Source organism: Cupriavidus nantongensis (assembly GCF_001598055.1).
Classification (GTDB): Bacteria; Pseudomonadota; Gammaproteobacteria; order Burkholderiales; family Burkholderiaceae; genus Cupriavidus; species Cupriavidus nantongensis.
Genome location: NZ_CP014845.1, coordinates 1824645 through 2049705, shown reverse-complemented (window position 1 = coordinate 2049705; position 225061 = coordinate 1824645). Strand labels below are relative to the sequence as shown.

198 protein-coding genes and 1 pseudogene (2 of these 199 only partly in view) are annotated in these 225061 nt (G+C 69.5%); 86 read left to right on the top strand and 113 right to left on the bottom strand.

Going from position 1 to position 225061, the window contains the following annotated elements; translation table 11 throughout:
* The 3 genes from A2G96_RS30080 to A2G96_RS30070 form a co-directional block, all read left to right on the top strand.
* A protein-coding gene (locus A2G96_RS30080; protein WP_062803769.1) for a PhoX family protein crosses the window boundary here: on the top strand, positions 1-324 show its end. It extends 1671 nt beyond the left edge of the window; only the last 324 of its 1995 coding nucleotides appear in the window; its start codon lies off the left edge, out of view; its stop codon occupies positions 322-324.
* A gap of 283 nt (positions 325-607) precedes the next feature.
* Entirely contained in the window at positions 608-2068 is a 1461-nt protein-coding gene (locus tag A2G96_RS30075) for an alpha/beta hydrolase family protein (RefSeq protein ID WP_062803768.1), read from the top strand.
* Between the two features lie 99 nt (positions 2069-2167).
* Complete coding sequence (locus tag A2G96_RS30070; protein WP_062803767.1) at positions 2168-2785, top strand: DUF938 domain-containing protein; 618 nt, start codon at positions 2168-2170, stop codon at positions 2783-2785.
* Between the two features lie 25 nt (positions 2786-2810).
* Here A2G96_RS30070 and A2G96_RS30065 read toward each other — a convergent pair whose 3' ends face one another.
* Complete coding sequence (locus A2G96_RS30065) at positions 2811-3575, bottom strand: sulfite exporter TauE/SafE family protein (RefSeq protein WP_062803766.1); 765 nt, start codon at positions 3573-3575, stop codon at positions 2811-2813.
* A gap of 182 nt (positions 3576-3757) precedes the next feature.
* On the opposite strand from A2G96_RS30065, the gene cysK reads away from it, so the two are divergent.
* Entirely contained in the window at positions 3758-4675 is a 918-nt protein-coding gene (gene cysK / locus A2G96_RS30060) for a cysteine synthase A (protein ID WP_062803765.1), read from the top strand.
* 35 nt (positions 4676-4710) lie between these two features.
* Here the strand turns inward: cysK and A2G96_RS30055 are convergent, their stop codons facing one another.
* The 10 genes from A2G96_RS30055 to fliF all read right to left on the bottom strand — a co-directional run bounded on the left by A2G96_RS30055 (position 4711) and on the right by fliF (position 15604).
* Complete coding sequence (locus A2G96_RS30055) at positions 4711-5847, bottom strand: BamA/TamA family outer membrane protein (protein ID WP_062803764.1); 1137 nt, start codon at positions 5845-5847, stop codon at positions 4711-4713.
* A gap of 13 nt (positions 5848-5860) precedes the next feature.
* Positions 5861-6961: a hypothetical protein gene (locus tag A2G96_RS30050; protein WP_231909702.1), complete on the bottom strand. Its 1101-nt coding sequence runs from the start codon at positions 6959-6961 to the stop codon at positions 5861-5863.
* Between the two features lie 155 nt (positions 6962-7116).
* Positions 7117-7605 (bottom strand): GFA family protein, encoded by a 489-nt coding sequence (locus A2G96_RS30045; protein ID WP_062803763.1) that lies wholly within the window; start codon positions 7603-7605, stop codon positions 7117-7119.
* Between the two features lie 80 nt (positions 7606-7685).
* Positions 7686-8348 (bottom strand): DNA oxidative demethylase AlkB, encoded by a 663-nt coding sequence (gene alkB / locus A2G96_RS30040; protein ID WP_062803762.1) that lies wholly within the window; start codon positions 8346-8348, stop codon positions 7686-7688.
* A gap of 337 nt (positions 8349-8685) precedes the next feature.
* On the bottom strand, positions 8686-10119 hold the full coding sequence (locus tag A2G96_RS30035; RefSeq protein ID WP_062803761.1) for a flagellar hook-length control protein FliK: 1434 nt from the start codon (positions 10117-10119) through the stop codon (positions 8686-8688).
* Between the two features lie 72 nt (positions 10120-10191).
* On the bottom strand, positions 10192-10650 hold the full coding sequence (gene fliJ / locus A2G96_RS30030) for a flagellar export protein FliJ (RefSeq protein WP_062803760.1): 459 nt from the start codon (positions 10648-10650) through the stop codon (positions 10192-10194).
* Positions 10616-12094, bottom strand: a complete 1479-nt coding sequence (gene fliI / locus A2G96_RS30025) for a flagellar protein export ATPase FliI (protein ID WP_062803759.1) — start codon at positions 12092-12094, stop codon at positions 10616-10618. Before fliI ends, fliJ begins: the two co-directional genes overlap by 35 nt.
* A complete protein-coding gene (gene fliH, locus A2G96_RS30020; protein ID WP_082819153.1) occupies positions 12087-12899 on the bottom strand; it encodes a flagellar assembly protein FliH in 813 nt (270 codons plus the stop codon). The genes fliI and fliH overlap by 8 nt, the downstream gene beginning before the upstream one ends.
* On the bottom strand, positions 12886-13896 hold the full coding sequence (gene fliG / locus A2G96_RS30015) for a flagellar motor switch protein FliG (protein ID WP_062803757.1): 1011 nt from the start codon (positions 13894-13896) through the stop codon (positions 12886-12888). Before fliG ends, fliH begins: the two co-directional genes overlap by 14 nt.
* The gene (gene fliF, locus A2G96_RS30010; RefSeq protein WP_062803756.1) at positions 13883-15604 is read right to left on the bottom strand and encodes a flagellar basal-body MS-ring/collar protein FliF; all 1722 of its coding nucleotides are present in this window, start codon (positions 15602-15604) and stop codon (positions 13883-13885) included. Before fliF ends, fliG begins: the two co-directional genes overlap by 14 nt.
* 444 nt (positions 15605-16048) lie before the next feature.
* Between fliF and fliE the strand changes: the two genes are divergently transcribed.
* Positions 16049-16372 carry a flagellar hook-basal body complex protein FliE gene (fliE, locus tag A2G96_RS30005; protein WP_062803755.1) on the top strand — a complete coding sequence of 108 codons (324 nt, stop codon included), beginning with the start codon at positions 16049-16051 and terminating at the stop codon, positions 16370-16372.
* A 96-nt stretch (positions 16373-16468) separates the two neighbouring features.
* On the opposite strand, the gene A2G96_RS30000 is transcribed toward fliE, so the two are convergent.
* Positions 16469-17116: an LbetaH domain-containing protein gene (locus tag A2G96_RS30000; RefSeq protein WP_062803754.1), complete on the bottom strand. Its 648-nt coding sequence runs from the start codon at positions 17114-17116 to the stop codon at positions 16469-16471.
* Between the two features lie 203 nt (positions 17117-17319).
* Between A2G96_RS30000 and A2G96_RS29995 the strand changes: the two genes are divergently transcribed.
* The 11 genes from A2G96_RS29995 to A2G96_RS29950 are packed head-to-tail and all read left to right on the top strand — an operon-like array spanning position 17320 to position 27852.
* Positions 17320-19581, top strand: a complete 2262-nt coding sequence (locus A2G96_RS29995) for an O-linked N-acetylglucosamine transferase, SPINDLY family protein (protein WP_231909701.1) — start codon at positions 17320-17322, stop codon at positions 19579-19581.
* The gene (gene rfbF / locus A2G96_RS29990; protein WP_062803752.1) at positions 19578-20348 is read left to right on the top strand and encodes a glucose-1-phosphate cytidylyltransferase; all 771 of its coding nucleotides are present in this window, start codon (positions 19578-19580) and stop codon (positions 20346-20348) included. Before A2G96_RS29995 ends, rfbF begins: the two co-directional genes overlap by 4 nt.
* A gap of 2 nt (positions 20349-20350) precedes the next feature.
* Positions 20351-21421 carry a CDP-glucose 4,6-dehydratase gene (rfbG, locus tag A2G96_RS29985; RefSeq protein ID WP_174549343.1) on the top strand — a complete coding sequence of 357 codons (1071 nt, stop codon included), beginning with the start codon at positions 20351-20353 and terminating at the stop codon, positions 21419-21421.
* The gene (locus A2G96_RS29980) at positions 21418-21969 is read left to right on the top strand and encodes a dTDP-4-dehydrorhamnose 3,5-epimerase family protein (RefSeq protein ID WP_062803750.1); all 552 of its coding nucleotides are present in this window, start codon (positions 21418-21420) and stop codon (positions 21967-21969) included. The genes rfbG and A2G96_RS29980 overlap by 4 nt, the downstream gene beginning before the upstream one ends.
* Positions 21966-23204 carry a class I SAM-dependent methyltransferase gene (locus A2G96_RS29975; RefSeq protein ID WP_062803749.1) on the top strand — a complete coding sequence of 413 codons (1239 nt, stop codon included), beginning with the start codon at positions 21966-21968 and terminating at the stop codon, positions 23202-23204. Before A2G96_RS29980 ends, A2G96_RS29975 begins: the two co-directional genes overlap by 4 nt.
* Entirely contained in the window at positions 23191-23961 is a 771-nt protein-coding gene (locus tag A2G96_RS29970) for a WbqC family protein (protein ID WP_082819152.1), read from the top strand. The genes A2G96_RS29975 and A2G96_RS29970 overlap by 14 nt, the downstream gene beginning before the upstream one ends.
* A gap of 3 nt (positions 23962-23964) precedes the next feature.
* Positions 23965-24684 (top strand): class I SAM-dependent methyltransferase, encoded by a 720-nt coding sequence (locus A2G96_RS29965; RefSeq protein WP_062803748.1) that lies wholly within the window; start codon positions 23965-23967, stop codon positions 24682-24684.
* Positions 24681-24980: a hypothetical protein gene (locus A2G96_RS33605; protein WP_150124289.1), complete on the top strand. Its 300-nt coding sequence runs from the start codon at positions 24681-24683 to the stop codon at positions 24978-24980. Before A2G96_RS29965 ends, A2G96_RS33605 begins: the two co-directional genes overlap by 4 nt.
* An 11-nt stretch (positions 24981-24991) precedes the next feature.
* Positions 24992-25999 (top strand): ATP-grasp domain-containing protein, encoded by a 1008-nt coding sequence (locus A2G96_RS29960; protein ID WP_062803747.1) that lies wholly within the window; start codon positions 24992-24994, stop codon positions 25997-25999.
* Positions 25971-26690: a metallophosphoesterase family protein gene (locus A2G96_RS29955; RefSeq protein WP_231909700.1), complete on the top strand. Its 720-nt coding sequence runs from the start codon at positions 25971-25973 to the stop codon at positions 26688-26690. Before A2G96_RS29960 ends, A2G96_RS29955 begins: the two co-directional genes overlap by 29 nt.
* 19 nt (positions 26691-26709) lie before the next feature.
* On the top strand, positions 26710-27852 hold the full coding sequence (locus A2G96_RS29950) for a DegT/DnrJ/EryC1/StrS family aminotransferase (protein WP_062803746.1): 1143 nt from the start codon (positions 26710-26712) through the stop codon (positions 27850-27852).
* A 35-nt stretch (positions 27853-27887) separates the two neighbouring features.
* On the opposite strand, the gene A2G96_RS29945 is transcribed toward A2G96_RS29950, so the two are convergent.
* From A2G96_RS29945 to A2G96_RS29905, 9 genes are all read right to left on the bottom strand, one after another.
* A complete protein-coding gene (locus A2G96_RS29945) occupies positions 27888-28187 on the bottom strand; it encodes an EscU/YscU/HrcU family type III secretion system export apparatus switch protein (protein WP_062803745.1) in 300 nt (99 codons plus the stop codon).
* Positions 28184-29500 (bottom strand): flagellar hook-length control protein FliK, encoded by a 1317-nt coding sequence (gene fliK / locus A2G96_RS29940; protein ID WP_062803744.1) that lies wholly within the window; start codon positions 29498-29500, stop codon positions 28184-28186. The genes A2G96_RS29945 and fliK overlap by 4 nt, the downstream gene beginning before the upstream one ends.
* A 169-nt stretch (positions 29501-29669) precedes the next feature.
* Positions 29670-30017, bottom strand: coding sequence for a flagellar protein FliT (locus A2G96_RS29935; protein WP_062803743.1), 348 nt, complete (start codon positions 30015-30017; stop codon positions 29670-29672).
* 1 nt (position 30018) lies between these two features.
* On the bottom strand, positions 30019-30447 hold the full coding sequence (gene fliS, locus A2G96_RS29930) for a flagellar export chaperone FliS (protein WP_062803742.1): 429 nt from the start codon (positions 30445-30447) through the stop codon (positions 30019-30021).
* A 31-nt stretch (positions 30448-30478) separates the two neighbouring features.
* The gene (gene fliD / locus A2G96_RS29925; protein WP_062803741.1) at positions 30479-31957 is read right to left on the bottom strand and encodes a flagellar filament capping protein FliD; all 1479 of its coding nucleotides are present in this window, start codon (positions 31955-31957) and stop codon (positions 30479-30481) included.
* A 46-nt stretch (positions 31958-32003) separates the two neighbouring features.
* The gene (locus A2G96_RS32895; RefSeq protein WP_082819151.1) at positions 32004-32384 is read right to left on the bottom strand and encodes a flagellar protein FlaG; all 381 of its coding nucleotides are present in this window, start codon (positions 32382-32384) and stop codon (positions 32004-32006) included.
* A gap of 109 nt (positions 32385-32493) precedes the next feature.
* Positions 32494-33732 (bottom strand): flagellin FliC, encoded by a 1239-nt coding sequence (locus tag A2G96_RS29915; protein ID WP_062803740.1) that lies wholly within the window; start codon positions 33730-33732, stop codon positions 32494-32496.
* Positions 33733-33957: 225 nt separating this feature from the next.
* Positions 33958-34284 carry an RNA chaperone Hfq gene (locus tag A2G96_RS29910; RefSeq protein ID WP_062803739.1) on the bottom strand — a complete coding sequence of 109 codons (327 nt, stop codon included), beginning with the start codon at positions 34282-34284 and terminating at the stop codon, positions 33958-33960.
* Between the two features lie 857 nt (positions 34285-35141).
* A complete protein-coding gene (locus A2G96_RS29905; RefSeq protein ID WP_062803738.1) occupies positions 35142-36098 on the bottom strand; it encodes an oxygenase MpaB family protein in 957 nt (318 codons plus the stop codon).
* Between the two features lie 257 nt (positions 36099-36355).
* Here A2G96_RS29905 and A2G96_RS29900 point away from each other — a divergent pair, with 257 nt between their 5' ends.
* On the top strand, positions 36356-36628 hold the full coding sequence (locus A2G96_RS29900; protein WP_179949071.1) for a hypothetical protein: 273 nt from the start codon (positions 36356-36358) through the stop codon (positions 36626-36628).
* A gap of 29 nt (positions 36629-36657) precedes the next feature.
* Positions 36658-37344: a BON domain-containing protein gene (locus tag A2G96_RS34195; RefSeq protein WP_231909699.1), complete on the top strand. Its 687-nt coding sequence runs from the start codon at positions 36658-36660 to the stop codon at positions 37342-37344.
* Between the two features lie 120 nt (positions 37345-37464).
* On the opposite strand, the gene ku is transcribed toward A2G96_RS34195, so the two are convergent.
* From ku to ligD, 4 genes are all read right to left on the bottom strand, one after another.
* A complete protein-coding gene (gene ku / locus A2G96_RS29890) occupies positions 37465-38532 on the bottom strand; it encodes a non-homologous end joining protein Ku (RefSeq protein WP_062803737.1) in 1068 nt (355 codons plus the stop codon).
* Positions 38533-38748: 216 nt separating this feature from the next.
* Complete coding sequence (locus A2G96_RS29885) at positions 38749-40794, bottom strand: hybrid sensor histidine kinase/response regulator (RefSeq protein WP_062803736.1); 2046 nt, start codon at positions 40792-40794, stop codon at positions 38749-38751.
* Between the two features lie 270 nt (positions 40795-41064).
* The gene (locus A2G96_RS29880) at positions 41065-41466 is read right to left on the bottom strand and encodes a hypothetical protein (RefSeq protein WP_062803735.1); all 402 of its coding nucleotides are present in this window, start codon (positions 41464-41466) and stop codon (positions 41065-41067) included.
* A gap of 127 nt (positions 41467-41593) precedes the next feature.
* Positions 41594-44422: a DNA ligase D gene (gene ligD / locus A2G96_RS29875; protein WP_062803734.1), complete on the bottom strand. Its 2829-nt coding sequence runs from the start codon at positions 44420-44422 to the stop codon at positions 41594-41596.
* A gap of 258 nt (positions 44423-44680) precedes the next feature.
* On the opposite strand from ligD, the gene A2G96_RS29870 reads away from it, so the two are divergent.
* Both A2G96_RS29870 and A2G96_RS29865 read left to right on the top strand, forming a co-directional pair.
* Positions 44681-45685, top strand: coding sequence for an SDR family oxidoreductase (locus tag A2G96_RS29870; RefSeq protein ID WP_062803733.1), 1005 nt, complete (start codon positions 44681-44683; stop codon positions 45683-45685).
* A gap of 242 nt (positions 45686-45927) precedes the next feature.
* Positions 45928-47925 (top strand): hybrid sensor histidine kinase/response regulator, encoded by a 1998-nt coding sequence (locus A2G96_RS29865; protein WP_062803732.1) that lies wholly within the window; start codon positions 45928-45930, stop codon positions 47923-47925.
* Here the strand turns inward: A2G96_RS29865 and A2G96_RS29860 are convergent.
* Entirely contained in the window at positions 47910-48968 is a 1059-nt protein-coding gene (locus A2G96_RS29860) for a sigma-54 interaction domain-containing protein (protein ID WP_062804213.1), read from the bottom strand. The genes A2G96_RS29865 and A2G96_RS29860 overlap by 16 nt on opposite strands.
* A 382-nt stretch (positions 48969-49350) precedes the next feature.
* Between A2G96_RS29860 and A2G96_RS29855 the strand changes: the two genes are divergently transcribed.
* The 5 genes from A2G96_RS29855 (at position 49351) to A2G96_RS29835 (ending at position 53996) form a co-directional block, all read left to right on the top strand.
* Positions 49351-50751: a sigma-54-dependent transcriptional regulator gene (locus A2G96_RS29855; protein ID WP_062803731.1), complete on the top strand. Its 1401-nt coding sequence runs from the start codon at positions 49351-49353 to the stop codon at positions 50749-50751.
* Positions 50752-50910: 159 nt separating this feature from the next.
* Complete coding sequence (locus A2G96_RS29850) at positions 50911-51816, top strand: sensor histidine kinase (RefSeq protein ID WP_231909698.1); 906 nt, start codon at positions 50911-50913, stop codon at positions 51814-51816.
* Positions 51817-52034: 218 nt separating this feature from the next.
* Positions 52035-52766: a hypothetical protein gene (locus A2G96_RS29845; RefSeq protein WP_062803730.1), complete on the top strand. Its 732-nt coding sequence runs from the start codon at positions 52035-52037 to the stop codon at positions 52764-52766.
* A 105-nt stretch (positions 52767-52871) separates the two neighbouring features.
* Positions 52872-53462 (top strand): DUF6861 domain-containing protein, encoded by a 591-nt coding sequence (locus tag A2G96_RS29840; RefSeq protein ID WP_062803729.1) that lies wholly within the window; start codon positions 52872-52874, stop codon positions 53460-53462.
* A gap of 72 nt (positions 53463-53534) precedes the next feature.
* Entirely contained in the window at positions 53535-53996 is a 462-nt protein-coding gene (locus tag A2G96_RS29835) for a PRC-barrel domain-containing protein (protein ID WP_018005539.1), read from the top strand.
* An 82-nt stretch (positions 53997-54078) separates the two neighbouring features.
* Here the strand turns inward: A2G96_RS29835 and A2G96_RS29830 are convergent, their stop codons facing one another.
* Together A2G96_RS29830 and A2G96_RS29825 are read right to left on the bottom strand one after the other, a co-directional pair.
* Positions 54079-54405, bottom strand: coding sequence for a BON domain-containing protein (locus A2G96_RS29830; protein ID WP_062803728.1), 327 nt, complete (start codon positions 54403-54405; stop codon positions 54079-54081).
* Positions 54406-54428: 23 nt separating this feature from the next.
* Positions 54429-54896, bottom strand: coding sequence for a CBS domain-containing protein (locus A2G96_RS29825; protein WP_062803727.1), 468 nt, complete (start codon positions 54894-54896; stop codon positions 54429-54431).
* A gap of 367 nt (positions 54897-55263) precedes the next feature.
* Here A2G96_RS29825 and A2G96_RS29820 point away from each other — a divergent pair, with 367 nt between their 5' ends.
* The 4 genes from A2G96_RS29820 to A2G96_RS29805 all read left to right on the top strand — a co-directional run bounded on the left by A2G96_RS29820 (position 55264) and on the right by A2G96_RS29805 (position 59087).
* Entirely contained in the window at positions 55264-55842 is a 579-nt protein-coding gene (locus tag A2G96_RS29820; protein ID WP_062803726.1) for a low affinity iron permease family protein, read from the top strand.
* Positions 55843-55925: 83 nt separating this feature from the next.
* Positions 55926-57131: a DUF3182 family protein gene (locus A2G96_RS29815; protein ID WP_062803725.1), complete on the top strand. Its 1206-nt coding sequence runs from the start codon at positions 55926-55928 to the stop codon at positions 57129-57131.
* Positions 57118-57981: an alpha/beta hydrolase family protein gene (locus A2G96_RS29810; protein ID WP_062803724.1), complete on the top strand. Its 864-nt coding sequence runs from the start codon at positions 57118-57120 to the stop codon at positions 57979-57981. Before A2G96_RS29815 ends, A2G96_RS29810 begins: the two co-directional genes overlap by 14 nt.
* A 20-nt stretch (positions 57982-58001) precedes the next feature.
* Positions 58002-59087 carry a DNA topoisomerase IB gene (locus A2G96_RS29805; RefSeq protein ID WP_062803723.1) on the top strand — a complete coding sequence of 362 codons (1086 nt, stop codon included), beginning with the start codon at positions 58002-58004 and terminating at the stop codon, positions 59085-59087.
* Between the two features lie 13 nt (positions 59088-59100).
* Here A2G96_RS29805 and A2G96_RS29800 read toward each other — a convergent pair whose 3' ends face one another.
* Complete coding sequence (locus A2G96_RS29800; RefSeq protein ID WP_062804211.1) at positions 59101-59694, bottom strand: ParB-like protein; 594 nt, start codon at positions 59692-59694, stop codon at positions 59101-59103.
* 84 nt (positions 59695-59778) lie between these two features.
* A complete protein-coding gene (locus tag A2G96_RS29795; protein ID WP_062803722.1) occupies positions 59779-60999 on the bottom strand; it encodes a BON domain-containing protein in 1221 nt (406 codons plus the stop codon).
* A gap of 347 nt (positions 61000-61346) precedes the next feature.
* On the opposite strand from A2G96_RS29795, the gene A2G96_RS29790 reads away from it, so the two are divergent.
* The 3 genes from A2G96_RS29790 to A2G96_RS29780 all read left to right on the top strand — a co-directional run bounded on the left by A2G96_RS29790 (position 61347) and on the right by A2G96_RS29780 (position 63589).
* Complete coding sequence (locus tag A2G96_RS29790; protein WP_062803721.1) at positions 61347-62204, top strand: SDR family oxidoreductase; 858 nt, start codon at positions 61347-61349, stop codon at positions 62202-62204.
* A 175-nt stretch (positions 62205-62379) separates the two neighbouring features.
* On the top strand, positions 62380-62832 hold the full coding sequence (locus tag A2G96_RS29785) for a hypothetical protein (RefSeq protein ID WP_062803720.1): 453 nt from the start codon (positions 62380-62382) through the stop codon (positions 62830-62832).
* Positions 62816-63589 (top strand): ParB-like protein, encoded by a 774-nt coding sequence (locus A2G96_RS29780; RefSeq protein WP_082819150.1) that lies wholly within the window; start codon positions 62816-62818, stop codon positions 63587-63589. Before A2G96_RS29785 ends, A2G96_RS29780 begins: the two co-directional genes overlap by 17 nt.
* An 89-nt stretch (positions 63590-63678) precedes the next feature.
* Here the strand turns inward: A2G96_RS29780 and A2G96_RS29775 are convergent, their stop codons facing one another.
* From A2G96_RS29775 to A2G96_RS29765, 4 genes are all read right to left on the bottom strand, one after another.
* Positions 63679-63867 carry a DUF3008 family protein gene (locus tag A2G96_RS29775; protein WP_062803719.1) on the bottom strand — a complete coding sequence of 63 codons (189 nt, stop codon included), beginning with the start codon at positions 63865-63867 and terminating at the stop codon, positions 63679-63681.
* Positions 63868-64027: 160 nt separating this feature from the next.
* Complete coding sequence (locus tag A2G96_RS32890; protein WP_012356889.1) at positions 64028-64186, bottom strand: DUF3309 family protein; 159 nt, start codon at positions 64184-64186, stop codon at positions 64028-64030.
* Positions 64187-64382: 196 nt separating this feature from the next.
* On the bottom strand, positions 64383-65036 hold the full coding sequence (locus A2G96_RS29770; protein ID WP_062803718.1) for a response regulator: 654 nt from the start codon (positions 65034-65036) through the stop codon (positions 64383-64385).
* A complete protein-coding gene (locus A2G96_RS29765; protein WP_062803717.1) occupies positions 65033-67042 on the bottom strand; it encodes a type IV pili methyl-accepting chemotaxis transducer N-terminal domain-containing protein in 2010 nt (669 codons plus the stop codon). The genes A2G96_RS29770 and A2G96_RS29765 overlap by 4 nt, the downstream gene beginning before the upstream one ends.
* Before the next feature lie 390 nt (positions 67043-67432).
* Between A2G96_RS29765 and A2G96_RS29760 the strand changes: the two genes are divergently transcribed.
* On the top strand, positions 67433-68821 hold the full coding sequence (locus A2G96_RS29760; protein ID WP_062803716.1) for a hypothetical protein: 1389 nt from the start codon (positions 67433-67435) through the stop codon (positions 68819-68821).
* An 86-nt stretch (positions 68822-68907) separates the two neighbouring features.
* On the opposite strand, the gene A2G96_RS29755 is transcribed toward A2G96_RS29760, so the two are convergent.
* The gene (locus tag A2G96_RS29755; RefSeq protein WP_062803715.1) at positions 68908-70065 is read right to left on the bottom strand and encodes an NAD(P)H-dependent flavin oxidoreductase; all 1158 of its coding nucleotides are present in this window, start codon (positions 70063-70065) and stop codon (positions 68908-68910) included.
* Positions 70066-70337: 272 nt separating this feature from the next.
* Here A2G96_RS29755 and ubiU point away from each other — a divergent pair, with 272 nt between their 5' ends.
* The 3 genes from ubiU to ubiT all read left to right on the top strand — a co-directional run bounded on the left by ubiU (position 70338) and on the right by ubiT (position 72836).
* A complete protein-coding gene (gene ubiU, locus A2G96_RS29750) occupies positions 70338-71378 on the top strand; it encodes a ubiquinone anaerobic biosynthesis protein UbiU (RefSeq protein ID WP_174549332.1) in 1041 nt (346 codons plus the stop codon).
* 64 nt (positions 71379-71442) lie between these two features.
* Entirely contained in the window at positions 71443-72375 is a 933-nt protein-coding gene (locus A2G96_RS29745; protein ID WP_062804209.1) for a U32 family peptidase, read from the top strand.
* Entirely contained in the window at positions 72372-72836 is a 465-nt protein-coding gene (gene ubiT / locus A2G96_RS29740; protein ID WP_062803714.1) for a ubiquinone anaerobic biosynthesis accessory factor UbiT, read from the top strand. The genes A2G96_RS29745 and ubiT overlap by 4 nt, the downstream gene beginning before the upstream one ends.
* Before the next feature lie 7 nt (positions 72837-72843).
* Here the strand turns inward: ubiT and A2G96_RS29735 are convergent, their stop codons facing one another.
* From A2G96_RS29735 to norR, 3 genes are all read right to left on the bottom strand, one after another.
* Positions 72844-74418, bottom strand: coding sequence for a histidine kinase N-terminal 7TM domain-containing protein (locus A2G96_RS29735; protein ID WP_062803713.1), 1575 nt, complete (start codon positions 74416-74418; stop codon positions 72844-72846).
* Between the two features lie 166 nt (positions 74419-74584).
* Positions 74585-75013, bottom strand: a complete 429-nt coding sequence (locus A2G96_RS29730) for a polyhydroxyalkanoate granule-associated phasin (protein ID WP_062803712.1) — start codon at positions 75011-75013, stop codon at positions 74585-74587.
* 166 nt (positions 75014-75179) lie between these two features.
* Positions 75180-76751, bottom strand: a complete 1572-nt coding sequence (gene norR, locus A2G96_RS29725) for a nitric oxide reductase transcriptional regulator NorR (protein WP_231909697.1) — start codon at positions 76749-76751, stop codon at positions 75180-75182.
* 152 nt (positions 76752-76903) lie between these two features.
* Here norR and ytfE point away from each other — a divergent pair, with 152 nt between their 5' ends.
* Positions 76904-77626 (top strand): iron-sulfur cluster repair protein YtfE, encoded by a 723-nt coding sequence (ytfE, locus tag A2G96_RS29720; protein WP_062803710.1) that lies wholly within the window; start codon positions 76904-76906, stop codon positions 77624-77626.
* Between the two features lie 34 nt (positions 77627-77660).
* Positions 77661-79942, top strand: a pseudogene (locus A2G96_RS29715) (nitric-oxide reductase large subunit).
* 78 nt (positions 79943-80020) lie between these two features.
* Here A2G96_RS29715 and A2G96_RS29710 read toward each other — a convergent pair.
* Both A2G96_RS29710 and A2G96_RS29705 read right to left on the bottom strand, forming a co-directional pair.
* A complete protein-coding gene (locus tag A2G96_RS29710) occupies positions 80021-80686 on the bottom strand; it encodes a DsbA family oxidoreductase (RefSeq protein ID WP_062803709.1) in 666 nt (221 codons plus the stop codon).
* A gap of 150 nt (positions 80687-80836) precedes the next feature.
* On the bottom strand, positions 80837-81256 hold the full coding sequence (locus A2G96_RS29705) for a hypothetical protein (RefSeq protein ID WP_062803708.1): 420 nt from the start codon (positions 81254-81256) through the stop codon (positions 80837-80839).
* 173 nt (positions 81257-81429) lie between these two features.
* Between A2G96_RS29705 and A2G96_RS29700 the strand changes: the two genes are divergently transcribed.
* The gene (locus A2G96_RS29700; protein ID WP_062803707.1) at positions 81430-81813 is read left to right on the top strand and encodes a c-type cytochrome; all 384 of its coding nucleotides are present in this window, start codon (positions 81430-81432) and stop codon (positions 81811-81813) included.
* Between the two features lie 26 nt (positions 81814-81839).
* Here the strand turns inward: A2G96_RS29700 and soxR are convergent, their stop codons facing one another.
* On the bottom strand, positions 81840-82322 hold the full coding sequence (soxR, locus tag A2G96_RS29695) for a redox-sensitive transcriptional activator SoxR (RefSeq protein WP_062803706.1): 483 nt from the start codon (positions 82320-82322) through the stop codon (positions 81840-81842).
* A gap of 177 nt (positions 82323-82499) precedes the next feature.
* Here soxR and A2G96_RS29690 point away from each other — a divergent pair, with 177 nt between their 5' ends.
* Positions 82500-82952, top strand: coding sequence for a RidA family protein (locus A2G96_RS29690; protein ID WP_174549342.1), 453 nt, complete (start codon positions 82500-82502; stop codon positions 82950-82952).
* A gap of 29 nt (positions 82953-82981) precedes the next feature.
* Here the strand turns inward: A2G96_RS29690 and A2G96_RS29685 are convergent, their stop codons facing one another.
* Positions 82982-83368, bottom strand: a complete 387-nt coding sequence (locus tag A2G96_RS29685; protein ID WP_062803704.1) for a nuclear transport factor 2 family protein — start codon at positions 83366-83368, stop codon at positions 82982-82984.
* A 108-nt stretch (positions 83369-83476) separates the two neighbouring features.
* Positions 83477-84382 carry a LysR family transcriptional regulator gene (locus A2G96_RS29680; protein ID WP_062803703.1) on the bottom strand — a complete coding sequence of 302 codons (906 nt, stop codon included), beginning with the start codon at positions 84380-84382 and terminating at the stop codon, positions 83477-83479.
* Between the two features lie 87 nt (positions 84383-84469).
* On the opposite strand from A2G96_RS29680, the gene A2G96_RS29675 reads away from it, so the two are divergent.
* Positions 84470-85258 carry an NAD(P)H-dependent oxidoreductase gene (locus A2G96_RS29675; protein ID WP_062803702.1) on the top strand — a complete coding sequence of 263 codons (789 nt, stop codon included), beginning with the start codon at positions 84470-84472 and terminating at the stop codon, positions 85256-85258.
* Positions 85259-85272: 14 nt separating this feature from the next.
* Here the strand turns inward: A2G96_RS29675 and A2G96_RS29670 are convergent, their stop codons facing one another.
* A complete protein-coding gene (locus tag A2G96_RS29670) occupies positions 85273-86259 on the bottom strand; it encodes a Bug family tripartite tricarboxylate transporter substrate binding protein (RefSeq protein WP_062803701.1) in 987 nt (328 codons plus the stop codon).
* Between the two features lie 68 nt (positions 86260-86327).
* On the bottom strand, positions 86328-87794 hold the full coding sequence (locus A2G96_RS29665) for an amidase (protein ID WP_062803700.1): 1467 nt from the start codon (positions 87792-87794) through the stop codon (positions 86328-86330).
* A gap of 117 nt (positions 87795-87911) precedes the next feature.
* Between A2G96_RS29665 and A2G96_RS29660 the strand changes: the two genes are divergently transcribed.
* A complete protein-coding gene (locus A2G96_RS29660) occupies positions 87912-88829 on the top strand; it encodes a LysR family transcriptional regulator (RefSeq protein ID WP_062803699.1) in 918 nt (305 codons plus the stop codon).
* Here the strand turns inward: A2G96_RS29660 and xth are convergent.
* From xth to A2G96_RS29630, 6 genes are all read right to left on the bottom strand, one after another.
* Positions 88826-89638: an exodeoxyribonuclease III gene (gene xth, locus A2G96_RS29655; RefSeq protein ID WP_062803698.1), complete on the bottom strand. Its 813-nt coding sequence runs from the start codon at positions 89636-89638 to the stop codon at positions 88826-88828. The genes A2G96_RS29660 and xth overlap by 4 nt on opposite strands.
* 76 nt (positions 89639-89714) lie before the next feature.
* On the bottom strand, positions 89715-90833 hold the full coding sequence (locus tag A2G96_RS29650; protein WP_062803697.1) for a BON domain-containing protein: 1119 nt from the start codon (positions 90831-90833) through the stop codon (positions 89715-89717).
* Positions 90834-91124: 291 nt separating this feature from the next.
* Positions 91125-92507 (bottom strand): hypothetical protein, encoded by a 1383-nt coding sequence (locus A2G96_RS29645; protein ID WP_062803696.1) that lies wholly within the window; start codon positions 92505-92507, stop codon positions 91125-91127.
* Between the two features lie 9 nt (positions 92508-92516).
* Entirely contained in the window at positions 92517-93335 is an 819-nt protein-coding gene (locus tag A2G96_RS29640; RefSeq protein ID WP_231909695.1) for a hypothetical protein, read from the bottom strand.
* A gap of 40 nt (positions 93336-93375) precedes the next feature.
* Positions 93376-93861, bottom strand: coding sequence for a putative periplasmic lipoprotein (locus A2G96_RS29635; protein ID WP_150124288.1), 486 nt, complete (start codon positions 93859-93861; stop codon positions 93376-93378).
* Complete coding sequence (locus A2G96_RS29630; RefSeq protein ID WP_231909694.1) at positions 93845-94579, bottom strand: penicillin-binding protein activator LpoB; 735 nt, start codon at positions 94577-94579, stop codon at positions 93845-93847. The genes A2G96_RS29635 and A2G96_RS29630 overlap by 17 nt, the downstream gene beginning before the upstream one ends.
* Before the next feature lie 319 nt (positions 94580-94898).
* On the opposite strand from A2G96_RS29630, the gene A2G96_RS29625 reads away from it, so the two are divergent.
* Entirely contained in the window at positions 94899-95594 is a 696-nt protein-coding gene (locus A2G96_RS29625; protein ID WP_062803694.1) for a response regulator, read from the top strand.
* A 12-nt stretch (positions 95595-95606) separates the two neighbouring features.
* Positions 95607-97484: a sensor histidine kinase gene (locus A2G96_RS29620; protein WP_062803693.1), complete on the top strand. Its 1878-nt coding sequence runs from the start codon at positions 95607-95609 to the stop codon at positions 97482-97484.
* A 13-nt stretch (positions 97485-97497) separates the two neighbouring features.
* Here the strand turns inward: A2G96_RS29620 and A2G96_RS29615 are convergent, their stop codons facing one another.
* On the bottom strand, positions 97498-98718 hold the full coding sequence (locus A2G96_RS29615) for an MFS transporter (protein ID WP_062803692.1): 1221 nt from the start codon (positions 98716-98718) through the stop codon (positions 97498-97500).
* Positions 98719-98824: 106 nt separating this feature from the next.
* Between A2G96_RS29615 and A2G96_RS29610 the strand changes: the two genes are divergently transcribed.
* The 3 genes from A2G96_RS29610 (at position 98825) to A2G96_RS29600 (ending at position 103365) form a co-directional block, all read left to right on the top strand.
* Positions 98825-99844 (top strand): LysR family transcriptional regulator, encoded by a 1020-nt coding sequence (locus A2G96_RS29610; protein ID WP_062803691.1) that lies wholly within the window; start codon positions 98825-98827, stop codon positions 99842-99844.
* A gap of 116 nt (positions 99845-99960) precedes the next feature.
* A complete protein-coding gene (locus tag A2G96_RS29605) occupies positions 99961-101223 on the top strand; it encodes a phospholipase D-like domain-containing protein (RefSeq protein WP_062803690.1) in 1263 nt (420 codons plus the stop codon).
* Positions 101224-101412: 189 nt separating this feature from the next.
* Positions 101413-103365 (top strand): methyl-accepting chemotaxis protein, encoded by a 1953-nt coding sequence (locus tag A2G96_RS29600; RefSeq protein ID WP_062803689.1) that lies wholly within the window; start codon positions 101413-101415, stop codon positions 103363-103365.
* 16 nt (positions 103366-103381) lie between these two features.
* Here A2G96_RS29600 and A2G96_RS29595 read toward each other — a convergent pair whose 3' ends face one another.
* A complete protein-coding gene (locus tag A2G96_RS29595; RefSeq protein ID WP_062803688.1) occupies positions 103382-103591 on the bottom strand; it encodes a DUF2905 domain-containing protein in 210 nt (69 codons plus the stop codon).
* Between the two features lie 451 nt (positions 103592-104042).
* Between A2G96_RS29595 and A2G96_RS29590 the strand changes: the two genes are divergently transcribed.
* Positions 104043-105422: an MFS transporter gene (locus A2G96_RS29590; protein WP_062803687.1), complete on the top strand. Its 1380-nt coding sequence runs from the start codon at positions 104043-104045 to the stop codon at positions 105420-105422.
* On the opposite strand, the gene A2G96_RS29585 is transcribed toward A2G96_RS29590, so the two are convergent.
* Positions 105416-106369: a LysR substrate-binding domain-containing protein gene (locus A2G96_RS29585; RefSeq protein ID WP_062803686.1), complete on the bottom strand. Its 954-nt coding sequence runs from the start codon at positions 106367-106369 to the stop codon at positions 105416-105418. The two genes, A2G96_RS29590 and A2G96_RS29585, sit on opposite strands and share 7 nt — an antisense overlap.
* A gap of 109 nt (positions 106370-106478) precedes the next feature.
* Positions 106479-107366 carry a helix-turn-helix domain-containing protein gene (locus tag A2G96_RS29580; protein WP_062803685.1) on the bottom strand — a complete coding sequence of 296 codons (888 nt, stop codon included), beginning with the start codon at positions 107364-107366 and terminating at the stop codon, positions 106479-106481.
* Between the two features lie 128 nt (positions 107367-107494).
* Here A2G96_RS29580 and pobA point away from each other — a divergent pair, with 128 nt between their 5' ends.
* The gene (gene pobA / locus A2G96_RS29575) at positions 107495-108664 is read left to right on the top strand and encodes a 4-hydroxybenzoate 3-monooxygenase (protein WP_062803684.1); all 1170 of its coding nucleotides are present in this window, start codon (positions 107495-107497) and stop codon (positions 108662-108664) included.
* Between the two features lie 89 nt (positions 108665-108753).
* Here the strand turns inward: pobA and cobA are convergent, their stop codons facing one another.
* The 22 genes from cobA to A2G96_RS29465 form a co-directional block, all read right to left on the bottom strand.
* On the bottom strand, positions 108754-109527 hold the full coding sequence (gene cobA, locus A2G96_RS29570; protein WP_062803683.1) for a uroporphyrinogen-III C-methyltransferase: 774 nt from the start codon (positions 109525-109527) through the stop codon (positions 108754-108756).
* Positions 109528-109626: 99 nt separating this feature from the next.
* A complete protein-coding gene (locus A2G96_RS29565; protein WP_062803682.1) occupies positions 109627-111126 on the bottom strand; it encodes a nitrite reductase in 1500 nt (499 codons plus the stop codon).
* Positions 111123-112286: a heme d1 biosynthesis radical SAM protein NirJ gene (nirJ, locus tag A2G96_RS29560; protein ID WP_062803681.1), complete on the bottom strand. Its 1164-nt coding sequence runs from the start codon at positions 112284-112286 to the stop codon at positions 111123-111125. The genes A2G96_RS29565 and nirJ overlap by 4 nt, the downstream gene beginning before the upstream one ends.
* A gap of 25 nt (positions 112287-112311) precedes the next feature.
* Positions 112312-112830 carry a siroheme decarboxylase subunit beta gene (gene ahbB, locus A2G96_RS29555; protein WP_062803680.1) on the bottom strand — a complete coding sequence of 173 codons (519 nt, stop codon included), beginning with the start codon at positions 112828-112830 and terminating at the stop codon, positions 112312-112314.
* The gene (locus tag A2G96_RS29550) at positions 112830-113321 is read right to left on the bottom strand and encodes an Lrp/AsnC family transcriptional regulator (protein ID WP_062803679.1); all 492 of its coding nucleotides are present in this window, start codon (positions 113319-113321) and stop codon (positions 112830-112832) included. The genes ahbB (A2G96_RS29555) and A2G96_RS29550 overlap by 1 nt, the downstream gene beginning before the upstream one ends.
* Positions 113318-114307 carry a siroheme decarboxylase subunit beta gene (gene ahbB / locus A2G96_RS29545; RefSeq protein WP_062803678.1) on the bottom strand — a complete coding sequence of 330 codons (990 nt, stop codon included), beginning with the start codon at positions 114305-114307 and terminating at the stop codon, positions 113318-113320. The genes A2G96_RS29550 and ahbB (A2G96_RS29545) overlap by 4 nt, the downstream gene beginning before the upstream one ends.
* A gap of 8 nt (positions 114308-114315) precedes the next feature.
* Complete coding sequence (locus A2G96_RS29540) at positions 114316-115503, bottom strand: cytochrome D1 domain-containing protein (protein ID WP_062803677.1); 1188 nt, start codon at positions 115501-115503, stop codon at positions 114316-114318.
* The gene (locus A2G96_RS29535) at positions 115503-115877 is read right to left on the bottom strand and encodes a c-type cytochrome (protein WP_062803676.1); all 375 of its coding nucleotides are present in this window, start codon (positions 115875-115877) and stop codon (positions 115503-115505) included. Before A2G96_RS29535 ends, A2G96_RS29540 begins: the two co-directional genes overlap by 1 nt.
* The gene (locus tag A2G96_RS29530) at positions 115859-116182 is read right to left on the bottom strand and encodes a c-type cytochrome (protein ID WP_062803675.1); all 324 of its coding nucleotides are present in this window, start codon (positions 116180-116182) and stop codon (positions 115859-115861) included. The genes A2G96_RS29535 and A2G96_RS29530 overlap by 19 nt, the downstream gene beginning before the upstream one ends.
* A 90-nt stretch (positions 116183-116272) precedes the next feature.
* A complete protein-coding gene (locus A2G96_RS29525) occupies positions 116273-117955 on the bottom strand; it encodes a nitrite reductase (protein ID WP_062803674.1) in 1683 nt (560 codons plus the stop codon).
* A 237-nt stretch (positions 117956-118192) separates the two neighbouring features.
* The gene (locus A2G96_RS29520; RefSeq protein WP_062803673.1) at positions 118193-118618 is read right to left on the bottom strand and encodes a universal stress protein; all 426 of its coding nucleotides are present in this window, start codon (positions 118616-118618) and stop codon (positions 118193-118195) included.
* Positions 118619-118628: 10 nt separating this feature from the next.
* Positions 118629-119645, bottom strand: a complete 1017-nt coding sequence (locus tag A2G96_RS29515) for a TerC family protein (RefSeq protein WP_062803672.1) — start codon at positions 119643-119645, stop codon at positions 118629-118631.
* Between the two features lie 63 nt (positions 119646-119708).
* Entirely contained in the window at positions 119709-122630 is a 2922-nt protein-coding gene (locus A2G96_RS29510; RefSeq protein ID WP_062803671.1) for an AMP-binding protein, read from the bottom strand.
* 219 nt (positions 122631-122849) lie between these two features.
* A complete protein-coding gene (gene mobB, locus A2G96_RS29505) occupies positions 122850-123407 on the bottom strand; it encodes a molybdopterin-guanine dinucleotide biosynthesis protein B (RefSeq protein ID WP_082819148.1) in 558 nt (185 codons plus the stop codon).
* A complete protein-coding gene (locus A2G96_RS29500) occupies positions 123404-124171 on the bottom strand; it encodes a carbonic anhydrase (RefSeq protein ID WP_231909693.1) in 768 nt (255 codons plus the stop codon). Before A2G96_RS29500 ends, mobB begins: the two co-directional genes overlap by 4 nt.
* Positions 124172-124186: 15 nt before the next feature.
* On the bottom strand, positions 124187-124939 hold the full coding sequence (locus A2G96_RS29495; RefSeq protein ID WP_062803670.1) for a peptidylprolyl isomerase: 753 nt from the start codon (positions 124937-124939) through the stop codon (positions 124187-124189).
* A 37-nt stretch (positions 124940-124976) separates the two neighbouring features.
* Positions 124977-125660 (bottom strand): respiratory nitrate reductase subunit gamma, encoded by a 684-nt coding sequence (narI, locus tag A2G96_RS29490; RefSeq protein WP_062803669.1) that lies wholly within the window; start codon positions 125658-125660, stop codon positions 124977-124979.
* 193 nt (positions 125661-125853) lie between these two features.
* Positions 125854-126519 (bottom strand): nitrate reductase molybdenum cofactor assembly chaperone, encoded by a 666-nt coding sequence (gene narJ / locus A2G96_RS29485; RefSeq protein WP_062803668.1) that lies wholly within the window; start codon positions 126517-126519, stop codon positions 125854-125856.
* Between the two features lie 27 nt (positions 126520-126546).
* Entirely contained in the window at positions 126547-128097 is a 1551-nt protein-coding gene (narH, locus tag A2G96_RS29480; protein ID WP_062803667.1) for a nitrate reductase subunit beta, read from the bottom strand.
* 1 nt (position 128098) lies between these two features.
* Positions 128099-131845, bottom strand: coding sequence for a nitrate reductase subunit alpha (locus A2G96_RS29475; RefSeq protein ID WP_062803666.1), 3747 nt, complete (start codon positions 131843-131845; stop codon positions 128099-128101).
* Positions 131846-132034: 189 nt separating this feature from the next.
* The gene (locus A2G96_RS29470; protein ID WP_062803665.1) at positions 132035-133420 is read right to left on the bottom strand and encodes a NarK family nitrate/nitrite MFS transporter; all 1386 of its coding nucleotides are present in this window, start codon (positions 133418-133420) and stop codon (positions 132035-132037) included.
* Between the two features lie 56 nt (positions 133421-133476).
* A complete protein-coding gene (locus A2G96_RS29465; RefSeq protein WP_062803664.1) occupies positions 133477-134757 on the bottom strand; it encodes an MFS transporter in 1281 nt (426 codons plus the stop codon).
* Between the two features lie 233 nt (positions 134758-134990).
* Between A2G96_RS29465 and A2G96_RS29460 the strand changes: the two genes are divergently transcribed.
* Positions 134991-136217 (top strand): NnrS family protein, encoded by a 1227-nt coding sequence (locus A2G96_RS29460; RefSeq protein WP_062803663.1) that lies wholly within the window; start codon positions 134991-134993, stop codon positions 136215-136217.
* A 35-nt stretch (positions 136218-136252) separates the two neighbouring features.
* Here the strand turns inward: A2G96_RS29460 and A2G96_RS29455 are convergent, their stop codons facing one another.
* Positions 136253-137482 (bottom strand): MFS transporter, encoded by a 1230-nt coding sequence (locus tag A2G96_RS29455; protein WP_062804205.1) that lies wholly within the window; start codon positions 137480-137482, stop codon positions 136253-136255.
* Between the two features lie 106 nt (positions 137483-137588).
* Here A2G96_RS29455 and A2G96_RS29450 point away from each other — a divergent pair, with 106 nt between their 5' ends.
* Positions 137589-138509, top strand: a complete 921-nt coding sequence (locus A2G96_RS29450) for a LysR family transcriptional regulator (protein ID WP_062803662.1) — start codon at positions 137589-137591, stop codon at positions 138507-138509.
* A 13-nt stretch (positions 138510-138522) separates the two neighbouring features.
* Here the strand turns inward: A2G96_RS29450 and A2G96_RS29445 are convergent, their stop codons facing one another.
* A complete protein-coding gene (locus A2G96_RS29445) occupies positions 138523-139557 on the bottom strand; it encodes an AraC family transcriptional regulator (RefSeq protein WP_231909692.1) in 1035 nt (344 codons plus the stop codon).
* Between the two features lie 547 nt (positions 139558-140104).
* Between A2G96_RS29445 and A2G96_RS29440 the strand changes: the two genes are divergently transcribed.
* Positions 140105-140638: a hypothetical protein gene (locus tag A2G96_RS29440; RefSeq protein ID WP_062804204.1), complete on the top strand. Its 534-nt coding sequence runs from the start codon at positions 140105-140107 to the stop codon at positions 140636-140638.
* Positions 140639-140725: 87 nt separating this feature from the next.
* Here A2G96_RS29440 and A2G96_RS29435 read toward each other — a convergent pair whose 3' ends face one another.
* Positions 140726-141034 (bottom strand): H-NS histone family protein, encoded by a 309-nt coding sequence (locus A2G96_RS29435; RefSeq protein WP_062803660.1) that lies wholly within the window; start codon positions 141032-141034, stop codon positions 140726-140728.
* Positions 141035-141361: 327 nt separating this feature from the next.
* Here A2G96_RS29435 and A2G96_RS29430 point away from each other — a divergent pair, with 327 nt between their 5' ends.
* Entirely contained in the window at positions 141362-141772 is a 411-nt protein-coding gene (locus tag A2G96_RS29430) for a VOC family protein (RefSeq protein WP_062803659.1), read from the top strand.
* Between the two features lie 127 nt (positions 141773-141899).
* On the opposite strand, the gene A2G96_RS29425 is transcribed toward A2G96_RS29430, so the two are convergent.
* Positions 141900-143312, bottom strand: coding sequence for an NCS2 family permease (locus A2G96_RS29425; RefSeq protein ID WP_062803658.1), 1413 nt, complete (start codon positions 143310-143312; stop codon positions 141900-141902).
* Positions 143313-143777: 465 nt separating this feature from the next.
* On the opposite strand from A2G96_RS29425, the gene A2G96_RS29420 reads away from it, so the two are divergent.
* Complete coding sequence (locus tag A2G96_RS29420) at positions 143778-143987, top strand: hypothetical protein (RefSeq protein WP_062803657.1); 210 nt, start codon at positions 143778-143780, stop codon at positions 143985-143987.
* Between the two features lie 15 nt (positions 143988-144002).
* Here A2G96_RS29420 and A2G96_RS29415 read toward each other — a convergent pair whose 3' ends face one another.
* Positions 144003-144626, bottom strand: a complete 624-nt coding sequence (locus A2G96_RS29415; RefSeq protein ID WP_062803656.1) for a hypothetical protein — start codon at positions 144624-144626, stop codon at positions 144003-144005.
* 580 nt (positions 144627-145206) lie between these two features.
* Between A2G96_RS29415 and A2G96_RS29410 the strand changes: the two genes are divergently transcribed.
* From A2G96_RS29410 to A2G96_RS29400, 3 genes are all read left to right on the top strand, one after another.
* A complete protein-coding gene (locus A2G96_RS29410; RefSeq protein ID WP_062803655.1) occupies positions 145207-146364 on the top strand; it encodes a WD40/YVTN/BNR-like repeat-containing protein in 1158 nt (385 codons plus the stop codon).
* Positions 146365-146405: 41 nt separating this feature from the next.
* A complete protein-coding gene (locus A2G96_RS29405; protein ID WP_062803654.1) occupies positions 146406-146666 on the top strand; it encodes a MoaD/ThiS family protein in 261 nt (86 codons plus the stop codon).
* 142 nt (positions 146667-146808) lie between these two features.
* Positions 146809-147792, top strand: coding sequence for a chemotaxis protein (locus A2G96_RS29400; protein WP_062803653.1), 984 nt, complete (start codon positions 146809-146811; stop codon positions 147790-147792).
* 334 nt (positions 147793-148126) lie between these two features.
* Here the strand turns inward: A2G96_RS29400 and A2G96_RS29395 are convergent, their stop codons facing one another.
* Both A2G96_RS29395 and A2G96_RS29390 read right to left on the bottom strand, forming a co-directional pair.
* Complete coding sequence (locus A2G96_RS29395; RefSeq protein WP_062803652.1) at positions 148127-148783, bottom strand: peroxiredoxin; 657 nt, start codon at positions 148781-148783, stop codon at positions 148127-148129.
* Between the two features lie 92 nt (positions 148784-148875).
* Positions 148876-149313 carry a universal stress protein gene (locus A2G96_RS29390; RefSeq protein ID WP_062803651.1) on the bottom strand — a complete coding sequence of 146 codons (438 nt, stop codon included), beginning with the start codon at positions 149311-149313 and terminating at the stop codon, positions 148876-148878.
* Between the two features lie 217 nt (positions 149314-149530).
* Between A2G96_RS29390 and A2G96_RS29385 the strand changes: the two genes are divergently transcribed.
* Entirely contained in the window at positions 149531-151216 is a 1686-nt protein-coding gene (locus tag A2G96_RS29385) for a SulP family inorganic anion transporter (protein WP_062803650.1), read from the top strand.
* A gap of 1 nt (position 151217) precedes the next feature.
* On the opposite strand, the gene A2G96_RS29380 is transcribed toward A2G96_RS29385, so the two are convergent.
* The 7 genes from A2G96_RS29380 to A2G96_RS29350 form a co-directional block, all read right to left on the bottom strand.
* Positions 151218-151412: a ribbon-helix-helix domain-containing protein gene (locus A2G96_RS29380; RefSeq protein WP_018006421.1), complete on the bottom strand. Its 195-nt coding sequence runs from the start codon at positions 151410-151412 to the stop codon at positions 151218-151220.
* A gap of 253 nt (positions 151413-151665) precedes the next feature.
* Positions 151666-152784, bottom strand: a complete 1119-nt coding sequence (locus A2G96_RS29375; RefSeq protein WP_062803649.1) for a dihydrolipoamide acetyltransferase family protein — start codon at positions 152782-152784, stop codon at positions 151666-151668.
* A gap of 45 nt (positions 152785-152829) precedes the next feature.
* The gene (locus tag A2G96_RS29370; protein WP_062804203.1) at positions 152830-153807 is read right to left on the bottom strand and encodes an alpha-ketoacid dehydrogenase subunit beta; all 978 of its coding nucleotides are present in this window, start codon (positions 153805-153807) and stop codon (positions 152830-152832) included.
* Positions 153808-153876: 69 nt separating this feature from the next.
* Entirely contained in the window at positions 153877-154962 is a 1086-nt protein-coding gene (gene pdhA / locus A2G96_RS29365) for a pyruvate dehydrogenase (acetyl-transferring) E1 component subunit alpha (RefSeq protein ID WP_062803648.1), read from the bottom strand.
* Positions 154963-155173: 211 nt separating this feature from the next.
* Positions 155174-156082, bottom strand: coding sequence for a LysR family transcriptional regulator (locus tag A2G96_RS29360; RefSeq protein ID WP_062803647.1), 909 nt, complete (start codon positions 156080-156082; stop codon positions 155174-155176).
* A gap of 80 nt (positions 156083-156162) precedes the next feature.
* Positions 156163-156936, bottom strand: a complete 774-nt coding sequence (locus tag A2G96_RS29355; RefSeq protein WP_062803646.1) for an SDR family oxidoreductase — start codon at positions 156934-156936, stop codon at positions 156163-156165.
* A gap of 118 nt (positions 156937-157054) precedes the next feature.
* Entirely contained in the window at positions 157055-157876 is an 822-nt protein-coding gene (locus A2G96_RS29350; RefSeq protein ID WP_062803645.1) for a MetQ/NlpA family ABC transporter substrate-binding protein, read from the bottom strand.
* A gap of 183 nt (positions 157877-158059) precedes the next feature.
* Here A2G96_RS29350 and A2G96_RS29345 point away from each other — a divergent pair, with 183 nt between their 5' ends.
* The 4 genes from A2G96_RS29345 to A2G96_RS29330 all read left to right on the top strand — a co-directional run bounded on the left by A2G96_RS29345 (position 158060) and on the right by A2G96_RS29330 (position 161916).
* Complete coding sequence (locus A2G96_RS29345) at positions 158060-158416, top strand: hypothetical protein (RefSeq protein WP_062803644.1); 357 nt, start codon at positions 158060-158062, stop codon at positions 158414-158416.
* A 54-nt stretch (positions 158417-158470) separates the two neighbouring features.
* Positions 158471-159706, top strand: a complete 1236-nt coding sequence (clsB, locus tag A2G96_RS29340) for a cardiolipin synthase ClsB (RefSeq protein WP_062803643.1) — start codon at positions 158471-158473, stop codon at positions 159704-159706.
* The gene (locus tag A2G96_RS29335; protein ID WP_062803642.1) at positions 159703-160674 is read left to right on the top strand and encodes a lysylphosphatidylglycerol synthase domain-containing protein; all 972 of its coding nucleotides are present in this window, start codon (positions 159703-159705) and stop codon (positions 160672-160674) included. Before clsB ends, A2G96_RS29335 begins: the two co-directional genes overlap by 4 nt.
* 129 nt (positions 160675-160803) lie before the next feature.
* Positions 160804-161916 (top strand): IS481 family transposase, encoded by a 1113-nt coding sequence (locus tag A2G96_RS29330; RefSeq protein ID WP_062798133.1) that lies wholly within the window; start codon positions 160804-160806, stop codon positions 161914-161916.
* A gap of 116 nt (positions 161917-162032) precedes the next feature.
* On the opposite strand, the gene A2G96_RS29325 is transcribed toward A2G96_RS29330, so the two are convergent.
* The 7 genes from A2G96_RS29325 to A2G96_RS29295 all read right to left on the bottom strand — a co-directional run bounded on the left by A2G96_RS29325 (position 162033) and on the right by A2G96_RS29295 (position 169552).
* The gene (locus A2G96_RS29325) at positions 162033-163316 is read right to left on the bottom strand and encodes an O-acetylhomoserine aminocarboxypropyltransferase/cysteine synthase family protein (RefSeq protein ID WP_062803641.1); all 1284 of its coding nucleotides are present in this window, start codon (positions 163314-163316) and stop codon (positions 162033-162035) included.
* A 232-nt stretch (positions 163317-163548) separates the two neighbouring features.
* Positions 163549-164922: an LLM class flavin-dependent oxidoreductase gene (locus A2G96_RS29320; RefSeq protein ID WP_062803640.1), complete on the bottom strand. Its 1374-nt coding sequence runs from the start codon at positions 164920-164922 to the stop codon at positions 163549-163551.
* A 31-nt stretch (positions 164923-164953) separates the two neighbouring features.
* Entirely contained in the window at positions 164954-165916 is a 963-nt protein-coding gene (locus A2G96_RS29315) for a TauD/TfdA dioxygenase family protein (protein ID WP_062803639.1), read from the bottom strand.
* A 26-nt stretch (positions 165917-165942) separates the two neighbouring features.
* The gene (locus A2G96_RS29310) at positions 165943-166737 is read right to left on the bottom strand and encodes an ABC transporter ATP-binding protein (RefSeq protein WP_062803638.1); all 795 of its coding nucleotides are present in this window, start codon (positions 166735-166737) and stop codon (positions 165943-165945) included.
* A 33-nt stretch (positions 166738-166770) separates the two neighbouring features.
* On the bottom strand, positions 166771-167568 hold the full coding sequence (locus tag A2G96_RS29305) for an ABC transporter permease (RefSeq protein ID WP_062803637.1): 798 nt from the start codon (positions 167566-167568) through the stop codon (positions 166771-166773).
* A 12-nt stretch (positions 167569-167580) separates the two neighbouring features.
* Entirely contained in the window at positions 167581-168417 is an 837-nt protein-coding gene (locus A2G96_RS29300; protein ID WP_062803636.1) for an ABC transporter permease, read from the bottom strand.
* A gap of 4 nt (positions 168418-168421) precedes the next feature.
* Positions 168422-169552 (bottom strand): ABC transporter substrate-binding protein, encoded by a 1131-nt coding sequence (locus A2G96_RS29295; RefSeq protein WP_062803635.1) that lies wholly within the window; start codon positions 169550-169552, stop codon positions 168422-168424.
* A 215-nt stretch (positions 169553-169767) separates the two neighbouring features.
* Between A2G96_RS29295 and soxC the strand changes: the two genes are divergently transcribed.
* The 7 genes from soxC (at position 169768) to A2G96_RS29260 (ending at position 176326) form a co-directional block, all read left to right on the top strand.
* Complete coding sequence (gene soxC / locus A2G96_RS29290) at positions 169768-171009, top strand: sulfite dehydrogenase (RefSeq protein ID WP_062803634.1); 1242 nt, start codon at positions 169768-169770, stop codon at positions 171007-171009.
* Positions 170996-171583 carry a c-type cytochrome gene (locus tag A2G96_RS29285; RefSeq protein WP_062803633.1) on the top strand — a complete coding sequence of 196 codons (588 nt, stop codon included), beginning with the start codon at positions 170996-170998 and terminating at the stop codon, positions 171581-171583. Before soxC ends, A2G96_RS29285 begins: the two co-directional genes overlap by 14 nt.
* 153 nt (positions 171584-171736) lie before the next feature.
* Positions 171737-172666, top strand: coding sequence for a TauD/TfdA dioxygenase family protein (locus tag A2G96_RS29280; RefSeq protein ID WP_062803632.1), 930 nt, complete (start codon positions 171737-171739; stop codon positions 172664-172666).
* 81 nt (positions 172667-172747) lie between these two features.
* On the top strand, positions 172748-173758 hold the full coding sequence (locus A2G96_RS29275; RefSeq protein WP_062803631.1) for an ABC transporter substrate-binding protein: 1011 nt from the start codon (positions 172748-172750) through the stop codon (positions 173756-173758).
* A 2-nt stretch (positions 173759-173760) separates the two neighbouring features.
* Positions 173761-174597: an ABC transporter ATP-binding protein gene (locus tag A2G96_RS29270; RefSeq protein ID WP_062803630.1), complete on the top strand. Its 837-nt coding sequence runs from the start codon at positions 173761-173763 to the stop codon at positions 174595-174597.
* 15 nt (positions 174598-174612) lie between these two features.
* Positions 174613-175494 (top strand): ABC transporter permease, encoded by an 882-nt coding sequence (locus A2G96_RS29265; RefSeq protein ID WP_062803629.1) that lies wholly within the window; start codon positions 174613-174615, stop codon positions 175492-175494.
* Positions 175495-175555: 61 nt separating this feature from the next.
* On the top strand, positions 175556-176326 hold the full coding sequence (locus A2G96_RS29260) for a class I SAM-dependent methyltransferase (protein ID WP_062803628.1): 771 nt from the start codon (positions 175556-175558) through the stop codon (positions 176324-176326).
* A 2-nt stretch (positions 176327-176328) separates the two neighbouring features.
* Here A2G96_RS29260 and A2G96_RS29255 read toward each other — a convergent pair whose 3' ends face one another.
* Together A2G96_RS29255 and A2G96_RS29250 are read right to left on the bottom strand one after the other, a co-directional pair.
* A complete protein-coding gene (locus A2G96_RS29255; RefSeq protein WP_062804202.1) occupies positions 176329-176694 on the bottom strand; it encodes a helix-turn-helix domain-containing protein in 366 nt (121 codons plus the stop codon).
* Between the two features lie 163 nt (positions 176695-176857).
* Positions 176858-177091, bottom strand: coding sequence for an IclR family transcriptional regulator (locus A2G96_RS29250; RefSeq protein ID WP_231909691.1), 234 nt, complete (start codon positions 177089-177091; stop codon positions 176858-176860).
* 419 nt (positions 177092-177510) lie between these two features.
* Between A2G96_RS29250 and A2G96_RS29245 the strand changes: the two genes are divergently transcribed.
* Together A2G96_RS29245 and A2G96_RS29240 are read left to right on the top strand one after the other, a co-directional pair.
* Positions 177511-178260 (top strand): IclR family transcriptional regulator, encoded by a 750-nt coding sequence (locus tag A2G96_RS29245; protein WP_062803626.1) that lies wholly within the window; start codon positions 177511-177513, stop codon positions 178258-178260.
* A 209-nt stretch (positions 178261-178469) separates the two neighbouring features.
* On the top strand, positions 178470-179714 hold the full coding sequence (locus A2G96_RS29240; RefSeq protein ID WP_062803625.1) for a GGDEF domain-containing protein: 1245 nt from the start codon (positions 178470-178472) through the stop codon (positions 179712-179714).
* Between the two features lie 34 nt (positions 179715-179748).
* On the opposite strand, the gene A2G96_RS29235 is transcribed toward A2G96_RS29240, so the two are convergent.
* Positions 179749-180636, bottom strand: coding sequence for a citryl-CoA lyase (locus tag A2G96_RS29235; RefSeq protein WP_062803624.1), 888 nt, complete (start codon positions 180634-180636; stop codon positions 179749-179751).
* Entirely contained in the window at positions 180633-181832 is a 1200-nt protein-coding gene (locus A2G96_RS29230) for a CaiB/BaiF CoA transferase family protein (RefSeq protein WP_062803623.1), read from the bottom strand. The genes A2G96_RS29235 and A2G96_RS29230 overlap by 4 nt, the downstream gene beginning before the upstream one ends.
* 230 nt (positions 181833-182062) lie before the next feature.
* Here A2G96_RS29230 and A2G96_RS29225 point away from each other — a divergent pair, with 230 nt between their 5' ends.
* Positions 182063-183328: an Hsp70 family protein gene (locus A2G96_RS29225; protein ID WP_062803622.1), complete on the top strand. Its 1266-nt coding sequence runs from the start codon at positions 182063-182065 to the stop codon at positions 183326-183328.
* A 14-nt stretch (positions 183329-183342) separates the two neighbouring features.
* Here A2G96_RS29225 and A2G96_RS29220 read toward each other — a convergent pair whose 3' ends face one another.
* From A2G96_RS29220 to A2G96_RS29205, 4 genes are all read right to left on the bottom strand, one after another.
* The gene (locus A2G96_RS29220) at positions 183343-184035 is read right to left on the bottom strand and encodes a phosphorylase (protein WP_062804201.1); all 693 of its coding nucleotides are present in this window, start codon (positions 184033-184035) and stop codon (positions 183343-183345) included.
* Positions 184032-186065, bottom strand: a complete 2034-nt coding sequence (shc, locus tag A2G96_RS29215) for a squalene--hopene cyclase (RefSeq protein ID WP_062803621.1) — start codon at positions 186063-186065, stop codon at positions 184032-184034. Before shc ends, A2G96_RS29220 begins: the two co-directional genes overlap by 4 nt.
* Positions 186066-186125: 60 nt before the next feature.
* A complete protein-coding gene (hpnD, locus tag A2G96_RS29210; RefSeq protein WP_062803620.1) occupies positions 186126-187001 on the bottom strand; it encodes a presqualene diphosphate synthase HpnD in 876 nt (291 codons plus the stop codon).
* Between the two features lie 231 nt (positions 187002-187232).
* On the bottom strand, positions 187233-187436 hold the full coding sequence (locus tag A2G96_RS29205; RefSeq protein ID WP_062803619.1) for a cold-shock protein: 204 nt from the start codon (positions 187434-187436) through the stop codon (positions 187233-187235).
* 1104 nt (positions 187437-188540) lie between these two features.
* Here A2G96_RS29205 and A2G96_RS29200 point away from each other — a divergent pair.
* From A2G96_RS29200 to A2G96_RS29155, 10 genes are all read left to right on the top strand, one after another.
* Positions 188541-191333, top strand: coding sequence for a bifunctional glycoside hydrolase/polysaccharide deacetylase family protein (locus A2G96_RS29200; protein ID WP_231909690.1), 2793 nt, complete (start codon positions 188541-188543; stop codon positions 191331-191333).
* Complete coding sequence (locus A2G96_RS29195) at positions 191296-195375, top strand: tetratricopeptide repeat protein (RefSeq protein WP_062803617.1); 4080 nt, start codon at positions 191296-191298, stop codon at positions 195373-195375. The genes A2G96_RS29200 and A2G96_RS29195 overlap by 38 nt, the downstream gene beginning before the upstream one ends.
* Before the next feature lie 77 nt (positions 195376-195452).
* Entirely contained in the window at positions 195453-196025 is a 573-nt protein-coding gene (locus A2G96_RS29190; RefSeq protein ID WP_062804200.1) for a hypothetical protein, read from the top strand.
* Positions 196026-196086: 61 nt separating this feature from the next.
* Positions 196087-197526, top strand: a complete 1440-nt coding sequence (locus tag A2G96_RS29185) for a PelD GGDEF domain-containing protein (protein ID WP_062803616.1) — start codon at positions 196087-196089, stop codon at positions 197524-197526.
* The gene (locus A2G96_RS29180) at positions 197519-198505 is read left to right on the top strand and encodes a tetratricopeptide repeat protein (protein WP_062803615.1); all 987 of its coding nucleotides are present in this window, start codon (positions 197519-197521) and stop codon (positions 198503-198505) included. The genes A2G96_RS29185 and A2G96_RS29180 overlap by 8 nt, the downstream gene beginning before the upstream one ends.
* Positions 198502-200094: a GT4 family glycosyltransferase PelF gene (pelF, locus tag A2G96_RS29175; RefSeq protein WP_062803614.1), complete on the top strand. Its 1593-nt coding sequence runs from the start codon at positions 198502-198504 to the stop codon at positions 200092-200094. The genes A2G96_RS29180 and pelF overlap by 4 nt, the downstream gene beginning before the upstream one ends.
* 2 nt (positions 200095-200096) lie before the next feature.
* Positions 200097-201467, top strand: a complete 1371-nt coding sequence (pelG, locus tag A2G96_RS29170; protein WP_062803613.1) for an exopolysaccharide Pel transporter PelG — start codon at positions 200097-200099, stop codon at positions 201465-201467.
* Between the two features lie 227 nt (positions 201468-201694).
* A complete protein-coding gene (locus tag A2G96_RS29165) occupies positions 201695-202420 on the top strand; it encodes a response regulator transcription factor (protein WP_062803612.1) in 726 nt (241 codons plus the stop codon).
* Complete coding sequence (locus tag A2G96_RS29160) at positions 202413-204125, top strand: FecR domain-containing protein (protein ID WP_062803611.1); 1713 nt, start codon at positions 202413-202415, stop codon at positions 204123-204125. Before A2G96_RS29165 ends, A2G96_RS29160 begins: the two co-directional genes overlap by 8 nt.
* On the top strand, positions 204058-206625 hold the full coding sequence (locus A2G96_RS29155) for a CHASE2 domain-containing protein (protein ID WP_062803610.1): 2568 nt from the start codon (positions 204058-204060) through the stop codon (positions 206623-206625). The genes A2G96_RS29160 and A2G96_RS29155 overlap by 68 nt, the downstream gene beginning before the upstream one ends.
* A 193-nt stretch (positions 206626-206818) precedes the next feature.
* Here A2G96_RS29155 and A2G96_RS29150 read toward each other — a convergent pair whose 3' ends face one another.
* Together A2G96_RS29150 and A2G96_RS29145 are read right to left on the bottom strand one after the other, a co-directional pair.
* Positions 206819-208216, bottom strand: a complete 1398-nt coding sequence (locus tag A2G96_RS29150; protein WP_062803609.1) for a heavy metal sensor histidine kinase — start codon at positions 208214-208216, stop codon at positions 206819-206821.
* Positions 208213-208938 (bottom strand): heavy metal response regulator transcription factor, encoded by a 726-nt coding sequence (locus tag A2G96_RS29145; RefSeq protein WP_062803608.1) that lies wholly within the window; start codon positions 208936-208938, stop codon positions 208213-208215. The genes A2G96_RS29150 and A2G96_RS29145 overlap by 4 nt, the downstream gene beginning before the upstream one ends.
* Before the next feature lie 179 nt (positions 208939-209117).
* Between A2G96_RS29145 and A2G96_RS29140 the strand changes: the two genes are divergently transcribed.
* From A2G96_RS29140 to copD, 4 genes are read left to right on the top strand one after another with little or no spacing between them, the layout of a single operon-like run.
* Positions 209118-211043, top strand: coding sequence for a copper resistance system multicopper oxidase (locus A2G96_RS29140; protein WP_231909688.1), 1926 nt, complete (start codon positions 209118-209120; stop codon positions 211041-211043).
* Complete coding sequence (locus A2G96_RS29135) at positions 211043-212098, top strand: copper resistance protein B (RefSeq protein ID WP_417926435.1); 1056 nt, start codon at positions 211043-211045, stop codon at positions 212096-212098. Before A2G96_RS29140 ends, A2G96_RS29135 begins: the two co-directional genes overlap by 1 nt.
* 49 nt (positions 212099-212147) lie before the next feature.
* Positions 212148-212534, top strand: coding sequence for a copper homeostasis periplasmic binding protein CopC (gene copC, locus A2G96_RS29130; RefSeq protein WP_062803607.1), 387 nt, complete (start codon positions 212148-212150; stop codon positions 212532-212534).
* Positions 212535-213482 (top strand): copper homeostasis membrane protein CopD, encoded by a 948-nt coding sequence (gene copD, locus A2G96_RS29125; protein WP_062803606.1) that lies wholly within the window; start codon positions 212535-212537, stop codon positions 213480-213482.
* A 30-nt stretch (positions 213483-213512) separates the two neighbouring features.
* Here the strand turns inward: copD and A2G96_RS29120 are convergent, their stop codons facing one another.
* The 5 genes from A2G96_RS29120 to A2G96_RS29100 all read right to left on the bottom strand — a co-directional run.
* Entirely contained in the window at positions 213513-214664 is a 1152-nt protein-coding gene (locus A2G96_RS29120) for a beta-barrel domain-containing protein (protein WP_111517449.1), read from the bottom strand.
* 56 nt (positions 214665-214720) lie between these two features.
* Positions 214721-216859, bottom strand: a complete 2139-nt coding sequence (locus A2G96_RS29115; RefSeq protein WP_062803605.1) for a type I secretion system permease/ATPase — start codon at positions 216857-216859, stop codon at positions 214721-214723.
* Between the two features lie 88 nt (positions 216860-216947).
* Positions 216948-218423 carry a TolC family protein gene (locus A2G96_RS29110; RefSeq protein ID WP_231909686.1) on the bottom strand — a complete coding sequence of 492 codons (1476 nt, stop codon included), beginning with the start codon at positions 218421-218423 and terminating at the stop codon, positions 216948-216950.
* A 105-nt stretch (positions 218424-218528) separates the two neighbouring features.
* The gene (locus tag A2G96_RS29105) at positions 218529-224060 is read right to left on the bottom strand and encodes an Ig-like domain-containing protein (RefSeq protein ID WP_062803604.1); all 5532 of its coding nucleotides are present in this window, start codon (positions 224058-224060) and stop codon (positions 218529-218531) included.
* A 166-nt stretch (positions 224061-224226) separates the two neighbouring features.
* On the bottom strand, positions 224227-225061 hold the 3' portion of the coding sequence (locus A2G96_RS29100) for a helix-turn-helix transcriptional regulator (RefSeq protein WP_062803603.1). Its footprint extends 185 nt past the window's final position; 835 of the gene's 1020 nt are visible here — the last part of the coding sequence; its start codon lies beyond the right edge, outside the window; it ends in the stop codon at positions 224227-224229.

The following is a 225061-nucleotide window of genomic DNA, read 5'->3' as shown; positions in this document are numbered from 1 at the left end:
CGCACGCTGTTCGTCGGCGAGGACAGCAACACCCACGTCAACAACTTCCTGTGGGCGTACAACGTCGACACCAAGGTGCTCAGCCGCGTGCTGTCGTGCCCGGCCGGCGCCGAATCCACCGGCCTGCATGCGGTGGACGAGATCAACGGCTGGACCTACGTGATGAGCAACTTCCAGCATGTCGGCGACTGGGAGTCCCCGCTGCACGACAAGGTCAAGGCGCAGCTCGATCCGCTGGTGCGCGCCAGCTACAAGGACCGCTTCGGCGCGGCGGTCGGCTACCTGACCGGCGACCCGACCGGCGTCAAGTTGGCCAAGGCCTGACGCACGGCCGCGTGCAGTGATGACAACGGCGGGCTTCGGCCCGCCGTTTTGCGTTGCGGCGCAGCCATCGCTCATCCGGGCGTCGTCCGCTAACACGCGGCTCCGGTTCAGGCGAGTCGGGGCTAACCCGCATCCGTTGCAACGGCCCCAGCGCGTCGAGGATGGCCTCCATGCGGCTTGCGTCATCGTGTCCTACAGTGGTTGGGGCGCCCGCCACGGCACTTCGCCGGCGGCGCGCCATCCGCCCAGGACAACAAGATCCGCATAACAAAGGAGACCAGGCATGAAACGAGCTGTCGGGAAAGCCGCGATGCTGTGCCTCGCCGCCACGCTGCTGTACGGCTGCGGCGGCGATGACGATGAGCCGGCGCAGAGCCCGCCGCCGCAGGCCGAAGAAAAGCGCCCGCAGGACGACCGCACCTTCACCATGGATGCCGCCACGCTGCCGTTCGCGGCGCTGGCCGGCGCACCAGAGGCCGACCGCTGGTGGGGCGTGCAGGATGGCGCCGGCTACCGCATCGAGGTGCCGAAGAACTGGAACGGCCGGCTGGTGATGTATGCCCACGGCTATGCCGGCACCGGCGCGGCCTTGTCGGTGACGCTTCCCAGCATCCGCCGGCACCTGCTCGCCAACGGCTACGCCTGGGCCGCGTCCAGCTATGCCAAGAATTACTATGACGTGCGCGCCGGCCTGGAAGACACCAATGCGCTGGCGCTGGCCTTCACGCGCATTGCCGCGCAGAACGGGCGCACGCTGGCGGCGCCGTCGCGCCTCTATATCATCGGCCATTCGATGGGCGGCCATATCTCGGCCGCGGCGGTCGATGAAGAGAACATCCAGGCCGCCAACCACAAGGTGCGCTACCACGGCGCGGTGCCGATGTGCGGCGTGCTCGGCGATACCGAGCTGTTCAACTACTTCGGCGCCTACCAGACCGCCGCGCAGCAGCTGGCCGGCTATCCGGTGACGGCGTGGCCGGCGGCCAACTGGGCGCAGATCGCGCCGGCGGTGCGCGCGGCGCTGTTCACCACCTACCCCGGCCAGACCACGGCGCAGGGCGATACCCTGAAGGCGATCGTGCGCAACCTGACCGGCGGGCAGCGGCCGCTGTTCGACTGGGGCTTCGGCGGCCCGGGCGCGCAGGGGCTGCAGGACGCGGTGTGGAGCACCTTCGGCCAGGATGGCTCGGTCAACGGCATCCTGACGCAGAACGTGGTCAACACCACCGGCATCACCTTCCAGTTCGACAACGACCCGGCGCAGTCGGTGGCGGAGCAGTCGTTCAACGCGGGCATTTTCCGCGTGACCGGCAGCGCCGAGGCCAACCGCGCGCGCAGCGACGGCCTGCGCTGGATCCCCAGGGCCAATGCGCGCATCGGCGTGCCGGTGGTGACGCTGCATACGCTGGGCGACATGTACGTGCCGTTCAGCATGGAGCAGATCTACAAGCGCCGCGCCGATGCCAACGGCACCGCGCAATGGCTGGTGCAGCGCGCCATCCGCGGCGTCAGCCATTGCGACTTCACCGTGGCCGAACAGGCCCGGGCCTTCGACGACATGGTCAACTGGGAACAGAACGGCGTGAAGCCGGCCGGCGATGAGGTGCTGGACGCCGCCACCGTGGCCAACCCGGCCTACGGCTGCAAGTTCACCGACAACACGCTGGCGAGCGGCGACGAAAGCCAGACCACGGCGGCGCTGCGGCCGTCGGTGGCGCAGGCATTCCCGTGTGCGCCGGGTTGATCCGCTGATGGGCCGATTAGGAAGGAAGGCGCGCGGCGCGGTCCGCGCGCCAATTCTGCTACGCTAGGCGCTTCCCCCACGCCCGCTGAGCCTGCCACCATGACCGGCCCGACCCACGACCCCGACGCGCGCCGCATGGCGCCCGCCACCGAGCGCAACCGCGAGCCCATCCTCGCGGTGCTGCGCCAGGTACTGCCAGCCAGCGGCACGGTGCTGGAAATCGCCAGCGGCACCGGCCAGCACGCGGTGCACTTCGCCGCGGCGCTGCCCGGCATCACCTGGCAGCCCAGCGATCCGGACGCCGCCGCGCGCGCGTCGATCGCGGCCTGGACCGCGCATGCGGGCCTGGCCAATGTGCGTGCACCGCTGGCGCTGGATGTCTGCCAGCAGCCGTGGGGCATCGACGCCGCGGCTGCGGTGGTCTGCATCAACATGATCCATATCGCCCCGTGGGCCGCGGCCGAGGCGCTGTTCGCGGGTGCCGGCAAGCTGCTGGGGCCTGGCGGCGTGCTGTTCCTGTACGGCCCTTACCGCCGCGGCGGCGCGCACACCGCGCCCAGCAACGCCGCCTTCGACGCGCAGCTGCGCGCGACCGACCCCGACTGGGGCGTGCGCGACATGGAGGCCGTGGTCGCGCTGGGCGCGGCGCAGGGCCTGCGCTGCGACGAGCCGGTGCCGATGCCGGCCAACAACTTCTGCCTGGTGCTGCGCAAGTAGGGCGCCGCGCGCGATATTCGCAGGCTCAGCCGCGCACCAGCATCACCACCGCGGTGGCGATCAGGCACACCGCAAACAATGCGCGCAGGCGGCGCTCGGGCATCTGGTGCGCCAGCGCCACGCCCCACGAGATGGTCAGCATGCCGCCCAGCGACAGCGGAATGCCGCTGGCCCAGTCGACCTGTCCGGCATGGGCATAGGTGGCCAGCGCCACCACCGCGCCGGGCGTCACCAGCGCCAGCGCCAGGCCCTGTGCCGCGGCCTGGCGCAGCCCGAACAGGCCGACCAGCGCCGGCGCGGCGACCACGCCGCCGCCCACGCTGAAGAAGCCGGAGAACAAGCCACCGATCACGCCCACCAACGGGATCCAGCGCGCCGAAACCCGCGCCTGCGGCGCCGTCACCGCGCGCCCCGGCAGCAGCCGCCACAGGAAGTACAGCGCCATGCCGATCATGAACAGCGCGAAGATCCGCCGCAGCAGCTGCGCATCCATCGCGGTGGCCGCGCGCGCCGACAGCCACGTTGCCAGCACCGCCGACAAGCCCAGCACCACCGCCGTGCGCAGCGCAATGTCGGCACGCTTGCGATATTGCCAGAAGCCGATCAGCACGTTGGGCGCGATCATCACCAGCGCGGTGCCCTGCGCCAGCTGCTGGTCCATGCCGAACAGCAGCCCCAGCGCCGGGATCGCGATCAGCCCGCCGCCGATGCCGAACAGCCCGCCCACCGCGCCGAGCAAGCCACCAAGTCCGAAGATCAGCAGGGAGGACAACAGCAGATGGTCAGGCATCGGTGCAAGGGGGCAATGCGGGGATTTGAGGCCGGATTCCGGAGAAAGCGGGGGCAAGGCGCGGCGGCCTCAATCATACGCGAGCGCCCCCGCCGCCGCTTTGCACTAGAATCGGCGGGGTCATTCGACCCTGCGTTGCGCGGCCCCGGGCCCGCTGCATCGCAACCGCCACGGAGAACACGATGAAGGTCCAGAACATCCTGCAGACGATCGGCAATACCCCGCATATCCGCATCAACCGGCTGTTCGGCAACGGCCACGAGGTCTGGATCAAGTCCGAACGCAGCAACCCCGGCGCTTCGATCAAGGACCGCATCGCGCTGGCGATGGTGGAAGATGCCGAACGCCGCGGCGTGCTCAAGCCCGGCGGCACCATCATCGAGCCGACCTCGGGCAACACCGGCATCGGCCTGGCGATGGTGGCCGCGGTCAAGGGCTACAAGCTGGTGCTGGTGATGCCGGACAGCATGTCGGTCGAGCGCCGCCGCCTGATGCTGGCCTATGGCGCCACCTTCGACCTGACCCCGCGCGAGAAGGGCATGAAGGGCGCGATCGCGCGCGCCGAGGAACTGGTCGCCGCCACCCCGGGCGCGTGGATGCCGCAGCAGTTCGAAAACCCGGCCAACGCCGACGTGCATGCGCGCACCACCGCGCAGGAAATCCTGAACGATTTCCCCGAGGGGCTCGACGCGCTGATCACCGGCGTCGGCACCGGCGGCCACCTGACCGGCTGCGCGCGGGTGCTGAAGGACAAATGGCCGCAGCTGAAGGTGTTCGGGGTCGAGCCGGTGGCCTCGCCGGTGATTTCCGGCGGCGCGCCGGCGCCGCACCCGATCCAGGGCATCGGCGCGGGCTTTATCCCGAAGAACCTCGACACCGCGCTGCTCGACGGCGTGATCCAGGTCGACGCCGAGCCCGCGCGCGAGATGGCGCGCCGCTGCGCGCGCGAGGAAGGCATCCTGGTCGGGATCTCGTCGGGCGCCACGCTGGCGGCGATCGCGCAGAAGCTGCCGGACCTGCCGGCCAACGCGCGCGTGCTGGGCTTCAACTACGACACGGGCGAGCGCTACCTGACGGTCGAGGGCTTCCTGCCCGCGTAACAGCAGCGTCGCGACGAGCGCCCGGCCCGGGGCGCTCAGAATGCTTCGTTGATCTGGAAGTAGACCCCGCGCGTGCTGCGGCCGAAGCCCGCATCGAGCCGCACGTTGACGCGCGGCTTGAACTCGAAGCGGTAGCCGATGCCGGCGTTCGGCAGCCAGTGCGCCGACGCCAGCTCGCCGGGCTTGGGCGCGATCGCGCCGGTGCCGGCCCAGAACACCATGCCCTGCCGGCCGGCGATATGCAGCCGGTATTCCACCTGCGCCATGACCACGTTGCGGTCGCGGTACTGCCCCAGGAAGTAGCCGCGCATGCGCTTGTTATCGCCCAGCTGCGACAGCATGTTCCATGGCACGTCGCCCCAGCTGAAGCGGCCGTACACGTCGAAGGCCAGCACATCGCGCTCGCGCAGCCGGTGGTAGCGGTCATAGGACCATTCCAGCGTCTCGAAATCGGTATTGCTGCCGAGCGCGCGCCGGTACACCGCGGCGTTGGCGACCAGCGCCTGGCCGGAATACGGGTTGGGCAGGAAGTCGCGCGTGTCGTACGAGAAATGCGCGGTCACGCCCGCGCTGAACACATGCGGTCCGTTGGGATCGGCGGCCAGCGCGCTGGCCGCGCCGCGCTGCAGGCTGTTGGCGTCGTCGTTCTGCACCGAGAAGCCGGCGCCGACATAGGTGTTGGGCCGCACCCGCATCAGCATGCGCGGCTGCAGGAAGAACTCGCGCCGGGTATAGGCTTCCTTGTTGGCATCGTTGCTGGCGCGGTCGTAGCCGATGCCCCAATACGAGGTCGGCATGTTGAGCACCGCACCGGTAACGACGAAACGATAGCTGTCGTCGGCAAAGAAGGTGGTGTTGTCCACGCCCAGGCCGACCGCGCCGCGCGTGGTGACGAAGCCGTGCAGGTTGAGCGTCGACACCTGCGTGTCGGCCTGCGCATTGGGTGGCCGGTACAGCCCGATCGCCGCCATGCCGATGCCCAGTCCCATCTCCGGGTTGTAGAACGGCCCCGGCAGCACGCCCCAGTCCATGCCGTGGCTCAGGTCCACCTGGCTGGACGCGCCCAGCCGCGTCAACAGCCGGTCCATCCAGCCGGGCTGGTCGGCGTGCGCCGGCGCGGCGGCGCACAGCAGGGCGAGGGTGGCGGCAAGGCGGCGGGGCAACGCGGGCATGGTCGGGGCAGCGTCAGAAGCGGAGGAAGCCGGTCGCGATCACGTTGTTGCGGTTGTAGCCGTAGCCGACTTCCACCAGCAGCCCCACGTACTTGTTGACGGTCCAGTTCATGCCCACCGAGCCGCTCCAGGCGCCCGCCACCTTTTCATCGATCTGGTAGTTCAGCCGCCGGGTCTGGTCGCTGCCCGGCACCGGCACGTCGAAATGGCCGGTGATGCTGGCGTGGGTGCGGAACCAGGTCGCGCCCACATAGGGCGTGAGCACGCCGAAGCGGCCCAGCCGGAAATTCCAGCCCACGCGCGGGCCGATATTGAGCGACTTTACCGGGGTGTCCGACATGGAGATATCGGACACGGTGAACGTCACCGGCAGCGAGAAGAACAGGTCGCCGTAGGCGCCCACCAGCGTAAAGCCCGCGCCGTAGGAATGCCCGCTGTAGCTGGCGTGCTGCGTCGGCAGCCGGATGGGTTTGGCGCAATCCGGCCGCGGCCGGCGCCCGCCGCAGCCCACGTCGATGCCGAAGAAGCGCTCCAGCTCGGTCAGCGACGAGAAGCTGATGCCGATATCGCCGCTGCCGCGCACCGTGCCGAGCATGCCGTAGACGTTCATGAACGGAAACAGCCATGCGCCGACCTGCACCTGGTTCGAGGTATTGTGGATACGCGACTGGTCGAAGCGCACGAAGTCCGCGCTGCGCAGCGGCGCGCTGCCCGCCGAGATGCTCAGCCCGCTCAACTGGTAGCGCTGGTGGCCATCGAAATACGAATAGCCGATGTCATAGGGATTGGGCAGGTCATAGCCCTTGTCGATCACGCGCTGCGCAAAGAACGGCAGGGCGCGGTCCCATTGGCGCGGGGCCGCGGCGGCTTCGCCGGTATCCGGTTGCGCGGGCGGTCCGACATAGCCGCGGTAGGGGCCGGCCGAACTGCTGCCGCTCGGCATCGCGCTGGTGGTGGCCGCCGCTTCGCCGCCATTGCCGGCCACCCATGCCCGTGCGGCTATCGGCGTGCACGCCAGCGCTGCCAGCAGCACCGCGGTTCCCATGGCGCGAGGCCAGCGTGCGGCGAACCCGGTGTGGCGTTGCGTGGCGGCCGTGGCGGCGGCTGGCGGCATGGCTCTCCCCTGGCTGTTCTGTATGGTTGTCGCCAGAAGATACTGGCGCGCGCCGCACGAGGCAATGCGCGCGGCGGCCAAACCGTTGCAATGGCCGCGTCGGCAAGAAAGACTAAGATCTCCCGCCGAAAACGTTCATATCGCGCGCGCCCGCCTCAGCGCGACAGCAGGCCGTGCCGCTTGTGCCAGTCGGCCAGCGATTCCTCTGGCCATGTGTCGCAGCGCACATGGCCCTTGCCGCGCGGCACGTCGACCCACGGCGCGACGGAATCCAGCGAGGCCTCCACCACCTCGGGCGGGCGCGGTAGCGGCGTATCGATGGCCGACGCGTGCGGATACAGCATCTCTGGCCAGCGCGGGTCCCACAGCCACAGCGCGCTGCCGCACTTCACGCAGAAGTGCCGCTGCGCGGGCGAGCGCCGCGCACGCTTGCCGGGCTCGCGCAACACGGCGTGATAGACGCCCAGGTGCTTGCGCCCGCGCACGCGCAGCGTGGCGGCATCGCCGCCGATGTTGATGGCATAGCCGCCACCGCCCGCCGTCTTGCGGCAGATCGAGCAATGGCAATGCATGTAAGGGCAGGGCGAATCGGACTCGAGCGAGAAGTGGACCGCGCCGCAATGGCAGGAGCCGTCGAGATGCATGGGAAGGACCTTTGCACGGTGGCGTTCGGGACAGTCCATTGACTGTAGAAAACCCCCGCCAAAGTGCCAAGGCCGGGCGCCTACCGCGCCTTGCGGAACGTCAGGTTGATGCGCAGCGGCCCCAGCAGCGGATGATCGCCATCGGCCAGCGGCGCCACGCCGTGGAACGCCAGCCGCGACGGCCCGCCCCACACCACCACGTCGCCATGCGCCAGCCGTACGCGCTGCGGCTTGTCGGCACGGCGCATGCCGCCGAACAGGAACACCGCCGGCAGCCCCAGCGACACCGAAACGATGGGCGCGGAGAAATCGCGCTCGTCGCGGTCCTGGTGCAGCGACAGGCGGGTGCCCGGCACATAGCGGTTGATCAGGCAGGCATCCGGTGCAAAGCCGGCAAAGCCCGCCTGCGCCGCCGCGCTGGCGGCCAGCTCGCGGAAACTCGCGGGCATCTCGGGCCACGCCTGTCCGCTCAGCGGATCGACCGCGTCATAGCGATAGCCGCGCGCGTCGGAGACCCAGCCGCACGCGCCGCAGTTGGTCATCGCCACCGACATCTTCAGCCCGCCGGGGGTGACCATGTGCCGCCAGGGGGCCAGGGCCAGGATGGCTTGCACATCGGCGAGCAGCACTTCGGCATTGGCCCGCGCCGCGCCGCGCAGCACGACGGCGCCGTCGGCGAGGGGTTCGATGACGGGGGTGGCGGAAGGGGCACCGTCGAGGCCGTCAAAAAGATCAAAGGTCATGGGCTGTAGGCGGCAACGCATGCCGCGGGAATCCCATGCATTGTCCTACTTACCTGTCTTGATTGCAGCCAGCATTTCGCACGTCGTGGCTGCCGTGGAAGTCAGCACACTGTGTACTCCCTCTCCCGCTTGCGGGAGAGGGGAGCAAACCAGAGGTATGACGAAGCACCACAGGCCTTTCAAACACCAGTTGTGTACTCCCTCTCCCGCTTGCGGGAGAGGGCCGGGGTGAGGGCCAGAGCCTCAACGAAGTAACGCGCGTCGCTATTGCCAGCGCCCGCCCTCACCCCCGCCCCTCTCCCGCTGCGGGCGAGGGGAGCAAGCCGGCAGCGCGCCCTTACGCGAAGGTATCAATCTCTCCCTGTGCCAGCACACGCGCCGGCCGGCCCATTGCGCTGCCCGCCGGCCCCGGCTCAACCGCCGCCACGGCAGTGCCCCCAAAGCCAGCTTGTCCGCGCCCATGCCCCGGCGCCTGCTGTTGCTGACCGTTGCCATTGCCGGCCTGGCTGGCAAAGCCATCGCCGACCGAGGTGTGGCCCAGCTGGATGCCGTTTTCCGACAGCGCGGTGCGCAGGTGCGGCAGCGCGGCTTCGACCGCGGCGCGCACGGCCTGGTGGGGCGAGACGAATTGCGCCTGGGCCTGGTCGTTGACCACGTTGAGCACCACCTTCAGCGGCCCCAGGTCAGGCGGGTTCAGCTGCAGTTCGGCGCTTTGCTGGCCTTGCGTGCCCAGGCGGATCATCTGCTGGCTTAGCGCCTGCGGCCACTGGCTGTCGTACAGCGGCGGGGCGACCACGGGGCGGCTGGCGGCAGTGGCGGCAGCGGCGGCAGCGGCCGGCGTGGGTTGTCCGGCCAGCGTGGCGGCCACGGCAGGGGTGCTGTCGGGCGTCGCCGCGGTGGTCTCGCCGGTGCGCGCGGCAGCTTGCGCGGCGGCGAACTGGCCGGCTGCGGGCCGGGCATCCGGCGCGGCAGGATTGGCGGCGAGCGGATCGGCACGATGCTGGCCGAGGCCGCTGTCGGGGCGATGGCCCGATCCGCCCGTGGAGGCGCCGGTGTCGTGGCCCGGCAGCTCCGCCTGGCGCAGCGCCAATGCGTCGCCCGCAGCGGCCGGGGTCGCGCTGGATTTTGCATCGGTGCCGGCGCCGCCGGGCTGCAGCGCGGCGCGTTGCGAGGCGATGGTGGCCAGCGTGTCGGCGACCGACGGCTGTGCCGGTCGCGCTTCGGCGGTGACCGCCTGCAACGGGTCCGGCAATGCGGTGCCGTCAGCAGCGCCTGCCGTGGTGCCGGTTTCGGCCTGGGCTTGCGCGGTGGTGTTCGGCACGGTGGTGCCGCCTAGCGCCGCCTGCAAGGCCGCGGCACTGGCGGTGTCGGCCATGCCGGCGACAGCGGCGCCTGCCGCGCCGGCTGGCGCGCTTGCTGGGTTCGCCGGAGCGGCGGCGGGAAGGATCAGCGCCAATGCGGCTGCCGCGGCGGTGGCGGCATCGGTCGGCGTTGCTGCCGTGGCGTCTTCCTGGTCGTGCTCCTTCTCTCCGGCAGAGGCCTTCTTGCCGGTGGCGGCGGTGTGTTGCGGCTTGCCGGCGGCTGCCTGTGCCGCAGGCTTGTCGTGCGCGACCGTCTCTTTGGCGGCAGGCGCCGGTGCGGCGGCCTTGTGGCTGTCGCGGGCCTGCGAGAGCGCGTCGCGGAAGCCATTGGTGGCGGCATCGGCGCTGGCGCGCCGCGCGCCTTCCACCGCGTTGGCGGCGCTGCTGACAATCTGGCTGATATCGATCATGGGAATTCGCTACGGTGTGGCCCGGCGGGTGGTTGCCGCGCGGGCATCGTTCAGGCTTCGCTCAGGCTTCGCTCAGGCTTCGCTCAGGCGGCTGGCCGCGGTGCGGGCCAGGCGGGCGGCGTATTCGTCGTTGGCGCGCTGCTCGCGGCGCGCGGCCACCTGTTCCTGCTTCGCTTCCGCGCGTGCGATCAGCGTGTCGAACGAGTTCAGGCGGCGCTTCTGGTGCTGCCAGCGGTTGCGGCCGGCCAGCAGGTCGGCCTCGGCCTTGGCCAGGGCCGCGCCCTGCTGGCGGATGGCCTGGTCCAGCGAATCGAGGAAGCGCGAGAAATCCTGCCAGCGGCTGGAAGTCATACCCTGCGCCGCCACCACCTGCATGCGCTCGCGGTATTCCTGGCGGTATTGCGTGAGCTGGTTGAGCTGCAGCTCCGCCTGCGTGCGCAGGCCCTGCAGCCGGCCGAGCTCGCGCGCGGCGGCGTCGGTGTCGGTCTGGGCCAGGTCAGCCAGCGTGTTGAGCGGTGAATGCTTGAGCATGTTCACTCCTGTCGAAGAGGCTGTGCAGTGCGGCGATGGCGTCGGCGTAGCCGGCGCGCTCGTGGATATCCTGCTGCAGGAAGGCTTCCATGCGCGGATGCAGCTGGATCGCCAGGTCCAGTTCCGGGTCGTTGCCCGGCACGTAGGCGCCCACGCTGATCAGGTCGCGGTTGCGCTGGTAGCGCGACATCAGCTGCTTGAAGCGGCGCACCGAGCCGAACTGCTCGTGCGGGATCAGCGCGGTCATGGCGCGGCTGATCGAGGCCTCGACGTCGATGGCCGGATAGTGGCCGGCTTCGGCCAGGCTGCGCGACAGCACGATATGGCCGTCGAGGATGGCGCGCGCGGAATCGGCGATCGGGTCCTGCTGGTCGTCGCCTTCGGTCAGCACGGTGTAGAACGCGGTGATCGAGCCGCCGCCCTCGGGGCCGTTGCCGGTGCGCTCGACCAGCGTCGGCAGCTTGGCGAAGACCGACGGCGGATAGCCCTTGGTGGCGGGAGGCTCGCCGATCGCCAGCGCGATCTCGCGCTGGGCCATGGCATAGCGCGTCAGCGAATCCATGATCAGCAGCACATGCTGGCCCTGGTCGCGGAAATACTCGGCCAGCCGCGTGGCATAGGCGGCGCCCTGCATGCGCAGCAGCGGCGAGCAGTCAGCCGGCGCGGCCACCACCACCGAGCGGCGGCGGCCCTCCGGCCCGAGGATGTTCTCGATGAACTCCTTCACCTCGCGGCCGCGTTCGCCGATCAGGCCGACCACGATCACGTCGGCGCTGGTGTAGCGCGCCATCATGCCCAGCAGCACGCTCTTGCCCACGCCCGAGCCCGCGAACAGGCCCATGCGCTGGCCGCGGCCGACCGTCAGCATGCCGTTGATGGCGCGCACGCCGGTGTCGAGCACGGTTTCGATCGGGGCCCGCATCAGCGGGTTGATCTGCTCGCCGGCCAGCGGCACTTCCATCGCCGCGGCCAGCGGGCCGAGCCCGTCCAGCGGGCGGCCCGCCGCATCCAGCACGCGGCCCAGCAAGCCCGCGCCGACCGGCAGGCGCTTGGAGCCCGGCTCGCGCGGCGCGGTGGTGCCGGCCGGTTGCGGTGACGGTTCCAGCGGGTAGACGCGCGCACCGGGCAGCAGCCCGACCACGTCGGACTGGGGCATCAGGTAAAGGCGGTCGGCGCCAAAGCCGACCACTTCGGCTTCGGCGGTGCGCGGGGCGTTGCTGTCGGTGCTGAACTGCCCGGCTGGCAGCTCGATCAGGCAATCGCTGCCCACCGGCAGGCGCAGGCCCACGGCCTCCAGCACCAGCCCGGCGGCGCGCGTCAGCCGGCCGCAGCTGCGCTTGCTGTCGAGCCCGGCGATGCCGGCCGCGGCGCCGTTGAGCGCGCCGATCCAGCGTTGCGTGTGGGCGTGCGCGCCGTCGTGGTGGTCCTGCGCGGTATCAGGCATGCGGCGGCTCCCACGGGTCGTCGCGGCCCAGCGCCCGCACCACGCGGGTCCAGCGCGTGGGCAGCGTGGCGTCGCGCTCGCCGCTGGCGGCGCTGGCGATGCAGCCGCCGCGCGCCACCGACGGATCGGCGCGCACGGTCCAGCCGGCGGCGGCCAGTTCGCCTTGCAGGTGGGTCTCCACCAGCGCCACGTCGTCGGGGTGCAGCTGCAGGCTGGGCGATCCGGACAGCGCCGGTTCGCTCGTCAGCAGCTCGCGCACCGCCGGCAGCAGCGCCGCGGCGTCCTGCGCCAGCGTCGTGCGCACCAGCTGGCGCGCCACGTCCAGCGCCAGCGACACCAGCGCGTGCGCGACCGCGTCGTCGACATTGCTCAGTGCGCTGCGGAAATTGCCGGCCAGCGCCTGCAGCTGCGCGGCCTCGTTGCGGGCGGCTTCCAGTCCGCGCGCATAGCCTTCGCGATGGCCGTCGCCATAGCCCTGGGTCTGGCCCTGGGTGTAGCCCTGGGCGTAGCCTTCCTTGCGCGCGCCTTCGCGCATCGCGTCGAGCGCGGCGAAGTCGATCGGCGGCGGCGCGGGTTCGGCCGGCACGGCGGCCAGCGTTTCCAGCGGCTCGGCATGCCGGGGATCGAGCGAGCCCATCTGCCAGCGCTGCCAGCCGGCCGCGCCGCCCCGCGCGCGGCGCGGCGGCTCGAACGGCGCGAAGCCGCCGGCGCCGGCGGCACCGTGGCCGCCGAGGGACGAGAGCGGGTCCGCGCCCAGGGCGCGGCGCCCGGCCCCGCGCTCGGGGTCTGCTTCAGACATAGGCATCGTCGCCTCCGCCGATCTGCACTTCGCCCGCATCCGCCAGGCGTCTTACCACCTGCAGGATGGCCTTCTGCTCGGCCTCGACCTGCGACACGCGCACCGGTCCCAGCGCGTCCAGGTCCTCGCGCAGCATCTCGCCGGCGCGGGTGGACATGTTGCGGATGAACTTGTCGCGCAGCTCCTGCGGCGCGCCCTTGAGCGCGACGATCAGCGACTCGGTGGCGATTTCCTTGAGCACGCGCTGGATGCCGCGGTCGTCGACCTCGAGCAGGTTCTCGAACAGGAACATCTCGTCGATGATCTTCTGCGCCAGGTCGCCGTCGTGCAGGCGCACGCCATCGATCACGGCCTCTTCGTGCGCGGTGCTCATCAGGTTGATGATCTCGGCCGCGGTGCGCACCCCGCCCATGCGGCTGCGCTTCAGGCTCTGGCCCGCCAGCAGCTTGGTCAGCACGTCGGTCAGTTCCTGCAGCGCGCCCGGCTGCACGCCGCCGAAGGTGGCAATGCGCAGGATCACGTCGTTGCGCAGGCGGTCGGTGAACAGCCCCAGCACCTCGGACGACTTCTGGCGGTCCAGGTGGATCAGGATGGTGGCGATGATCTGCGGGTGCTCGTCGCGGATCAGCTCGGCGATCGCGGTGGCATCCATCCAGTTGAGCGAGTCGATGCCGCCGCCCGGATCGCGCGACTCCAGGATGTCCTCGATCACCGACTGCGCGCGCTCCTCGCCCAGCGCCTTGTTCAGCACGCTGCGGATAAACGCGCTGGAGTCGACGTTCAGCGCCAGGTACTGCTCGGTCTCGGCGCGGAACTCGCCCAGCACCTCGGCCATCTCCTCGCGGGTGACCGAACTGAGCGTGGCCATGGCCGAGCCCAGCTCCTGCACTTCGCGCTGCGACAGGTGCTTGAACACCTCGGCCGCGGCATCCTCGCCGATCGCCATCATCAGCACCGCGCTCTTCTGCAGGCCGGATTCAGAGATGCCCTTAGCGGTTGTCATTGCTAATCCAGTTCTTGATCACGCTGGCGACCAGGCGGGGGTCGCGCTGGGCGGCGTCGCGCACCAGCGCGAGGTCGCTTTCATACTTGGCGGCAAGCCGCAGGATTTCCGGATTGGCCGGCTCTTCCGGCGGCAGCAGCACCGCCTCGGTCTCGTCCTTGGGCTCGGGCGCCGGCAGCGGCGGCGCGGTGTAGCGGCGCAGGATCGGCCGCGCCACCTTGAACCACACGAACAGCGCCAGCAGTGCCAGCAGCAGGTAGCCGGCCAGGCTCTTGCCCAGTGCAATCATGTCGGGCTGCTTCCACAGCGGCAGTTCGGGCTCGGCCTTCTCGCGCTCGGCGGTGAAGGGGCTGTTGACCACGTTGATCGAGTCGCCGCGCTCGGCCGAGAACCCCATCGCTTCCTTGGTCAGGTTCTGGATCTGCGCCAGCAGCGCCGGCGGCAGCGGCTCGGCGACAAGCTTGCCCTTGGCATCGGCCTGCTGGCGGTAGTTGACCACCACCGCCACCGACAGCCGGCGCACGCCGCCCGGCGCCTGCTGCACATGGCGCACCGAGCGGTCCAGCTCATAGTTGACGGTGGAATCGCGGCGGTTGCTGCTCGGTCCGCTGGACGCGGCGGTGGTCGCGCCCTGCGCGGCCTGGCCGGCCTGGCCGGCCTGGCCGGGCTGACCTGCGGCAGGGGCCCCGGCCTGAGCCGGGGCCTGGCCCGCGCGCGGAGTCTGCGGCGTGGTCACCGGTGCCGCGGCGGCGGCGGGCGGCTGGTTCGACAGCGCGCCGGGCACGCCGCCCGGCGGCGTTACGCCCTGCTGGGTCGATTCGCTGGTCTGCTGGCTGCGGATCGCGGTGCGGGTCGGGTCCTGGTTGGGCTTGTAGCTTTCGTCGGTGTGCTCGACGATGGAGAAGTCCACGTCGGCGGTGACCTGCGCGCGTACGTTGTCCTTGCCGACGATCGGCGTCAGGATCGCTTCGATGCGCTTCAGGTAGTTCTGCTCCAGCGCCTGCACGTACTTGAGCTGGGTGGCGTCGAGCATGCGCTCGTTGCCGGTGTTCGACAGCAGGTTGCCGTGCTGGTCGACGATCGAGATCGACTTGGGCGTCAGCTCCGGCACGCTCGACGACACCAGGTGGCTGATCGCCGCGACCTGGCCTTCATCGATGGCGCGGCCCGGGTACAGCTGCAGCACGATCGAGGCGGTCGGCTTCTGGCGCTCGCGCACGAACAGCGTCGGCTTGGGAATGGCCAGGTGCACGCGCGCGGACTGCACCGCGGCGATCGACTCGATCGAGCGCGCCAGCTCGCCTTCCAGCCCGCGCTGGTAGTTGACCTGCTCGGCAAACTGGCTGATGCCGAACTTCTGGTTGTCCATCAGCTCCATGCCGGCGTTGCCGCTCTTGGGCAGGCCCTGCGAGGCCAGCCGCAGGCGCGTCTCGTGCACCTTCTCGGCCGGCACCATCACCGCGCCGCCGCCTTCGGCGAACTTGTACGGCACGTTCATCTGCTGCAGCGACTGCAGCACCGCGCCGCCGTCACGCTCGGACAGGTTGCTGTACAGCACCTTATAGTCCGGGCCGCGCGACCACAGCACGCCCACCGCAATCGCGGCGGCCAGCGCCGCGCCGCCCAGCATCAGCGGCAGCTTCGGGTTGGCCTTCAGGCGCTCCAGCATTTCGGCGGGACGCCCCGGCAGTGCCACTGCCGCGGTCATGCGCGTGCTCCGGATCCGGCGCGGCCAGGCGCGCGACGGCACCCGCGCTGCGGATCGCCCTGGTCGTCGGCCCGGCTCGCGGCACGGCCAGCCGTGCGGCTCACATTGCGCTGCAGAGAAAACACGCGTACTCCCGAATCGATGGTTGTCTGTGGATCGGCCAGCCCCGGCGCGAGGCAGGCACCACGGCCGGCGCCATGGCCCGCGCTTTTGCGGCACGGTGGCAATGATCGGCCAGACTTGAGGGCGACAATCCGGCGAATAGACCGGATTTTCCGGCCGATTTCGGTCCATGGGGCAAGCACGGCGGCGGGTACCCTGCGAGGGCTGAAACTGGCTGCGGATCCGCTCGGCGCGGGCCCGTGGCAGGCCGGGAACCGGCCAACCGGCGCCCACGGCGCGCCCCAAGACCAACCGGGCCGGACCTCCGGCCGATCACGACCCATGACCACTATCTCTTCCATCGAGGGCATGCTGCAGCAACTGCGCGGGATGTCCCAGGTTGCTTCCGGCAACTCCGCCGGGCAGGCCGCGGCAGCGGTCGGCGGCGGCTTCGCGGGCGAGCTGCAGCGCTCGCTCGGCCGCATCAACGCCGCGCAGGAGCGCGCCTACGGCCAGGCCGAGGCGTTCGAGCTGGGCAAGCCCGGCGTGGCGCTCAATGACGTGATGATCGACCTGCAGAAGGCCAATGTGTCGTTCCAGACCGGGGTGCAGGTGCGGAATCGGCTGGTGGCGGCTTACCAGGAGATGATGAATATGGCGGTGTGAGGCGCCGGGATGGCCGATGCCGCCGCGTTGATGGCATCGGCGCCAGTGGCGTGAGTGTGCGCGCCTGAAGTAGCCTTATGTTCGATTGGGCTGGTGTCAGACGCGGAAAATTTCTTCGATCAGGTTGCGGCCGGCCGGCCTCACGGCCAGTTCTCCGCCGTCGCCCTGATAGATGGTGCAATTCCCGGGCGTATCCCGGTTGACCACCTGCGTCCCAATCGAGATCACGGAATGATCTCCCACCCTGCAGCGTCCGATCACGCTGCTGCCAGGGTACATCACCACACCCTCGCCCAACACCGGTGCCACCTCATAGTTGCGTCCGACGGTGCAGTGCTGGTGCAGCACCAGGTAGTTGCCATAGGTGGCCTTGGCCAGCACGATACCGCTGGAGTGTCCCAGCACAAAGATGTCCGGCATCTGTATCTCATAGAACAGGTCTATGCCATTGAGGGTCTTGTTCAGCAAGAACAATCGCGTGGCAGTACCGGAATCATCGTCATTGCGCCAGATCGTATTGGCGAGGTAGTACAGGAACAGGCAGTACTGCGCAGACTGCAGGTAGTTGAACTTCCCGGCCGGCCACGGCCGGATCGCGCCAAAGCACTTCTCGACCCTGCCCATCGCCTCGGCAAAGTTGCGCGTGATGGCCGCCTTGGTGTCGGCGCCATCCGGGAAAAACGTGGCGATTTGCGCGCACACGTAGTCAATCAGGCTCGCGCGCGTCTGGTTGATCAGTTCCACGGCTTCAAGGCTCCATCGAGTTTGCGGTCGCGGCAAGCGATCTCGCTGGCCCCGTCCCGGCAGAATGATGTGCGGCGGAACCATAGCGCTATTGGGTGAAAAGGCCCCCATTTCGGTCTGAGTTCCACCAATCGCGGCGGCCGGCCTGGAACTATTCTGCCGTCACCGTAACTGGCGGGAATCCGGCGATGACAAGAGCTCCGATGATCCGTCCACGTCTTCTCCGCTATTCCATGCAGAAAACCAGACACGCGCATCGGGCATCCCGCTTCCTCAACCAGGCGGCAGCGAGCTATGCCGCGCAGCGCTACGACGACTGTATCGTTCAGGCCTTGCGTGCGCGGGAAATCGATGACTCCAACCCTGAAGCCTGGCACTGGCTGGCACTGGGTAAGCTCGGCCGGGGGGACGCCGCCGCGGCCCGCGAGACCGCCGAGGCTGCGATGGCGAGGTTTCCGGACGATGCGCGTACGTGCATCCTTGCCGCCGAGGTTCTGCTCGACCTTGGAAGCTACGGGCAGGCAAAGGCGATCATCGAACCGGTGATCGAGCGGGATCCCAGTCAGTGGGCGGCGTGGTCCAACTATTCAGCAATCCTGTATAGCCTGCAGGACTACCATGCCGCGAAGCACGCCGCGCGCAAGGCGTTCGAACTGAGGCCCGCCGATGCGCGCGTGCTGTCGAACTATGCCAACGCGTTGAAAGAGACCGGCGATGTGCCGGGGGCAGTAGCCATGTTGCGCCAGGCGGTGGCCCAGGCGCCGCGCTCCGAACTGGTCCGCCTCAACCTGATGTTTACGATGCTGTTCGATGAGTCGACTACAGCATCGGGCCTCTTGTCAGAGGCCCGGCAGTGCGCCGAACTGATGACGCCCCCGGGCGTCGGCGCCGGGGCGGCGCCGCAGCCGGATGACAACGGACGTATTCGTGTGGGCTTGCTGTCCAATGACCTGCATGCGCATGCATGCGCCTACTTCATCGTGCCGTTTGTCGCAAATATCGACCACAGCCGCTTTGAGCTATTCGTGTTCAGTCTCAATGGGCATCACGACAACATCACCGCGAAGATTCGTCATCACGCGGACCACTTTGTCGATGTGGCGGGCCAGTCGACGCAACAAGTGATCGATACCGTCCGCGAGGCCAGGCTGGATGTCCTGTTCGACCTGGGTGGCTACACGCGCAACACACCGTTGCATTACATGGTGCACCGGCTGGCGGTGCGCCAGGTTTCCTGGATCGGCTATCCGGGATCGACCGGCATGCCGCAGATCGATTACCGTGTCACCGACCCCGTTTCAGATCCCGAGGGCCACGAAGCACACTACACCGAGCAATTGCTGCGTGCGCCGACGGTTGGCGTGGTCTACCATCCGCTGGTCGGGCGCCCGCTGGATGCCTATGCCGCTGCCTACCGGCCCCGCGCGACGCCGGCGCTTGCAAACGGCCATGTCACCTTTGGCTGCTGTATCAATCTCGGCAAGATCAGCGCTCGCACGCTCCGGCTGTGGAGCGCCGTGCTCGCGCGCTGCCCAGCCAGCAAGCTCCTGCTGGAGTGCGCTGGGCTGGATGTCGATGCCGTGCGTCTGCCTCTGCTAGCACGCATGGCGCAGGCCGGCATAGAAAGCGAGCGGGTGATCTGTGTGCCCAGGCGTGCCGGCAACCAGTACCTGCTCTACCACGACATCGATGTGGTGCTCGACACCTCGCCACTGACAGCCGGCGCCAATGCCTGCGATGCGCTGTGGATGGGCGTGCCGCTCGTTACCCTGAGGGGTAACGCATGCCACGAGCGTGTGGCTTCCGCCTTTGTGAGTGCAGTGGGACTGGGCGGCCTGGCCTGCGAGACCGAGGCGCAATATGTAGAAACCGCCGTAGCGCTGGCATCGAACGTCGGCGAACTGAATGCGCTGCGCATGTCGATACGGCCCATGGTCGAGGCCAGCCCGCTATTCGATGCCGCTGGCTTCTGCCGCTGGCTGGAGGCGGAGATGGCGCAATGGGTCGACACCTACCGCCAGCCCGGGCAACTGCCGCAAGCGGCTGGCGAAGGCTTGTTTTTCGGCGGGCGTTGGCATCGCATGGAGGAAATCACGCTGCTCGTGATCGACGCACTTGAGACGGGTTCGATCGAATCGCTGGAAAACGTGCTGGAAAACATCTCGGCGAAGTGGAGCAAGCATTGGCTGGTGGCCTATGCGCTGTCCGAGCTTCTGTACCGCCAGGGCGATCGCGAGGGCGCGCTGGAGCTGTTGCTCGAAAGCGCCACCCTGCGCAAGTATTCATTACCGCTGTACCGCCTGCTGCTGGCGCGGTTGGACGAATGCGGGCAAGACAAGACCGCGCTGGCCGACTTCCTGCACGAGGCTTTCGGATTGGAGCTTGACTACCTGGAAGCGCAGCCCGTGCCGTCGATGCGTGAAGTCGCCGGAATTCCGACGCAATCCGAGAAGGTAGCGGCATGAAAGCGGTGATCCTGGCGGGCGGGCTCGGCACGCGCATTTCCGAAGAGTCGCACCTGCGGCCCAAGCCGATGATCGAGATTGGCGGCAAGCCGGTGCTCTGGCACATCATGAAGATCTACTCCCACTACGGGATCAACGATTTCGTGATCTGCCTCGGCTACAAGGGCTACGTGGTCAAGGAGTATTTCGCCAACTACTTCCTGCACATGTCCGATGTCACCTTTGACCTGAAGCACAACCGCATGGAAGTCCACCAGCGGCATGCCGAGCCATGGCGGGTCACGCTGGTCGATACCGGCGAGCACACCATGACGGGCGGCCGCATGAAACGAGTGCGTCAATACCTGGACAACGAGACATTCTGCTTCACTTATGGTGATGGCGTCTCGGATGTCGATATCCGCGCGCTGCTCAACTTCCATCTGTCGCACGGCAAGGCCGCCACCGTGACCGCGATTCAGCCGCCCGGGCGCTACGGCGCGCTGGATGTTGCCGGATCCCATGTACGCAGTTTTCAGGAGAAGCCCGCCGGTGACGGCGCGTGGATCAATGGTGGCTTCTTTGTGCTGGAACCCTCGGTGATCGACCTGGTATGCGACGACAGCACGGTTTGGGAGAGCGAACCGATGATGCGGCTGGCCGCCCAAGGTAGCTTGCAGGCGTACCGACACAGCGGCTTCTGGCAGGCCATGGATACCTTGCGCGACAAGAATCTGCTGGAGCATCTGTGGGCCGGTGGCAACCCCCCTTGGAAAGCTTGGCCGTGAGGATGTTCCATAACGCTTATCACGGGCGTCGCGTCCTGCTGACCGGGCATACCGGCTTCAAGGGTAGTTGGCTGGCGCAATGGCTGTCCCGGCTGGGCGCAAGCCTGACCGGCTTTGCGCTGGCGCCGGCCGCCGACTCCGATCACTGGGAACGGCTCGGGCTGAGCGCAGCTGACATGCGCGGCGACGTGCGCGACTTCCCGGCATTGGAGGCAGCGCTGGCGCAGAGCGAGCCGGAAATTGTCTTCCACCTGGCCGCCCAGCCGCTGGTACGCCGCGCGTATCGCGATCCGCTGGAGACCTGGTCGACCAATGTCATGGGTACCGCCAACGTGCTGGAAGCATGCCGGCTGCATTCGGGTGTGCGGGCGGTGGTGGTGGTGACCACCGACAAGGTCTATGCCAACCAGGAATGGTCCTGGGGCTATCGCGAATGCGATCGTCTCGGCGGCTACGATCCATACAGCGCCTCAAAGGCGGCCGCCGAAATGGTCGCGGCCAGCTACCGGCAGGGCTTCTTCACCACGGCGGGCCCGCTGGTGGCAACCGCCCGTGCCGGCAACGTGATCGGCGGCGGCGACTGGTCTGAGGACCGGCTGATCCCGGACCTGGTGCGCGCCACCCTGCGTGGCGAAATGCTGGAAATCCGCTCGCCGCATGCCACGCGGCCATGGCAACATGTGCTTGATTGCCTGGCCGGCTACCTGCTGCTTGGCGAACGCCTGCTGGCGGGCGACCGTAGTTGCGCGACCGCCTGGAACTTCGGCCCGGCCGCGCAGGACAACCGCACCGTGGAAGCCGTGCTCACGCAGATGCGCGTGCACTGGCCAGTACTGGCATGGCGCGTCTCGGACTTGCCGCGGCCACACGAAGCCGGCCTGCTGTACCTCGACAGCGCGCTCGCCAGGTCAAGGCTGGGCTGGCAGCCGGTCTGGAACCTTGAACAGGCGCTGGCGGCCACAGCCGAGTGGTATCGCGAACACGCCCGGGGCGACGCGCCGCCCACATGCCGGCAGCTCGACGCATACATTGAAGCCGCGGCCGCCGCAGGCGCAAGTTGGGTGGCCAGATGAAGGCGATCCCACTCGCCATCGCGGGCGCGGCGCTGGTACACACCGACGCGCGCACAGATCAGCGCGGCGCATTCACCCGGCTCTTCTGCGTCGAAGCCCTCGCGGAATTCTTCGGCGGGCGCCGCGTGGTGCAGGCCAATCATTCCCGAACGAACTCCGCCGGCGCGCTGCGCGGCCTGCATTTCCAGCATGCGCCGCATGCCGAGATGAAGCTGGTTCGCTGCCTGCGCGGGCGCGTCTGGGATGTGGTGGTGGACCTGCGCGCGGGGTCGCCCACCTTTCTGCACTGGCATGCAGAGGAACTGAGTGCGGACAATGCCCGCATGATGCTGATTCCCGAAGGTTGTGCCCACGGCTTCCAGGCGCTGGAGGCGGACAGCGAACTGCTCTATCTGCATACGGCGCCTTTCACGCCGCAAGCGGAGGGCGGCGTGCGCCATGACGATCCCGCGATTGGCATCCGCTGGCCGCTGCCGGTGACTGAACTGTCAGCCCGCGACCGCTCCCATCCGCTTCTCAGCGCCGGCTTTGCCGGACTCCAACCATGAATTGCCGTCATTGTCACGCCGCGCTCGACCATGTGTTTCTCGACTTGGGCTCGGCGCCGCCTTCCAACGCCTACCTTGACCGCGCCGACCTGCGGGCGCCGGCAGTGCATTTCCCCCTGCGCCTCCATGTCTGCACAAAGTGCTGGCTGGTCCAGACCGAAGACTACGCCCGCGCGGACGAACTATTCAGCCGCGACTATGCGTACTTCTCTTCGACATCGCAGAGCTGGCTTGCCCATGCTCGACGCTATGCCGGCGATATCTCGCGGCGTCTCGGCTTGGGGCCCGGCAGCTTTGTGATCGAGGTGGCTTCCAACGACGGCTACCTGCTGAAAAACTTTGTGGCCGCTGGCATCCCGTGCTTGGGTATCGAACCGACGGCCAGCACCGCCAGTGCCGCCGAAGCCATTGGCGTGCCGACCGTGCGTGAATTCTTCGGACAGGCCATGGGCGAGTCCCTGGCGGCGCAAGGCAGACAAGCCGACCTTATTATCGGCAACAACGTCTTTGCTCATGTCCCGGACATCAATGACTTCACGCGCGGACTGAAGGCCGCGCTCAAGCCGGGTGGCACGGTTACGCTGGAGTTTCCGCACCTGATGCGCCTGATCGAACAGACCCAGTTCGATACGGTTTACCACGAGCATTTCTCCTACCTGTCGCTCTACACGGTGCAGCGCATCTTCGCCAGCGCGGGTCTGCGGGTAGTCGATGTCGAAACCTTGCCGACACACGGCGGCAGCCTGCGCGTCTATGGCTGCCATGTCGATGACGCGCGCGCGCCAACCCCTGCCGTGCCGGCACTGATTCGGGCCGAAGCGGACTTCGGCCTGCGTCGGCTGGAGACCTACCTGGGGTTCCAGGCGCGCGCCGATGCCGTCAAGGATGGTCTGGTGGCGTTCCTGGCTGGACTGAAGCACGCCGGCCGCAAAGTCGCGGCGTACGGCGCCGCGGCGAAAGGCAATACGCTGCTCAACTACGCGGGCGTGCGCGCCGACCTGCTGCCTTTTGTCTGTGACGCCGCGCCCTCCAAGCAGGGGCGATACCTGCCAGGCAGCCGGATACCCGTGGTCGACCCAGCGCGGCTGCGCGAGTTTCGCCCGGATGTGGTGCTGATCCTGCCGTGGAATATCGCCGGTGAGATACAGGCACTGCACGGCTATGTGCACGAGTGGGGCGGCCGCTTTGCGGTGGCCGTGCCGCACATCCGGATGCTCGACCATGCGCAAGGGTAAGCCGGCCATGCATGCGCCCGCCGCTTGCGTCGTCATTTCACAGCCCATGTACTTCCCCTGGGTAGGCATGCTGGAGCAGATACGGTTGTGTGACACCTATGTCTTCTACGATGACGTGCAGTTCGCGCGCGGCTTTCTGAACAGGGTGCAGGTCAAGACCCGGGATGGCGTGCGCTGGCTCACGGTGCCGTTGCGCAACCGGCGGCGCGGCAGCCTTATCTGCGAGCTCGAGCTTGACGACAGCGAGAACTGGCGTGCCAGGCACCGGGATATCCTGCGGCAAGCCTACGCCGGCACCCCCTTCCTGCAGGACATGCTGGATCTGGTGGACGATGTCTTCGGCGCCCCGACGCCTACGCTCGCCAGCCTGGGAAAGCGATCGACCCTCGCGCTGGCGCGGTACTTCGGGCTGGACGCGCAGACCACATTCCTCGATGCGTCGGCGCTCGGCGTGCCGGGGCACAGCAGCGCGCGGCTGCTGGCATTGTGCCGGCAGCAGGGCGCTGCACGCTACGTGACGGGCCACGGTGCAAGGCGTTATCTTGACCATGGCATCTTCGACGCAGCAGGCATTGCGGTCGAATACATGCGCTACCAGCTGGACCCTTACCCGCAATGCCACGGGCCGTTTACACCTTATGTCAGCGCACTGGATCTCGTCGCCAACTGCGGGCCTGGCGGTCGCGCACGGATCTGCTCCGGAACGGAAGCCTGGCGCACTGCCTGTGCCGCCCCCGCCCTTGCCATTCAGGAATAACTGATGAACAAACTAGACGCCGTCTCGGGGGAATATTTTCCCAACGCAGCCACATCGCTGGAAAACGACCTCATTCTGAACTGGTATCCGGGCCGCATCGTCGAACGCTTTGGCAATTGCGGGAATTTGCTGGAGTTAGGCCTCGGGCACGGCTTTACCGCGGCGCTGTTCGGCGCGCACGCCGAGCGGCATGTGATTATCGAGGGCTCGCCGAAGGTGATCGCCCAGTTTCACGCCGGGCATCCGCACAGTCGCGCCGAGGTTGTGGAAGCGTACTTTGAAACGTTCGACACCGATGAGCGATTCGACGTCATCGTAATGGGCTTTGTCCTCGAGCATGTCGACGATCCGGGACTGATTCTGACCCGCTACCGGCGCTTGCTGAAACCCGGCGGCCGGATGTTCGTCGCGGTGCCGAATGCCAAGTCGATGAACCGCAGGCTCGGGCTCGAGCTTGGTCTGATCGATGATATCTACAGCCTGAACGCCAACGACATCGCGCTTGGCCACCAGCGCCAGTTCTGCCGCGACACGCTGCGCAGCCTGTTGCACGCGTGCGGCTATTCTGTCCTGCATGAGGAAGGGATCTACCTTAAGCCGCTGCCGCTGTCGGTCCTGAAAACGCTTCCCGACATGCAAGCAAACCTGCAAGCGATGTTGAAGGTCGGCATTGACTTCCCTGACCTTTGCGTCGGTTTGCTGATGGAGGTGAGGCCGGAATGAAGACTGCGATCATAGTGGGCGCGAATTCCATGCCGGGGCGCCGGATTGCCGCTCTGCTGCGCGCTGCCGGCGTTGCGGTCGTGACCGCTGGTCGTTCTAGTGCCTCCGAAATTGGTGTGGATCTTCGGCGCGGCTGGATCCATGGCGATCTCACGGCGCGCGGCTTCTGTCTCGACAGGGGTCACGATGCTCATGTGCGGCTTGGCCTGCCAGCCCCGATGTCCATGCGAGCAGGCATAGCGGGGATTCGCGCTGCCGGAACCGCCAGCTTGTTTGGCCCGCCTGACGTCAGCTGAAGGGAGCCGAAATGGATCCGGACACACGGACCACTGTGGTGGTGACGGGAGTCGGTGCAATCATCGGGCAAGGCATCGTCCGGAGCCTGCGCCAGGTCCAGCCGCCGGTGCGCATCGTCGGGGTGGACCGCAACCAGGATTGCATGGGCCGCTATCTTTGCGATGCGTTTCATGCCAAGCCGGACTGCGACGAGGACGGCCCAGGCTACCGCACGTTCTGGCGTGAACTCCTGGCGCGGGAGAACGCGAGGATCGTCATGCCGGGCCTGGACGTGGATGTGGCGTATCTTGCCAGGCATCGCGCGCAGCTTGCCGACACTGGCGTAGCGCTTTGTCTCAACACGGACGCGGTGATCGCGCTGGGGGAAGACAAGTGGCGGCTTGCCGAAGCGCTCCGGACGGCCGGTGGCGAACTGGCGGCAATGGCCATCCCGGGCATGGTCGAGGGTGACTGGGCGTCGTGTCTCGCGCAGCTGGGTTCGGCTCCACTGTTGATGAAGCCCAGGCGCGGCAGTGCGGGGCGCGGCATTGTCCGGCTGCACGATGAGACTGACTTTCATTACTGGCGACACAAGGCCGGCCGGGATTTCATGGTGCAGCGGCTCGTCGGCAGCGATGAGGAGGAATATACAGTCGGCATTTTCGGCCTTGGCGACGGAGACATGTTGGCGCCGCTCATTTTTCGCCGGCGCCTGGGCGCGTCGGGCAGCACCGGTTATGCCGAAGTCAGCCGCGATCCGGCCATTGCGCAGGCGTGCGCACGGCTGTGCGCGTACTTCAAGCCTTTGGGACCAACGAATTTCCAGTTTCGCAAGGAAGGTTCACGGGTTTTCCTGCTGGAGATCAACCCCCGGTTTTCCAGCAGTACCTCGCTACGGGCTGCATTCGGATTTAACGAAGCGGCCATGGCGATCGAGTTGTTCCTGACGGGCCGGCGCCCCGAACTGGCTGCCATCCGCGCAGGGCGGGCATGGCGCTATGCCGAGGACTATGTTCAGCATGATCTGCATTCTTTCTGACGTTCACGGCAACCTGCCGGCACTCCAGGCGGTACTTGCCGCGGCAAAGCGCCTTGGTTGCCGCCGCTTTATTTCGCTAGGCGACGTGGTGGGCTACTACTCGCAGCTAGGAGAGTGTATCGACCTGCTGCGCGAACACAACGTGCTGAATATCATGGGAAATCACGATCACTATCTGGTCGAGGGTCTGGCCTGCCCGCGTTCGCGCATGGTTTCGCAGATCATGGAATACCAGCGCTGCGTGGTGACCTCCGGACAGGTGGAGTGGCTTGCCGCGTCGAAGCCTTCATTGGCCGAAGGCGACAACCTTTTCGTGCATGGCGGGCCCGAAGATCCCCGCGACCAGTATCTGTACCAGGTCAGTGACGCAACCATTCCGCGCCACGTGCGCCGGCTTTTTTCCGGTCATACGCATGTGCAGGCGCTGGCCGATTTTCAAGGCAGGCAGTACTGCAACCCTGGCTCGGTTGGACAGCCTCGCGACGGCGATGCACGGGCGGCGTTTGCGGTGCTGGACGACGACCGGGTCACGCTGCATCGGGTCGGATACGACATCGACCGCACTGCCGCGGCCATGCGTGCGGCGGGCTTTCCGCCGCATTATTCCGAGTGCCTTTATATCGGTGCGCAAATCGGCGGACGGATCGACACGGTCACTATCGTGTCTGCCGACGCGAACATCCAGTCTTGACCCCACATTGACATACGCCATGCATCGTATCCCCGTCTCCGGCCCCTCGATCACCGAAAAGGAGATTGCCTACGTCACCGACGCGGTCACCAACGCCTGGTACGCCAACGCCAACGTCTATCACGAGCGGTTCGAGCGTGCCTTTGCCGACTACCACGGCGTGCGCCATGCTGTGTCGCTGCCGTCATGCACGTCGGCGCTGCACCTGTCGTTGCTGGCGCTGGGAATCGGTCCCGGCGATGAGGTGATCGTGCCGGACTGCACCTGGATCGCGAGCGCGGCGCCGGTCAGCTACGTGGGGGCGACGCCGGTGTTCGCTGATATCGATCCGGTGAGCTGGTGCCTGTCGGCCGAGTCGTTCGCGGCATGCATTACGCCGCGTACCAGGGCGGTGATCCCGGTCGACCTGTATGGCAATGTGCCCGACTACACGGCCATCAGTGAGGTGGCGCAGCGCCACGGCATCGCCATCGTCGAGGATGCCGCCGAAGCGGCGGGTACCCGATATCGCGGGCGCGCCGCCGGCACCTTCGGCGTGACCGGCGCCTTCAGCTTCCACGGCTCGAAGACGTTGACCACCGGCGAAGGCGGCATGCTGATTACCGATGACGAGACGGTCTACCGGCGCGTGCTGGTATTGCGCGATCACGGCCGCCGCCCAGGCGACACCATGTTCGAGAATCGCGAGGTTGGCTACAAGTACAAGATGAGCAGCATGCAGGCGGCGTTGGGCCTGGCGCAGATCGAGCGCGCCGAGGAACTGGTGACGCGCAAGCGCGAGATCTTCGGCTGGTACCGCGAGGCGCTGGCCGACTGCGGCGATCTGGTGCTGAACAGCGAAGCCGACGATGTGCGCAACACCTACTGGATGGTGACCGCGATCATGCCCGCGCGGCTTGGCGGCAAGGCTGAATCGATCCGTCGGCTGGGCGAGCAGGGTATCGACTGCCGGCCGTTCTTCAGCCCGCTCAGCAGCCTGGATGCCTATGCGGCGACGCCGCAGGCGCAGGCGGCGCGGGCGCGCAACGCGGTGGCGTATGCCGTGTCGGCACACGGCGTGAACCTGCCGTCGGGACTCAACCTGACGCGCGAGGACGTGGCGCGCGTCGCTGCCGCGGTACGGGACCTGCTCGGCGCCGGCGCCATGCAGGCAGCGGCCTGAAGCGGCGAGGGTGAGCGCCGGGCCGCGGACGGCGCTCAGCCAGCGGGCCGCAACGCTGGGTCTTCCGCCTGCTCGCGCTCGAGCTGGTACAGCCAGGCCAGCAGCTCCGCCACCGCGACATAGAGCTGCGGCGGAATGTGGCTGTCCATGTCCACCTGCATCAGCAGGTTCACCAGCGCCGGCGAGTCGTGCACATAGACGCCAGCTTCCTTCGCGCGCGCGATGATCGATTCGGCGACGACCCCATAGCCTTTGGCGACCACGCGCGGTGCGCTGTCATCGTGGCCGTACTTCAGCGCCACCGCGGCGCCGCGCGGGATGTCGGCGTCGCTCATGATGCTGCCTTTGGCGTGCCGGTGCCGGTAACGAACTGGACCAGCTCGATACCATTGGCCGCCAGCCGCTCCTGCAGCCTGCCGCGGGCATCGTCGAAGCGGCCGGCCACGCCGGACGCGTCCGCCATCAGACGCGCGCCCAGGCCCCCAGGCGACAAGGACAGGCGCGCTTCGATCGTGCCCAGTTCGGGCAGCTCCAGCAGCAGGCGCGTCGACCAGGTGCGGGCACTGGCATCGCCATGTGCGTCGCCATCGTCTACAGGATCGCGCGCAATTTCCCACGCCATCTGTGTGCCCGGCCACGCTTCGCCGATCCAGCGAAACTGCTGGGTGGCCAGCAATTCGAGTTGCTGGCGCACCAGCCCCTCGGCGCCCGGATGTACGGCGGGACCCGTCGACGCGGTGCCGGCCGGGGCGCTGGGCTGGATATCGTCGGCGTGCTGGGCGGCGCGCGCCGATGCCGCGGGCACGTCGGTCGCCCGCGCCATGGCCTCATAACGCTGCGCGCCCTGCTGTGGCGTTGTGGCGGGGCCGGAGCCGGTCTGCGCGCCTGGAGCCGGCGCCCGCGGTGCGGACTCGGCCTCAGCCGATGCGGCGGCGTGGGTTGCCGGCGTACGGGCGTATAACCCCTCGTCCTGCGTCGCGGCCGCGGCTGACGTGGCGGCGTGCATTGCCAGCGCCCGGTCTAGCATATCGGCCGGGCTGGCGATGGCGGCGCTGGCGGCCCTGGCCGCGGCGCTCGCCGCTTCAGACCGTGATACCGGCGCGGGAAGCAGCGCGGTCGCCGGTGCGGGCGCTGCCTGTGCCGCGCCAGCGCGCGCGCCCAGTGCCGCCTGCGGTTCCTGCCTGAGCGCGGCCAGCGCGCGCGCGCCATTGACCCACGCTGCCAGGTGCGATTCGTAGAACAGACCACTGTGGTCCACCAGTGCCGCGAGCGCCGTCGGCAGCGTCGCAACCGTCGCCGCGGTGGGCGGTGCCGGCATCAGCGTCGCGGCGGCGCGCGGCAGCTCGCGTGCAGCGCCGCCCAGCAGGTCGAGAATGGTCCGGGCCGCGAAGCTCAGCGTTTCACGTGTCGAGGTGGTGCCGAACGGCAGTCCGATGTTGGCGCCGTTGCCGACTGCATGTGCCTGCTTGCCCTGAATCGCCGCGTTGCCGGCCTGCCCGGCGTTGCGCGTATTGGTCTCGATGACGTCCGGCGTGGGCAGCAGCGCGGCCAGCTTGTTGACCGACAGCGTTGGCCGCAGTGTCTGCAGGGCTTGTGTATCGGGACGCGCAGCCAGGGAGGCGTCGGGGGGCAGGAGCAGGCCGGTCATGATGCAAGCCAGTAGGGCCGATAGGGCCGATAGGGCCGATAGGGCCGATAGGGCCGATAGGGCCGATAGGGCCATTAGGGCAAGGCGCCGCGTTTCGCGTTGGCGGGGCAGGAGTTCGGCGACCTCCGAAGCGGGCGGGAGCGCAGGGAAGCGCTTGCCGCCGTATGGCTCAGAAGGCTACGTTGTACGCAAGGCCGAGCTCCTGCTTGCGGCGCGAGCTGCCTAGCAGGGCTTCGAGCCGCGACAGCTGCGGCGTCAGAATCTGGCGGATGGCCGCATCGTGCGCAAGGATACGTTCCAGCAGGCGATAGCGGCGGATGCGCTCCTGCGCCGAGGGCTCGGGATGGGGCCCGAGAGCGCGGAGCTGATCGACCTCCGCCACATAGACCTGTTGCAGCTCGCTCATCGCATCCCAGTTGCCGGCGCGTGCGGCGTCCAGCATCTGCTCGGAGATAAGCAACAACTCCTCATAGCCTCGGATAACCGCGGCCGAAACACTCATTTGAAGCGGATGCATTTCAGTTCTCCACGACTGCCAACGGCGCAGGCGCCGGGGCCTGCAGCGGTTCGCCGATCTGGGCCCAGGCCGAGGCGAGATTGCCGAGCAGGCCATCCACCTCTGTCAGCAGTCCCGTGTCATTGTGCAGATTGGCCTGCATCAGGCGGCGGACCATATAGTCATAGAGTGCTTCCAGATCGGCAGCAATCTCGCCGCCGGCGTCATGGTCGAGCACTGCGTTGAGGCCATTGACGATGATGTCGATTGCCTTGGAAATCGCGTTGCCTTTAGCCGGGATATCGCCAGCCTCCATGTGGAAGCGGGCCTTGGCGATGGCGGCGCGCGCCCCGTCGAACAGCATGACGATCAGCCGGTGCGGGCTGGCGCTCATGGCTCCGGTCTCGACGCCGACCTGGGCATAGGCATTGATGGCATTGCGCGCGAACATGGCGATAGGCTCCCGGTAAAGGCGTGCAGTCTTACTTGCTGCCCGACGAATTGTTCAGGGCATTGAACTGCTGCGTCAGGTAACTGCTGGTGTTTTTCATCTTGGCCATCACCATGTCCAGCTGGGTGAACTGCGCACGGTAGTTCTCAATGGTGGCGTTGATACGCAGTTCGGTCGCGCTGTACTGATCGCTCAGGTCCTTCAGGCTTCGGTTGATGCCATCGGTGGCAGCCGTCAACGCACCCTTGCTGCTGGTCAGTGCGGTGATGGTGGTACTCAACTGGTTGCCATAGCCGCTCTTGCCATCGTCATTGCCAAACAATGCTGCAACGCCGCTCGGATTGTCGGCCATTGCCTTGGTCAGCTTGGCGGTATCCAGGGCCATTGTGCCATCGACCTGGAACGTCACGCCCACCTGAGCCAGTGCCGTGATGGCGTTCGATCCGCTGCCTGGCTGCGGCGTGTTAAGTACGCCGCGGATCTGGTTCTGGATGACGCGAAGCACGCCGTCGCCGGTGAGCGGCGAACCGGTTTTTGTGGTGGGGTCGTAGGCCGACAGGTTGGCAGCAGCCTTCTGCAGGTTGTTGTAGGCGGTGACGAAGGCCTGGACACCGTTTTGCACCGCGGCATTGTCGCGCTGGACCGTGACGTTGCTGGTGCCGGTCTGCGCCAGCGACAGCGTCACACCCTGGACTGCGCCGCTGACTTGGTTGCTGGCACTTTGGATGGCGATGTTGTTGACGGTCAGCGTCGCATTCTGGGCGGCGACGGTCTGCTGCAGGTTCTGCGCGCCCGCCGGATCGTGGGCGACGAGGTCGGACAGCGCGCTGGTGCCGTCCCCCGACGTGACCGAAATGCGCATGCTGTTGGTCGCGCCGGTATTGTTCGAGTTCAGGACCAGGCGATAAGGGGTGCCGGAACCATCGTTGATGATGCTGGCGGTGACGCCGGCATTGGCCTTGTTGATGGCATCGCGGATGCCTTGCAGGGTGTTGTTGCTGCTGTCGATCGTGATGTCGAAGCCGGTCGAGCCAGAGTTGGCGGTGAAGGCTGCCCCGCTGTACTTGCCGTAGGTCGGGCTGGCGGGATTGCTGTCGAGCGTGCCGCCGGTGATCGCACCGAAATCGATATGGATCGTGCCCGTGCCGATGGCCGTATCCTGCTTGGCCTGTCCGGTACCTACCAGCGATTGCGCCTGGGCCAGGGCGCTGACGTTGATCGCATAGGTGCCAGCAGCCGCGGTGTTGCTGCCCGTGGCGGTCAGGACACCGGTATTGCTCGAAGTGGCCGTCGCGGCGTTGAAGAAGCTCGGCTTGGACAACTGGTTGGCCGCGCCTTGGAACGCTGCGAGCATGCTCTGCAGCTGGCCATAAGCCGACAGCTTGGTGTTGTAGCTGGATTGCTTTTGTTTGAGAACTGTCAGCGGTACCTGCTCAGCGGTTGTGAGCTGGTCGAGCAGTGCGCCGAGATCCAGGCCGGAACCAACGCCGAGGTTTGAGATTGTTGGCATTCTTATACTCCAATGTGCTACTTCAAATCCGGGTGGGCGGCGGCGCTCAAGCGGTCTGGTTCACGAACAGGCCCTGCAACTGTGCCATGGCATCGGAGATCCGGACCAGTTCTTCGGTGGGAATCTGCCGGATCACTTCACCGGTGGCCTTGTCCATCACCTTGGTGATGACACGGTGGCTGGTGCTGTCAATTTCGAACTGAACGCTGACCGAGGCGGTGCGGAGTGCGTCGGTCAGGCGGGCAAGGGCGGCGTCAAGCGGCGGTGCCTGAAGCGGCGATTTCTGGCCGCCCCCCGTGCTGTTTCCCTGCCTGGCCACCGTGTCGCCCGCGGCGGGTATGCCAGTCAGCGGCCGTTCCGGCTGCCCGTTGGGCTGGACCGCCAGCACGGATATCGGCATGGTCGAAGTAGTTGCGGCAGTAGCCATGGGCGGCTCAATTCGTTCCTGAAATGTTTTCCCAGGACCTCGGTCCTGGGGAAACACTCCATGCCGGAGCCGGGCACGAGGCCCGGCTCCGTTGCTACACGTCAGTCAATTAACGCAGCAGCGACAGCACGCCTTGCGTGGTCTGGTTGGCCTGGGCCAGTACCGAGGTGCCAGCTTGTTGCAGGATGTTGGCGCGGGTCATGTTCGACACTTCCGTTGCGTAGTCAGCATCCTGGATGCGCGAGCGCGACGACGACAGGTTGGTGATGGTCGTGCCCAGGTTGGCGATGGTCGAATCCAGGCGGTTCTGGATCGAACCCAGCGAGCTCTTCAGGTTGTCCACCTTTTGCAGCGCGGCGTCCAGAGTCGACAGCGGATTGGCCGAAGCGCCTGCCGTCAGGTTGGCGGCGGTCAGCTTGCTGGTGTCGAAGCTGAAGGCGGCAGTGCCCGAAGTCGTGGTGGTGTCGGCGGAAGCCGGGTCCAGGGCCACATACGTGCGCATCGTCGTGCCGCTGACGGCGCCGGACATACCCTGGTTCTTCAGCGCCTGTGCTTCTGCGGCGCTTGCCGGGGTGATGGAGACTTCGGCGAACCAGTTGCCGTTCTTGTCGACCACGGCGTTGGCGCCGATGGTGACGCTGCCCGAGCCGATACCCAGGGTGGTAGCCAGGGTGCCGCCGGTCTTTTCCGTGACCGTGCTGGCGGAGACGTTGGTGGTTGCGCCGTAGGCCTTCTGGAAGTCGGCGGCGGCGGCGTCAGCCACGCCGATCATCGTTGCCGTGCCGTCGAACGAAGCCGTTGCGGTGGCTTGCGGGCCGTTCACGTTGAAGCTCTGCAGGCCCAGCGTCTTGGTGCTGATTTCCTGCAGGTTGACCGCGATGGTCTGGCCATCGTTGGCGCCGACCTGGATGTTCACGGCCTTGGCGCTCGACGACAGCACCTTCACGCCGTTGAAGTCGGTCTGTTGCGACAGGCGGTCGATTTCCGACATGCGCTGGCTGATTTCATCCTGGATCGACTTCAGGTCGGAAGCCGAGTTCGAGCCGGTGGCGGCTTGCACCGACAGCGTACGGATACGTTGCAGGTTGTTGGTCACTTCGGCCAGCGCACCTTCGGTCGTCTGAGCCAGCGAGATGCCGTCGTTGGCATTGCGCTGGGCTTGCGTCAGGCCGTTGATGTTCGAGGTGAAACGGTTCGCAATCGCCAGGCCGGCGGCGTCGTCCTTGGCGCTGTTGATGCGCAGGCCCGACGACAGGCGCTGGATCGCCGTGTTCAGCGACGATTGCGAAGCGTTCATGTTGTTCTGAGTCATCAGAGACAACGAATTGGTGTTAATGACTTGCGCCATGGTACGACTCCTATATGCAAAGTTTTGGGCATTCCGGCTAGTGCCGTAACGTTGGCGGCCTGCTTTGCAGGGCGTAGAGTGCCTCCGTTGCTTGGGTTATCGACCGGGCAAGGGAAAGGTTTAGAGTGATCTCCGCGATAGTTTGGCGGGGTGCCGGCAGGGCGGGGGAGGCGCCGTACGACGACGGGCGGCGAGGGTGGGACTGCGTTTGGGCCGTGCGCCGGCCTAGCGGCGCTTGCGCGTACGCGGAATATAGAGCGGCACGAACTCCGGCGCGGCCATCGTTTCCGGGGCGAGCGCGACCTCGTCCGGCGCGCCGGCGGGTGTGACCAGGCAGATGGCACGCTTGTAAACCACGGTAGGCTGGTCGTCGTCGAGTCGCCGGCCGAGCAGCAGCACGAAATCGTCGGCGGCCAGTACCAGCCCGTGCAGCCGGGCGCCGTTGGACAGGTGCACGACCACCGGGGCCTCGCTGATGCTGTATGCGGCGAATTGCTGGGACTGCAGTTGCCGTCGGCTGGGTTGCCTGGGCCGGATTTCCTTCTTCTTCACAACGACTCCGGAAGAGCCCGCAAGGGTTCTGGCGGCTGATAACGGTCCGTTGGCCGGCGGCTTGGGGTGCGGCGCGGCCTGGGCGGCAGGGGAAACATCCGCTCTCGGTAAAGGCGACCGGACTGGCCGCCTGGATTGCGCCCGGACCCGGCCCCGCGTGCGGGCCCCCGGATGTCGCGCAATGGCCGGCGGTTGGCGCTGCCAGAAGAGAAGGGGAATACTTCAGGGGTGAGAGTAACAAAGTTTTACAAGCGTTGACGGATGGCACGCCTTTGATGGTCTAGAGGTAAAACTCTACTAAAGTTGTTGCTTCTTGACAGGGTATTGAGGGAGGCGAATGTGCCAGGCGGGGCGAGCGCAGGCCCGGCCGCTGCCGGCAAGGCCAGGCGGGCATTGGGCCGGCGGGGAATTGCCAGCCTCTGCGAGAAGTAACCTGAAAATGATTTCAGGGGCAGAAGTGCCAGAAATACGCAGAAGCGCGCGTTTCGCGCTAAGGGGAATCCCTGATAGAAGCGGGATTTACACCTCATGTAAGCGCGTTTATATTTCGTAACAAGAGCTGTTTGGGCTCGAGCAGTCCTGGAAAGCCTACGAGCACCCCGCGCGTGGGCTTCTTTTTTGCCCGCGTCGTTACCTTCGCGCTCTGCGGCGCAGTGGCCGGAAGGTCGATAACCTGACCGGCCGTTCGGAATGCCGAGCCACATTTAACGCCACTTCGCCGGCAATCGATTCCCCGAAATACGGGGAAATCTGGCGCTATTTCGGTTTTGCTGTCAGGAAGCGTTCGCTGATCGGCCCTGGTCGGCTGCAACGCACGTCGTTCGCGAGCCTGCGCGGCCTCGATCTCCGCAGTCCCCTCAACCCGTCTGCGCGTCCGTGCCGCGCGCGACGCGTCGCCGGGCCCGGGCCGCCAGGCCGGCGCCCAGTGCCCACCGCAGTGCCGGCGCCAGCACGCGCATGCCGGCCAGCGCCGCGGAACGGCGGACGGAAGGCCCGTCGAGGTCGAGCTGGCGGCGCGCCCATGGCGGCAGCAACGCGATGCCCGCGTCGGCCATGATGCTGACCGCCGGCTGCAGCAGGGGATTGGCCACGGGCATCTTCCTGACCAGCCGCACCACTTCGCGGGTGCGCTCGCTGGCCAGCAGCGCGGGCCGCATCGATTCGAGATAGGCGGCCACTTCGGCGCGCGAGCGCGGCACCTCGGCCGCGCCCAGCAACTGCGCGATGTACGCGACCTCGGCGTAGTAGCGGTCCTGCTCGGCGGCGCCGAGTGGTCCCACATAGCGCAGGTAGCCCGCCAGGAAGCTCGAGACCTCGGCCACATGGACCCAGGTCAGCAGCGCGGGGTCGGTCGCCGCGTAGGGCCGTCCGTCCGGCGCGATGCCGGACACGCCGGTATGGATGCGCCGCACGCGTTCGATCAGCGCCATCGCGTCGGCGCGGCTGCCATAGGTGGTGCCGGCGATGAACTGCGCGGTGCGCCCCAGGCGCCCCTGCATGTCGGTGCGGAAGCTGGAATGGTCCCAGACCCCTGCCAGTGCCAGCGGATGCAGGGTCTGCAGCAGCAAAGCGCTGACGCCGCCGGCCAGCATCGCTGGGAAATCCGCATGCACGCGCCAGCAGACTGCTTCCGGGCCGAACAGGCCGGGGTCGCCGGGCGGGTTGTCGTAGTCCAGGCTCAGGCCGGAATTGCTGCGGGTCAGCGCGCGCACGTGCGCACCGGCCTGTTCACGCAGTCGCGCGGAGAACTGATGCAGCGGGCCGCGGCGCTGCGGCGTGGGGCTGCCCGGGGCGGGGTCGGTGACGCTGGACAAAGCGGGAGCTGCCAGGAAGGCGAGGGGGTTGGATCAGGCCCAGCATACACGGCATGACGGGATGGCGGCGACCTCCGCATGAACCCGCCACCGTGCCGCCGGCGCAAAAAGGGCCGGAGCCCCGTTCAGGGTTCCGGCCTGCCAATCTCCGGCGTATGCCCCTGCGTCAGCACCGCATGTTGCTCACGCACATACCCGGATAGCTGCCTTGTTGTCGCGGCTGGGTGTTACTGCTGGCGTTGTCCGCCCTGTCCGCCTTGTCCACCCTGCTGGCCACCCATCTGCCCGCCCTGGCCGCTTTGCTGGCCGCTGCGCTGGCCGCTTTGCTGGCCAGGCTGCGAGCTGCCGCGGTCCTGCTGCTGCTGTTGGTCCTGCATGCGGTCCTTGTCACCCATTTGCCCGCCGCCTTGTTGTCCCGGTTGCTGCTGGCTGCCGCGTTGGCCAGTTTGCGATTGTTCCTGCTGCTTCTGGCCCTGTTGCGATTGGCCCGACTGCGATTGACCCGGCTGTTGCTGCTGTCCCATTGCTAGCTCCTTGACGCGGCGAACTGCCGCAGACCTTGCTTCGCAATCGCCATGCCAAGCACGACAGCGCCGCCACGCCGCCCGGGGCCGGCGCGATGCGCGCGATGCGCCACGCGCGCGCCGCGGCGCTTTTACAACGCGTGGCCCGATTTACACAGCATCCGGCCCTGTGGCGCAGGCACTGCCGGCACGCCATGGTGGGTATGGAGCTTGCTGAAAAATGCCTTGCCAGTGGCGCCGCGTGCCAGCCCGGCGGCGGGGTGCGCTGGACCGTCAAGGAGGAAGCCATGCGAATTCCACGAACCACCGCGCGCAGCGTGCGCATGGCCTGCGCCGCGGCGCTGGCGGCGGCTGCCGGCAGCGCGCTGGCGCTCGACAAGAGCGGGCTGATCTTCGTTGCGACCGACAATGCGCCGGTGGCGCCGGTCAACTCGGCGCCGGGCATGCCCGGCCGGCCCGATCCGGACAGCAGCGCGGTGACGGGCGTCGATCAGGCCAAGCGCAGCATCGAGGACAGCGCCATCACCACCAGGATCAAGACCCGGCTGCTCGGCACCAAGGATCTCAAGTCCACCGGCATTCATGTGACGACGGTGCAGGGTGCGGTGGAGGTCAGCGGCACGGTGCCGACACAGCAGCAGCGCGACCTGGCGTTGAAGACGATACGCAGCGTCGAGGGCGTGACGTCGGTGAATGACAATTTGAAGGTTTCGACGCGGTGAAGGGGGGCAGTGGAAACTCGACGGGTCGAACTTTGTTGAGACGCTGGCCCTCACCCCGGCCCTCTCCCGCGAGCGGGAGAGGGAGTACCCAAGCGGCACGTTTGAATCCGTAGAAACGGATCAGGCCGCGCGCTTCCTGCTGGTCGTGCCGGTGCTCTTGCGCGCGGCTGGCGCGTGCGATTCGCTCTTGGCGGCGCGCTTGGCGCTGGCGGTTTTCGAGCCGGTGCTGCGCGTGCGCTTGGCCGGGGTGGCGCTGGTCCGTTTGGCGGCAGGCTCCTTGCGTGCAGCGGCGTGCCGCGCGGGGGTCTTGCGGCGCGGGGCCTCCGCTTCCGCTTCGGTTTCGCTCTCGCTCTCGCTCTCGCTCTCTTCCTCCTGCTTGCCCTTGCCGCGCTTGCCCAGGCTCTGGCGCAGCAACGCCACCATGTCGATCACCTTGGCGCCCGCGCGCGGCGCTTCTTCCTCTTCCGCGGCCGGGGTCAGCTGGTGGGTCTTGCCGGATTCGATCTTTTCCTCGATGCGCGCCATCAGGTCGTCGCGGTAGGTGTCGCGGTATTGCTCCGGGGCCCAGTCCTCGGTCATGTCTTCGACCAGCTTGGTGGCCATCTCGATCTCGCGCGCGTGCGCGCCGGTGGGCTTGCCGGTGGCGGCCTTGGGCAGGCGCAGCTCGGCGATCGGCAGTACCTCGTCGGCAAAGCGCATGGTGTTCAGCACCAGCGCGTCGTCATGCACCAGCATCGCCGCCAGGTGCTGGCGCGCGCGCAGCACCACCAGCGCCAGCGCGGCCTTGCCGGTGCGGCGCATGGTTTCGTGCAGCAGCGCATAGCCGCGTTCGCCGCGCTTGTCGGGCTCAAGGTAGTACGGGGTGTCGAAGTAGTACGGCGGAATGCTCTCGGCATCGACAAAGCTGACGATGTCCACGGTCTGCGTGGCCTCGACATTGGCCCGGCGGAAATCCTCGTCGTTGAGCAGCACGTACTCGTCCTTGGCGTACTGGTAGCCCTTGACGATGTGCTCCTTGTCGACCGGCTTGCCGGTGCTCTTGTTGATGCGCTGGTAGCCCACCGGGGCCATGTCGCGCACGTCTAGCAGGTCCAGGTCCAGCGACTGGCTGCGCGACGCGGGGCGAAGGACGACGGGGATGTTGACGAGGCCGAAGGCAATGGCGCCTTTCCAGATGATGCGGGACACTTGATCGCTCCTTTGCCACGGGCGCCGGCGCGTTGCGGCGGCGGTGGCGGCATGTCGCCCGGAGGCGGGTCTTCCACGGGTTGGGGCGGTCCCGGCGGCGGCTCCGGCGGCGGGACTTCGGGCTCGCGGGGAGGGATGTCGGGATCGGGCGTGGTATGCACGGATAGCTCCTTGTTCAAGACTTGGGGGAAGGCTTCGGCCGGCGCAGGCAAGGCGCTAGGCGCGCGCCTCGTCCAGTTCATCCAGCAGCCGCGTCAGCGCGTCCAGGTCCGCGGGCTTGACCAGGTGCTGGTCGAAGCCGGCGGCCAGCGCGCGGCGGCGGTCCTCGGGCTGGCCGAAGCCGGTCAGCGCGACCAGCCTGGCGCCGCGCAGTTCGGGCAGCGCACGCAGCCGGCGCACGGTTTCAAAGCCGTCCATGGCCGGCATGCCCAGGTCCAGCAGTACCAGGTCCGGGCGCGCAGCGCTGGCGCGCGCCAGCGCGCTGGGGCCATCGGGCGCGGTCACCACCGTATGTCCCATCGCCTGCAGCGCCATGGTCATGGCCTCGAGCGCGTCGACGTTGTCATCCACCACCAGGATGCGGCGCGGCAGGTTGCGCCGCGGGCTCGCCTTGCCGGAGCCGGGATGCCAGTTCTGCCACGGCTCGACCGGCAGCGTCACGGTGAAGGTGCTGCCCTGGCCGGGGCCGGCGCTGAAGGCATTGATAGTGCCGCCGTGCAGCTGCACCAGCTTTTGCACCAGCGTCAGGCCAATGCCCGGTCCGGCATGCGGGAAGGCGCTGTGCGGCGCCTCGGCGGGGGCGACGCTGTCCGTGGCCGGGTCCGGCGGGGCCAGCGGATCGAACAGTTGCCGCTGCAGCGCTGCCGACAGGCCGGTGCCGTTGTCGCGCACGCGCACCGTGACCTGTCCGCCCGAGACCGCATCCGGCACGGTCTCCGGCGCGCTGTCGTCGAAGCCGGCCTCGACCGAGATCTCGCCGCCGGCCGGGGTGTAGGCGGCCGCGTTCTGCAGCAGGTTGCTGAAGATCTGCGTCAGGCGCACCAGGTCGCCGCGCACCGGCAGCGGCTGCTCGGGCAGCGACAGCCGCAGCGTGTGGCGGTAGGCATCGAGCACCGGACGCACCGCTTCCACCGCGGTATTGAGCGCGGTGCGCAGCTCCACCAGGTCTTGCCGCAGCGTGATGCGCCCCTGGTTGAAGCGCGAGATGTCGAGCAGCTCGTCGACCAGCCGGGTCAGGTGATGCACCTGCCGGCCGATGATGTCGCGCGCGCGGAACATGTCCTCGCGCGTGGGCGCGAGCTGCTGCAGCAGGTCGGCGGCGCTGCGCAGCGGCGCCAGCGGGTTGCGCAGCTCATGCGCCAGCATCGCCAGGAACTGGTCCTTGCGCCGTTCCTCGTCGCGCAGCGTGCGCCCGGCGCGGTTCTGCAGCGTCACGTCCTGGCAGATCCCGGCAATGCGCAGCGGCGCACTGTCCGCGCTGGCCTGCTTGCCTTCGGTGTCCCCGGTGTCGTCGGCGCCGCCACGGCTGCGCACCGGGAACGCGCGTGCGCGCACTTCACGCGTTTCGCCGCCGGGCAGGGCCAGGGCGAATTCGATGTCCATGCTGCCGTCGCGCAGCATGCTTTCGACGGCGGCTTCCACGCGCGCGCGGTCAACCGGCGCCACGCGTTCCAGGCACAGGCGCGGGTCTTCCATCAGCTGCTCGGCCGAATGGCCGCACACGGTGGCCAGCGACGAGCTGGCAAACAGCAGCCGGCGCGTGGACGGATCGAGGATCCACACCACGTCTGCCAGCGATTCGGCAAGCTGGCGGAACATGTCCTCATGCTCGTGCAGCGCGCGCGAAGTGCGGTGGTAGGCGTCTTCGGCCCCGCGCAGGCGCAGCAGCGCCTGGATGCTGGACAGCAGTTCCTCGGGTTCGGCGGGCTCGACCAGGTAGCCGTCGGCGCCGCAGTTCAGCGCCTCGACGCGCTGGCGCGACTGGGCCAGCCCGGGCGAGGTCAGCAGCACCAGCGTGCGCGCCGTTTGCGGATCTTCCTTGAGCAGGCGGCACACTTCCAGGCCGCTGATGTCGGGCAGCCTGGCCGACAGCAGCACCAGCGACGGCGCGTGCTGGCGCACCAGCGACAGGGCCGAGTGGCCGGTGACGGCCTCGATCACCGAGAAGCCGCCGCGATGCAGGATGCGGCTCTTGACGTAGCGCGGCCCCTCGCGGTCCTCCACATTCAGGATCAGCGCGGCGCGGTTGGCTTGCGGCTTCATGGCTGCACCCCGAGCGGCGGCAAGCCGAGGGCAGCCACGCCGTGTAAAAGCGCGCTGGTATTGGCGTGCCGCGTGTAACTCTTACCACGGTGGCCCATACTGCCTTTGAAAATTCTGCAACCGCCCATCCCCCACATCATCGCCGTCCCCCTTGTTCATCAACAGGCCAGCGGAGTCTTGCGCGGCCCGTTCCGCTTCGCAGTGGCAAGACGCGTGCCGGCCGGGCAGCGGCGCCGGCGGCGCAGAGGGTGGCGCAGAGGGCGTGCGGGGCTAGCGGCGCGCCGCCTCGCCGCTATGGGCTTCGGCGCTGGGCGAGGTGCCGCCTTGCGGGCCGGTGGAGCGCGGCGCTTCGGCGGCCTTCTGCGGGATCTTGCCCGGCTCGGTCCAGCCCTTGTAATCGGTGCCCTTGCCAAAGCGCGCGGCAATGCGGTCCTGCACCACGGCCAGCGCGTCGGCCTGCTGCTTGGCGGTTTCGGCTTCCTTGGCCTTCTTGGCTTCGGCGGCCTGCTGCTGCTCGGGCGTCGGCGGGGGCAGCTTGGCCTGCACCGGTGCGGCCGCGCACGACAGCATGGCGCAGGACACCAGCAGGCGGCGCAGGTTGCGGCGGTTGCGCGGGGCTGCGCCGGTGGTGCCGGCTGCGCGCAGGTTCGCGAGAATCTTGAGTGAGGGCATCGTCAGTCTCCGTACGGTGTTGCCGCCCGGGCGCGGTTTGCTGCGTGGATAGCGCCCGGCCGCGCTCGCCACCAAGGGGCAAGAAATGTGCCGCCGGTCATGGCCGCGAAAACTCCTGTCGCCCGTGCTATCCGGCCCGCGCCAGCCGTGCCGCGGCGCGCGTGATGGCCTGCCGGGTCTCGGCGTAGTCCGCCCACGGGTCGTCCGCCTCGAGCGCGTCCAGCCGGGCTTCGACGTTGGCGACGGTCCATTGCGCGGCGCTGGTCAAGGTGTCCAGTTCCTCCCACGCCACCGGAATCGATACGCCCAGCCCAGGCCGCGCGCGCGCCGAGAATGCGGCCACGGTGGTGGCGCCCATGCCGTTGCGCAGGTAATCGATGAAAATCTTGCCGACGCGATTGCGCGCGCCGCTCTTGGCGACGAAGCGCTGCGGCAGCGTCGCGGCCACATGCAGCACCACGTCGCGCGCGAAATCCTTCAGCTCGTCCCAGCCCGCGCGCGGGGTCACCGGCACCACCACGTGCAGCCCCTTGCCGCCGCTGGTCTTGAGAAAGCTGGCCAGCCCCAGCTCGTCCAGCAGCGCCTTCATCAGCGCGGCCGCCTCCTGCACCTGTGCCCACGGTACCCCCTCGCCGGGGTCGAGGTCGAAGATGATGCGGTTGGGCCGGTCGATGCTGCGCTTGCTCGCATTCCAGGTGTGGAACTCGACCACGTTGAGCTGCGCAGCCGCGACCAGCGCCTCGGCCGAGGCGATTTCCAGCAAGGCGGGATGTCCCGGCCAGAGTCCGGGGTCCAGCACGTTGAGGCCGTCCACGCGCAGCGTGTCGCTGTGGCGCTGGAAGAACTGCTCGCCGCCCACGCCCGATGGCGCGCGCACCATCGCGATCGGCCGGCCGCGCAGGTGCGGCAGCATCAGCGGTGCGGCGCGTTCGTAGTAGCGCACCAGTTCGCCCTTGGTCAGGCCGGACTCGGCATCGATCACGCGCCCGGCGTTGCTGATCGAGACCTTGCCGTCCACTGCGGTCTGGCGCTTTGCTGCGCCGGCCCTGGCTTTGGACGCAGGCTTGGTTGCTGGCTTGGTGGCGGCTTTGGTCGCCGGCTTGTCCTGCGTCGTGGCCGCCGCCTTGCCTTTGTTCGCGGGCGCCGCCGGCTGCTCGACCGAGACCGCGCCGGCGGGCTTGTCGGTGCGCAGGCCGTGGAACACCGCATGGCGCACCCGGCCTTCGCGGGTCCAGCTGCCGAACGAGACTTCGGCCACAAGCTTCGGCCTGACCCAATGCCCGCGCACGCCGGACGGCACGGTGTGGAACGGTGACGCATCGGCGCGCAGCGCGTCGAGCTGCGCGCGCAGTTCGTCGAGCGTGCGGGTGTCGAAGCCGGTGCCGACATTGCCCGCATAGCGCAGGCGCCCGCCGCTGTCATGCACGCCCAGCAGCAGCGAGCCAATGCCATTGCGGCTGCCCTTGGGATCGGTAAAGCCCGCTACCACGAATTCCTGGCGCAGGGTGCATTTGAGCTTGATCCACGTATTGCTGCGCGCGCTGACGTAGCCGGAGTCCACGCGCTTGCCGATCACGCCTTCGAGCTTCATGCGGCACGCCGCGTCGAGCATGTCGCCGGCGCTGGCTTCGAAGTCTTCGCTGAACTGCAGGCGCGGCGACATGTTGTGCTCGAAGACCCGGCGCAGCAGCGCGCGGCGTTCCACCAGCGGCACCTTGCGCAGGTCATGGCCGGCGCAGTAGGGCAGGTCGAACACAAAGTACTGGATGGCTTCGACACGCGCGGTATCGAAGGCATTCTGCAAGGCCTGGAAATCGGTCTCGCCGCGCTTGCCGAGCACCACGATCTCGCCGTCGAGCCAGCCGTCGGGCAGGCCCAGCGCGCCGACATCGCGCGCCAGCGCGCGCAGCTTGCTGGTCCAGTCATGGCCCTGGCGCGTGAACAGCCGCACATCGTTGCCGTCGACGCGCGCCAGCAGCCGGTAGCCGTCGAACTTGATCTCGTAGCGCCAGGCGTCGGCGTCGGGCGGGGGCTTCTCGACCAGCGTCGCCAGTTGCGGCGCCAGCGCCAGCGGCAGCGCCGCGCGCGTGGCGCCGGGCGGTGGCTTCAGCGCGCGGATGGCATCGTGTGCAGCTGGTGCAGGGGCTTCGGGCGCTTCGGCCGCCTTCGTCGCCTTTGTCGCCTTTGTCGCCTTGCCGGCGCCGGCGCGCCTGGCCGCGGGCTTGCGCTGCGTGCCGCCCAGCACGCTGTCGGGCAGGGCTTCGACCACGTCGAACTCCGATGCCGGCACCGCGGCGTCGTCGCGTTCCTTGATCAGCAGCCATGCGTCCTGTTCCTTCTGACGGCTGCCGTGCATGCGCACCAGGGTCCAGTGCCCGTGCAGTTTTTCGCCGCGCAGCTCGAACTTGAGCTTGCCGCTGCGGTAGCCGGCCTCGGGATCGCCCACCGGAACCCAGGTACCGCGGTCCCACACGATCACCGTGCCGGCGCCATAGTGGCCGGCGGGAATCACGCCCTCGAAGCCGGCGTAGTCCATCGGATGGTCTTCGACATGGACCGCCATGCGCTTGTCGGCGGGATCCAGGCTGGGCCCCTTGGGCACGGCCCAGCTCTTCAGCGTGCCGCCCAGCTCCAGCCTGAAGTCGTAGTGCAGCCGCCGCGCCGCATGCTTCTGGATCACGAACGACAGCTCCGCGGCGCGCTTGCGCGGTGCGGCGCGGGCAGCGGCGCCGCTGGGCTCGGGCGTGGCGCCGAAGTCGCGCATGCGGCGGTATTTTTCAAGCGCCGCGGGCGTGCCGGTGGCCCGTGCCGCTGGCCGAACGCTTGCGGCGCGCTTGGTGGCGGGCTTCGCCGAACTCGTCTTGGCGGGCTTGCTGCCCGTCCCGGCGGCAGGCTTGGTCGCGCGCTTGCCAGCGGCGCGCGGCGCGCGCGAGTCCTGCGAAGTGGTCTTGGCCATGGCGGTCGCCGGTTGCGTGGATGCATCCAGCTTAGGCAGCACATGGCCGCGCTGAAATCGGCGCCCGTCCTACATGCCGCGTCGAGCGCAGCAGGATGCGCCCCGGGCGCCATGTGGTTCTTACCAGGCGTTGTAAATCTGCCGTGGACGTCATGCCCCGCCGCCGCGGTCACGGCGGGTCCGCGACGGGAACGCTCCTTGCGACTTTCCACCGATACGCCCGGCGCAGGGCCGGACTCCCACTGGAGGAAGCGGCAGATGAAACCCACCTTGAAGAAAATCAGCTCGCAGGTCATTGTGCTGACCGGCGCCAGCAGCGGCGTTGGGCTGGTCACCGCGCGCAAGGCGGCGCAGCAGGGCGCACGCCTGGTGCTGGTGGCGCGCAGCGAGGGCTCGCTGCACCAGCTGGCGGAAGAGCTGCGCGAGCAGGGTACCGAAGTGATCACGGTGGTCGCGGATGTCGGCCGGCACGACGAGGTCGGCAAGGTGGCGCATGCCGCGATCGAGCGCTTCGGCGGCTTCGACACCTGGATCAACAACGCCGGCGTGACCATCTTCGGGCGCCATTGCGACGTGCCGCTGGAAGACCAGCGCCGTCTGTTCGATACCAACTACTGGGGCACCGTGCACGGATCGCTGGCGGCTGCCGCGCACTTGCGGGAGCGTGGCGGCGCGATCATCAACATGGGCAGCGAGGCCGCCGACGGTCCGATGCCGCTGCAGAGCGCCTACTCGGCCTCGCAGCATGCGATCAAGGGCTTTACCGATTCGCTGCGGCTGGAGCTGGAGCAGGAGCAGGCCCCGGTCAGCGTGACGCTGATCAAGCCCGCCGGCCTGGAAACCCCGCTGGCGATGCACGCCAAGAACTTCCTCGACGTCGAGCCGCGCCTGCCGCCGCCGCTGTATGACCCGGCGCTGGCCGCCGACGCCATCCTGTTCGCCGCGGAGAACCCGCGCCGCGAGCTGTTCGTCGGCGCCGCGGCCAAGGCCTTCTCGGCCGCCGCGTACCATGCGCCGCATACCTTCGACCGCTTTATGCGCCGCTTCATGGGCCGCGCCCAGCAGACCCGCCATCCGGCCGGCCCGCTCGAGGACAATGCGCTCTACGGCAGCGGCAGCGGCCTGCAGGAGCGCACCGGCACCCACACCGCGCTGCATTCCTGCCCGTACACCACCACCGCGCGCTACCCCATGCTGACCACCGCGCTGGTGGTCGGGGCCTCGGCCGCGGTCGCGGCGATGGTCCAGCGGCGCCGCCGCTAGCGCCTGCGCGCCGCACGCTGCCCGCGGGCGGCATGCGTGCGGCCGGCCGCCAATCTCCTTGCTTCCGGAACGCGTGCTGCGCACACGGCGCCGCCATATCGGGTGCCGCATGGGCCGCGAGCGCCTATCATTGACTGGAACGCCCGCGCGCGGGGTAAATCCGTTCAGTTATTGACCGCCGTTCCCGCCTTCGCGGGAATGACGGTAGTGATTGATACCTCCAACCTCTACCCAAGGTCCCCATGTCCGGGCTGCAAGCGGCAACCGAAATTCGCTCGACCCCCCTGCCGCCGGAAAGCGAGGCGGCGCAGCTCGCGCAACGGTATCGCCGCCTGCTCGATGCGGTGCAGGACTGCGCGGTGTTCGAACTCGACGCGCACGGCGTGATCGTGGCGTGGCCCGAGCCGGCGCGCCGGCTGTTCGGCTACAGCGCCGCCGAGATCGCCGGCAGCCATCTGTCGCGGCTGCACCGCCCCGACGACGTTGCCGCCGGCCTGCCGCAGCAATGGCTGGATGCGGCCACGCACGCCGGCCAGGCGCGCGACGAAGGCTGGCGCGTGCGCCGCGACGGCAGCCTGCTGCGCGCCAGCTGCGAGCTGCGGCGCATCGATGCGGCCGACCTGCCCCCCGCTGTGCCAGGCGATGGCGCTGCGCTTGCGCGCGGCGAACCGGCCGCGGGCTTTATCGTGTCGTGCCGCGACACCACGGTGCAGCAGGCCGCCGCCGACCACGCACGCCTGTCCGGCGACAAGCTGCGCCTGCTGGCCGAGAACCTGCCCTGCACCGCGGTCTGCGAACTCTCGCTCGACGGCACCATCCGCAGCTGGAACGCGGGCGCGCGCGCACTCGCCGGCCACACCGCGGAAGAAGCGGCGGGCCGGCCGCTGGCCTGGCTCTATACCCGCCAGGATGCCGCCGCGGGCCGCCCCCAGGCGGCGCTGGAGGCGGCGCGCGCCTGCGGTCAATGGGTCGGCGAGGAGCGCCTGGCGCGCAAGGACGGCTCGGTGGTGCGCTGCGCCACGCGCATGGTGCTGGTGCGCGACGCGGCGGGGTGCCCCGAAGGCCTGCTGTGGACGGCACGCGACCTCAGCGATGCGCTGCGGCTGGAAGTGCTCGATGCCGGCAACCGCCGGCTGCAGTCCTTCCTCGCCATCCTGGCCCACGAGCTGCGCAACCCGCTGGCGCCGGTGCGCAATGCCGTCGAAGTGATCGTGCTGACCCCCGACACCGGCCCGCGCGTGCGCCGCTGCGCCGAGATCATCGACCGCCAGCTGCGCCAGGTGGAGCGGCTGGTCAACGACCTGCTCGACGTGGGCCGCGTCACTGCCGGCAAGCTCAAGATGGAGCTGACGCCGACGTCCTACAACGACGTGGTCACCACCTGCCTGGAAGCGATCCGGCCCACGCTGGAAGCGTCGGGCCAGCAACTGGTGGTGGCGCTGCCGGAGGTATCGCCCTTTGTGCGGGCCGATGCCGCGCGGCTCGGGCAGGTGCTGCTGAACCTGCTCAGCAATGCGGCCAAGTACACCCCGCGCGGGGGGACCGTCAGCGTGCATGTCAGCGTGGAGGCAGAGCGCGTGATCACTGCGGTGTCGGATACCGGCCGCGGGCTGGAACCCGCGGCGCTGGACCGCATCTTCAATCTGTTCGCGCAGGAAAGCGATGCCGGCAGCCGCAGCGGGCTGGGCATCGGCCTGGCGCTGGCCAAGGCCATCCTCGAAGCGCATGGCGGCGCGATCCAGGCCGACAGTGCGGGGGCGGGCAAGGGCAGCACCTTCACCGTGATCCTGCCGCGCGCCAACACGCGTCCGGCCGAGCCCGCCTCGCTGCCGCGGGGCAAGGCGCCGCGCCGGCGCGTGCTGGTGGTCGACGACAATGCCGATTCCGCCGACAGCATGGCCGAACTGCTGACCCTGCTTGGCCACGAGGCCCAGGCGGTGCACAGCGGCCAGCAGGCCGTCGTGGTGGCCGAGGCGTTCCAGCCCGACTGCGTGCTGCTCGATCTGCAGATGCCCGACATGTCGGGCTATGAAGTCCTGGAAGCGCTGCGCAAGGACCTGCGCGGCCGCGCGGTGCAGTTCCTGGCGCTGTCGGGGCGCGGCACCGCCGAGGACCGGCGCCGCAGCCGGCAGGCCGGCTTCGATGCGCACCTGACCAAGCCGCTGTCGATCGAGACCCTGTCGCGCGCCCTGGCCGAGCCGGTGCCGGCCAGCCCTGCGGCGCCTCACAAGGAGCGGTAGGCGTCGAGCCGGTTGTAGAGCGTCTTCAGGCTGATGCCGAGGGCGCGCGCGGCCTGGCGCTTGTCGCCGTCGAAGCGCGCCAGCGTCGCCATGATGATCTCGCGCTGGGTGTCGGCCAGCGTGGTACCGACGCGCACGTTGACCACGCCGTCGACGGTGGTCGGCCGCGGCGCCTGGGTGGCGAGGTTGGGGTTGCCGATCTCCACCACCTTGTCGGCGAGGATAAAGGCGCGGTAGACCGCGTTCTTCAGCTCGCGCACATTGCCGGGCCAGTCGTAGCGCAGCAGGCGGTCGAGCGAACCCGCCGAGAAGCTCTTGTCGGTGCGCTCCATGGCGTTGTATTCGGCCAGGAAGTGGCGTGCCAGCGGCACGATATCGTCGGGCCGCTCGCGCAGCGGGGGGATATGCAAGGGGAACACCGCCAGCCGGTACAGCAGGTCCTCGCGCAGCTGGCCGCCGCGCACGGCTTCGACCGGGTCGCGGTTGGTGGCGGCGAGGATGCGCACGTCGGTGGCGATCAGCGTATCGCCGCCGACGCGGTGGAAGGTGCGGCCTTCCAGCACCCGCAGCAGCTTGATCTGCATCTCCAGCGGCATCTCGGTGACTTCGTCCAGAAACAGCGTGCCGCCCTGGGCCTGCTCGAAGTAGCCCGCCTTCTGCTCGATGGCGCCGGTAAAGCCGCCTTTCTCATGGCCGAACAGTTCGGATTCGATCAGCGTGGGCTGGATCGCGCCGCAGTTGACTGCAATGAAGGGGCCGTTGCGGCGGGCGCTGCGCTCATGCACCGCCCGCGCCACGACTTCCTTGCCCGAGCCGCTTTCCCCCACGGCCAGCATGGTGACATCGGTGGGCGCCACGCGCTCGATCTGCGCCAGCAGGCGCTGCATCGCCGGCGCAGTGCTTTCCCACAGCAGCGACACCTGCGACGGCACGGCGCGGCGCGGCGCTGGCTCGCTCGCGGGCCCGCTGCCGGCGGCGTGGCTGGCGTGGCTGGAAGGGTTGGCGGCGTTGCTGCGCCGCGAGGGGCTGGCGGTCACTGGCACGGGTTGCTGGCCCGACATCGGCCGATCGAGGGTTGCAGGTGGCAGGTTGCCGGGAGAAGTTCCTATGCTAGCCTCTGGCGTGGGGGCTTGCCATAGCGGCGCGCGCCTGCGCGGCAACTTCCGACAGCTGTGTCAGACGGACACCGGCAACGACCGTGCCTGCCCGGGCTTAGACTGGCAATACGCAGTGTGGACCCGCCCCCGCGGACCAGAATCCGCAATCAGGGCCCGTGCCCTCTGTCCCTGCCAGGGCTGCCGTACGCGCCACGCATGAGGCGCGCCGGCGGATTTCCGCAGACCCGGCGCGGTTCGGCGTTGCGGTAGCGGAAGGCAGTGCCGGGGGTTTGCCTTGAGTTCCCATTAGGTCTCACTGACGGATCGTATGCCCCACATCCTGATTGTCGATGACGACGAAAACGCATGCGCTGCCCTGGCCGAGATCGTAGCCATGGAAGGCTTCACCTCCGCCACCGCCGGCACGCTGCGTGAAGCACGGCTGCAGATCGGCTGGCGCATGCCGGACGCCATCGTGGCCGACCTGCGCCTGCCCGACGGCAACGGCATGGAGCTGTTCGAGGAGGTCGGCGCCTCCGGCGTCGAGGTGATCCTGACTACCGGCTACGCCAGCGTGGAAAGCGCGGTCGAAGCGCTGCGCGCCGGCGCCACCGATTACCTGGTCAAGCCCATCAACGTCGCGCGCCTGCAGACCGTGCTCAAGCGCCTGGCCACCACCGGCGAGCTGCGCGCCGAGATCCATTCGCTGCGCGGCGAATTGCGCCGCTACGGACGCTTCGGGCGCCTGATGGGCAGCTCCGAGGTGATGCAGGCGGTCTACGACCAGCTCGCGCGGGTGGCGCCCACCGAGGCCACCGTGCTGCTGATCGGCGAGAGCGGTACCGGCAAGGAGCTCGCCGCGCAGACCGTGCACGAGCTGTCGGCGCGGCGGCGCCAGCCGTTCCTGGCGGTCAACTGCGGCGCGATCTCGCCCACGCTGATCGAAAGCGAGATGTTCGGCCACGAGCGCGGCAGCTTTACCGGCGCCGACCGCCAGCACAAGGGCTATTTCGAGCGCGCCGACGGCGGCACGCTGTTCCTGGACGAGATCACCGAGATGCCCGCCGAGCTGCAGGTCAAGCTGCTGCGGGTGCTCGAGACCGGCACCTTCATGCGGGTCGGCACCAACCGCGAATGCCATGCCGATGTGCGCGTGCTGGCCGCCACCAACCGCAACCCCGAGGAAGCGGTCGCCGACGGCAAGCTGCGCGCCGACCTGTTCCACCGGCTCAATGTCTTCCCGGTGGAGCTGCCGCCGCTGCGCGCGCGCGGCGATGACGTAATCCAGATCGCCAACATGATGCTGGACCAGCTCAACGCCGAGCAGGGCGTGCAGCGCCGCTTCGCGCCCAATGTGCTCGACAGCCTGCGCCTGCACGCCTGGCCTGGCAACGTGCGCGAGCTGCGTAACTTCGTCCAGCGCGCCTTCATCATGGCCGACGACGACCTCATCACCGAGGCCCAGGTGCCGCTGCAGGTTGCGGCCACGCAGGCGCCGGGCGCGGCGGTGGTGTCGGTGCCGGTGGGCATGTCGCTGGCCGACGCCGACCGCCAGCTGATCTTCGCCACGCTCGAGCAGTGCGCGGGGGTCAAGAAGCACGCGGCGGAAATCCTCGGCATCAGCCTGAAGACTTTGTACAACCGGCTGGAAGATTATGCCGCCCGTGGCGAATTGCCAGAGTGGCTGCGGGCCTCGCGCAATGACTCGGGCCCGTCCGCAACCGGATGACGGCGTGCACCAGCACTTGCGACCACGGGGATGGCGGGCATGCGCGGCGGGCCGGGTGCCGGCTTGGGCGCGCGCAGCACGTTTCTTGCTTCCCAGCAGGGCAACATCCCCGGCCGCTCCGGCCTGCCATGTCCCCTGGCCACTGCGGCCGATTTGCACATGACGCAGCTATTTCCGCCGTCCGGCTTGCCGGGCACCCCTGAGCCAGGTTCCGCTCTGCCTTCGGACGCGCAGGCGTCGAACGCGCAGGTCGCGGCCGGCAGCGGCAACGCCCAGCCGGTGAGCAGCGTTCACGAGGTCAGCACGCTGATCGAGCAATCCGCGCATGACCTGCGCTCGTCGCTGAACGCCATCCAGAGCTGGGCCTATGTGCTGGACCGCGCCTTCGATACCACGCCGGCGCCGGCGCAGCGCGCGCTCGACGGCATCCGCTCGGGCATGCAGCAGCAGCTGGCGCTGATCGAGGAAATGGAAGAGGGGGTGCGGCTGCTGGCCGACGAGGCCCCGCCGCGCTGGCAGCAGCTGGACCTGCGCGAGCTGGCGCTGCAGGCCATTGCCGACCGCCGCCATGCGGCCGAAGCGCGCGGCGTGCTGCTGTCGCCGCTGAGCACGGACGGAGCCGCGATATGGCCGGATGCGTCCGCCAGCGCCAATGCGCCGGACGCGCCCGATGCCGCCGCCTACCGGATCGATGGCGATGCCATGCGGCTGGCGCCGTTGCTGCGGCATCTGCTAGCGCACTGCATCTGGCGCGCGCCCGCGGGCGGCGCGGTCAGCGTGCATCTGTTCAGCGAGCCTGACTACGTCAAGCTGCGCATTACCGAAAGCCCGCCGCTCGATTCGCAGCGCAGCGCCAGCCGGCTGGCGGCGCTGACCGACTTCTTCGGACGGCGCCCGCCGCAGGGCGGCGAGACGCCGTCCCGGCAAAGCAGCGCACTGCTGCTGACGCGGCGCATGGTGGAAATGCATGGCGCCGTGCTGAGCGCGGAGAGCGCGGGCTGCGACAGCGACAAGGTCAGCGTCTGCATCGCGGTCCGGTTCCCGCGCCATATGCGCCTGGCCTGAAGGCGGTCCTGTCGGCGATCTCGATGTAGTTTTTACCAGGCCGGCGCCACGCTACGCGTACCACTTGCCCGCGACGCCATCGCGCGGTGGCCGCGCGCCACGGTACGGCAGCGTTCACACGCGAGCTTGCAGCGCCAGCCTGGCGCGCAAGGCCGCTGACAAATTTCTGGCCCGCCCCTTGCATGGATCAAGCACCCTAAACCAAGGAGGGAACAACCATGCCCAACGCCAGCCGCAAGTCCGCCCAGGCCGAGCAGGTTGCACAGAAGCCGTCCCGGGCGAAGTCCGCGACCGCGACGCGGTCCGCGCAATCCACCAGGGCCACGCCATCGGCGCGTGCCGGCAGCGGCCCGTCCGCGGGCAAGGGCGCAGCCGGCAAGCCGGCCGCGGGCACCCGATCGCGCGGCAAGGAAGCCAAGACCTACCAGGCTGCCGTCGACGATTCGCTGGAGATGACCTTCCCAGCCAGCGATCCGATCTCGCCCAGCGCTGCCATGCACGCCGAGAAGAAGACGCAGACCGCGCGCGACGACGTCGACTGGAAGCTCAGGGAAGGCAGCCAGGAGCAGCCGGTAGGCGCGAAGCCGGCCGGCCAGCGCAAGGGCGCCGCCGCGGAATCGGGGCGTTCGGCTAAGCCTGCCGCAAAGACGGGCGCGAAGGCGAGCGCGATGGCGGATTCAAAGATGAGCTCGAAGGCGGGCTCGAAGATCGGCTCCAAGGCGGGCGCCATGCCGGCCGCCAAGCCGTCCGCCAAGCCGTCCGCCAAGACTTCGACCAGGACCGCTGCCAAGTCTGGGACCAGTGCGGCGATGTCCAAGCCAGCCGCCAAGCCCGCTGCAAAGCGCGCGGCCAAGCCTGCGGCAAAGACCGGGGCAGCGGCCGCGGGCAAGGCCGGCGTCAGGACCGCGGCAGCCAAGTCCGCCAAGCCGGGCAAGTCGGCCAAGCGCTGAGGCGCGTGCCTGCCCCCTTTAGTCCACCTTGAGTCCAAGCGCCGCGGCGTGGCTGCTACCAGCCGCCGCGGTTCCGACCACATCGATGAACGAAAAGGAGCCACCATGTCCGCCATCATCGCTGGCCGCTTCGACAGCTTTGCCACCGCCGAGACCACCGCAAGCCGGCTGCGCGCGCAGGGCTTTGCCGACCAGGACCTGAACCTGTTCTATGTCAACCCGCCCGGCCAGCACGCCGCCTATGCCATCGGCGGCGACCACGCCGCCGACGCCGGCGCGCGCAAATCGGGCGTGGGCGCGATCAGCGGGGTGCTGATCGGCGCCGCCGTGGGCGCGGCAGTCGGCGCGGCGCTGGTGGCCGCGCTCGGCGCAACGCCACCGCTGTCGATCCTGGTACTGGTGTTCGCGGTCGGGCTGGGCGCCTATCTGGGTTCGCTCGCGGGCGCGCTGGCGCTGGCGCGCCATGCCGGGCGCAATCCGCGCACCGGCCAGCCGCCGGTACGCAATGCCGGCGTCGTGCTGGCGGCGCACCTGACCAGCACTGACACCGCCACCGCCGACACGGTCGCGACCGTGTTGCGCCAGGGCGGCGCCAAGGATGTCGAGCGCGCCGATGGCGAGTGGGTCGACGGCCGCTGGGCCGACTTCGATCCGCTGGTGCCGCCGGTGCCGGCCGACACGCGCGAACGCCGCTAGCGCATCGCACGACGCATTTCGCCCGACCCTTTCGCTCCATCCCGCTACCCGAGCAGCCAAACGGAGGTATCCATGAATCCAGTCCAACCTGAAACGCCCGGCGCCGAACATCCGCACGGCGCCTCGATCGTCGGCGGCATCGACCGCAATTCCCCGGGACCCGGCCCGTTCGTGATGGCGGCCGACACGCTCGAGGGCAACAAGGTGGTCGACCCGGCCGGCGACGACATCGGCACCATCGACCACATCATGATCGATGTGCTCGGCGGCCGCGTTGCCTATGCCGTGCTGGCGATGGGCGGCTTCCTCGGCATCGGCGAAAAGCTGTTCGCGCTGCCGTGGTCCGCGCTGACGCTGGACACGCGGCGCAAGTGCTTCGTGCTGGGCGTCGAGAAAGACCGGCTCAAGGCCGCGCCGGGATTCGACAAGGACCACTGGCCGACCATGGCCGATTCGCAATGGGCCACCAGCATCCACCAGTACTACGGCATCTCCCCGTACTGGGAAGCCGACCGCTATGACCCGTGGGGCTGAGCGCCTCTTGTCTGGCCATAGCACCTCGTAAACGCCAAGGCGCCGGAGCAAAGCTCCGGCGCCTTGTCTTCCAGCGTACCGTTCAGACCTTGTGGTTCACCTGCCCGGCGGGCTTGTCGGCCGGGTCGGCGTGCCGGCCGCTGCCGGCGGGCTGGCCCTGCGGCTCGGGCGCGGGCGGCTGCCGCGTCGACAGCGCGTTATGCACGCCCAGCACGCCGGGACTGACCGCGGCGGCTTTTTCCACGCGCTGCGCGGTGTCGACGTCTTCGACGCAGCCGCGCACGGTCACGCGCCGATCGGCCACCTCGAGCGTGACGCCGTCGGGAAAGCGGCCATCGAAGGCCGCGGCAATTTCGGCGCGCACGGCCACGCGCAGGGCTTCGTCATCGGCGGAAGGGGTTGCGCTCATCGCGGCTCCTGTTTGCTGCGGCTTCAGCGCGCGGGCGCCGAAGGCGTGGAGATCGACGCCAGCGTCTCGCCGGATTCGCGCGCGTCGGCACCCTTGCTGGCGAAGTCCCCCAGCGACACGATGCCCACCAGGGTGTGATCGTGGTCGAGCACCGGCAGGCGCCGCACCTGCGCGGCTTCCATCTTGTGCTGCGCGTCTTCGAGCGATTCGTCTTCGAGACACCATTGCACTTGCGGCGACATCGCATCGGCCACACGCGTGGCCTGCGGCGGCTGGCCGCCGGCGGTAGCGCGCACGGTGATATCGCGGTCGGTCAGCATGCCGACCAGGCGCCGGCCGTCGCAGACCGGCAGCGAGCCGACGTGCAGGTCCGCCATCAGCTGCGCGGCATGCTGGATGGTTTCGTCGGGCGTGATATAGGCCGGCTGGCGCGTCATGATGTCGACGACGCGCCGCGGTGCGCGGGGTTGCGTGGCAGGGGACTGGAACATGGCTGGCTCCTTTAGCTGCGGGATCGATGCCGGGTGGGGGCTCGGGCCCTGGGTCAACAGGGCGGCGTTCCGGCGAACCGGCAGCCACCGACGCACCGGAAGTCGCCGCTTCGTCATGCCATGCGGCGCAAAAAGCGTTCCCGTCGCCCGCATGTGCTTCGCGCGCGAAAATGCGGGCCAAACCGCCGGCAAGATTTATCGCCCGATGTAGAAACGAAACATGTGGAGTGCTGCAAGTGCTGCGCCCGTTGTAGGACTGCGCCCGCTGCACATTGGCCATGCGCTCCATACAATGAAATCAGCATGCCGCCCAAGCAAGCGGACCGTCTGGCGGCCAATCCGGCGACCTATCCGTGGGAGTGCAACGATGCGCAAATCCAGCCCCATCCTGCCCGGCGTTGGCCATCGGCCCGGCGCCGGCAAACGTGCCACCGTGCTGCACCTGTTCGACCGCTTTGCCGGCGGCGCCACGCGCCATGCCGGCTCGCCGACCGCCTTCGTGCTGGCGGTCGGCGTGGTGGTCGCGTGGGCCCTGACCGGCCCGATGTTCGGCTACTCCGAGACCTGGCAACTGGTGATCAATACCGGCACCACCATCGTCACCTTCCTGATGGTGTTCCTGATCCAGCAGAGCCAGAACAAGGATGCCGTCGCGGTCCACCTGAAGCTCAACGAACTGCTGGCCTCGCACCGCGAGGCCAGCAACATGCTGGTGTCGATCGAGGACCTCGATGAGGAAGAGCTGCGCCAGCTGGTCAGCTTCTACCGCCAGCTCGCCGAGCTGGCCGACAAGGAGGACGGCATCAAGACCAGCCATTCGCTCGACGAGGCGCGCGAGAACCACGCCGCCAAGCGCGACGCGCGCGCTTCGCGCAGGCATCCGTCCGAAGCGCCCGCCGACGGCGCGCCCTCAGCGCCGGCCTCGCCGGCCTCGGCGGCGCCGTAGCTTGCCGGCCAACGGCCCCCTTTTGCAGGACCCATGCAGGCCCCGTGCAGGACCCTTGCGACCCACCCCAACAGGAGCCGGCCGTGACCGCATCGAGCGAAGCAAGCAAGCGAAAACCGGTGCTGCCGGCTGCAGGTCCGGCAGCCGCGCAGCAGGGCAGCCGCCCGGTGATGGCTTACGGCTGCGAGACCCTGGACCAGGCCGACAGCCACCATGGCATAACCCTTGCCAATATCGCCCGCAAGGTGGCCGCAATCGCCGGCCTGCCGTTCGCCGGCGGCTATGCGGCGCCAGCGGCGGAGCGCCCGGCGCCGTACCTGGTGCCGGCGCAGACGCTGGTCGGTGGTGAACTGGCGGCAAGCCTGGGCGTGCAGGGCGAGGATGATCTGTTCGGCGGCGTGGTGCCGTACGCGTTCGTCGCCACCAAGGCGATCACGCACGGCCTGGTCGAGCCCGGCGCCGCGGCGCCGCGGGGCTGGTCCGAGGCCTTCGTGCGGCGCGTGGTCGGTGCCACGCTGCCGGGTTTTACCGCGTTCAGCGTCGGCGATGCGCGCACCGCGGCGCTGCGGCTGCTGACGCTGGGGCCGGTGCGGCTGAAGGATACCGGCGGTGTCGGCGGGCTGGGCCAGCGCGTGGTCGACGGCGAAGCCGCGCTGGAGGCAGCGCTGGCCGCGCTCGACCCGCATGGGGTGGAGCGCGACGGCCTGGTGGTGGAGCGCGACCTGCGCGCGCCGCAGACCTTCAGCGTGGGCAAGGTCGTGCTGGCGGGACTGGAAGCGAGCTATTGCGGCACGCAGGGACTGACCGAGAACAACCGCGGTCAGAAGGTCTATGGCGGCTCGACGCTGACGGTGGTGCGGGGCGGCTTCGATGCGCTGCTGCAGCACCCCTTCGACGCCCGCATCCTCGCCGCGGTGCGCGCGGCGATGGTGTACCACGAGGCCGCGCTGGCCTGCTATGGCGAGGGCGGTGGCATGGTGCTGTCGCGCTGCAATTACGACGTCGCCTTCGGCGCGCCCGCGGGCGGTGCCCATGACGGACAGATGCTCGGCGGCGTGCTGGAGCAGTCCTGGCGCGTGGGGGGCGCCACCGGCGCCGAACTGGCGGCGCTGGCGGCGCTGCGCGACGACCCGGCACGCACGCGCGTGGTCGCATCGACGCGCGAAGTCTACGGCAACGATGTGCGCGTGCCGGAAGACGCCGAAATTTACTACCGGGGCGAAGACCGCCATGTCGGTCCCCTGACCAAGTACGCACGACTGGAGCCTGAATCCGATGGCAACGCATGAAGAACTGCTGCAGATCGAAAGCGAAGGCGGCACCATCGCCGGTACCCTGATCAGCCCGGAAACCAGGTTGCCGGGCGTGTTGTTCGTGCACGGCTGGGGCGGCAGCCAGCAGCAATACCTGGCGCGTGCGCGCAAGGTGGCGGGGCTGGGTTGCGTCTGCCTGACCTTCGACCTGACCGGCCATGCCGGCACGCGCGCGCAGTACGAGACCGTCAGCCGCATGCGCAACCTTGCCGACGTGGTGGCGGCCTACGATGTGCTGGTGCGCCAGCCCGAGGTCGACCGCAACGCGATCGCGGTGGTAGGCAGCAGCTATGGCGGCTACCTGGCCGCGCTGCTCAGCGGACTGCGCCAGGTGCGCTGGCTGGCGTTCCGCGCGCCGGCGCTGTACATGGACTCGGGCTGGGACCTGCCCAAGCGCCAGCTGCACCGCGCGCAGGACCTGGTGACCTACCGGCGCAGCATGGTGCCGCCCGCGAGCAACCGCGCGCTGCGCGCATGCACGGCGTTTACCGGCGACGTGCTGGTGATCGAATCCGAGCACGACCAGATCGTGCCCCATGCCGTGGTGATGAGCTATGTCGATTCCTGCATCCATGCCAACTCGCTGACCTACCGCGTGATCAAGGGCGCCGACCACGGCCTGAGCGACGAGGAGTTCCAGCGCACCTACAGCAGCATGCTGGTCAACTGGCTGCGTGAAATGGTCACCGTGGCCCGCGCCGGCCCGGTCACCGCCGAGCGCGCAGCGCCGCCCGTGCCGAAACCTGCAAGCAAGCCCGCGCCGCCCGCGCCCGACGCCGGGCTTGAACCGCAGCCCGAGTCGGCCAGCGCGCCGGGCGCGGCCTGAGCCTGACTCCGCGCGCGCCCATGGACAGCACGCTGCCCGCCACCGAAGCACCCGCCGCGCTCGACACGGTGCTGCGCGACGCGGGGCTGCGCTATGTCGACGACAGCAGCCCCGGCATCACGCGCCGGCGCCACGGCAGCGGCTTCAGCTATACCGGCCCCGACGGCAAGCGCGTGACCGATGCCGCCACGCTGGCGCGCATCGCTTCGCTGGCGATTCCGCCAGCCTACGAGTCGGTGTGGATCTGCCCCGATCCGCGCGGCCACCTGCAGGCCACCGGGCGCGATGCGCGCGGGCGCAAGCAGTACGTCTACCACCCGCAATGGGCCACGCTGCGCGATACCGACAAGTACGCGCGGCTGGCGGCGTTCGGCGCCGCGCTGCCGCGCCTGCGCGCACGCGTGGCGCGCGACCTGCGCCGCAACGGCATGCCGCGCGAAAAGGTGGTGGGCGCGGTGGTGCTGCTGCTCGACGCCACGCTGGTGCGCGTCGGCTCGCCGCGCTACGCGCGCCAGAACCGCACCTACGGCCTGACCACGCTGCGCCGGCGCCACGTGACCGTGCGCGGCAGCCGGCTGCGCTTCCAGTTCACCGGCAAGAGCGGCATCACGCACGACGTCTCGGTCAACGACCCGCGCCTGGCGCGCATCGTGCGCAACTGCGCCGACCTGCCGGGCCAGTGCCTGTTCAAGTACCGCGACGGCGACGGCGAAATCCGCGAGATCGGCTCGGCCGATGTCAACGCCTACCTGCAGGAAGTGACCGGCGGGGACTTTACCGCCAAGGACTTCCGCACCTGGGCCGGCAGCGTGCATGCGCTGGCGATCCTGCGCAAGCTGCCGGAAGCGGGCAGCGAGACCGCGCGCCGCAAGGCCGTAACCGATGCCGTCCGCGAGGTCGCGAACCAGCTGCGCAACACCGTCGCGGTGTGCCGCAAGTGCTATGTGCACCCCGACGTCATCGATGCCTACCTCGCCGGCGTGCTGCAGGCGGGCGGCCGCGCGCCCGCCATGACGCGGCTGCGCGCGGACGAGGCGCGGCTGCTGCAGTTGCTGGCGGCAAGCCAGGCCCGGCCAGCAAACGGCGCCAAGGACAATAACGAGTGATCGCGCGCCGCGCTCAGCACCCCAGCGCGCCGATATAGCCGGGCAGGTCCTTTGCCTCGCGCGAGTGCGCCAGCCTGAACGCGCTCGCCACCGCGAAGGCGAAGTGATGGGGCGTATCGAACGGCCCCGGCACGTGGCGCCGGAAAAAATCCGCCCAGCGGAAATCGGGATAAGCGGTCTTGACCTTGCGATAGCCGCCCGCCAGTTGCACGAAGGCCTCCAGGCTGCGGTACGGGTCGTCGCGCATGTCGTGGATGGCCTCGGGCAGTTCGGTCAGCGGCCGTCTGCGCCCATGCTCGTCGTAGGGGTGGACCAGGTGATTGGCGACCATATGGCGCCAGAACGCGGGCACGTCCATGTCGCTCAGGTCCGCCCGCACGATGCCGGGCACGTGGGTCAGTCCCAGGTCATGCCACGCGCGCACCCAGTGGTGGTGGTCGACCACATAGAGCATCTGCTCGGGCCCGATCACCAGGTGCACGCGGTGCTTGTCCAGGAACGCCGCGCGCGCTTCCGGCGCCACCCGCCGCGTGACATGGACTTTCTGCGCCACGTGGTAGCCGCCCACCGTGATCTGGGTGGGACGCAGCGCGTCCAGCGGCACCATCAGCTTGCTGTCGGGCGCCAGCTTGCGCGGCGCCCGCCGCGGAGCGGGCGCCGTGCTCGCGGGGGACTGGCCGGAAGGCAAGGCTCAGCTCTTGTTGAGCGTGCGGTCCGGCGAAGTGCTGCCCGCCGACGCCGTGCCGCTGCTGCTGGTCGAGGTGTCGCCGCCCACCTCGGAGCCTGCCGCCCACGAGCTGCCTTGCTGGCGCTGCACGCGCAGGCGGTTGTCGACCTCGGTGACGCCGAACACCGCATCGGCGATCTCCTCGACCACGTATTTCTCGCGGCGCTCGCTGACGGTGCCGTCCAGCGTCACGACCCCGTTCGCTACCTCGACGCTGACCTCGCCGACGTCGATATACGGGTTCATCGCCAGGCGTTCGCACACATCCTCGCGCACGCGTTCGTCGGAGCGCCGGTAGCCCTTGGGTCCGGTGGCGCGGCGGCCGGCATGCTGCCCGCCCTGCGTGCCCGAGGCGCTGGCCTGGCCGGCGAACGGCGTGCGGCGCCGGTAGCCCGGGTCGTCCGGGTAGACGCGCTGCCCACCGCTGAACGACTGGCCGCCACGGCCCGCATCGCCGAAGTAGCCGCTGCCGTAGCTCGGTTGTCCGCCCCGCTGGGCGCGGTCGCGTTCGCTGCCTTCCTGCCAGTGCATGGCACGGCCACCTTCGCTGCGGCCGCGCTCGGAGCCCCAGCCACCCTGGCCGCGCTCGCTGCGCTCATCGCGCTCATAACGGCCGCTGGATGCGCTGCCGCGCCCGCGCGGACCGAAGCGGTCTTCATCGCGATAGCCGTAGCCCGATTCGCGTTCCTGGCTGCGGTAGCCGCTGTCCTGCTGCGATGGCCGGTAGCCGCCGTAGCCGCTGCTGTACGGATGGCCGCTGCCGCCAATATCGGCGGCGCCGTAGCCGCTTTCGCCCCAGCTGCCGCGGCGCTGGCCGGCGGGCGTGTCCTGCTGGTACCACGGGCCGCCATGGCGCGAGGATTCGCGCTCGCTGCCCATGCTGCGGCCCTGGCCGCGGCTTTCGTTGCGTTGTTCGTGGCGACGTTCGTCGCGATCTTCGTCGCGATCTTCGTCGCGGCGGTTTTCTTCCCAGCGCTGGCGGCTTTCATAGCCGCGGCCGCCATACTCGCCGCGGCGCTGGCTGCTCTCGCCGCTCTCGCCGCGCCAGTCTTCGCCCCATTCCTGTCCCCAGTCCTCCGAGCCGCGGCCCTCGCTCTCGTCGCGCATCCTTTGTTCCGGACCGCGGTCGCGGCGTTGCGCTTCGGGCCGGCCGCGGCTGCCGCGGTCATTGCGGAAGTTGAACATATCTGCCTCCTGGCGGTGAGGCCCCGCGCGCTGGCACTGCCCGCAGGCGAGTGCGGCAGGCGCCGGAAGCCGTTGACGTTTCGGATATGCAGAGGGCCGCAAAATCCGTGCCCCGGCGCGCAGACGAAACGGCGCAGTGCCGCATACGCGCGCGCTGTAAGGTTTTCCGTGCGATGTAAGGGTTACGGGCAGCGCCGCGGGGCCGATGCCGGCGCGCGCGGCGGCATGCGGGCCCGCGCCTTGCGCGCAGCGGCATGGAACTTGCGCGCCACCCTGCATCTTGCATGGCCGCGGCGTGCCGCCACGCCGGCGTCGCCTGGCGCGGCCATCCCCGACAGGAGACTGCTATGTCCACACCCAAGAGCGTCCCGCCCCAGCACCAGTCGCGCCAGCCCGGCCTGGAAGCCCCGATGCGCCCGCAGCCGGACAGCGGCGCTGACGATTACGTCGGCAGCGGCCGGCTCAACGGACGCGTCGCGCTGGTCACCGGCGGCGACAGCGGCATCGGCCGAGCCATTGCGGTGGCGTTTGCGCGCGAAGGCGCCGATGTCGCCATCGCCTACCTGGACGAACATGCCGACGCGCACGAGACCGTCAACCTGGTCGAGCAGGCCGGCCGCAAATGCCTGGCCATCGCCGGCGACCTCGCCGACTGCAACCACGCCGAGGCCGTTGCGCGGCAGACGCTGCAGCAGTACGGCAAGCTCGACATCCTGGTCAACAATGCCGCCGAGCAGCATCCGAAGAAGTCGCTCGAGGAGGTCGAGGCCGAACAGGTCGAAGCCACCTTCCGCACCAATGTGTTTGCGATGTTCCACCTGACGCGCGCGGTGCTGCCGCACCTGAAGGCCGGGGCGTCGATCCTGAACACCACCTCGGTCACTGCCTATCGCGGCAGCAAGCATCTGCTGGACTATTCCGCGACCAAGGGCGCGATCGTGTCGTTCACGCGCTCGCTCGCGCTGCAGGTGGTGGAGCGCGGCATCCGCGTCAACGGCGTGGCGCCGGGGCCGATCTGGACGCCGCTGATCCCGTCCACGTTCAGCCCGGAGGAAGTGGCGGAGTTCGGCAAGAAGACGCCCATGGGCCGCCCGGGACAGCCGTTCGAAGTCGCCGGGGGCTATGTGTTCCTCGCCTCGGACGCGGCCAGCTATATCACCGGGCAGATCCTGCACATCAACGGCGGCGAGGTCGTGAACGGCTGATGGCCCGCGCTTGCGCGCTTGCGCCAGGCCAGTGCATGTAGTTCCGGGGCCGCCTTTGCAAATATTGCATGCAGCGGTTCCGCCGCCGCCCGTGCCATGCAGATCCTGCGCGGGCGTGGCTCTTGCAATACGGGAGTGATCGGCCGACCGCCATCGCCAATCTCTGGGAGGCATCATGTCATCGATCATCGCGGGACGTTTCGATACGCTCGCCAACGCCGAAGATGCCGCACGCACGCTGTTCGCGCGCGGTTTCTCCGTGTGGGAAGTATCCATCGTGTCAGTCAAGGACCCTGCCACGGACCAGCAGGACGACGGCGCCACGCAGCCGCCGGCCGACAACGTCATGCTGGCCGCGTGCGTCAACAACGGGCTCGGTTCGGTAGTCATCGACGTGCTGCGCGAGACCGGCGCCAGCCAGCTCGAGCGCGCGCAGGGCACCTGGGAATGCGGGCAGTGGACCGATTTCGATCCGGCCCGGCGCGGCGAGCCGGTGCGCGAAGGCGAGGGCGAGTACTGGCCGCGGCCGCTGGCCAGCGACGCCACCGCCGAGGAGAGCACCGGCAACGAGGACCCCGGCAGCGAGCTCGAGCATTTCGTCAACCAGAAACGTGTCGAACACGACTGAACGCCCCGCCGGGCCGACCGAGCCGGTCCCGGGCGCAGAACCCGTCCTGATCCCGGCGGCGTCGCCGCGCAGCCCGCGCGGCAAGGCCGTCGCCGAACTGGCGCGGCTGCGTCCGACCCAGCTGACGCTGGGCTACATCCACGTCCACCACAAGATGGAGGTCACGCAGCGCCACGCCGATCCGGAAGACCGCGAGGCGCTGCAGCGCTTCATGCGCCGGCATCGCATCAAGACCGTGGCCGGGCCGGGCGGAGAGCTTTATATCGTCGACCACCACCACTGGGCGCGCGCGTGGCTGGATCTCGGCTACCAGCTCGCGCCGGTGCGGGTGCTGGAAGACTTCAGCGACCTGGATGCGGCCGCATTCTGGAAGCGCATGCGCCAGCTCGGCCATGTCCATCCCTACGATGAACACGGCAAGCGGCAGGGGCCCAAGGCCTTGCCCTCGACCGTGCGCAGCATGCGCGACGACCCGTATCGCAGCCTGGCCGCCTTTGCCCGCGAAGCGGGCGCGTACCGCAAGCCGGACAGCGCCTACGGCGACTTCTGCTGGGCCGGGTTCCTGCGCAAGCGGGTGGAGCAGGACCTGCATAGTATTGCGGGGTTCGGGCTGGCGCTGGCGGAATCGATCAAGCTTGCGCGCAGTCCCCGCGCCAGGCGCCTGCCGGGCTTTTGCGGCGGACCGCTGGAGGGGAAGATCGGCAAACCGGCGAAGCCGTTGAAGACCGGCAAGGGCAAGAACGGCAGGGCCGGATAGCAACAGGGCAGGCGTGTGCCTGCCCTGTGCTGGTATGCCGCCGCGCTGCCAGCGCGGCCCGGCCTCACGTGCAAGGCCGCGCGTACCGATCAACGTTCCGACTTGTGCTTCGGCATGCCCTTGGTCTTGGTCGAAGCCATTTTCTCGAGTTCCTTCTCGCTCATCGACTTGGCCATCGAGCGGGAAGGTCCCTTCAGCGAACCTGCCTTCTTTTCGCCGCGCTTTGCGGAGAGCGCCGCTCCGGCGGCCTGCTGTTGCGCCTTGGATTTTGCTGGCATCTGAGTCTCCTTGCGAAAGGTGAAAAGGTTGATAGGACCGGGCGCACGCTGACGCGCGAGCCCGCGCTTCGTTATAGGTGCCAGGCGCGGCCGCGACAAGCGCGGCCGGCACGCAAATCGTCTTGCGCGCTCCGTGCCGCGGTTCGCTGCCTGCCGGACGCTAGATCCGACCCAGCACCACCAGCAGCACCACGATCAGGACGATCAGTCCCAGGCCGCCGCTCGGCCAGTAGCCCCAGCCGGAACTGTACGGCCAGGCCGGCAGGGCGCCGATCAACAGCAGGACGAGGATGATCAGAAGGATGGTGCCGATGCCCATGGCGTGCTCCTTGTTCGTGGATCGGGGAAGCCGCGCGGCTTCCGTTCCGAGGCGGCTCCGCAGAGCCATCCGCTTACCGTTCAGCGTAGGACAAGGGGTGCTGGCATCCCTCCGGGCAGGGACTGATATCGGTGTAGGAATCGGACGACGCCCAAGTGCGGGCAAGGCGACCCGCGCGGCCAGCGCGGGGCGGTGTTCACGCCGTGTTCAGCCCGTGTTCCACCGCATAAACCGCCACCTGCACGCGGCTGGCCAGGTTCAGCTTCTTCAGGATGTTCTGCACGTGGATCTTCACCGTGCTTTCGGCCACGCCCAGGTCGCGCGCGATCTCCTTGTTGCTTTCGCCGCGGGCCAGGCCCTGCACGATCTCGCGCTCGCGCGCGGTCAGCCGCGGCGCTTCTTCCTGGCGCGGCGCAGCCACGGGCGCGGGCGCCCGGAACTGCGCCACCAGCTTGGCGGTCATGCTGTCGGAGATCACCGGCTCGCCGGCGGCGGCGCGGCGGATGCCGGCGATCAGCGCCTCGGTCTCGATGTTCTTGATCAGGTAGCCGCGCGCGCCGCTGCGCAGCGCGGCGGCCAGTTCCTCGGCCTCCTCGGATACGGTCAGCACGATCACCGCGGTCTGCGGCAGGTCTTCGACCAGCAGCTGCAGCGCCTCGAGCCCGGACAGGCCCGGCATGTTCAGGTCGAGCAGGATCACGTCGGGGCGGTGCTGCTTGGCGCGCTTGATGCCTTCCACGCCGTCGGCGGCTTCGTCGACGATCTCGAAGTCGGCCTGGCGCTGCAGCAGCGCGCGGATGCCCGAGCGGAACAGGGTGTGGTCGTCGATCAGCAGGATGCGGATGGTCATGGCTGGGTCTCGCTCGGGAGGGTCAGGCTGGTGATGGGGTTGGCGCTGCGATCGCGCCGGGCGGCGCCGTGGCTGCCGGCGGGCAGCACCAGTTCGATGCGCACGCCGCTGCCGGGGCTGGCCTGCACGTGCAGCTGCGCCCCCAGCCGCGCGGCGCGCTCGCGCATGATGCTCAGGCCGATATGGGCGTCGGCGCGGGTGGCCAGTTCGTCGGGGTCGAAGCCTTCGCCGTCGTCCTGCACCACCAGGCGGAAATCGCGGCCATGGCTGAGCGCCACCGCGACGTGCGCCGCCATGGCGTGCTTGCGCACGTTGGACAGCGCCTCCTGCAGGATGAACAGCACCTGCAGCTGCTGCTCGGGCGACAGCGGCCAGGCGCCGCCGCGTTCGTCGATCGCCAGCGCGGCCTCGGTGCGGCATTGCCGGCGAAAGCGCTCGACGGTCTCTTCCACTGCGGGGCGCAATTCGCCGGTGCCCAGCCGCGAGCGGAAGTTGTTGAGCAGCTCGCGCACGTCCTGGTAGCTTTCTTCCAAGCCATGGCGCAGCATCGGCACCAGTTCGCGGGTCTCGGCCAGGTCGTCGCGCGCAACCGCGTCGTCGAGCAGCTGCACCTGCAGGTTCAGGTAGTTCAGCCCCTGGGCGATGCTGTCGTGCAGCCCTTGCGCGACCAGGTTGCGCTCTTCCACCACCGCCAGCTGGCGCGCGGTGGCGGACAGGCGCAGGTGTTCCAGCGCGGTGCCCAGGTGCTGCGCCAGCGTCTGCAGCAGCTGCCGGTCCGACGGCGGCAGCTTGCGCGGCGCGCGGAAGTGCAGCGCGAACATGCCGGTGGCGCCGCGCTGGCTTTCGATGCGGAACGCCGCCAGCGACTGGAAGCCGTCGCGGCCGCACGGGGTTTCGTCGGCCGCGCCGGCACGTGCCGCCTCGCGCAGGTCGACGATGGCGATCACGGCCTCGCGCGTGGCATCGCCGCAATGGCAGCCGTTGGCCGAGGCGCAGGAATCGGCCTCGGCCAGCGCCGCGGGCAGGCCCGCGGCGGCCAGCAGGTGCATGCGGCCGTGGCGGCTGTCGAGCACGCGCACGCTGCCGCCATCCGCGTCGAACTGGCGCATGACGCGCGCCAGGAAGCCCTGCGCCATGGCTTCGGCATCGGGGGCCTGGTTCAGGAAGGCGGCCATCTCGTACAGCGTTTCCAGGTCGCGGTTGTGGCGCTCCAGCTCGGCGGTCTTCTGCGCCACGCGCGCTTCAAGATCGTGGTACAGGCCCTGCAGCTCGCCCGCCATGCGGTTGAAGCCCTCGCTGAGCGTGCCGAACTCGTCGCGGCTTTCCACCGGCAGGCGCAGCGAGAACTCGCGCGCGGCCATGCGCCGCAAACCGTCCTGCAGCCGCAGCACCGGCAGGATGATCCACAGGTAGAGCAGGTAGATCACGGCAACCGTGCCGATACAGGCCATCAGCGCCAGCGCGGTTTGCGACAGGCGCAGAAGGTCGGTCTTGCGCGCACTGTCGTGTTCGATCATGCCGACCAGGCGGTCGGCCTGGGCGACAAAACCCGGCAGCGCGGCAATGTACGCGGCAGGCGATGCGCCGGCCACCGCCAGCGGTCGCAGCCGCTGTTGCCAGTCATGGGTCACGCGGGTCATCTGCGCGTGGATGGCGGGTTCGTCCGGCAGGAACAGCGGCCGCGCCGCATCGCCCTTCTTCAGCAGCGCCAGCGTGGTGTCCAGCGCCTGCGCCTGCGCCGCCAGGTCATTGGCGCGGCCCACGTGCGCCAGCGCCAGCTCGATCGCCACGCGGTTGGCGCGCATGCGCAGGCTGCCGGCATCGTTGATGGCGGCGCCGGCGCCTTCCAGCTTCCACGACAGCCAAAGCGTGCCGGAGATCATGCCCAGCACCACCAGCAGCACGGCCAGCGACAGCGAGATGATGCGCGTGGAAAGGCGGTGCCGCAGCGCGGGCAACGCGGATGCCGCCGGGGCAGGGGCGGCAGCAGGGTCGGTATCTGACATGGCGGTATCGGGGGCTACCAGGGGGAACCTGTCGCGGGCCTGTCGAGGGTGCCGGGCAGTGGGCCGACGGCCAGGGCAACAGGATTACGCAGGAGTCGGAAGCGATTGTCCCCGCGCGAATGGCTGGGCTACCTGCGCAAGATCAAGGAAACCCGGCTTTGGCGCGCGTATGTGCGGGCGGCGGCGCATCGTGGGCATGGCGTGTGGCGCCAGGGCGGTTTCCATCACATCGTGATATTTCATGCCGGCCGGATTGGCCCGCGTCAAATCCCTGCGCGGCGCGGCGGCCTAGCATCGGGCCTTTTGTCACGACTGGCGAGAAGGAGCGATGGCCGTATCCACTTCAAAGGACGCACGAATGCGTCACCTCCGTCACGCCGCGGGGCGCGCATGAAAGGCGCGGATCTCGACTACGCGCGCGCGCCACGGCCTGCGCTGGTGTTCGGTTGCCTGATGCCGGCGCCGTGGCTGGGCGCGGCCGCGGGGCTGCTGCTGGCAGCGGGGCCTGCGGCGGGCCTGCCCGACCGGTTCGCGCCGCTGGCGCTGGCGGCGGTGCATGCGCTGGCGCTGGGCATGCTGCTGCCGGTGATGGTCGGCGCGCTGTTCCAGATGATGCCGGTGGTGGCGCGCGTGGACGTTCCCGCTGCCGGGCGGCTGGCGCCGTTGATGGCCGCGACCGGCGCGGCGCTGGCGGCTGCGCTCGGTTTCGGCTTGCTGGGCGGCGAGCCGGTAGCGATGCGGGTTGCGGCTGCGCTTGGCGCGGTGCTGCTGCTGGTGGGAGCGATGCTGCTGGCCGCGGGCCGGCGCGTGGCCGCACGGGACGCCACCACGCGCACGCTGGCCGGCATCGGCGCGCCGCTGATGGTGGCGGTGGTCGCCGGCATCGCGCTGGCGGGCACCTTCGGCGGGCTGTGGGGCGTGCCGGTGGCGCAGGCGCTTGGCCTGCATATGGCATGGGCGCTGGGTGGCTGGCTGGCGGCGCTGGTCAGCGGGGTCGCCGCCACGGTGCTGCCGATGTTCTGGCAGACGCCGCGCTTGCCGGCGGCGCTGGCGCGCTGGCTGCCGCTGGGGCATTGGGCGCCGCTGGCGGTGTTCAGCGCCGCGCTGGTGCTGTGGCCAGGGGAACCGGTGCTGGCACAGGCTGCGCTGGTGGTGTGGCTGTCGTTCGTGGCGGTGCTGGGGATATGCGGGCTCGCCGGCACGGTGCGCGCGCGGCGGCGCCACGATCCGCTATGGCCGTTGTGGCCGGTCGCATGCGCCAGCATGCTGGGCGCGGCGGTGCTGGGTGCCGCGGCGGTGGTGCTGCCTGCTGCGGCGCTGCCGCTGGCGTGGTGGGCCGGCACGATGGCGCTGGTCGGCGTGGGCGTGCTGCCGGTCACGGCGATGCTGGGCAAGATCGTGCCATTCCTGGTGTGGCTGCACCTGCGCCGGCTGCTGCCGCCCAGGGCGCGCGTGCCGTCGATGCAGGCGATCATCGCGCCGGGCCGGCAGCGCGGGCAGGCGTGGCTGTTGCTGTCGGCTTATGCGGTGCTGCTGGCGCTGCCCTTGGCGCCGGCGCTGCTGGCGCGCGTCGGCGGGCTGCTGCTGGCGGGGGCCAATGCGTGGCTGGGGTGGCAATTGCTGGCGGCGCTGCGCTGCATGCGGCAGATGCGCAGGTGTGGTGGGTTGCCGCCGCGTGTTGCTGTTGGCATTGACGTCCCGCTGGTTGGCTCCCCGCCTGCGGGAGAGGGGCCGGGGGAGAGGGCAGGCGCAGGCATACCGACGCGGCCGACTTCGTAGACGCTCTGGCCCTCTCCCCCACCCCTCTCCCGCAAGCGGGCGAGGGGAGCCTTGTTTCGGCGGCGTTAGTGATGGGGATGCTGCGGTCAGGTGGCCGCCAGCCCGGCGGGCTTCTCCCCGGTCAACAGGTAATGCATCAGCTCCGCCACCGGCCGGATGGCCTCGCCGAACGGCAGCGCGCCGCGGCCGCGGAAGAACAGGCCGCGTTCCACGTCGCCGCGTACGGCCTGCGCCAGCTTCAGGTCGATGCAGAACTGGCCGATGCGCGCGATGCCGTCGCGCAGGCCGCAGGCCTGCAGGCAATCGAATCCTTCCAGGCATTCGCGCACGCGCGCGCGGCGCTGCAGGCGCGCTTCGCTAGACAGGTAGCGCTGCAGCCATGGCGTCAGCACCGCGCGCGCGGGCAGGCCGGCGACGCTGGTGAATTCGCGCAGGGTTTCGGGCCGCGCGGTGGCCAGCACTTGCTTGAAGGCCGGATGCGCATCGCATTCCTCGGTCACGGCGAAGGCCGTGCCCAGCTGCACCGCGGCGGCGCCTTCGCCCAGCCAGTGGCGCACCTTGGCGTGGCTGTCGATGCCGCCCGCCAGGATCAGCGGGATGCTGTCCCAGGCCAGTCCCAGCTGCGCGAACAGTTCGCGGCATTCGCCCAGCACGCGCGAGAACGAGAAGCGCGGCTCGGACAGGTCCTGGATGGTGGCCGCGCCCAGGTGGCCGCCGGCATGCGCCGGGTGTTCGACCACGATGGCGTCGGGCAGCCGGCCCTTCTTCATCCAGCGGCGCAGCACCAGGCCGATGCCGCGCGCCTCGGACAGGATCGGGATCAATGCCACCCTGGGGTGGCCGGCGGTCAGTTCGGGCAGGTCCAGCGGCAGGCCGGCGCCCATGACGATGGCATCGGCACCGCTTTCGCACGCTTGCCGCACCAGCGCCGCGTGCGAGCCGACCGCCTTCATCACGTTGACGGCGATCAGGCCGTGGCCCTCGGCGGCGGTGCGCGCGGCGCGGATCTCGCGGTCCAGGGCTTCCAGGTTGGCGGCTTCGATGGCCGGCTTGTCACGGCTGCCGCGGGTGCGCGCCATCAGGTCGGGGTGGTGGTGGCGCAGGTCGATGCTGGCGATGGTGCCGACGCCGTTCTGGCGCGCGACCGCGCCGGCCAGCCGGTGGGCCGAGATGCCGATGCCCATGCCGCCCTGCACGATCGGCAGCAGGCGGCGGCCGCCCAGCTTGAGCCAGGGGTGATTCATAAACGGGTCTCCGGAAGAGGATGGACGCCGGGCCGCACGGCGGCCCCGGCGCGGGGATGACGCGCAAGCGTGGCACAGCGGCACGGGCCCGCGTTTGCCGCAGGTCAACACTGGCCGGCTGGCCTGCCATCGGCCTACGCCGACCGGCATAGCCCGTCGCGGCCGGGGTGCCGTTGGCGTCGGTTTGCGCGCGGTCAAGCCCCTGGCGCGGGCGCTTGGCTAGCATCGGCCGCTGTCTTCCTTCCCCCGCGCCGCCGCCGGCGCCATCACCGATGACCAGTTCCATCCCTGCCCGCTCCGACGCCCCGCCGCGCCGCCCGCAACTGGTTGCGCCCGCCGGCTCGCTGGCGGCGCTGCGCATGGCCTTGCAGCACGGCGCCGACGCGGTCTACCTGGGCCTGCGCGATGCCACCAACGCGCGCAACTTCGGCGGCCTGAACTTCACCGAGGCCGACATCCGCACCGGCGTGGCCGAAGCGCATGCGCGCGGCGCCGAGGTGCTGTTCGCCATCAACACCTTTGCGCAGATGGGCGCGGTGGCGCAGTGGCACCGCGCCGTCGATGCGGCCGCCGACCTTGGCGCCGATGCCGTGATCATGGCCGACGCGGGCCTGATGGGCTATGCCTGCGCGCGCCATCCGCACCTGCGGCTGCACCTGTCGGTGCAGGGCTCGGCCACGCATGCCGATGCCATCGAGCTGATGCGCGAGCGCTTCAATATCCGCCGCGTGGTGCTGCCGCGCGTGCTGTCGCTGGCGCAGATCGGCAAGCTGGCGCGCCAGACCAGCGTCGAGCTGGAGGTGTTCGGCTTCGGCAGCCTGTGCGTGATGGCCGAGGGCCGCTGCCTGCTGTCGTCGTATGCCACCGGCGATTCGCCCAACAACAAGGGGGTGTGCTCGCCCGCGCATGCGGTGCGCTGGACCGAGCAGGACGGCACCATGCAGGCGCGGCTGTCGGGCATCCTGATCGACAGCTACGCGCCCGGCGAGCCGGCCGGCTACCCGACACTGTGCAAGGGCCGCTTCGAAGTCGAGGGCGAGCGCGGCTACGTGCTGGAGGAGCCGACCAGCCTGAATGCGCTGTCGCTGCTGCCGGCGCTGATCGACATGGGCATTGCCGCGATCAAGATCGAAGGGCGCCAGCGCAGCCCGCGCTATGTCGGCGACGTGGTCGGCGTGCTGCGCGCGGCGATCGACGCGGCCTGCGCCGATCCGGCCCGCTTCGCGCCGCGCCAGGAGTGGCAGGGCACGCTGGGACGCCATGCCGAGGGCGACCAGGTCACGCAGGGCGCCTACGACCGCCCCTGGCGCTGACGCCATGACATCCACCTGCCTGTATCCGGACATGGGGCACATGCCGGCCACGATGGAGCTGCTTATGCCAAACACCGCCGCGGCCGCGATGCCGCACGCCGCCGCGATGCCCGGCTTCGGCATCGCACTGGGTCCGCTGCTGTACTACTGGCCGCGCGAGGCCGTGCTGCAGTTCTATGCGTCGGTCGCCGATGCGCCGGTCGACCGCGTCTACCTGGGCGAAACCGTCTGTACCCGCCGCCATGAAATCCGCCATGCGCAATGGCTGGAGATTGCACAGATGCTGCGCGATGCGGGCAAGGAAGTGGTGCTGTCCACGCCGGTGCTGGTCGAGTCCGATACCGATATCGCCTGGATGCGGCGCGTCTGCGCGCAGGACGACTACCTGGTCGAGGCCAACGATCCCGGCGCGGTGCGTTGCATGGGCGGACGGCCCTTCGTCGGCGGCCCGCATCTGAACGCCTACCATGCCGATACGCTGGCTTGGCTCGCCGGCCTGGGCGCGGTGGGCTGCGTCGCGCCGGTGGAGATGGACGGCACCACGCTGGCCGCGCTGGCGGCGGCGCGGCCCGCCGGCATGCAGCTCGAAGCCTTTGTCTGGGGCCGCTTGCCGCTGGCGTTCTCGGCGCGCTGCTTTACCGCGCGCCACCATCGGCTGCGCAAGGACAGCTGCGAATTCCGCTGCATGGACTATCCCGACGGCCTGGTCGCCGCGACCGGCGAAGGGCAGGCGTTCTTCACGCTGAACGGGGTGCAGACGCAGAGCGCCACTTGCCTGGACCTGTGCGCCGAGGCGCTGGACATGGCGCGGATGGGCGTGGGCATGCTGCGCGTCAGCCCGCATTCGAGCGGCACGCTCGCGGTGGTGCAGCAGCTGGCGGCGATCCGCGCCGGGCAGCGCGCGCCCGCTGCCAGCGGCATCACGCCGGCCGGCGCCGAGCCATGCAACGGCTACTGGCACGGCCGCGCCGGCATCGCCTGGGAGGCCCCGGCATGAGCGCGCTGCACAAGCTGATGGCCGGCGTGCACCGGCGCCTGCCGGCACGCGCGCGGGCGCTGCCGCTGGTGGCCGCGCTGGAGCTGGCGCGCCGCGCTGGCTGGCTGGAGCCGCCCGCGGCGCTGGACGGACATGCCTTCCTGCTGACGGTGCAGGACCTGGAGCTGGCCGTGCCGTTCCGCTGCGAAGGCGGGCGCTTCCGCGCCGGCAGCGCGGACGACCAGCCCGCGCTGACGCTGCGTGCCTGCGCGGTCGACTACCTGCGCCTGCTGGGCGGCGAGGCCGACACCGACACGCTGTTCTTCCAGCGCCGTCTGGTGATTAGCGGCGATACCGCGCTGGGACTGGAGGTCAAGTACTGGCTCGATGCCGCACCGCGGCCGGCGTGGGTCAGCCAGACCGCAGCGCGGCTGGTGGCGCTGCACGGCGCCACCGCGGGACGGGCCGGCGCCGCTTCCTGAGCCCGGCTCAGGCGTCGCCGTCCAGCATGAAGCGGTTGCGGCCGGCGCGCTTGGCGCGGTACATCGCGCTGTCGGCGCGGTGCAGCAGCGGCTCCAGCCGCGGCGCCTCGGGCACGGCCCAGACCGCGCCCACGCTGATGGTCACCACCGGCTGCACCGGCGTGCCGTGGTGCGCGATGCCCAGCTCGCGCACCGCGGCCACCATGCGGCGCCCGAGCTCGCGGGTTTCGTCACGGCTCGCGCCCGGCAGCACCGCGGCGAATTCCTCGCCGCCCAGCCGCGCGCAGAACTGCTCGCCGTGCAGCACGCCGCTGAGGGCGCCGGCGATCTGCCGCAGGCAATCGTCGCCGGCCATGTGGCCATGCAGGTCGTTGTATTGCTTGAACTGGTCCACGTCCAGGATCAGCAGCCCCAGCGGCTGGCCGCGCTCGCACGCGCGCGTCACCGCGGCGATCGATTCGCGCTGGAAGTAGCGGCGGTTGCGGATGCCGGTCAGCGCGTCGATGTCCAGGTCCGCCTGCACCTGCCACAGCTGCTCCTCGGTCTGGCCCAGCCGCGCGCTCAGCGCCAGCTCGCGCGACTGGAAGCGGCTGATGTCGCGCAGGAACAGCAGGCTGCCTATCTGCCTGCCATCCAGGCGGGCGACGCGTTCGCCGCTCAGCTCGAACGGCGCGCCGGGCGGCACGAAAGGCAGGGCCGCGCTGTCGACCAGACTCTCGGCAGGACGCCGCAGCGCTGTGTCCCAGCCGGCGGGCAGCGGATCGCCGCGGCGCAGCGCCGGCCACAGCCGCGCCGCGGCGGGATTGAATTCGACGATGGTGCCGCGGCCATCGACGATGACGCAGCCCTCGCTGAGCGCATCGAACACGCGCAGCCGCGCGTAGTGGCCGATATCGTCCAGGTGCGTACGCAGCCCGCAGAACCACACCAGCGCCGCCATCAGTGAAAACGTCGCCGGGGTCAGGTCGCCGCCCAGCGGCCCGGTCCAGCGGCTGAGATAGGCGACATTGGCCACCAGCGGCAGGGCCAGGCCCGCGCCCAGGATGGCGCGCCCGCGGCGCGACAAGGCGCCGTTGGGCACCTCCGCCGTGACCAGGAAATACAGGCTCAGCCCCAGCAGCAGGTACGTCCACGCCGCCACCACGGCATAGCCGATGCCATGGTCGAACACCGCGCCGGGCAGCACGCCCGGCGGCATCAGCGTGATGCGCGGCCACACCAGGCCGTGACGCTCGTTGGTAAAGACCATCACCACCGTGACCACCGCCGCCAGCACCGGCAGCCACAGCCGCGACCACGGCACCACGTAGCGCGGGCGGCTCAGGTGCACCATCGCCACCAGCCAGCCGATCGGCACCGCGACGATGCCGAGGTACTGGATCTTGGCCCACAGGATGCGCCCTTCCAGGTCGGTCGAGCTGATCTCGAGCAGGCGGCCGCCGCTCCAGGTGGCCGCGCCGGCGGCAAGCACCAGGAAGGCCTGCACGGTCGGATCGTCGCGCCGCGGCCAGGTGGCGATGGCCATGCCGATGCAGGCGACCACGGCGACGGTAAGCAGTAGAACCAGTGAATAAGAGGGCATTGAAGGCGGCGCGCGTCTTCGAGACCCGGGCGTTGGTGCCGCCGCCCGGCCAGGCGCATGCCGGTTGCGTGCGCTCCGCGATCTCGTCCAGCCAGCATGATACCGGGCGGCATCGCTGGCCTGGCGGCGGGTGCGCCGATGCAACAGCGGCCACGCGGCCGCAGGATCAGGCTCGCCTGGGGGTTTCCCGCACCAGCCAGAAGGGGATGTCGACCACGTCCTGCCGCAGCCCCGGCCATTCGAACCCCATGCCGCGCGTCAGCAGGTGGCCCCAGCCGTCGATCCACTTCTGCTGTGCGCGCGCATACAGCTCCAGCATGACCGAGGCGTAATGCAGTGAACCGCCGAGCAGCGGCAGCTCGCTGGCGATCTCGCGCGCGTAGCGGGATTCGGGATCGGGCTCCATCATCGAGCCCATGGCGTCGAACTGTAAGTTCTCAAACAGGGTGCGGGTGAAGTCCAGGTTGAGTTCGGCCATGCGCTGCCAGATCCCGGCCAGGTCGGCCTGCATGGCGTCCAGCTGCGTTGCGCCGGCATAAACGGTGGGGAAGGGCCAGAACACCGGCGGCCAGAAGATTTGCGTTGCGGTCATCATCACGGGGTTCTCCAGTGGCGGGCCGTGCGCGCAGCGGGTGCACTGGGCGCAGCGGGCGGCAGTTGCTGCACACGACGATGGCGCCCTGCGTGGGCATCCGGATCAGCTTATGCGCTAATGGCGCGACTTGCCATGCCGCGGCATTCGGACCCCGCTCCCGTGCACTTCACTTGCATCCCAGCCGCCTGGCCAGCTTGTGCAGGTTGCTGGCGTCGATGCCCAGCTGGCGCGCGGCCTGCGCCCAGTTGCCGCCGTGGTCGCGCAGGGCCTGCGCGATGCAGGCGCGCTGGGTTTGCTCGACGGCATCGCGCAGGTTGATGCCCGCGGGCAGCGCAGGCGTTGCGGGCGGGGTGGACGTGGCGGTGCCGGTCTGCGTGGCTGGCGTGGCCGGCGGAAGTTCCAGGCCGTCGAGGTCGAGCAGTTCCGGCTCCAGCGTCACGATGTCATTGCGGCCTGCGCCGCGGCTGACCGCGCGCAGCGCGGCGCGGCTGATCACGTGTTCCAGCTCGCGCACGTTGCCGGGCCAGCGGTAGTGGCGCAGCGCGTCCTGCGCGCCGCCCGACAGCCGCAGGCTGCGCAGGCCCAGGCGGGCGCGGTTCAGCTCGAGGAAGCGCCCGGCCAGCAGCAGCACGTCGTTGCCACGCTCGCGCAGCGGCGGGATCGGGATCGGGTAGACCGACAGCCGGTGGTACAGGTCGGCGCGGAACGAGCCGTCGCGCACATGCTCGCGCAGGTTGCGGTTGGTCGCGGCGATCACGCGCACGTTGACGCGGCGCGGGCGGTCCGAGCCCAGCCGCTGGATCTCGCCGTTCTGCAGCGTGCGCAGCAGCTTGGCCTGGATCGCCAGCGGCAGCTCGCCCACCTCGTCCAGAAACAGGGTGCCGCCGTCGGCGGCCTCGAAGCGCCCCGGACGCTCGCCGGTGGCGCCGGAGAAGGCGCCGCGCGCGTGGCCGAACAGCTCGCTCTCGGCCAGCGACTCCGGCAGCGCGGCGCAGTTGACATGCACCAGCGGCTGCGCGCGCCGGCGCGACTGGCGGTGCAGGCGGTGCGCGAACAGCTCCTTGCCCACGCCGGTCTCGCCCAGCAGCAGCACCGGCAGGTCGGTGTCGGCCACCACTTCCAGTTCATGCAGCAGGTTGGCGATGGCCTCGCTCTGGCCGATGATCTCGGCGCCGATGTCGTGCGGGGCCGCGCCTTCGTCGGATTCGGGCGTGCCGCGCGCGAGCTGCAGCGCGCGGATCTCGCCCTCGAGCCGGGTGGTGCGGACGGCGGCCTCGACGATCACCGTCAGCCGCTGCAGCTCGGCCTGGGCCGCGCTGTCGAAGGTGCCGACCGTCAGCGCATCCAGCGTCAGCACGCCCCACGGCTGACCGTCCACTTCCAGCCGGGTGCCCATGCAGTCATGCACCGGCAGCGGCTCGCCCACATGCTCGTCGATCAGGCCATCGTACGGATCCGGCAGCATGCTGTCGTGGTGGAAGCAGGTCACGCCGCGGCGCGCCAGGATCGCGGCCAGGCGCGGGTGCAGACCCACCGCGAAGCGCCGGCCCAGCGCGTCGCGCACCAGGCCGTCGACCGCCACCGGGCGCAGGTGGTCTTCCTCCAGCCGCAGCAGCGCCACCGCGCCGCAACGAAAATGCGTGCGCAACGCGCTGACCAGCCGCTGCAGGCGCACCGCGTGCGGCAAGTCGATGACGAGGTCGGCCAGCAGGTCGGGGTACATGGCGGCTGGGAGCATGGTGGAAAACACCGTAACGGGTAATTAATACCGCGACAAGTATAGGGTAGTTAATACCCGTGCTATGCCAAGACCTTGATTCGACGCGGTTTTTTTCTGGCACGCTGCTCGCGTATGTCAGGCGGTCATCACTTCCACACGGAGAAACCGCCATGACGCTGCAAGACCATTCGCTGGGCCAGCTGGCCCGCCAGATTCCCGGTGCCACCCGCATCTTCCACGACCACGGGCTGGACTTCTGCTGCGGCGGCAAGCAGAGCCTGCGCGACGCCGCGCAGCAGAAGGGGCTCGATGCCGCCGCCGTGGCCGCCATCGCCGCCCAGCTGCGCGCGCTGCAGGCCGAGGCCGATCCGTCGGCGCAAGACTGGAACACGGCGGCACCCGCGGCGCTGATCGACCATATCCTGGTGCGCTTCCACGCCCGCCATCGCGAGCAGTTGCCCGAGCTGATCCGCCTGGCGCGGCGGGTCGAGCAGGTCCACGGCGAGCGGCCGGAGTGCCCGCTGGGCCTGGCCGACCACCTGGGCGAGATGCTGGGCGAGCTGGAATCGCACATGCAGAAGGAAGAGCAGGTGCTGTTCCCGATGCTGCTGCGCGGCCTGCATGCCGCCGCGAGCCGCCCGATCGCGGTGATGCGCGCCGAGCATGACGACCACGGCGTGGCCCTGCAGCGGCTGGCCGAGCTGACCGACGACATCACGCTGCCGCGCGCGGCCTGCAATACCTGGCGCGCGCTCTACCTGGGCCTGCGCGCGCTGCGCGAAGACCTGATGGAACACATCCACCTGGAAAACAACGTGCTGTTCGAAGGCGCGGCGGCCACCGCTTCCGCCACCGCGCAGGCCAACGGCTGCGGCTGCTCGGCGCACGCCTGAGCCCGCCCGACACCACCCTCAACGACTTCGCATCATGGGTCCCTACCGCAAACTCTGGTTCCTGCTGATCGCCGTGCTGGCGGTCACGTTCTCCCTGCTCGGCTACTACGGCGTCGAGGTGTACCGGCAGGCCCCGCCCATCCCGGCCAAGGTGGTCACGGCCGAGGGCCGCACGCTGTTCAGCGGCGACGACATCCTCGACGGCCAGACCGCATGGCAGTCCGTCGGCGGCATGCAGCTCGGCTCGATCTGGGGCCATGGCGCCTACCAGGCACCGGACTGGACCGCCGACTGGCTGCACCGCGAACTGACCGCATGGCTGGAGCTGGCCGCGCAAGATGGCCACGGCCGCGCCTTCGCGCAGCTCGACGCACCGGCGCAGGCAGCGCTGCGCGAGCAATTGCGTACCGAGTACCGCGGCAATGCCGCCGATCCGGACAGCAACGTGCTGACCGTGTCGAAGCGCCGCGCGCAGGCCATCGCCGACACCGCCGCCTACTACGACCAGCTTTTCTCCGATGCGCCGGCGCTGCACACCACGCGCGAGCACTACGCGATGAAAGAGAACACGCTGCCGAGCGCCGCCAGCAGCTGACGCACTTCTTCTTCTGGACCGCGTGGGCCGCATCGACCGCGCGCCCGGGCCATGAGGCCACCTACACCAACAACTGGCCGCACGAGCCGCTGATCGGCAACCAGCCCACCAGCGAGAACGTAGTGTGGTCGGTGATCAGCGTGGTGGTGCTGCTGGCGGGCGTCGGCTTCCTGGTGTGGGCGTGGGCCTTCCTGCGCGGCAAGGAAGAAACGCCGCCGCAGGCGCCGGCGCGCGACCCGCTGCTGTCGGTGGCGCTGACGCCGTCGCAACGCGCGCTGGGCAAGTACCTGTTCCTGGTGGTGGCGCTGTTCGTGTTCCAGGTGTTCCTGGGCGGCTTTACCGCGCACTACACCGTCGAAGGCCAGAAGTTCTACGGCATCGACGTGTCGCAGTGGTTCCCGTACGCGCTGGTGCGCACCTGGCATATCCAGAGCGCGCTGTTCTGGATCGCCACCGGCTTTCTCGCCGCGGGGCTGTTCCTGGCGCCGCTGATCAACGGCGGCAAGGATCCGAAGTTCCAGCGGCTGGGCGTCGATGTCCTGTTCTGGGCGCTGGTGGTCGTGGTGGTGGGCTCGTTTACCGGCAACTACCTGGCGATCGCGCAGAAGCTGCCGCCGCACCTGAACTTCTGGCTGGGCCACCAGGGCTACGAGTATGTCGACCTGGGCCGGCTGTGGCAGATCGGCAAGTTCGCCGGCATCGTGATCTGGCTGGTGCTGATGATGCGCGGCATCCTGCCGGCGCTGCGCGCGCGCGGCACCGACCGCAACCTGCTGGCGCTGCTGACCTCGTCGGTGGTGGCGATCGGCCTGTTCTACGGCGCGGGCCTGGCCTATGGCGAACGCACCAGCCTGACGGTGATGGAGTACTGGCGCTGGTGGGTGGTGCACCTGTGGGTGGAGGGCTTCTTCGAGGTCTTCGCCACCACGGCGCTGGCCTTCATCTTCTCCACGCTCGGCCTGGTGTCGCGCCCGATGGCGACCGCGGCCAGCCTGGCGTCGGCGTCGCTGTTCATGCTGGGCGGGATTCCCGGCACCTTCCACCACCTGTACTTCGCCGGCACCACCACGCCGGTGATGGCGGTGGGCGCCGCCTTCAGCGCGCTAGAAGTGGTGCCGCTGATCGTGCTGGGCCATGAGGCCTGGGAGAACTGGAGCCTGAAGCGGCGCGCGCCGTGGATGGCCGACCTGAAGTGGCCGCTGATGTGCTTTGTCGCGGTGGCGTTCTGGAACATGCTGGGCGCGGGCGTGTTCGGCTTCATGATCAACCCGCCGATCGCGCTGTACTACATCCAGGGCCAGAACACCACGCCGGTCCATGCCCATGCCGCGCTGTTCGGCGTCTACGGCTTCCTGGCGCTGGGCTTCACGCTGCTGGTGCTGCGCTACGTGCGTCCCGCCTACCGTCTCAGCCCGGCGCTGATGAAGACCGCGTTCTGGGGCCTGAACCTCGGCCTGGTGCTGATGATCGGCACCAGCCTGCTGCCGATCGGCATCATCCAGTTCCTGGCCAGCGTCGAGCATGGCACCTGGTACGCGCGCAGCGAGGCCTTCATGCAGCAGCCCATCCTGCAGACGCTGCGCTGGGTGCGCACCTTCGGCGACGTGGTGTTTATCGCCGGCGCGGTGTCGTTCGCGTGGCAGGTGGTGCTGGGGCTGGCCACGCGCACGCCGCGCGCGGCCGATGCCGTCACCGTCGGGATGAAGCCCGCGGCGCGCTGAACGCTTAGTGCGCCGAAAGCACAGTGGCCCGCCCGGGTAACCGGGCGGGCCACTTGCATTGGCGGGCAAAGCAGGAGGCTAGCCTTGAGCCTGCTGTCCCTGCTGTGCCTCGGCAGCGATCTCGCGGATGGCCTGCTCGAACGCCTCCACCGGCTGGCCGCCGGTGACGAGGTAGCGGTCGTTGAAGATGATCGACGGCACCGACTGGATGCCCATGCGCTGGTATTCGCCGATTTCGGCGCGCACCGCGTCGGCATAGTCGTCGCCCGCCAGCACCTTGCGTGCCGCGGCGGCGTCGAGGCCGACGGACTGGGCCGCGTCGACCAGCACGTCATGGTTGCTGGGGTCCTTGCCTTCGGCATGGTAGGCGCGCAGCAGCGCCTGCTTCAGCGGCAGCTGCTTGCCTTCCAGCCCGGCCCAGTGCAGCAGGCGGTGGGCATCGAAGGTGTTGTAGACATGGGTGCGCGGGCCAAAGGCAAAGCCCACGGCGGCGCCGCGTTCGCGGATCATCGCCTGGGTTTCGGCGATCTGCGCCGGCGTGCGGCCGTACTTGCGGCCGAGATAGTCGACGATGGCTTCGCCTTCCGGGCGCATGCCCGGGTTCAGCTCGAACGGATGCACGACGATCTCGGCATCGACCGCATCGCCCACGCGCTGCAGCGCCAGCTGCAGCGAAGCCAGGCCGATGGCGCACCAGGGGCAGGCGATGTCGGAGACGAAGTCAATCTTGAGGGGTTGTGGCATGGCTGCTCCTGGGCATGTTCGCAGGCGGGGGCGAGGCCATGGCCCCGGCCCGGATTGGAAATTGCCGACAGGGTAGCGCGACTGGCGCATCCTTGCAGGCGGACGCTGCGGCCGGTGGCCGCGCGCCCGCCCGCCGCGCCATGGCGGGGCTCAGTCCCAGCGGGGCCCGTGGCCGCGGCCGTGGTCGTCGTGGTCGCCACGGCGCTGCGCCCACTCGCGCCCGCGCCATTCGCGGCGGTGGTCGTGATAGCCGTCGCGGTAGCCATCGCGGTAATAGCCGCGATAGTAGGCGCGACGATAGCCGCGGTCGTTGTCGTAGCGCACCGGCACCGGTGCCACCACCACCGGCCGCGGCGCCACCACAACCGGGCGCGGTGCGTAGGCGACCGGGGCGGGCGCATACACCGGCGCCGGGGCATAGACCGGGGCCGGATGGTAGACCGGCGCCGGCTGCGCCACCACCACGCCAGGCACGCCGATGCCGATATCGATATTCACACCGGCGTAAGCACCAGCGCTGGCCACCAGCATTGCACCACCTGCTACCGCCATTGCGATGATTCGTTTCATGGCTGCCTCCCAAGGGGCGTTGGACATGGGCTCACTGTAGGGGGGCGGGCTGTAATATGGGGCGCGCTAAGTGTTGCAAGTGTGACGTGGTGTAACCCCTGGTCGGGCCGCCGCGTGCGGAGCGGGATGTATCATGCCAACCCTGCCCCAAGTATTTCCCATCCAAGCTGCACATGCGCCGTACCGCCGCCACGCTGCTGGCACTGAGCTTTTCCACCGCCATTCCCATCGCCGCCACCGCCGCCGCCGCCGATCTCCAGGCCGGCAAGGCCTTGTTTGCGACGCGCTGCGCCTCGTGCCATCACGTCGGGCGCAATGCGCGCGCGGGCTTTGGCCCGCAGCTGAACGGTATCTTCGGCCGCACCGCTGGCAGCACGACGGATTTCCAGTATTCGGACGCGATGCGCGCGTCGAAGGTGGTGTGGTCGCACGACACGCTGCGCGCCTTTGTCCGCTCGCCCGGCAAGGTGGTGCCGGGCACGAAGATGCGCTTCTGGGGGCTGGGCGACGACCAGCAGATCACCGATCTGCTGGCGTACCTGGAGACCTTCAAGTAAGGCGCAACGGCTCCGTCCGCACAGCCTCACTCCGCAAAATGCGGCCCCGGCCCTTCGCCCGCCAGCGCGTCATGCGGATTGCGTAACGGACACGCCTTCAGCGACAGGCAGCCACAACCGATGCACCCGTCCAGCTGGTCGCGCAATTGCGTCAGCGTGCGGATCCGTTCGTCGAGGTCGTCGCGCCAGCTGGCGGACAGCTTGCGCCAGTCCGCCACGGTGGGCGCGCGGCCATCGGGCAGCTTGCGCATGGCATCGGCGATCACCGCCAGCGGCAGCCCCATGCGCTGCGCCACGCGGATCACCGCCAGGCGCCGCAGCACGGCGCGCGCATAGCGGCGCTGGTTGCCGCCGCTGCGGGTGCTGGCGATCAGGCCGCGGGCTTCATAGAAATGCAGGGCGGACACCGCAAGGCCGGTGCGCGTCGCGACTTCACCGACGGAAAGCAGTTCTTCCGCGGGCGCGGGGCGGCGCCGGCGCGGCGTGGCGGGCGGTTGCTTGGAAGCCATGGCGAAGGGCAGGCAGGGCTGCAACGTTGGAACGCAGGAATGCCCATGCTACCACCATGGCCGCGCTTGACCTTAACCTAACTTGAGGTTTGATACTGGCGGCTCCTCTGACCCGGATGCTTCCACAAGCCGATGACCATGTTTCCGTTCTCGCCCTCGTCGCTGCGCTCGCCCGCCATGCCCGCATTGCCAGTTGCGCCGACCGTGCCTTTCGCCCGCCCCAATGACTCGCTGAGCCTGCTCAATCCTGACGGCCTGTATGACCCGCGGCCCAACGGCTATTCGCACGTGGCCCTGGTCGAGGGCCCGGTCCGCATCGTCTATGTCTCGGGGCAGGGCGGCGAGGATGCCGCGGGCTGCCTGCCGCTCGATTTCCCGCGCCAGGTGGCGCGCGCCATGCACAACCTGCGCATTGCGCTGCAGGCAGCCGGTGCCGACGTCGGCGACGTGGCCAAGCTTACGGTGCTGGTGGTGGACCATTCGCACGACCGCCTGCGCACCTTCGGCGCGGCGCTGCGCGAGATGTGGGGCGACCGGCCGACGCCCGCGTGCACGCTGATCCCGGTGCCGCGGCTGGCGCTGGATAACATGCTGTTCGAGATCGAAGCGACAGCGGTGTTGCCGGCCTGAGTCGCGCCGGCCCGCGATGAAAGCCGGACTCAGCGCGCCGCGGCGCTGAAGGTCTTGTTGACGATCTTCCAGACGCCGTCGATCTCGAGCAGCGTCATGTAGTCGGTGAAGGTCACGCCCGGGTATTCCAGCACCACCTTGGCCACGCCGGCGTTGCCGACCACGTCGAACTGCGTGATGAAGCGCTTGCGCTGCGCTTCATCCGCGGCCGGATGGCCGGGGCAGCGCGCCGTGGCGAATTCCTCCACCGTCAGCGAATGCAGCTTGCCGTCGCGGAACGAGACGATGCGCGCGTCGGCGGCGAAGGCCTTGTACATGAATTCGGCCTTGCCGGTGATATGGCCCTGCAGGTAGTCCCCGATCGGCGCGAGCGCGGCCACGTGGCGGGACGTCAGGCCGGTTTCCGAAAACGTCATGATCTCCTCCAAAACTGGGGCGGCAAGGCGCCAAGGGGGTTGGCCATGCCGCAACGTTGAAAGCGCTGATTGTATTCCAGTTTTGTATGCAAAGCGCGATGGCGGCGCTTACACCGATGTGGCGATGTGTTCACGCAGCCAGCGGTGCGCCGGATCGCGATGCACGCGCTCGGGCCACAGCATCGACATCTCGTAGCCAGGCACCTCGACCGGCGGCGCCACCGCGCGCAATGCCGGCGCGCCGCGCACCAGCCGCTCGGGCAGCATCGCGACCAGGTCGGTGCTGGCCAGCGCCGCCGTGACAAACAGGAAGTGCGGCACCGACAGCACCACGCGCCGCTGCATCCCGGCCCGGGCCAGGGCCTCGTCGGTGACGCCGTGGAAACCGCCGCCGTCCGGAGACACCATCACGTGCTCGAGCGCGCAGAACTGCGCCAGCGTGGGCCGCCGCTTCAGCCGCGGATGGCCGGCGCGGCCGGCCAGCACATAGCGTTCGGTGAACAGCGCACGCCGGTGCAGCGCTGGCGGCGAGCCGTCGGTGGTGTGGAAGGCCAGGTCCAGTTCGGCGCGCTCGGCCTGCCGGGCGATGCGCGTCGGCACCATCTCGACCACCGCCAGCCGGGCGCCGGGCGCGGCCTTGCGCAGCCCCTGCAGCGCGGGCAGCACGATGGTCGATTCGCCATAGTCGGTCGCCGCCACGCGCCAGGTACGGGTCGACGTGGCGGGGTCGAACGGTGTGTCGGCGGAAACCGCTTGCGCCAGTGCCGCCAGCGCTTCGCGCAACGGCTCGCGCAGCGCTTCGGCCCTGGCGGTGGGGCGCATGCCGCGCGGCCCCGGCAGCAGCAGCGGGTCGCCGAAGTGGTCGCGCAGCCGGGCCAGGTGAACGCTGACCGAAGGCTGCGACAGATGCAGCCGCTCGGCCGCGCGGGTCACGTTGTGCTCGGACAGCAGCACGTCGAGCGTCAGCAGCAGGTTCAGGTCGAGCCGTCTCAGGCTAGCCGCGAAATTAGTCATGACAATACCTGGGATATCGGATATTCATTTCTAATATACCGGAGCGCGGCCTATGCTGGCTTCACCAACACTTGTGAAGCCACCGACATGAAAGTACTGCTGGTCTATGCCCACCCCGAACCGCGCTCGCTCAACGGCGCCATCCGTGACTTTGCGGTGCAGCGTCTGCGCGGCGCCGGCCACGAAGTCCAGGTCTCGGACCTGTATGCAATGCAATGGAAGCCGCAACTGGACGCCTCGGATTCGAAGGCTCCCAAAACCGACGCGCCGTTCCACCCATCGCTGGATTCAAAGCATGCCTTCGACAACGGACTCCAGAGCGACGACATCGCAAGCGAGCAGCACAAGCTGCGCTGGGCCGACGCCGTGATCCTGCAGTTCCCGCTGTGGTGGTTCTCGATGCCCGCCATCCTGAAGGGCTGGGTCGAGCGCGTCTATGCCTATGGCTTTGCCTACGGCGTCGGCGAGCACTCGGACCAGCGCTGGGGCGACCGCTATGGCGAAGGCACGCTCGCCGGCAAGCGCGCCATGCTGATCGTCACCGCCGGCGGCTGGGAATCGCACTACAGCGCGCGCGGCATCAACGGCCCGATCGACGACATCCTGTTCCCGATCCACCACGGCATGCTGTACTACCCCGGGTTTGACGTGCTGCCGCCATACCTGGTGTATCGGACCGGCAAGGTTGATGAGGCGCGCTTTGCGCAGATCCGCGAGGAGCTGGGCGAGCGGTTGGATGCGCTGGGGACGACCGCACCGATACCGTTCCGAAGGCAGAACGGCGGGGACTACCTGATCCCGCAACTCACGCTGCGCGAGGAAGTGGCGCCGCAAGCCGTGGGCTTCGCGGCGCATGTGGATGGCGGGCGGCGCTGAGTGCGCCGCCCTCGTTATTCGGCGCGGATATCCGCCCGCGCCGCCACCGCCCGCATCTCCGGCAATTCCTTTTCCACCCGCGCCTTCACCGCCGCCCCATTGCCATAAGCCGGCGTCAGCGCCAGCTCGACCATGCGCGCCTTCGTGGCCGGCGCGTTGGCGACGTCGGCCAGTGCCTTTTCCAGCTTCTGCTGCACCGGGGCGGGCAGGCCCGCGGGTGCCAGCAGTGCGAACCAGGTCCCCATCTGGAAGCCGGGATAGCCGCTTTCGGCGACGGTCGGCACCTGCGGCAAGGCCGGCAGGCGCTGTGGCGACAGCACCGCCACCGGCCGGATCTTGCCGCCCTTGATCAGCGGCAGCGTTGCCACCACGGTATCGACCGCCACCGGCACCTGCCCGCCCGCGAGCGCGGTCAGGCTGGGGGCGCTGCCATTGAACGGCACGTGCACCATGCGGATGCCGGTGGCGGCCTTGAGCATCTCCGCGCCGAAATGCACCGACGAGCCGGCGCCGAACGAGCCGTAGGAGAGCTTGTCCGGGTTGGCCTTGGCCTGTGTCACCAGGTCCTTGAGGGTGGCGATCTGCGTATCGGGGTTGGCTACCAGTACCAGGCTCATGTCGGCGATCAGGCCGAGCGGGGTGAAGCTCTTGACCGGGTCGTAGCCCAGGTGCTGGCGGATCGCGGGATTCAGCGTCAGCGTGGTGCTGGCCGCCAGCAGCAGCGTGTAGCCGTCGGGCGCGGCCTTGGCCACCTGGGTGGCGCCGATCACGGTGCTGGCGCCGGGCTTGTTCTCGACCACCACCGACTGGCCGAGCTTTTCGCCGAGGCCAACCGCCAGCAGGCGGCCGAGCACGTCGGTGGCGCCGCCGGCCGCGAACGGCACCACCAGCCGCAGCGGGCGCTCCGGCCACGTTTGCGCCTGCGCGGCGGGCGCGGCGAATAAAGCCGCGGCCACGGCAGTGGCGCAGGCGAGAAACAGCTTCGGGGGCAATGCAATCATCGTGGCACTCCAGCGGCGGTGATAGGAATGGGAGGAATGAGAGGCAAGCGCAATCGATGCGCAGCGGCTCAGCCCAGCCACGGGCTGCGCACGCGCGAGAAGCCGCCGGCCTGGTCGTAGGCGTGGCCCAGCTGCAGCACCGCGGCGTCGGCCTGCGCCGGGCCGATGATCTGGATGCCGGCGGGCAGGCCCTGCAGGCCGAAGCCGGCGGGCGCGGCCAGTGCCGGCAGCCCGGCCATGGTGGCCGGCACCACCGCCTGCATCCAGCGGTGGTAGGTGTCCATGTCGCGGCCGTCGATGGCATGCGGCCAGTCCCAATCGGCGTTGAACGGGAATACCTGCGCGGCCGGCAGCACCAGGTAGTCGAAGCGCTCGAACAGCGCGCGCAGCGCCTGGTACCACGCGCTGCGTTCGGCCATGGCCTCGTACACGCGCGTGCCCGGCAGCGCCAGGCCGCGTTCGATCTCCCAGACCGCCTCGGGCTTGAGCAGCGCGCGCCTGGCCGGGTCGTGGTACAGCGCCGCGTTGGCGCCCGCCACCGAGAAGCTGCGCAGGTCGATCCAGGCGCGCCACAGCCGTTCCAGGTCGAAGTCCGGCAGCGCCGCGTCGATGGTGCAGCCGAGCGTGCGCAGGTGCGCCAGCGCCTGCACGCAGGTGTCGAGCAGGCCGGCTTCGGTAGGCAGGTGCCCGCCCAGGTCGCCGAGCCAGCCGATGCGCACGCCGGTCCAGTCGCGTTCGGGCGGCAGCGCAAAGGTGCCGGGCGCCTCTGTGCGGCGCGTCAGCGGCAGCCGCGCATCGAAGCCGGCCTGCACCGACAGCAGCAGCGCCAGGTCCGGCACGTTGCGCGCCATCGGCCCGGCCACGCTGAACTGCTGGAAGAACACTTCGTCGCCCGGGCCGTGCGGCACGCAGCCGACCGAGGTGCGCAGCCCATAGACATGGTTGAACGCCGCGGGCGTGCGCAGCGAGCCCATCATGTCCGAGCCATCGGCCACCGGCAGCATGTTCAGCGCCACCGCCACCGCGGCGCCGCCGCTGCTGCCGCCGGCGGAGCGGGTGGGATCGAAGGCATTGCGGGTGGTGCCGTAGACCGGGTTGTAGGTATGGCCGCCGAGGCCGAATTCGGGCGAGTTGGTGCGCCCGACAAAGAGCGCGCCGCCGGCGCGCATGCGCTCGAAGATCACGGCATCGGCGTCGCTGACCTGGCCGGCGAAGATCGGCGAGCCCTTGGTGGTGACCATGCCCGCGGCCGGGCTGATGTCCTTGGGCGCCTGCGGGAACCCGTGCAGCGGCCCACGGCTGGCGCCGCGCGCCAGTTCGTGGTCGAGTCCGTGCGCCTGCTCGCGCAGCGTGTCGCGGTCCACCGCGGCGACGATGGCGTTGACGCGGGGATTGTGGCGGTCGATCTGGCCGAGGAAGGCATCGAGCACTTCCACGCAGGAGACCTCGCGCGCATGGATGGCGCGCGACAGCGCGACGGCATCGAGGTCGGTGATCAGGTCCTTCGAGGGAGCGGGGTTCTGGGCAGGCGCCATGGCGCGGGTTCTCCGGTGGTGGGTGGGAAAAGCATACGGGTGACCCGTGCTTTCCCGCAATCGACGATTTTTTCAAATATCCTTGCGTAAAACGCAAACCGGCCGGAGCCCGCCCCCATGTTGTCGCATCGCCTGCAGGACACCTCGCTGCGCTATTTCCTGGAAGTGGTCCGCAGCGGCTCGCTGACCGAGGCCGCGCAGCGGCTCAATGTCACCGTGTCCGCGGTAAGCCGGCAGGTCGCCGCGCTCGAGGCGCTGCTCGGCGTGCCGTTGTTCGATCGCCGCCCGCGCGGCATGGTGGCGAGTGCCGCCGGCGAGCTGCTGGCGGCCTACGCGCTGCGCGGCGCGCTCGAAGCCGACCGCGTGGTGTCCGAGATCGCCGCGCTGCAGGGCCTGCGCCGCGGCCGCGTGCGCGTGGCCAGTTCCGCCGGGTTTGCGATCGACTTCCTGCCGCGCATCATTGCCGAGTTCCGCCAGCGCTATCCGGGCCTGCAGTTCCACGTGCGCGTGGCGCCGCCGGCGGATGTGACCGGCATCGTGCTGCATGGCGATGCGGATATCGGCATCACTTACAGCCGCGCCGCCGAGCAGGGCATCCGCATCGCGCACCGGCAGGCCGCGCCGGTGATCGCCATCATGCGCCCCGACCATCCGCTGGCGCGTTTTCGCAGCATCACGCTGGCGCAGATGCAGCCGTACCCGCTGGCGCTGCCCGAGGGCGACAACACCGTGCGCCAGCTGTTCGACCTGGCCTGCGGCGAGCGCGGCATGGTGTTCGAGCCGGTGCTGGTGACTAACCATTTCGAGACCCTGACCAGCTTCGTGCTGCACGGCGGCGGCCTGTCGATCTCGGGCAGCGTGACCGTGGGCGACCGCCTGCGCCGCGGTGAGCTGCATGCCGCGACCATCCGCGAACGCGGCATGCGCAGCCGGGCGATCGAACTGCAGACGCTGGCGGGCCGCACGCTGCCGGAAGGCGTGCGCGCCTTCCTGAACTTTATCCGCGACCAGCTGGTGGCCGAGGCCGCGGGCTAGCCCGCGCGCTTGCGCCGCGCCGCCGGGCCCAGCACCACCCACGCCGGCGCGTGGTCGCTAGGGTGGTCTTCGCCGCGCACCCAGCGGTCGACGCCGGCATCGCGCAGCCGCGGCGCCAGATCTGCGCTCAGCAGCAGGTGGTCGATGCGCAGGCCGGAGTTGGTCTGCCAGTGCCGGCGGAAGTAATCCCAGAAGGTGTAGATCGGCGCGTCGGGATGGTGCTGGCGCAGCGCATCGGTCCAGCCCTGCGCCAGCAGGCGCGCGTAGGCCTCGCGGCTTTCCGGCTGCAGCAGGGCGTCCTTGCGCCACGAGCGCGGGTTGTAGATGTCCTGGTCGGTCGGCACCACGTTGTAGTCGCCGGCCAGCACCACCGGGTGGCCGCTGTCGAACAGTTCCTGCGCATGCGCGATCAGCCGTTCGAACCATGCCAGCTTGTAGTCGAACTTGGGGCCGGGCTGCGGGTTGCCGTTCGGCAGGTAGAGGCAGCCGATCAGCATGCCGGCGACCGCCGCCTCCAGGTAGCGGCTGTGGCTGTCGTCCGGGTCTCCCGGCAAGCCGCGGCGCACTTCGACCGGGTCCGCGCCGCGCGCCAGGATGGCGACGCCGTTCCAGGATTTCTGCCCGTGCCAGATCGCGCCATAGCCGGCGTCGCGGATCTCGCGCGCCGGAAAGCTCTCGTCGGCGGTCTTCAGTTCCTGCAGGCAGACGATGTCCGGCGCTTCGCGCGCGAGCCAGTGGCACAGCGCCCCCACGCGGCTGCGGATGCCGTTGATGTTGAAGGTGGCGATCTTCAGCGTGGACGCGGGCATGCGATGCGGTGGCTGTGGCGGGGCGGTGGCGGGATCCACAAAAAAGCCGGCGGATTGTTCCGCCGGCTACTCGCTTTTATGCGCGCCAGGTGCTGCCCGTGGTGGTGCCGGCGGCGCTGCCACCGGTAGTGGTGGTCGCGCTGCCCGAGCTGCTGGTACTGCTCGTGCTGCCGGTGCTGCCCGCGCTGCCCGTGCTGGCAGCGCTGCGGGTAACGCCGGACGACTCGCCGGCGCGCTCGCTGTCGCGGCGCACGCGGATGTCGTTGTTGACGTCCTTGACGCCGTAGGTGCCGTCGGCCATGTCCTCGATGTAGTACTTCTGGCCGCGGTCGCGCACGGTGCCGGTCAGCGACACCACGCCGTCATTGACGTCGACGCTGACGTCGCTCACATCGACGCCGCGCGCGTAGCTGAGCCGCTCGCAGATCTGGTCGCGGATGCGCTCGTCGCTGCGCTGGTAGCCGCGCGGGCCGGAACGCCGTTCGCGCTCGTCGGGCGTGCCGAACCAGTCGCCCACTACTTCGCCGATGCGGCGGCCCAGGTTGTAGAGCATGCCGTGCTCGCGGTCGTCGTCGCGATCGTCGTCGCGGTCTTCATCGGTCTCCCAGCCGCGCCGCTGCGCGTACTGCCGATAGCCCGGACTGTGGCTTTGGACCATGTAGCGGTGTTCTTCCTCTTCGTCGTCGTCCGGGTCGGTCCAGTAGCGGCGGTCGCTGCGCAGGTCGCTGAAGTAGCGCTCGCGGGCCCGGTCCTCATCGCGGGACGATCCGCGGCCTTCAAAGCGCTGCTCATAGCGCTCGCGCCCCTGGTAACGCTCGCGCGGTTCGCGGGCGCGTTCGGTGCTCTGGCGCCATTGCTGCTCCGCGTAGTCGTCGTCGCGCTCCCAGGCCTGCGGGTCGCGCCATTCGCCGGCGCGTTCCCAGCCGTAGCCGCCGTTCAGGCCATAGCGCAGGTCGCTGCCGTAGCGCCGCTCGCGCGGGTGCTCCGGGTAGCGGCTGGCGCCGTACTGCTCGTTGAATTCCCGGGCCGGGCGGGCGGGGCCGCCGTAGCTGGTCTGGCCCGGGGTCATTTGCTGGCGTCGGCGCTGCGCTTGCCAGCGGTCGCGTTCCGATTCCGGCTGCCAGTCATCGTCGTCCCATGCCTGGCGGCGCTCGCGCTGGTCGCGCGCTTCACGCTCATCGTAGTAGTAGCCCATGCTGGTTTCCTGACAAGGTAAAACGCCATGTGCGGAAACGGGCGCAAAGTTGCGCCGGTACCGCGGGCGGATATCCGGCAAGGGGCAAGATTCGTACCGTGCGGCCGATGGCCGCGCGGCCCCGGCAGACGGACGCCGGGAGGACGGGCGTCCGTGCAAGGGTTTCAGAGTGTGTAAGGGATGCAGCCCGGGCGGCCGGTTGTGGCATTGCCCGCACGCTGCGCTGCAGAACTGTCGAAAGCGCTGCAACGGTAGGAAGCGCCCGCGTAATCCCGGAGCGGCGCTGGAGGGTCACGGACCGAACGGCAGTGCCAGCAACTCGTTGCGCAACGCCGCGTTGGCGCGCTCGCGCCCGGACTCGACCGGTTCCGCCGGCCATGGCGAGGGGTTGGCCACGCCGCCGTGCTCGCCATCGAAGGCGGAATGCTCGCGGCCCCAGGCCAGCGAACATTTGCCCTGGCGGCCTTGCAGCAACGCCGGGCGCGGCCTGCCGCCCGCGGCCGGGCCGAACTGCACCGCCGGGTGCGACAGCGGGGCCGCCAGCGCTTCGATGTAGACGGTCTTGGGCAAGGACGCCCAATAGCGCGTATCGGCCTCGGCATTGGTCGCGCTGGACAGCGCCCCGGCGGCGAGGCTGAGCAGCGAGCCGGCCGCGCCGGCGGCACCGAGCCCCTGGGCCAGGCCGGCGTTGCCGCTGTTCGCACCCGACCATGCCGCCTGCGCCAGTCCTGCCGACAGCGCCCCGGCAGCGTCCGCCAGCGTCGCGGTGTTTTCCTTGAACACCGCCTTGCCGTCGAGGATGCCCTGGATCGGCCGTCCGCCGCGGGTCAGCGCGACCCGGTCCAGGTCAGCGGCGGTGCCCGCGGCCAGTGGCTTTACCTCCGAGCCGTAGCGGATGCGCGGCGCGCCCGTAGCCGCGCCTTGCGGCAGGAAGCCGAGCAGGCTCTTGGTATCGCCCAGCGTCACTTTCTCGGGCCCGAGGCCGGCCTCGAACAGGCTCAGGTGCCGCGGCAGCGCGCCCCGGGTTTGCGCGTAGAACGGCTCGGCCGCGCCCCCTGCACGCGCGGCCAGTTCGGCCGCGCGCGCGGGGTCGCCGGCGCATTGCGAGGCCCATGCCGCCAGCCATGCCATCAGCGCAAAGCTGCCGTGGCCGTCGTCGGTGCGCTCGTATTGCCCGAAGGCATTCTGGATATCGGCCTGCAGGAAGGCGGCGCGGGCGTTCTGGTAGTCACCGGCGTGCGCGTAGAGCAGGCCGCGGTAGTAGAACGTCATGGCGCGTTCGTACGGCTCGCCCTTCCAGTCCTTCACGCTCTCGGCAGACCACAGCGAGCGCGCCTGCCGGGCGTGCGGGTCGTCGGCATAGACGCGCAGGATGCGTGCCGCGGCCATGTCGAAGGCGCGTTCGGCCAAGCGCGGCCGGCCGGCCTCGATCGCGGCCAGGCCGAGCAGGTCGAGATTGAGCACCGCATTCCATTCGCCCTCCATGTACAGCGTATGCAGGATGCGCTGCAGTTCGGCGGGCTTGTCGGCGACAAAGCGGTCCGCTTCGGCCGCGAGGCGCTTCTCGTCGCCGTCAAACCATGCCGCCGCGCCGGGCAGCGGCGTGGCCAGCGCCAGTGCCAGCAGCGCCGTGCCGGCGCGCCGCCATGCCCGCGCTGCGTGGGGAATCCGCATGGCCGCCCCTTACTGCTTTCGGGCCAGCGGCGCGGCGGTTTCGCGCAGTTCGGCCAGCTCCGCTTCGCCCGGCAGCTGGTAGCGCACGCGCATGGTGAAGCCAACCGCCTGGCCAGGCTCCAGCACCAGCCGCTGGAAGGTGAACTTCTGCACCTGGTCCAGCCGTTCATGCCGCATCGGCACCGCTTCGTCGGAGCGCGAATAGTTGTCCATGGCCAGCGTCACCAGCGACAGGAACGGCAGCCCGCTCAGCACGCCCTTGACCATGGTCTGGTCGGTGTACTTGCTGGCGCTGCCCAGCGTGACCAGCTCCAGTTCGGCGGGCAGCAGGTCATAAACCGTCAGGTCGCCGCGAAAGGCCTTGTCGCCGCGGTTGAAGGCGAGGAAGTGGATGGTGCGGTTGAACTCGTCCGGATCCTTGCTGTGCAGGTCCAGCAGGATCTCGCGGCGGATGAAGTCGCCGCGGTGCAGCTCGCCCTTGATGAATTCGATGCGCGGCGCGTCCTTGCGGTTGACCGTGAGCTGCTGCCGCCGGACCTCGGCCTGCGTCACCATGCCGTCTTCATACAGGGTGTAGACCAGCGGGGTCGACGCCACCACGACCTTGTTGTTGCCGGGGGATACGGCGACGGTATCGCCCACGTTCAGGCCCGCCAGGTCGGCCTTGCCCGCCACGTCGGCGCGCACCACGGGCGCGTTGTCGCCGCCGGTGCGGGTGGATTTCAGCGCCATCGGCGGCGCGGCGCAGCCGGCAAGAAGGGCGGCCAGCAGCGTGGCAAGCGAAGCAAGGCGTGGCATGAAGCGGGCAATGGTCATGGCTTGGGGCATGAAAGGGCGTCAGGGAAAGGCTGTGCTGCCGGCGGGACCGTCACGGCCGCGCGGGCCCGGGCAGCACTGGATAGAGCTGTGCCGGCCGGTAGGGCTGCTGCGCGCGCTGGGCGTCCAGGATCTCCAGCGCGGCCGGCACGGAACCGGCCATGACGGCATGTTCGGCGTAGTCGACCTGCGTGCGCGGCGGCAGCACCAGCGTGCGCCAGGCGCTGGGCGGCTCGGTCGCAGCGCCCGGCTGCGTCGCGCGAAAGCGCGTGCGCACCAGCAGCGCGACGTCGAATTCGGTGCAGTTGTGCAGCCCGGCGTGGACGGTGCCAAGCCCGCTGGCATTGGACGCGCTGCCGGCTTCGGGCACCGCCACCATGGCGGCGAGTTCCGGCGACAGGAACGACACCGGCAGCGACGGGCGCGCGCGCTGCTGCTGCCACGGCGTGCAGCCGGTATGCGCGGGCGGCGTGGCGGCGCAGCCGGCCAGCATCGATACCGCGGCAAGCGTGCCGCAGCGGCTAGCGATAGACCACATCGTCGGCCGCGGCGCGCTGGAATGCATAGATGTTGCTCCAGACCAGTTCGCCGGTTTCCAACTCGACCAGCTCGAACGAGATCTGCATATAACGCTGCACCATGCCGGTGGCGGCGCTGCGGCTGTCGAGCGAACCGATGCGGCCGGACAGGCTGTAGTCGGCGCCGATGCGCGCGCGGGCCAGGCCCAGCGTGCCCGCGTCGGTGGCGCCGCTGCGCTTGGCCTGGCGTTCGCGCTCGACCAGCGCGGTCTGCGTGCTGACAAACTGGATGCGCGCCTGCGCGGCGCGGTTCAGGCTGACGCGCAGCCGGTCCACGATCAGCTGGCGGTCCAGCGGCTGGGCACTGTCGTTGATAAAGTTAGCGCCGTCCAGGGCAATGCGCGGGCGCTTGCCGTCGCGGCCGGGCGCGAAGCGCGGCTGCGCCAGGATGTCGCGCATCATCTGGTCGGCCATGGCGACGATGTCGTGGCCCTCCAGGCCCACGCCGGACACCGCCCCCTTGCGGCCGGGGTCGAGTTCCGTCGCCGCCACGCCGGCCGCGTTCGGCGCGGTGGCAAGGCATCCCGCCAGCAGCGCTACCAGCCCGCATGCCGCCATCGCGCCGACCAGCCGCTGCGCGGCCGTTGGCGCGATGGTGCCCGCGATGGTGCGCGCGGCTTTCCCCCGTGCTTCCCCGATTTCCCGTGCGGCCGGTGTGCCGGCTGTCTTGTCTGTCACGGTCATGCTCCCCGTATTCCCGTCATGGCTTTGTTGCCCGGTGCCGGCCGGCATCCGGACGGCCATGGGCTGTTTTGCCGCGATCATAGGAGCAGCTCCGGCGCACCGCCTCCCCTGAATATGGGATGGGCAACGCCGCGCGGCCGTGCGATGGGTACGGGCGGCGGCGTTTACCCTGAACGGGCCCGCCGGGCCGTCCGCGCGCGGGCGGGATATGTCAGAATCCGCCGTCGTGCCGGCGCAACCTGCCCAGCCAGCGCACCGCGCGGCAACACAGGGGGCAGGAGCCCGGATCGCGGCGTGGCTCGGGAATAGAGGCATGGCAAGTACAACAAGAGTCCTGATCGTCGAAGACGATCCCCTGGCGCTGCGCCGGCTGGCGCAGGCCGTCGACCTGCATGCGGCGCAGGCCGCGGTGGCGGGCTGCGCCTCGACCGTGGCGGAGGCGCTGGCGTGGCTGGCGCAGCACCAGCCCGACGTGCTGCTGTGCGACCTCGGCCTGCCCGACGGCAGCGGTATCGACGTGATCCGCAACACGCGCGAGCGCTATCCCGCCTGCGACTGCATGGTCGTGACCGTGTTTGGCGACGACCAGCACGTGCTGGCCAGCATCGAGGCCGGCGCCATCGGCTACCTGCTCAAGGATGAAACCACCGACCGCATCGCCGCCTCGATCGGCGAACTGCGCGCGGGCGGCTCGCCGATGAGCCCGCTGATCGCGCGCCAGGTGGTGAACCGGCTGCGCGGCGCACCGCCGGAGGCAGCCGCGCGCGATGCGGGCGCGGCGCCGGGGTCAGGCCCGGCTTCAGGCGCGGTAACGCTGTCGGTGCGCGAGAACGAGATCCTGGACCTGATCTCGCGCGGCTATACCTACGCCGAAACCGCCCGCTACCTGGGGCTGAGCGTGCATACCGTGCAATCGCACATCAAGAACATCTACGGCAAGCTGGCGGTGCGCTCGCGCGGCGAGGCCGTGTTCGAGGCGGCCAAGCTCGGCCTGCTCAAGTCCCTGTAAGCGCACCGCGCCATGCCGTCCTGGCCGCCATCCCTGCGCACCGCGCTCGCCCTGCTGCTGGCGTGGGCCAGCCTGCTGCTGCCCGGCATGGCGGCGGCGGACACCATGGCGCTGGCCGCGGCCACGCGCTCGGCCACGCTGACGGACGGCACCGTTGTGCCGGCGCGCGCGCTGACGCTGCCCGACTACTGGGACCGGGTGATGCCGGGCAAGTCCGGCACCGTGGTCTACGACCTGCGCTTCGACCGCAACTGGCCCGCGGCCGCGCCCGGGGGACTGTTCGTGCCGTGGGCCGGCGGCAGCTACGAGGTGCGCCTCAACGGCGTGCTGGTCGCCGCCGGCGGGCGCCTGGACGCGCCGGCGTCGGCGCTGGCCAAGCGCCCGTATTACGTGGCGTTGCCGCCGGAGCTGGCGAACACGCACGGCAACCTGCTGCGCATCACCGTGGCTGCGCGCGCCTATGCGCGCTCGGGCCTGCTGCCGGTGACGGTGGGCCCGGCCGCCGAAGTGCGCGCGCAGTATGAGCGCGCCTTCCTGCTGCGCGTGGTCGGCCCGCTGATCGCGGCGGTGCTCAGCGTCGTGCTGGGCGGCCTGGCGCTGCTGATCTGGTGGCGCCAGCGCGATCCGCTGTTCGGCCTGTACGGGCTGGCCGAGGTGGCATGGAGCGTGCGCCTGCTCGACTACTTCGTCGATGACCTCGCCATCCCGGCGGAAGTGCGCGGCTATATCGTCGCCGCCGCGCGCGAAGTGTTCCTGGGCGCCATCGCCAGGTTCTGCCTGCTGGTGATCCGGGTGCCGTGGCGCTGGCTGCATCGCACCCTGAACGCCTACCTGTGGCTGGCGCTGCCGGTGATCGCGCCGCTGACCGCTATCTCCAGCCATCCGCTGGTGTTTCCGCTGAGCTGGCTGCTCAAGGTCGGCATCATCCTGACCGTGGCCGGCGCGATGGTGTGGGGCGCGCTGCGCCGGCCCAGCCGCGAGGCAACGCTGCTGGCCGTCACCGTGGGCGTGTCGGCGCTGCTGTTCCTGGCGGACTGGATCAAGGTGTGGCTGACCGGCGACTATTACTGGGTCCATTCGATGACCCGCTATGTCTCGGTGCCGTTCAGCGTGGTGATGGCGTGGATGCTGGTGGAGCGCTACACCAGCGCGGTGCAGAGCCTGCAGAACGCCAACCAGGTGCTGACCGAGCGCGTCGCGCAGCGCGAGGCGCAACTGCGCGCGGCCTTTGCGCGCACGCAGCGGATTGCCGCCGAGGAAACCGCGCTGCGCGAGCGCGGCCGTATCCTGCGCGACATGCACGACGGGCTCGGCAGCCAGCTGGTGACGACCTTGTCGATGCTGGAATCGGGCAAGGCCAGCGGCACGGAGGTGGCCACGCAGGTGCGGCATGCGCTGGATTCGCTGAAGTTGTCCATCGACGCCATGCAGGACACCGGCGGCGACCTCGCCGCGGTGCTGGGCAACCTGCGCTACCGGCTGGGGCCGCGCATCGCCGATGCCGGGCTGGAGATCCGCTGGGAGGTCGAACGCCTGCCGGCGCTGCCGGATTTCTCCGCGCGCAAGGTGCAGGAGCTGCAATACCTGCTGCTGGAAGGCATCACCAACGTGCTGCAGCACGCGGCGGCGCGCACGCTGACGGTGACGGCCCAGGCGGACGCGCAGGCGATCCGCATCACGCTGGCCGACGACGGCCGCGGCTTCGATGCCGCAGCCACGCGCGGCGGGCGCGGGCTGCGCAATATGCAGGTGCGCGCCGCGGCGATCGGCGGCCGGCTGCAGATCCGCTCGGCGCCCGGCGGCACGGCGCTGACGGTGGAGGTGCCGCTGGCGCCGGCGCAGGGCGATGAGGCGGGCACGCCCGGCGCAGGGGCCGCGCCCGCGGCATAGGGCTGGTTCCGGCTTACTGTGGCGCGCGCTGCGGCAGCAGCCGCACCGCCAGCGCGGACAGCGCCGCGGCGGTGGCGAGCGCGGCCACGCCGGTCCAGCCGAAGCGCGCCAGCGCCAGGCTCCCGAGTGCCGCGCCTGCGGCCATGCCGGTGAACATGCAGACGAACAGCACGGCATTGAGGCGGCTGCGCGCGCCCGGGTCGATGCCATAGACGATGGTCTGGTGCGCGACCAGCGCCACCTGCACTCCCAGGTCGAAGCCGATGGCGCTCGCGCCGATCAGCCACAGCTGCGCCTGCGGCGCCAGCAGCGGCGTCAGCAGCATGGCGGCAAACGACAGCGCCGCCAGCGCCGCGCCCGCGCGGGTCACCCGTTCCGGACCGCCGCGGTCGGCCAGGCGGCCGGCCAGCGGCGCACCGAGCGCGCCGGCGGCCCCGGCCAGGCCGAACGCGCCGGCGGCCTCGCTGCCCAGGTGGAACGGCGCGCCATGCAGCATCACCGCCAGCGTCGACCAGAACGCGCTGAAGCCCACCGAAAGCAGCGCCTGCGCCAGCGCCGCGCGGCGCAGCGCGCCATGCTCGCGCCACAGTGCCGCCAGCGAGGCCAGCAGGGCGCGATACGGCAGCGTCGTGGCGGGAGTAAAGCGAGGCAGCTGGCGCCGCGCCACCAGCGCGACCGCGGCGATGCTGGCCGCCGCCAGCACGAACATCGCGCGCCAGCCGAAGTGCGCGGCGACGAAGCCGCTGACCACCCGCGACAGCAGGATGCCCAGCAGCAGCCCGGTCATCACGGTGCCGACCACCTTGCCGCGCTGCGCGGCGGGCGCCAGCGCGGCGGCCGCCGGCACGATGTCCTGCGCCAGCGTCGCGGACAGGCCCACCACCAGGCTCGACACCAGCAGCATGCCGATGCCCGGCGCCAGGCCCGCCAGCAGCAGCGCGCCGACCAGCGCCACCGCCTTGGCCACGATGATATGGCGGCGGTCATAGCGGTCGCCCAGCGGCGCCAGCAGCAGGATGCCCAGCGCATAGCCGAGCTGCGTCAGGGTGGGGATGGCGCCGGCGCTGGCGTCGCTGGCATGCAGGTCGGGCGCCATCACGCCCAGCATGGGCTGGCTGTAGTACAGCGAGGCCACCGCCAGGCCGGCGCCGGTGGCGAGCAGCAGCACCAGGCGCGCTGGCACGGCAGGGCTGGCCAGCGTAGCGGCGGGCGAGGTTGCGGGAACAGGGGACATGGCGGGTTTGCGCGGTTCGCAAAGAGGTTGGGATGGCCCGAAGTGTTGTCCACTCGCGCCGATTCTGGTAGACGTGCGGGGTGAACAATGGCTATACGAGACGCGTATGAAAGGCCCGCCAGCCACCAACCCGAGCGCCGCCGCTCCCGCTACCCGCGGCGCGCCCGGCGCCGACCGCATCGACCTGATGCAGACCTTCGTGCGCATCGTCGAGGCCGGCAGCCTGTCGCTGGCCGCCGCGCAGCTGCAGACCACGCAGCCCACCATCAGCCGGCGCCTGCAGACGCTGGAGCGGCTGCTGGGCGTACGCCTGCTGCAGCGTTCGACCCATGCGATGAAGCTGACCGAAGACGGCGCGCGCTGCTACGAGCGCGCGCGCGAACTGGTGGCCGACTGGGCCCGCTTCGAGGCCGACGTGCGCGGCGTGGGCCACGCCCCCAGCGGCACGCTGCGCGTGGTGGTGCCGCACGCGTTCGGGCAGCAGGTGCTGGTGGGTCCGCTGGCGGACTACCTGCGGCAGTATCCGCAGGTCGCGGTCGAATGGCTGCTGCACGACCGCACCCCGGATTTCATCGCCGAAGCGATCGATTGCGCGATCCATGTGGGCGAGGTGCATGAACCCGGCCTGGTGGCCGTGCGCCTGGCCGAAGTGCCGCGCGCGGTCATCGCCGCGCCGTCGCTGTTCGACGGCAAGCCGCTGCCGCGCCGCCCGCAAGACCTGGAAGGCCTGCCCTGGCTGGCGCTGCGCACGTTCTATCGCAACGAGATCGTGCTGCAGCACCGGCAGACGCAGGCCCGCCAGGGCCTGTCGTTCGCGCCGCGCATGAGCACCGACAGCCTGTACGCGCTGCATGAGGCGGCCCGGCTGGGGCTGGGCGTGGCGGTGGGCTCGTCATGGATCTTTGCCGACGACATTGCCAGCGGCAGGCTGTTGCACCTGCTGCCGCAGTGGCAGGCCGAGCCGCTGCCGATCTACCTGGTCTATCCGCATGCGCGCTTCTATCCGGCCAGGCTGCGCCTGTTCGCCGACGCCATGCGCCAGGCCATCCCGGCCGCCGGCATGGTCGAACGGACGCGCGTGCCGCGCGGGCGCGGCGCGGGCCGGATGCCACAAGAGCGCCGATAACGCCTATCCTGTATCGGCCACTGGCCACTCTCTCAGCCGCGGGCTATCCCGCGCCCCCACATCATGGTGCCTGCGTGATCCGCCGCGTCTTTCCCAGGTTTCGGACAAGGGGCCGCATGTTCGCGTTTGCCGCCGCCATCGTGTTGCTTGCCCTGGCGGGCATCGTTGCCTACAACCTGGCCGGCGGCGAGAAGCGCATCGAGCGCCGCCTCGACCGCGTCTACAGCCTGGAAGACCCGCAGTTCGCGCGCGAGCTGGGCGTGCTGCTGGGCCCGCCCGTGGTCGACGGCAACCGCTACCGCGTGCTCAGGAACGGCGACGAGATCTTCCCGGCGATGCTGGGCGCGATCCGCGCCGCGCGGAAGACCATCAACTTCGAGTCGTATATCTACTGGTCGGGCGATATCGGCCATGATTTCGCACAGGCACTGGCCGATCGCGCCAGGGCCGGCGTCAGCGTCAAGGTGTTGCTGGACGCGGTCGGCAGTTCCAAGATCGACAAGGGCGCGCTTGAACTGATGACCAATGCCGGCGTGGATGTACGCCGCTACCATCCGGTGCGCTGGTACACCATCGGCAAGCTCAACAACCGCACCCACCGCAAGGTGCTGGTGATCGACGGCCGCTTCGGCTTTACCGGCGGTGTCGGCATCGCGCCGGAGTGGACCGGCCATGCGCAGGACCCCGACCACTGGCGCGATACGCATTTCGAGGTGGAAGGGCCGGTGGTCGGCCAGATGCAGTCGGTGTTCCTCGACAACTGGATCAAGGTCAGCGGCGTGGTGCCGCATGGCCCCGACTATTTCCCCGAGCTGCCGCCGGTCGGCAATGGCCGCGCGCAGATGTTCAGCAGTTCGCCGACGGGCGGCAGCGAGAGCATGGCGCTGATGTACCACCTGGCGATCACCGCGGCGGCGCGCACCATCGATTTGTCCGCGGCGTATTTCGTTCCCGACGCGCTGACCGAGAAGGCCTTGCTGGCAGCGCTGGCAAGAGGCGTCAGGTTGCGGGTGATCGTGCCGGGCGAGCATATCGATTCGGAGACCGTGCGCTCGGCGTCGCGCGCGCGCTGGGGCGAGCTGCTGAAGGCCGGCGCGCTGATCGCCGAGTACGCGCCGACCATGTACCACTGCAAGGTGCTGATCGTCGACGACCTGCTGGTCTCGGTGGGATCGACCAACTTCGACAACCGCTCGTTCCGGCTCAATGACGAGGCCACGCTGAATATCCTCGACGCGGCGTTTGCCGCGCAGCAGACGCGGATCTTCGAGGAAGACCTGAAGCTGTCGCGGCCGATGACCTATGAGGCGTGGCGCAACCGTCCATGGCAGGAACGATTGCGCGACCGGCTGGCCTCGCTGATCGGCGCGCAGCTGTAACCGTGCCGGCAATGCCGGAAAAACAGCCCGACAGCAGGGCAACATGCCCCTGATCGGCGCGCTGTTTGCCCCACTTCAGCGCTTTTGTCGCACCGCATTTGCGCATCGTCAAAAACCCGGATATCTGCGCTTCAGCACCACCAAAGCGGGCCGATAGCAGGGGTAATCAAGCCCCTCTGTGACCCTCCCATGCCCCCTCTGTTCCTTCCCGCCGAGCGCCTGATGGCGCGCCTGAATATCCGCCGCAAGCTGGCATTGATTGCCGTGCTGTTCCTGGTGCCGCTGGTCGGCGCGCTGTCCGTGGCGCTGCGCGACGCGGCGCAGGCGCGCAGCACCACCAGCCATGAAATCCGCGGGCTGGCGGTGGTCGGGCACGCGCTCGACTTCATGCGCGAGACCCAGGTCCGGCGCGGCGCCGCGCATGCGGTGCTGTCGGGCAATGCCGCCTTCCGCGCCACCTTCGACCAGGCCGACGAAAAGGCGGCGGCCAGCCTCACCGCACTGTCGCGCAGCATTGCGCAGAATCCCGACTTTGAACTCGCGGCCGGCATGCGCCAGCTGGAGCAGGACTGGCAGCAATTGCGCGGGCCTGGCCTGGACACCACGGCGGGGCCGCTGTTCGAGCGCCACAGCGCGCTGGTGCGGCAGACGCAGGCGTTTATCGCCGATGTTGCCGAACGCTCGCATCTGACGCTGGACAGCGAGGCCGGCTCGTACTACCTGGTCAGCCTGCTGACGGGACCGATGCCGCAACTGGCCGAACAGAGCGCGCTGGCGCGCGGCCGCGGCGCCGGCATCATTGCGCAGGGCGGCTATGCCGATGCCGCGCAGCAGGCGGGACTGGGCGCGCTGGCCGAACAGATCCGTGCCGGGCTGGACACGATACGGCGCGATATCGCGCGGCTCGGCAAGGCCGCACCCGCTTACCGCGCGCGCATCGATGCCGCGCTGGCACGGCTGGACGCGATGGACCGTTTCCATCGCACGCTGCAGGTGCGCATGCTGGGTGCGGCCGGCATCGACATCGAGGCCAGGGCGTATTTCGACGAAGCCACCGCCGCGATCGAAGGCGTGGCCGAAGCCAGCCGCGAATTCGCCGCGATCGCCGCCGGGATGCTGGCCCAGCGCGCCGCGGCGCAGGGCCGGCAGATCGCGTGGCTGGCCGGCATTGCGCTGGTGACGGTGGGCGCCGCGTTCTACCTGTTTATCGGCTTCAGCCGCGCCATGCGCGCCGACGTGCGCGAGGTCGCCGCGATGGTCGCGCGCATCAATGCCGGCGACCTGACCGCGGAACTTGCGGTGCGCGGGCGCGACGAGCTCAGCGAAATCAAGCGGCATCTGCTGGCGCTGGCGGCCGGCTGGCGCACGCTGATCGGCGACACCAAGGCCGGCGCGCACAACGTGCTGGCCGCGGCGGGCGAGATCGCGCAGGGCAATATCGACCTGTCGCAGCGCACCGAGCAGCAGGCGTCGTCGCTGGAGCAGACCGCGGCCAGCATGGAGCAGCTGACCGCGACGGTGCAGCAGAATGCCGGCAATGCCGCGCAGGCGAGCGCGCTGGCGCGCGAAGCCTCGGCCGCGGCGCGCGCCGGCGGCGACGCGGTCGGGCGCATGCAGCAGACCATGCAGGCGATCGACGCCGACTCGAAGCGCATCGCCGACATCATCGCGGTGATCGACGGCATTGCCTTCCAGACCAATATCCTGGCGCTGAACGCGGCGGTGGAAGCGGCGCGCGCCGGCGCGGCCGGCCGCGGCTTTGCGGTGGTGGCCAGCGAAGTGCGCGGGCTGGCGCAGCGCGCCGGCGCCTCGGCCAAGGAGATCCGCATGCTGATCTCGCAATCCGGCGAGCGCGTGGCCGCGGGCAATACGCTGGCGCTGGACGTTGCCGCGACCATGGCCGGCACCGTCGCCGCCATCGGCCGGGTCACGGCGATGATGGACGAGATCAGCCAGGCCTCGCGCGAGCAGAGCAGCGGCATCGGCCAGGTCAACCAGGCGGTGGCGCAGATGGATCAGGTCACGCAGCAGAACGCCGCGCTGGTGGAACAGGCCGCGGCCGCGGCGCAGTCGTTGCGGGAGCAGGCGCTGCAGATGCAGCGGGCGGTGGCGGTGTTCCGCACCGACGCGCAGGCGGACTGATGCCGCCGGCGCGGGCTCAGCGCCGCAGCAGCCAGATCACCACCGAAATCACCACCGACACCAGGATGCAGGTCGTGACCGGCAGGTAGAAGCTGAAGCCGTCGCGGACGATATGGATGTCGCCGGGCAGGCGGCCAAGGCGGTCGAACGGCAGTTTCGACAGCCAGGGCCACGCGGCGCCGGCGGCAAGCAGCACGGCGCCCAGGATGAGGAGCAGGCGTTGCATTGGTTGGGGATCGTGAGGCCAGTCTTGAGGCATTTGACCGGCGTGTTGGCGCGTAGATTCCGACCGGACGGGAGCGCCGGCTGCCTGGGCCCCGACAGTTCAGAGGGTTCGGCGAATGTAAATTGAGAGCTGGCGCGTTGAGTATGAAATTTCGTTATCTATATCAATGCGTCCGCCGGAAAGTTGCAGCACCACAAGGAAAACCTGCAATAAAGCATCAACCGATGGCTTGAAGGGCAGGCAAAGAGAGGGAGCGCCGCCAAATTCTTGGCAATTCTCGATTTCCGCAGCTCCACGTTTCTGCCGGGGTTAACGCTAATTCTGAGCCCCGATCCCCGTTGCCTAAGATGCGTTCAATTAGAGAACCAAGGTTCGCTATTAGAACAATCGTGGCGCCCGGTAGCGCCTGCAAGCCGACGCACCGGGCAACCCAAGGCAGACGGAGACAACAGTGCCTCAATCCCTCCCACCCAACGCTGGCATCGCCGACGTCCAGGCCCTGATCGACGGCCAGCGATTCACTGGCTACCAGTGGCTCATCCTTGTGCTGTGCTTCCTGGTGGTTGCGGTCGACGGTTTCGATACCGCCGCGGTCGGGTATATCGCGCCGGCGCTGGTGCAGGAGTGGGGCATCGAGAAATCGGCCCTCGGTCCCGTCATGAGCGCGGCGCTGTTCGGCCTGGCCTTCGGCGCGATCTTTGCGGGCCCGATGGCCGACCGCATCGGCCGCAAGAAGGTGCTGGTGCTGTCGGTCTTCTTCTTTGGCGCCTGCAGCCTGGCCACGGCCTTTGCGCCCACGCTGGGCTGGCTGACCGCGCTGCGCTTCCTGACCGGCCTGGGCCTGGGCGCCGCCATGCCCAATGCCGTGACGCTGACCGCCGAGTTCGCGCCGCAACGCCGCCGCGCGGTGCTGGTGAACACCATGTTCTGCGGCTTTCCGCTCGGCTCCGCCGCCGGCGGCTTTGTCGCCGCCGCGATGATCCCGCATTTCGGCTGGCACAGCGTGCTGCTGCTCGGCGGCATCGCGCCGCTTGCGCTCGCACTGCTGCTGGTGGTGCTGCTGCCCGAGTCGGTGCGCTACATGGTGGTGCGCAACTATCCGGCCGACCAGATCCGCCGGCTGCTGCGGCGCGTGACGGGCGCGGATGCGGCCGGCGCGCATACCTTCATCATCGGCGAACCGGCGCCCGCGGCCCGCTCCGCCATCGGCACCGTGCTGGCGCCCGGCTATCGGCTGGGTTCGGCGATGCTGTGGTGTACCTACTTCATGGGGCTGGTCATCTTCTATCTGCTGACGAGCTGGATGCCCACGCTGATGAAGGACGCCGGCTTCTCGATCCGCCATGCGTCAATCCTGACGGCGCTGTTCCCGCTCGGCGGCGGTATCGGCACCATCGCCGCCGGCTGGTTCATGGACCGCTTCAATCCGAACAAGGTCATTGCCATCACCTACGCCGCCACCGGCGTGCTGATCTACGCCGTGGGCCACGGCACCGGCAGCCAGGTGCTGCTGGGCGTGCTGATCTTTCTGGCCGGCACCGCGATGAACGGCGCGCAGTCGTCGATGCCTTCGCTGGCCGCGGCGTTCTACCCGACGCAGGGCCGGGCCACCGGGGTGGCGTGGATGCTTGGCATCGGCCGCTTCGGCGGCATTGCCGGGGCCTTGCTCGGTGCCGAACTGCTGCGGCTGCATCTCGGCTTCGACACCATCTTTACGCTGCTCGCGGTGCCGGCATTGCTGGCCGCCGGCGCGCTGGTGGTCAAGCATGTCAGCGGCACTCGCGCGCCGGATGCCGACGCCGCCGGCAGCGCAGGCGTGGCGGCTCACTGAGCGCCAAGCGGCCGGGCCGCGGCGCGGATGCAGTCGGCCAGCGCTTCGGCCATCGGGCTGAGCGCGCGGTCGCCGTGCCGCAGCAAGCCGATCGGTTCCTCGGTGCCCTGGGTATCGAGCGGCAGCAGCACCAGTTCATCCTCGGCCGCCGCGCGCTGCACCGCGGACAGCGGCGCCGCCCACACGCAGTCGCTGTGGCGGGCCAGCAGCCGGCCGAGGTAGGCATCCGACGATTCCACGCATCCGCCCGGCAGGGGCAGGCCGTGGCGGGCCAGCAGGCTTTCGGTGTTGTGGCGGGGGATCGAGCCCGCTGCCGGAATCACCAGGGGCCATGCCATCACGTCGAGCAAGGTGGGCCGCGAGACGGCGGCGAGCGGATGTCCGGGACGTACCGCCAGTGCCAGCGAGTCCGGGCCCAGCGATTCGAACCACAGGCTCTCCATCGCCACCGGGTCATCCATCCGGCCAATCACAAGATCCAGCACGTCGGCCTTGAGCTGGTCGATCAGGCTGCGGTTCATGCCAGTCTGGACCGCAAGCCCGACCTCGGGATGCGCGGCGCGAAAGCGCAGCAGGGCATCGGTCAGCACCGCGGGCACCACACTGGGCAGGGCCCCCAGCCGGATGCGCTCCTGCGGCTGCGCCTGCTCGCCGGCCATGCTGTCGGCCGCGGCGTCGATATCGGCAAGAATGCGCAGCGCGTGGCGCAGGAAGCGCGTGCCGGCGGTGGTCAGCTCGGTGCCCGCGCGCTGGCGCACCAGCAGGCGCGTGCCGGTCAGATCCTCGAGCTCGCTCAGGGTCTTGGACACCGCGGGCTGCGTCAGCCCCAGCCGCTCGGCGGCGCGGCCCAGGTGCTGGGTCTGAGACACCGCCACGAAGCAATAGAGATGCCGCAGCCGCACGCGGTTGCGGAAGATCTCGAGCGCGGGCGCGGCGGTGGCTTTCATGAATGAGGGTTATCGTAAATCCAGGAAAACGCAATTTACATGATTTCCTGTGCCGGACACTCGCTTCGCCGCGATGGGCCAGGCGGACAAGCCAGCATGGTCCGCTCCCTCAGCGCACCGCGAACGCCGGCAGCCGCGCGCGCCCCGATTGGCGGAACGCCGTGGGCGCCTGCCCTACCAGCCGGGCGAAGAAGCGCGAGAAATACGCCGCATCGGCGAACCCGAGCGACAGCGCGATGTGCTTGATTTCGAGGTCGCTGAAGAGCAGGTCGCGCTGCGCCTCGGCGAGCACGCGCGCGTGGATCAGCTGCAGGGCGGACTGCCCTGAGGCGTGGCGGCAGACGCGGTTGAGCTGCGTGGGCGTGATGCCGATCGCGCCGGCGTAGTAGCCGATCTCCTTGTGCTCGCGGTAGTCCGATTCCAGCAGTTGCTGGAAGTGCTGGAAGTGCCGCGCCGGGCGGCTGCTGCTGCGCGCGGCGGCCGGCTGGTCGGCATTGGCCAGCCGCGCGATGCCGGTCAGCACCAGCGTCAGCAGCGCCGACAGCGAGGCCCCGCGCCAGGCCGACACGGCTTCCATTTCCCCGCGGAACAGCGCCAGCGCACCCGCCAGCGCATGGCCGCGCCGCACGCGGTCATGGCGCGGGTGTTCGAACAGCGGCAGCGCATCCGGCACGCCCGCCAGCAGCGTGCGCAGGTGGCTGTCGGTCATGGTGACGACCATGCCGTCGGTGTCCGGCGTAAACACGAAGCCGTGGATGTGCCGCGGCGGCATCGTCACCAGCGAGCCGCTGCGCAGCGGCTCGCGGCGCTCTTCGAGCAGGGCTTCGCCGCCGCCCGCGTGGATGTACAGAATTTGCAGGAAGCGCTCATGCCGGTGGGGTTTGATCTCCCACCCGTGCAGGCGGCTGCGCGCGGCAATCGACTCGAAATGCAGCTGGTCCGACAGCGGCTCGGACGAATTCACGCCGTACAGGGAGTAGCTCGGGACAGGTCTCACGGGGGGGCATCAGTGTTTACCAGCAATGTTCCGATTGTCCTGTCATTGGTTCGGTCTGTCCATTCCGTGGCGGGCGTGCCGCAACTATCGTTAGCGCCAGAAGATCAATACGGACAAGGAGACAAAACATGCGCACCCAGGTTGCCATCATCGGCGCCGGCCCCGCCGGCCTGCTGCTCGGCCAGTTGCTGGCCAGGTCGGGCATCGACAACATCATCGTCGAGCAACGCAGCCCGGAATACGTGCTGGGGCGCATCCGCGCCGGCATTCTCGAGAGCGTGACCGTCGATGCGCTGGAACGTGCGGGCGTGGCGGCGCGGCTGCATCAGGAAGGGCTGGTGCACGACGGCATCGCGCTGTCGTTCGATGGCCAGCGGCATCGCATCGACCTGCATGCGCTGGTGGGCCGCAGCGTGACCGTCTACGGCCAGACCGAGGTCACGCGCGACCTGATGGCGGCACGGCAGGACGCGGGCATCGCCACCGTCTACGACGCGCAGGAAGTCAGCCTGCATGACTTCGATGGCGCAAGGCCGGTGGTCCGCTACCGCAAGGACGGCGTGGCGCACGAGATCCACTGCGACTACATTGCCGGCTGCGACGGCTTCCACGGTGTCAGCCGCCAGAGCGTGCCGCGCGCCGCCACGCAGATCTTCGAGCGCGTCTATCCGTTCGGCTGGCTCGGCATGCTGTCGGACACGCCGCCGGTGGCGGATGAACTGGTCTACGCCAGCCACGAACGCGGCTTTGCGCTGTGCAGCATGCGCTCGCGCACGCGCAGCCGCTACTACGTACAGGTGCCGTCGAGCGAGCGGGTGGAGGACTGGTCCGATGAACGCTTCTGGGACGAACTGCGCCGCCGCCTCGATCCGCAGTCGGCGCAGTCGCTGGTGACGGGGCCGGGCATCGAGAAAAGCATCGCGCCGCTGCGCAGCTTTGTGTGCGAGCCGATGCGCTTCGGCAACCTGTTCCTGGCCGGCGATGCCGCGCATATCGTGCCGCCCACCGGCGCCAAGGGGCTCAACCTGGCCGCCAGCGACGTGCTGACCCTGGCCGACGGGCTGATTGCCGCGTACCGCCATGACGACCAGCGCGAGCTGGACGCCTACTCGGCGCGCTGCCTGCGCCGCATCTGGAAGGCCGAGCGCTTTTCATGGTGGCTGACTGCGCTGATGCATCGTTTCCCGGATGCGGATCCGTTCTCGCTGCGCATGCAGCGTGCCGAGCTCGATTACCTGGTGGGGTCGGAGGCGGCGTGCCGGGTGCTGGCGGAGAACTACGTGGGGTTGCCTTACTGACAGCGCCAAGCCGCAGCCACCGCCGCCAGCAAAGGCTGCCTCTCCCGCAGGCTGGGAGAGGGGAGCAAACCGGCAGCGCGCCGGCGCTGCTAAGCGGCCAGCGAGTCCGCCCCCGTAGCCATCGCCTCCACTGTGGCCAGCGTGTCCGCCACCACCCCGCCGACCAGCACCACCGCCGGGCTCGCCAGCCCGGCCGCGAGCGCTTCGGCGAGCGTGCCGAGCGAGCCGGTCCAGCTGCGTGCCTGCTCGCTGCCGGCATGCATCACCACCGCCGCCGGCGTGCCGGCCGCCATGCCGGCGGCGAGCAGGCCGTCGCGGATCGCGGCGATGCGGCTCATGCCCATGTAGATCACCAGCGTGGTGCCGCCACGCACCAGCGCGTGCCAGTCTGGCGAGCCGTGTTCGCTGGTGTGCCCGGTGACGAAGGTCACGCCGTGGCAGTGGGCGCGATGCGTCAGCGCAATGCCCAGCGCCTGCGCCGCGGCCATGCCGCTGCTGATGCCGTTGACGATCTCGACCTGCAGCCCGTGGCTGCGCAGGAACGCGGCTTCTTCGCCGCCGCGCCCGAACAGCAGCGGATCGCCGCCCTTGACGCGCGCCACCGCGCGGCCGGCCAGCGCATGCTGCAGCGTCAGCTGCTGGATGCGCTGCTGGCTCACCGAGCAGCGCCCGCCGCGCTTGCCGACCCACTCCACATGGGTGCCCGGGCTGGCATAGCCGGCCATCTCGGGCGATACCAGGTCATCGACCAGCCAGACCTCGGCCGCGGCCAGCGCGCGCATGGCGCGTACCGTGACCAGGTCCGGGCTGCCGGGGCCGACGCCGACCAGCCAGACCTTGCCGGGCTTCAGCGGTGCTTGCATGTTGGACTCCTGCAAAGGGATCGCGCCACGCGCTTAGCGGGATCGCGCCACGCGCTCAGCGGGATCGCGCCACGCGCTCAGCGGGATCGCGCCACGCGCTCAGTGGCTGGTGCCCGCCGAGCGCGTGGTCTTGTTGAAGACGTTGTACTTGCCGATGGGCTTGTCCATCGGGATGCGCTTTACTTCCTGCAGCGTGGCGGCGTCGTAGACCACGATCGCGCCGTCGCGCTCCATCAGGCTGACCAGCGCATAGCGCCCGTCGCGCGTGAATTCCACATGCGCGGCGGTGCGGCCGGGGCTGGGCGTAACGCTGCCGGCGACCTGCAGGGTCTGCTTGTCGATCACCTGCAGCGTATCGCGCCGCGGGCTCATCATGGCATCGGCCCAGGCATAGCGGCTGTTCTCGTGGCTGCGCAGGAAGAAGCCGGGGCCGTTGGTCGGTACGGTCGCGACGGTGTGCCAGTCGTGCATGTCGATCACCGTGATGCGCCCCTGGCCGAGGTCGGGCGACGCCATCACTTCATGCCCGTGCCGTTGCCAGGTGATGCCGCTGCCGAGATGAGGCATGCCGCCAAGCGCCAGCGACGCCACCTTGCGGCGCTGGTCGAGGTCGATCACCTGCCCGCCGCCGCTGCGCGATGCGCCGAGGATGTGGCGGTAGGGCTGGTCGAAGAAGAAGTCGTCGAGCACATCGTCCAGCACGATCGCACGCGGCGCCAGCGATGCCAGGGGTTCGCCGGCGGCGTCGGCATACGGGATCTCCCAGACCTCGGCAATGTCCTTCAGCGCCGCGATAAAGCTGTGGCGCGGCGCGGCGTCGTAGACCGCCGATACCCGCGAGGCATCGCCATTGCGGCCCCTGACATCGATCACCCGCGCCAGCGACAGGTCGTCGGCACGCAGCAGCACCAGCGTGCGCGGCAGCGTGTTGCCGGCCAGCACCCAGCGCCCGTCATCGCTGACGGCCACGTTGCGCGTGTTGATGCCGACGCGGATCTCGGCGACATAGGCCAGGTTCCACAGGTCGTACTTGCTGACCCAGCCGTCGCGGCTGGCCATGTAGACATAGCGGCCGTCGCGGCTGAACTTGGGCCCGCCGTGCAAGGCGAAGCGCGTGGCAAAGCGATGGATCGGCGCCAGCCGGTCGCCGTCGAGCACGGTCATGTGATGGCTGCCGGCCTCGACCACCACGAACAGGTTCTGCGGGTCGGCGCTGAAGACAGGGCGCGCCGGCAGCGTGCCGGGCGCGTGCGTGACGACGTGGCTGGCGCGGATCGCGTCGTTGCTCCACTGCGGCGCATCGGCGGGCGCCGAACGCAGCCAGCGCGCCAGCGCCTGCAGTTCCGGCGCCGCCAGCGTGGCGCCGAAGGCCGGCATCTGCGTCGCCGCGCGGCCGTCGCGCAGCACGGTATCGAGTTCGCTGGCGCGCAGGCGCTCGAGGCTCTCGGGCAGCAGCGCGGGGCCCATGCCGCCGAGGCGGTCGGCGCCGTGGCAGGCGGCGCAGTGCTGGCTGTAGAGTGCAGCCGGGTCGGCGGCGGTTGCGGCTTGCGCGATGCAGGCGAGCACCAGCATGCCCAGCCATCGGATCAGTGCCGTCATGCCGCGACCTCCGCGCCAGGCGCGTGCGCGATCTCGGCATCGCTCAGGTAGCAGCCCGGGTCTTCGGCCCACGCGTTGCCGGTCAGCGCAAACGCGCGCACGCGCGTGTTGCCGTTGCAGATGGCGCGGTGCGCGCAGCCCGCGCAGCGCCCCTGCAGCGGGCGCGGCGTGCTGGCCAGGCCCGCCATCAGCGGCTCGGCGCGGTCGGCCCAGATCTCGCCGAACGGTCGCTCGCGCACATTGCCCAGCGTCACGTGCCACCACATCGTATCGGGGTGGACGTTGCCGAGGTTGTCGATATTGGCCACGCCGACGCCGGTGGCGTTGCCGCCCCAGCGCTCCAGACGCTGGCGCATGTCGGCGATGCGGTGCGGGAAGCGCTGTGCGATCCAGTACAGCAGGTACACCCCGTCCGCATCGTTGTTGCCGGTGACGAAGTCGCCCGCATGTCCCTGGCGCGCGCGTTGCCAGACATGGTCGAACAGCCAGTCCAGCGCGGCGCGGGTGCGGGCGTGGCGGGCGTCGTCGGCGCGGTGGCTGCGCGCGCGGCCGGCATAGTTGAAGTGGGACAGGTAGAACTTGTCGATGCCTTCGCGCTCGGCCAGCGCCACCAGCTCGGGCAGTTGTGCCGCGTTGGCTTCGGTCAGCGTCATGCGCACGCCCACGCGCAGCCCGGCCGCGCGCGCCGTGCGCAAGCCCGCGAGCGCCTGCGCGAAGGCGCCGTCGCTGCGGCGGAAGCGGTCGTGCGTAGCGGGCAGGCCGTCGAGGCTGACGCCGACGTAGTCGAAGCCCGCCGCCGCCAGCCGCGCCGCGTGGCCGGCATCGAGCAGCGTGCCGTTGGACGACAGCGACAGGTGGAAGCCGAGCGCGCGTGCGTGCGCGGCAATCTCGTACAGGTCGGGGCGCAGCAGCGGCTCGCCGCCGGACAGGATCAGCGCCGGCACGCGCGCGTCGCGCAGCTGGCCCAGCACGTCCAGCGCTGCGGCGGTATCGAGCTCGCCCTTGAAGTCGGTGTCGGCCGAGGTGGCGTAGCAGTGGCGGCAGTTCAGGTTGCAGCGGCGGATCAGGTTCCAGATCACCACCGGGCCGGCGGGCTGGCGCGGCGGCGGCACCGGGCCGTCATCGCGCAGGGCTTCCATGAAGCGGGACAGGCGGAACATATGTGGGGGCTTCCGATCGGTTCTTTCAGTCAGGTGTGGCGGACTCGCCGGGTTCGGGCAGCCGCAGCCCGGTCTTCTTCAGTACGCGGGTGGACCACAGCACGTCGTGCGCGCGGCAGGCGTCGCCCAGCAGTGCCGCGATCGCGGCGACCTGCGGCGCGGCCGCTTCGCGCGAGCGCGCGTGGACCATCGCGAACAGGTTGTAGGGCCAGTGCGGCAGGCGGCGCGGACGCCGGTAGCAATGGCTGACGAACGGCAGCGCGCCGACGCGCGCGCCGAGCGCATCGATACGGGCATCGTCGACGTCCCACACCGTCATGCCGTTGGCGCGCCAGCCGATCCGGTAGTGGTTGGGCACGGCGGCGATGCGGCGCAGCACGCCGCGCGCCTGCATCGCCGCCAGGCGCGCGATCACTTCCGCCTCGGTCAGGCCCAGTTCCGCGGCGACCGCGGCGTACGGCGCCGATACCAGCGGCAGGCCGGCCTGGGTGGCGCGGATCAGCGCCAGGTCGGTGGGATCGGCAGCGTCGGGAGGGTGCGGCATCAGGCGGGCAGATAGAGGTTGACGAAGAACTCGCGTTCCTTGGGAAACGGCAACACCTCGACCCCGGCCGCCGCGGCGATGCGCGCCAGCGCCGGCGCGACCTGTTCCGGCCGCGCCACCGCCACCACGAACCACAGGTTCAGGTGGTGGGTGCGCGCGTAGTGGTGCGCGACCTCCGGGTGGGCGTTGATGGCGGCGATGACGGCTTCCAGCCGCGCTGCCGGCGCATGGCAGGCGCACAGCACGAAGCGCCCGCCCGCGCGCTCGACCTGGTACAACGGGCCGAAGCGCGTCAGCACGCCGGCGGCCAGCAGTGCACGCAGCCGTTCCAGCAGCACGGCCTCGGTGATGCCGAGCGCCGCGGCCGCTTCGGCGTACGGATGCGGCACCAGTGGCAGGCCGCGCTGCAGGGTGTTGATGATGCGGCGGTCGAGCGCATCGAGCGGTTCGACAGCATCGATGGCGTCGCAGGACGCGGCGGCGCCGTTCATGCCGGCACCTCGGTGGCATAGCGCGTGCCGCGCTGCTTGTAGCAATGCGTGCCGACCAGCACCGAGCCCGGCACCTGCTCCAGGCCGGCGGCGGCGCGGACCTGCGCCAGTGCGGCCTGCAGGTCTTGCGCGCTGCGGGCATGGATCATCGCGAACAGGTTGTAGGGCCAGTCCGGCAGCCGGCGCTCGCGGCGGTAGCACAGCGTCACGCGCGGCTGCCGCGCCAGGCGCATGCCGATGGCGTCGACGCGGCCGTCCGGCACATCCCACACGCACATGGCGTTGTGGCGGTAGCCGAAGCGCCCGTGGCGCAGCACCACCCCCAGGCGCCGGATCACGCCTTGCGCCGACCATTGCGCCAGCCGCTCGAGCACCTGCGGCACGGCCAGTCGCGCCTGCCGGGCCAGCGCATGGAAGGGGCGCGGCGTCAGCGGCAGCCCGGCTTCCAGCGCCGCGACCAGGCGCCAGTCATCGTCGTCCAGCGCCACCGCGGCGGCCAGCGCCGCCAGCCCGGCGGGCCGGCGCGGGCGGGTGCCGTGCGGCCGTGCCAGCGGAAAGCCCAGGTCGATGTGGTACTCGCGCGCCATCGGCAGATCAAGCGGCGCCAGCCCGGTGAGGTCGCCGATCGACGCCAGCGTGGCATCGAGCATGCCGCGCTCGCGCGCGCCGGCGACAAACCACAGGTTGTACCGATGGCCGCTGCGCGCGTAGTTGTGGCTGACCGCCGCGCAGGCGCTGACGCGCGCCGCCACGCGATCGAGCTGCGCCGGCGGCACCGACAAGGCGCCCAGGGTGCTGACGCCGATCACGTTGGGCGCGAACACGGCGCCGACGCGGCTGATGCGCCCGGTGCCGAGATCGCGCGCCAGCAGGGTCAGCAGCGCGTGCTCGCACAGGCCCGCTTTCGCGGCCAGCGCCTGGTAGGGCCGCGGCTGCAGCGGGAAGCCGCGCTGCAGCTGGTCATAGAGATTTTGCTCGTTGATCATGGCGCGCCCTACATGCCAAAGCGCTGCGCGCGTGCGGTGAAGAAGATGCCGCTGGGGTTGTCCGCAGGCAGCGTGGCCACGCGTGCCAGCGTGGCGGTGTCGTAGATCTCGACGCGGTTGTCGTCGCGGCAGGACAGCCACAGCGCCTCGCCCTTGGGCGTGAACTCCATGTGCAGCACGCCGCGGCAGGGGCGCAGCGTGCGCACCACCTTGCGCGTGGCGGTGTCGATCACCTGCACGGTGTCGTTGTGCGGAAAGGCGAAGTTGACCCAGACCTGGCGCCCGTCGGGCCGCGCCATGGCGAACACCGGCTGGCCCGCCAGCGCCACGCGCGCCGCCTCGCGCCAGCCGTTGGCGGGATCGGCCACCAGCACTTCATGGCGGCCGATCGCCGGCAGCCACGCCATGCCCTGCGCCATGGCCCAGCCGCGCAGGTGCGGCATCTTGTAGACCGGCAGCGGCGCATTCCCGCGGCCATAGCCGGACAGGATGCGGCGCGCCTGCGGCGGTGCCTGCCACAGGTCGACCAGCGCCAGGCCGTCTTCGCCGAACAGGCCGGCCAGGTACCAGCGGCCGTCGGGCGTGACCAGCCCGTCGTAGGGCTCGCGCCCGGCGGGCAGTCGCGTCACCTGCGGGTGGCGCGGGTCATTGGCGTCGATGATCCAGATTTCGCCGGATTCGAACAGGCTCGCGGCAAAGCGCCGGCCGGGCAGGTCGGCCAGCCCGACCACCTTGGCGCGGCGCCCGTCGCTGCCGATCGCCGGCAGCTCTGCCAGCGGCGCCAGCGTCTGCGCGTCGAACAGCCGGATGCCGCCCGGCGCATAGTTCTGCGCGGCCACCACGCGGCCGTCCTGCGAGATCGCGCCGCCGATGCTGTTGCCGGCCTGCAGCACACGGTGGGTGATGCGGGCGCCAAGCAGGTCCACGCGCGTCAGGCCGCCGTCGCGGCCGAACACGTAGGCGTAGCGCGCATCGCGCGAGAACACCACGCTGGCATGGGACAGGTCGCCCAGCCCTTCGACCGTGGCGAGGCGCGTCATGCCGGTGGTCTCGACGATCTGCAGCCGGCCCGCGGCACGCTCCACCACCACGCCGAGGTCACCGGTGCCGCGCACGGTGGCGGCGCAACCGGCGGCGAGCACGGCGATACATACGGCAGCGAGCGCAGTGCATGCCGCCGCGCCCAGCCCGCGCATCAGTTGCCTTGCGGCGTGACGGCCGGCGGCTGGCCGGCCTGCAGTCGATCGATCAGCCATCGGGCTTCATCCTGCGTCATGAAAGGTTGCCACGGCGGCATCGCCGTGCCGGGCCGGCCGTACAGCACGGTGGCGACGAGGCCGTCAGGCGGCTTGCCTGCCAGGCTGGCAGGCGTCAGCGGCGGGCCCAGCCCGCCGCGCAAGGTCATGCCGTGGCAGGCGCCGCAGTCATCGCGCAGCCAGTGCGCCAGTTGCGCCCGGCGCGCCGGCGCGGGCGGGTCCGCGGATGCGAGCGCGCTTGCGCAGGCTGTGGCGGCCAGCAACGCGACCGCGGCGCGGTGCCATGCAATACGGTTCAGAGGGAGAGAATCCATTTGGCCAGCGTGTTGGCGTCGGCCGCGCTGACCGCGTTGGCCGGCATCGGCACCGGCCCCCAGCGGCCGCTGCTGCCTTTCAGGATGGACTGGACCATCTGCGCCTGCGCGTCTTTGCGGCCGGTGTACTTGGCCTTGATGTCCTGGAAGGCGGGGCCGACCATTTTCTTGTCGATGGCATGGCAGGCCAGGCAGGCCTTGCTCGATGCCAGCGCCTGGCTGGCGTGGGCCGGCATGGCGGTGCCGATTGCCAGCACGCAGCCGATCGCTGCCAGCAGCGCAGGCAGCGCGGGTAGTGTTCGCATGATGCATTTCTCCATGGAAGGAACGCGGGGGCCTGGCAGGCCTCGCCGCGCCGGGGCGCGGCGAGGTTCCTGGCGCAAAACGACACGGGCTCAGTAGACGTCGTGCTGCGTGTTGTAGGCGTTGAACTTGCCGGTCGGCGTGACCAGGCGCTTGTCCTTGATCACGGTCTTGAGCGTGCGGGTTTTGTCGTCGACCACCACCAGCGCGGATTCACCATCCTTGGTGCCCCACACCGAGAACCAGACCTCGTCGCCGGCCTTGTTGTATTCGGCCTGCACCACGCGCTTGGCGCCGCTGCCCTTCAGGTCGGCCCACTCGGCGATGGGCAGCACCTTGAAGCCGGCGTCGAGGTTGCGCGTGTCGAATACCGCGACCGACTGGTTGAGCTTGGCATCCGGGTTCAGCGGCGTATCGACCCACAGGTTGGACGACTTGGGATGGGTCTTGATGAAGAGCGAGCCGCCGCCCTGGCCCTTGACCGTCTGCACCACTTTCCACGCCTGCGCGGGGTGGCCGGCGGGGTCGGTGCCGATCAGGCTGATGGTCTCGTCGCCCAGGTGGCTGGTGGCCCAGACCGGGCCGAACTGCGGATGCGTGAAGTTGGCGCCGCGGCCCGGGTGCGGGGTCTTGCCGACGTTGACCAGTGCAGCGAGCTTGTCTTCCTTGGTGTCGACCACGGCGATCTTGTCCGAGGCGTTGGCGGCGACCAGGAAGTAGCGCCCGGTTGAATCGAAGCCGCCGTCATGCAGGAACTTGGCCGAGTCGATGGTGGTGGTCTTCAGGTTGGCCAGGTCCGAGTAGTTGACCATCAGGATCTTGCCGGTCTCCTTGGCGTTGATCACGAACTCGGGATGGAAATGGCTGGCCACGATCGACGCCACGCGCGGCTCGGGGTGGTATTCGTTGTCCACGGTCATGCCGCGCGTGGATACCACCTTGAGCGGCTTGAGCGTGTCGCCCTCCATGATCACGTACTGCGGCGGCCAGTACGAGCCGGCCACCGCGTACTTGTCCTCATAGCCCTTGTACTTGGAGGTCTCGACCGAGCGCGCTTCCATGCCGATCTTCACCTCGGCGACGATATCGGGCTTGGGCAGCCACAGGTCGATCAGGTCCAGCCGCGCGTCGCGGCCGATGACGTACAGGTAGCGCCCGGACGCCGACATGCGCGAGATATGCACCGCATAGCCGGTCTTGACGATATTGATGATCTGCTTGCTGTCGCCGTCGATCAGCGCGACCTCGCCGGCGTCGCGCAGCGTGACCGAGAACAGGTTGTCCAGGTTGTACTGGTTCATCTTCTGCGTCGGGCGCTTCGCCACCGGCACGATATCCTTGCGGCTTTTCTCGATATCGGCGAGCGAGAACTCGGGCGGCGTCGGCGGGTCGAGCTGGATGTAGCGCGCCATCAGGTCGACTTCCTTGTCGGTAAGGTCGCCCGAGGTGCCCCAGTTGGGCATGCCGGCGGGGCTGCCGTACTTGATGAAGGTCTTCAGGTACTCGGTGCCGCGCGCGCGGGTGATGTCGGGGGTCAGCGCCTTGCCGGTGGCGCCCTTGCGCAGCACGCCGTGGCAGCCGGCGCAGCGTTCGAAGTAGATCTGCCGCGCGTGGTCGAATTCGGCGGTGGTGAGCTTGGGGATCGCCTTCTGTTCTGCCTTGGATTCAGCCTTCTGAGCGGCCTTGGCGGTGTTGGTGGCTGCCTGGGGGAATCCCAGCCAGAGCGAGAGCGGCAGTGCCGCGAGTGCGGGGTGAAGCCATTTTCTTGCTTTCATGGTGCCGTGGTTCAGCGGGTTGTGGAAAGCTGTGTCGAGGTGCTTGTGGGGGGCGCGAACGGGGCACCAGGCGCTTGCAACGATGATGCGGACACACTGCGAGAAGGGGATTGACTGGCATCAAACGGGCCGGATGTCAGGCAAGGGATTCAGCGAAGCACAGCGAAGAAAGCGATGCCATGGCGCGCTCGGCAGCGCGCGCATGGCATGGCATGACAACTGGCGCTGGCAGCGCCGCTAGTCCTTGATCAACAGCACCGGGCAGTGCGCATGGGCCAGGACCCGCCGCGCCACCGATCCGACGATGGCATCGACAAAGCCGCCGCGGCCGTGCGAGCCCATCACGATCAGGCTGGCGCCGGTCTCGCGCGCATACTCGACGATCCGGGACGGCGCGAAGCCGGTGAAGCCATGGCGCTCGAACGCGATCCCGGCTTCGCCGAGGATGGCCGCCACCGAACCCATCGCCTTGTCGTTCTGCTCGCGATGCCACTGGTCGAGCGTGGCGCGGTCGATGAAGGTCTTGATATCGCCGGGCACATCGGGCTCGCAGTGCACCACGTGCACGACGAAGTCGCGGCTCAGCAGCGGGCTTTGCGCCAGGAAGCGCGCGGCCGCGTCGCTATAGGACGACCCGTCGGTCGCCAGCAGGATCTTGTTCATGGCTAGCTCCTTATGTGCGCCGGTTGCCGGCTTCGCGCCCGCGCGGTGTGCCGCCGGGGCCCGGCTGGTCGCCCGCGGCGGCGGCTCGCCTGGTCCTGGCCTGGCTGAGCAGCACCGCGATGAACAGCGTCATCGCGACCGCCCCCAGCGACCAGTGCACCGGTACGTGGAACCACGGCTCGGCCAGCATCTTGGCGCCGATGAAGGCGAGCACGACGGCGAGGCCGTATTTCAGGTAGTGGAAATGCGCCGCCAGGTTGGCAAGCAGGAAATACAGGGCGCGCAGCCCCATGATCGCGAAGATGTTCGAGGTGAAGACGATGAAGGGATCGGTGGTCACGGCAAAGATGGCCGGGATGCTGTCGACGGCAAACACCAGGTCGGTGGCCTCGACCAGCAGCACCACGACGAACATCGGGGTTGCGTAGCGCAGGCCGCCGATGCGAACGAAGAAGTGTTCGCCGTGGTAGTCCGAGGTGATGCGCATATGGGTGCACAGGAAGCGGACGATGGGATTGCGCCCGAGGTCGGACGGATGCCGCGACATGAACAGCATCTTGATGCCGGTGATCACCAGAAACACGCCGAACACGTAAAGGATCCAGGCGAACTGGCTGATCAGCCATACCCCCATCAGGATCATCGCGGCGCGCATCAGGATCGCGCCCAGCACGCCGAGCAGCAGCACGCGGCGCTGCAATTCCGGCGGCACGGCGAAGTAGCTGAAGATCATCGCGAACACGAACATGTTGTCGATCGACAGCGACAGCTCGATCAGGTAGCCGGTATAGAACTCCAGCACCTTGCGATAGGCCGCGTCGTGGCCGGCGTCGTTTGCCACCACCCACCAGAGCGCGACGCCGAACAGCGCCGCCAGCGTCATCCAGGTGAGGGTCCAGCCGAGCGCCTCGCGCGTGGAAACGCGGTGCGCATGCCGTCCGCCCAGGACGAAGATGTCGACGAACAGGGTGCCCAGCACCAGCAGCAGGAATCCGGCCCACATCGGAGCGGTGGCAAAGGTGTCCATTGCCTCAGGATGAGACGGAGGTTGAATCGGCCGGTGGCTGGCGTCCGGTCCGGCCGGCAGGGATCATGGCAGCCGCCGCGCGAGGCCGGGCCGCGCAGGCTGGGCCTTCACGCGCGGTGCATCGCGCGGTGCATCGCGCAGTGCATCGCGCAGTGCATCAGATTCGCCGCAGTAGTGCAGGATCTCCGCGCGGGCCGCGTTGCGCAGCCGCATGGCCGCGCGCCAGTCCTGTCCTTCCGGGGCCAGCGGCCGGCCGATGACCACGCTGACCGGGCCGCGGCGCGGCAGCCACTGGCCGTCGCGCAGCACCGAGCGGGTGCCCCGCAGCGCGACCGGCACCACCGGCGCGCCGGCCCGGGCGGCGGCGACGAAGGCGCCCGAGCGGAACCGCTGCAGCCCGGGCTCGCGGCCGAAGGTGCCTTCCGGGAACAGCAGCGCGGAGCGGCCGTCGCGCAGCGCCGCGACCAGCCGTTCGATGGCCTCGGATTCGCGCACATGGTCGAAGCGGTCGACAAAGTCGGCCCCGATGCTCGACAGGTAGGCGCCCGGGATGCGCTGCGCTTGCAGCTCCTGCTTGGCCACCACGCATACCGGCATCGGCAGCGCCGCGACCAGCATCAGGCCGTCGAGGTAGCTGGCATGGTTCGATACCAGCACGCAGGCGCGCTGGCGTGGCAGGCACTCCAGCCCCTGCACCCGCCATGGCACCGCGGCCAGCCGCAGCAGCAGCCGGGCGGCGTGGTGGCTGAGGGACCAGCCCATGGCAGGGCGGTGCATCGCCACCGAAGCCAGGCACGTCACCGGCGCCATCGCGGCGAACAGTAGCCAGGCGTACAAGGCGTAGGACAGCCCGGCGGCGGCATGACGGCCGCGCCGCAGCTGCGGCAGCAGTGCCTGCCAGCCGAAGTGCGCAAGCTGCAGCCACGGCGCGGCCTGCGCCAGGCCGCTGCCGCCATGCTGGAAGCGCTCGCGGCAGGCGGCGCGCCGGATCTTGCCGCTCGACGTCTTCAGGATGGTGTGCGGCGGCACCAGCACGACATGGTCCGGCGGCAAGCCGAGCACATCGAGCGCGGTCTTCAACACCTGCCGTTGCAGCGCGCGGCGCGCCGGCTCGTCGGTGGCGGCGGTCTCGGCCATCACCACGATATGCTCGGTGCCGCTGTCAGGATCGGGGCAGCCGAACACCGCCACGCAGCCCTTGCGGATGCCGGGGATGGCGCCGATGGCCTGCTCCACTTCGTAGGGATAGAGGTTGCGGCCGCCGCGGACGATGGTCTCCTTGGCGCGCCCGGTGATGAAGAGCTCGCCGCCGGCAAGATAGGCGTAGTCGCCGGTGTTGAGCCAGCCCCGGTCAAACAGCTGGCGCGTCTGTTCCGGGTTGCGGAAATATCCGCCGGTGGCCGATGGCCCGCGGAACTGCAGCAGGCCCTCCTGCCGTTCGGGCAGTTCGCGGCCGCTGGCGTCGATGATGCGGAGGTCGTGGCCGGGCAGCGGCCGGCCGCATGATGGGATCTCCATCACGTCCCGCTCGTCCGCTACAGCGGATCCCTCCGTTGCGGCGGGAACGGCGCGCGCTGTGCGCGCGAATGCGGCGCGGTCGATGCGGTCGGCGGCCAGCTCGCGTCCCGGCGGCGGGAAGGTCAGGCCCACCGAGGCTTCCGCCAGCCCATAGACCGGCGCCGCGGCCTGCGCGCGCAGGCCGTGACGGGCGAAGCGCGCCGTGAACCTGCGCATCGTCTGCAGGCTGACCGGCTCGGCGCCGTTGAAGGCGAAGCGCCAGCTCGACAGGTCCAGCCCCGACAGGTCGGCGTGGGCCAGCTTGTGCAGGCACAGCTCATAGGCAAAGTTCGGCCCGCCCGACAGCGTGCCCCGGTACTGGTGGATCGCCCACAGCCAGCGCTCCGGCCGCGCCAGGAACGTGAGCGGCGACATCGCCACCAGCGGAAACGCGTAGTACAGGCTGCCGAGCCAGGCGCCGATCAGGCCCATGTCGTGATACAGCGGCAGCCAGCTGACAAAGACATCGCGCGAGTCGACCGACAGTGCCGTGCCCATCGCGCGCAGGTTGGCCAGCAGGTTGGCATGCGTCAGCACCACGCCCTTGGGCGAGCCGGTGCTGCCGGAGGTGTACTGCAGCAGCGCGATGTCGTGCGCGCGCAGCATCGCATGGACCGGCGCCGCGGCGGCGTCCTCTACCTCCGCGGGCGTCAGCACGCTCTGCAGCGTGCCGGTGCCGGCCTTGAGCAGCGCGGCCAGCGGCCGGGCCTCGGCCACCGTGATCAGGATCGGCGCCTGCGCGTTGGCCAGGATGCCGGCGTGGCGCTGCAGGTGGTCGCCGATCTGCGCGAGCCGCGCTGGCGGATAGAGCGGCACGGGGATCCCGCCGGCCATCAGGATGCCGGCAAAGCAGTAGAAATATTCCGCGCAGGTGGGCAGCATCAGTGCCACGGTGGTGCCGGCGCGCACGCCGCGCGCGGCCAGGCCGGCGGCCACGGCACCGGCGCGGCGGTGAAGTTGCGCAAAGGTGATCGGCACATCTTCGCCGTCGCCGCTGTGCAGGACGATGTGGGTGCGGTCGGGATGGCGGTGCAGGTGCCAGCGCAGCACCTCGGTGAGCGTGGCGGCGCCATCGGGCGCCTGCGCCGCAGCGTCGGCCGGTGCCGCGCTGGCCCGCCGCGCGGGCGAGGCCTCGGCGCCGGGCGGCAGGTCGCGGGCGGCGAGCACGGCGCGCAGCAGCGCGCGCGGGGTGTCGGCCTGGGCCAGCACCTGCTCCGGCAGGCTGACGCCGAAGCGCTGTTCGATGCGGGTCAGCAGTTCGGCGCGCGTCAGGCTGTCGAAGCCGAGCTCGGCCTCGAGCGCGCTGTCCATCGACGGTGCCGCCGCTGCGCCCGCTTCCGACTGCGGCCGCATAGCGGTAGACATCTCCCCCACGATGCCGAGCAAGGCATCCTCGTAGTTCTGCCGCGGGGGTGAGTCCTCGTTCATTCGCTTGGGGCCGGGTCCGGGGCTGGCGGGGGGCTGCTGCTTGCCGCAAGCGGGCAAGCAGCAGCGCCGACGGCGCCGGTACTGACACCCTTAAGATAGCCGCCTTGCGGAAATTGTCGAGGCGGGTGGCGGGGCGGGTGGCGGAGCGCGCACTAGCGGCGCGCTTGCTCGCGCAGTCTCGAGACCCGGCATCGCGCACATGCGGCATAACGGCTGCCGTCAGGCGGCAGCCATGTCGAGCGTTCTGGGGAAAGTACCGGAGCCAAGCGGGTCCAGGTGGTTGCGGCCGCGCATGGCCAGGATGAACTGCCCCACCCGCGCGATGTCGTCCAGCGGCAGGCAAGGCAGCAAGGTGTCGAGCTGCGCATCGGTCGCTACCGCGACGATCGAAGGATCGCAGGGATAGTAAGGCGCACGCCCATGCGCCGGGCGGTACACCTCGAGGCGCGGGATGTCCTCGCGGCGGAAGCCCTCGACCAGCGTGAGGTCGGCCGGGCGCAGCCGCGCGACCTGCTCGGCCAGCGTCGGCTCGGCCTCGCCGGCCAGTTCGCGCACGATGGCGTAGCGGTAGGGCGAGGCCACCATCACCTCGGTCGCGCCGGCGGCGCGAAAGCGCGCGCTGTCCTTGCCCGGGGGCTCCAGTTCCAGCGGGTGGTGGCTGTGCTTGATCACGTTGACGGTCAGGCCTTGCGCGCGCAGCCACGGCAGCAGTGCGGTGATCAGCGTGGTCTTGCCGCTGCCGGAGGTTCCGGCGATGCCGAAGATACAGGGATTCATGTCGTGACGGATTCAGGTTGTGCGGCGGTCTGTGCGGCGGATTGTGCGGCGGATTGTGCGGCGGATTGCGCGGCGGTCTGTGCGGCACTACCGGGCAACGGGCATACCAGCGGCAGGAAGGCATCGGCGCGTTGCGAATAGGCCAGCAGCGCACCGGCCTGCAAGTCGAAGTACCAGCCGTGCAGCGTCAGCTTGCCGGCTTCCAGCGCGCGCCGCACGAACGGGAAGGTCTGCAGGTTGCGCAGCGACACCAGGATCGCCGCCTGCTCGCAGGCGCGCTGGCGCTGCGCCGGGCTGGCGTCGGCAAGGGTCTGTTCGACCTGCAGGCGCGCCGGCGCGGCAATGCGCACCCACGCGCCGAGGTAGTCGGGATCGTCGCCGTCTTCGGGCACATGGTCGCCGGCGTCGGCCGGCTGCGCCAGCAGCGCGCGGATGCCGCCGCAGCCGCCGTGGCCCATCACGATGATGCGGGCCACGCACAGCTGCTCCACCGCGAACTGGATCGCCGCGGACACGCCGTGCAGGCTGCCTTCATGGCGGCCGGTGCAGGGCGGCACCAGGTTGCCGATATTGCGCACGGTAAACAGCTCGCCCGGATCGCAGCCGAGCAGCAGGCCGGGGTCGACGCGCGAGTCGCTGCAGCCGATCAGCAGCGTCGGCGGACGCTGGCCGATGCGCAGGGTGTCGAACAGCCCGGGCTCGTCGTCGAAATAGCGTTGCTGGAAGCGTTCGAAACCCTTGAGCAGATGTTCGATGTGATGCACGGCGGCCTCCGCTCGCTATTGCACCAGCGGGCTGTCGGCGCCCTCGAGCTCGATGCCTTCGATGCGCGCGCGGCCGATCAGCAGGCTGGCGTACTGCTTCCAGGCGCGGTCGCGCGCCGCCGCGCCAAGGGCGCGCGCAATCTCGCCGTGCACCGCCTCGAACGGCAGGCGCGTGCCGGGGCAACGCTCGAGGATGCGCACGATATGGAGGCCATAGCGGGATTCAAGCAACTGCGGCAGCACGCCGTCCTGCTGCGCGGCGAACAGGGCGCGCTCGAACTCCGGCGCGGTTTCGCCGCGGAACACGCGGCCCAGCCGGCCGCCGTTGGCGCCGCTGGGGCAGTTGGACAGCGCGCTGGCATGATGCGCAAAGCTGGCGGGATCGCCGCGCACCAGTGCCAGCGTCTGCGCCGCGACCTCGCGCAGCGCGTCCAGCGGCACGCGCGGCGTGACCTGGAACAGGATATGGTCGGCTTCGACCCATTCGCCTTCGCGGAAGCGCTCGGGGTGGCTGTCGTAGTGGCGGCGGCAGCTGGCTTCGTCGGCTTCGGGCGTGGCCGCTTCGCGCGCCAGCAGCGCCTGCGCCAGCGCGTCGTCGTCCATGGCCCCGGCGTCCAGGCCGATGCGCGCGGCTTCGGCACGCATCAGCAGGCGCAGGATCGCCGAGATGGTGGCCAGCCGCGCCGGGTTGGCGGCGTCGTGATGGTGGTCCAGTTCGCGCTCGATATCGGCGTCGCGCAGTTCCACGCCGTTGACGGTGACAGGCATCGCGTTCTCCTTGTGCGTCCTTGTACGGTGATGGCGCTCAGCGGCTGCGCACCAGCTGCCAGGCGCGGCCGAGGTAGCCGAGCGAGGCAAAGCCGCTCCACACATGCACCAGCCGCGTGAACGGGAAAATCACGAACAGGGTCATGCCCATGAACAGGTGCGCCTTGAACAGCAGCGGCGCATCGGCGATAAAGCCGGCGGCGTCGCCGCGCAGCGTGACGATGTGCTGGGCCCAGTTCATCAGCTGCACCATCATGTGGCCGTCCATATGGCCGGCGGATTCGAAGATGGTGGACAGGCCCAGCAACAGCGTCACCAGCAGCCACAGCAGCAGCACCTTGTCGCCGGTGCGGGTCACCGCGGACACGCGCGCGTTGGTCAGGCGGCGGTGCAGCAGGATCAGCAGGCCGGCCAGGCACATGGTGCCCATCACGCCGCCGGCGGCCATCGCCACGCCCTGCTTGAAGCCGTGCGAGACACCCAGCGCGTCCCACACCGCCACCGGGGTCAGCAGGCCCACCAGGTGGCCGAAGAACAGGCCGAGGATGCCGACATGGAACAGGATGTTGCCGGTGCGCAGGTTGCCGCGGTACAGCACCTGCGAGCTGTCGCTCTTCCAGGTGTATTGCTCGCGCTCGAAGCGGGCCAGGCTGCCGAACAGGAAGATGGCCAGCGCGATGTAGGGGTAGATGCCGAAGAGGAATTGGTGGAGGGTTGCCATGGTGTGTTAGCTCGGTAGGTGGGCAGCAAGGGCGTGCGTGTCTCCGCCGATTGTGTTTCCCTCTCCCCTCAGGGGGAGAGGGCAGGGTGAGGGGTGGTTTAAGCACCGGCGCTTCGTTGAAGCTCCCGCCCTCACCCCCGCCTCTCTCCCGCCTGCGGAAGAGGGGAGAACACAATCGGCTCGCGCAGGCATGTCAGCAAGCAGCAGGCGCTGGTGCCGTGCCGCGCGGATAGAACTTCACCGCCTGCGGCCCGGTGTGCGGGGCCAGCAGCGGCTCCACGCCGTCGGCGCCGGGGCCGAAGGTTTCCAGCGCCTCGTCCATGTCGCGCACCGGCGGCTCCTGCTGCGGTTGCGGCTGCACGTCGGTGAGCGTGCGCAGCACTGCGAACACGCCGGCGTAGGGGCTCTGGTTGCGCGCGAGCCGGTCGCCGATCGCGGCCAGCACGTGGATGGCCTCGCCCAGCAGCTGTTCGGCGCGCGCCTCGTTACCGTCGGCCGCGAGCGCGCCGAGGAACTCCAGGAACAGCGGCACGTAGTCGGGCAGCTCGGACGCCGCGGGCTCGAAGCCCGCGCGCCGGTACTCGTCGATCAAGTCGACCATGGCCTGGCCGCGGTCGCGGCTTTCGCCGTGCACGTGCTCGAACAGGTGCAGCGAGTGCGCCGGGTTGCGGTCGAAGGTGGCGACATAGTTTTCCTGCAGCGTGATCAGCGTCTCGCTGCGCAGCAGGTCGGTCACCGGCGCCAGCAACTCGCGCGCCTGCGGCCATTCGGCCAGCGCGGCGTCGATCTCGGACAGCGCGTCGAGCAGTTCCTGCTCGGGATAGCCGAGCAGCGCGCTCAGGATGGGATAGAGGGGCATGTCGTTCTCCGGTTCGTTCGCTGGCGTTCAGCTCATCACGGCCTTCTTGCGCGACTTCGGCATGTCGACGAAATGCACGCTGCCCTGCGGCTTCTTGCCGAACAGCGCGCCGTCCGAGGTGCCGCCCGAGCAGCCGTTGCCGAAGGTAAAGCCGCAGCTGGCCTTGTCGTTGAAGCTGTCCTCGACCATCTCCTTGTGCGAGGACGGGATCACGAAGCGGTCCTCGTAGTTGGCGATCGCCATGGTCTGGTACATGTCCTCGACCTGCGCGGGCGTCAGGCCCACCTGTTTCAGCACGTCGAGGTCCTGTACGCCGTCCACCACCTGCGAGCGCTTGTAGGCGCGCATCGCCAGCATGCGGTCCAGCGCCGACAGCACCGGCATCACGTCGCCCGCGGTCAGCAGGTTGGCCAGGTACCTGACCGGGATGCGCAGGCTCTTGACGTCGGGGATGATGCCGTTCATGCCCATGTGGCCGGCTTCGGCCGCCGACTGGATCGGCGACAGCGGCGGGATGTACCAGACCATCGGCAGCGTGCGGTATTCCGGGTGCAGCGGGAACGCGACCTTCCACTCGCACGCCATCTTGTAGACCGGCGACTTGCGCGCGGCATCGAGCCAGCTTTGCGGGATGCCCTGGCGCAGCGCCTCGGCCTGCACCTCGGGATCATGCGGGTCGAGGAACACGTCGAGCTGCGACTGGTACAGGTCGCGCTCGTCGGGCACCGACGCGGCCTGCTCGATGCGATCGGCGTCGTACAGCATCACGCCGAGGTAGCGGATACGGCCGACGCAGGTCTCGGAGCAGACCGTGGGCTGGCCGGCCTCGATGCGCGGATAGCAGAACAGGCATTTCTCGGCCTTGCCGCTCTGCCAGTTGAAATAGATCTTCTTGTACGGGCAGCCCGAGATGCACATGCGCCAGCCGCGGCACTTGTCCTGATCGACCAGCACGATGCCGTCGTCCTCGCGCTTGTAGATCGAGCCCGACGGGCACGAGGCCACGCAGGCCGGGTTCAGGCAGTGTTCGCACAGGCGCGGCAGGTACATCATGAAGGTGTTCTCGAAGGTCGAGTACATCTCCTTCTGCACGTCGTCGAACAGCTTGTCGCGGCCGCGCGAACTGAACTCGCCGCCGAGGTCGTCTTCCCAGTTCGGGCCCCACTCGATCTTTTCCATCTTGCGGCCGGTCAGTACCGAGACCGGGCGCGCGGTGGGCGGGGTCTGCGACAGCGGCGCCTTCTGCAGGTGCTCGTAGTCGTAGGTGAAGGGCTCGTAGTATTCGTCGATCGCCGGCAGGTTGGGATTGGCGAACAGGTTCGCCAGGATCTTCAGCTTGCCGCCCTGGCGCGGCTCGAGCGTGCCGTCGGCGTTGCGGCGCCAGCCGCCCTGCCACTTGTCCTGGTTCTCCCATTCCTTGGGATAGCCGATGCCGGGCTTGGTCTCGACGTTGTTGAACCACGCGTACTCGACCCCGTCGCGGCTGGTCCAGACGTTCTTGCAGGTGACGGAGCAGGTATGGCAGCCGATGCACTTGTCGAGGTTCAGCACCATGGCTACCTGGGCGCGGATCTTCATGTCAGGCTCCTTCCTTTTCACTCAACTTCGCGTTCTTTTCCACGAGCGGCCCTTCCAGCCAGTCGACCTTCTTCATCTTGCGCAGGATCACGAACTCGTCGCGGTTGCTGCCGACGGTGCCGTAGTAGTTGAAGCCGTAGGCCAGCTGCGCGTAGCCGCCGATCATGTGAGTGGGCTTGGTCACCGCGCGCGTGACCGAGTTATGGATGCCGCCGCGCATGCCGCTGGTCTCGGCACCCGGCACGTTCACGATCTTTTCCTGGGCGTGGTACATCAGGCACATGCCCTTGGGCACGCGCTGCGATACCACCACGCGCGCGGTCAGCGTGCCGTTGACGTTGAACACCTCGACCCAGTCGTTGTCGCGGATGCCGTTGGCCTTGGCCTCGGCTTCCGAGATCCATACGTGCGGGCCGCCGCGCGACAGCGTCAGCATGCGCAGGTTGTCGGAGTAGGTGGAGTGGATGCCCCACTTCTGGTGCGGCGTGATCCAGTTCAGCACCAGCTCCGGGTTGCCGTTGGGCTTCTTGCCCAGCATCGGCGCCACGGTCTTGGTGTCGATGGCCGGCTTGTACACGCACGCGCCCTCGCCGAAGTCCAGCATCCAGCGATGGTCCTGCCAGAACTGCTGGCGGCCGGTCAGCGTGCGCCAGGGGATCAGCTCGTGCACGTTGGTGTAGCCGGCGTTGTAGCTGACTTCTTCCGATTCCAGCCCCGACCACGTCGGCGCGGAGATGATCTTGCGCGGCTGCGCCTGCACGTCGCGGAAGCGGATCTTGTCGTGCTCGCGCCCTTTGGCCAGGTGGGTGTGGTCGCGGCCGGTGATCTTCGACAGCGCTTCCCAGGCCTTGACGGCGACGTGGCCATTGGTTTCCGGCGCGAAGGTCAGGATCATCTCGGCGGCGTCGATTGCCGTTTCCAGCTTCGGGCGGCCCTGGCTCACGCCCGGTTCCGCCACCGTGTGGCTCAGGTCGCCGATTTCCTTGACCTCGTGCCGGGTGTTCCAGTTGATGCCCTTGCCGCCGTTGCCGAGCTTGTCGAGCAGCGGGCCGATCGAGGTGAACTTCTTGTAGATGTCGGCGTAGTTGCGCTCGACCACCGTCATCGACGGGGCGGTCTTGCCGGGGATCAGGTCGCACTCGCCGGCCTTCCAGTCCTTCGGCTCGAACGGCTGGCCCAGTTCGCCCGGGGTGTCGTGCAGCAGCGGTGTGCAGACCAGGTCCTTGCGCGTGCCCAGGTAAGGGCCGGCGATCTCGCTGAACTTCTTCGCGATGGCCTTGTAGATCTCCCAGTCGGTCTTGCTTTCCCACAGCGGCTGCACGGCTTCGGACAGCGGGTGGATGAACGGATGCATGTCGGACGTGTTGAGGTCGTCCTTCTCGTACCACGTTGCCGTCGGCAGCACGATGTCGCCGTACAGGCAGGTGGTGCTCATGCGGAAGTCGAGCACGGTCAGCAGGTCGAGCTTGCCTTCGGCGGCCGGGCGCACGTTGACTTCGCTCGGCGTGATGGCGTCGTTCTCGTCGCCGAACACGGCGTTCTGCGTGCCGAGCAGGTACTTCAGGAAATACTCATGCCCCTTGCCCGAGCTGCCCAGGATGTTGGAGCGCCACACGAACATATTGCGCGGGAAGTTGGCCGGGTTGTCGGGATCGTCGCAGGCAAACTGCAGCGCGCCCGACTTCAGTTGCTCGACGGTGTAGGCCACCGGATCCTTGCCGGCCTGCTCGGCCGCATCGACCACGTCGAGCGGGTTGGCGCCGAGTTGAGGTGCCGACGGCAGCCAGCCCATGCGCTCGGACTTCGCATTCAGGTCCAGCAGCGACAGGCCGTCGTAGCGCTTGCGGTCGGCGGTCGGCGACAGGATCTCGTCGACGGCCAGCTTCTCGTGGCGCCACTGGCTGGTGTGGTTGTAGAAGAACGAGGTGCCGTTCATCTGGCGCGGCGGGCGCGACCAGTCCAGGCCGAAGGCCAGCGGGGCCCAGCCGAACTGCGGGCGCAGCTTTTCCTGGCCGACGTAGTGGGCCCAGCCGCCGCCGCTCTTGCCGATGCAGCCGCACATCATCAGCAGGTTGATGATGCCGCGGTAGATCATGTCGTTGTGGTACCAGTGGTTCAGCGCGGCGCCGACGATCACCATGCTCTTGCCTTGCGTGCGGTCGGCATTGTCGGCAAACTCGCGCGCTACCTGAACCACCAGTCGCGCCGGCACCGAGGTGTGCTTCTCCTGCCAGGCCGGGGTATAGGGCACATCGTCTTCATACGACGCCGCCACGTTGGGGCCGCCCAGGCCCTGGTCGACGCCATAGTTGGCCATCTGCAGGTCATAGACGGTCGCCACCAGTGCGCTGCTGCCGTCGGCCAGCGTGATGCGGCGCGCCGGCACGCGGCGGCGCAGCAGCTCGTCGTGTTCGCCGCCGAAGTAGGGGAAGCCGACCTCGACCACTTCGTCGCCATGGCCGAGCAGCGACAGGCGCGGTTCGACCGCGCGGCCGCTGCCGCCGTCCTTCAGTTCCAGGTTCCAGCGGCCCACCTTCTCACCGCCGTTGTGCGCGGCCTCGCCCCAGCGGAAGCCGATCGAGCCGTTGGGCGCGACGATCGCGCCGGTGGCGTCGTCGACCAGCAGCGTCTTCCATTCCGGATGGTTGGCTTCGCCTAGGTTGTCGGCCAGGTGCGAGGCGCGCAGGAAGTGGTCGGGCACCAGCGTGTCGCCATGCTCGCGCAGCAGCACCAGCATCGGCATGTCGGTGTACTGCTTCACATAGTCGCGGAAGTACGCGGACTTGCCGCTGGCGTGGAATTCCTTGAGCACCACATGGCCCATCGCCATCGCCAGCGCGGCATCGGTGCCTTGCTTCGGCGCCAGCCAGATATCGCCGAACTTGACCATCTCGCCGAAGTCGGACGAGACCGCGACGGTCTTGGTGCCCTTGTAGCGCACCTCGGTGTAGAAGTGCGCGTCGGGCGTGCGCGTCTGCGGCACGTTGGAGCCCCACACCATCAGGTAGGTGGAGTTGTACCAGTCGGCCGATTCGGGCACGTCGGTCTGCTCGCCCCAGATCTGCGGGCTGGCCGGCGGCAGGTCGCAGTACCAGTCGTAGAACGACAGGCAGGCGCCGCCGAGCAGGCTCAGGTAGCGCGCGCCGGCGGCGTACGACACCATCGACATCGCCGGGATCGGCGAGAAGCCGATCACGCGGTCGGGGCCGAACTTCTTCACGGTGAAGGCGTTGGCCGCGGCGATCATCTCGGTGGCGGTGTTCCAGTCGGCGCGCACGAAGCCGCCCTGGCCGCGCACGCTCTTGTAGCGCGCCGCCTTCTGCGGGTCCTGGCTGATCGATTCCCAGGCCGCGATCGGGTCCATGGTCTTGCGCGCCTCGCGCCACATCTCCATCAGCCGTCCGCGGATCATCGGGTACTTGACGCGCTGCGCGGAGTAGACGTACCAGCTGTACGAGGCGCCGCGCGGGCAGCCGCGCGGCTCATGGTTGGGCAGGTCCGGGCGCGTGCGCGGGTAGTCGGTCTGCTGCGTTTCCCAGGTGATCAGGCCGTTCTTGACGTAGACCTTCCAGGAGCACGAACCGGTGCAGTTCACGCCGTGGGTGGAGCGCACGATCTTGTCGTGCTGCCAGCGGCTGCGGTAGCCGTCTTCCCACTTGCGGTCTTCGTTCACCACCGCGCCGTGGCCGTCCGCATAGGTGGACTTGACGCGCGACATGAACTTCAGTCGATCCAGGAAATGACTCATTTGCTTGTTCTCCGCGAGGCTATTCTGCGGGGCTCCGACGGTTGCCCGGGAGCATTTGCAGGGATACCTCGAGCTTATGGGGGAGCGGGGCGGCGGCCAATTCGCTGGTGGAACAGCCGCCGGATGGCGATCGGGGGAGGTGTCCGGCGCGGGCCTAGTCCGGAAGAACTAGGCCGGCCGGCAAGGCGTTCAGCAGGGCATGGGGGCGTTGCGGCGCGCGTAGTACCACCACGTCACCAGCACGCAACTGACGTAGAAGGCGATAAAGCAATACAGCGCGGCGTCGGGGGCGCCGGTCAGTTCCAGCGAGGTGCCGAAGCTCTTGGGGATAAAGAAGCCGCCGTAGGCGCCGATCGCGCCGGAGAAGCCCAGCACCGCGGCCGATTCCTTGCCGGCGTCCTGCAGCGCCTGGCGCTGCGCGGCGTCGCCCTTGCCCTTCGCGGCGCGCTGGCGCTCGGTCAGGAAGATCACCGGGATCATGCGGAAGGTCGAGCCGTTGCCGATGCCGGTCAGCGCAAACAGCGCGATAAAGGCCGCCAGGAACCAGGTGAAGTTGCCGCCGGCGCCGTCGTGCGGCAGCGCCGCCAGCACCGCGAACACCGCCGCGATCATGCCGACGAAGGTCCACAGCGTGACACGCGCGCCGCCGAGCTTGTCGGAGATCCAGCCGCCCACGGGCCGCGTCAGCGCACCGACCAGCGGCCCCAGGAAGGCGTAGGCGGTGGGGTTCACACCCGGGAATTGCGACTTGGTCAGCAGCGCCAGCCCGGCCGAGAAGCCGATGAACGAACCGAAGGTGCCGACGTAGAGCCAGCACATCAGCCAGTTGTGCTTGCGCTTGAAGATCACGGCCTGGTCGGCGAACGAAGCCTTGGCGTCGGCGATGTCATGCATGCCGAACCACGCGGCCAGCGCCGATACCACGATGAACGGCACCCAGATAAAGCCCGCGTTCTGCAGCCACAGGTTATGCATGGCGCCGTTGGCCTGGTATTGCTGCGGCTCGCCGCCGAGCGCGCCGAACACCGCCAGCGATACCACCAGCGGCGTGACGAACTGCACCACCGACACGCCCAGGTTGCCGATGCCGGCATTGAGCCCGGTGGCCAGCCCCTTCTTCGCCTTGGGGAAGAAGAAGCTGATATTGGCCATCGACGAGCTGAAGTTGGCGCCGCCCAGCCCGCACAGCAGCGCCAGCACCAGCAGCGTGGGATAGCCGGTGGACGGGTCGCGCAGCGCGAAGCCCATGCCCAGCGCGGGGATCAGCAGCAGCGCGGTGGAGATCGCGGTGAAGCGGCGCCCGCCGAACACCGGCACCAGGAACGAGTAGAAGATGCGCAGCGTGGCGCCCGACAGTGCCGGCAGCGCGGTCAGCCAGAACAGCTGGTTCTTGGTGAACTGGAAGCCGGCGCGGTCGAGGTTGACCGCGACCACGCTCCACAGCATCCAGACCACGAATGCCAGCATCAGCGCCGGGATCGAGATCCACAGGTTGCGGTAGGCGATGCGCTCGCCCTCGCTTTGCCAGAACGCCGCGTTCTCGGGCTCCCAGCGGGTCAGTACGGATGAAGTCATGATCAGTGTGCCTTGATGAAGAATGCGCGGAGGCGCGCGGGTGGGTCAGGGCCGCATCAGGCCGGCTGGGTCAGGCCGACGGCCTGCTCCTTGCGCCGGCGTTCGGCGCGGTGGCTGTAGTGCATCCACACCAGGCTCACGCACACGGTGCCGTACATCAGCATGAAGCAGCTGCTGCGGATGCCGGTCAGGTCGGCCAGCATGCCGAACAGGATCGGCAGCACGAAACCGCCCAGGCCGCCGGCCAGGCCCACCACGCCGGAAACCGCGCCGATGTTGTGGGTGAAGTCGTTGGAGATGAACTTGAACACCGAGGCCTTGCCGATGGCGAAGGCGATGCCGACCACGAACAGCAGGATGGTGAAGAGCGTGGGCGTCAGCGCGATGCGGAAGGCCTGCGGGCCGCTGGTGGTCTGGATGATGAAATCGGTCTGCGGATAGCTGAGCAGGAAGAAGCCGACCCAGCTCACCCACATCACCCACCAGGTGGTGCGGTGCGCGCCGTAGCGGTCCGAGATCCAGCCGCCGATCGCGCGCAGCACGCCGCCGGGCAGCGAGAAGCAGGCGGCGAGGAAGGCCGCCACCTTGATGTCGAAGCCGTATTCGCCGATGTAGTACTTGGTCATCCACAGCGACAGGCCGACATAGCCGCCGAACACCACCGAGTAGTACTGCGAGTAGCGCCACACGCGCGGGTCGCGCATCACCGCCAGCTGCTCGCGCCAGCCGACGCTGGACTTGACCACGTGCGCGGAATCGCTGCGCGAGAACACCCAGAACAGCAGCGCGGTGGCCAGCATCGCCACCGAATACACGCGCGGCACGATGGACCAGGTGCCGGCCGCCAGGATCAGCGCCGGCGCGACGAACTTGGTCAGCGCCGCGCCCGAGTTGCCGGCGCCGAAGATGCCCATCGCCAGCCCCTGGCGCGAGCGCGGGAACCAGCGCGCGACGTAGGGCGTGCCGACCGAGAACGAGCCGCCCGCCAGGCCGACGAACAGCCCCAGCACCAGCAGCTGCCACAGCGTGGTCGCATACGAGATCAGCCAGATCGGGATCACTGTGGCCAGCATCAGCACGAAGAACACGATGCGGCCGCCGAAGCGGTCGGTCCACAGCCCCAGCGGCACGCGGATCAGCGAGCCGCTCAGCACCGGGGTGGCGGCGAGCAGGCCGAATTCGGTGTCGTTCAGGCCGAGCTGTTGCTTGAGTGGGATGCCGAGGACCGCGAACAGCATCCACACGGCAAAACAGATGGTGAAGGCAAAAGTACTGGACGCCAGTGTCATTGCGGCGCCGGGCGGGATCGGCTCCGGCGCGCGGGATTGGGTGGCCATGGCCATGCTCCTGTGTCAACTTTGGCGGGGGTGATGCCAGAGTAGGGGCGGGCGCTGGTGCTGCCTATTCGCCGGCAGCACAGCGCAGGCGCGGGCGCTGACTGCCTTTGGAAGTAGTTCTACCGGGGGAGGTCGCCGGCGCGGCGGCGGTGCTATCGTGGGGACGACATGCGGCGCAGCGTCAGGCGCCGTCGCGGCGCACCCCGCGCCGCATCCTCATTTCCGTTCCAGACATGGACACCATTCCCATCCTTCCCGCGCGGCGCATGCCGCCCTCCGGCAAAGCCCCAGCGGGGCCGCCGCCACGTGGCTTTGCCCTGTTCGCGCTGGGCTTCCGGCCGTTCTATCTGGGCGGCGCGGTGTTTGCCGCGCTGTCGATCGCGGCGTGGTCGGCCATGCTGGCAGGCGTGCACGCGCTGGCGCCGGCTCCGGTGCTGCCGGCAATGTTCTGGCATGCGCACGAGATGGTGTTCGGCTTTGCCGCGGCCATCGTGGTGGGATTCCTGTTCACGGCGGGACGTGCCTGGACCGGGCAGCCCACGCCGACCGGCGCGGCGCTGGCCGTGCTGTTCGGGCTGTGGCTGGCCGGACGCGTGGGCCTGTGGGTGGTGCCCGGTACTACGGCCTTTGTGGTCGAAGCCGCGTTCCTGCCGCTGGCGGCGCTGGCCTTCACCCGCACCCTGGTGCGCGGCGGCAATCGCCGCAACTATCCGCTGGCGCTCGCGCTATGGCTGCTGGCGCTGGCCGATATCGCCAGCCTGTGGCTGCAGGCGCGCGGCCATGACGCCGGCGCGCTGCTGGCCTGCCGCGCCGGCGTGGCGCTGGTGACGCTGTTCGTGGTGGTGATCGGCGGACGCGTGATTCCGATGTTCACCACCAATGCGATTCCCGGCTTCCGGCTGCGCCAGTACCGGCAGGTGGATCGGCTGGTGATTCCCGCTGCGGTGCTCGGGCTGGCTGCCGGGCTGCTGCCCGTGCCCGCATGGCTGGTGGCGGCGTTGTCGCTGCTGGCCGCGCTGGTGCTGGGCGCGCGCGTGGCGGGGTGGCGCGGTTATGCGGTCGGCAACCGGCCGATCCTGTGGGTGCTGCACCTGGCCTACGCGTGGCTGCCGCTGGCGTTGCTGCTGCAGGCGCTCGGTGCGCTGGGACTGGTGATGTCCGGGCTGGCGACGCACGCATTCACCGTGGGTGTGCTCGGCGTCGCGATCATCGCCATGATCACCCGCACCGCGCTGGGCCACACCGGCCGCATGCTGGTGGCCGGCCGCGCCGAGACCGCGGCGTACTGGCTGGTGGCCGCGGCGGCGCTGTTGCGCGTGTTCGGGCCGATGGCCTGGCCCGCCGGCTACCTGCACTGGGTGTGGGGCGCGGGCGCGTGCTGGGTGACGGGCTTCGGGCTCTATGCGCTGGCGTATGCGCCGCGGCTGGCGCGTCCGCGGGTGGACGGCAAGCCGGGCTGAAGCGCGCCGGGTGCGAGGAATAATCGCGCGGGCGCTCAGGGGCAGGCCTGCGCCATCGGCGCGCGGGCGCGCGTGCCTTGCTCCAGCTTCACGCTCAGCCACGCCACCGCCAGCGCCGCCATCGGCGCCAGTGCCGCCACCCAGGGCAGTGCCGTCAGCCCCGGGCCGTGATCGACCACCACGCCGCCCATCCATGCGCCCAGGCCATTGCCCAGGTTGAACGCGGCGATATTGAAGCTCGAGGCCAGGTTCTCGCCGGCGCCGTGGGCGTGGCGCAGTACGCGCAACTGCAGCGGCGACACCGTGGCAAAGGCCGCGACGCCGAGGATGCCGACGAAGGCCACCACCAGCACCTGGCTGTGGATGGCCAGCGTCATCGCCGCCAGCACCAGCGTCAGCGCCGCGAGCGTAGCCAGCACGGCGCGCGTCGGGGCGCGGTCGGCAAAGCGGCCGCCCAGCACGTTGCCGACGATCATGCCGGCGCCGAACAGCAGCAGGATCGGCGATACCGCCGCCTCGCCATAGCCGGACACGCGCGTCAGCAGCGGCTGCACGTAGGTGATCACGGCGAAGATCCCCATCGACTGCAGCACCGTCATCAATAGCCCCAGCAGCACCTGCGGGCGGCCGATGGTGGCCAGCTCGTCGCGCAGCGCCACGCGCGCGCCGTGGTCCTGGCTCTTCTGCACCAGCAGCGCAATCACCGCCAGCGACAGCAGCCCGACCAGCGTCATGGCCCAGAAGGTCGAGCGCCAGCCCAGGTGCAGGCCCAGCCAGGCGCCCGCGGGCATGCCCAGCAGCGTGGCCAGGGTCAGGCCCGAGAACATCACCGAAATCGCCGAGGCGCGGCGGTCTTCCGGCACCAGCCCGGTCGCGACCACGGCGCCGACGCCGAAGAAGGTGCCATGCGTGAGCGAGGTCAGCACGCGCGCGATCATCAGCGTGGTGTAGTCGGGCGCCATCGCGCAGGCGGCGTTGCCGACGGTATAGATCACCATCAGCGCCAGCAGCACTGCCTTGCGCGGCATGCGGCGCGTCAGCAGCGTCAGTACCGGCGCGCCGGCGAACACGCCGAGCGCGTAGCCGGACACCAGCATACCGGCGGCGGCGATGGTCACCTGCAGGTCGGCGGCGACCTGCAGCAGCAGGCCCATGATCACGAATTCGGCGCAGCCGATGCCGAACGAGCCGGCCGTCAGCGCGTACAACGCCATCGGCAGCCGGGCCCGGGCGGGCGCGGCAAGGGTGGAAGGGGAGGAAGCCATGGTCGGAAAGGGGCGCAAGGGAGGACGAAGCCCGCAGTCTGGCCCTTTGCGGCTTCACTAAAAACCGGCATGATCCATAATCAGTTTCAACAAAATATTGAGAATCATGGACCGGATCGGTGATATCGGCCTGTTTCTGCGCGTGCTCGACCTTGGCTCGATCAGCGCGGCGGCGCGCAGCCTGGATCTGTCGGTTGCGGTGGCCAGCCAGCGCCTGCAGCGGCTGGAACGCGAGCTGGGCGTGCGCCTGCTGCATCGCACCACGCGGCGGCTGCACGCTACTCCGGAGGGCGCGGTGCTGGCCGAGCAGGGGCGCGCGCTGGTGGACGACCTGGAGGCGCTGGGGGCGTCGCTGCGGCAGGCCGGCTCCGGCATCACGGGGACCTTGCGGGTGACGACGTCGTCGTCGTTCGGGCGGCTTTACGTCTCGCCGCTGCTGCCGGAATTCCTGGTGCGGCATCCGGGGGTATCGCTCAGCGTCAACCTGAGCGACCACGTGCTGGACCTGGTCAGCGCGGGCTTCGACCTGGCGATCCGGATCGGCGCGCTCGACGACTCGGCGCTGGTCGCGCGCCGGCTCGCCAACAACCGGCGGCTGCTGTGCGCATCGCCCGACTACCTGCGCCGGCGCGGCACGCCGCGCACGCCGCAGGACCTGGCGCGGCACGATTGCCTGGTGCTGGTCGGCAGCCAGGGGCGGCAGGATGTATGGCGGCTGGGCGATGGTGCCGGCGGCGAGATTGCCGTGCGCGTGCGCGGCCGGATCGAGGCCAATACCGGCGAGCTGCTGTCCGACGCCGCGCTGGCCGGCTTCGGCATCGCGCTGCATTCGGCCTGGCATGTCTGCGCCGACCTGCGGGCCGGCCGGCTGGTGCAGGTGCTGCCCGATTACCCGCTGGCCGACACCGGCATCTACGCAGTGATGCCGCAGCGGCGGCTGGTGCCGCCGCGGGTGCGCGCCTTCGTCGATTTTCTGGCCGAGCGCTTTGGCGACAACCCGCCGTGGGAGCAATTCCGCGGCGGGTGAGCCTGGCCCCCGGCTATGCCGGCGGCTGCGGCTGCGGCGCGGGCGCGGCGTGGCGCCGGTAGTCGCCCGGCGTCATGCCGGTCCAGCGGCGGAACGCGCGGAAGAACGAGTTGGCATCGTCGAAGCCGAGCCGGAACGCGATCTCGCCCAGCGACAGCGCGCCTTCGCTCAGGTAGTGGCCGGCCAGCTCGCGCCGCGCGTCTTCGCACAGCGTGCGGAAGCTGGTGCCGGCCGCCATCAGCCGGCGCTGCAGCGTGCGCTCGCTGATGTCGAGGTGGCGCGCCACCGCGGCCAGGCTCAGGGCGCGGTCGCCGGCAAGCTGCTGCAGGGCGCTGCGCACATCGTAGAGCGAGGCCGCGGCCGGCCGCAGGTCGCGGCTGGCGGGCGGCGCCGCGGGGCTGGAGCGGTCGCGCGCCATCAGCCGCAGCGCCAGGTCGCGGCGGCCGAACACGATCGCGTCTTCGGGCTCGCCAAAGCGCACCGGGCAGTCGAAGGCCTCGGTATAGCGCAAGTGCCAGGCGGGCCGGCCGATGCGCAGCGAGACCCGCAGCGGATGCAGCGGCTTGCGCGTGAAGCGCCGGCCGAAGGCCAGCAGCGAGCACAGCTCCATGTCGATGCGCGGCCGGCTGTCGGGCGCCTCGGGATCGCTCGGGCGGATGCAGACCCAGGCCTCGTCGCCCTGGCGGCGCAGCTCGACGCGGTCGCCGGCGAGCAGCTTCTGGTAGCGCGCGATGCGCCGCAACGCCGTGCCCAATGACGGGCCGGCCATGGCCGGCAGGCCGGCCAGGCCGAGCAGGTCGGGCGGCATCCGGCTGCCAAGCCACAAGCCGATGGCGGGGTCGCCGGTGGCGTGATAGACGGCCAGCAGCAGGTGGATGGCCTGTTGCGGGTCGGCCGCATGCGCGGCGGGTTGATGGTCGAACGGGTCGGAGTCGGTATCGGATTCCGGGGCAGGCGCAAGTGCCGATACGTCGTAACCGCCTTCACGCAGCGCGTGCAGCAGGTCACGAGGCAACGGCCCGGCCTGGATAGGCTCTTGTTGTGGCATCGTCGTTTTCTGGCTGGCAAGGTGGCGCAAGTGCGCCAGTGCAGCCCCCGGTACGAAAGAGATTACGCGGTGACGATGGCCCCTTCAAGGGCGCGGGGCGGCCGGAAATGTGTGCCAGGCAGCTTAACGGACGCTCGCGGAGGCTTCCCTGGATGCCAGGCGACGGGGAGGCCCGCGCCGCTGCTGGCCTGGCGGGCCGCTGCAACCCGTTGCCTAAATTTTGGGCAGTCCGGTGCGGTGGCGCACAGACCGGGGTTTTCGGACAGGGCACGCCAGGATATCCACAGATTCTGTGGATATCACGTCGGAGTTTTCAACATGGGTTTGTGCGGCTGCCGGCAGGCGTCGGAAGCGGGTATGCTGGGCCGGTTCGACGGCATGGCGGGGCGCTTGTCCGGCGCCTGTCCGGCACCATCCCTGCCTCATCTTGCGTCATCCTGCCGTCAACGCTCGCTAAACCCGGCATACCCCTTCACGACTCAACCTGCCCGCCGCCATGCGCCATGACCGGTCGTCCGCCTTTCCGCCCCGCCTTGCCGTGTTGCCGATGCTTGCTGCCGCCGTGGCGCTGTCGGGATGCGTGGCGCAATACCGGGTGCCTGCCGGTGCGCCGTCCGCCAGCGTGCGGCTGGTGACCAGCACCGATGAAAACACCTCGTTCACCGTCGTCGATCCGGCCAGATGCCCGGACCCGGCCCGGCCGCTGGTGCTGGCGGGGATGGGCAGGCAGTTGTCGGCGATGGGAAGGGAGCGCAGCCTCGACATGGCCGGGCGTTCGCCCGAGCCGGCCGCGCGCACGCGTGAACGGTTGGTGGAGGCGGGCCGGCGCCTCTATGTGGCGGTGACTTCGGCGGCCGCGCCGCCGCTGCCCGAGATGCGCTGCGCCGCCGGCGTGTCGTTCGTGCCGGTGGCCGGCGCCCAGTATGAGATCCGCTACCAGCGCGACGAGACCGCCAGCCAGTGTTCGGCGCGGATCCTGCGCCTGCAGCCGCTGGCCGACGGCGGCGCGCGCCTGACGGCCGAGCCAACGCAGCAGGGGTTCAGGGCGCTGCGCAAGGATTATGTCTGCCAGGCGTTGTAAGACCCGTCCGGGCCCCCCGGCTGCGGACGGGTTTGCGGGGCAGCGGGCAACCGGATCGGCCCGCTGAGCCCCGGCGGCAGGACTGGCTTACTGCTCGATCAGGAAGCGCTCCGGGCGCTTGCCCAGCCAGGCCGGCGCACGGCCGCGGCCCGACCAGGTCTTGCCGGTCTTGGGGTCCATGTACTTCGGGGGCAGGGCGGCGGCAGGCTTGCGCGCGCTGCTGCCGGCGGGGCGGCCACGCTTGCGCCGGGGCAGGATGTCTTCCGCGGTCAGGCCATATTCGGTCATCAGTTCACGGATTTTTTCGATCACGCCCGCGACTTCGGTTGCGCGCACTTCATTGAGCTTGGCTTCCAGCGCTTCCTTCTCAGCCAGGAGTTGCTTGTATGTCGCCATTTATATCCCCTTTCTGCAATTAGGCCGCTGCATGGTACTAGAAATTCAGGTGACCGGGCACCTGAAAAAATTTTACAAAAAATAACGCAGATTGCACGGACAGATTGTCGCGGCCTTTGTCGGCATCATTGCCATGCCCAATACGGGCACCATTGCCGCAACCATGGCTTCGGCATTGCCCCGGCCAATGATGGTTTTGCTGTGCCGGATTTCCATTTTCTTGCCCCCATTCAGGGCCGATCGAAATGCGCGCGGTGCCCGGCTTTAGCGCCTAGACTGTTTGTCTGCGCCCCGCGCAGTGCCACCTCACGACTACCGGAGCCCCCTATGAGTCAGCAGATCTTTGTCAATTTGCCTGTGCGCGACCTGCAAAAGTCGATTGCCTTCTTTACCCAGCTGGGTTTTTCCTTCAATCCGCAATTTACCGACGATACCGGCACCTGCATGATCGTCGGCGAGAACATTTTTGTGATGCTGCTCACAGAAGCCAAGTTCCGCACGTTCTCGCCCAATGACATCTGCGATGCGCGCAAAGCCACCGAAGTGCTGGTTTGCCTGTCGATGGAAAGCCGGGCCCGCGTCGATGAAATGGTCAATGCCGCGGTGCTGGCGGGCGGCAATACCTACAAGCCGCCAATGGACCTGGGCTTTATGTACGGCCATGGCTTCCAGGACCTGGATGGCCATGTCTGGGAACTCGCGTACATGGATATGGCGGCGCTGCAGGCATCGCAGTAAAGGCGCCAAAAAAAACAGCCCGGGAAAGCAGGAAGCCCGGGCTTGAAATCCACCTGGATCGCGGTGGAGGAGACATCAGGTTGTCAGCGTCCGGGCAGGGTCCGGGACGCGGTCATGCAGGGTGGCGTCAGATCGCCCAGCCGCCGGCGTAGAACGCCGCCAGCACCACCGCGATCGCCACGGTGCCGAGATTGAGCTTGCGCCATTCGCCGGCGACGATGCGGCCGACCACCAGCGTGCAGAAGCCGAGCATGATGCCGGTGACGATATTGCAGGTCAGCACGATGAACACGGCGCAGACCAGGCCGGCCAGTGCATCGACCAGGTCGTCCATATGCAGGCGGCTGACGCTCGACAGCATCAGCAGGCCGACGTACATCAGCGCGGGCGCGGTGGCGTACGACGGCACCAGCGCGGCCAGCGGCGAGAAGAACATCACCGCCACGAACAGCAGGCCTACCACCACCGCGGTCAGGCCGGTCTTGGCGCCGGCGGCGACGCCGACGGTCGACTCGATATAGGCCGCGGCCGGGGCGCCGCCGAACATACCCGAGAAGATCGAGCTGACCGAGTCCGCGGTCAGCGCGCGCCCGCCGTTGTGGATATGGCCGGCGGCATTGAGCTGCCCGGCCTGTCCGGCGACGGCGCGGATGGTGCCGGTGGCGTCGAACACCGCGGTCATCACCAGTGCCAGCACGCTCGGCAGCACCGCGGCGGTCAGCGCGCCGCGCACGTCCATGGCGCCGATCAGCGACTCGTGGCCCGGTGCGCTCAGCGACGGCAGCGCAAACACGCCGGTGAACTTCACCGCCGGATCGAAGGCCAGGCCCAGCGCCGAGATCGCGATGATCACCAGCAGGATCCCGCCCGGCACCTTGCGGCGCTCGAGCCCGAAGATCGCGGCCAGGCCCAGCACCGACATCACCACCGGGAACGAAGTGATCTTGCCCAGCGCCACCGGCAGGCCGGCATGCGTGTTCTTGACCACCAGCCCGACCTCATTCGAGGCGATCAGCAGCAGGAACAGGCCGATGCCGATGCCGGTCCCGTGCGCGACGCCGGCGGGCAGGTTGCGCAGGATCCAGCTGCGCACGCCGGTGACCGAGATCGCGGTGAAGATCAGGCCCATCAGGAACACCGCGCCAAGCGCGACCGCCGGCGACAGGCCCTGGCCCAGCACCAGGCCGAAGGCCATGAACGCGGTCAGCGAGATGGCGCAGCCGATAGCGATCGGCAGCTTGGCCCACAGGCCCATCAGCAGCGAGCCGAAGGCCGTGGTCAGGCACACCGCGACAAAGACCGCGCTGGTGTCGAAGCCGGCCTTGCCCAGCATGCCGGGCACGACGAAGACGGCGTAGACCATCGCCATGAAGGTGGTGACGCCGGCCACCACTTCCTGGCGCTGGGTGCTGCCGCGCGCGGTGATCTCGAAGAACGCGTCGAGCCGGCCTTTGACTTCCGGAACATGGGCGGCTGGGTGGGCTTGCGGGCGTGCGGGATCGGCCTCCGCCGCGGACGACGGATACGGTTGTTCGATCATGATGGCTGTCTCCTTGCGGGCGCTGCAACGTCCGTCGTGCGGAACGTCGTCAGGCGGTCTCACGTGGTTCTGGTCTGGGCTGGAGGCGGAATCCTGGCCAACCCCGCTGTTATCGGTGTGCCGCTTGTCGGTGCCTTCTGTGGGCGTGATCCGGGCAAGGCTGAAGGCTAGGTGAGGCGGCGCCGGCCATCATCACCGGCGCTCAATGCGCGGCATGTGCGACGGAGAATATCGAATGTGATCTCTGATTATCTCTGGAGCGCGAGGCCGCTCCAGGTGGCGTTTTCGGCGGCTACCGTTATCAGGCGATCCATATACGGCCTATAGGGAATGACCCGGATGCCTGGCGGTCGACTTCTCTATACTAGGGATAACCCTGAATCGTCTCGCGATCCGGGCCGAATCCCGGCTAGAAGTGCTTCGCGAGACACCAGACCTGTTTCCCACCGGAAAGGAAGAATCGCCATGCAAGCTCTCGCCGACACCCTTTATCGCCAGCCCGTCCAGTCCAAGGCTGCCAGGCCCGCCGCGGCCGAGCCGGCGCGCGATGTCGCCTGTTACGCCCGCATGGGCAACGGCCAGTCGCTGGCCGCGCGCGTGCGCGCCTACTTCGCGCAAGGCTGGACGCTGTACGCGGCCAATGCCCGCGAGGCCGCGCCGATCCAATGGCTGTAACGCCAGCGCGCTGCGTCAGTACATGCCGGTGCGGGCCATGAACGCCTCCAGCGTCCAGCCGCGCCCGAGCAGCAGCATGCGCGTATGCAACCCGTCGCGCGTGGCGGCATCGACGGCATCGCCCAGCCACGTCAGCGTCTTGCTGCGCAAATCCACATAGCCCATGGCGTAGTCGGGGGCCAGCGCCTGCCATAGCGCGTGGGCCCCCGCGGACTGCCGCGCGCCGCTCAGCAGGCATAGCCCGCCGTCCAGCGCCCAGCGATAGAGCGCCCGCGCCAGGCCGCGGCGCTGGTAAGCGGGCGCAAACTTGCTATGCGGCGCCCGCACCCACGGATCGGCCCGCCGGCCGACCTCGATCAGCCGGTTGAAGACGGTATAACCGGCCAGCCGGCGCTGCATCACGTCCTCCACATACACGTAGTACTCGCCGTCCGCCTCGCGGTAGCGCAGGCGCAGGCCGGGCGCACCCGCCGGCAGCGCGGGCATCGCATGGAGGCGGTCGCCGGGCCGGCCGATGCGGCCGTGCAGGTCGTCGAGTTCGCGCTCGATCTCGGCGGGGGCCAGTTCAACGTCGATGCGCAGTCCGAGCGCGCGCGGCAGCGCCGGCGCCGGCAGGCGCAGGGCATGGAAATTCGCCATGGCAGTCTCCCACCGGCTCAGGAATTGAGGAGCAGGTAGAGGGCGGCGAGCGCCACCATGGCGCAAAAGGTGTGGCGGTAGAGCGGTGTCATGTCTGGCTTTCTCCTGGCTGCATGATCGAGCGGGTGCCGGATGGCATCCGCGACATGGGCCGTGCGGGAAAGCTCAGGGCTGGAGGGTGGCGCCCCGAGCTGCCCGCACGGCCAGGAAAAGCACGGCGCGGCGGACCGGGTTGCAGGCGGGGAAGTGCCTGGCCAGGTCAGGGGCAATGCCATGCTGCGCCCCGCGTACGCGCACGCCTGCCGCCGGCTGGGCCGGGCGGTTCAGGGTGGCGAAACGGGCGAAACAAGGCATGGGGGCTGGGGGACGCAAGGGTGCGGAGGAACATTGCTTATGCCACACTTCGTCGGGAATGTCCAGCCAAGTTGCCGGCTTCCGCGTTGAACTTCGTTTTACTTGCGGCGCGCCCGAGTGGCGGCGAACGGACCCGCACGGGCCGTCGTCATCGTTCATTGTGAACACTGTCTACATGTACTAGACTCGGAAACATCGTTCACCCGGCCTTCTTGCAGGAGCCAAGATGACGACTTCCCCCACCCCCGAAACGGATACCGGCCCGGTCCGGCTGCTGGTCGCCACCACCAAGGGTGCCTGGTTCCTGACCAGCGACGCCGCGCGCCGCAGCTGGCAGATCGACGGCCCGACCTTCCTCGGCCATACCATCCACCATATCGTGCAGGACCCGCGCGAGCCGTCGCGCGTGCTGATGGCGGCCCGCACCGGCCATCTGGGCCCGACCGTGTTCCGCTCCACCGACGGCGGCCGCAACTGGACCGAGGCGGCGCGCCCGCCCGCGTTCGACAAGGTGCCCGAAGGCGAGACCGGCCGCGTGGTCGACCACGTGTTCTGGCTCACCCCCGGCCATGCCAGCGAACCCGGCACCTGGTACGCCGGCACCTCGCCGCAGGGCCTGTTCCGCAGTGCCGACCATGGCGCGACCTGGGAGCCGGTGCGCGGCTTCAACGACCATCCGATGTGGCGCACCTGGACCGGCGGCGAGCAGGACGGCACCCCCGACGGTCCCAAGCTGCATTCCGTGCTGGTCGATCCGCGCGATGCGCGCCACCTGTATATCGGCATGTCCAGCGGCGGCGTGTTCGAAAGCACCGACGCCGGCGCCGACTGGAAGCCGCTGAACCGCGGCAGCATCGCCAACTTCCTGCCCGACCCCAACCCGGAATACGGCCAGGACCCGCACTGCATGCTGCAGCATCCCGCCAACCCGGACATCCTGTACCAGCAAAACCATTGCGGCATCTACCGGATGGACCGCCGCGAGAGCGTGTGGAAGCGGATCGGCGAGGCGATGCCGGCGGAAGTCGGCGACATCGGCTTCCCGATCGTCGCCCACCGCCGCGACCCGCGCACGGTATGGGTGTTCCCGATGGATGGCAGCGATGTGTGGCCCCGCGTCAGCCCGGGCGGCCGGCCCGCCGCCTATGTCACGCGCGACGGCGGCGAGACCTGGCAGCGGCAGGACCGCGGCCTGCCCGCCGAGCAAGGCTGGTTCACGGTCAAGCGGCAGGCCATGGCCACCGACGGCCATGATCCGGTGGGCGTGTACTTCGGCACCACCGGCGGCGAGCTGTGGGCCAGCGCCGATGAAGGCGAGGCCTGGCAATGCATTGCCCGCAATCTGCCGCAGATCTACGCGGTCAGCGTGGCGCGTCCGGCCTGAAGGCCAGCCACCGCGCCTGCCACCGCGCCGGAGGACTCACCATGCAGGTCCGTATCGCCACGCCGCTGTTCTCCTATACCGGACAGCGCGAATATGTCGAGGCCCGCGGCGCCAGCATTGCCGAGCTGCTCGACGACCTCGAGCGCCAGTTTCCCGGCATGCGTTTTCGCATCGTCGACGAGCAGGGCAAGCTGCGGCCGTATATCCGCATCTTCGTCAACCGCACCCAGCTGATGCGGCTCGATGCGCCGCTGCAGGAGACCGACGAGGTCCATATCCTGCAGGCGCTGGCCGGGGGCTAGCCCCCCGGCCGCGGCGCCGCTCAACTCCCCGTGCCCCTGGCCGATATCCAGTCATGAACCCTGCCGTGCGCCATCCGCCGCGGCCGCAGGCAGATGACAACGATGGCGGCAACACACCACACGCACGGCACGGGAGCGACGCATGAGCAGTTCCATGAGGGACATCGACGAACGGACTAACCTCACCAACAACAACCAGTTCGAGCTGCTGCTGTTCCGGCTCGGCGAGGCGGAACATTCCGGCCAGTCTGAGCTGTTCGGCATCAACGTCTTCAAGGTGCGCGAGATCCTGGTGATGCCGCCGGTGACGACCGTGGTCGGCGCCGACCCGTCGATCCTGGGCATGGCGGATATCCGCGGCCAGGTGATCCCGGTGATCGACCTGCCGCGGCTGGTAGGCTGCAAGCCGCGCAGCGGCCTGGGCATCCTGCTGGTGACGGAATACGCGCGCTCGACCCAGGGCTTCGCGGTCGAAGCCGTCGAAGAGATCGTGCGGCTGGAATGGAACCAGGTGCATTCGGCCGAGGCCAGCGTGCGCACCGGCCATGTGACCAGCATCGCCAAGCTCGAAGGCGGCGCGGATGGGGGCGAGAACGGTGCCGAAGGGGCGCGCCTGGTGCAGGTGCTCGACGTCGAGCAGATCCTGCGCGACGTGCTGCCGACGCGCCAGCCTGACGTCGATCCGGGCGAGGTCGGGCCGCAGCTGCAGCTGCGCCCCGGCGCCAAAGTGATCGCCGCCGACGACTCCGCGCTGGCGCGCGGCCTGATCGAGCAGGGCCTGAAGGCGCTGGGCGCGCCGGTGGTGATGACCAAGTCGGGCAAGGAGGCGTGGGAACTGCTGGACCGCATCGCGGCCGAGGCCGCCAGCCAGGGCCGAGCGCTCCAGGACGACGTCGCGCTGGTGCTGACCGACCTGGAGATGCCCGAGATGGACGGCTTTACGCTGACGCGCAAGATCAAGGCCGACAGCCGGCTGAAGTCGCTGCCGGTGGTGATTCACTCGTCACTGTCGGGCGAGGCCAGCGAAGAGCATGTGCGCAAGGTGGGGGCCGACGCCTACGTGGCCAAGTTTGTCGCCAAGGAACTGGCCGACACCATCCGCGCGGTGCTGACCCCGCGGTGCTGACCCATTAGGCACGACGCCACGGGGCTGGAGCGGGAGGCACAAAATGCAAGCGCCCGCAACCATTCCCGTACGCCGGCTGGTTGCCTATAAAACGGGCACTCCAGCGCGTTCCAAGGCGGGCGCGCCCTTCGCGGTTGTCAAGAGGGGGGATATCCACTGTTCCTGTGGATATTTTTTGTGGACATGTCGGGGCCGCCGGTGCGCTCCCGGCCGGCATCACGCGATGCCGGCCGGGATGCCCCGACCGCGGCCTGGCGCGGGCTCCCGCGCCGCCGCGCTCCCTGGTGCCGCCGCTCCTCGCTCCCCCTGTTCTCGCCTGTCCTTTGCCGCTGCGCTACTTGGGTTGTGCCACCGTGCGCAGGTAGGGCTTGAGCGTCTTGAAGCCTTGCGGGTATTTCTTGCTGGCTTCCTCGTCCGAGACCGAGGTCGGGATGATGACGTCCTCACCCGGCTTCCAGTTCACCGGCGTGGCCACGGTGTGCTTGGCGTTGAGCTGCAGCGAATCCAGCAGCCGCAGCACCTCGTCGAAATTGCGTCCCGCGCTCATCGGGTACACCAGCATCGCCTTCACCTTCTTGTCCGGGCCGATGATGAACACCGAGCGGATGGTGGCGTTGTCCACTGCTGTGCGCGGGCCGCTGCCGCTGGCCTCGGGGTGGATCATGTCGTAGAGCTTGGCAACCTTCAGGTCGGCATCGCCGATCATCGGGTAGTTGACGGTACAGCCCTGCGTTTCCTCGATGTCCTTGACCCAGCGCTGGTGGTCGCCCACCGGATCGATGCTCAGTCCGATGATCTTGGTATTGCGCTTGTCGAACTCGGGCTTGAGCCGGGCCATATAGCCCAGCTCGGTGGTGCACACCGGCGTGAAGTCCTTGGGATGCGAGAACAGGATGGCCCAGCCGTCGCCGATCCACTCATGGAAGCTGATCTGGCCTTCCGTGGTGTCTGCGGTGAAATCAGGGGCTTGCTCGCCCAGTCGAATCGCCATGGTTGCGCTCCTTGCAGTTGGCTTGGTTTGGAATCGCGCGTTGCCGCGCACGGTTGCCCGCTAATGTCCGCTATCCCGCCATCGCTCCGCCGCTAGCGGAACACCAGCACCGGGATCGTGCTGTGGGTCAGCACCTTGTGTGTCTCGCTGCCGATCAGCAGGGCCTGCAGCCCGCGCTTGCCATGCGACGACATCACGATCAGGTCGCACTCGCGCTGCTGCGCGCACGCGATGATGGCCTGCCACGGATGGTCGTCGGTGGCGGTGACGGTGTCGCAAGGCACGCCGGCCTGCGCCGCGGTCTGACTGAGCGCGGCCAGGAAGGTGTCGGCGTGGCGCGCGGCCTCGGCCGTGAAGTTGCCCTTGGTGTCTTGCAGGCTGGTGAGCCGGTAGGTCAGCACGTGGTACTCGGGAAGCACATGCAGCCCGGTCACGCGGGCGCCGATGCGGCTGGCGAATGCCATCGCGCGGCCCACCATGGCATCGGCGCGCGCGGAGCCGTCGGTCGGTACTAGCAGGTGCCTGTACATGATGAGCCTCCGCTTGCAGAGAGATACCGCGCCAGCCTGGCGCTGTCCGCGCACCGGCGGGCGAGCCAATCCAGTATAGGAATTGCGCGGCATAAGGAACAGGGCACCGGGCGATCCCGACGCCGCCGCGAAGCTGGGCCGGCGGCGCGGCCAAACATTAACATCCTGTTATCATCCGATGCACCTGTACTCACGCATCGATGGAAGAGACCGACCCATGATTGCGCTGCGCGAAGCTTGGCTGGCCGGATTGTTCCGCCGCGGCAACTGGCTGCCGAACCTGGTGTCGGGCGCGATCGTCGGAGTGGTGGCGCTGCCGCTGGCGATGGCGTTCGCGATTGCCTCGGGCGCCAAGCCGGAGCAGGGCCTGTACACGGCCATCGTCGCGGGCCTGGCGGTGTCGCTGTTCGGCGGCAGCCGCGTGCAGATTGCCGGGCCCACCGGCGCCTTTATCGTGGTGCTGTCCGCGGTGACCGCGCGCCACGGCATCGACGGGCTGCAGATCGCCACGCTGATGGCGGGCCTGATCCTGCTGGCGATGGGCCTGACCCGGCTGGGCAGCGTGATCCGCTACATCCCCGCGCCGGTGATCGTCGGCTTTACCGCCGGCATCGGCGTGATCATCTTTGTCGGCCAGTGGCGCGATTTCTTCGGGCTGCCGCCGGTGGCCGGCGCGCATTTCCATGAAAAGCTCTGGCACCTGCTGCAGGCGCTGCCGCAATGGCACCCGGCTACCACCGCGCTGGCGCTGGGCAGCCTGGCGCTGGTAGTGGGCGCGCCGCGCGTGCGCTGGCTGCGGCGCGTGCCGGGGCCGCTGGTGGCGCTGGTGGTGGCCACCGCGGTGCAGGCGCTGTTCCGCTTCGACGGCGTCGCCACCATCGGCACGGCCTTCGGCGGGCTGCCGCGTGGCCTGCCGGTGCCGGCGTTGCCGGACATCACGCTGGCGCGCGTGCTGGAGCTGGCCGGCCCGGCCTTCACCATTGCCATGCTCGGCGCGATCGAGTCCTTGCTGTCGGCGGTGGTGGCCGACGGCATGGCCGGCACCCGGCATGATTCCAACCAGGAGCTGGTAGGCCAGGGCATCGCCAATGTGCTGGCGCCGCTGTGTGGCGGATTTGCCGCCACCGGCGCGATCGCGCGCACCGCCACCAATATCCGCAACGGCGGCAACAGCCCGCTGGCCGGCGTGGTGCATGCGCTCACGCTGGTGCTGGTGCTGCTGTTCCTGGCGCCGCTCGCGGCCAGCGTGCCGCTGGCCGCGCTGGCCGCGATCCTGTTCGTGGTGGCCTACAACATGAGCGAGATGCGCCAGTTCGCCCGCATGGTCCGGCGCGCGCCGCGGGCCGATGTCGCGATACTGCTGATCACCTTTACGCTGACGGTGCTGACCGACCTGGTGGTGGCGGTCAATATCGGCGTGATCCTGGCCATGCTGCAGTTCCTGCGGCGCATGTCGGCAGCGGTGGAGGTGGCACCCCAGCCTGCTGAAGCCGTCGCGCGCGAACTGGGCGATGCGGGCACCGGCGCGGTGGCGCCGATGCCGCCGGGTGTGCTGGTCTATGTCATCGACGGCCCGTTCTTCTTCGGCGCGGTCGAAGCGTGCGAGCGCGCGCTGGTGCAGACCCATACCGAGCCGCGCGTGCTGCTGATCCGCCTGGGCCGCGTGCCCTTCATGGACATGACCGGCCTGCAGACGCTCGAGGCGGTGATCGTCACGCTGCAGAAGCGCGGCGTCGCGGTGGTGCTGGCCGAAGCCAACGCAAGGGTCAGGGAAAAACTGGCGCGCGCCGGCGTGCTGGCTGCGCTGGGCGAGGGCAACTACGCGGAGTCGCTGGCGCAGGCGGCGCAGCGCTGCGCCGTGCTGACAGGAGACAAGCAAGGCGAGGGCATCGCCCCGCACTGAGTCACTTCTTCTGGCGCGTGCTGCCCGCCGGCTTGGGCTTGGTGGCGTAATCCACGCCATGCTGCGCCAGGTAATCGCGGATCAGCTGGCGCACCACCTGCGACGGCGTCAGGTCCTGCGCAGCGCACAGCGTTTCGAAGGCCTTCTTCTTGACCGGGTCGATCAGGATGGTCAGGCGGGCGGTCTTGGATTCCATGAGGGTGTGCGGCGGTCCGGGCCGGCGATGGCGGCGGCGATGGGAAGGGCATTATATACAGCGCTGCCGCAGGGCTTCGATAGACCGACGGTTTGCTCCCCTCTCCCGCCTGCGGGAGAGGGGCCGGGGGTGAGGGCAGGCCGCGGCATACCACCGGTCTGACTTCGTGGAGAAGCCTGGCCCTCACCCCAACCCTCTCCCGCAAGCGGGAGAAGGAGCACACAGTTAGTGCTGACAAAGCCGGTAGTCTTCCCTATTCCGCCATCTCCAGATCCGCAATCACCGCCGCCAGAAAGCGCGCGGCTTCCCCGCCCGTGACCACGCGATGGTCGAAGGTCAGGCTCAGCGGCATCACCCGGTGCACCGCGGGCGCGCCGGCGGCCGCGACCACTTCGTCGCGCACGCGGCCGGCGCCCAGAATCGCGACGGTGGGCGGCACCACGATGGGCGCGGCATAGCGCCCCGCGATCATGCCGAAGTTGGACAGCGTGATGGTGTTGCCGCGCATCTCCTCGGGGGCGATGGTGCGCGCGCGGATGTCGGCGCGCATGCGGTCGAGGCCGTGGCGCAGGTCGGCCGCGTCGCGGTTGCCGACATCGCGCAGCACCGGCACGAACAGGCCCTCGGGCAGGTCCGCGGCAATGCCGACGTCGATCTTCTTCAGCACGTGGCGGCGCCCGGTCTGGCCTTCATACCAGGCATTGAGGCCGGGCTCGGCGCGGCAGCCGGCCACCAGCGCGCGCACCAGCCGGATGGTGACGTCGGCGCCGGCTTGCCACGCATGGATGTCCGCGTCGTCCATCACGGTGGCGGCGGCCACTTCGGCCTGCGCGCGCGCCATGTTCTGCGCCATCGCGCGGCGCACGCCGCGCAGTTCCTCGGGTGCGCCCAGCTCGGCCAGCGTGCTGGCGACGCGTTCCACGTCGGCGGCGGTGACCACCCCTTCCGGCCCGGAGGCGGTGGCCATCGCCAGGTCCACGCCCAGCCGGCGCGCCAGCGCACGCACCGCGGGCGTGGCCTTGACGCGCGCGGCCATGCCCGCCGCGGGCGCCGCGCTGCCGGGCGGCGCGGCTTCGCTGGCCACGTGCGTGCCGACCTGGACCGAGCCCACCACGGTGCCGGCATCGGCATCCTCGCCGGCGCCCTCGAAGCCGACCAGCGGCGCACCCAGGTGCACGATGTCGCCGGGCTGCGCGAACAGCTTGCCGATGCTGCCGGCATAGGGCGACGGGATTTCGACGATCGCCTTGGCGGTCTCGACCGACAGCAGCGGCTGGTCCGCCGCCACGGTATCGCCGGTCTTGACGTGCCAGGCCACGATCTCGGCCTCCTGCAGGCCTTCGCCCAGGTCGGGCAGCTTGAAGACTCTCATCGGTCCTCCTTGGCGGGCTTGAACATTGCGCGCACTGGCTGGCGCCTACGCCGCCAGCGCCCTGCGCGCGGCATCGACGATGCGCGCGACGCCGGGCAGGTAGGTGTATTCCAGCCGCGCCAGCGGCACCACGGTATCGAAGCCGGTCACGCGCTGCACCGGCGCGGCCAGCGAATACAGCCCCGCATCGGCCAGCTGCGCGGCGATCTCGGCGCCGAAGCCGGCGGTGCGCGGGGCCTCGTGCACGATCACGCAGCGGCCGGTGCGCGTGACCGCGTCGAGGATGGTCTGCATGTCCAGCGGCTTGAGCGTGGCCACGTCGATAACGGTCGCGGTGATGCCTTCCACGGCCAGCGCGTCGGCGGCGGCCAGTGTCTCCTGCACCATCGCGCCCCAGCTGACCAGCGTCAGGTCGCTGCCTTCGCGCAGCGTGAAGCAGGTATCGAGCGGCAGCGCCGCGCCGTCGTCGGCCACTTCCTGGCGGAACAGCCGGTACAGCCGCGTGGGCTCGAGGAAGATCACCGGGTCCGGGTCGGCGATCGCCGCCAGCAGCAGCCCGTAGGCGCGCGCCGGCGACGACGGCACCACCACGCGGATGCCCGGCATATGCGCGAACATCGCCTCCGGGCTTTCGGAATGGTGCTCGGGCGCGTGGATACCCGCGCCGCACGGCGAGCGCACCACCAGCGGGCAGGCCAGGCGCCCGCGGGTGCGGTGCCGCATGCGCCCGGCGTGGTTGATGATGTGGTCGACCGCCGGGTAGATAAAGCCGGTGAACTGGATCTCGGCCACGGGTTTGAGCCCCATCGCCGCCATGCCGATTGCCGCGCCGACGATGCCGCCTTCGGCCAGCGGCGTATCCATGACGCGCGCGGCGCCGAAGCGCGCCTGCAGGCCTACGGTGGCGCGGAACACGCCGCCGTTGACGCCGATGTCCTCGCCCAGCAGCAGCACGTCGGGATCGTGCTCCAGCGCATGGGCCAGCGCCAGGTTGACTGCTTCGACCAGATTGATTTCCGCCATGGTTCGCTCGCTGTGGGCCGGGTCGATGGAGGAGTGCGCGCGCCGCGCCGGCAGCACCGCCAGGTGCGGCTAGCCGTGCTGCGCCGGGAAGCGCCGCGCGATCTCCAGCTGCGCCTGCAGTTCGGCCGGCATGGCCGCGTACAGGCAGTCGAACATCGCGGCCGGGTCCGGCGGCGGCATCGCCAGGTAGGTCTCGACCGCCTGCGCCACCTGCTGCGAACAGGCCCTGACCAGCGCCTCTTCGCGCGCCGCATCCCAGGCGTGCAGGGCCAGCAGGTGGGTGCGCAGCCGCAGCAGCGGCTCGTGCTGCCAGTGCGCCTTGACGCTGGCCTCGTCGCGGTAGCGCGAGGCATCGTCGGCGGTAGTGTGGTCGCCCAGCCGGTAGGTGATGGCCTCGATCAGCGCGGGACCGCCGCCGTCGCGCGCGCGCTCGATCGCCTCACCGACGCGATGGCGCACCGCGACCACGTCGTTGCCGTCGACCTGCTCGCCCGGGATGCCCGCGGCAATGGCCTTCTGCGCCAGCGTCTGCGCCGCGGTCTGGCCGCTGCGCGGCATCGAGATCGCCCACTGGTTGTTGTTGATCACGATCACCAGCGGCGCGCGCCAGGCGCCGGCCATGTTCATGCCTTCATAGAAGTCGCCCTTGGAGGTGCCGCCGTCGCCAAGCAGGCAGACCGCCACGCGCGGCTCGCCGCGCAGCTGAAAGGCGTAGGCGGCGCCGGCCGCGTGGCACACCTGGGTGCCGATCGGCACGCAGTTGGCAAAGTCATGCGGCGCCGCGGCAAAGCCGCTGCCGCGCTCGTCGCCGCCCCAGTAGAGCAGGCTCTCGGTCATCGTGACGCCGCGCACAAACTGCGCCGCATGGTCGCGGTACGAGGGCACCAGCACATCTTCCGGCCGCATCGCGTAGGCCACGCCCACGCCGATCGCCTCCTGGCCCAGCGCCGACGCGAAGGTGCCAATCTTGCCGGTGCGCTGCAGCGCGATCGCCTTCAGGTCGAACTGGCGCGTCAGCACCATCGCCTGGTACAGCGGCACCAGCGCGTCGGGATCGCTGGCAAACGGTGGAGGGGAAGCAGTGGTGGGAGTGGTGTCGCCCGGCGGGGCAAGGTAGCGGGTATAGCCGATCTCAAAGCGCGCAACCGTGGACATGGCAGGTCTCTCGATGCGGTTGTCTCGACAGGATCCGCGCGGAACGGGGCGAGGATCTTCGCAGCCCTCCGCGGCAATGATCGCGTTGTGATCCCTGCCGTGCTTTTTGGGCGCGGGGGACTTGAGCTTGAGTGTAGGGCATTTGCGCGGCCGGCGCGGCGCAAAATCGTCTTGCTGCGCACAAATGCGCGATGTCCGCGCGGGCCGCCGCTCAGGCTTCGAGGTGCGGCTGCATCAGCGCGCGGAACCACTCCAGGAATACCGCAAGCCGTGCCGAGCGCTGGCGGCGGTGCGGATAGAGCAGCGACACCGGCATGCTCGCCGGACGCCAGTCGGGCATGACTTCCAGCAGCTGCCCGGTGTCGAGCAGGTGCTGCACGTCGAAGCGCGGGATCTGGATCAGCCCGATGCCGGCGAGGCAGCAGGCGATATAGCTCTCGGCATTGTTGACCGAGACACGGGTTGCCACCTCGGCCTCGCGCGCGCTGCCATCGGCATCGAGGAATTCCCATGGCAGGTCGCGGCCGGTGCGCGGGCTGGCGTAGCCCACCGCAAGGTGGCCGCGGCGCAGGTCGGACGGATGCCGGGGTTCGCCATGTTCGCGCAGATAGGAGGGGCTGGCGCAGTTGACCAGCGCGATCCGGCCCAGCGGCCTTACCACCAGGCTGCTGTCGGCCAGCACTCCGAAACGCACCGCGCAGTCCACGCCCTCCTGCACCAGGTCGATGGCGCGGTCGCTGGAACCGAGCGACAGCTGCAGCCGCGGATGGCGCCGCAGCAGGGCGGGTAGCGCAGGTGCCACCAGCCGGCGCGCGATGCGGCTCGGCATATCGACGTTAAGACGGCCGCTGGCCTGGCGCTGGCCGGCCTGGAACAGCTGGTCGATATCCTCGACCTCGGCCAGCAGCGGGCGCAATCGCTCCAGCAATTGCGCGCCGTCGGCGCTCAGCCGCACCTGCCGCGTGGTCCGGTGCAGCAGCCGCGTGCCGACCTGGGCCTCGAGGCCCTGCACCGCCGCCGACACCGACGCGCGCGGCAGCCCGAGCGCATGCGCGGCCTTGATGAAGCTGCCCATCTCGGCCACCTGCAGGAATACGCGGTACTGGTCGAATCTGTCCATATGCCTCGCTCGTCGATGGCGCAAGCATACCTGCAATGCGTGCGCACATCGGAGCGGGGGCCTGCGTGGTGGCTTGCTTCTTACTTGGTGGTGTAGCCGCCGTTGATCAGGATGGTCTGGCCGGTGATCCACCAGCCGTCGCTGACCAGATGGCGGATAAAGGGCACCACATCCTCGATATGCGTCAGTCCCGTCGGCGAGAACGGCGACAGCGCGGCCGCGCTCTTGTGATAGGCCACGGCGTCGTCGCCTTCCTGGCCGTAGAAGAACGGCGTGTCCATCGGGCCGGGTCCTACCGCGGTCACCGAGATGCCGCGCGCGCCGAACTCCTTGGCCGCGGCGCGGGTAAAGTGTTCGACCGGCGCCTTGGTGCCGGCATAGGCGGCATAGAAGGGCGTGAACGCGCCCAGCAGCGAGGTCACCAGCGTCACGATCTTGCCGTGGTCGTTGACGTGGCGGCCGGCTTCCTTCAGGAAGAAGAAGGCGCTCTTGGCGTTGACGGCCGACATCTCGTCGTACTCGGCCTCGCTGATCTCGGCGAACGGTTTCTTCAGCACCTTGCCCACCGTGTTGATGGCGATATCGGGACGGCCCACCGCGGCCACGGCATCGGCAAACAAGCGCTCGACCGCGCCCGCGCTGGTCAGGTCGGCCTGCAGCGCCACCGCCTGGGCGCCGCTTGCCTGCAGTGCCCGCACCGTGGCCTCGGCATCGGCACGCGAGGCCGCGCTGTTGTAGTGGATGGCGATGGCCCGCGCGCCCTGGGTGGCCAGGTCGCGCGCGATCAGCCCGCCCAGGTTCTTGGCGCCGCCGGTGATCAGCGCGACCTTGCCGCGGATGGAATGGTCAGCCATGGAAACTCTCCTGTGGATGCGTCGAAGGAGGCTTCAGCTTAGGCGGCCGCAACTGCGGAATAAATCGGCGGCGACTGGATAGATCATCCAGGAAACCAGAACAATGCGGGGCCGGGCCTCAGCGCTGGTACGGCGGCGGCACGAAGCCGGCAAAGCGCTGTTGCGTCACCGCCTTGAACTGGGCGGACTGGTAGGCCTCGCGGATGTCCCTGACGAAGGGCTTGTTCAGGTCGGCGGTCTTCACCGCGACCAGGTTCATGTAGTAATCCGGAATCTTCTCCAGCGCCAGCGCCGAGGTCAGCTTCAGGCCCGAGGCCAGCGCATAGTTGCCGTTGACGAAAGCATAGTCGACATCGTCGAGCGAACGCGGCAGCTGCGCGGCTTCGAGCTGGACCAGCTTGAGCTTGTGCGGGTTGGTATCGATATCGCGCTCGCTGGCGCGGATCGGGTCGGTGCCGGGCTTGAGCGTGACCCAGCCGATTTGCTGCAGGATGGCGATGGCGCGCGCCAGGTTGGTCGGATCGTTCGGCAGCGACACGGTGTTGCCCGGCTTCACCTCGGCCAGCGCCTTGTGCTTGCGGCTGTAGATGCCGATCGGCGCGGTCGGTACCTGGATCACGTCGCTCAGCGCCAGCTTGCGGTCGGCCGAGAACTTCTTCAGGTAGGCCACGTGCTGGAAGGCGTTGGCGTCGATGGCGCCGTCGGCCAGCGCCAGGTTGGGCTGCACGTAGTCGCTGAACTCGACGATGGTGACCTTGTAGCCGCGCTGTTCCAGCACCGGCTTGACGCCATAGCGGATCTGGTCGGCATACGGGCCGGCGGTGGCGCCGAAGCGGATTTCCTTCTTGTCCGGATCGGCCGCGCCTGCGCCTTGCATCACGCCCAGCGCCAGCACGGCTGCCGCCAGCCGCGCGGCCAGGCCGAATTTCCCGTATTGCATCGGATGCTCCCCTTTGATGTGGTGGTGTGGCCGCGGCGTCGCGCCGTGGCGTCGGGCCATTGTATGGAAAAGCGGCCAATAGACGAACGAGCGTTTACGCATGGCGATATGCCCGCGCGGAATAAGGCCTACGCTGTAGGAACGCGTCACGCGTCATCCGTTTGCAAGCGCTGGGAGGCCGCCATGCCCGAACAACTGACCAAGCATCCCGACGTCACCATCCAGGTGCTGCGCAGCGCCGGCGCCCGCTGCGGCGAGGGCGAGACCCAGGCCATCCTGCGCAGCTGTCCGCCGGCGCGCTTTTGCAAGCTGCCGGGCGGCGAGGTCTGCGTGTACGGCCTGGATGGCGCGCCCGCGATGACCCAGTTCACCGCCGCCGACTGGCAGTCGCTCGCGCCGCTGGCGCGCGGCGGCGCCGACGATGCTGGCGGGGGCGCATGGAGTGGCATGGCGGTGGCGATCTTCATCGCGGGGCTGGTTGCTGGTGCGCTGGCCGCCGCAGTGCTGGCGCGCTGGCGGCGCGGCCGTCGCCGGGTTTAGCTGCGGCTGGCGTGGGGTTTTCGCTGGCATGGTGTTTGCGGCGATTCGCCGGCCATGACACCGCTGCTTTCTGCTTCCGACCACTTCCGCCTGCTGGAGAACGGCGAGGAGTATTTTCCGTGCGTGTTCGACGCCATTGCGCGCGCGCGCCAAAGCGTACTGCTGGAAACTTTTATCCTGTTTGAAGACGAGGTAGGCCACAAATTGCACGCGGCCCTGCTCGCGGCCGCACGCCGCGGCGTGCGCGTGGCGCTGACGGTGGACGGCTTCGGCTCGCATGACCTGTCGCCGGCCTTTATCGCGGGGCTGGTCGACGCAGGCGTGCAGTTCTGCACATTCTCGCCGCGGCCGCGGCTGTTCGGTGTGCGCACGCATATCTTCCGGCGCATGCACCGCAAGCTGATCGCCGTCGATGCCGAGGTGGCGTTCGTCGGCGGCCTCAATTTCTCGGCGCAGCACCTGTACCAGTACGGGCCGCTCGCCAAGCAGGACTATGCGGTGGAAATCCGCGGACCCTGCGCGCGCCAGGTGCACGACTTTCTGGTGCGCGCGATGCCAGGCGCCTGCTCGCCGACGCCGCCCATGCCCGGGCCTGTGGCCGAAGGCGACGAGCCGAAACCGCGCATGCAAAGCGCACGCGCGAGCCTGGTCACGCGCGACAACCACCGCCACCGCAACGACATCGAGTTTGCCTACCTGGACGCGATCCGCGCGGCGCGGCGCGAGGTCATCATTGCCAACGCGTACTTCCTGCCGGGCTACCGGCTGCTGCATGCGCTGTGCGAGGCCGCCGCGCGCGGCGTGCGGGTGCGGCTGCTATTGCAGGGCAAGCCCGACATGCCGTGGGTGGCGCGCGCCGGCGGCCTGCTCTACGCACACCTGCAGGACGCCGGCGTACAGATCCTCGAATACGTCGAGCGGCCCTTCCACGGCAAGGTCGCAGTGGTCGACGACAACTGGGCCACGGTCGGCTCCAGCAATCTCGATCCGCTGAGCCTGTCGCTGAACCTCGAGGCCAATCTGGTGATCCACGATCAAGCCTTTGCACGCCACCTGCGCGGCCAGCTGGAAGCGCTGATCGGCGCGCGCTGCCGCGCGGTGCCGCCGGGTCTGAAGTCGCCGCGCAACCGCCTCGATGCGCTGGGCGCGACGCTGATGTTCCACTTCCTGCGGCGCTTCCCGGCGTGGGCGGGCTGGCTGCCGGCGCATGCGCCGCGGCTGGTGCAGCCGATGCCGGGCGGGCGGCGCAACGCGCGGCGCGTGGTGGTGTTGCGCGGAGGCGCGGAATGACGGGCGCCGAAGCCCTGACCGCCATCCGCCAGCATGCGCACTGGCCGGCCTGGCGCCGTGCCATCGGCATCCTGTTCATTGCCGCCGTGTTGGCGCTGATCGCGCGCAAGCTGGGCACCATCGACTGGGACGCGGTGCTGGAAGCGCTGCGCGGCTTCAACGCGCGCACGCTGCTGCCGGCGGCCGGCTTCGTGGCACTGAGCGGGCTGCTGTACAGCCAGTTCGACGTGCTCGGCTGCCGCTATGCCGGGCACCCGCTGCCGCTGCGCCGCGTGATGGCGATCTCCTATGTCAGCTACACGCTCAGCCTCAACCTTGGCGCCACGCTGGGCGGCGCGGGCGTGCGCTACCGGTTGTACTCGCGCGCGGGGCTGAGCGCGCCGCAGATCTGGAGCCTGTTCGTGGTGGTGGTGACGACCAACTGGCTCGGCTATGCGGTGCTGGCGGGCGCCATCCTCGCCGGCGAACTGGTAGTGCTGCCGCTGGAGTGGGGCATTCCCGCGGCGCTGACGCGGGTGCTGGGCATGCTGATGCTGGCGATCCCGGCCGCCTACCTGGCCGCATGCGCGCTCTGGCACGGCCGCCACCGCACCGTGCGCGACCACGACATCTATGTGCCCACGGTGCGCTTCGCGGCGTTGCAATGCGCGCTGTCGGCGGCCCACTGGATGTCGATGGGCGCGATCCTGTACGCGCTGCTGCATACGCATGCGACCTACTTCACGGTGCTGGGCGTGCTGCTGGCGTCGGGGCTGGCGGGCGTGGTGGTGCGCATCCCCGGCGGGTTGGGCGTGATCGAGACCGTGTTCCTGACCATGCTGGGCGACCAGGTGCCGCACGGCCTGCTGCTCGCTGCGCTGATCGCGTATCGGGCGTTGTATTACCTGATTCCGTTGATGATCGGGGCGGTGAGCTATTTCGTGCTGGAGGCGCGGGGCAAGCGGCATGGCGGGGATGAGGTGAGGTGATGGGGTAGTGCGAGCGCCTGCCCTCTCCCCCGGCCCCTCTCCCGCGGGCTGTATAGACCGGGGACATAGGTAACAGGTGTGCCAGGACATGGGTAACACTTTTCCCGCTTAGTCAGCGGGAGGATAACGTTGCCCTGGAGCCAAACCACCGTGAAGCAGCAAAGAGAAGAGTTCGTCCGCCTGGCACGCCAGGCGGACGCCAACATTGCGGAGCTTTGCCGCCGCTTCTGCATCAGTCGCAAGACCGGTTACAAGTGGTTGAATCGAGAGGATCTGGACGACCGAACTCGGCGTCCACATAGCTCTCCCGGTCGAACTCCAGCTGCCGTCGAAGAGCGCGTGCTAGCGATTCGAGCCGAACATTCGGCCTGGGGCGCCCGCAAGATCGCACACGTGCTGGAGCGCGACCACCGCCTCCAGATCGCCCCGAGTACAGTCAATTGGGTGCTGCGCCGCCATGGCTTGATCGATCCGGCCGCCAGCGCGGCCGCGACAGCATGGCAGCGCTTCGAGCACGACCGGCCCAATGCACTATGGCAAATTGACTTCAAAGGTCACTTCGCGACCGACACGCAGAGGTGCCACCCGCTCACGGTCTTGGACGATCACTCCCGGTTCAATGTGCTGCTCAGGGCCTTGGGCAACGAACAGTTTGAATCCGTACAAGAAGCGTTAGCGAAGGCTTTTGCGCGCTATGGGCTGCCCGAGCGGATCAATGCAGACAACGGCCCGCCCTGGGGTTCTCCAGTGCCTCGTGCGTTAACCACGCTGGGCGCCTGGCTGATTCGCCTGGGCGTGCGGCTCAGTCATAGCCGACCTGGCCATCCTCAGACCAACGGCAAGGACGAGCGCTTCCATCGAACCATGCAGGCAGAGCTGCTGGCCAACCAGCGCTTCCGGGATCTGGATGATGCGCAGCATCACTTCAGCCATTGGCGCCACGTGTACAACTTCAAGCGCCCACACCACGCGCTGGATATGGAGACACCCGCAAGCCGCTATGCGCCTAGTCCACGGGCGATGCCGCGCGAACTCCCGCCTATCGAGTACGACAGCGATGACATCGTGCGAAAGGTAGGCGACGGTGGGCGCATCTGCTTCCGGGGAAAGACGTTCCGGGTCGGACGAGCCTTGATCGGAACGCCCGTAGCATTGCGCCCTCGCGTGGACCTGGACGGCACCTTTGACGTCTACTTCTGCCATCAAAAGGTGGCCACAATAGACCTACAGCAGGTCTATTAAACTGGAGACTGGACTGTTACCCATGTCCCGGCACATGTGTTACCCATGTCCCCGGTCCATACAGCGGGCGGGAGAGGGGAGCAAACCGGCGGTATCGGATGGGCTGGGGCGGGAGGTCAGGCCGCGGCCAGCGCGCGGTTCAGGTCTTCGATCAGGTCGTCGATATGCTCGATGCCGATCGACAGCCGCACCATGTCTTCGCTGACGCCGGCGGCCTGCAGTTCTTCGGCGTTGAGCTGGCGGTGCGTGGTCGACGCCGGGTGGGTGGCCAGCGACTTGGCATCGCCGATATTGACCAGCCGCGTGAACAGCTGCAGCGCATCGAGGAAGCGCGCGCCGCCTTCACGACCGCCCTCGCCGCCCTGCTTCAGCCCGAACGACAGGATGCCGGGCCCGCGGCCGCCCAGGTATTGCTGCACCAGCGCGTGGTCGGGGTGGTCCGGCAGGCCGGCAAAATTGACCCATGCCACCTTGGCGTGCTGCTGCAGGTGGCGCGCGATCGCCAGCGCGTTGTCGGTGATGCGGTCCAGCCGCAGTGCCAGGGTCTCGATGCCCTGCAGGATCAGGAAGGCGTTGAACGGCGACAGCGCCGCGCCGGTATTGCGCAGCGGCACCACGCGCGCGCGCCCGATATAGGCGGCCGGCCCCAGCGCTTCGGTATAGACCACGCCGTGGTACGACACGTCCGGCTCGTTCAGGCGGCGGAAGCGCTCCTTGTGCTGCGCCCACGGGAACTTGCCGCTGTCGACGATGGCGCCGCCGACGCTGTTGCCGTGGCCGCCCAGGTACTTCGTCAGCGAATGCACGACGATGTCGGCGCCATGCTCGAATGGCCGGCACAGGTAGGGCGAGGGCACCGTGTTATCGACGATCAGCGGCACGCCGTGGTTGTGCGCGACGCGCGCGATCGCCGCGATATCGACCACGTTGCCAAGCGGATTGCCCACTGACTCGACAAACACGGCCTTGGTGCGCGCATCGATCAGGTCGCCGAAGCTGGCCGGATTGCGGCCATCGGCAAAGCGGGTCTCGATGCCGGACTGCGGCAGCGTGTGCGCCAGCAGGTTGTAGGTGCCGCCGTAAAGCTGGCTCGACGAGACGATGTTGTCGCCGGCCTCGGCAATGGTCTGGATCGCATAGGTGATCGCCGCCATGCCGGATGCCAGCGCCAGCGCGCCCACGCCGCCCTCGAGCGCGGCCAGGCGCTGCTCGAGCACGTCGTTGGTCGGGTTCATGATGCGGCTGTAGATGTTGCCGGCCACCTTCAGGTCGAACAGGTCGGCGCCATGCTGCGCGTTATCGAAGGCGTAGGCCACGGTCTGGTAGATCGGCACGGCCACCGCGCGCGTGGTGGGGTCTGGCGAATAGCCGCCATGGACGGCAAGGGTTTCAAGTCTCATCGTGTTCTCTCTTCTTCTCGCTGTTGGGTGCCGGACCGGCGCGCGGGGGCAGTGCCTGCCATGGCGCCGGGCATGCCGAGCAGTGCGCCGCACGGGCGCACCAGGCCGTGCGATGGTACCAGCCGGCCCGCGCACGCCCCTGCGGCGTGGCCGCTATGGTTGCCGACGGCGCTCGCGCGAGGCAAGGAAACTTATTGCATTTGGATATGCGCGGCGCCGCTGCTCGAGAGCGTCATGCCCCGACCGCGAGCGGCGGTTCGGCCTGCTGACAGCGCAGGTTCTCCGGCCGGCGCAGCCCCAGGTGCTCGCGCAGCGTGGTGCCCGTATAGCGCTCGCGGAACAGCCCGCGCCGGCGCAGCTCCGGCAGCACCAGTTCGATGAAATCATCGAGCCCGCCCGGCAGCCAGGGCGGCATGACATTGAAGCCATCGGCGGCCTCGCCTTCGAACCACGCCTGCAGCTGGTCGGCGATGGACTGCGGTGTGCCGTGGATCGACCAGTGGCCGCGCGCGGTGGCCACGCGCAGACATAGCTGGCGGATGGTGAGCCCTTCGCGCCGGGCCAGGCCGGTAACCAGCTGGAAGCGGCTCTTGGCGCCGTTCGGCTCGGCCAGGTCGTCGGGCAACGGTCCGTCCAGCGGATAGCCGCTCAGGTCGATCCCGCCCAGGTGCTGCGACAGCAGGGCCAGCCCCACCGACGGATGGATCAGGTTTTGCAGCGCTTCGAATTTCTCCTGTGCCTCGGCCTCGCTGCGGCCCACCACCGGGAACACGCCCGGCAGGATCTTGAGCTGGTCGGCCGTGCGGCCATAGCGCGCGAGCCGCGCTTTCAGGCCGCGATAGAAGGCCTGCGCATCCGCCAGCGACTGCTGCGCGGTGAAGATGACCTCGGCGGTGCGTGCGGCCAGCTCCTGCCCGGCCTCGGACGAGCCGGCCTGCACGATCACCGGATGGCCCTGCGGCGGGCGCGCGACGTTGAGCGGCCCGCGCACCTGGAAATGCGCGCCGCGATGGTCCAGCGTGTGCAGCTTGTCCGCATCGAAATGCCGGCCGCTGTCCTTGTCGTAAAGGAAGGCATCATCCTCCCAGCTGTCCCACAGCCCGGTAACCACGTCGACGAACTCCTCGGCACGGGCGTAGCGGTCAGCGTGCGCGGGATGACGCTCGAGGCTGAAGTTGCGCGCCTCGGCATCCGACCACGACGTCACCACGTTCCAGCCCGCGCGGCCGCCGCTGAGATGGTCGAGCGAGGCGAACTTGCGCGCCACATGAAAGGGCTCGTTGTAGGTGGTGGAGACGGTCGCCACCAGGCCGATGCGCTGCGTTACCGCCGCCAGTGCCGACAGCAGCGTCAGCGGCTCGAAGGTGGCGGCGCGCGCGGTGCGCGGCAGGGTGGCATCGTCCATGCCGCGGATCGCGACGCCGTCCGCCAGGAACAGCGCATCGAACCCCGCGGCCTCGGCGCGCTGCGCCAGCCCGATGTAGTGCGCCAGGTTGCGGCCGGCATCGGCCTGCGCGCCGGGATGGCGCCACCCGGCGACATGGTGCCCGGTGGCCTGGAGAAAGGCGCCCAGATGCAGCTGGCGCGGCGGCTTTTGCGATGACATCGATCGTGCTCTCCGGAAGAAGCTGGCTGGATCAGGCCGCTTGCCGTTGCGCGGCACCGGCGGACTGGTTGGCCGGCGCCGCGCCCTCGCCGCGCACGCCCGCCTTCACCGCCTTGCTGCGGCGGCCATCTACACCGACCGGAATGTCGCCGGCCACGGTGGCGCGGCGCACCACGCGGTGCGCGTCGCCATAGTCGTTGATGGCGTAGTGCTGGGTGGCGCGGTTGTCCCAGATCGCGACGTCGCCCGCGCGCCAGCGCCAGCGCACGGTGTTCTCCAGCCGGTGCACATGGCCCTGCAGCACGGCAATCAGGTGCGCCGAATCGGCCGACGCGTAGTCCAGCAGCTTCTTGACGAAGTGCCCCAGCACCAGCGTGCGCTCACCGGTTTCCGGGTGCACGCGCACCACCGGGTGCTCGGTCTCGTAGAGCGCCGAGGTGAATACCTCGCGGTAGCGCTTCAGTCCTTCGTCGCTCGGATTGACGCGCGTGGCCGCGTAGTCGTAGTCGTTGGTGTGCAGCGCCCACAGCTTGTCGGCCAGTCCGCGCAGCGGCTCGGGCAGGTCCTGGTAAGCGGCGGCGGTGTTGGCCCACACCGTATCGCCACCGGCGGCGGGAACGGTCACGGCGCGCAGCACCGAGACCGCGGGATAGGCCAGGTCGAAGGTCACGTCGGTATGCCAGGAGTTCGCGCGGCCGCCGTGCTGCGAGTCGAGCTCAAGCAGCTGCGTGCCGTCGCGCGAGGGCACGGTCGGGTGCGGCACGGTGTCGCCGAACAGGCGCGCAAAGGCCTGCTGTGCGGCATCGTCCAGATGCACCTGGTCGCGGAAGAACAGGACCTTGTGCCTGAGCAAGGCTGCGCGGATGGCGGCGAAGGTGGCGGGCGGCAGGTCGCCGTGCAGCGCGACGCCGCGGATCTCGGCGCCGATGCGGCCGGCAACCGGGTGGAGGTCGAGCTGGACGGTCTGGTCTGGCGTGGCGTTGGCTTGGGTCATCACGAAGCTCCGGGGATAGGGATGGGTCAGGCAAGTTCAGGTTGGGGGGCCCGCTGCACGACGGGCTCCTGCCCGGCGAATTCGCGCAGCACGGCATCGCGCGCCCGCGCGAAGGGAAGTCCGGCGCGTTCGCGCGGATGCGGCAGGTCCACCGGCAGGATGCGGCGGATGCGGCCGGGCCGGGGTTCCATCACCACCACACGGTCGCCCAGGAAGACGGCTTCTTCGACGTCGTGGGTGACAAGGATCATGGTGATGCCCTCGGCCTGCCAGATGCGCTGCAGCTCCTGCTGCAGGTAGGCACGCGTCATCGCATCGAGCGCGCCGAAGGGCTCGTCGAGCAGCAGGATCTCCGGCCGCGTCACCAGTGCCCGAGCAATCGCCACGCGCTGCGACATGCCGCCGGAGAGCTGGTGCGGATAGGCCTGTTCGAAGCCGCGCAGGCCTACCAGCGCGATATGCTCGGCAACGTTGCGGTCTTTCTCCGCGTCGCTGCCTGGGGTGTTGAGCAGCGCCAGCCGGATGTTCTGCTCGACTGTCAGCCACGGGAACAAACGATGCTCCTGGAACACGATGCCGCGCTGCAGGCTGGTGCCCGATACGCGCTTGCCGTCCAGCAGGATCTCGCCGCGATAATCCTGTTCCAGCCCCACCACCAGCCGCAGCAGGGTGGACTTGCCGCAGCCGCTGGCGCCGACGATGCTGACGAACTCCCCCGGGGCGATGGTCAGCGTGATGTCCTCGAGCACGGGCAGCGCCCGGCCCTCGACTTCGTACTGCTTGTGCAGGTGCGCGATGCTTAGCGTGCCGGCATGTGGCATTTGTGGTCTCCGTTCAATAAGGGGCAGCGCCGCTCAGCCCGCCGCCACCGAGCGCCCGCGCCAGGCGAGCAGGCGGGATTCGATGCGGCTGGCGATCCAGTTCAGCGTGAAGCCGACCAGGCCGACCACGATCACGCCGAAGATCACCAGGTCCATCCAGAAGTTTTCGCGGCCGTCGGTCATGGTGTTGCCGATGCCGTTGCCGGATACCAGCAGGTACTCCGCGCCGAGCGTCGCCAGCCACGCATAGATCAGCCCCAGGTGGATGCCGGCGAAGATCGACGGAGCCGCCGACGGCAGCACCACGCGCCACAGCACCTGGGTGCGGTTGAAGCGCAGGACACGCGCCACCTCGAGCAGGTCGGCCGGCACGGCGCGGATGCCTTCGAAGGAGTTCAGCACCACCGGGAAGAATGCGGCCAGCGACAGGAACACCACCTTGGCGGCATCGCCCAGCCCGAACCAGACCGAGATCAGCGGGATCCATGCAAACAGCGAGATCTGCTTGACCGTGTGAAAGCTCGGACCGACCATGCGTTCGAACAGGCGCGACAGGCCCAGCGCCGTGCCGAACACCAGCCCGGCGCTGGCGCCGATGGCAAAGCCGGCTAGGTCGCGCCACAGGCTGGCGGCCAATGCCGTGGCCAGCGCGCCGCTTTGCAGCTGGCGCACCGCGGTGTCCCAGACGCTGGATACCGGCACCAGCAGCGGCGAAGTGGTCCAGCCAAAGCGCACGGCGGCCCACCACAGCGCGAGCAGCGCGAGCGGCAGCACCCAGCCGCGCAAGGCGCGGGGCAGGCGAATACGGGGGCGGATAGCGGAAGTGGTCATCGCGGCCTCGCCTCAGAAGCCCGGCTTGCGCCAGCGCAGCACCGCGCCTTCGGCCAGCGCCAGGGTCTTGTCCAGCGCAAAGCCAACCACGCCCACCACCACCACGGCGGCCAGCACCATGTCGAGCTGGAACAGCTGGCGCCCGTAGACGATCATGTAGCCCAGCCCCTCGGACGAGGCCAGCAGCTCCACCACCACCAGCGCCAGCCACGCGTGCGTCAGGCCGTAGCGCACGCCGTTCCACACCGGCGCGGCCGCGGCGGGCAGCACCACGCGCGACAGCGTCTGCCAGCGCGTGAGCTGCAGCACCCGCGCCACTTCCAGATAGCGGGTCGGCACGCTGCCGATGCCCTTGTACGTGTTCAGCGCCACCGGCACGAAGGCGGCCTTGGCGATCAGGATCACCTTGAGCGCTTCGTCGATGCCGACCAGCAGCATCAGCAGCGGCAGCCAGCCCAGCACCGGCACCTGGCTGAAGGCCTTGAAGGTCGGGTAGACGTAGTCGCACAACGTCCGTGACAGGCCCATGGCCGCGCCTAGCGCCAGGCCGCCGGCCAGCCCCACGGCGAAGCCGCCGGCCACGCGCAGCGCGCTGATGGCCAGGTTGGCCTGCAGTTCCCCGCTTTGCCAGAGGTCGGCCAGCGTGCGTGCTACGTCTTCGGGTGCGGGAAGCACCTGCGGCGGAATCCAGGCATTGCGGGCGGCCACGTACCAGACCAGCAGCAGCGCCAGCGGCACCGGCCAGGCCAGCAGCCAGCGTGTGGCATCCTGCCAGCGCAGTGGCTTGCGCGGGGAAGGCGCGCGCGGCGCTGCTGCGGCGGGCAGTGAAAGCGAATCGGCGACGGACATGATGTCAGGCTCCCAGGATCTTGCCGTTGGGTTGGTAGACGGGCCAGTAGCTCTGCAGGCTAAGTTCGTTGAGCGCAGCCTTCAGGAAACGCTGGTCGATCCACTGGTCCACGTCAAAGCGCGCACGGCTCAGCTTGAAGCGATAGGCCTGCTCGACCGCGTCCTTGTAGCGGCTGACCAGGAAGGGATCGAAATTCGGGTTCAGCCGCACCCGCAGCGGCTCGCCGTCGAAGTCCTCCTTCCAGTGGTCATAAGGCGTACCCGCGCGCGCCCAGGTGCGCAGCACCTCCTCGCGATGGCTCTCGTCCGAGGCCCACCGCGCCGCCTCGACCGCGGCCTTCACCAGGTGCTGCGTGGCCTCCGGATAGCGCCCGGCGAATTCGTCGCTCACCAGTACGTGGCTTTGCCGTGTGTAGATCGGCGACTGGTTCTTGCTGGAGTAAAGGATGCGCACCGCGCCCTTGTCGCGCAGGCGCAGGATGTCCATGGCACCGATGGCGGCGTCGATGTCGCGCGTGGACAGCGCCGCCAGGTAGCCGGCCGTGTCCAGGTTCAGCAGGCGCAGGTCCTTGTCCGACAGCCCGTTCGCTTCCAGCAGGCGCAGCGCGGGCAGATGCATGTTGGTGCCCTTGAACAGCGACACGCGCTTGCCGCGCAGGTCGCTGACCGTCTTCAGCGGCGAATCGGGCGGCACTCCCACGTAGATGTTGGCGCGCACGCCGGTGGCCAGCACCAGCCGCGTCTTCAGGCCAGCGGAGCGTGCCACGATGGATGGCAGGTCTCCTTGCAGCGCAACGTCGAGCTGGCGGTTGGCCAGCGCCTCGTTGACGGCGGGGCCGGCGCCCTTGAAGAAGAACCACTCCACGCGCGTGCCGGTCGGCTTGAACGACTCCTCCAGCCAGCCGCGTGCATGGGCAATCGCCAGCGAGCTGCCGGCAAAGCTGGGCGGAGTGCCGGTGGCTGGCTGGGCCACGCCGACGCGGATCACGTCAGGCCGCGCGGCCGGGCTGGCGCTGAACGCGGACAGCGGCGACAGCGAAGCCGCCATGCCCAGTCCGGACCAGGCCGCGCAGCGCAGCAGCTCGCGGCGGGTCAGCGTGGGTGCAGCGGTGGCATCGGGGCGCGGGGTGGTCATCGTGCAGACCTTCTTGAAGTGGAGGACGGCTCCACGATAAGCGGCGCTGCGCGCGGACCAGAACGAATGATTCCGGCTTTGGTTATCGGCCCCGCGCATATGGCGTGCAGCGCGGCGTTGGCATATCGGCATACATTCTTCTTCGTTGGCCAAGTGCCGGTGCTGTCCTACAGTCTGCGCATTTTGATCGCTACCAGACTGACCACGCCCTCACGATGAGCAATGACCTGACTTCCGGCCGCCGGCGCTTCCTGCAGCGCGGGGCGTTGCTGGGCGCCGCCGCGGCCGGCGCCGCCACTGCGGCGCGCGCCGAACCCCTGACGGTTGCGCCGTGGACGCGCGCGCCGGGCGAGCCCGTGCTGTGGCATGCCTACGGCCAGCCGTCCCCGTTCGAGAAAGACGTGGTGCGGCGCAGCCGCAGCGCGGCGCCGCTGCCCGGCGCCAACTCGTCGATGACGCCGCTGCAGGACCTGCGCGGCATCATCACGCCGACCGGGCTGGTGTTCGAGCGCCATCACGCCGGCATCCCGCTGATCGACCCGGCGCAGCACCGGCTGGCGGTGCACGGGCTGGTGGCGCGCCCGCGCATCTTCACCATGGACGACCTGGTGCGCCTGCCGTCGGTGTCGCGCATCCATTTCCTGGAGTGCTCGGGCAACACCGGGCGCGAGTGGAAGGCGCCCGGTGCGAAGTCGGTGCAGATCAGCCATGGCCTGCTGTCTTGCTGTGAGTGGACCGGCGTGCCGTTGTCCGTGGTGCTGGACGAAGTCGGCGTGGCGCCCGATGCGGCCTGGGTGCTGGCCGAGGGCGCCGATGGCGCAGCCATGACGCGCAGCGTGCCGCTGGCCAAGGCGCTGGAAGACGCGCTGCTGGTCTATGCGCAGAACGGCGAGATGCTGCGGCCCGAGCATGGCTATCCGCTGCGGCTGTTCCTGCCGGGCTATGAGGGCAACATGTCCATCAAGTGGCTGCGGCGCCTGAAGCTGGGGCGCGCACCGTTCATGTCGCGCGAAGAGACGTCGAAGTACACGGACTCCTTGCCCGACGGCAGCGCGCGGCAGTTCACCTTCCTGATGGACGTGAAGTCCGTGATCACCTTTCCCGCGCCGGATCACAAGCTGCGTGAGCGCGGGTTCTATGAGATCTCGGGCCTGGCGTGGTCGGGCCACGGGCGCATCCGCCGCGTCGAGGTGTCGGTCGATGGCGGCCGCAGCTGGCGCGAGGCGCAGCTGCAGGAGCCGGTGCTGGACCGCGCCCTGGTGCGTTTCCGCCTGCCGTGGCGCTGGGATGGCGCCCCGGCTGCGCTGGAGAGCCGCGCCATCGACGAAGCCGGCAACGTCCAGCCCACGCCGGACCAACTGGTGGCCGCGCGCGGCGTGGCTTCCACCTATCACTACAACGCGATCCAGCGCTGGCGCGTGGCCGCGGACGGGAGCATTGCCAATGCGCGCGCTTGAACGAATCAGTGGTGCCGCCGCCGTGCTGGCGCTGGCTTGCGCTGCCCAAACGGTCCTTGCGCAGACCTACGGCATAGGCCGCCCCGCCAGCGAGCGCGACCTTGCCGCGTGGAATATCGACGTGACCCCGGACGGCACGGGCCTGCCGCCGGGCAGCGGCACGGTCGCGCGGGGCCAGCAGGTCTATGCGCAGCACTGTGCCGCATGTCACGGCGTCAATGGCGAAGGCAAGCCGGCCGATGCGCTGGTGGGCGGGCAGGGCACGCTGAAGGACGCCGCCAGGGGCAAGGATCCGGTCAAGACCATCGGCAGCTTCTGGCCCTACGCGACCACGGTATTCGACTTCATCAACCGTGCCATGCCCTACAACGCGCCGCAGAGCCTGGCGCCGGACGAGGTCTATGCCGTGACCGCGTGGCTGCTGCACAAGAACGGCATCCTGCCCGCGGATGCGGTGCTGGACGCGCACACGCTGCCGCAGGTGAAGATGCCGAACCGCGATGGCTTTGTCGCCGACGCGCGCCCGGATACGGCCAACGTGCCATGCCGCAGCGGTTGCCCCGGCAAGCCCTGAGGGCCCGCCAATGTCGAGACATGGATATGCGATAAGCGGATAAGCGCCAGCGATATGATTCGTTGACCGTGCAGTAGCCGGCTCTCTACAGTGCAAGCTTGTATGCGGCATCCCGGATGCCGCATCGGCTTCCCCCGTATGCCAGAGCTTGCCATGACGACCGCAACCGCCCATGCCAGTGTTTCGCGCCAGCAGAGAGCGCCGCATTCCACCGCATCTTCCGCAGACGCAGGCAACTTCGAGGTCCGCCCGCTGGACGCGCCGCTGGGCGCGGAAGTGATCGGGCTCGACTTGTCGCAGCCGCTGTCCGACGCGAATTTTGCACGCATCCATCGCGCCCACCTCGACCACCACGTGCTGGTGTTCCGCGACCAGCGCATCACGCCCGCGCAGCAGATCGCTTTCAGCCGCCGCTTCGGCCCGCTGCAGATCCACGTGCTGCACCAGTTCCAGCTGCCTGGCCATCCGGAAGTGCTGGTGGTCTCCAACGTGGTCGAGAACGGCAAGCCGATCGGGCTCGGCGATGCCGGCCACTTCTGGCATTCGGACCTGTCGTACAAGGAAAAGCCCAGCCTTGGTTCGCTGCTGCATGCGCGCGAACTGCCCGCCGAGGGAGGCGACACGCTTTTCGCCAACATGCACCTGGCCTGGGACACGCTGCCGGCGGCGCTGCAAAGCGCCGTCGATGGGCTGCAGGCCGAGCACACCTACCTGGCGCGCTACGCCGAGCTCCAGCAGCGCAGCCCGTGGCGGCCCAACCTGACGCCGGAGCAGATCGCGCAGGTCAGGCCGGTGCTGCAGCCGGTGGTGCGCACCCATCCGGAAACGGGACGCAAGGCGCTCTTTGTCAGCGAGCACTTCACCACCCGCATCGTCGGCCTGCCCGAGCAGGAAAGCCGCGACCTGCTGGACCAGTTGTTCGCGCACAGCGTCAAGCCCGCCCATATCTACCGCCACCAGTGGCAGCCACATGACCTGGTGTTCTGGGACAACCGCTCGCTGCTGCATCTTGCCGCGGGCTGTCCGCCAGAGCTGCGGCGCGTGATGTACCGCACCACCATCGAAGGCGACGTGCCGCGCTGAAGGCGGCAGCGGTAGCGCAAGTCACCCCAGGGCGCTCGCAGCGGCGAGCGCCAATCCACCGTATCCTCCGGAGTCCTGATCATGTTTTCTCGTTTTTCCCGCAAGCTCGGCCTGCTGGCGCTGAGTGCCGGCCTGGCCATCACCGGCAGCGCGCACGCCGAAGGCAAGCTGCGCATCGCCGAGCAGTTCGGCGTGGTCTACCTGTTGCTCAACGTGGCGCGCGACCAGCAGCTGATTGAAAAGCACGGCAAGCAGCAGGGTGTCGACATCAAGGTCGAATGGACGCAACTGTCGGGCGGCGCCGCGGTCAATGACGCGCTGCTGTCGGGTGCCATCGATATCGCCGGCGCCGGCGTGGGCCCGCTGCTGACGCTGTGGGACCGCACCCACGGCAAGCAGAACGTGCGCGGCGTGGCATCGCTGGGCAACTTCCCGTACTACCTGGTCAGCAACAACCCCAAGGTCCGCACCATTGCAGATTTCACCGACAAGGACCGCATCGCGCTGCCGGCGGTCGGCGTCTCGGTGCAGTCGCGCGTGCTGCAGCTTGCCGCAGCCAGGCAGTGGGGCGACAAGGAGTACAACCGCCTCGACAAGTGGACCGTGGCGGTGCCGCATCCGGACGCGGCCGCGGCCATCATTGCCGGCGGCACCGAGATCACCGGCCACTTCGGCAACCCGCCGTTCCAGGAGCAGGAACTGGCCGGCAACCCGAACGCGCGCATCGTGTTGAACTCATACGACGTGCTGGGCGGACCGAGCTCGTCCACGGTGCTGTACGCCACCGAGAAGTTCCGCAACGACAACCCGAAGACCTATCGCGCCTTTGTCGATGCGCTGGCCGAGGCCGCCGCCTTTGCCACCGCCAATCCCGAGGGGGCGGCCGATATCTACCTGCGCCAGAGCAAGGCCCGCACCGACCGTGCGCTGCTGCTGCGCGTGCTGAAGAACCCGCAGGTCCAGTTCCGCGTCGCGCCGCAGAACACCTTCGCGCTGGCGTCGTTCATGCATCGCGTCGGCGCGATCCGCAACCAGCCCAAGTCCTGGCAGGACTATTTCTTCCCGGACCCGGTCACCGCGCAAGGGAGCTGAGCATGGCCAGCCACAACCTGCGCGTGGTCTCGGACCGCGCCGCGCCGCTGCTGCAGGTCGACGGCGTGTCGCTGGAGTACCGCACCCCCGAGCGCATCGTGCGCGCCACGCACCGCGTCAGCTTCGACGTGCACGCGGGCGACCGCTTCGTGCTGCTGGGCCCTTCTGGCTGTGGCAAATCCACGCTGCTGAAGGCGGTGGCTGGCTTCGTCGCGCCCAGCGAGGGCGAGATCCGGCTCGAGGGCCGGCGCGTGCAGCAGCCTGGCCCGGACCGCATCGTGGTGTTCCAGGAGTTCGACCAGCTGCCGCCGTGGAAGACCGTGCTGCAGAACGTGATGTTCCCGCTGCGGCACGCGCGCGGCCTGTCGCGCGCGGCCGCGCGCGAGCTGGCGCAGGACAGCCTGCACAAGGTGGGCCTGGCCGAGTTTGCCGGCGCCTATCCGCACACCCTGTCCGGCGGCATGAAGCAGCGCGTGGCAATCGCACGCGCGCTGGCGATGCGGCCCAAGGTGCTGCTGATGGACGAACCCTTTGCCGCGCTCGACGCACTGACGCGCCGGCGCATGCAGGAGGAACTGCTGGCGCTGTGCGATGACGCCGCGCTGACGCTGCTGTTCGTGACCCATTCGATCGAAGAGGCGCTGGTGGTGGGCAGCCGCATCCTGCTGCTGTCGCCGCATCCGGGGCGCGTGCGCGCGGAGCTCGACAGCCACGAGTTCAGCCTCGCCAGCCAGGGCAGCGCCGAATTCCAGGCCGCGGCGCAGCGCATCCATGGCCTGCTGTTCGACACACCCGCCGCCGTGACGCCGCCGCCGGCGCGCAGTGCGGCAGCGCGCTGAAACCCGACATTGCACATGACCCAACCCTCCCTCAACCTGGCCGGCCCGCTGAGGCCCGAATACGAGCGCGAGCCCGAGCCCTTCACCGAAGCCCCGCTGGCGCGCGCACTGCCGTGGCACCAGCGCGCGTGGCAGCAGGACTGGCTGCGCAAGGCGCTGATCCTGCTGGCGCTGGGACTGATCTGGGAAGCGGTGGCGCGCATCCAGGACAACGACCTGCTGCTGCCCTCCTGCCTGGCCACGCTGCGCGCCTTCGGCGCGGCAGTGGCCAGCGGCGAGCTGCCGGGCAAGGCGGCGATCTCGCTGTCGGTGCTGCTGCGCGGCTATGCCGCCGGCATCGTGCTGGCGTTCGTGCTGACCTCGCTGGCGGTATCGACGCGCCTGGGGCGCGACCTGCTGGACACCCTTACCGCCATGTTCAACCCGTTGCCGGCGATTGCGCTGTTGCCGCTGGCGCTGCTGTGGTTCGGGCTTGGCACCGGCAGCCTGGTGTTCGTGCTGATCCATTCGGTGCTGTGGCCGCTCGCGCTGAACATGTACGCCGGCTTCCGCGCGGTACCGCCCACGCTGCGCATGGCCGGGCGCAACTACGGGCTGCGCGGCCTGCGCTATGTCGCGCTGGTGCTGGTGCCGGCGGCGCTGCCGGCGATCCTGTCGGGCCTGAAGATCGGCTGGGCCTTTGCCTGGCGCACGCTGATCGCCGCCGAACTGGTGTTCGGCGCGTCGTCGGGGCAGGGCGGGCTGGGCTGGTTCATCTTCCAGAACCGCAATGAGCTCTATACCGACCGCGTATTCGCGGGGCTGGCCGCGGTGATTCTGATCGGGCTGCTGGTCGAGGGCCTGGTGTTCACCACGCTGGAGCGGCTGACGGTGCGCCGCTGGGGCATGCAGCAATAGCCTTGCCCGATGCCGCGCAGGCGCGTAGGCTACGGCTCCGGTAACGCACCGGAGCCTGCCCATGACCGCCATCCATCAAGCCGCCGCCCAGGGATTCGCCAGCCAGGCCGATACCTACGCGCGCGGACGCCCCGACTACCCCGCCGGGATCGACACCTGGCTGCGCGATGCGCTGGAATTGCGTGCCGGCCGTGTCGTGCTCGATCTCGGGGCTGGCACCGGCAAGTTCACGCGCCGGCTGGTGCAGACCGGCGCCACGGTGATCGCGGTAGAACCGGTGGCGCAGATGCGTGCGCAGCTGGCGGCCGCGGTGGCGCCGGTGCAGGTACTGGAGGGCAGCGCCGAGGCGATCCCGCTGGCAGATGCCAGCGTCGACGCCGTGGTCTGCGCGCAGGCGTTCCACTGGTTTGCCAACGCGCGTGCGCTGGCGGAGATTCGCCGCGTGCTGCGTCCCGGCGGCCGGCTCGGACTGGTATGGAACGTCCGGGATGAAAGCGTGGACTGGGTGGCGCAGCTGACTGCGATCATGGCGCCGTACGAAGGCGACGCGCCGCGCTTCCACAAGGGTGACTGGAAGCGGGTGTTTCCCGCCGAGGGCTTCGGGCCGCTGGCGCTGCAGGGCCTGCCCTACGCGCATGTGGGGCCGCCGCAGCAGGTGATCGTGGACCGCGTGATGTCGGTCAGCTTCATTGCGTCGCTGCCCGGGCCGGAGCAGGCGCAGGTGCGCGCGCGCCTGCACGCGCTTATCGAGCAGCATCCGGCGCTGTCGGCCCGTGCCGAGGTCGCCTTCCCGTACCGCACCGAGGCTTATCACTGCGAACGGCTCGCCTGAGCCTACATGGTCGCCTGCCGCACCCAGAATGCCGCGCCGACGCGCACCGCGCAGCGCTCGCGCGGCCGCTCCGCTTCCGCACGGCGGCGCGCGCGGGTACTGGCCTGAACCTGATCCCAGATCTCGAGCATGGCGCGGATCTTGGGCAAGGCATTGAACCCGGCCGCGGTCGGCATCCAGCCGGTGCCGCCGGATTGGAACAGCGGCATGCCGAGCGCGGCCTCGAGCTGGCGGATCTGGTAATGGAGCCGTTGCGGCTGGATGCCGAGCGCCTGCGCGGCGCGGCCGGCATCGCGATGCTGCATCAGCGCGACAAAGACACGCAACGAGAGAAAGGAGACGCGCCGGTTGATGAGTCGGTAAGCCATGCCCATGTCATGGCCGGGGGGGCGGTGTCGCGCTCGTGCGCTGCTACGGGTCCCCGGCGGATCGAAGTGGATCGATCGTAGCGGGGTGGCGCGGCGCAGGTGGGCAGCCAGATTCAGAAATGCAGCGCGGAATTTTCCGGCGAGGTGTGCGGCAGCGACTCAGTCAGTGCATCGGCAACTGGCCGATCGCGGTCAGTGCCAGCACCACGTCCGGCGACAGCCGGCGTTCGCTGCACGGTACGCCCGCGGTTTCGAGCGTGGTCCACAGGTCTGCGTCGCCGGTGACGATGCGTTGCCGCAGCTGGGCCAGGTATGCATATTCCGCCGACGTCAGCGGCCGCGGGGTGCTGCGCAGGTCGTCCAGGATGGCACCAAGCGAGAGTGCGGGAACGGTCATACCAAGGTCGGGAATAGCACGGCGATGAGACATTGCGGCGGAAACAGCAGGATGGTGCGGAGTTGAGCAACGCATGATTCTATCCATCCGGTGCAGCGGCCGCTAAAGCAAAAGCCAGCGGTGTTTTGGCCGCTGATTCCGCTTGCAAAGCCAGGAGTGGCGAATAGGCTAAGCGCGAACGTCGCAATGTGGCGGATGCGATGGCCCAGGGGGCGCAGACGCCGCTTGCACGAATGCGCGGTCGGGGCAGGGACCGGGTATGGGTGTTGCAGAAAAACGCCACCATGCGATCGCGCATGCGTCGGCGCCGCGGCACTTCGGTTCCACCAGGCACGCGGATTGACAACCCCCGGAGCGTTCTATACGGTGGCGCATCGTTTCGACCCAACGCCATCAGGGTTCATTACCCGCCGCCCGCCATGCCACGCAAAGCCGCACAGGTTTCCGAAGCCGACAAGCATGCCGCCGCCGGCGGTGCCATCGCCGTGGACCGGGCCCTGTTCGTGCTGTCGGTGTTCCGCCTGGGCGATGGCGCGCTGGCGCTGGCCGAACTGGCGCAGCGCAGCGGCCTTTATAAAAGCACGCTGCTGCGCCTGCTGGCATCGCTCGAACACGCCGGGCTGGTTCAGCGCCACGCCGACGGCCGCTATGGCCTGGGGCCGGAGGTGGCGCGGCTGCACGCGGTCTATGCGGCGTCGTTCTCGCTCGAGGCGGTGGTGATGCCGGCGTTGCGCGAACTGGTCAACGTGACGCGCGAGAGCGCGGCCTTCCATGTCGAGCAGGGCGAGCACCGGCTGTGTTTGTACCGCGTCGATTCGCCGCAGCCGGTACGCGACCACGTGCGCGCGGGCGAGCTGCTGCCGCGCGACCGCGGCGCCGGCGCGCGCGTGCTGCGCGCCTTCGCCGGCGAGCCCGGCGAGCTCTATGACCGGATCCGGCAAGACGGCGTGGCCGCGCTGGTGGGCGACCGCAGCCCCGATCTTGCCGGCGTTTCGGCGCCGGTGTTCGGCCCCGGCGGCGTACTGGCCGGCGCGCTGACGCTGACCTGCCCGGCGGCACGCTACCGCGACGGTTTCCGCGACGATGTGCTGCAGGCGGCGCGCTCGCTGACGCGCGCGCTCGGCGGCACGGCGCCGCACGGCACGCCGGGAGCGGCCGTTCCGGACTGACCGAAAAACCCGGCAAGGTGAAGCGCACCCGACCCGGCTTGCAGGGGGTGCCAACTTGCCGCCGGCGCGGGCTATCATGCGGCTGGCATGAAAAACAGCGCACGTCACATCTGGTGAACTCAGCGCGCGCATGCCTTGCGTCGCGCCCCGTGGCCTGATGCCTGCCGATCGATTGACGGCAGGACGGACGGCATCCTTGAGGAAATCCCTTGCACCTGGACCAGCAGACCATTGCGGTGGTGATGATGGTGTTTTTCTGCGGCACGCTGATCATTGCGGCGGGGCTTGTGTTCGCGCTGCGCGCGAGCACGGCGGGGCGGCTGTGGGCCTTCGGCCATGTGCTGGTGTCGGCCGCGGGGCTGGCGCTGGCGCTCAGCGCGGCCAGCGGCACCGGCCAGCTCGGCACGCTGGGCGCGTTCGCCTTCGTCGCCGGCTGGCTGCTGATCTACCGCGGCGTGCGGGTCTACTACGGCGTGCCGGCGCATCCCGGCGCGCTGCTCGGGGCGGGCGCGATCGTGCTCGGCCTGATGGTGGCCTCGAGCGGACTGCACGAAGGCCCGCAGCTGGTGCTGCGCATCGTCTATGGCGTGCTGGCGCTGGTGTCGCTGGCCACCTTCGCCACGCTGGCGCGCGCCGGGCGCGGGCGCCGCAGCATCGGGGCGCCGCTGGTGCTGGTGGCCAGCCTGGTGCAGCTGGCCACGCAGCTGGCGGGCTTCAGCCATGCCATGAACCTGCCGCCGGGCGGTGCTGCCGCGCCGCTGACGCTATTCTTCGCCGGCCCGGCCGGTTCGGCCTGGGCGCTGGCGCCGCTGATCGCCACGCTGCTGGGGCTGTTCGGCTTTACCGTGATGGCGATGGAGCAGATCGTCGCGCACAACGAAAGCGGCGCGCGCATCGACGCCCTGACCGGGCTGCTCAACCGCGGCGCGCTCGAGATGTCGGCGCTGTCGCTGGTGGCGCGCTGGCAGCGCGACGGCCAGCCGCTGTCGTGCCTGGTGATCGATATCGACTACTTCAAGCAGGTCAACGACAGCTGCGGCCACCACGCCGGCGATGCGGTGCTGCGCGAAGTGGCGCAGGCGCTGGACAACTCGCGCCGCGCCTCGGACGTGGCCGGGCGCTATGGCGGCGAAGAATTCTGCGTGCTGTGCCCGCATACCGACGAGCAGCAGGCCTCGGCTCTGGCCAACCGCGTGCTGCGCAAGGTGCATGCGATCGCCCTGCCCGCCGGGCGCGGCCATGCCAGCGTCAGCATCGGCGTGGCGCAGCTGCGTGGCGGCGCGGGCAGCCGGGAGGCGCTGTGGCGGACCCTGTTCGCCGATGCCGACCGCGCGCTCTACCACGCCAAGGCGCATGGTCGCGACCGCTATGTGCTGGCATCGTCGATGGCCGAGCCCGCCGCCGGCGCGGCGGCTTCGCCGCTGCTGGAGCCGCATCCCGACCTGGCCAGCTGAGCGCGCGATCCGGTCTGCCGGCGGGTCTTGGCGCTTATGCGGGCTTATGCGCGGGCTTATGCACGGGCTTATGCTTCTCCGGCACGTCGCGCGGCGGCGCACCGTCATAGGTCCACAAAAACTGCCGCGGCATCGGGCCCTTGTTGCGCCCGCCCTCGCACTGCTGCTCCCAAGCGTGCGCAAGGATGCCGACCGAGCGCGACAGGCAGAACAACCCGCGCGCCAGCGGCGCGGCGAAGCCCAGTTCGGCGTAGATCACCGCGGTGGCGCCATCGATGTTCATCGGGATCGGCTTGCCGCGCCCGGCGCCGAGGGCTGCCTCGACCGCGCGCGCGATGGCCGCGTAGCGGCCGCTCACCACGCCGTCTTCCGCCGCCTGCGCGACCAGCGCCAGCAGCGCCGGCGCACGCGGATCGACCGGATGGAAGCGGTGGCCGAAGCCGGCCACATACTTGCCGTGCAGGTCGCGGTAGTGCCGCAGCGCATCTCCGACGGCGAGTTCCATGGTGCTGCCGGCATCCAGCCGCTGCGCCACGTCCTGGTACAACGCCACCGCCTGCTCGCCCGCGCCGCCATGCACGTCGCCCAGCACGTTGACGGCCGACGCCATGGCATTGTTCAGCCCCACGCCGCAGGTCGCGGCCATGCGCGCGATGGCGATGCTGGGTGCCTGCGGCCCGTGGTCGACGGCGGCCATCAGCGCCGCGTCCAGCAGTTCGCCCTGGCCCGGCCCGGGCAGCTCGCCGCGCAGCATCAGCCAGATCATCTGCGCGAACGACACCCGCCCGATCAGCTGCTCGATCGGGTAGCCACGGTAGCGGATCTCGCCCGGGCGCATGTCGATGATGCCGGTGCGCCACCAGTCCTGCGACTGGCGCTGGCCGGCATCCATGCCGTCGTCTTGTGTCTGGCTGAAGCTCATATCGCACCCTCGCGGTTCAGTTGATCGATGTCCGCATCGCTGTAGCCCAGGCTGCCCAGCACCTGGCGCGTATGCTGGCCCAGCTGCGGCGGCGGCGTGTCGACCGCCGGCGCTTCGCGGTTGAGCTTGAAGCCGGTGCGCACCACGCGGATTTCGCGGCCCACGCCGGGGGCATCGGCAAACTCGCCGATCATGCCGCGCTCGCTGACCTGCGGATGGGCCAGCGTCTGCGGCACGTCCAGCACCGGCCCCGCCGGCACGCCGGCCGCGGTCAGCAGCGGCCACCATTCGGCGGCCGGCCGGGTCGCCAGTTCGGCTTCCAGCGCCTGCGTCAGCGCGGCCCGGTTGGCCAGCCGCGCCTGCCGCTGCGCGAAGCGCGCATCGCCAGCCAGCGCCGGGCGACCCACCACGCGGCACAACGCTTCGAACTGTTCCTGCTTGTTGGCGGCGATATTGAGCAGGCCGTCGGCGGTGCGGAAGGTGCCGGACGGGCTCGCGGTCATGTTCTCGTTGCCCATCGGCGTGGGCGCCCGGCCGGCGATCAGGTGGTTGGACACTGCCCAGCCCATCGTGGCCAGCGTCGCTTCCAGCATCGATACGTCGATGAAATAGCCCTCGGTGCGCCCGGTATCGGCCAGCGCCGCCGACACCGCCAGCGCCGCCGTCAGCCCGCCGATGGTGTCGGACACCGGATAGCCCACCCGCAGCGGCGCGCTGTGCGCGTCGCCGGTGATCTGCATCACGCCGGCCATGCCCTGGATGATCTGGTCATAGGCCGGCAGCCCCGCGAGCGGCCCGTCCTGGCCGAAGCCCGAGATCGCGCAGTAGATCAGCCGCGGGTTGTCCTGCTTCAGGGTGTCATAGCCCAGTCCCAGGCGATCCATCACGCCGGGCCGGAAGTTCTCGACCACCACGTCGGCGCTTTGCACCAGCTTGCGGAACACCGCCTTGCCGCTGGCGTGCTTCAGGTTCAGGGTGACTGACTGCTTGCCGGGGTTCTGCGCCAGGAACGACACGCCCATCAGGCGCTGATTCAGCTCCGGGTCGGCGCCCAGCTGGCGCGCCAGGTCGCCGCTGCCAGGGGTTTCGACCTTGATCACTTCGGCGCCCAGGTGGGCCAGCTGGTGGCAGCAGAACGGCCCGGCCAGCACATTGGTGAGGTCGAGCACGCGAACATGGCGTAATGGTTTTTGCATGGCGAGGGTCAGATCTCCGTCGCACAGTGTATTCTGTACAACAGAACAACGATCTTTTATAAAGAACAGACGCAGCATAGGAGCCGCCCCGCATCCATGTCAAGGTTGGCTTCGGGCCCGCCTCCGGCACGGCAGGTGGAGCCGGCAGGCACGGACCCGGTCGCTGCCCTACAATAGCGCCCCCGCCCGCAACGGCCTTGCGCCGCGCGGGCCACTTTGCTGGCAGGAAAATGGAATCGAAGATGTCAAACGCATGCGGCCTGGATTTCGGCACATCCAACTCGACGGTGGGCTGGAGCCGCCCCGGCAGCGCGGCCGCGCTGCTGCCGCTGGAGGATGGCAAGGCGACGCTGCCGTCGGTGATCTTCTTCCATGCCGAGGATCCGCTGGTCAGCTACGGCCGCGCCGCGCTGGGCGACTACCTGGCGGGCTACGAGGGCCGGCTGATGCGCTCGCTCAAGAGCCTGCTGGGCACCTCGATGATGGACGACAGCACCGAGGTGATGGGCCAGGCCATGCCGTTCCGCAAGCTGCTGGCGCATTTCATCGGCGAGCTGAAGTCGCGCGCCGAGCAGGCCGCCGGCACCGGCTTCTCGCGCGCGGTGCTGGGGCGTCCGGTGTTCTTTATCGACGAGGACCCGGTGGCCGACCAGCTGGCCGAAGACACGCTTGCCGGGATCGCGCGCGACGCGGGCTTCAGCGAGATCGCGTTCCAGTATGAGCCGATCGCGGCGGCCTTCGACTACGAGGCTGGCATCGCGCGCGAGGAGCTGGTGCTGGTCGCCGATATCGGCGGCGGCACCTCGGATTTCTCGCTGGTGCGGCTGTCGCCCGAGCGCGCCGCGCGCAGCGACCGGCGCGACGACATCCTGGCCAACGGCGGCGTGCACATCGGCGGCACCGACTTCGACCGCGCGCTCAGCCTGGCGCGCGCAATGCCGCTGCTGGGCCTGGGCAGCGCGCTGCGCAACGGCAAGGCGATGCCGTCGAGCCAGTATTTCGACCTGGCCAGCTGGCACACCATCAACCTGCTCTATACGCGCAAGGCGTGGTCGCTGGTGATGGACAACTATCGCGACGCCGCCGACACGGTCAAGCTGGACCGCCTGGTGCGGCTGATCCGCGAGCGCGCCGGACACTGGCTGGCGATCCAGGTCGAAGCCGCCAAGATTGCGCTGTCGGACACGGACAGCACCGAGGTCGACCTGCACCGGCTGGAGCCGGACCTGTCGCTGACCATCACGCGCGACGAGTTCGATGCGTCGATCGACAAGCTGGTGGCGAAGACCGAGCAGACCGTGCACAAGCTGCTGGCCGACGCCGGCGTGCGCGGCAGCGCGGTCGATACCATCTTCTTTACCGGCGGCTCCAGCAGCGTGCCGCTGCTGCGCCAGCGGCTGGCGGCGTTGCTGCCCGAGGCGCGCTGCGTCGAAGGCGACCGGTTCGGCAGCATCGGCAGCGGGCTGGCGCTGGATGCGGTGAGGAAGTTTGGGTGAGGGGAGTACCCCTGTCAGAAGTCTGCTTGCTGTGAGCGCATGTCGCGCAAGCCAAACGCATCGCCCAGCGCCAGCCTTGCCGCCCGCAGCGCCCCGCGCGCGGCAGCGGCATCGCCGGTCAGGCGCAGCAGCGCCGGCAGTTCCTGCGGCGCGCGCAGCAACCCGCCCAGCACGGCGGTCACATCGGTCTTGCCGCCGTCGCCCATGCCAGCCGCGGCGGCTGCCGGCACCGCACGAGAAGCCGGATCGATCACCACCCGGCAAGCCGCGAACGGCAGCCGGCACGCCGATGCCATGCGCGCGGCCAGGTGCGATTCCATGTCGACGCACAGCGCGCCCGTGGCGCGGTGCAGCGAGGCCTTGGCGGCCACCGTCAACACCGGCTGGTCGGCGCCGGCCGCGGTGCCGATGCGCGCGTGCGGCAGCGCCGCGTGCATGGCGCGCATCCAGGTGGTGTCGGTGTCGTAATGCTCGCCGGGCGCGCACACCGCATCGGCCAGCACCACATCGCCGGGCGCCAGCGTTAGCTCCAGCCCGCCGGCCACGCCGAAGCTGAGGATGCCCATGCAGTGCCGGCTGGCCATCGCCGACACCTCCTGCTCCAGCGCCAGGCCGCGCACGCCGTGCACCACGCGGCAGTGCGGTCCGGCCGCGATGCGGGCCTCGAATGCCATGCCGGTGACGACCAGCACGAACGGCGCCGTCACAGGCCCCATGACACCTGGCCGCTGTGGCTGCTCTCTTCCATCTGCCCGCGCTGCAGGTTGCGGTAGCGTGCCAGCGCCCACAGCGGAAAGTAGCGCGCATAGCCGTGATAGCGCAGGTAGAACACGCGCGGAAATCCCACCGCGGTAAAGCGGGACTCATGCCACAGCCCGCCGGGCTGCTGCGTGCGCAGCAGGTAGTCGATGCCGCGCGCCACCGCCGGATGCTGCGCGGCACCCGCCGCCATCAGCGCCAGCAGCGCCCACGCGGTCTGCGAGGCCGCGCTGGGCGCGGGCTCGTAGCCGCGGTAGTCGAGCCGGTAGCTGCTGCCGTCCTCGCCCCAGCCGCCGTCGGCGTTCTGGATCCGCGCCAGCCATGCCACCGCGCGCTGCAGCTCGGGCGCGGCAGGGGGCAGGCCGGCGGCGTTGAGCGCGCACAGCGCGCTCCAGGTGCCGTAGATGTAGTTGGTGCCCCAGCGGCCGAACCAGCTGCCATCCGGCATCTGCTCGGCCAGCAGGTAGCGCAGCGCGCGCGCGGCGGGCTCGCTCGTGCCGGGGGTGGCGCCGGTCTGGCACAGCATCGACAGGCAGCGCGCCGACACGTCCGCGGTGGGCGGGTCCAGCAGCGCGCCGTGGTCGGCAAAGGGGATGTTGTTCAGGTACAGGTGCGTGTTCTCGGGCTCGAATGCGCCCCAGCCGCCGTTGCCGCTCTGCATGCCGACGATCCACTCGGTGGCGCGCGCCACCGCCTCGCCGTAACGCCCCGGCGCATGGTGCGCGCGCATGAAGCGGTCCATGGCGGCGGCCACCACCGCGGTATCGTCGACGTCGGGGTAGTAGGCGTTGGCGTACTGGAAGGCCCAGCCGCCGGGGCGTACCAGCGGGCGGCGCACCGCCCAGTCGCCGCGCAGGTCCAGCACCTGCAAGGGCCTGAGCCAGTCCAGCGCGCGCCCGGCAGCCTGCGCCGCGCGCGCTTCGCCGGTTTCCAGCAGCGCGTGCGTGGCCAGCGCGGTGTCCCACACCGGCGACAGGCAGGGCTGGCAATACGCCTCGTCGCCGTGCTCGACCAGCAGGCGCTCGAGCGAACGCCGCGCCAGCGCGCGCGCCGGATCGTCGGGCGGTACGCCCAGCACGTCGAACATCATCACGCTGTTGGCCATCGCCGGGAAGATCGCGCCCAGGCCGTCCTCGCCGTTAAGGCGCTCGCGCACGAAGCGCTGTGCCGCGGCAATGGCGCGCCGGCGCAGCGTGCGCGGAAACAGCGGCTCGGCCACGCGCAGCAGCGCATCCAGGCCCCGGAACAGCGTGTACCAGCCGGCATGCTGGTGGGGCGCGCGCGGCGGCAGGCCCACCGTGTGGCAGTTGCCGACGAAGAGTTCGTTGATGCCGACGCCGCGCGGGTTGCGCGCCTGCGGGCGCAGGCTGTTGAGCACCAGCAGCGGCACGATTACCGTGCGGGCCCAGTACGAGACCTTGGACAGGTGGAACGGGAACCAGCGCGGCAGCAGCATGATCTCGACCGGCATCATCGGCACCGCTTTCCATGGCAGCACGCCGTACAGCGCCAGCAGCGTGCGCGTGAACACGTTGCTGGCCTCGGCGCCGCCCATGGCGTGGATGGCCTCGCGCGCGCGCTGCATCGGCGCGGACTGCGGATCGTCGCCCGCCATCTTCAGTGCGAAATACGCCTTGACGCTGGCGCTGACGTCCGAGCGGCCCTGATGGAACAGCGGCCAGCCGCCGTCCGGGTTCTGGATGCGGCGCAGGTAGCGGGCCATGCGCGCTTCCAGGTCGAGGTCGGGCGCTTCGCCGAGGTAGTGCACCATCAGCACGTATTCGGCGGGGATGGTGGCGTCGGCCTCGAGTTCGTAGATCCAGTGGCCGTCGGGGCGCTGCTGGTGCAGCAGCGCGTCGAGCGCGCGGTCGATGCCATGGTCGAGCGCCGGCGCTTGCTGCGGGCCGGCCGGCTGACGCCGCGCGGCATCGGCCGCCTGCGGCGCGGCGTTGGCAAAGGCAGTCTCGTTCATCGACATGCAGCCTCCTTGTGCCGGCGCCCGGCGTGGCCGGCTCCGGCTGGCATGGGCACGCCGCGCTCAGCCAATGGCGTGGCGCAGCACGATCCAGAGCAATTGCGCGCGCGGCAGGCGCACGCGCTGGCGCGGCGCCCGCCAGCCCTGCGCGCACAGCCGCGTCAGGATGCGGTGGTAGACCTCGGCCATGATGCGCGGCGAACGCACCTGGCGTGCCGGGCAGCGCGCCATGATGGCCCCGGCCTGGTCGTAGTGGGCCTGGGCCTCGCGCGCCACGGCGGCGCACGCCTGGCCCAGCGCCGGGTGCGCGGCCACCGCCGCCGGTGTGGCCGACCCGAGGTCGGCCGCAATGCCGGCCGCCGCCAGCGCCTCGGCCGGCAGGTAGAGCCGGCCGATGGCGGCATCCTCGTCGATATCGCGCAGGATATTGGTCAGTTGCAGCGCGCGGCCCAGGTGGTGCGCCAGCGCAATGCCGCAATCCGTCTCCAGCCCGAACACGCGCACCGCCAGCCGGCCCACCGCGCTGGCCACGCGGTCGCAGTACAGGTCGAGGGTGGCGGCGTCGGGCGCGCGGATATCCTGCACCACATCCATGGTCATGCCGTCGATCACGGCGAGGAAGTCGGCCTGCTGCAGGCCGAAGGCGCGGATCTGAGCGCACAGCGGCTGCAGCGGCGCGGGCGGGTTGCCGGCGTAGCAGGCGGCAATGTCGCGGCGCCAGGCGTCGAGCGCGGCCAGGCGCCCGGCATGCGGCGCGTCGCCGTCGGCGATATCGTCGACGGCGCGGCAGAACGCGTAGATCTCGAACATGGCCTGGCGCTGGGCCGCCGGCAGGATGCGCAGCGCGGCATGGAAGGAACTGCCCGACGAGGCGGCAGGACCAGCCTGTGCGCCGATGGCGGCACGGCTGCCTGAAGCTGCGATCTGAGTACCGGCCACGTAACTCCTCGACACGCTGCTTACCATCCCGCGCCGGCCGCGCGGCACTGGCGCGCAACCCGCCCGGGAGGTGGTTGTGGGTCGGGCGATTATAGCAATTTCACCTGCAACGGCGCGGCCGCAACCGTGCTGCAGCAGGGGGCGCCAAAACAAAAGCCCCGCAATCCTGCGGGGCTTGGTGGCGCTTTCACGCCGGCTGGTCCGTCGGACCAGCGCGAGGGCTCACCGGTATCAGATGGCCTGGATCTTGGTGGCCTGCTCGCCCTTCTGGCCCATGGCCTTGACGTAGCGCACCTTCTGGCCTTCCTTCAACGACTTGAAGCCCGAGCCTTCGATGGCGGAGAAGTGCGCGAACAGGTCATTGCCGCCTTCGTCCGGCGTGATGAAGCCGAAGCCCTTGGCGTCGTTGAACCACTTAACGGTACCGGTTTCCATATCTATCTCAACCTTGAATTTCAAAATGAGCGAAAACGCTCGTTATACACCGTGTGCAACGCACCCGCGGATCTGTTTTATCGTCCCCGCCAGCGCATTCCATATGACTTCGATATGTCGCTGTCGTGACAACCGAAACCGTCACGGAACGACAACACCAAATGACACACCGAATGGGCGCTGCACAAGTGGGAATCATTCTGCCGAATTTTCCCGGTGTGTCAATCAGGCTAAGCGCCTAATCATGATGAGAGGTTCCGACAGGAGATATTAGCGTTTTCTACTTCAGTACCGGTTCAGTGAATTCCCTGATTTTTTATTGTCGCGTTTGGCTGTGCGTGCACCGCGGTCGGGCGGCGTGCCATGCTGTCGTGCATAATGGGCTGCCGTCCGCCGCAAGCTGGTGCTATCTTTTTTACAAATTTTTACGGCACCCATCCTACCGCGTTCGGGTGAGGTCAGTCCGGCGCGGATATAACATTATGCGGATAAACCACAATACCCGTGACAGCAGGCAGGTTATCCATGTCAATACATGAGTCAATGGTCTGCATGCGCGTCGATCCATAAGAGAATGAACGCAAAGAATTCATGCGGTGGCAAACCGGCTGTCCGGAAATCCGGTAACGGACAGTGACGGCCGGGCCTGGCGAGGATCAATCTTCCCAAGGCTGGCTGGCAACCCGGTGTCCCGGGCACCGGCCCACGCCGGCAGCAGTTAACGCGCAAGCCGGCTCCATGTCTCCTTTTCGGGACAATTGTTGACAATACTGGCCCGCTGCCTGCTCTAGCATGCGGATGCCGGATACCATCGGACTTTTCCGAATTGACGGTCAGAACCAGGCGCCACGCGGTCGCGAACCGACTCTAAAATGTCTGGCACCGTGCACTTCGGGTGCGCAAAAATAAAGGAAGCACGTTGTGAATCGACTGGGGGAAGCGCAAGGCGGCCGGCGCGGCCGGGGTGGGCGCACGCCATGCCGGCCGGGGTGGTTGGCCTGGCTTGGGCATCTGGCGCAGTGCGCTGCGCTGGCGCTTGCCCTCGGAACGGCCGGGGTCGCCGCGGACCAGCCGACGGGCGGCGCTGCGGCATCCGCTCCGGCAATGCCGTCGATCGCGCTCCACTACGGCGCCAAGCCGCCGGTCGACGCGCTGCAGGCCTTCGATATCGCCGTGGTCGAACCCGACAGCGGCTTCGACCCGCGCCAGGTCGCCACCCCCGCGACCGCCTGGTTTGCCTATGTCAGCGTGGGCGAGGTGCTGGAAGGCCGCCCGTACTTCAAGGACATCCCCAAAAACTGGTTCGTCGGCCGCAACGACGCCTGGAACGCGCCGGTGATCGACCAGGCGGCCGACGGCTGGCCCGCCTTCTATGTCGACAAGGTGATCGCGCCGCTGTGGGCGCGCGGCTTCCGCGGCTTCTTTCTCGATACCCTGGACTCGTACCAGCTCGCCGCCAAAACCGACGCCGAGCGCGCGCGCCAGGAAGCCGGCCTGGTGCGCGTGGTGCGCGCGATCAAGGCGCGCTATCCCGATGCCCGGCTGATCTTCAACCGCGGCTTCGAGATCCTGCCGCAGGTGCACGGCCTGGCGTATGCCGTTGCCTTCGAGTCGCTGTTCCGCGGCTGGAACCAGGCCCAGGGCCGCTATGTCGAGGTGCCGCAGGCCGACCGCGACTGGCTGCTGGCGCAGGCGCGCACCATCCGCGAGCAATACCGGCTGCCGGTGGTGTCGATCGACTACTGCCCGCCGGCGGACCGCCGCTGCGCGCGCGACACCGCGCGCCGCATCCGCGCGCTGGGCATCACCCCCTATGTGGCCGATCCCGGCCTGCAGACCATCGGCATCGGCAAGATCGAAGTGCTGCCGCGGCGCGTGCTGGTGGTGCAGGAGCGCGCCCCGGGCGTGGCGATCGACCAGTCCGAGGGCGTGCGCTTTGTCTCGATGCCGCTCAACTACCTGGGCTACCGGGTCGAGTTTGCCGACACCAGCGAGGACCTGCCCGAGATCGGGCCGGACCGCTATGCCGGCGTGGTGATGTACCTGACGGGCAAGGTCACGGCGCAGCCGGGCCGCTTCCACACCTGGCTGCAAGCGCGCATGGCGCAGGGGATGCCGGTGGTGTTCCTGAACGACTTCGGCACCAGCGTCACCGGCGCGGTGGCGCGCGGCTTCGGCCTGAAGACGGTCAGGGGGCGCGTGTCGGGGCCGGTCGAGGTGCTGGCCAAGGACCCGATGATGGGATTCGAGATGCCGGTGGCGCCCGACCGCAACCAGGCCGAGGCGATCCAGGTGCCCGATGGCGACGGCTTCCGCTCGCTGCTGCGCCTGCGCTCCGGCACGCTGACCTATGACGCCGCCGCGATCACGCCGTGGGGCGGCTACGTGCTGGGACCGTATGCGGTGCACGAGAGCGGCATCGGCACCGCCGACAGCCGCTGGGTGGTGCAGCCGCTGGACTTCCTGCGCGAGGCGCTGCGGCTGCCCGCGATGCCGGTGCCCGACGTCACCACCGAGAACGGCCGGCGCCTGCTGACCATCCATATCGATGGCGACGGCTTTGCCTCGCGCGCCGAGATTCCCGGCGGCGGCTTCTCCGGCGAGGTGCTGTTGCGCGAGATCTTCGACCGCTACCGGCTGCCGATGACCATGTCGGTGATCCAGGGCGAGGTCAGCCGCGACGGCATGTACCCGAAGCTCAGCGCCGAGCTCGAGCCGATCGCGCGCAAGATTTTCGCCCGGCCCTATGTCGAGGTGGCCAGCCATACCTTCTCGCACCCGTTCGAGTGGGGGCGCACGGTGCCGGCCCAGCCGGCGCAGCCGGCACAAGGCGGCAAGGCCGCGGCGGGCGCGGGCGACGAGGCCTACCACCTGAACATCCCCGGCTACACCATGGACCTGAAGCGCGAGATCGGCGGGTCCATCGACTACATCAACCGCACCCTGGCGCCCGCCGGCAAGCCGGTCAGCCTGCTGCTGTGGTCGGGCGACTGCCAGCCGCCGGCCGAGGCCCTGCGCCTGACCGACCAGGCGCGCGTGTTCAATATGAACGGCGGCGACACGCTGATCACGCGCAGCAATCCCAGCTGGACTGCGATCGCGCCGCTGGGCATCCACAAGCCCGGCGGCACCTTCCAGGTGTTCGCGCCCAACCAGAACGAGAACGTCTACACCAACCTGTGGCACGGCCCGTTCTACGGCTTCGAACGCGTGATCGAGACCTTCGAGCTGACCGACCGGCCGTACCGCTTCAAGCCCGTCAACATCTACTACCACAGCTACTCCGGCACCAAGGCGGCGTCGCTGAAGGCGCTGCGCAAGGTCTACGACTACGTGCTGGCGCAGCCGCTGCTGCCGCTGCATTCGACCGACTACGTGCGCAAGGTGCTCGACTGGCAGGAGATGGCGGTGGCGCGCGAGGTGGCCGATGGCAGTGCCGGCAGTGACAGCAGTGCCGGCACGCAATGGATCGTGCGCGGCGACGGCAACCTGCGCAACCTGCGCTGGAGCGGTGCGGGCCTGCCCGACGTGGCCGCGGCGAAGGGCGTGACCGGGACCTCGCCGGCGCCCGGCGGCGGCGTCTACCTGCACCTGGACGGTGGCGACGCACGCTTTGCCGTGCGCAACGCAGCAGCCCCGGCGCCGGCCACGCCGCAGCTGGCGGAAGCCAGCGGCATCGTGCGCGACTGGTCGCAGCGCGACGGCGTCACCCGTTTTGCCTTCAGCGGCTACTTCAAGCCGTTCTTTCGCCTGGCCAACGCCGGCCAGTGCCGCGTCAGCGTCGATGGCAAGCCCGTGGCGGCCGTGCGCGAGCGCAACACGCTGCGTGTCGATACCGCACCCGTGACCGACCCCAATCATGTCAGGCAACAAGTCGAAGTCCGCTGCGCCGGTTGAGCGCGAGCGGCTGCTGCCGCCGACGCTGGTGCTGACCTTTACCGCGATCGTGGGCATCGGCCTGGCGCTGATGTTCCCGCGCGAAACCCTGCGCGAACGGCTGCTGGGGCAGGGCCGCACCATCGACGGGCTGACCATGGCCTACCTGGAAGCCTGGTGGAAGGTCACGCCCGACGATCCCGCTTTCATGGGCGTGCTGGCCGAGCAGTACGCGCGCACCGGCCGCCTGGAAGAGGCGCAGGCGATGCTGGAGCGGATGCAGGCGGTGCAGGGCACCGACCTGTCGGGGCAGGTACTGCGCACGCGCATCGAGATCGCGCAGCAGCGCGCCTGGGCCGCGCTGCCGGAAACCGCCGAGCGCGCACAGAACCTGGTGCAGCTGCGCCGGCTGCTGGACCAGGCCGCCGGCCGCCGCTGGAGCGTGGCCGACCTGCAGGCGCTGGCAACGCAGGCGCGCCAGGCCGGCGCGGACGCGGCGATGCGCCGGTTCTATACCGCGCTGGCGAACCAGGACCGCAACAACGCGGCCTTCTGGAACCGCCAGCTGGCGGAGATGGCGATTACCGGCGGCGACTACCGCGACGCCGCCAACGCGCTGTTCGCGCAGCAGGCGGCCGCGACCACGCTGGCCGAGCGGCGCGCGCTGTTCCTGAGGGCGGTGCAGACGCTGCAGTCAGGCAACCTGCTGGACGAGGCGCTGGCGCAGGCCGAGCGCCACGCCGGCACGCTGCTCGACGATCCCGAGGTGCTGCGCTACCTGACCCGGCTGGCGCTGGCGGCCAACAAGCCGGAGCAGGCCAGCCGCTATGTCGAGCGCTTGCTGAAGGTGTCGGCGCGGCTGCGCGATGCCGCGCGTACGAGCCTGGCCGCGCTGGAATCGCAGCAGGCCGAGGCGCGGCGCATCGCCGCCAGCCAGCCGTGGCATGAGCGCGGCGTGGTGTTTCTAGACGGGCCGCGCGGGCTGGCGCTGCGCGAGGCGCTGGCCGCTTCCGGCCAGCTCGGCGTGCGCAGGATCGCGGCACAGGAAGCCGCGCCCGCGCAGCCGGCTGATACGAAGTTCAATGCCGACGACTACGAGCTGGCCTATCGCGTGTTTCTGGCAGCTGGCAAGCTCGACCAGGCTCAGCGCGTGGCCGAGACCGCCGTGCGCCGGCTGCCTGGCGAGCCGGTCTGGCGCGAGCGGCTGGCGCAGGTGGCGGAATGGAATCGCCAGCCGGCGGTAGCGCTGAAGAGCTGGCTCGACTATGCGCGCGCCACCAACGACGAGCGCGCGTGGGACGCGGTGATGCGGCTGGCGCCGGGGCTGTCCGACGATCGCGCCTACCTGGCCGCGCTGCGCCACCGCGCGGGCGGCTCGGACCTGAACACGGTGGACCAGGTGGTGGCCGCCTACGAACGCCTGGGCGAGCCGGAAGAGGCCATGCGCTTCCTCGCAGGCCTGAGCGGCGGCCCGAAGGCGCGCGAGATCATGGAACGCCATGCCGCGCTGGCCGAACGCGCCGGCCAGGACGAGCGCGCCTTCCAGCTCTATACGCAGCTGCAGCAGCGCTTTGGCCCGCGCCCCGCCTACGCGCTCAAGCTGGCCAACCTGCTCTATATGCGCGGCCGGCTGCCCCAGGCGCTGGACGCGATGCTGCCGGCGCGCGCCGCCGCGGGTCCGCGCGACCTGCTGTTCTGGCGCACCTTCACCCAGCTGGCGCAGCTAAACCAGCGCGACGACCTGCTGCAGGACGGCTACCGGCACCTGATGATGGCGGCCGCGCAGACCCGCGACACGCACTGCCAGCAGCTGCCGGAGGGCCCGGCGCGCAATGACTGCATGGACGAGGTCCGTGCCCGGCACGAAGCGGACTTCTCCAACCTGATCGCCTACTACGACAAGACCCCGATCGACGCCGGCCGCATCGCCGAGGCCGACTGGCGCCGCGGCGCCAGCCCGGCCTCGCTGGAACTGGCGCTGTACTACTACACGCGCGCCCACGCCTACCGCCGCATCGAGCGGCTGCTGCAGGACATGAGCGCGGAGCAGCGCCGCGCCGCCTGGCAGTCGAGCCGCTTCCTGATGCGGCGCGCCGAGTACTACCGCGTCACGGGCCAGCGCGAGCAGGCGCTGGCCGACCTGCGCCATGCCGCGGGCCTGCCGGACGCCGACAGCGAAACGCTGGCGGCGCTGCTGTGGACGCTGGTCGACCAGGGGACAGATACCGAGGTGCGCGCGGTGATGCGCCGCCTGCAGGACCAGGCCGAGGACAATCCCGACCTGTGGGGCGCCTTCGCCGCCGGCCATATGCGCTTCCACGACGGGCGCGCGGCGCTGCATTACCTGCGCAAGCTCAACGATGGCAAGAGCGCCGATCCGCTCTGGCTCAGCCTGCTGGCCGACGCCTATGAAGCCGTCGGCCAGACCGACATGGCCTGGCGCGTGCGCCGCCAGGCGTGGATCGACCTGCAGCGTGGCTGGGCCCGGCGCGGCACGGGCGCTGCGCGCATGCGCCCGGACAACAATGATGGCGACGAGGAGCGCGAGAACGTCTCGGGCGCGCCGTCGCGCGCGGACCTGCGCCGCCAGACCGTGGCGCTGGGGCAGATCTTTGCCTCGGGCGAGGTCTCGCGCGCGCTGGTGATCCAGATGCTGCGCGCCGACCGCGCTTCCACGGCGGCGCGCGAACTGAGTTCGCCGGGCGCGGACGCGCCGTCGCAGCTGGGCGAGGTCGAAGGACTGCCGCCGCTGCGCGATCCCGTCCCCGCCGAGGTCGTGCGCGACGCGGCGCGGCGCGAGGCCGCCTTGTCGGCCGCCGGCCGCGATGCCGCGCTGGCGTGGGCGATGTCGGCCGAATCGAATGAACTGGCGCGCGGCTGGCTGGCGCGCCAGTACGCCAACCGGCTGCAGCGCCCGGCGTATGCCGAGGTGGCGATCGCGCTGGACCGGCAGGACCTGAACAGCCTTGACCGCATCCTCGAGCGCCAGGCCGGCCGCGTGCCGGTGGCGAGCCAGATCGAGGCCAACCAGCGGCTGGACCGCCTGGGCGCGGCGCAGACGCTCGCTTTCGAGACCCAGGAGCGGTCCCGCTCCGACGACGCGCTGCAGGAAACCCTGCGCGACACGCTGCTGTTCAACGCCCAGGCGATCGAGCCGCGCGTGCGCTTCATGCACCAGAAGCCGCTCGAGTTCACCGAAGGCAGCCTGGCCGGCGGCGTGCGGCTGTGGGATGGCTATGACCTGAACCTGCGCGGCACTTGGCGCGACCAGCGCAGTACCGATCCGCGGCAGCTCGCCAACGTGCCGTCGTCGGACCGGCGCGCCGACCTGTCGCTGGGCTACCGCGACAACAACCAGCGCTGGCGCGCCACCGCGGGCTACCGCGAGGGCCTCGACACCATGGCCACGGCGCGCTTCTTCGGCGAGTGGAACCAGCAGGGACGGCTGCAGTTCAGCACGCTGGCCGGGCTCAACCAGCCCGCCGACGAGTCCGCGCCGCTGCGCGTGGGCGGCGCCAAGGACGTGCTGGGGCTGGGTGCGACGTGGCGCTTCAGCCTGCGCGAGTTCGTCGGCGCGCGCATCGAGTACAGCCGCTTCCGCGGCCAGGACCGCAGCACGCTGGGCCACGGCATGGTCTATGACGTCGAGGCCGGCTACAGGATCCGCACTGCGTATCCGGACTACACCGTGCGCGTGGTCGCGACGCACGCCAGCTACAGCACGCAGGGCGGCAGCCTGACGCCGCGCCAGGCCGCGCTGGTGCCGGCGGGCGACGCCGCGACGCCGGCGTTCTACATGCCGCAGGCCTTCACGCAGGCTGGCGTACTGTTCGGCTTCGGCACCGAACTGCTGGACGAATACACGCGCAAGTGGCGGCCGTTCGGCGAGATCGGGCTGCTGCACGACACCCGCGCGCGGCAGAACTTCCGCGTGCAGGGCGGCGTGGCGGGCTCGGTGTTCGGCAACGACCACCTGGCGCTCTATGTCTCGCACGAGACCGCGGCGCGCAACGGCGGGCGGCCGATGACCGAACTGGGATTGCGCTACCGCTGGCTGTACTGAGCGCGGCAGGTCAGGCCGCGGCAGGGCAACGACAGGGGCATCGACAGGACATGGCAATACGGAAAAAGGGGATGAACATGAACAAGCAAACGGGCGTGAAAGGCAGGACGGGCAGGACGGCAGCAGCGCGGCTGGCCGCGTGGTGCGGCGCGCTGGGCGCGGCGTTGTGGCTGGCGGGCTGCGCGGTGACCGACGTCGGCCGCGCGCCGGCGCTGGCGCGCGGCGAGACCATCGCGGTGCTGCCGATCGTCAACTACACCGAGACGCCGCAGGCCGGCCTGCGCGCCGAAGCCATCGCCGAGAGCCTGCTCAAGACCGGCGGCGTGGCCAGCCTGAAGCGCTATCCGGCCGCGCTGAACCCGGAAACGCTGTTCGAGCCGGCCGAGCGCGAGGCGGTGGGCAAGGCGCTGGAATGGGCGCGCGCCGAGAAGGCCCGCTATGCGCTGACCGGCGCGGTGCAGGAATGGCGCTACAAGGTCGGCGTGGACGGCGAGCCGGCGGTCGGCATCTCGCTGCAACTGCTCGACGTGAACAGCGGCGAAGTGGTGTGGTCGGCCACCGGCAGCGACAGCGGCTGGAGCCGCGCCTCGCTGTCGGGCACCGCGCAGAAACTGCTGCGCCGGCTGCTGGCGCCGCTGATGCAGGGCTGAAGCGTGGCAGTCATCGGCACGACGCTGCGCATGCGCGGCGATGGATGGTTGAAGCAAGGGGATGAGCGTGGCCAAGACGGCTGACAACACCTATCGCGCGCGGCAAGGGCAGGGCATCGGCCTGGGCGGGCGCTATGCGCGCCTGCTCGCGCCCGCGGTCACCGGACCCGCCGCCGTGGTGGAACTGGTAGTGGCGATGCTGGCCGCGCTCGGGCTGGCCTGGCTGGTGCTGCCGCAGAACCCGTTGCTGCTGGGCATGGGCTTTCCGTGGGCCTGGCTGCTGCCGGTGATCCTGGCGCTGCGCTACGGCACGCTGATCGGCGTGGGCAGCGTGCTGATGCTGCTGGTCGCGTGGTACGTCTACCACGAGACCGGCGTGATGCCCGGACCATTCCCGCGCCTGTTTTTCCTTGGCGGCCTGCTGCTGGTGCTGGTGGCCGGGCAGTTCGGCGATATCTGGGGCACGCGCCTGGCGCGCGCCCGCGCCGTCAACCGCTACCTGGACGAGCGCCTGGCGGCGCTGACCAAGAACCACTACCTGCTGCGCATCTCGCACTCGCGGCTGGAGAACGACCTGCTGGCGCGGCCCACCACGCTGCGCGACACGCTGTCGCAACTGCGCGGCGTGGCGCTGGAACAGGCCGCCCGCGGCGGCCACGTGCTGGCCGGCGCGCAGCCGGTGCTGCAGGTGGTGGCGCAGGCCTGCCAGGTCGAGGCGGCGGCGCTCTACGCCTGCGATGGCGAGCGCGTCGACACCGAGGCCGCGGCCAGCATCGGCCCGGCCTTCACGCTGGATACCACCGATCCGCTGGTGCGCCACTGCCTGGACACGCGCCAGCTTGCCCACCTGCGCGCCGACGGCCTGCAGCACGATGCGCGCACCCGCTACGTGGCGGTGGCGCCGGTGCTGGCGGGCTCCGACCACCTGATCGGCCTGCTGGTGGTGGAACGCATGCCGTTCCTGTCGCTGAACTATGAAAACCTGCAGATGCTGATGGTGCTGCTGGGCTACTACGCCGACGGCGTCGAGCATGCCGGCGCCACCCGCAACCTGCTGGCGGCGCTGCCGGGGTGTCCGTATCCGTTTGCGCTGGACTATGCGCGCCTGTCGCGGCTGCAGCGCGAGACCGGCATCGACAGCTCGGTGGTGGCGCTGGTGTTCGACACCGATCCGGAGCGCGATGCGCTGTTCGAGCAGGTGGTGCGCAGCCGGCGCGCGCTCGACGTGGCCTGGCCGCTGGTCAATCCCCACCACCGCGCCATGCTGACGCTGATGCCGCTGTCCGATGCGCAGGCCGTGGCGGCCTACCTGGTGCGCATCGAAGACATGCTGCGCGCGCAGTTCGGCACCGATTTCACCCGCGCCGGCATCGGCGTCTACTCGCTGGCGGTGCCCGCGACCGGTGCCGAAGAGGCGCTGGTCAAGCTGCTGCGCCGGGCCCAGGTGGACGGCACCACGGCGCGGCCGGCACCGGCAGCCGGGAAAGCGCCCCATGTTTAAGCTCGGCGCCGGCGGCCTGGCCGCACAGATCGCCGCGCTGGCGCTGCTGGCGCGCGCCGGCAACAGCACCGCGCTGCTGCTGGCGTTTTTCGGCATGCAGGCCGTGGCCGCGGCGCTGACGGCGTTGCTGCTGTGGCGCCTGCTGCCACGGCGTTTCCGCGTGCCGTTCGCGTGGAGCTACGGCTTCCTGGCGCTGTTCTGCTTCTTCGTGCCGCTCGGCGGCGCGCTGGTGTGCGTGGGCAGCTACCTGCTGTCGAAGCTGTTCCCGCGCCGCGTCGATACCAGCGGCATCGGCACGGTTGGCCTGCCGGAATTTGTCACGCACCTGATGTCGCGCGTCACGCATGGCGGCGGCGCGCGGCTGCGGGCGCAGCTGGGCAATGCGCGCGCGCCGCTGCCGGAGCGCATGACCGCGCTGGTGGCGATGCAGTCGATGCCGGCGCGCACCGTCAGCCCGGTGCTGCGCGAACTGCTGGCCGACAGCGCCGACGATATCCGGCTGCTGGCCTACGGCATGCTGGATGGCGCCGAGAAGCAGCTGACCCAGCAGATCCTGGCCGAGCTGCCGCGCCTGGAAACCGCCTACAGCCCGGGCGAGCGCGCCGAGATCAGCAAGCGCCTGGCCGACCTGTACTGGGAGCTGATCTACCAGAACCTGGTGCAGGGCGACGTTTATCGCTACACCGCCAGCCAGGTCGAGCGCTACGCCAGCGCGGCGCTGTCGCACGACGACAGCATTGCCTCGCTGTGGTACATGCGCGGACGCCTGGCGCTGGCGCGCAACGCCCCGCGCGAGGCGCGCGCCTGGCTGCAGCGCGCCGAGGCGCTGGGCTTCGCGCGCGAGCGCGTGCTGCCGCACCTGGCCGAAGCCGCCTACCTGGAACGCGACTACGCCGCGGTGCGCCAGCTGATGGCATCGTTTGACAGCCCCTCGCCGCTCCCGCTGGTGCGGCCCCTGCTGCGGTACTGGCAATCATGAGCGAGATCCTGTTGAAAGGGGCGTCGGCCGACGTCATGCTGCTGCTCGAAGGCACCTTCCCGTACGTAAGCGGCGGCGTGTCGAGCTGGGTCAACCAGATGATCCGCGCGTTCCCCGAGCTGCGCTTCGGCATCGTCTTTATCGGCAGCCGGCGCGAGGACTATGGCGACATGGCCTACCAGCTGCCGGCCAACGTGGTGCACCTGGAAACGCACTATCTCTATGACTTCCCGCCGCCGCCGCTGGCGCAGGGCCGCGGCGGCGACGCGAAGGCGTTCGACGCCGCCGATCGCCTGCACGACCTGCTGCGCGAGCCCGGCCGCGAGGCCGAGGCCGGGGCGATGATCCGCGAACTGATGCCGGCTCTGCGCGAGGGCGGCGCGCTGGGCGAGGACGCGTTCCTGTACAGCCGCCGCGCCTGGCAGACCATCACCGACCAATACCGGCGCTTCTGCACCGACCCGTCGTTCACCGATTACTTCTGGACCGTGCGCATCATGCACAAGCCGCTGTGGCAGCTGGTGCGGATTGCCGACGGGCTGATCCCGGCGCGCGTCTATCACACGGTCTCGACCGGCTACGCGGGCTTTCTCGGCGCGCTGCTGCGCCACCGCAACCAGCGCCCGCTGCTGGTGTCGGAGCACGGCATCTATACCAAGGAACGCAAGATCGACCTGTTCCAGAGCCAGTGGATCCGCGACAACCGCAATGTGTTCGAGCGCGACATCTCCCAGATCAGCTATTTCCGCGAGCTGTGGGTGCGCTTTTTCGAAACCCTGGGCCGGGTCTGCTATGACGCCGGCGACGACATCGTCGCGCTGTACGAAGGCAACCGCCGCCGCCAGGTGCAGGACGGCGCGCCCGAGGCGCGCACGCGCAGCATCCCCAACGGCATCGACCTGCCGCGCCTGGCGCCGCTGCGCGCGCAGCGCCAGCCGGGGGTGCCGCCGGTGCTGTGCCTGATCGGCCGGGTGGTGCCGATCAAGGACGTCAAGACCTTTATCCGCGCGATGCTGACGGTGGTGCGCGAATACCCCGAGGCCGAAGGCTGGATCGCCGGCCCGGAGGACGAAGACCCCGAATACGCGCGCGAATGCCGCAGCCTGGCCGAAAGCCTGGGGCTGGGCAAGAAGGTGAAGTTCCTCGGCTTCCAGCGCATCGACGCGCTGCTGCCGCAGGTGGGCGTGCTGGTGCTCAGCTCGATCAGCGAAGCGCTGCCCCTGGTGGTGCTGGAAGGCTTTGCCGCCGGCGTGCCGTGCGTGACCACCGACGTGGGCTCGTGCCGCGAGCTGCTGTTCGGCCTGCCCGGCGACGACGCCGCGCTGGGTCCGGCGGGCGAGGTGGTGCGCATTGCCGACCCCGCCGCGCTGGCCGCGGCCGCGCTCGGGCTGCTGCGCGAGCCGGCGCGCTGGCAGGCGGCGCAGGCCGCGGGGGTGGCGCGCGTGGAGCGCTACTACACCCAGGAGCGCATGGTGGGCAGCTACCGCGAACTGTATCAACGGCTGATGGCGCAGGCCGATGGCACCGCGCCCGACGCAGCCCGGCACGGCGGCAATCCCGCGCGCTGCCCGGTCCACGGAGGAGTCTGAGCATGGCCGGGATTGGATTCGAGCTGCGCAAGATGCTGCGGCGGGACAACCTGTCCGGCATGCTGAGCGCCTACGCGTATGCCGGCATCATCAGCTCGGGGCCGTGGATCCTGTCGATCGTCGGCATCCTGCTGATCGGCATGCTGAGCCTGCCGTTCGTGGTGCCGGGCACGCTGATCACGCAGTTCCAGGTCTCGGTGACCTACCTGATCGCGGGCAGCCTGATCCTGACCGGGCCGATGCAGCTGTCGTTCACGCGCTTTACCTCGGACCGGCTGTTCGAGAAGCGCGACCACCTGATCCTCAGCAACTACCACGCGGTGGCGCTGCTGGCCACGGTGCTGTCGGGCGGCATCGGCGTGGCGTGCGCGGTGTTCAGCTTCGGCGAGCAGTCGGTGCTGTACCGGCTGCTGATGGTGGCGGGCTTCGTGGTGCTGAGCAATATCTGGATCGCGGCGATCTTCCTGTCGAGCATGAAGCAGTACAAGGCCATCGTCTGGACCTTTTTGCTGGGCTACGCGGTCTCGGTGGCGGCCGCGCTGGGGCTGCGCGGCTACGGCATGGAAGGGCTGCTGGGCGGGTTCGTCGCGGGCCAGCTGTGCCTGCTGACCGGCATGGTGACGCTGATCTACCGCAACTACACCAGCCGCCAGTTCATCTCGTTCGAGGTGTTCCGGCGCCGCTATGCCTACCCCAGCCTGGTGGCGATCGGGCTGCTCTACAACTTGGGCATCTGGATCGACAAGTTCATGTTCTGGTACGCGCCGTCCACCGGCCACCAGGTGATCGGGCCGCTGCGCGCGTCGATCATCTACGACATCCCGGTGTTCCTGGCCTACCTCGCCATCATTCCCGGCATGGCGGTGTTCCTGGTGCGGATCGAGACCGATTTCGTCGAGTATTACGACGCGTTCTACGATGCGGTGCGCGGCGGCAGCTCGCTCGAGCATATCGAGGACATGCGCAACACCATGGTCCAGACCATCCGGCTGGGCCTGTACGAGATCGTCAAGGTGCAGGCCATTGCCGCGCTGCTGCTGTTCGCGGTGGGCACGTGGGTGCTGCGGCTGCTGGGCATTTCCGAGCTGTACCTGCCGCTGCTGTACGTCGACGTGATCGGCGCCAGCCTGCAGGTGGTGCTGCTGGGCGTGCTCAACATCTACTTCTACCTGGACCGGCGCCGCGAGGTGCTGCTGCTGACCGCGCTGTTCGTGGTGCTGAACTGCGCGCTGACGCTGGTGACGCTGCAGCTGGGCCCGGCCTGGTATGGCTACGGCTTTGCGGTGTCGCTGCTGGTGGTGGTGGCGCTGGCGCTGGCGATGCTGGACCACAAGCTGGAGCGGCTGGAGTACGAGACCTACATGCTGCAATAGCCGGTGGGCAGGCCCGCGCACCCCACGTCGGGGCGTCTCGACGGAACAGGCCGCGATTGGGTAACATTGCGGCAGCCGGCGGCCTTCGGCCTGGCCCGCCGGTTCAGATCGACGGCCGCGCCCCCTTGCCAGGGTGAATGACAAAGAATGACTTGCCGGCCGAGCCGTCGACACGCCGTGGCAGAGACCGCAGTTGCAGTCGGAAGCTGGCAGAAGGGTGTAGAGGTATGCGAATTGCATCCGTGGAGGATGATCCGGATCAGGCCGAACTGATCCGGCAGATTTTGGGCGAAGCCGGTTTCGAATGCGAATCGTTCGCCAACGGGGCCGACTTGCTGCGCGCGCTGCGCGAGCGCGCCTACGACCTGCTGCTGGTCGACTGGCAACTGCCGGGCACCAGCGGTTATGAGCTGGTCAGCTGGGTGCGGCAGAAGTCCGGCAACATGCCGCCAATCCTGTTCGTCACCAGCCGTACCGCCGAAGCCGATATCGTCGACGGCCTGACGGTGGGCGCCGACGACTACATGCTCAAGCCCATCCGCGCCGGCGAGCTGGTCGCGCGCGTGCGCTCGCTGCTGCGCCGCGCCTACCCGGAGGCCGCGCAGGAAGTCGAGCTGATCCGGCGCGGCAACTACACCGTCGATACCCACGCGCGCACCATCACCGTCGGCGGCGAAGCCGCGGTGCTGTCGCCGCGCGAATATGAGCTGGCCCTGTTCCTGTTCCGCAATACCGGGCGCCTGCTGGCGCGCGAGGTGATGGAGCAGGCGGTATGGGGCCGCGCCATGGGCGCGGGCTCGCGCACGCTCGACACGCATATTTCCCGCTTGCGCCTGAAGCTGGCACTGCGCCCCGAGAACGGCGTGCGGCTGACCTCGGTGTATTCGCACGGCTATCGTTTCGAAGAGATCTCCGCGGCCGAAGCGCAGGCGGACGAGGGCCGCGATGCTTAGGGGCGTGCATAGGGGCGTGCATAGGGTCGCGCTGGCCGCGCTGGCTGTATTGGCCGGTGCAGCAGCGCCGGCGCATGCCGGGCCAGCGGGCGCGCAGGGCGCCGACTTTATCTACGTGGTGGAACCGGGCGATACGCTGATCGGGCTGGCGTCGCGCTACATGGCATCGGAGCAGGGCTGGCGCACGCTGCAGCGCCTGAACGGCGTGGCCGATCCGTACCGGCTGGTGCCGGGATCGCGCGTGCGTATCCCGCTCAGCCAGATCCCCGAGCAGGCGGCGTCGGCGCGCGTGGTCTACGTCAGCGGCGCGGTGCGCGCCAACGGCCGCCCAGTGCAGGTCGGCATGACCCTGGACGAGGCCGCGCGCATCGAGACCCCGGCCGGCGCTTCGGCCACGCTCGAGCTGCCCGACCGTACCCGCGTCACGCTGCCGCCTGGCACCACCGTGGCGGTGAACCGGCTGCGCACCTTCACGCGCAGCGGCCTGGTCGACACCGTGATCCGCATCGACACAGGGGCTGCCGAGACCCGCGTGGCGCCCGAGGGCGGCGGCGTCGGCCGCTTCGAGATGCATACGCCGATGATGGTGACCGGCGTGCGCGGCACCCGTTACCGCGTTTCGGCCGATGCCGGCGGCAGCCGCAGCGAGGTGCTGCAAGGCCGTGTCGGTGTCAGCGCCGCGCGCACCCGGTCCACCGCGGCACCGGAGCGCGCCATGACCGCGGCGGCGTCGCTCGAGGCCGGCTATGGCATCGGCGTGTCGGCGGGCGGCAAGCTGTCGCAAGCGGTGGCGCTGCTGCCGGCGCCGGCCCTGCTGCCGCCCAATGAAACCGTGCTGGGGCCGTCGTTCGAGGCGGCCTGGCAACCGGTGCCGGGGGCGGTGGCCTACCGCGTGCGGGTGGCGCGCGATGCGGCGCTGAGCGAGCTGGTCTGGACCGGCACCGCCAGCGGCGCCGATGCCACCCGGGTGCGGGTCGATGGCCTGCCGGAAGGCACGCTGTACCTGAGCGTCAGCGCCATCGACCGGCACCAGCTGACCGGCCATGACGCGCAGGCGCCGGTCTCGGTGCGGCTGAACCCGCCGGCACCGTTCACGCAGCAGCCGGCCGCCGATGCCGTGCGCTATGCCGATGCCGTCAGCTTCGAATGGGCCACGGTGCCGGCCGCGGCCAGCTACGAGCTGGCGCTCGCCACCGATGCCGACTTTACCCGCGACGCTGCCGTCCACGCCGCCGCCGCGTCGCCCGCCGCGCAGGCGCTGGCGCCGGGCCGCTGGTGGTGGCGCGTGCGCAGCGTCGATGCGGCGGGCCTGCCGGGCCCGTGGTCGGACGCGGTGCCGTTCCGGGTCGAGCCCAAGCCGCCGGTTCCCACCCTGCAGGACGACGGCGGCGCGCTGCACATCGGCTGGCCCGAGGGCGGCGGCGGCCCCGGCCCCGGCTACCGGGTACAGCTGGCGGCCGATGCTGGCTTTGCCACGCTGCTGGCGGACGAGCACACCGCCACCAACGCCATCGACCTGCCGCGCCCCGCGCCCGGCGTCTATTTCATCCGCGTGGCGCGCGCCGCGCCCGGCGTGGCGCCCGACCCGGCCGCGTTCTCGGCGCCGCAGCGCATTGAAGTCATCGCCATGCTGCGCGATGCGCAGGGCGGCGCAATCGGTTCGGGCGACCGGCCGGACGGCGGTGGCCGGATCCGGCTCCACTGACGCGTCCGCCGCGCCGGGCGCGCGCACGCAGCCGCGTGCGGCGGGGCGCGCCTTCGGCCAGCGCACGCTGGTCGAATGGTGCCTGCTGGCCGCTGCGGTGCTGGCGCTGGTGATGCTGGCGGCGCGCCAGGGCTGGACCGAGCGTGCCGACCTGGCCGCCTACGACATCGCCATCGGCGCCCAGCATCATCCCGCGCGCGACGACATCGTCATCGTCGGCATCGACGACGCCAGCATCACCGCCATCGGCCGCTGGCCGTGGCGGCGCGCGGTGCTGGCGCAGCTGATCGACCGCATCGCCGCCGGCGGCCCGCGTGTGATCGGCGTCGACGTGATCCTGTCCGAGCGCGATACCCGCTATCCGCAGGACGACGCCGTGCTGGCGCGCAGCATGGCGCTGGCAGGCAACGTGGTGCTGCCGGTGCTGGCCGAGCCCGGCCCCGCCGGCATGCTGGTGCGCTACCCGCTGGCCGGGCTCGGCGCCGCCGTCGGCCATATCAACATGGTGGTCGATACCGACGGCGTGGCGCGCCAGGTCTACCTGCGCGAAGGCCCGCACCCGGTGGCCGCCGCCGGCGTGCCGCACCTGGCCGCGGTGATGGCTGGCTTCGGCCGCGCGGGCGCGCTGACCGCGCGCGTGCGCCATGAGCCTGCCGTGGTCACCGAAGCCAATGGCTGGGAACGCAGCGGCCGCGTGCGCATCCCCTACGCCGGTCCGCCCGGCACCTTCGCCCGCGTGTCGGTGCGCGACGTGCTCGATGGCCGCATCGATCCGGCCAGGTTTGCCGGCAAGGCGGTGCTGATCGGCGCGCTTGCCACCGGCATGGGCGACGTGCTGCCGACACCGGTCTCGCGCGACGGCCGCGGCATGAGCGGCGTCGAGATCCTGGCCAACACGGTGCAGGCGGTCAGCGACGGCGACGCCATTGTCGCGGTGTCGCCGGCATGGCAGGCCGGCGGCACGCTGCTGGCGGTGCTGCTGGCGGCGCTGGCGGCGCTGCGGCTGCCGCCGCGCGGCGCGCTGGTGGCCACCGGGCTGCTGCTGGCAGGCCTGCTGCTGGGGTCGCTGGCGCTGCTGGCGCTGGCGCGGCTATGGTTTGCGCCGGCCGCCGCGGTGCTGGGCTGCGTGCTGTTCTATCCGTTGTGGAGCTGGCTGCGCCAGGAAGCGGCGCTGCGCTTTCTCACCGACGAGCTGGCGCGGCTCGAGCGCGAGCCCGGCGTGATGCCCGCGCCGCGCCACCCCGGCGCCACGCTCGACAGCCGCATGCGCGCGGTCTACGGCGTCAGCGCGCAGTTGCGCGGCCTGCGCCGTTTCCTCTCCGACGGGATCGAAAGCCTGCCCGACGCCACCGCCATCTGCGACCTGGACGGCGGCGTGCGGCTGGCCAACCGGCGCTGCGTGGCGCTGGCCCCGGCGCTGCTGGCGCGCGTGCCTGAGGGGCCTGAGGGGCCTGAGGGGCCAGCAGAGCCGGGCGTGCCGCGCCCCGGCATCCGCGCGCTGATCGAGGCGGTGTGCCCGGCGCCGGCAGCGGCGCTGGCGTACTGGCAGGCGCTGCATGACCGCCATGCCGGCGCGCCGGTGATGCCCGCGCCGGTGCCCGAGGGCGGCATCGAAGTGTCCGGGCGCGGCGACCGCCGCTACCTGCTGCATGGCGCGCCGCTGCACGGCGAATCCGGCGCCGTGGCCGGCCTGATCGTCAGCGTGATCGACATCACCGCGATCCGCCTGGCGGAGCGCCAGCGCGAGCAGATGCTGCGCTTCCTGTCGCACGACATGCGCTCGCCGCAGGCGTCGATCCTGGCGCTGATCGAACTGGAAGAACGGCGCGCGCAGCAGGCGGGCACCAGCGCCGGCGCCAGCGCCAGCCCCAGCGCCGGCCCCAGCGCCGGCACCAGCGCCGGCGATACTGCCGCGGACAACGGCGTGCTCGCCCGCATCGCGGCGCATGCGCGCCGCACCCTGGAGCTCGCCGACGATTTCATCAGCGTGGCGCGCGCGGAATCGAAGGCGCTGGCGTTTATGGAAGTGGAGCTTGGCGGACTGGTGCTCGACGCCACCGACCAGCTGTGGGCGCTGGCCAAGGCGCGCGAGGTGTCCTTGCAGATCGACCTGCCCGACGATCCCGCGGTGCTGCAGGGCGAACCCGCGCTGCTGGTGCGCGCCATCGCCAACCTGGTCAGCAATGCGATCAAGTTCAGCCCGGCGGGCGCGACCGTGACGGTGTCGCTGACGCGCGAGGCGGAGCGCTTCGTGGTGGCCGTGCAGGACCATGGGCCCGGCATTGCCGAGGCCGACCAGGCCCGGCTGTTCGAGCCGTTCGCGCGGCTGCACGAAGGCCAGCAGGGCGCGCCGGAAGGGACGGGGCTGGGGCTGGTACTGGTGCGTGCCGTGGCCGAGCGGCATGGCGGCCAGGCCAGCGTGCGCAGCCGGCCCGGCATGGGTGCGGTGTTCCGCATCGAGCTGCCGTTTTCCGCGACCTTGCAGCCTGCCTCGGTATGACGTCATCGCGGCCCGGGGACACGTGCCGGGCACTGCCTGTTACGGCCGCCGACACAATTGTTGGCAGTCGCAAACGGGGGATTTGCGTAGCATCGGAGCACCGCTGGAGCCGCATCCGGTGGTCTTCACGCCCACGCCAGCTCCCCCATGGCTGTAACTGGCGTGGGCGGCTTTTTTTGCCCCAGGCGCAAAGCTAAGCAGGAAAGGTCAGGACAAAACGCGTCCTGCCCGCCTCCGACGACACGCCAATTGCGCCACCGTGCGCGGCGACGATGGCCTGCGTGATCGCCAGCCCCAGCCCCAGTCCGGCGCCATCGGACTCGGGCCGCGCGCGCGACTTGTCGGCGCGGAAGAAGCGGTCGAACAGCGCGGGCAGCAATTCCGGCCGGATGGTCTCGCCTTCGTTCTCCACCACCACCTGCACCGCGTCGGCACCCGGCGTGATTTCCACGACGATGCCCTTGCCCGCGGGCGTATGCCGCAGCGCATTCGACAACAGGTTGCTGAGCGCCCGGCGCAGCATCAGCCGGTCGCCGGTGATGCGGCCGCGGCCGCGCAGCGTGAGCCGCACGCCCTTGTCCTCGGCGAGCGCATCGTAGAAGTCGAACAGCGCCTCGACTTCCTCCGCCACCTCGATCGGTTCCGCGCTGGGCAGCGTGATGCCGTGCTCGGTCTTGGCGAGATACAGCATGTCCGAGACCATGCGCGACAGCCGCTGCAGCTCTTCCACGTTAGATGCCAGCACGTCGCGGTAGCGCGCCGCATCGCGCGGCTGCGACAGCACCACCTGGGTCTGCGTCATCAGGTTGGTGATCGGCGTGCGCAGCTCGTGCGCGAGGTCCGACGAGAATTCCGACAGCCGGGCGAAGTCGCGCTGCAGGCGCTCCAGCATCGCGTTGAGGTTGGCGGCGAGATCCGCCATTTCCACCGGCACGGTCTCGACCGGCATGCGCTCGTCCAGCTTGTGCGCAGTGACGGCGCGCGCGCGCGAGGCCATGGTGCGCAGCGGCGACAGCCCGCGCCGCGCCGCCCACCAGCCCAGCAGCCCGCTCGCCAGCGCCGCCAGCGCGCCGTAGAAGGCCAGCGTGTTGCGGAACGCGTGCATGAAGTGGTCATGCAACGCCGTGTCCATGCCGACCAGCACCTGCAGCCCGCCCGCCCGGCCGTCCGACTGTACGCCGGCATGCGCCAGCGCCAGCTGCGCGCGCAGGCCGCGATAGGTCTGGCCCTGCTGCTCCCAGGCAAAGGCGTCGCGTCCTGCCCGCGCCTGCGCGGCGGCGGCCAGCGCCGGGCGGAAATCGAAATCCTTCGTCGCGTACAGGCGCTTGCCATCGGCGCCACGCACTTCGGCGACGAAGCCGGCATGGTGCTCCAGCGCCGGCCCCAGCCGTTGCGGCAGCGACGCCGCCGGGCCGTCGGCGGCGATCTTCTCGATCAGCCGCACGTTGTCGGCCAGCACCGCGTAGTCCTCGTCGGCGAAATGATCGTCGATCGCCAGCCAGATCAGCACGCCCAGCCCCAGCAGCACCGCCGCCGACGACAGCGAGAACAGGATGGTGAGCCGTGCCGTCAGCGACAGCCGGGGCTTCATGCGGGCTGCCCGTCGTTTGCCGGCGGCGTGTCTGCCTCGTCGGCGGCTTCGGGCGCTTCCAGCACATAGCCCATGCCGCGCACGGTCTGGATCAGGCGCGCGTCGAAGCCGTCGTCGATCTTGGCACGCAGGCGCCGGATGGCGACGTCGATGACATTGCTGTCGCTGTCGAAGTTCATGTCCCACACCTGCGAGGCGATCAGCGAGCGCGGCAGCACCTCGCCGCGGCGGCGCGCCAGCAGTTCCAGCAGCGCGAACTCCTTGCTGGTCAGCGTGATGCGGCGCCCGGCGCGCGTGGCGCGGCGGCGGGTTAGGTCCAGCACCAGGTCGGCCACCTGGATGCGGTCCAGCGTCATCTGCGCGGTGCCGCGGCGCAGCAGCGTGCGCACGCGCGCCAGCAGTTCGGAGAAGGCGAACGGCTTGACCAGGTAGTCGTCCGCGCCCAGCTCCAGCCCCTTGACACGGTCGGCCACGCTGTCGCGCGCGGTCAGGAACAGCACCGGCACCGGGTTCTGCCCCGCGCGCAGCGCCTGCACGATGCGCCAGCCGTCCACGTCCGGCAGCATCACGTCGAGGACGATCAGGTCGTAGGGCTCGGTCATGGCCATGTGCTGGCCGTCCAGCCCGTTGCGCACCAGGTCGACGACGAAGCCCGCCTCGGTCAGCCCCTGGCGCAGGTATTCGCCGGTCTTGGATTCGTCCTCCACCACAAGCAGTTTCATCAGCACTTTCCTTACGCGATTGGTCGTGCCGGGCGCGCTTCCACACGGCCAGGCAACTCTACGCCGTCGTTGCGGGCGCCAACATGACCGCAAGATTACCGGATTGTCATGTTCCGGTCAGACCTCGGTAGGGTGGCGCTGGCTACGCTTGGCGTGCCAACTAACCGAACCGACGTGACATGCGACGCCATCCAAGCCCCGGCCGCCCAGCGCTGCCTCTTTTGCTGCCTGATCCGCTCTCCGGATTGCCCGACCTGCGGCGCCGCCGCTTCGTGCAGGGGCTGGCCGCCGGCGGCGTGGTCGCGGGGCTGGCCGGCCTGGGCGGGTTTGGCGGCAGCGCCTGGGCGCAGCATGCCGGGCACGGCGGCAGCGGCGCGCGCGACGGGCAGCCCGCGCCCGCGGGCAGCGGTGCCGGCCCGGTGCTGCGCGGCACCGAGTTCGACCTGGTGATCGGCGAATCGCTGGTCAACTACACCGGCAAGCCGACCATCGCCACCACCATCAACGGCATGCTGCCAGGCCCGACGCTGCGCTGGCGCGAGGGCGACACCGTCACCATCCGCGTGACCAACCGCCTGCGCGAGGCCACCTCGATCCACTGGCACGGCATCATCCTGCCTTACCAGATGGACGGCGTGCCCGGCATCAGCTTCCCGGGCATCGCGCCGGGCGAGACCTTCACCTACCGCTTCAAGGTTACGCAGACCGGCAGCTACTGGTATCACTCGCACTCTGGCTTCCAGGAGATGACCGGCGTGTACGGCGGCATCGTCATCGACCCGGCCGCCGGGCACGAGCGCGCGCACGCCGACCGCGACCATACCGTGCTGCTGTCGGACTGGACCGACGAAGACCCGATGCGGGTGCTGAACAAGCTCAAGATCCAGAGCGATTACTACAACTACAACCAGCCCACGGTGGTCGACTTCTTCCGCGACGTGTCGCGCGACGGCCTGAAGCAGGCGCTGGACAAGCGCCGCATGTGGAACCAGATGCGGATGAGCCCGACCGACCTGGCGGACCTGTCCAGCGCCACCCTGACTCATCTGGCCAACGGCGTCACGCCGGCGGGCAACTGGACCGGCCTGTTCCGCCGCGGCGAGACCGTGCGCCTGCGCTTTATCAACGGCTCGGGCAACACCTTCTACGACGTGCGCATCCCCGGGCTCAAGCTGCGCGTGGTGCAGGTCGACGGCCAGGACATCGAGCCCGTCAGCGTCGACGAATTCCGCTTCGGCCCCGGCGAGACCTGCGACGCCATCGTGACGCCGCAGGACGACGCCTACACCCTGTTCGCGCAGTCGATGGACCGCACCGGCTATGCGCGCGGCACGCTGGCGGTGCGCGAGGGCCTGTCCGCGCCGGTGCCGGCGCTGGACCGGGCCGAATGGCTGACCATGACCGACATGATGGGCGCGATGACCGGCCATGGTGGCCACGGCGGACATGGCGCCCACGGAGGGCACGGCGGCCACGGTGCCCACGCCGGCCACGGCGCGATGCCGATGGCGGGCATGGACCACGCCGGCATGGACCAAAGCCAGCACGCGATGGCGCCCGCCGATGCGCTGCGGGTGCCCAGCAAGACCGCACGCCATGCCCGCACCGAATACGGCGCCAGCACCGACATGCGTGTCGACATGGCCCGCACCAACCTCGACGACCCCGGCATCGGCCTGCGCAACAACGGCCGGCGCGTGCTGACGCTGGCCGACCAGCACACCATCGGCGGAGCCATGGATGCGCGCGGGCCCGGGCGCGAGGTCGAGCTGCACCTGACCGGCAATATGGAGCGCTATACGTGGTCGTTCGACGGGGTCGAGTTCGGCAAGTCCACGCCGATCTACTTCAAGCATGGCGAACGGCTGCGCGTGATCCTGCACAACGACACCATGATGACCCACCCGATGCACCTGCACGGCATGTGGAGCGAGCTGGAGGCACCCGACGGCAGCTTCCAGGCGCGGCGCCACACCATCCCGGTGCAGCCGGCGCAGCGCATCAGCTTCCTGGTCACGGCCGATGCCCTGGGGCGCTGGGCCTGGCATTGCCACCTGATGCTGCATATGGATGCGGGCATGTTCCGCGAAGTGGTGGTGGCGTGATGAAGCAAGCCGAACTCTCGATTGTTATGCCCGGATACAAGAAGACGCTGCTGGCCGCGGCGCTGGCGCTGGGCGCCATGGGCGCAGCCTTTGCGCAGGACCCGCATGCCGGCCATGCGCACGGCCATGGTCAACAGGCCGCGCCTGCCGCGCCTGCCGCAATGCAAGGCATGGACCATAGCCAGATGCAGGGCATGGACCACGGCCAGGTGCAAGTCATGGACCAGCCGGAGATCCAGACCATGGACGGCGCCAACGCGCCGCCGCAAGAGGCGGCCCCGGCCATGGACCATGGCGACATGAAAATGCAGGGCGGCAGCGCTCCGCCCGACGCGCGCGATCCGCATGCCTATTCCGGCGGCTACCAGCTCGGCGTCGGCCAGTACGCACTGGGCGACAAGCGCCAGCTGGTGATGGCCGACGAGCACCTGTTCGCGTCGGTGCTGGTCGACCGCCTGGAATGGGCCCACGCCAACGGCCACAATGCCGCCGCCTACGAGGCGCAGGCGTGGTTCGGCAACAGCTTCGACAAGCTGGTGATCAAGGCCGAGGGCGAGGCCTCGAAGGGCAAGCTGCACGAAGCCCGCACCGAGCTGCTGTGGGGCCACGCCGTGGCCAGCTACTGGGACACCCAGCTGGGCCTGCGCAACGACGCCGGCAGCGGGCGCCCGGCGCGCAACTGGCTGGCGTTCGGCGTGCAGGGGCTGGCGCCGTACTGGTTCGAGGTCGACGCCACCGCCTATGTCGGCACCAGCGGGCGCACCGCGCTACGGCTGTCGGCGGAGTATGAGCTGCTGCTGACGCAGCGGCTGATCCTGCAGCCGCGCATCGAGGCCAATCTCTATGGCAAGAACGATCCGGAAGTCGGCATCGGCAGCGGCTTGTCCAATGGCACCGTGGGGCTGCGGCTGCGCTATGAGTTCAGCCGGCAGTTCGCCCCGTATATCGGCGTGGAGCGCTACCAGACCTTCGGCAATACCGCGGACATGATCCGCACCGCCGGCGGCAAGTCGGGCGAGACGCGCTTCGTCGCCGGCGTCCGCGTGTGGTTTTGACGCCATCGCCCGGACCATCCCATTACTACATCCCTCAGCGGAGACCATCATGCATGCCAATCGCCCCCTGATCCACGCCATGATTGCGGCCACTGCCGCGCTGGCCAGCAGCCTTGCCTTCGCGCACCCGAAGCTGGAAGCGTCGACGCCAGCCGACAAGGCCGCGGTGCCCGCGCCGCAGAAGATCGAGCTGCGCTTCTCCGAGAATCTCGTCACCCAATTTTCCGGCGCCAACCTGGTGATGACCGGCATGCCGGGCATGGCCAACCATGCGCCGATGAAGATGGCCGTGAAGGTCTCGGGCAGCGATGACCCCAAGACCATGGTCATCACCCCTACGCAGCCGCTGCCGCCGGGCAGCTACCGGGTGGACTGGCGCGCGGTCTCTTCCGACACCCATCCCGTCAACGGCAACGTCACCTTCACGGTGAAGTAATTGGCGCAGCCGGAATGGCTGGCCGCCGGGCTGCGCCTGGCGCTTTATCTCGACCTCGCGCTGGTGTTCGGGCTGCCGCTGTTCTGCCTCTACGCGCTGCAACGGGACGAACGCAGCGGCAGCTTCGCGCGCCGTTGCCGGGCGCTGGCGCTGGGTGGCGCCGGCGTGGGCATTGCGCTGTCGCTGCTGGCCCTGGTCGAGATGGCGCGCGCCATGACGGGCGCGTCGGACTATGCCGCCCTGCAGGCCCATGTGCTGGCGATGATCGTGACCGGCACCGATTTCGGCGTGGCCTGGTGCGTGCGTGTGGCGGCGCTGCTGCTGTTCGTGCTGGCCGGCATGAACCTGCGCCGCCTGCACCGCTTGCGCGCGCCCTGCGCCGTGCTGGCCGCGTATGGCGGCGTGGCGCTGGCAACGCTGGCGTGGGGCGGGCATGGCGCGATGCACGACGGCGCGGTGCGCTACCTGCACCTGGCGTCGGACGTGACCCACCTGTTGGCCGCGGGCGCATGGGTGGGGGCACTGGCGGCGTTCCTGCTGCTGGCGTGGCCCGGGTCGACGCCGCACGGCGAGGCTCTTGCACTGCTGAGCCGCAGCGCCAACGGCTTCGCGCGCATCGGTACCCGCATCGTGGCCCTGCTGGTGATTACCGGCGTGCTCAACTACTGGCTGATCGTCGGACCGGTGCTGCCGGAGTTTGCGCCGATGTCCTACGGCGGGCTGCTGGCGGCCAAGCTTGCGCTGTTTGCCACCATGCTGGGTCTGGCGGCGGCGAACCGGTTTGCGCTGGCGCCGCGGCTGGAAGCGGCCGCCCGCATGGGCGAGCCGGGCCCGGCGCTGCAGGCGGTCCGGGCACTGCGGCGCAGCCTGCTGCTCGAAGCCGGCACCGCCGCGCTGGTGCTGGCGCTGGTGGCGGTGCTGGGCATGCAGTCGCCGACGCCGGCATGACAGCCCCGCTGCCGCTTGGATGGGCCACTCTTAGCGCTCGCGCAAGGCCTCGGCGGCGCGGCGCAGCGGCTTGAGCAGGTAATCCAGCACGGTGCGGCGGCCGGTGCGTATCTCGGCCGTGGCGACCATGCCGGGCAGGATCGGGTGGCGCTTGCCGTCGCTGGTTTCCAGGTAGGCGTGGTCGGTCAGCACGTAGACACGGTAGTAGTAGATGCGCTTGTCGACCTGGTCTTCGATGGTGTCGGGCGAGATCCGGTCGACGCGGGCCGGCAGCGTGCCGTAGATCGACGGCTCGAACGCCGTGATCTTGACCGTGGCTGGCTGCGCCGGGTGGATGAAGGCGATGTCGCGCGGGCTCAGCCGCGCCTCGATCAGCAACTGGTCGCCCAGCGGCACGATTTCCATCAGCACGCCGCCGGGGCCGACCACGCCGCCGATGGTGGAGACGCGGATGTCCTTGACGATGCCGCGCGCCGGCGAGTTGATGGCGGTGCGCCGCAACTGGTCGGCACGGCCTTCGCGCACCTTCAGCAGCGGGCCCAGGTCGGCCATGGTGGTGGCGTAGTCGGCCTTCAGCGCCACGTAGTATTCGCTCTGCGTGGCGGCAAGCTTGGTCGAGAACTCGGCCACCTTTTGCCGCAGCCGCAGCACCTCGACTTCATTGGTGGCGCCGGTGCGCAGCAGCGGGATGGCGATCTGCAGCTCGTTTTCGGCCAGCCGCAGCTGCTCGCGCAGGTTGCCGACATTCTCGCGGAAGGCACGACGGTTGGCGGTGAAGAGCTGGCGCTCGCGGTCGACCACCGCGGCGTTGCCGGCCAGTTCGGCCGGGAAGGCCACATTGGCGGCATCGTTCATTTCCGCGTGCAGCCGCGCCGCGCGCGCCTGCAGCGCCGCGATCCGCTCCAGCGTCTCCTCCATCGAAGCGCGCGCCTGCACCGGGTCGAGCGTGGCCAGCTGCTGTCCGGCTTCGACCACGTCGCCTTCGCGCACCGCCAGCTCGGCCAGGATGCCGCCCTCCAGGCTCTGGATGATCTGGCCCTTGGACGCCGGCGTGACCCGGCCCTCGCCGATCGCCACTTCATCGAGTCCGGCCAGCGCCGCCCATAGCAGGAACAGCGTCAGCGCCGCCACGATCACCCACAGCAGGTAGCGCGGGCCGGTAGGCTCGCCGCCGATGCGCATCCAGTCCGCGGCCGCCGCTTTCAGGTCCATGCCCGTGTCAATGCCCGTGCCCATGTTCAGCCTCCTGCCGCATCCGGCGCGCTCGCGGCCTGCGCGCCCTTGCCGCGCAGCGCGGCCAGCACCGCATCTTTGGGGCCGTCGCGCACGATGCGCCCGTTGTCGACGACGATAATGCGATCGACCAGCGCCAGCACCGCGTAGCGGTGCGTGGCCACCACCAGCGTGCGTTGGCCCAGCCAGGGCCGCAGCCGCGCGATCACGGCCTGCTCGGTGGCCTCGTCCAGCGATGCGGTGGGCTCGTCAAGCAGCAGTACGTTAGGCGCGCGCAGCAGCGTGCGCGCCAGGATCAGCGCCTGCTTCTGCCCGCCGGACAGGCCCACGCCGTTCTCGCGGATGGTCAGGTCCAGCCCGTGCACCTGGTTCAGCAGCAGCCGGTCGGCGCACGCCAGCCGCAGCGCCTGCAGCATGGCCTCGTCGGTGGCGAGCGGATCGGCCACCAGCAGGTTGTCGCGCAAGCTGCCGTAGAACAGGCTGGATTCCTGCATCACCATGCCGACGTCGCGGCGCACGTCGGCGGGATCGATCAGCGGCAAGGGCGTGTCGTTGAACAGGATGCGGCCCTGCACCGGCGTTGCCAGCCCGCCCAGCAGGCGCAGCAGCGTGGACTTGCCGGCGCCAACGCGGCCCAGCACCGCGATCCGCTCGCCGGGCGCGATCTGCAGCTGCGGGATGTTGAGCACCGGCTTTTCCTGCGGGTCGAAACCGTACACCACCTGCTCGAAGCGATAGCGCCCCACCAGCGCGGGCCGGTGGTACGTGTCGCGCGCCGGGTCGTGGTCCAGCGGCAGGGTCAGCAGCGCGTCCAGCCCCTGCTTGCCGACGCGCGCGTTCTGGATGCGCCCCAGCACCGCCGGGATCTGCGACAGCGGCGCGATGGTGCGGCTGGTCAGGATCGAGCAGGCCAGCACCGCGCCGAACGACAGGCCGCCATCCAGGATGCCATGCACCCCTGCCACCAGCACCCCGACATAGGCCAGCTGCTGCACCGTCTGCGACAGGTTCAGCAGCAGCCCGGCGATAAAGCGCTGTTTCAGTCCGATCTCGCCGTTGACCGTGTTGACCCGGTCCCATAGCTTGCGAAAGCGCGGCTCTGCCTGCAGGGCCTTGATGTCCTCGGCCCGGTAGATCGATTCCATCAGGATCGCGTTGCGCAGCGCGGCCTCGCTCATGCCCTGCTGCGACAGCCGCGCCAGCGGAATCTGCGCCACCAGCCCGGGCAGCACCAACAGCGGAATCGCCACCAGCGGCACCAGCACCAGCCAGCCGCCCAGCAGCCAGATGATGACCAGGAAGCCGGCGACGAAGGGCAGGTCGATCAGTACGCCGAGCGTGCTCGACGTCAGCAGCTCGCGCAGCTGCTCCAGGTCGCGCAGCTGCGCCACCAGCGTGCCCGGCGAGCGCGGGCGCGCATCGTTGCGGATATCCAGCACGCGCGCGAAGAACATTGCCGACAGCCGCTGGTCGACCTGCTTGCCGAAATGGTCGGCGATCGACACCCGCACGGTGCGGATCAGCAGCTCCAGCACCAGCGCCAGCGCCACGCCGCTGGCCAGCACCCACAGCGTATGCAGCGAGCGCGCCGGCACCACGCGGTCCCACACCTGCATCGCGAACAGCGAGGTGCCCACCGCCAGCAGGTTGCCGAACAGCGAGCCCGCGCCCAGCTCCACCAGCGTGCGCCAGTTGGCGGTGAAGATGCTGCCGAGCCAGCCTTCCGGGCGCGCCGTCAGGTAGGCGTCGAGACGGCCGCTGCGCGGTGCCACCCGTTCGCGCACCAGCAGCAGGCGCACGCTGCCGTCGCCGTCCTGCCGCGCCAGCGCCGCCAGCGCGGGGGTGCGCTCGATGGTGCCGGCGCCGGTGGGCAGCTGCAGCACCGCCTTGCCGTCGGCGATGCCCGTCAGCAGGCCGATGTGCGCTCCGTCCAGCGCCACCAGTGCGGGCAGCAGCAGCGGCGACAGCGCGGCCGCGGGCAGGTCGGCAAACTGGGCCGACAAGCCGGCGGCGGCGGCCATCTCGATTACCGCGCGCTCGGCGTCGGCGCGATCAGTCCAGGCGGCCGCGCCGCGCACCAGTTCCGGCGAAGGCGAGAGCCCGAGCTGGCGGGCCGCCAGCAGCAGGGCCTCGGCCCAGGCCAATGCCGCTTGCGCCGGTTTCGCCGGCTGCGCCGGCGCACCGCCATCGTGGGGTCTGGCTCCGGCCGGCGTAGTGCCGGCACTCGGTGCGTCAAGGGTGGCTTGCACTGTCGTGCTCCCGCAGCAAGGCCACGAACCTGCCGGTGGCGGCGTGCGCCTTGATGCGCGCCAGCATGCCGTCGGCGACCGCGCCGATCCACTCCTGTTCGGCCAGGAAGATCTCGCGCTCGGGATTGAGCACGTCGGTCAGGGTCCGCTTGTTGAGGATGTATTCCTGCCAGTACAGGTCGCGCGAAGCGCGCAGCAGCGCGATCATCTGCGCATAGCTTTGCGTGCGCGCCGCAGCGCCGGCCGCCTCGGTGGCGGCGGAATGCAGCGTGGTGCGGGCCAGCAGCCGTTCATTGTCCAGCGCCTGCTGGGCCGCGCGCTGGCCGGCGCGGGCGGCGTCGATGCGGTGCCGGTTGAGCCCGCCCAGCGAGAAGTCGCCGGCAATGGCCACGCCAATCCAGGTATCGTCGTTGGCATTGGCGCGCCCGGTCGACACCGAGCGGCTGACGCCTACGCTGACCGACGGGAAGCGCTCGGCCTCGGCCAGCGTCACGCGCGCGTGCGCGGCCTCGGCCGCCGCCGCGGCGGCCAGCACCTTGGGGGTGTGCTCGATGTCGTCGCCCTCGTCGCCCAGGCCGCGGACCTCGTCTTCGGTGCGCGTCAGTTCGGCCACGCGCTCGGGCCGCACGCCGATCAGCTCGGCCAGGCGCGACGCGGCCACGTCGAAACGGGTGCGCGCGCGCAACGTCTCGGTGCGGGCGCGCTGGATCGCCACGTCGGCCATGGTGCCGTCCGAACTGACCGACAGCCCCGCACGCACGCGCTGGCCGATCTTGTCGCGCGTGACCGCCAGCGTTTCGAGCTGGCGCTGCGCGGCCGCCATTACCGCCTGGCTGGCGGCCAGCTCGATATAGATCGAGGCGGTGTTGTAGGCGATCTGCTCGACCGTGTCGGACAGCTCATGGCGGCGCTGTACCAGCGAGGCGTCCGCGGCGGAGATCTTGCTGGCGGTGCGGCCGAAGTCGTACAGCAGCTGGCTCACGCCCACCGATGCGCGCGCGCCCATGTCGTTGCCGCCGCTGCCGAAGCTGCCGCCATAGCCGGGGCGCACGCCATATTCGAGCTTGGGGTACCAGGCCGAACGCGCCACCGCTATCTCAGCCTCGCTCTGCGCCACCACCGCGTTGGCGCGCCCGATATCGGGATGCCGCGAGATGGCGATGCCGACGGCCTCGTGCAGCGCCATGCCCGCCAGCGGGATGCGCAAAGCCGCCGGCACACCATTCGATGCGGCCGCATTCGACGCCGGCGCGGTGGGCAGCGTAGCCGTGGCGGCAAGCGCTGGCACCGGCGCCGCACCCGCCGGCCTGGCCATCGACATGGCCGCGAGCAGCGTCGCGAGCAGTGTGCCCAGGAGCGGTTTTGCCGCGCGCGAGGCGGTGAAACCAGGAAACCAGAAGAGGCCGAAGCCGGGGCCGGCGCTCGCGCCGGCGTCAAGGGTCAGTCTGACTGTGAACAAGATGGCGATGCCGTCCGGATGTGTCGATCGCGCCGGCATGCGTGCATGACGGCGCCACGGCCGGCCCGGCTGCTCGCGCATGCCGCCGGGCCGGGGGCTGCGGGGTCAGACCAGGATCTGTTGGTTGGCCAGCAAGGTCTCCAGGTTGGTGGTCACGTTGTTCAGCGTCACCAGCGTCTGTGCGCTGTAGTCCGTGCCGGCGCCATCGCGGTCGATGGTGATCACGGTGTCGGCGCCCTGCTGCGTGGCACTGAGGTACTGGCCGATGTTGTCGCCCGCGTCGATGGTGGCCACGCCATTCTGGTAGTGGGCGGGGCCGTTGGCGTCGGCGGCGTAATCCAGCAGCGCGGAAACATCCAGCACGTCGTTGCCGGCCTGCCCCGGCGCGGTGCCCACGGTGAAGTCCGTAATCATGTCGGTGCCGTTGCCGCCGGTGCCGTCGGTGCCGCGGGCCTCCCACAGGAACACGTCGGTGCCAGCGCCGCCGCTCATGGTGTCGTTGCCGGCGCCGCCGATGATCACGTCATTGCCGGCCTCGCCATTCAGGATGTCGTTGCCCGCACCGCCGCGTACCAGGTCGTTGCCGGCGCCGGCATTGATGGTGTCGTCGCCGCCGTAGCCGTAGAGCCGGTCGTTGCCAGTGCTGCCCGTGAGCGTATTGCCGCTGGCATCGCCTTCGATGATCGCCGACGACTGGGTTGCGCCGAGCAGGTCGGTCAGCACGCCGGCGCTGACCAGCTGGCTCCCGGTGGACGTGGTGCTCAGCCCCGTGGTGTCGGTCGCGGTGATCGTCATGGCGTCGAGCAGGCTCACGCTGACGCCGAGCAGGCCGCCTTCCAGCGTGATCGAACCAAGCAGTTCGTTCAGGCTGAGGTTGTCGATCGGGCCGCCGCCGACGGCGGAGATCGTCAACGTGGACGTGGGGCCGATGAACAGGGTACCCGGATCGTTGACCACGTTGAAGGTCAGTCCAAGTTCCGCCGCCAGCGCCGTGCTTGCGTCCAGCTGTTGCATTCCCAGTCCCAACACGCTGCCGTACCGGATAACTACACTGTTGATGTTCTCGTTGTAGTCGCTGGCGGTGAAGAACTGCTGCGCGCTCAGGTCGATCAGCCCCAGCAGGTTGGCATCGGCAATGCCGAGCAAGCCGCCGGCTTCATTCACGGCAGCCTCGGGCGCCGCCTGCTGCGCAACCGTGAAGTTCTGGGTGGTGACCGCGCCGATATTGCCGGCGCTGTCGGTCACGTGGGTAGTGATCGTATAGGTGCCGTCCGCGAGCTGGCCGGTGGGGAACCATTGCCACGTGTTGCCGGTGACCACGGCATCGGTCCAGGTGGCGCCGCCGTCGATGCTGACTTCCAGCCTCTCGTTGGGGGCCAGCGCCGCGCTGAGCGTGCCGCTGACGACGGGCGTGGTGTCGGCGGTGATCCAGTCGCCGGTGGCACCGGTGTCGTCGGTAAGCGCCGTGACGGCCACCGTGGCGGTCGGTGCGACCGTATCGACCGTCAGGTTGAAGGCGGCGGTCGGCGCGCTGATGTTGCCGGCAGCATCGGTCGCGGTAGCAGTCAGTGCATAGGGGCCGTCGGTCAGCGGCGTGGTTGGGATGAAGGTCCACGCGCCGGTGGTGGCATCGGCGACGGTGGTGCCGATCAGCGTGGCGCCGTTGAAGATGCTGATGGTGCTGCCGGCATCGGCAGTACCGCTGAGGGTCGGCGTGCTGTCGTTGGTGCTGTCGCCCGAATTCAGCGGGGTGGCGACCGGATTGTCGTCGGTGACGCTGGTGATCAGCGGAACCGCCGGCGGGGTGGCATCGATGGTTACCGTTGCAGGAGCGCTGGTATTGCCTGCGGCATCGCTGGCGGTGACGCTGGCGACCACGCCATCGGGAAGTCCGCCGGCGGGCGAGTAGGTCCACTCGCCGGTGGTGGCATCGGCGGTGACCGTGCCCTCCGGGTTGCCATCGCCATCGAGGTCGATATTGACGGTGCTGCCGGCTTCGGCGGTGCCGGACAGGGTAGTGCCGTTGGCAACGGTGATGATCGGGTCAGCGGGTGCTGCCGTATCCACCGTCAGGTTGAAGGCGGCGGTCGGTGCGCTGGTGTTGCCGGCCGCATCGGTTGCGGTGGCGGTCAGCGCATACGGGCCATCGGTCAGCGGCGTGGTCGGCGTGAAGCTCCACACGCCGGTGGTGGCATCAGCAACGGTGGTGCCGATCAGCGTGGCGCCGTTGTAGATGCTGATGGTGCTGCCGGCATCGGCGGTGCCGGAAAGCGTCGGCGTGGAATCGTTGGTGCTGTCGCCGGAAGCCAGCGGGGTGCTGACGGGGTTGTCGTCGGTTGCGCCAGTGATGGCCGGGATCGCGGGCGGCGTGGCGTCGACCGTAGCGGTGGCCGGCGCGCTGGTATTGCCAGCGGCATCGGTGGCGGTAACGCTGATTCCGGTGCCATCGGGCAGTGGTGTGCCTGGTGAATAGGTCCACGCGCCGGTCGTGGCGTCGGCCGTCACCGTAGCGTCGGGCGTGCCATCGCCATCGAGGTCGATATCAACGGTGCTACCGGCTTCGGCGGTGCCGGAGATCGTGGTGCCGCTTGCCTGCGTGATGACCGGGTCAGCGGGTGCAGCCGTATCGACCGTCAGATTAAAGGCAGCAGTCGGCGCACTGACGTTGCCTGCCGCATCGGTCGCGGTGGCAGTCAGGCTCACAGGGCCATCGGTCAGCGGCGTGGTCGGCGTGAAGCTCCACACGCCGGTGGTGGCATCAGCAACGGTGGTGCCGATCAGCGTGGCACCGTTGTAGATGCTGATGGTGCTGCCGGCATCAGCGGTGCCGGAAAGCGTCGGCGTGGAATCGTTGGTGCTGTCGCCAGAAGCCAGTGGGGTGCTGACCGGGTTGTCGTCGGTCGCGCCGGTGATGGCCGGGATCGCCGGCGGCGTGGCGTCGACCGTCGCGGTGGCCGGCGCGCTGGTGTTGCCGGCGGCGTCGGTGGCGGTGACGCTGATTGCCGTGCCATCGGGCAGCGGCGTGCCGGGAGTGTAAGTCCAGACACCAGTGGTGGCGTCGGCCGTCACCGTTGCGTCGGGTGTGCCATCGCCATCGACGTCGATACCGATCGAGCTGCCGGCTTCTGCGGTGCCCGAGATCGTGGTGCCGTTGGCCTGCGTGATGACCGGGTCAGCGGGTGCTGCCGTATCGACCGTCAGATTAAAGGCAGCGGTCGGCGCGCTGGTGTTGCCCGCCGCATCGGTGGCGGTAGCGGTCAGCGCATAAGGACCGTCGATCAGCGGCGTGGTTGGGGTGAAGCTCCATGCGCCGGTGGTGGCGTCGGCAACGGTGGTGCCGATCAGCGTGGCGCCGTTGAAGATGCTGATAGTGCTGCCGGCATCGGCGGTGCCCGTCAGGGTAGGCGTGCCGTCGTTGGTGCTGTCGCCGGAAGCCAATGGGGTGCTGACCGGGTTGTCATCGGTCGCGCCGGTGATGGTCGGGATCGCGGGCGGCGTGGCGTCGACCGTGGCGGTGGCCGGCGCGCTGGTATTGCCGGCGGCGTCGGTGGCAGTGACGCTGATGCCCGTGCCGTCAGGCAGCGGCGTGCCTGGCGAATAGGTCCACGCGCCGGTCGTGGCGTCGGCCGTCACCGTAGCGTCGGGCGTGCCATCGCCATCGAGGTCGATATCGACTGTGCTACCGGCTTCGGCGGTGCCGGAGATCGTGGTGCCGCTGGCCTGCGTGATGACCGGGTCAGCGGGTGCAGCCGTATCGACCGTCAGATTAAAGGCAGCGGTTGGCGCGCTGGTGTTGCCCGCCGCATCGGTTGCGGTGGCGGTCAGGCTCACAGGGCCGTCGGGCAGCGGCGAGGTTGGCGTGAAGCTCCACACGCCGGTGGTCGCGTCAGCGGTGGTGGTGCCGATCAGCGTGGCGCCGTTGTAGATGCTGATGGTGCTGCCGGCATCGGCGGTGCCGGAAAGCGTCGGCGTGGAATCGTTGGTGCTGTCGCCGGAAGCCAGTGGGGTGCTGACCGGGTTGTCATCGGTCGCGCCGGTGATGGCCGGGATCGCAGGGGGCGTGGCATCCAGCGTCAGCGTGAAGGCGGTGCTCGGTGCGCTGGTGTTGCCCGCCGCGTCGGTAGCGGTGATGGTCAGGCTCACGGCGCCGTCGGGCAGCGGTGACGTGGGCGTGAAGGTCCAGGCGCCGGTGGTGGCGTCGGCGGTGGTGGTGCCGACCAGCGTGGTGCCGTTGTAGATGCTGATGGTGCTGCCGGCTTCGGCGGTGCCGGAAAGCGTCGGGGTGGCGTCGTTGGTGCTGTCGCCGTCGGCGAGGGGGCCGGTCGACGGGGTGGCGTCGTCCGTGACGCTGCCAATCACCGGCGCGGCCGGTGCGCTGGCATCGATGGTGGCGGTGGCTGGCGTACTGGTATTGCCGGCGGCGTCGGTCGCGGTGACGCTGACCATGGCACCATCGGCCAGTGCCGGCGAGGGGGTGTAGGTCCAGTTGCCGCTGTCGTTGGCGGTGACGGTGGCATCGGGCGCGCCGTCGCCGTTCAGGTCGATATGGATGGTGCTGCCGGGCTCCGCGGTGCCGGCGATGACGCTGCCGTCGGTGGGCGTGATCGTGGGCGCCGCGGGCGCCGCGGTATCGACCGTCAGCAGGAACGGCGCGCTCGCCGGGCCGGTGTTGCCGACCGCGTCGGTGGCGGTGACCGTCAGCGCATGGTTGCCGTCGGCCAGGCCCGACGGCGGCGTGAAGGTCCAGCGGCCGTTCGCGTCGGCGAGGGCGGTGCCAAGCAGGGTGGTGCCGTTGTAGATGCTGACGGTGCTGCCGGCCTCGGCGTTGCCGGACAGCGTGGGCGTGGTGTCGCTGGTGCTACCCCCCGCAACGATCGCCGTGCCAGCATCGTTGCTGACGGCGTCGATCGTGGGCGCTGCCGGGGCCGCGCCGTCGACGGTTACCGTGGCCGGCGCGCTGGTGTTGCCGGAGGCGTCGGAGGCGGTCACGCTAACGACGGTACCGTCGGCGAGGCGCTGGGGCGGCGTGTAGGTCCAGTTGCCCGCGGCATCGGCGGTGACGGTGGCGTCGGCCTTGCCGTCACCGGTGAAGTCGATGCCGACCGAGCTGCCGGCCGGGGCCGTGCCGGACAGCATGGTGCCGTTGGTGGGTGCGACCTTGGGCGTGGCCAGCGGGGTGTTGCTGCCGGAGGTGCCGCCGGACGCGCCGCCGCCATCCCCGCCGCCACCGCTGGCAGCGGCCGCGATGATGCCGGCACCGGCCGCGGCGCCCAGCAGACCCAACAGCAAGGCCGTGGAAGTGCTGTCGCCGATCGGCTCGAACAACATGGCCGCCTCGGCCACGCCATCGCCCTGCGTGCCCAGCGCCTGGCTGAAGTCGGCCAGCCATTGGCCGTCTTCCTGCACGAACACCAGGTTGTTGTACTGGGCACCGTTGGTGAAGAAGCCCTGGATGCGCAGCGTGCTGCCGTCCCGCATCGTCAGCAGCAGGTCGTTGCCTTCGCGCGCGAAGTTGGCGACGCTGTCGCGCTGCGCCGCGATCAGGAAGTTGGCGGGGCCGTCAGGTGAAGCAACGGTGCGGGTGCCGGGGGCGACAGGAACATCCGTGTGGTTGAGCAGAACGCCTGACGAAGCCATGCTGAGTCTCCTTCATCCTGAGTGACCGGTAGGTAGTGCATGCACAGTATTCGCGCGCACACACGTTCGTCCATGCGTGATCTGTTTCAGAATCGATACAGTGCGCCGGTTTGATAGGCGCTGCGCAATCCCGATAGCGGCAGGCCCGGTGCACCGCGCGCGCGGCTCAGCCGGGCATGCCGCCGCGGCTGGCGAAGGCCTCGTCGTTCGACGCGCTCTGGCGCGTGCGCCGCGTTTCCGACGGTGTTTCGCCGAAGGCGAGGCGGTAGTCATGGGCGAACTGGCCGAGGTGGCTGAAGCCCCATTGCCGCGCGACCTGCGCCACCGAATGCTCGAGTTCGCCGCCGCGCAGGGCGCTGTAGACGCCCTCCAGTCGCACGCGCTTGGCATACTGCATCGGCGAGCAGCCTTGGAAGCGCGCGAACCCGGCCTGCAGCGTGCGCACGCTGACGCGCGCCGCGCGGGCGATGTCGTCCAGCGCCAGCACGGCGCGGGCATTGGCATGGATATAGTCGATCGCGCGCTTGACGTGGCGCGGCGAAGGGCCCGCGTGGCGCTGCTCCAGCTGCAGCGAGTAGTTGTGCGGGATATCGTCCAGCACGGCGTAGGCGAGGGCATCGGCCAGGCTCAGCGCCAGCTCGGTCGCGCACGCGCGCATGCGCGCATCATCGCGCCGCAAGCCAGGCGCGGCGCCGGCCAGTGCCCGCGCCAGCTGCAGCGCCGGGGCATCGGCCGGGATCGACGGGTGGAATTTCACGCGCTGCACCAGCGGTCGTTCCAGCAGGTGCCGCAACCGGTTGTGCAGGCGCGCCCCGTCGATCATGACCATGTCGTAGCTGCCCGGCTGCCAGCGCCAGACCCCGACCTGCTGCATGTCGAGCACAAAGGATGGCGGCATGGGCGACAGCGGTGCGGCCGGCGTCTTGCCGGTCTCGAGGCCGGCGCCTTGCGCGGCGGTCAGCAGCAGGTAGCCGTCAAGGCGCTGCACCAGGTCGAGCTGG

Bases quoted from the DNA above. Each gene is read 5' to 3' on its own strand.
- narI (WP_062803669.1), bottom strand. From the start codon at position 125,660: ATGGCAACCCTCCACCAATTCCTCTTCGGCATCTACCCCTACATCGCG.
- A2G96_RS29670 (WP_062803701.1), bottom strand. From the start codon at position 86,259: ATGATTGCATTGCCCCCGAAGCTGTTTCTCGCCTGCGCCACTGCCGTG.
- A2G96_RS29865 (WP_062803732.1), top strand. From the start codon at position 45,928: ATGTCCGGGCTGCAAGCGGCAACCGAAATTCGCTCGACCCCCCTGCCG.
- A2G96_RS29515 (WP_062803672.1), bottom strand. From the start codon at position 119,645: ATGGACACCTTTGCCACCGCTCCGATGTGGGCCGGATTCCTGCTGCTG.
- A2G96_RS29470 (WP_062803665.1), bottom strand. From the start codon at position 133,420: ATGACTTCATCCGTACTGACCCGCTGGGAGCCCGAGAACGCGGCGTTC.
- A2G96_RS29225 (WP_062803622.1), top strand. From the start codon at position 182,063: ATGGAATCGAAGATGTCAAACGCATGCGGCCTGGATTTCGGCACATCC.
- soxR (WP_062803706.1), bottom strand. From the start codon at position 82,322: ATGGCTTCCAAGCAACCGCCCGCCACGCCGCGCCGGCGCCGCCCCGCG.
- A2G96_RS29915 (WP_062803740.1), bottom strand. From the start codon at position 33,732: ATGGCGCAAGTCATTAACACCAATTCGTTGTCTCTGATGACTCAGAAC.
- A2G96_RS29455 (WP_062804205.1), bottom strand. From the start codon at position 137,482: ATGGCTTCCTCCCCTTCCACCCTTGCCGCGCCCGCCCGGGCCCGGCTG.
- A2G96_RS29375 (WP_062803649.1), bottom strand. From the start codon at position 152,784: ATGAGAGTCTTCAAGCTGCCCGACCTGGGCGAAGGCCTGCAGGAGGCC.
- A2G96_RS29880 (WP_062803735.1), bottom strand. From the start codon at position 41,466: ATGCCCTCACTCAAGATTCTCGCGAACCTGCGCGCAGCCGGCACCACC.
- A2G96_RS29870 (WP_062803733.1), top strand. From the start codon at position 44,681: ATGAAACCCACCTTGAAGAAAATCAGCTCGCAGGTCATTGTGCTGACC.
- A2G96_RS29275 (WP_062803631.1), top strand. From the start codon at position 172,748: ATGTTTTCTCGTTTTTCCCGCAAGCTCGGCCTGCTGGCGCTGAGTGCC.
- A2G96_RS29185 (WP_062803616.1), top strand. From the start codon at position 196,087: ATGAGCGTGGCCAAGACGGCTGACAACACCTATCGCGCGCGGCAAGGG.
- A2G96_RS30065 (WP_062803766.1), bottom strand. From the start codon at position 3,575: ATGCCTGACCATCTGCTGTTGTCCTCCCTGCTGATCTTCGGACTTGGT.
- A2G96_RS29950 (WP_062803746.1), top strand. From the start codon at position 26,710: ATGCATCGTATCCCCGTCTCCGGCCCCTCGATCACCGAAAAGGAGATT.
- A2G96_RS29265 (WP_062803629.1), top strand. From the start codon at position 174,613: ATGACCCAACCCTCCCTCAACCTGGCCGGCCCGCTGAGGCCCGAATAC.
- A2G96_RS29270 (WP_062803630.1), top strand. From the start codon at position 173,761: ATGGCCAGCCACAACCTGCGCGTGGTCTCGGACCGCGCCGCGCCGCTG.
- narJ (WP_062803668.1), bottom strand. From the start codon at position 126,519: ATGCCCCTCTATCCCATCCTGAGCGCGCTGCTCGGCTATCCCGAGCAG.
- A2G96_RS32890 (WP_012356889.1), bottom strand. From the start codon at position 64,186: ATGGGCATCGGCACCATCCTTCTGATCATCCTCGTCCTGCTGTTGATC.
- A2G96_RS29790 (WP_062803721.1), top strand. From the start codon at position 61,347: ATGTCCACACCCAAGAGCGTCCCGCCCCAGCACCAGTCGCGCCAGCCC.
- ytfE (WP_062803710.1), top strand. From the start codon at position 76,904: ATGACGCTGCAAGACCATTCGCTGGGCCAGCTGGCCCGCCAGATTCCC.
- A2G96_RS29745 (WP_062804209.1), top strand. From the start codon at position 71,443: ATGCCAAACACCGCCGCGGCCGCGATGCCGCACGCCGCCGCGATGCCC.
- pdhA (WP_062803648.1), bottom strand. From the start codon at position 154,962: ATGTCCACGGTTGCGCGCTTTGAGATCGGCTATACCCGCTACCTTGCC.
- A2G96_RS29595 (WP_062803688.1), bottom strand. From the start codon at position 103,591: ATGCAACGCCTGCTCCTCATCCTGGGCGCCGTGCTGCTTGCCGCCGGC.
- A2G96_RS29885 (WP_062803736.1), bottom strand. From the start codon at position 40,794: ATGAAGCCGCAAGCCAACCGCGCCGCGCTGATCCTGAATGTGGAGGAC.
- A2G96_RS30035 (WP_062803761.1), bottom strand. From the start codon at position 10,119: ATGATCGATATCAGCCAGATTGTCAGCAGCGCCGCCAACGCGGTGGAA.
- A2G96_RS29155 (WP_062803610.1), top strand. From the start codon at position 204,058: ATGCGCAGGGCGGCGCAATCGGTTCGGGCGACCGGCCGGACGGCGGTG.
- A2G96_RS30055 (WP_062803764.1), bottom strand. From the start codon at position 5,847: ATGCCCGCGTTGCCCCGCCGCCTTGCCGCCACCCTCGCCCTGCTGTGC.
- A2G96_RS29355 (WP_062803646.1), bottom strand. From the start codon at position 156,936: ATGGCTGACCATTCCATCCGCGGCAAGGTCGCGCTGATCACCGGCGGC.
- A2G96_RS29295 (WP_062803635.1), bottom strand. From the start codon at position 169,552: ATGACCACCCCGCGCCCCGATGCCACCGCTGCACCCACGCTGACCCGC.
- A2G96_RS29385 (WP_062803650.1), top strand. From the start codon at position 149,531: ATGATTGCGCTGCGCGAAGCTTGGCTGGCCGGATTGTTCCGCCGCGGC.
- A2G96_RS29980 (WP_062803750.1), top strand. From the start codon at position 21,418: ATGAAGGCGATCCCACTCGCCATCGCGGGCGCGGCGCTGGTACACACC.
- A2G96_RS29685 (WP_062803704.1), bottom strand. From the start codon at position 83,368: ATGACGTTTTCGGAAACCGGCCTGACGTCCCGCCACGTGGCCGCGCTC.
- pelG (WP_062803613.1), top strand. From the start codon at position 200,097: ATGGCCGGGATTGGATTCGAGCTGCGCAAGATGCTGCGGCGGGACAAC.
- A2G96_RS29850 (WP_231909698.1), top strand. From the start codon at position 50,911: ATGACGCAGCTATTTCCGCCGTCCGGCTTGCCGGGCACCCCTGAGCCA.
- fliK (WP_062803744.1), bottom strand. From the start codon at position 29,500: ATGACCGGCCTGCTCCTGCCCCCCGACGCCTCCCTGGCTGCGCGTCCC.
- A2G96_RS29105 (WP_062803604.1), bottom strand. From the start codon at position 224,060: ATGGCTTCGTCAGGCGTTCTGCTCAACCACACGGATGTTCCTGTCGCC.
- A2G96_RS29145 (WP_062803608.1), bottom strand. From the start codon at position 208,938: ATGAAACTGCTTGTGGTGGAGGACGAATCCAAGACCGGCGAATACCTG.
- A2G96_RS29400 (WP_062803653.1), top strand. From the start codon at position 146,809: ATGAGCAGTTCCATGAGGGACATCGACGAACGGACTAACCTCACCAAC.
- A2G96_RS29305 (WP_062803637.1), bottom strand. From the start codon at position 167,568: ATGACCACTTCCGCTATCCGCCCCCGTATTCGCCTGCCCCGCGCCTTG.
- A2G96_RS29525 (WP_062803674.1), bottom strand. From the start codon at position 117,955: ATGAAAGCAAGAAAATGGCTTCACCCCGCACTCGCGGCACTGCCGCTC.
- A2G96_RS29310 (WP_062803638.1), bottom strand. From the start codon at position 166,737: ATGCCACATGCCGGCACGCTAAGCATCGCGCACCTGCACAAGCAGTAC.
- narH (WP_062803667.1), bottom strand. From the start codon at position 128,097: ATGAAGATCCGCGCCCAGGTAGCCATGGTGCTGAACCTCGACAAGTGC.
- A2G96_RS29935 (WP_062803743.1), bottom strand. From the start codon at position 30,017: ATGCATCCGCTTCAAATGAGTGTTTCGGCCGCGGTTATCCGAGGCTAT.
- A2G96_RS29665 (WP_062803700.1), bottom strand. From the start codon at position 87,794: ATGGCGCCTGCCCAGAACCCCGCTCCCTCGAAGGACCTGATCACCGAC.
- A2G96_RS29730 (WP_062803712.1), bottom strand. From the start codon at position 75,013: ATGATGACCGCAACGCAAATCTTCTGGCCGCCGGTGTTCTGGCCCTTC.
- A2G96_RS32895 (WP_082819151.1), bottom strand. From the start codon at position 32,384: ATGGCTACTGCCGCAACTACTTCGACCATGCCGATATCCGTGCTGGCG.
- A2G96_RS29420 (WP_062803657.1), top strand. From the start codon at position 143,778: ATGCAAGCTCTCGCCGACACCCTTTATCGCCAGCCCGTCCAGTCCAAG.
- A2G96_RS29960 (WP_062803747.1), top strand. From the start codon at position 24,992: ATGGATCCGGACACACGGACCACTGTGGTGGTGACGGGAGTCGGTGCA.
- A2G96_RS29690 (WP_174549342.1), top strand. From the start codon at position 82,500: ATGCCCGCATTGCCAGTTGCGCCGACCGTGCCTTTCGCCCGCCCCAAT.
- clsB (WP_062803643.1), top strand. From the start codon at position 158,471: ATGACACCGCTGCTTTCTGCTTCCGACCACTTCCGCCTGCTGGAGAAC.
- fliG (WP_062803757.1), bottom strand. From the start codon at position 13,896: ATGACAACCGCTAAGGGCATCTCTGAATCCGGCCTGCAGAAGAGCGCG.
- A2G96_RS29135 (WP_417926435.1), top strand. From the start codon at position 211,043: ATGAAGCAAGCCGAACTCTCGATTGTTATGCCCGGATACAAGAAGACG.
- A2G96_RS29855 (WP_062803731.1), top strand. From the start codon at position 49,351: ATGCCCCACATCCTGATTGTCGATGACGACGAAAACGCATGCGCTGCC.
- fliS (WP_062803742.1), bottom strand. From the start codon at position 30,447: ATGTTCGCGCGCAATGCCATCAATGCCTATGCCCAGGTCGGCGTCGAG.
- A2G96_RS29235 (WP_062803624.1), bottom strand. From the start codon at position 180,636: ATGAGCTTCAGCCAGACACAAGACGACGGCATGGATGCCGGCCAGCGC.
- soxC (WP_062803634.1), top strand. From the start codon at position 169,768: ATGAGCAATGACCTGACTTCCGGCCGCCGGCGCTTCCTGCAGCGCGGG.
- A2G96_RS29645 (WP_062803696.1), bottom strand. From the start codon at position 92,507: ATGCGGATTCCCCACGCAGCGCGGGCATGGCGGCGCGCCGGCACGGCG.
- fliH (WP_082819153.1), bottom strand. From the start codon at position 12,899: ATGCCTATGTCTGAAGCAGACCCCGAGCGCGGGGCCGGGCGCCGCGCC.
- A2G96_RS29465 (WP_062803664.1), bottom strand. From the start codon at position 134,757: ATGGCCACCCAATCCCGCGCGCCGGAGCCGATCCCGCCCGGCGCCGCA.
- A2G96_RS29835 (WP_018005539.1), top strand. From the start codon at position 53,535: ATGAATCCAGTCCAACCTGAAACGCCCGGCGCCGAACATCCGCACGGC.
- A2G96_RS29660 (WP_062803699.1), top strand. From the start codon at position 87,912: ATGTTGTCGCATCGCCTGCAGGACACCTCGCTGCGCTATTTCCTGGAA.
- ligD (WP_062803734.1), bottom strand. From the start codon at position 44,422: ATGGCCAAGACCACTTCGCAGGACTCGCGCGCGCCGCGCGCCGCTGGC.
- A2G96_RS29405 (WP_062803654.1), top strand. From the start codon at position 146,406: ATGCAGGTCCGTATCGCCACGCCGCTGTTCTCCTATACCGGACAGCGC.
- A2G96_RS29395 (WP_062803652.1), bottom strand. From the start codon at position 148,783: ATGGCGATTCGACTGGGCGAGCAAGCCCCTGATTTCACCGCAGACACC.
- A2G96_RS29830 (WP_062803728.1), bottom strand. From the start codon at position 54,405: ATGAGCGCAACCCCTTCCGCCGATGACGAAGCCCTGCGCGTGGCCGTG.
- A2G96_RS30070 (WP_062803767.1), top strand. From the start codon at position 2,168: ATGACCGGCCCGACCCACGACCCCGACGCGCGCCGCATGGCGCCCGCC.
- A2G96_RS30075 (WP_062803768.1), top strand. From the start codon at position 608: ATGAAACGAGCTGTCGGGAAAGCCGCGATGCTGTGCCTCGCCGCCACG.
- A2G96_RS29770 (WP_062803718.1), bottom strand. From the start codon at position 65,036: ATGACCATCCGCATCCTGCTGATCGACGACCACACCCTGTTCCGCTCG.
- A2G96_RS29165 (WP_062803612.1), top strand. From the start codon at position 201,695: ATGCGAATTGCATCCGTGGAGGATGATCCGGATCAGGCCGAACTGATC.
- A2G96_RS29160 (WP_062803611.1), top strand. From the start codon at position 202,413: ATGCTTAGGGGCGTGCATAGGGGCGTGCATAGGGTCGCGCTGGCCGCG.
- A2G96_RS29250 (WP_231909691.1), bottom strand. From the start codon at position 177,091: ATGACCGTTCCCGCACTCTCGCTTGGTGCCATCCTGGACGACCTGCGC.
- cysK (WP_062803765.1), top strand. From the start codon at position 3,758: ATGAAGGTCCAGAACATCCTGCAGACGATCGGCAATACCCCGCATATC.
- A2G96_RS29765 (WP_062803717.1), bottom strand. From the start codon at position 67,042: ATGTCAGATACCGACCCTGCTGCCGCCCCTGCCCCGGCGGCATCCGCG.
- A2G96_RS29785 (WP_062803720.1), top strand. From the start codon at position 62,380: ATGTCATCGATCATCGCGGGACGTTTCGATACGCTCGCCAACGCCGAA.
- A2G96_RS29775 (WP_062803719.1), bottom strand. From the start codon at position 63,867: ATGCCAGCAAAATCCAAGGCGCAACAGCAGGCCGCCGGAGCGGCGCTC.
- A2G96_RS29475 (WP_062803666.1), bottom strand. From the start codon at position 131,845: ATGAGTCATTTCCTGGATCGACTGAAGTTCATGTCGCGCGTCAAGTCC.
- A2G96_RS29345 (WP_062803644.1), top strand. From the start codon at position 158,060: ATGCCCGAACAACTGACCAAGCATCCCGACGTCACCATCCAGGTGCTG.
- A2G96_RS29430 (WP_062803659.1), top strand. From the start codon at position 141,362: ATGAGTCAGCAGATCTTTGTCAATTTGCCTGTGCGCGACCTGCAAAAG.
- A2G96_RS29360 (WP_062803647.1), bottom strand. From the start codon at position 156,082: ATGGACAGATTCGACCAGTACCGCGTATTCCTGCAGGTGGCCGAGATG.
- A2G96_RS29535 (WP_062803676.1), bottom strand. From the start codon at position 115,877: ATGGATTCTCTCCCTCTGAACCGTATTGCATGGCACCGCGCCGCGGTC.
- ubiT (WP_062803714.1), top strand. From the start codon at position 72,372: ATGAGCGCGCTGCACAAGCTGATGGCCGGCGTGCACCGGCGCCTGCCG.
- A2G96_RS29195 (WP_062803617.1), top strand. From the start codon at position 191,296: ATGTCAGGCAACAAGTCGAAGTCCGCTGCGCCGGTTGAGCGCGAGCGG.
- A2G96_RS29700 (WP_062803707.1), top strand. From the start codon at position 81,430: ATGCGCCGTACCGCCGCCACGCTGCTGGCACTGAGCTTTTCCACCGCC.
- rfbG (WP_174549343.1), top strand. From the start codon at position 20,351: ATGTTCCATAACGCTTATCACGGGCGTCGCGTCCTGCTGACCGGGCAT.
- A2G96_RS29315 (WP_062803639.1), bottom strand. From the start codon at position 165,916: ATGACCCAAGCCAACGCCACGCCAGACCAGACCGTCCAGCTCGACCTC.
- A2G96_RS29520 (WP_062803673.1), bottom strand. From the start codon at position 118,618: ATGAACAAGATCCTGCTGGCGACCGACGGGTCGTCCTATAGCGACGCG.
- A2G96_RS29795 (WP_062803722.1), bottom strand. From the start codon at position 60,999: ATGTTCAACTTCCGCAATGACCGCGGCAGCCGCGGCCGGCCCGAAGCG.
- A2G96_RS29955 (WP_231909700.1), top strand. From the start codon at position 25,971: ATGTTCAGCATGATCTGCATTCTTTCTGACGTTCACGGCAACCTGCCG.
- A2G96_RS29810 (WP_062803724.1), top strand. From the start codon at position 57,118: ATGGCAACGCATGAAGAACTGCTGCAGATCGAAAGCGAAGGCGGCACC.
- A2G96_RS29380 (WP_018006421.1), bottom strand. From the start codon at position 151,412: ATGGAATCCAAGACCGCCCGCCTGACCATCCTGATCGACCCGGTCAAG.
- A2G96_RS29995 (WP_231909701.1), top strand. From the start codon at position 17,320: ATGATCCGTCCACGTCTTCTCCGCTATTCCATGCAGAAAACCAGACAC.
- A2G96_RS29510 (WP_062803671.1), bottom strand. From the start codon at position 122,630: ATGAACGAGGACTCACCCCCGCGGCAGAACTACGAGGATGCCTTGCTC.
- A2G96_RS30050 (WP_231909702.1), bottom strand. From the start codon at position 6,961: ATGCCGCCAGCCGCCGCCACGGCCGCCACGCAACGCCACACCGGGTTC.
- pobA (WP_062803684.1), top strand. From the start codon at position 107,495: ATGCGCACCCAGGTTGCCATCATCGGCGCCGGCCCCGCCGGCCTGCTG.
- A2G96_RS29565 (WP_062803682.1), bottom strand. From the start codon at position 111,126: ATGACGGCACTGATCCGATGGCTGGGCATGCTGGTGCTCGCCTGCATC.
- A2G96_RS29450 (WP_062803662.1), top strand. From the start codon at position 137,589: ATGGACCGGATCGGTGATATCGGCCTGTTTCTGCGCGTGCTCGACCTT.
- A2G96_RS29610 (WP_062803691.1), top strand. From the start codon at position 98,825: ATGAAAGGCCCGCCAGCCACCAACCCGAGCGCCGCCGCTCCCGCTACC.
- A2G96_RS29150 (WP_062803609.1), bottom strand. From the start codon at position 208,216: ATGAAGCCCCGGCTGTCGCTGACGGCACGGCTCACCATCCTGTTCTCG.
- A2G96_RS29410 (WP_062803655.1), top strand. From the start codon at position 145,207: ATGACGACTTCCCCCACCCCCGAAACGGATACCGGCCCGGTCCGGCTG.
- A2G96_RS29440 (WP_062804204.1), top strand. From the start codon at position 140,105: ATGCTTGCTGCCGCCGTGGCGCTGTCGGGATGCGTGGCGCAATACCGG.
- A2G96_RS29820 (WP_062803726.1), top strand. From the start codon at position 55,264: ATGCGCAAATCCAGCCCCATCCTGCCCGGCGTTGGCCATCGGCCCGGC.
- A2G96_RS29675 (WP_062803702.1), top strand. From the start codon at position 84,470: ATGAAAGTACTGCTGGTCTATGCCCACCCCGAACCGCGCTCGCTCAAC.
- fliE (WP_062803755.1), top strand. From the start codon at position 16,049: ATGACCACTATCTCTTCCATCGAGGGCATGCTGCAGCAACTGCGCGGG.
- A2G96_RS29180 (WP_062803615.1), top strand. From the start codon at position 197,519: ATGTTTAAGCTCGGCGCCGGCGGCCTGGCCGCACAGATCGCCGCGCTG.
- A2G96_RS29975 (WP_062803749.1), top strand. From the start codon at position 21,966: ATGAATTGCCGTCATTGTCACGCCGCGCTCGACCATGTGTTTCTCGAC.
- A2G96_RS29615 (WP_062803692.1), bottom strand. From the start codon at position 98,718: ATGTCCCCTGTTCCCGCAACCTCGCCCGCCGCTACGCTGGCCAGCCCT.
- A2G96_RS29415 (WP_062803656.1), bottom strand. From the start codon at position 144,626: ATGGCGAATTTCCATGCCCTGCGCCTGCCGGCGCCGGCGCTGCCGCGC.
- cobA (WP_062803683.1), bottom strand. From the start codon at position 109,527: ATGCAAGCACCGCTGAAGCCCGGCAAGGTCTGGCTGGTCGGCGTCGGC.
- A2G96_RS29200 (WP_231909690.1), top strand. From the start codon at position 188,541: ATGCCGTCGATCGCGCTCCACTACGGCGCCAAGCCGCCGGTCGACGCG.
- A2G96_RS29710 (WP_062803709.1), bottom strand. From the start codon at position 80,686: ATGCCACAACCCCTCAAGATTGACTTCGTCTCCGACATCGCCTGCCCC.
- nirJ (WP_062803681.1), bottom strand. From the start codon at position 112,286: ATGTTCCGCCTGTCCCGCTTCATGGAAGCCCTGCGCGATGACGGCCCG.
- A2G96_RS29625 (WP_062803694.1), top strand. From the start codon at position 94,899: ATGGCAAGTACAACAAGAGTCCTGATCGTCGAAGACGATCCCCTGGCG.
- A2G96_RS29540 (WP_062803677.1), bottom strand. From the start codon at position 115,503: ATGCGCGGGCTGGGCGCGGCGGCATGCACTGCGCTCGCTGCCGTATGT.
- A2G96_RS29205 (WP_062803619.1), bottom strand. From the start codon at position 187,436: ATGGAAACCGGTACCGTTAAGTGGTTCAACGACGCCAAGGGCTTCGGC.
- A2G96_RS29635 (WP_150124288.1), bottom strand. From the start codon at position 93,861: ATGTGGTCTATCGCTAGCCGCTGCGGCACGCTTGCCGCGGTATCGATG.
- A2G96_RS29245 (WP_062803626.1), top strand. From the start codon at position 177,511: ATGCCACGCAAAGCCGCACAGGTTTCCGAAGCCGACAAGCATGCCGCC.
- A2G96_RS29605 (WP_062803690.1), top strand. From the start codon at position 99,961: ATGTTCGCGTTTGCCGCCGCCATCGTGTTGCTTGCCCTGGCGGGCATC.
- ahbB (WP_062803678.1), bottom strand. From the start codon at position 114,307: ATGATCAACGAGCAAAATCTCTATGACCAGCTGCAGCGCGGCTTCCCG.
- A2G96_RS29390 (WP_062803651.1), bottom strand. From the start codon at position 149,313: ATGTACAGGCACCTGCTAGTACCGACCGACGGCTCCGCGCGCGCCGAT.
- A2G96_RS29680 (WP_062803703.1), bottom strand. From the start codon at position 84,382: ATGACTAATTTCGCGGCTAGCCTGAGACGGCTCGACCTGAACCTGCTG.
- xth (WP_062803698.1), bottom strand. From the start codon at position 89,638: ATGCCCGCGTCCACGCTGAAGATCGCCACCTTCAACATCAACGGCATC.
- A2G96_RS29320 (WP_062803640.1), bottom strand. From the start codon at position 164,922: ATGTCATCGCAAAAGCCGCCGCGCCAGCTGCATCTGGGCGCCTTTCTC.
- fliI (WP_062803759.1), bottom strand. From the start codon at position 12,094: ATGCCTGATACCGCGCAGGACCACCACGACGGCGCGCACGCCCACACG.
- A2G96_RS29600 (WP_062803689.1), top strand. From the start codon at position 101,413: ATGCCCCCTCTGTTCCTTCCCGCCGAGCGCCTGATGGCGCGCCTGAAT.
- A2G96_RS29285 (WP_062803633.1), top strand. From the start codon at position 170,996: ATGCGCGCGCTTGAACGAATCAGTGGTGCCGCCGCCGTGCTGGCGCTG.
- A2G96_RS29970 (WP_082819152.1), top strand. From the start codon at position 23,191: ATGCGCAAGGGTAAGCCGGCCATGCATGCGCCCGCCGCTTGCGTCGTC.
- A2G96_RS29120 (WP_111517449.1), bottom strand. From the start codon at position 214,664: ATGCGCATCGGCGGCGAGCCTACCGGCCCGCGCTACCTGCTGTGGGTG.
- A2G96_RS29435 (WP_062803660.1), bottom strand. From the start codon at position 141,034: ATGGCGACATACAAGCAACTCCTGGCTGAGAAGGAAGCGCTGGAAGCC.
- A2G96_RS29825 (WP_062803727.1), bottom strand. From the start codon at position 54,896: ATGTTCCAGTCCCCTGCCACGCAACCCCGCGCACCGCGGCGCGTCGTC.
- A2G96_RS29640 (WP_231909695.1), bottom strand. From the start codon at position 93,335: ATGCCCCAAGCCATGACCATTGCCCGCTTCATGCCACGCCTTGCTTCG.
- A2G96_RS29445 (WP_231909692.1), bottom strand. From the start codon at position 139,557: ATGCCACAACAAGAGCCTATCCAGGCCGGGCCGTTGCCTCGTGACCTG.
- A2G96_RS29845 (WP_062803730.1), top strand. From the start codon at position 52,035: ATGCCCAACGCCAGCCGCAAGTCCGCCCAGGCCGAGCAGGTTGCACAG.
- rfbF (WP_062803752.1), top strand. From the start codon at position 19,578: ATGAAAGCGGTGATCCTGGCGGGCGGGCTCGGCACGCGCATTTCCGAA.
- A2G96_RS29530 (WP_062803675.1), bottom strand. From the start codon at position 116,182: ATGCGAACACTACCCGCGCTGCCTGCGCTGCTGGCAGCGATCGGCTGC.
- pelF (WP_062803614.1), top strand. From the start codon at position 198,502: ATGAGCGAGATCCTGTTGAAAGGGGCGTCGGCCGACGTCATGCTGCTG.
- A2G96_RS29280 (WP_062803632.1), top strand. From the start codon at position 171,737: ATGACGACCGCAACCGCCCATGCCAGTGTTTCGCGCCAGCAGAGAGCG.
- A2G96_RS29350 (WP_062803645.1), bottom strand. From the start codon at position 157,876: ATGCAATACGGGAAATTCGGCCTGGCCGCGCGGCTGGCGGCAGCCGTG.
- A2G96_RS29800 (WP_062804211.1), bottom strand. From the start codon at position 59,694: ATGGTGCCGCTGGACGCGCTGCGTCCCACCCAGATCACGGTGGGCGGC.
- A2G96_RS29140 (WP_231909688.1), top strand. From the start codon at position 209,118: ATGCGACGCCATCCAAGCCCCGGCCGCCCAGCGCTGCCTCTTTTGCTG.
- ubiU (WP_174549332.1), top strand. From the start codon at position 70,338: ATGACCAGTTCCATCCCTGCCCGCTCCGACGCCCCGCCGCGCCGCCCG.
- A2G96_RS29460 (WP_062803663.1), top strand. From the start codon at position 134,991: ATGGACACCATTCCCATCCTTCCCGCGCGGCGCATGCCGCCCTCCGGC.
- A2G96_RS29260 (WP_062803628.1), top strand. From the start codon at position 175,556: ATGACCGCCATCCATCAAGCCGCCGCCCAGGGATTCGCCAGCCAGGCC.
- A2G96_RS29300 (WP_062803636.1), bottom strand. From the start codon at position 168,417: ATGTCCGTCGCCGATTCGCTTTCACTGCCCGCCGCAGCAGCGCCGCGC.
- copC (WP_062803607.1), top strand. From the start codon at position 212,148: ATGCATGCCAATCGCCCCCTGATCCACGCCATGATTGCGGCCACTGCC.
- A2G96_RS29760 (WP_062803716.1), top strand. From the start codon at position 67,433: ATGAAAGGCGCGGATCTCGACTACGCGCGCGCGCCACGGCCTGCGCTG.
- A2G96_RS29620 (WP_062803693.1), top strand. From the start codon at position 95,607: ATGCCGTCCTGGCCGCCATCCCTGCGCACCGCGCTCGCCCTGCTGCTG.
- fliJ (WP_062803760.1), bottom strand. From the start codon at position 10,650: ATGCTCAAGCATTCACCGCTCAACACGCTGGCTGACCTGGCCCAGACC.
- ahbB (WP_062803680.1), bottom strand. From the start codon at position 112,830: ATGCCGCACCCTCCCGACGCTGCCGATCCCACCGACCTGGCGCTGATC.
- alkB (WP_062803762.1), bottom strand. From the start codon at position 8,348: ATGACCTTTGATCTTTTTGACGGCCTCGACGGTGCCCCTTCCGCCACC.
- A2G96_RS29550 (WP_062803679.1), bottom strand. From the start codon at position 113,321: ATGAACGGCGCCGCCGCGTCCTGCGACGCCATCGATGCTGTCGAACCG.
- A2G96_RS29425 (WP_062803658.1), bottom strand. From the start codon at position 143,312: ATGATCGAACAACCGTATCCGTCGTCCGCGGCGGAGGCCGATCCCGCA.
- A2G96_RS29255 (WP_062804202.1), bottom strand. From the start codon at position 176,694: ATGGCTTACCGACTCATCAACCGGCGCGTCTCCTTTCTCTCGTTGCGT.
- A2G96_RS29705 (WP_062803708.1), bottom strand. From the start codon at position 81,256: ATGAAACGAATCATCGCAATGGCGGTAGCAGGTGGTGCAATGCTGGTG.
- A2G96_RS33605 (WP_150124289.1), top strand. From the start codon at position 24,681: ATGAAGACTGCGATCATAGTGGGCGCGAATTCCATGCCGGGGCGCCGG.
- A2G96_RS29805 (WP_062803723.1), top strand. From the start codon at position 58,002: ATGGACAGCACGCTGCCCGCCACCGAAGCACCCGCCGCGCTCGACACG.
- A2G96_RS29335 (WP_062803642.1), top strand. From the start codon at position 159,703: ATGACGGGCGCCGAAGCCCTGACCGCCATCCGCCAGCATGCGCACTGG.
- A2G96_RS29755 (WP_062803715.1), bottom strand. From the start codon at position 70,065: ATGAATCACCCCTGGCTCAAGCTGGGCGGCCGCCGCCTGCTGCCGATC.
- A2G96_RS29190 (WP_062804200.1), top strand. From the start codon at position 195,453: ATGAACAAGCAAACGGGCGTGAAAGGCAGGACGGGCAGGACGGCAGCA.
- A2G96_RS29495 (WP_062803670.1), bottom strand. From the start codon at position 124,939: ATGCCTGTCACCGTCAACGGCGTGGAACTGCGCGACGCCGATATCGAG.
- A2G96_RS29370 (WP_062804203.1), bottom strand. From the start codon at position 153,807: ATGGCGGAAATCAATCTGGTCGAAGCAGTCAACCTGGCGCTGGCCCAT.
- A2G96_RS29230 (WP_062803623.1), bottom strand. From the start codon at position 181,832: ATGCAAAAACCATTACGCCATGTTCGCGTGCTCGACCTCACCAATGTG.
- shc (WP_062803621.1), bottom strand. From the start codon at position 186,065: ATGTCGATGAACGAGACTGCCTTTGCCAACGCCGCGCCGCAGGCGGCC.
- A2G96_RS29325 (WP_062803641.1), bottom strand. From the start codon at position 163,316: ATGAGACTTGAAACCCTTGCCGTCCATGGCGGCTATTCGCCAGACCCC.
- norR (WP_231909697.1), bottom strand. From the start codon at position 76,751: ATGCTCCCAGCCGCCATGTACCCCGACCTGCTGGCCGACCTCGTCATC.
- A2G96_RS29945 (WP_062803745.1), bottom strand. From the start codon at position 28,187: ATGAGCGACGCCGACATCCCGCGCGGCGCCGCGGTGGCGCTGAAGTAC.
- A2G96_RS30045 (WP_062803763.1), bottom strand. From the start codon at position 7,605: ATGCATCTCGACGGCTCCTGCCATTGCGGCGCGGTCCACTTCTCGCTC.
- A2G96_RS29585 (WP_062803686.1), bottom strand. From the start codon at position 106,369: ATGAAAGCCACCGCCGCGCCCGCGCTCGAGATCTTCCGCAACCGCGTG.
- A2G96_RS29735 (WP_062803713.1), bottom strand. From the start codon at position 74,418: ATGCCCTCTTATTCACTGGTTCTACTGCTTACCGTCGCCGTGGTCGCC.
- fliF (WP_062803756.1), bottom strand. From the start codon at position 15,604: ATGACCGCGGCAGTGGCACTGCCGGGGCGTCCCGCCGAAATGCTGGAG.
- A2G96_RS29965 (WP_062803748.1), top strand. From the start codon at position 23,965: ATGAACAAACTAGACGCCGTCTCGGGGGAATATTTTCCCAACGCAGCC.
- A2G96_RS29650 (WP_062803697.1), bottom strand. From the start codon at position 90,833: ATGGGCTACTACTACGATGAGCGTGAAGCGCGCGACCAGCGCGAGCGC.
- mobB (WP_082819148.1), bottom strand. From the start codon at position 123,407: ATGAATCCCTGTATCTTCGGCATCGCCGGAACCTCCGGCAGCGGCAAG.
- fliD (WP_062803741.1), bottom strand. From the start codon at position 31,957: ATGCCAACAATCTCAAACCTCGGCGTTGGTTCCGGCCTGGATCTCGGC.
- A2G96_RS29840 (WP_062803729.1), top strand. From the start codon at position 52,872: ATGTCCGCCATCATCGCTGGCCGCTTCGACAGCTTTGCCACCGCCGAG.